This window comes from Streptomyces sp. SM10 (assembly GCF_002910915.1).
GTDB lineage: Bacteria > Actinomycetota > Actinomycetes > Streptomycetales > Streptomycetaceae > Streptomyces.
The window spans coordinates 4,494-207,033 of sequence record NZ_NEUF01000186.1 but is presented as its reverse complement, the minus strand read 5'-3'; the positions used below and the strand labels follow the sequence as shown (position 1 = coordinate 207,033).

General features: G+C 69.6%; 175 protein-coding genes, 3 tRNA genes, 7 pseudogenes and 1 riboswitch. Of the genes and pseudogenes, 105 read left to right on the top strand and 80 right to left on the bottom strand.

What is annotated here, in order from left to right; genetic code table 11:
- Positions 1–16: 16 nt before the first annotated feature.
- Positions 17–1,711 carry an ISAzo13 family transposase gene (locus tag B9S57_RS32495; RefSeq protein WP_103514838.1) on the bottom strand — a complete coding sequence of 565 codons (1,695 nt, stop codon included), beginning with the start codon at positions 1,709–1,711 and terminating at the stop codon, positions 17–19.
- Positions 1,712–1,909: 198 nt separating this feature from the next.
- Here B9S57_RS32495 and B9S57_RS32485 point away from each other — a divergent pair, with 198 nt between their 5' ends.
- Both B9S57_RS32485 and B9S57_RS32480 read left to right on the top strand, forming a co-directional pair.
- The gene (locus B9S57_RS32485; protein ID WP_258036733.1) at positions 1,910–2,524 is read left to right on the top strand and encodes an ATP-binding protein; all 615 of its coding nucleotides are present in this window, start codon (positions 1,910–1,912) and stop codon (positions 2,522–2,524) included.
- 127 nt (positions 2,525–2,651) lie between these two features.
- Entirely contained in the window at positions 2,652–3,617 is a 966-nt protein-coding gene (locus tag B9S57_RS32480; RefSeq protein WP_103760731.1) for a DUF5926 family protein, read from the top strand.
- Positions 3,618–4,359: 742 nt separating this feature from the next.
- On the opposite strand, the gene B9S57_RS32475 is transcribed toward B9S57_RS32480, so the two are convergent.
- A complete protein-coding gene (locus tag B9S57_RS32475) occupies positions 4,360–5,043 on the bottom strand; it encodes a bifunctional DNA primase/polymerase (RefSeq protein ID WP_103760748.1) in 684 nt (227 codons plus the stop codon).
- A gap of 655 nt (positions 5,044–5,698) precedes the next feature.
- On the opposite strand from B9S57_RS32475, the gene B9S57_RS32470 reads away from it, so the two are divergent.
- Together B9S57_RS32470 and B9S57_RS32465 are read left to right on the top strand one after the other, a co-directional pair.
- Positions 5,699–7,069, top strand: coding sequence for a PP2C family protein-serine/threonine phosphatase (locus tag B9S57_RS32470; protein WP_103760730.1), 1,371 nt, complete (start codon positions 5,699–5,701; stop codon positions 7,067–7,069).
- 107 nt (positions 7,070–7,176) lie between these two features.
- Positions 7,177–8,640, top strand: coding sequence for an aminopeptidase P family protein (locus B9S57_RS32465; protein ID WP_103760729.1), 1,464 nt, complete (start codon positions 7,177–7,179; stop codon positions 8,638–8,640).
- A 50-nt stretch (positions 8,641–8,690) separates the two neighbouring features.
- Here B9S57_RS32465 and B9S57_RS32460 read toward each other — a convergent pair whose 3' ends face one another.
- Positions 8,691–9,278, bottom strand: coding sequence for an ATP-binding protein (locus B9S57_RS32460; protein WP_103760728.1), 588 nt, complete (start codon positions 9,276–9,278; stop codon positions 8,691–8,693).
- Between the two features lie 283 nt (positions 9,279–9,561).
- Between B9S57_RS32460 and B9S57_RS32455 the strand changes: the two genes are divergently transcribed.
- The 9 genes from B9S57_RS32455 (at position 9,562) to B9S57_RS32415 (ending at position 19,369) form a co-directional block, all read left to right on the top strand.
- On the top strand, positions 9,562–10,365 hold the full coding sequence (locus B9S57_RS32455; RefSeq protein ID WP_103760727.1) for a hypothetical protein: 804 nt from the start codon (positions 9,562–9,564) through the stop codon (positions 10,363–10,365).
- Between the two features lie 102 nt (positions 10,366–10,467).
- Positions 10,468–11,199: a YcnI family protein gene (locus tag B9S57_RS32450; protein ID WP_103760726.1), complete on the top strand. Its 732-nt coding sequence runs from the start codon at positions 10,468–10,470 to the stop codon at positions 11,197–11,199.
- A gap of 48 nt (positions 11,200–11,247) precedes the next feature.
- A complete protein-coding gene (locus B9S57_RS32445; RefSeq protein ID WP_103760725.1) occupies positions 11,248–11,904 on the top strand; it encodes an SCO family protein in 657 nt (218 codons plus the stop codon).
- Complete coding sequence (locus tag B9S57_RS32440) at positions 11,901–12,347, top strand: copper chaperone PCu(A)C (RefSeq protein ID WP_103760724.1); 447 nt, start codon at positions 11,901–11,903, stop codon at positions 12,345–12,347. The genes B9S57_RS32445 and B9S57_RS32440 overlap by 4 nt, the downstream gene beginning before the upstream one ends.
- A 14-nt stretch (positions 12,348–12,361) precedes the next feature.
- Entirely contained in the window at positions 12,362–14,305 is a 1,944-nt protein-coding gene (locus B9S57_RS32435; protein WP_103760723.1) for a copper resistance CopC/CopD family protein, read from the top strand.
- Between the two features lie 5 nt (positions 14,306–14,310).
- The gene (gene efeB / locus B9S57_RS32430; RefSeq protein WP_103760722.1) at positions 14,311–15,624 is read left to right on the top strand and encodes an iron uptake transporter deferrochelatase/peroxidase subunit; all 1,314 of its coding nucleotides are present in this window, start codon (positions 14,311–14,313) and stop codon (positions 15,622–15,624) included.
- A gap of 39 nt (positions 15,625–15,663) precedes the next feature.
- Positions 15,664–16,599: a prephenate dehydratase gene (gene pheA, locus B9S57_RS32425; protein WP_103760721.1), complete on the top strand. Its 936-nt coding sequence runs from the start codon at positions 15,664–15,666 to the stop codon at positions 16,597–16,599.
- Positions 16,600–17,279: 680 nt separating this feature from the next.
- Positions 17,280–18,557 (top strand): serine--tRNA ligase, encoded by a 1,278-nt coding sequence (gene serS / locus B9S57_RS32420; RefSeq protein ID WP_103760720.1) that lies wholly within the window; start codon positions 17,280–17,282, stop codon positions 18,555–18,557.
- Positions 18,554–19,369, top strand: a complete 816-nt coding sequence (locus B9S57_RS32415; RefSeq protein WP_103760719.1) for an HAD family hydrolase — start codon at positions 18,554–18,556, stop codon at positions 19,367–19,369. The genes serS and B9S57_RS32415 overlap by 4 nt, the downstream gene beginning before the upstream one ends.
- Positions 19,370–19,497: 128 nt before the next feature.
- On the opposite strand, the gene B9S57_RS32410 is transcribed toward B9S57_RS32415, so the two are convergent.
- The 6 genes and pseudogenes from B9S57_RS32410 to B9S57_RS32385 form a co-directional block, all read right to left on the bottom strand.
- Positions 19,498–19,695: a hypothetical protein gene (locus B9S57_RS32410; RefSeq protein ID WP_103760718.1), complete on the bottom strand. Its 198-nt coding sequence runs from the start codon at positions 19,693–19,695 to the stop codon at positions 19,498–19,500.
- Positions 19,696–19,841: 146 nt separating this feature from the next.
- Positions 19,842–20,201: pseudogene (locus B9S57_RS32405) on the bottom strand (hypothetical protein); the annotation flags it as partial.
- A gap of 129 nt (positions 20,202–20,330) precedes the next feature.
- Positions 20,331–21,050: an ABC transporter permease gene (locus B9S57_RS32400; RefSeq protein ID WP_103760717.1), complete on the bottom strand. Its 720-nt coding sequence runs from the start codon at positions 21,048–21,050 to the stop codon at positions 20,331–20,333.
- Positions 21,051–21,080: 30 nt separating this feature from the next.
- Positions 21,081–21,992 (bottom strand): ABC transporter ATP-binding protein, encoded by a 912-nt coding sequence (locus tag B9S57_RS32395; RefSeq protein ID WP_103760716.1) that lies wholly within the window; start codon positions 21,990–21,992, stop codon positions 21,081–21,083.
- Positions 21,989–22,897 carry an ABC transporter permease gene (locus B9S57_RS32390; RefSeq protein WP_103760715.1) on the bottom strand — a complete coding sequence of 303 codons (909 nt, stop codon included), beginning with the start codon at positions 22,895–22,897 and terminating at the stop codon, positions 21,989–21,991. The genes B9S57_RS32395 and B9S57_RS32390 overlap by 4 nt, the downstream gene beginning before the upstream one ends.
- On the bottom strand, positions 22,887–23,900 hold the full coding sequence (locus B9S57_RS32385) for an ABC transporter ATP-binding protein (RefSeq protein ID WP_103760714.1): 1,014 nt from the start codon (positions 23,898–23,900) through the stop codon (positions 22,887–22,889). Before B9S57_RS32385 ends, B9S57_RS32390 begins: the two co-directional genes overlap by 11 nt.
- A gap of 382 nt (positions 23,901–24,282) precedes the next feature.
- Here B9S57_RS32385 and B9S57_RS32380 point away from each other — a divergent pair, with 382 nt between their 5' ends.
- Both B9S57_RS32380 and B9S57_RS32375 read left to right on the top strand, forming a co-directional pair.
- Entirely contained in the window at positions 24,283–26,061 is a 1,779-nt protein-coding gene (locus B9S57_RS32380) for an SDR family oxidoreductase (RefSeq protein ID WP_103760713.1), read from the top strand.
- A 352-nt stretch (positions 26,062–26,413) separates the two neighbouring features.
- Positions 26,414–26,956, top strand: coding sequence for an RNA 2'-phosphotransferase (locus B9S57_RS32375; protein WP_103760712.1), 543 nt, complete (start codon positions 26,414–26,416; stop codon positions 26,954–26,956).
- 176 nt (positions 26,957–27,132) lie between these two features.
- On the opposite strand, the gene B9S57_RS32370 is transcribed toward B9S57_RS32375, so the two are convergent.
- Together B9S57_RS32370 and B9S57_RS32365 are read right to left on the bottom strand one after the other, a co-directional pair.
- Positions 27,133–28,326: a hypothetical protein gene (locus tag B9S57_RS32370; RefSeq protein WP_258036732.1), complete on the bottom strand. Its 1,194-nt coding sequence runs from the start codon at positions 28,324–28,326 to the stop codon at positions 27,133–27,135.
- A gap of 52 nt (positions 28,327–28,378) precedes the next feature.
- Positions 28,379–28,690, bottom strand: coding sequence for a calcium-binding protein (locus tag B9S57_RS32365; RefSeq protein WP_103760711.1), 312 nt, complete (start codon positions 28,688–28,690; stop codon positions 28,379–28,381).
- Positions 28,691–28,794: 104 nt separating this feature from the next.
- Between B9S57_RS32365 and B9S57_RS32360 the strand changes: the two are divergent.
- From B9S57_RS32360 to B9S57_RS32335, 6 genes and pseudogenes are all read left to right on the top strand, one after another.
- Positions 28,795–29,034, top strand: a pseudogene (locus tag B9S57_RS32360) (LLM class flavin-dependent oxidoreductase); the annotation flags it as partial.
- 468 nt (positions 29,035–29,502) lie between these two features.
- Entirely contained in the window at positions 29,503–32,364 is a 2,862-nt protein-coding gene (locus tag B9S57_RS32355; RefSeq protein ID WP_103760746.1) for a DEAD/DEAH box helicase, read from the top strand.
- On the top strand, positions 32,361–33,596 hold the full coding sequence (locus tag B9S57_RS32350) for an SWIM zinc finger family protein (RefSeq protein WP_103760710.1): 1,236 nt from the start codon (positions 32,361–32,363) through the stop codon (positions 33,594–33,596). Before B9S57_RS32355 ends, B9S57_RS32350 begins: the two co-directional genes overlap by 4 nt.
- Positions 33,597–33,677: 81 nt before the next feature.
- Entirely contained in the window at positions 33,678–34,040 is a 363-nt protein-coding gene (locus tag B9S57_RS32345) for a hypothetical protein (RefSeq protein ID WP_103760709.1), read from the top strand.
- Between the two features lie 114 nt (positions 34,041–34,154).
- Entirely contained in the window at positions 34,155–35,051 is an 897-nt protein-coding gene (locus B9S57_RS32340; protein ID WP_103760708.1) for an LLM class flavin-dependent oxidoreductase, read from the top strand.
- A gap of 236 nt (positions 35,052–35,287) precedes the next feature.
- A complete protein-coding gene (locus B9S57_RS32335) occupies positions 35,288–36,130 on the top strand; it encodes a Cof-type HAD-IIB family hydrolase (protein WP_103760707.1) in 843 nt (280 codons plus the stop codon).
- Between the two features lie 158 nt (positions 36,131–36,288).
- On the opposite strand, the gene B9S57_RS32330 is transcribed toward B9S57_RS32335, so the two are convergent.
- The 5 genes from B9S57_RS32330 to hisC form a co-directional block, all read right to left on the bottom strand.
- Positions 36,289–37,995: a GAF domain-containing protein gene (locus B9S57_RS32330; RefSeq protein WP_103760706.1), complete on the bottom strand. Its 1,707-nt coding sequence runs from the start codon at positions 37,993–37,995 to the stop codon at positions 36,289–36,291.
- Positions 37,996–38,057: 62 nt separating this feature from the next.
- Positions 38,058–41,654, bottom strand: a complete 3,597-nt coding sequence (gene cydD, locus B9S57_RS32325) for a thiol reductant ABC exporter subunit CydD (RefSeq protein ID WP_103760705.1) — start codon at positions 41,652–41,654, stop codon at positions 38,058–38,060.
- Positions 41,655–41,772: 118 nt separating this feature from the next.
- On the bottom strand, positions 41,773–42,774 hold the full coding sequence (gene cydB / locus B9S57_RS32320) for a cytochrome d ubiquinol oxidase subunit II (RefSeq protein WP_103760704.1): 1,002 nt from the start codon (positions 42,772–42,774) through the stop codon (positions 41,773–41,775).
- A 19-nt stretch (positions 42,775–42,793) separates the two neighbouring features.
- Positions 42,794–44,302, bottom strand: coding sequence for a cytochrome ubiquinol oxidase subunit I (locus B9S57_RS32315; RefSeq protein WP_103760703.1), 1,509 nt, complete (start codon positions 44,300–44,302; stop codon positions 42,794–42,796).
- 286 nt (positions 44,303–44,588) lie between these two features.
- A complete protein-coding gene (hisC, locus tag B9S57_RS32310; protein ID WP_103760702.1) occupies positions 44,589–45,668 on the bottom strand; it encodes a histidinol-phosphate transaminase in 1,080 nt (359 codons plus the stop codon).
- A 402-nt stretch (positions 45,669–46,070) separates the two neighbouring features.
- On the opposite strand from hisC, the gene B9S57_RS32305 reads away from it, so the two are divergent.
- The 3 genes from B9S57_RS32305 to B9S57_RS32295 all read left to right on the top strand — a co-directional run bounded on the left by B9S57_RS32305 (position 46,071) and on the right by B9S57_RS32295 (position 49,422).
- Positions 46,071–47,183, top strand: coding sequence for a LacI family DNA-binding transcriptional regulator (locus B9S57_RS32305; RefSeq protein WP_103760701.1), 1,113 nt, complete (start codon positions 46,071–46,073; stop codon positions 47,181–47,183).
- A gap of 159 nt (positions 47,184–47,342) precedes the next feature.
- The gene (locus B9S57_RS32300) at positions 47,343–48,416 is read left to right on the top strand and encodes a metallophosphoesterase (protein ID WP_258036730.1); all 1,074 of its coding nucleotides are present in this window, start codon (positions 47,343–47,345) and stop codon (positions 48,414–48,416) included.
- Positions 48,417–48,597: 181 nt separating this feature from the next.
- Entirely contained in the window at positions 48,598–49,422 is an 825-nt protein-coding gene (locus B9S57_RS32295) for a hypothetical protein (RefSeq protein ID WP_103760700.1), read from the top strand.
- A gap of 118 nt (positions 49,423–49,540) precedes the next feature.
- On the opposite strand, the gene thiC is transcribed toward B9S57_RS32295, so the two are convergent.
- Positions 49,541–51,343 carry a phosphomethylpyrimidine synthase ThiC gene (thiC, locus tag B9S57_RS32290; RefSeq protein WP_103760699.1) on the bottom strand — a complete coding sequence of 601 codons (1,803 nt, stop codon included), beginning with the start codon at positions 51,341–51,343 and terminating at the stop codon, positions 49,541–49,543.
- Positions 51,336–51,469, bottom strand: a riboswitch (TPP riboswitch). It overlaps the preceding gene by 8 nt.
- Positions 51,470–51,540: 71 nt before the next feature.
- Between thiC and B9S57_RS32285 the strand changes: the two genes are divergently transcribed.
- On the top strand, positions 51,541–52,896 hold the full coding sequence (locus B9S57_RS32285; protein ID WP_103760698.1) for a YibE/F family protein: 1,356 nt from the start codon (positions 51,541–51,543) through the stop codon (positions 52,894–52,896).
- Positions 52,897–52,947: 51 nt separating this feature from the next.
- Here B9S57_RS32285 and B9S57_RS32280 read toward each other — a convergent pair whose 3' ends face one another.
- From B9S57_RS32280 to B9S57_RS32265, 4 genes are all read right to left on the bottom strand, one after another.
- Entirely contained in the window at positions 52,948–53,385 is a 438-nt protein-coding gene (locus B9S57_RS32280) for an SsgA family sporulation/cell division regulator (RefSeq protein ID WP_030123081.1), read from the bottom strand.
- Positions 53,386–53,486: 101 nt separating this feature from the next.
- Positions 53,487–54,254: an IclR family transcriptional regulator gene (locus tag B9S57_RS32275; protein ID WP_181011552.1), complete on the bottom strand. Its 768-nt coding sequence runs from the start codon at positions 54,252–54,254 to the stop codon at positions 53,487–53,489.
- Positions 54,255–54,577: 323 nt separating this feature from the next.
- A complete protein-coding gene (locus B9S57_RS32270) occupies positions 54,578–54,787 on the bottom strand; it encodes a DUF5326 family protein (RefSeq protein ID WP_073751047.1) in 210 nt (69 codons plus the stop codon).
- 162 nt (positions 54,788–54,949) lie between these two features.
- On the bottom strand, positions 54,950–55,267 hold the full coding sequence (locus B9S57_RS32265; protein ID WP_103760697.1) for a cupin domain-containing protein: 318 nt from the start codon (positions 55,265–55,267) through the stop codon (positions 54,950–54,952).
- A gap of 78 nt (positions 55,268–55,345) precedes the next feature.
- On the opposite strand from B9S57_RS32265, the gene B9S57_RS32260 reads away from it, so the two are divergent.
- The 5 genes from B9S57_RS32260 (at position 55,346) to B9S57_RS32240 (ending at position 59,288) form a co-directional block, all read left to right on the top strand.
- Positions 55,346–55,723 carry a phage holin family protein gene (locus B9S57_RS32260; protein ID WP_103760696.1) on the top strand — a complete coding sequence of 126 codons (378 nt, stop codon included), beginning with the start codon at positions 55,346–55,348 and terminating at the stop codon, positions 55,721–55,723.
- A 62-nt stretch (positions 55,724–55,785) separates the two neighbouring features.
- Positions 55,786–56,910: a cystathionine gamma-lyase gene (locus B9S57_RS32255; RefSeq protein WP_103760695.1), complete on the top strand. Its 1,125-nt coding sequence runs from the start codon at positions 55,786–55,788 to the stop codon at positions 56,908–56,910.
- A gap of 273 nt (positions 56,911–57,183) precedes the next feature.
- Entirely contained in the window at positions 57,184–58,080 is an 897-nt protein-coding gene (locus tag B9S57_RS32250) for a LysR family transcriptional regulator (protein WP_103760694.1), read from the top strand.
- A 52-nt stretch (positions 58,081–58,132) separates the two neighbouring features.
- Complete coding sequence (locus tag B9S57_RS32245) at positions 58,133–58,612, top strand: NUDIX domain-containing protein (protein ID WP_103760693.1); 480 nt, start codon at positions 58,133–58,135, stop codon at positions 58,610–58,612.
- A 163-nt stretch (positions 58,613–58,775) separates the two neighbouring features.
- On the top strand, positions 58,776–59,288 hold the full coding sequence (locus tag B9S57_RS32240; RefSeq protein WP_103760743.1) for a DUF2269 domain-containing protein: 513 nt from the start codon (positions 58,776–58,778) through the stop codon (positions 59,286–59,288).
- Here B9S57_RS32240 and B9S57_RS32235 read toward each other — a convergent pair.
- Positions 59,188–60,432, bottom strand: coding sequence for an MFS transporter (locus B9S57_RS32235; RefSeq protein WP_103760692.1), 1,245 nt, complete (start codon positions 60,430–60,432; stop codon positions 59,188–59,190). The two genes, B9S57_RS32240 and B9S57_RS32235, sit on opposite strands and share 101 nt — an antisense overlap.
- 139 nt (positions 60,433–60,571) lie before the next feature.
- Here B9S57_RS32235 and B9S57_RS32230 point away from each other — a divergent pair, with 139 nt between their 5' ends.
- Genes B9S57_RS32230 through B9S57_RS32220 form a run of 3 tightly spaced genes read left to right on the top strand, consistent with a single transcriptional unit; the run spans position 60,572 to position 62,716 of the window.
- Complete coding sequence (locus B9S57_RS32230) at positions 60,572–61,030, top strand: MarR family winged helix-turn-helix transcriptional regulator (protein WP_103760691.1); 459 nt, start codon at positions 60,572–60,574, stop codon at positions 61,028–61,030.
- Positions 61,031–61,058: 28 nt separating this feature from the next.
- Positions 61,059–61,511, top strand: coding sequence for a GNAT family N-acetyltransferase (locus B9S57_RS32225; RefSeq protein ID WP_103760690.1), 453 nt, complete (start codon positions 61,059–61,061; stop codon positions 61,509–61,511).
- Positions 61,512–61,552: 41 nt separating this feature from the next.
- A complete protein-coding gene (locus B9S57_RS32220) occupies positions 61,553–62,716 on the top strand; it encodes a winged helix DNA-binding domain-containing protein (RefSeq protein WP_103760689.1) in 1,164 nt (387 codons plus the stop codon).
- 140 nt (positions 62,717–62,856) lie between these two features.
- Here the strand turns inward: B9S57_RS32220 and B9S57_RS32215 are convergent, their stop codons facing one another.
- The 4 genes from B9S57_RS32215 to dnaB all read right to left on the bottom strand — a co-directional run bounded on the left by B9S57_RS32215 (position 62,857) and on the right by dnaB (position 67,938).
- The gene (locus tag B9S57_RS32215; protein ID WP_103760688.1) at positions 62,857–64,236 is read right to left on the bottom strand and encodes a serine hydrolase; all 1,380 of its coding nucleotides are present in this window, start codon (positions 64,234–64,236) and stop codon (positions 62,857–62,859) included.
- 405 nt (positions 64,237–64,641) lie between these two features.
- Positions 64,642–65,076 carry a VOC family protein gene (locus B9S57_RS32210; RefSeq protein WP_103760687.1) on the bottom strand — a complete coding sequence of 145 codons (435 nt, stop codon included), beginning with the start codon at positions 65,074–65,076 and terminating at the stop codon, positions 64,642–64,644.
- Between the two features lie 271 nt (positions 65,077–65,347).
- Complete coding sequence (locus B9S57_RS32205) at positions 65,348–66,067, bottom strand: NADAR family protein (protein ID WP_258036728.1); 720 nt, start codon at positions 66,065–66,067, stop codon at positions 65,348–65,350.
- Between the two features lie 413 nt (positions 66,068–66,480).
- Positions 66,481–67,938 (bottom strand): replicative DNA helicase, encoded by a 1,458-nt coding sequence (gene dnaB, locus B9S57_RS32200; protein ID WP_181011555.1) that lies wholly within the window; start codon positions 67,936–67,938, stop codon positions 66,481–66,483.
- Between the two features lie 475 nt (positions 67,939–68,413).
- On the opposite strand from dnaB, the gene B9S57_RS32195 reads away from it, so the two are divergent.
- A complete protein-coding gene (locus B9S57_RS32195) occupies positions 68,414–69,751 on the top strand; it encodes an MATE family efflux transporter (protein ID WP_103760684.1) in 1,338 nt (445 codons plus the stop codon).
- 139 nt (positions 69,752–69,890) lie between these two features.
- On the opposite strand, the gene rplI is transcribed toward B9S57_RS32195, so the two are convergent.
- The 4 genes from rplI to rpsF form a co-directional block, all read right to left on the bottom strand.
- A complete protein-coding gene (rplI, locus tag B9S57_RS32190) occupies positions 69,891–70,337 on the bottom strand; it encodes a 50S ribosomal protein L9 (protein WP_028441692.1) in 447 nt (148 codons plus the stop codon).
- An 18-nt stretch (positions 70,338–70,355) separates the two neighbouring features.
- Positions 70,356–70,592: a 30S ribosomal protein S18 gene (gene rpsR, locus B9S57_RS32185; protein ID WP_003967857.1), complete on the bottom strand. Its 237-nt coding sequence runs from the start codon at positions 70,590–70,592 to the stop codon at positions 70,356–70,358.
- Between the two features lie 43 nt (positions 70,593–70,635).
- Complete coding sequence (locus B9S57_RS32180) at positions 70,636–71,253, bottom strand: single-stranded DNA-binding protein (protein WP_103760683.1); 618 nt, start codon at positions 71,251–71,253, stop codon at positions 70,636–70,638.
- A 71-nt stretch (positions 71,254–71,324) separates the two neighbouring features.
- Positions 71,325–71,615, bottom strand: coding sequence for a 30S ribosomal protein S6 (gene rpsF / locus B9S57_RS32175; protein ID WP_006604399.1), 291 nt, complete (start codon positions 71,613–71,615; stop codon positions 71,325–71,327).
- A 286-nt stretch (positions 71,616–71,901) separates the two neighbouring features.
- Between rpsF and B9S57_RS32170 the strand changes: the two genes are divergently transcribed.
- The 3 genes from B9S57_RS32170 (at position 71,902) to B9S57_RS32160 (ending at position 74,671) form a co-directional block, all read left to right on the top strand.
- Positions 71,902–72,258, top strand: a complete 357-nt coding sequence (locus B9S57_RS32170) for a hypothetical protein (protein WP_103760682.1) — start codon at positions 71,902–71,904, stop codon at positions 72,256–72,258.
- Positions 72,259–72,441: 183 nt separating this feature from the next.
- Positions 72,442–73,560 (top strand): peptidoglycan bridge formation glycyltransferase FemA/FemB family protein, encoded by a 1,119-nt coding sequence (locus B9S57_RS32165; protein WP_033296787.1) that lies wholly within the window; start codon positions 72,442–72,444, stop codon positions 73,558–73,560.
- Positions 73,561–73,639: 79 nt separating this feature from the next.
- Complete coding sequence (locus B9S57_RS32160; RefSeq protein ID WP_103760681.1) at positions 73,640–74,671, top strand: alanine racemase; 1,032 nt, start codon at positions 73,640–73,642, stop codon at positions 74,669–74,671.
- Positions 74,672–74,683: 12 nt separating this feature from the next.
- On the opposite strand, the gene B9S57_RS32155 is transcribed toward B9S57_RS32160, so the two are convergent.
- Both B9S57_RS32155 and B9S57_RS32150 read right to left on the bottom strand, forming a co-directional pair.
- Positions 74,684–76,189: a glycosyltransferase family 87 protein gene (locus tag B9S57_RS32155; RefSeq protein WP_103760680.1), complete on the bottom strand. Its 1,506-nt coding sequence runs from the start codon at positions 76,187–76,189 to the stop codon at positions 74,684–74,686.
- 159 nt (positions 76,190–76,348) lie between these two features.
- Positions 76,349–79,033: a transglycosylase domain-containing protein gene (locus B9S57_RS32150; RefSeq protein WP_103760679.1), complete on the bottom strand. Its 2,685-nt coding sequence runs from the start codon at positions 79,031–79,033 to the stop codon at positions 76,349–76,351.
- Between the two features lie 387 nt (positions 79,034–79,420).
- On the opposite strand from B9S57_RS32150, the gene B9S57_RS32145 reads away from it, so the two are divergent.
- The 3 genes from B9S57_RS32145 to B9S57_RS32135 all read left to right on the top strand — a co-directional run bounded on the left by B9S57_RS32145 (position 79,421) and on the right by B9S57_RS32135 (position 82,647).
- Positions 79,421–80,122: a PadR family transcriptional regulator gene (locus B9S57_RS32145; RefSeq protein ID WP_103760678.1), complete on the top strand. Its 702-nt coding sequence runs from the start codon at positions 79,421–79,423 to the stop codon at positions 80,120–80,122.
- A 60-nt stretch (positions 80,123–80,182) separates the two neighbouring features.
- Positions 80,183–81,265 carry an inositol-3-phosphate synthase gene (locus B9S57_RS32140; RefSeq protein ID WP_103760677.1) on the top strand — a complete coding sequence of 361 codons (1,083 nt, stop codon included), beginning with the start codon at positions 80,183–80,185 and terminating at the stop codon, positions 81,263–81,265.
- Between the two features lie 92 nt (positions 81,266–81,357).
- Positions 81,358–82,647 carry an MFS transporter gene (locus B9S57_RS32135; RefSeq protein ID WP_103760676.1) on the top strand — a complete coding sequence of 430 codons (1,290 nt, stop codon included), beginning with the start codon at positions 81,358–81,360 and terminating at the stop codon, positions 82,645–82,647.
- 137 nt (positions 82,648–82,784) lie between these two features.
- On the opposite strand, the gene B9S57_RS32130 is transcribed toward B9S57_RS32135, so the two are convergent.
- On the bottom strand, positions 82,785–84,227 hold the full coding sequence (locus B9S57_RS32130; RefSeq protein ID WP_103760675.1) for a CCA tRNA nucleotidyltransferase: 1,443 nt from the start codon (positions 84,225–84,227) through the stop codon (positions 82,785–82,787).
- A gap of 180 nt (positions 84,228–84,407) precedes the next feature.
- On the opposite strand from B9S57_RS32130, the gene B9S57_RS32125 reads away from it, so the two are divergent.
- From B9S57_RS32125 to trxA, 7 genes are all read left to right on the top strand, one after another.
- On the top strand, positions 84,408–86,705 hold the full coding sequence (locus B9S57_RS32125; protein WP_103760674.1) for a DUF6049 family protein: 2,298 nt from the start codon (positions 84,408–84,410) through the stop codon (positions 86,703–86,705).
- 49 nt (positions 86,706–86,754) lie between these two features.
- Entirely contained in the window at positions 86,755–88,914 is a 2,160-nt protein-coding gene (murJ, locus tag B9S57_RS32120; protein WP_103760673.1) for a murein biosynthesis integral membrane protein MurJ, read from the top strand.
- Between the two features lie 132 nt (positions 88,915–89,046).
- Entirely contained in the window at positions 89,047–90,747 is a 1,701-nt protein-coding gene (locus B9S57_RS32115; protein WP_103760672.1) for a protein kinase family protein, read from the top strand.
- 25 nt (positions 90,748–90,772) lie between these two features.
- Positions 90,773–91,477, top strand: a complete 705-nt coding sequence (gene sigM / locus B9S57_RS32110) for an RNA polymerase sigma factor SigM (RefSeq protein WP_103760671.1) — start codon at positions 90,773–90,775, stop codon at positions 91,475–91,477.
- The gene (locus B9S57_RS32105) at positions 91,474–92,391 is read left to right on the top strand and encodes an anti-sigma factor (RefSeq protein WP_103760670.1); all 918 of its coding nucleotides are present in this window, start codon (positions 91,474–91,476) and stop codon (positions 92,389–92,391) included. Before sigM ends, B9S57_RS32105 begins: the two co-directional genes overlap by 4 nt.
- A gap of 126 nt (positions 92,392–92,517) precedes the next feature.
- The gene (gene trxB, locus B9S57_RS32100; RefSeq protein WP_103760669.1) at positions 92,518–93,489 is read left to right on the top strand and encodes a thioredoxin-disulfide reductase; all 972 of its coding nucleotides are present in this window, start codon (positions 92,518–92,520) and stop codon (positions 93,487–93,489) included.
- 53 nt (positions 93,490–93,542) lie between these two features.
- A complete protein-coding gene (gene trxA / locus B9S57_RS32095) occupies positions 93,543–93,878 on the top strand; it encodes a thioredoxin (protein ID WP_103760668.1) in 336 nt (111 codons plus the stop codon).
- Between the two features lie 96 nt (positions 93,879–93,974).
- On the opposite strand, the gene B9S57_RS32090 is transcribed toward trxA, so the two are convergent.
- From B9S57_RS32090 to rpmH, 9 genes are all read right to left on the bottom strand, one after another.
- A complete protein-coding gene (locus B9S57_RS32090; RefSeq protein WP_103760667.1) occupies positions 93,975–94,592 on the bottom strand; it encodes a GNAT family N-acetyltransferase in 618 nt (205 codons plus the stop codon).
- 306 nt (positions 94,593–94,898) lie between these two features.
- Complete coding sequence (locus tag B9S57_RS32085) at positions 94,899–95,999, bottom strand: ParB/RepB/Spo0J family partition protein (protein WP_103760666.1); 1,101 nt, start codon at positions 95,997–95,999, stop codon at positions 94,899–94,901.
- The gene (locus B9S57_RS32080) at positions 95,996–97,090 is read right to left on the bottom strand and encodes a ParA family protein (protein ID WP_103760665.1); all 1,095 of its coding nucleotides are present in this window, start codon (positions 97,088–97,090) and stop codon (positions 95,996–95,998) included. Before B9S57_RS32080 ends, B9S57_RS32085 begins: the two co-directional genes overlap by 4 nt.
- 294 nt (positions 97,091–97,384) lie before the next feature.
- Entirely contained in the window at positions 97,385–98,101 is a 717-nt protein-coding gene (gene rsmG, locus B9S57_RS32075; protein WP_103760664.1) for a 16S rRNA (guanine(527)-N(7))-methyltransferase RsmG, read from the bottom strand.
- A 99-nt stretch (positions 98,102–98,200) separates the two neighbouring features.
- Positions 98,201–98,710, bottom strand: a complete 510-nt coding sequence (locus B9S57_RS32070) for a R3H domain-containing nucleic acid-binding protein (RefSeq protein WP_103760663.1) — start codon at positions 98,708–98,710, stop codon at positions 98,201–98,203.
- 14 nt (positions 98,711–98,724) lie between these two features.
- Positions 98,725–99,993, bottom strand: a complete 1,269-nt coding sequence (gene yidC, locus B9S57_RS32065; RefSeq protein ID WP_103760662.1) for a membrane protein insertase YidC — start codon at positions 99,991–99,993, stop codon at positions 98,725–98,727.
- 3 nt (positions 99,994–99,996) lie between these two features.
- A complete protein-coding gene (gene yidD / locus B9S57_RS32060) occupies positions 99,997–100,356 on the bottom strand; it encodes a membrane protein insertion efficiency factor YidD (RefSeq protein ID WP_103760661.1) in 360 nt (119 codons plus the stop codon).
- Positions 100,353–100,724 carry a ribonuclease P protein component gene (rnpA, locus tag B9S57_RS32055; RefSeq protein WP_103760660.1) on the bottom strand — a complete coding sequence of 124 codons (372 nt, stop codon included), beginning with the start codon at positions 100,722–100,724 and terminating at the stop codon, positions 100,353–100,355. The genes yidD and rnpA overlap by 4 nt, the downstream gene beginning before the upstream one ends.
- Before the next feature lie 18 nt (positions 100,725–100,742).
- A complete protein-coding gene (rpmH, locus tag B9S57_RS32050) occupies positions 100,743–100,880 on the bottom strand; it encodes a 50S ribosomal protein L34 (protein ID WP_014047156.1) in 138 nt (45 codons plus the stop codon).
- A 381-nt stretch (positions 100,881–101,261) separates the two neighbouring features.
- Between rpmH and dnaA the strand changes: the two genes are divergently transcribed.
- The 10 genes from dnaA (at position 101,262) to B9S57_RS31995 (ending at position 114,347) form a co-directional block, all read left to right on the top strand.
- Complete coding sequence (gene dnaA / locus B9S57_RS32045; RefSeq protein WP_103760659.1) at positions 101,262–103,055, top strand: chromosomal replication initiator protein DnaA; 1,794 nt, start codon at positions 101,262–101,264, stop codon at positions 103,053–103,055.
- 1,018 nt (positions 103,056–104,073) lie between these two features.
- Entirely contained in the window at positions 104,074–105,204 is a 1,131-nt protein-coding gene (gene dnaN / locus B9S57_RS32035; RefSeq protein ID WP_103760658.1) for a DNA polymerase III subunit beta, read from the top strand.
- A gap of 145 nt (positions 105,205–105,349) precedes the next feature.
- Positions 105,350–106,228: a phosphogluconate dehydrogenase (NAD(+)-dependent, decarboxylating) gene (gene gnd, locus B9S57_RS32030; RefSeq protein ID WP_103760657.1), complete on the top strand. Its 879-nt coding sequence runs from the start codon at positions 105,350–105,352 to the stop codon at positions 106,226–106,228.
- 81 nt (positions 106,229–106,309) lie between these two features.
- Positions 106,310–107,440: a DNA replication/repair protein RecF gene (recF, locus tag B9S57_RS32025; protein ID WP_103760656.1), complete on the top strand. Its 1,131-nt coding sequence runs from the start codon at positions 106,310–106,312 to the stop codon at positions 107,438–107,440.
- Positions 107,437–107,997, top strand: a complete 561-nt coding sequence (locus B9S57_RS32020; protein WP_103760655.1) for a DUF721 domain-containing protein — start codon at positions 107,437–107,439, stop codon at positions 107,995–107,997. The genes recF and B9S57_RS32020 overlap by 4 nt, the downstream gene beginning before the upstream one ends.
- Positions 107,998–108,421: 424 nt before the next feature.
- Entirely contained in the window at positions 108,422–110,491 is a 2,070-nt protein-coding gene (gene gyrB, locus B9S57_RS32015; RefSeq protein WP_103760654.1) for a DNA topoisomerase (ATP-hydrolyzing) subunit B, read from the top strand.
- Between the two features lie 67 nt (positions 110,492–110,558).
- Positions 110,559–113,186, top strand: a complete 2,628-nt coding sequence (gyrA, locus tag B9S57_RS32010) for a DNA gyrase subunit A (RefSeq protein ID WP_103760653.1) — start codon at positions 110,559–110,561, stop codon at positions 113,184–113,186.
- A 93-nt stretch (positions 113,187–113,279) separates the two neighbouring features.
- Complete coding sequence (locus B9S57_RS32005; RefSeq protein ID WP_103760652.1) at positions 113,280–113,876, top strand: DUF3566 domain-containing protein; 597 nt, start codon at positions 113,280–113,282, stop codon at positions 113,874–113,876.
- Positions 113,877–113,947: 71 nt separating this feature from the next.
- Positions 113,948–114,024, top strand: a tRNA-Ile gene (locus tag B9S57_RS32000).
- Positions 114,025–114,122: 98 nt separating this feature from the next.
- Positions 114,123–114,347, top strand: coding sequence for a hypothetical protein (locus B9S57_RS31995; protein ID WP_374936000.1), 225 nt, complete (start codon positions 114,123–114,125; stop codon positions 114,345–114,347).
- Between the two features lie 171 nt (positions 114,348–114,518).
- On the opposite strand, the gene B9S57_RS31990 is transcribed toward B9S57_RS31995, so the two are convergent.
- Positions 114,519–114,878, bottom strand: a complete 360-nt coding sequence (locus B9S57_RS31990) for a DUF6344 domain-containing protein (protein ID WP_103760651.1) — start codon at positions 114,876–114,878, stop codon at positions 114,519–114,521.
- Positions 114,879–115,160: 282 nt separating this feature from the next.
- On the opposite strand from B9S57_RS31990, the gene B9S57_RS35045 reads away from it, so the two are divergent.
- From B9S57_RS35045 to B9S57_RS31975, 3 genes and pseudogenes are all read left to right on the top strand, one after another.
- Positions 115,161–115,295 carry a DLW-39 family protein gene (locus B9S57_RS35045; RefSeq protein ID WP_003958712.1) on the top strand — a complete coding sequence of 45 codons (135 nt, stop codon included), beginning with the start codon at positions 115,161–115,163 and terminating at the stop codon, positions 115,293–115,295.
- Positions 115,296–115,583: 288 nt separating this feature from the next.
- A pseudogene (locus B9S57_RS31980) lies at positions 115,584–117,480 on the top strand (VWA domain-containing protein).
- A complete protein-coding gene (locus B9S57_RS31975; protein ID WP_103760649.1) occupies positions 117,477–118,802 on the top strand; it encodes a hypothetical protein in 1,326 nt (441 codons plus the stop codon). Before B9S57_RS31980 ends, B9S57_RS31975 begins: the two are co-directional and overlap by 4 nt.
- 5 nt (positions 118,803–118,807) lie before the next feature.
- Here B9S57_RS31975 and B9S57_RS31970 read toward each other — a convergent pair whose 3' ends face one another.
- Together B9S57_RS31970 and B9S57_RS31965 are read right to left on the bottom strand one after the other, a co-directional pair.
- Positions 118,808–120,211 carry a serine/threonine-protein kinase gene (locus B9S57_RS31970; protein WP_103760648.1) on the bottom strand — a complete coding sequence of 468 codons (1,404 nt, stop codon included), beginning with the start codon at positions 120,209–120,211 and terminating at the stop codon, positions 118,808–118,810.
- A gap of 110 nt (positions 120,212–120,321) precedes the next feature.
- Entirely contained in the window at positions 120,322–120,870 is a 549-nt protein-coding gene (locus B9S57_RS31965) for a DNA-binding protein (RefSeq protein ID WP_103760647.1), read from the bottom strand.
- Positions 120,871–121,041: 171 nt separating this feature from the next.
- On the opposite strand from B9S57_RS31965, the gene B9S57_RS31960 reads away from it, so the two are divergent.
- The 3 genes and pseudogenes from B9S57_RS31960 (at position 121,042) to B9S57_RS36075 (ending at position 123,221) form a co-directional block, all read left to right on the top strand.
- Positions 121,042–121,114: transfer RNA gene (locus tag B9S57_RS31960), tRNA-Ala, on the top strand.
- 247 nt (positions 121,115–121,361) lie between these two features.
- On the top strand, positions 121,362–122,867 hold the full coding sequence (locus B9S57_RS31955; RefSeq protein WP_103760646.1) for an ATP-binding protein: 1,506 nt from the start codon (positions 121,362–121,364) through the stop codon (positions 122,865–122,867).
- 27 nt (positions 122,868–122,894) lie between these two features.
- Positions 122,895–123,221: pseudogene (locus B9S57_RS36075) on the top strand (hypothetical protein).
- 109 nt (positions 123,222–123,330) lie between these two features.
- Here the strand turns inward: B9S57_RS36075 and B9S57_RS36070 are convergent.
- The 4 genes from B9S57_RS36070 to B9S57_RS31935 all read right to left on the bottom strand — a co-directional run bounded on the left by B9S57_RS36070 (position 123,331) and on the right by B9S57_RS31935 (position 127,746).
- The gene (locus B9S57_RS36070) at positions 123,331–123,843 is read right to left on the bottom strand and encodes an FtsX-like permease family protein (RefSeq protein ID WP_258036727.1); all 513 of its coding nucleotides are present in this window, start codon (positions 123,841–123,843) and stop codon (positions 123,331–123,333) included.
- Positions 123,836–124,426: an ABC transporter permease gene (locus B9S57_RS36065; RefSeq protein ID WP_258036726.1), complete on the bottom strand. Its 591-nt coding sequence runs from the start codon at positions 124,424–124,426 to the stop codon at positions 123,836–123,838. The genes B9S57_RS36070 and B9S57_RS36065 overlap by 8 nt, the downstream gene beginning before the upstream one ends.
- A 160-nt stretch (positions 124,427–124,586) precedes the next feature.
- Positions 124,587–126,218 carry an MFS transporter gene (locus tag B9S57_RS31940; protein WP_258036725.1) on the bottom strand — a complete coding sequence of 544 codons (1,632 nt, stop codon included), beginning with the start codon at positions 126,216–126,218 and terminating at the stop codon, positions 124,587–124,589.
- 802 nt (positions 126,219–127,020) lie between these two features.
- A complete protein-coding gene (locus tag B9S57_RS31935) occupies positions 127,021–127,746 on the bottom strand; it encodes a DUF5324 family protein (RefSeq protein ID WP_103760645.1) in 726 nt (241 codons plus the stop codon).
- Between the two features lie 349 nt (positions 127,747–128,095).
- Between B9S57_RS31935 and B9S57_RS31930 the strand changes: the two genes are divergently transcribed.
- Together B9S57_RS31930 and B9S57_RS31925 are read left to right on the top strand one after the other, a co-directional pair.
- Positions 128,096–128,623, top strand: a complete 528-nt coding sequence (locus B9S57_RS31930; protein ID WP_103760644.1) for a peptidylprolyl isomerase — start codon at positions 128,096–128,098, stop codon at positions 128,621–128,623.
- A gap of 156 nt (positions 128,624–128,779) precedes the next feature.
- Positions 128,780–129,688, top strand: coding sequence for a rhomboid family intramembrane serine protease (locus B9S57_RS31925; RefSeq protein ID WP_103760643.1), 909 nt, complete (start codon positions 128,780–128,782; stop codon positions 129,686–129,688).
- Between the two features lie 254 nt (positions 129,689–129,942).
- Here the strand turns inward: B9S57_RS31925 and crgA are convergent, their stop codons facing one another.
- On the bottom strand, positions 129,943–130,197 hold the full coding sequence (gene crgA, locus B9S57_RS31920) for a cell division protein CrgA (protein WP_033296748.1): 255 nt from the start codon (positions 130,195–130,197) through the stop codon (positions 129,943–129,945).
- A 178-nt stretch (positions 130,198–130,375) separates the two neighbouring features.
- Between crgA and B9S57_RS31915 the strand changes: the two genes are divergently transcribed.
- From B9S57_RS31915 to B9S57_RS31895, 5 genes are all read left to right on the top strand, one after another.
- Positions 130,376–131,101: a DUF881 domain-containing protein gene (locus tag B9S57_RS31915; protein WP_103760642.1), complete on the top strand. Its 726-nt coding sequence runs from the start codon at positions 130,376–130,378 to the stop codon at positions 131,099–131,101.
- A gap of 138 nt (positions 131,102–131,239) precedes the next feature.
- Entirely contained in the window at positions 131,240–131,428 is a 189-nt protein-coding gene (locus B9S57_RS31910; RefSeq protein WP_073750646.1) for a hypothetical protein, read from the top strand.
- Positions 131,425–132,063, top strand: coding sequence for an aminodeoxychorismate/anthranilate synthase component II (locus B9S57_RS31905; protein WP_103760641.1), 639 nt, complete (start codon positions 131,425–131,427; stop codon positions 132,061–132,063). The genes B9S57_RS31910 and B9S57_RS31905 overlap by 4 nt, the downstream gene beginning before the upstream one ends.
- Positions 132,060–133,427: a class E sortase gene (locus B9S57_RS31900; RefSeq protein ID WP_103760640.1), complete on the top strand. Its 1,368-nt coding sequence runs from the start codon at positions 132,060–132,062 to the stop codon at positions 133,425–133,427. Before B9S57_RS31905 ends, B9S57_RS31900 begins: the two co-directional genes overlap by 4 nt.
- Before the next feature lie 36 nt (positions 133,428–133,463).
- Positions 133,464–134,192 (top strand): class E sortase, encoded by a 729-nt coding sequence (locus B9S57_RS31895; RefSeq protein ID WP_103760639.1) that lies wholly within the window; start codon positions 133,464–133,466, stop codon positions 134,190–134,192.
- An 84-nt stretch (positions 134,193–134,276) separates the two neighbouring features.
- On the opposite strand, the gene pknB is transcribed toward B9S57_RS31895, so the two are convergent.
- From pknB to B9S57_RS31865, 6 genes are all read right to left on the bottom strand, one after another.
- A complete protein-coding gene (pknB, locus tag B9S57_RS31890; protein WP_103760638.1) occupies positions 134,277–136,262 on the bottom strand; it encodes a Stk1 family PASTA domain-containing Ser/Thr kinase in 1,986 nt (661 codons plus the stop codon).
- A 168-nt stretch (positions 136,263–136,430) separates the two neighbouring features.
- Positions 136,431–137,888 (bottom strand): penicillin-binding protein 2, encoded by a 1,458-nt coding sequence (locus B9S57_RS31885; protein ID WP_103760637.1) that lies wholly within the window; start codon positions 137,886–137,888, stop codon positions 136,431–136,433.
- Complete coding sequence (locus tag B9S57_RS31880) at positions 137,885–139,285, bottom strand: FtsW/RodA/SpoVE family cell cycle protein (protein ID WP_103760636.1); 1,401 nt, start codon at positions 139,283–139,285, stop codon at positions 137,885–137,887. The genes B9S57_RS31885 and B9S57_RS31880 overlap by 4 nt, the downstream gene beginning before the upstream one ends.
- A gap of 21 nt (positions 139,286–139,306) precedes the next feature.
- The gene (locus tag B9S57_RS31875) at positions 139,307–140,779 is read right to left on the bottom strand and encodes a Stp1/IreP family PP2C-type Ser/Thr phosphatase (RefSeq protein WP_103760741.1); all 1,473 of its coding nucleotides are present in this window, start codon (positions 140,777–140,779) and stop codon (positions 139,307–139,309) included.
- A 129-nt stretch (positions 140,780–140,908) separates the two neighbouring features.
- Positions 140,909–141,424, bottom strand: a complete 516-nt coding sequence (locus B9S57_RS31870; RefSeq protein ID WP_103760635.1) for an FHA domain-containing protein — start codon at positions 141,422–141,424, stop codon at positions 140,909–140,911.
- A gap of 10 nt (positions 141,425–141,434) precedes the next feature.
- Positions 141,435–142,295: a DUF3662 and FHA domain-containing protein gene (locus tag B9S57_RS31865; protein ID WP_103760634.1), complete on the bottom strand. Its 861-nt coding sequence runs from the start codon at positions 142,293–142,295 to the stop codon at positions 141,435–141,437.
- A 312-nt stretch (positions 142,296–142,607) separates the two neighbouring features.
- Between B9S57_RS31865 and B9S57_RS31860 the strand changes: the two genes are divergently transcribed.
- Positions 142,608–142,690, top strand: a tRNA-Leu gene (locus B9S57_RS31860).
- A 462-nt stretch (positions 142,691–143,152) separates the two neighbouring features.
- Here the strand turns inward: B9S57_RS31860 and B9S57_RS31855 are convergent.
- Positions 143,153–143,693 (bottom strand): annotated as a pseudogene (locus B9S57_RS31855) (NAD(P)H-dependent oxidoreductase).
- Positions 143,694–143,708: 15 nt separating this feature from the next.
- On the opposite strand from B9S57_RS31855, the pseudogene B9S57_RS31850 reads away from it, so the two are divergent.
- Positions 143,709–143,965 (top strand): annotated as a pseudogene (locus tag B9S57_RS31850) (winged helix-turn-helix transcriptional regulator).
- 93 nt (positions 143,966–144,058) lie between these two features.
- Here the strand turns inward: B9S57_RS31850 and B9S57_RS31845 are convergent.
- Positions 144,059–144,511 carry a MarR family winged helix-turn-helix transcriptional regulator gene (locus B9S57_RS31845; protein WP_103760633.1) on the bottom strand — a complete coding sequence of 151 codons (453 nt, stop codon included), beginning with the start codon at positions 144,509–144,511 and terminating at the stop codon, positions 144,059–144,061.
- An 82-nt stretch (positions 144,512–144,593) separates the two neighbouring features.
- On the opposite strand from B9S57_RS31845, the gene B9S57_RS31840 reads away from it, so the two are divergent.
- The 4 genes from B9S57_RS31840 to B9S57_RS31825 all read left to right on the top strand — a co-directional run bounded on the left by B9S57_RS31840 (position 144,594) and on the right by B9S57_RS31825 (position 148,940).
- Complete coding sequence (locus B9S57_RS31840) at positions 144,594–145,748, top strand: hypothetical protein (RefSeq protein WP_103760632.1); 1,155 nt, start codon at positions 144,594–144,596, stop codon at positions 145,746–145,748.
- A gap of 271 nt (positions 145,749–146,019) precedes the next feature.
- Complete coding sequence (locus tag B9S57_RS31835; RefSeq protein ID WP_103760631.1) at positions 146,020–147,477, top strand: DUF2252 domain-containing protein; 1,458 nt, start codon at positions 146,020–146,022, stop codon at positions 147,475–147,477.
- A 59-nt stretch (positions 147,478–147,536) separates the two neighbouring features.
- Entirely contained in the window at positions 147,537–148,550 is a 1,014-nt protein-coding gene (locus B9S57_RS31830; protein ID WP_103760630.1) for a J domain-containing protein, read from the top strand.
- A 45-nt stretch (positions 148,551–148,595) separates the two neighbouring features.
- Positions 148,596–148,940, top strand: a complete 345-nt coding sequence (locus B9S57_RS31825; RefSeq protein ID WP_103760629.1) for a rhodanese-like domain-containing protein — start codon at positions 148,596–148,598, stop codon at positions 148,938–148,940.
- A 272-nt stretch (positions 148,941–149,212) separates the two neighbouring features.
- On the opposite strand, the gene B9S57_RS31820 is transcribed toward B9S57_RS31825, so the two are convergent.
- Genes B9S57_RS31820 through paaA form a run of 5 tightly spaced genes read right to left on the bottom strand, consistent with a single transcriptional unit; the run spans position 149,213 to position 152,782 of the window.
- The gene (locus B9S57_RS31820; RefSeq protein WP_103760628.1) at positions 149,213–150,274 is read right to left on the bottom strand and encodes a 2Fe-2S iron-sulfur cluster-binding protein; all 1,062 of its coding nucleotides are present in this window, start codon (positions 150,272–150,274) and stop codon (positions 149,213–149,215) included.
- On the bottom strand, positions 150,275–150,775 hold the full coding sequence (paaD, locus tag B9S57_RS31815; RefSeq protein ID WP_103760627.1) for a 1,2-phenylacetyl-CoA epoxidase subunit PaaD: 501 nt from the start codon (positions 150,773–150,775) through the stop codon (positions 150,275–150,277).
- Positions 150,769–151,470: a 1,2-phenylacetyl-CoA epoxidase subunit PaaC gene (gene paaC, locus B9S57_RS31810; RefSeq protein WP_103760626.1), complete on the bottom strand. Its 702-nt coding sequence runs from the start codon at positions 151,468–151,470 to the stop codon at positions 150,769–150,771. Before paaC ends, paaD begins: the two co-directional genes overlap by 7 nt.
- A complete protein-coding gene (gene paaB / locus B9S57_RS31805) occupies positions 151,467–151,757 on the bottom strand; it encodes a 1,2-phenylacetyl-CoA epoxidase subunit PaaB (protein ID WP_103760625.1) in 291 nt (96 codons plus the stop codon). Before paaB ends, paaC begins: the two co-directional genes overlap by 4 nt.
- Entirely contained in the window at positions 151,754–152,782 is a 1,029-nt protein-coding gene (gene paaA, locus B9S57_RS31800) for a 1,2-phenylacetyl-CoA epoxidase subunit PaaA (protein ID WP_103760624.1), read from the bottom strand. Before paaA ends, paaB begins: the two co-directional genes overlap by 4 nt.
- A gap of 88 nt (positions 152,783–152,870) precedes the next feature.
- On the opposite strand from paaA, the gene B9S57_RS31795 reads away from it, so the two are divergent.
- Genes B9S57_RS31795 through B9S57_RS31785 form a run of 3 tightly spaced genes read left to right on the top strand, consistent with a single transcriptional unit; the run spans position 152,871 to position 155,790 of the window.
- Entirely contained in the window at positions 152,871–153,818 is a 948-nt protein-coding gene (locus tag B9S57_RS31795; RefSeq protein WP_374935999.1) for a DUF5819 family protein, read from the top strand.
- A complete protein-coding gene (locus B9S57_RS31790) occupies positions 153,815–155,086 on the top strand; it encodes an HTTM domain-containing protein (protein ID WP_103760623.1) in 1,272 nt (423 codons plus the stop codon). Before B9S57_RS31795 ends, B9S57_RS31790 begins: the two co-directional genes overlap by 4 nt.
- Positions 155,083–155,790 carry a TrmH family RNA methyltransferase gene (locus B9S57_RS31785; protein ID WP_103760622.1) on the top strand — a complete coding sequence of 236 codons (708 nt, stop codon included), beginning with the start codon at positions 155,083–155,085 and terminating at the stop codon, positions 155,788–155,790. Before B9S57_RS31790 ends, B9S57_RS31785 begins: the two co-directional genes overlap by 4 nt.
- Positions 155,791–155,863: 73 nt before the next feature.
- On the opposite strand, the gene paaN is transcribed toward B9S57_RS31785, so the two are convergent.
- On the bottom strand, positions 155,864–157,564 hold the full coding sequence (gene paaN / locus B9S57_RS31780; protein WP_103760621.1) for a phenylacetic acid degradation protein PaaN: 1,701 nt from the start codon (positions 157,562–157,564) through the stop codon (positions 155,864–155,866).
- A 123-nt stretch (positions 157,565–157,687) separates the two neighbouring features.
- Here paaN and B9S57_RS31775 point away from each other — a divergent pair, with 123 nt between their 5' ends.
- The gene (locus tag B9S57_RS31775) at positions 157,688–158,278 is read left to right on the top strand and encodes a TetR/AcrR family transcriptional regulator (RefSeq protein WP_103760620.1); all 591 of its coding nucleotides are present in this window, start codon (positions 157,688–157,690) and stop codon (positions 158,276–158,278) included.
- A gap of 56 nt (positions 158,279–158,334) precedes the next feature.
- Here B9S57_RS31775 and B9S57_RS31770 read toward each other — a convergent pair whose 3' ends face one another.
- A complete protein-coding gene (locus B9S57_RS31770) occupies positions 158,335–158,859 on the bottom strand; it encodes an Lrp/AsnC family transcriptional regulator (RefSeq protein ID WP_103760619.1) in 525 nt (174 codons plus the stop codon).
- Positions 158,860–159,083: 224 nt separating this feature from the next.
- On the opposite strand from B9S57_RS31770, the gene pdhA (B9S57_RS31765) reads away from it, so the two are divergent.
- The 7 genes from pdhA (B9S57_RS31765) to B9S57_RS31735 all read left to right on the top strand — a co-directional run bounded on the left by pdhA (B9S57_RS31765) (position 159,084) and on the right by B9S57_RS31735 (position 167,401).
- Positions 159,084–160,247, top strand: coding sequence for a pyruvate dehydrogenase (acetyl-transferring) E1 component subunit alpha (gene pdhA / locus B9S57_RS31765; protein WP_103760618.1), 1,164 nt, complete (start codon positions 159,084–159,086; stop codon positions 160,245–160,247).
- Complete coding sequence (locus tag B9S57_RS31760) at positions 160,244–161,275, top strand: alpha-ketoacid dehydrogenase subunit beta (RefSeq protein WP_103760617.1); 1,032 nt, start codon at positions 160,244–160,246, stop codon at positions 161,273–161,275. Before pdhA (B9S57_RS31765) ends, B9S57_RS31760 begins: the two co-directional genes overlap by 4 nt.
- Positions 161,275–162,642, top strand: coding sequence for a dihydrolipoamide acetyltransferase family protein (locus B9S57_RS31755; protein ID WP_103760616.1), 1,368 nt, complete (start codon positions 161,275–161,277; stop codon positions 162,640–162,642). The genes B9S57_RS31760 and B9S57_RS31755 overlap by 1 nt, the downstream gene beginning before the upstream one ends.
- 124 nt (positions 162,643–162,766) lie before the next feature.
- Positions 162,767–163,642, top strand: coding sequence for an NTP transferase domain-containing protein (locus B9S57_RS31750; protein WP_103760615.1), 876 nt, complete (start codon positions 162,767–162,769; stop codon positions 163,640–163,642).
- Positions 163,639–165,243, top strand: coding sequence for a molybdopterin molybdotransferase MoeA (locus B9S57_RS31745; protein ID WP_181011551.1), 1,605 nt, complete (start codon positions 163,639–163,641; stop codon positions 165,241–165,243). Before B9S57_RS31750 ends, B9S57_RS31745 begins: the two co-directional genes overlap by 4 nt.
- Positions 165,201–166,343, top strand: a complete 1,143-nt coding sequence (locus B9S57_RS31740) for a TrkA family potassium uptake protein (protein ID WP_103760614.1) — start codon at positions 165,201–165,203, stop codon at positions 166,341–166,343. The genes B9S57_RS31745 and B9S57_RS31740 overlap by 43 nt, the downstream gene beginning before the upstream one ends.
- Positions 166,344–166,414: 71 nt before the next feature.
- The gene (locus tag B9S57_RS31735; RefSeq protein ID WP_103760613.1) at positions 166,415–167,401 is read left to right on the top strand and encodes an NAD(P)H-quinone oxidoreductase; all 987 of its coding nucleotides are present in this window, start codon (positions 166,415–166,417) and stop codon (positions 167,399–167,401) included.
- 331 nt (positions 167,402–167,732) lie between these two features.
- Here B9S57_RS31735 and B9S57_RS31730 read toward each other — a convergent pair whose 3' ends face one another.
- The 3 genes from B9S57_RS31730 to B9S57_RS31720 all read right to left on the bottom strand — a co-directional run bounded on the left by B9S57_RS31730 (position 167,733) and on the right by B9S57_RS31720 (position 170,712).
- Positions 167,733–168,281, bottom strand: coding sequence for a bacterial proteasome activator family protein (locus B9S57_RS31730; RefSeq protein WP_103760612.1), 549 nt, complete (start codon positions 168,279–168,281; stop codon positions 167,733–167,735).
- Positions 168,282–168,464: 183 nt separating this feature from the next.
- Entirely contained in the window at positions 168,465–168,797 is a 333-nt protein-coding gene (locus B9S57_RS31725; protein ID WP_258036722.1) for a hypothetical protein, read from the bottom strand.
- Between the two features lie 292 nt (positions 168,798–169,089).
- Complete coding sequence (locus B9S57_RS31720; protein WP_103760611.1) at positions 169,090–170,712, bottom strand: protein kinase; 1,623 nt, start codon at positions 170,710–170,712, stop codon at positions 169,090–169,092.
- 295 nt (positions 170,713–171,007) lie between these two features.
- Between B9S57_RS31720 and B9S57_RS31715 the strand changes: the two genes are divergently transcribed.
- On the top strand, positions 171,008–172,615 hold the full coding sequence (locus B9S57_RS31715; protein WP_103760610.1) for a protein kinase: 1,608 nt from the start codon (positions 171,008–171,010) through the stop codon (positions 172,613–172,615).
- A 10-nt stretch (positions 172,616–172,625) separates the two neighbouring features.
- Here B9S57_RS31715 and B9S57_RS31710 read toward each other — a convergent pair whose 3' ends face one another.
- From B9S57_RS31710 to B9S57_RS31700, 3 genes are all read right to left on the bottom strand, one after another.
- Complete coding sequence (locus B9S57_RS31710; protein WP_103760609.1) at positions 172,626–173,687, bottom strand: phosphotransferase; 1,062 nt, start codon at positions 173,685–173,687, stop codon at positions 172,626–172,628.
- Between the two features lie 25 nt (positions 173,688–173,712).
- Entirely contained in the window at positions 173,713–174,189 is a 477-nt protein-coding gene (locus B9S57_RS31705; protein WP_103760608.1) for a pyridoxamine 5'-phosphate oxidase family protein, read from the bottom strand.
- A 224-nt stretch (positions 174,190–174,413) separates the two neighbouring features.
- Positions 174,414–175,073 carry a response regulator transcription factor gene (locus B9S57_RS31700; protein ID WP_103760607.1) on the bottom strand — a complete coding sequence of 220 codons (660 nt, stop codon included), beginning with the start codon at positions 175,071–175,073 and terminating at the stop codon, positions 174,414–174,416.
- A gap of 345 nt (positions 175,074–175,418) precedes the next feature.
- Here B9S57_RS31700 and pdhA (B9S57_RS31695) point away from each other — a divergent pair, with 345 nt between their 5' ends.
- Genes pdhA (B9S57_RS31695) through B9S57_RS31685 form a run of 3 tightly spaced genes read left to right on the top strand, consistent with a single transcriptional unit; the run spans position 175,419 to position 178,976 of the window.
- Positions 175,419–176,579 carry a pyruvate dehydrogenase (acetyl-transferring) E1 component subunit alpha gene (gene pdhA / locus B9S57_RS31695; RefSeq protein ID WP_103760606.1) on the top strand — a complete coding sequence of 387 codons (1,161 nt, stop codon included), beginning with the start codon at positions 175,419–175,421 and terminating at the stop codon, positions 176,577–176,579.
- A gap of 2 nt (positions 176,580–176,581) precedes the next feature.
- A complete protein-coding gene (locus B9S57_RS31690; RefSeq protein WP_103760605.1) occupies positions 176,582–177,562 on the top strand; it encodes an alpha-ketoacid dehydrogenase subunit beta in 981 nt (326 codons plus the stop codon).
- 10 nt (positions 177,563–177,572) lie between these two features.
- Positions 177,573–178,976 carry a dihydrolipoamide acetyltransferase family protein gene (locus tag B9S57_RS31685; RefSeq protein ID WP_103760604.1) on the top strand — a complete coding sequence of 468 codons (1,404 nt, stop codon included), beginning with the start codon at positions 177,573–177,575 and terminating at the stop codon, positions 178,974–178,976.
- Here the strand turns inward: B9S57_RS31685 and B9S57_RS31680 are convergent.
- Complete coding sequence (locus B9S57_RS31680) at positions 178,963–179,472, bottom strand: ATP-binding protein (protein ID WP_103760603.1); 510 nt, start codon at positions 179,470–179,472, stop codon at positions 178,963–178,965. The genes B9S57_RS31685 and B9S57_RS31680 overlap by 14 nt on opposite strands.
- Positions 179,473–179,714: 242 nt before the next feature.
- On the opposite strand from B9S57_RS31680, the gene B9S57_RS31675 reads away from it, so the two are divergent.
- Positions 179,715–180,593: a helix-turn-helix transcriptional regulator gene (locus B9S57_RS31675; protein ID WP_103760602.1), complete on the top strand. Its 879-nt coding sequence runs from the start codon at positions 179,715–179,717 to the stop codon at positions 180,591–180,593.
- Between the two features lie 2 nt (positions 180,594–180,595).
- Positions 180,596–180,781, top strand: a complete 186-nt coding sequence (locus B9S57_RS31670; RefSeq protein ID WP_103760601.1) for a DUF397 domain-containing protein — start codon at positions 180,596–180,598, stop codon at positions 180,779–180,781.
- A gap of 62 nt (positions 180,782–180,843) precedes the next feature.
- On the opposite strand, the gene B9S57_RS31665 is transcribed toward B9S57_RS31670, so the two are convergent.
- Positions 180,844–181,743 (bottom strand): D-alanyl-D-alanine carboxypeptidase family protein, encoded by a 900-nt coding sequence (locus B9S57_RS31665; RefSeq protein WP_103760600.1) that lies wholly within the window; start codon positions 181,741–181,743, stop codon positions 180,844–180,846.
- 258 nt (positions 181,744–182,001) lie between these two features.
- On the opposite strand from B9S57_RS31665, the gene B9S57_RS31660 reads away from it, so the two are divergent.
- Together B9S57_RS31660 and B9S57_RS31655 are read left to right on the top strand one after the other, a co-directional pair.
- Entirely contained in the window at positions 182,002–182,685 is a 684-nt protein-coding gene (locus B9S57_RS31660) for a GntR family transcriptional regulator (RefSeq protein WP_103760737.1), read from the top strand.
- On the top strand, positions 182,682–183,989 hold the full coding sequence (locus tag B9S57_RS31655) for a nitrate/nitrite transporter (RefSeq protein ID WP_103760599.1): 1,308 nt from the start codon (positions 182,682–182,684) through the stop codon (positions 183,987–183,989). The genes B9S57_RS31660 and B9S57_RS31655 overlap by 4 nt, the downstream gene beginning before the upstream one ends.
- A 61-nt stretch (positions 183,990–184,050) precedes the next feature.
- On the opposite strand, the gene B9S57_RS31650 is transcribed toward B9S57_RS31655, so the two are convergent.
- Positions 184,051–184,875 (bottom strand): maleylpyruvate isomerase family mycothiol-dependent enzyme, encoded by an 825-nt coding sequence (locus B9S57_RS31650; RefSeq protein WP_103760598.1) that lies wholly within the window; start codon positions 184,873–184,875, stop codon positions 184,051–184,053.
- 200 nt (positions 184,876–185,075) lie between these two features.
- Between B9S57_RS31650 and B9S57_RS31645 the strand changes: the two genes are divergently transcribed.
- Complete coding sequence (locus B9S57_RS31645; protein WP_103760597.1) at positions 185,076–185,873, top strand: carbon-nitrogen family hydrolase; 798 nt, start codon at positions 185,076–185,078, stop codon at positions 185,871–185,873.
- A 71-nt stretch (positions 185,874–185,944) separates the two neighbouring features.
- Here B9S57_RS31645 and B9S57_RS31640 read toward each other — a convergent pair whose 3' ends face one another.
- On the bottom strand, positions 185,945–186,439 hold the full coding sequence (locus B9S57_RS31640; RefSeq protein WP_103760596.1) for an LURP-one-related/scramblase family protein: 495 nt from the start codon (positions 186,437–186,439) through the stop codon (positions 185,945–185,947).
- Between B9S57_RS31640 and B9S57_RS36565 the strand changes: the two are divergent.
- From B9S57_RS36565 to B9S57_RS35040, 3 genes and pseudogenes are all read left to right on the top strand, one after another.
- Positions 186,438–186,623: pseudogene (locus B9S57_RS36565) on the top strand (hypothetical protein); the annotation flags it as partial. The gene B9S57_RS31640 and the pseudogene B9S57_RS36565 overlap by 2 nt on opposite strands.
- Positions 186,624–186,687: 64 nt before the next feature.
- Positions 186,688–187,773, top strand: a complete 1,086-nt coding sequence (locus B9S57_RS31635) for a recombinase family protein (RefSeq protein WP_146057832.1) — start codon at positions 186,688–186,690, stop codon at positions 187,771–187,773.
- A gap of 241 nt (positions 187,774–188,014) precedes the next feature.
- Positions 188,015–188,161 (top strand): hypothetical protein, encoded by a 147-nt coding sequence (locus tag B9S57_RS35040; protein WP_219818604.1) that lies wholly within the window; start codon positions 188,015–188,017, stop codon positions 188,159–188,161.
- 5 nt (positions 188,162–188,166) lie between these two features.
- Here the strand turns inward: B9S57_RS35040 and B9S57_RS31630 are convergent, their stop codons facing one another.
- A complete protein-coding gene (locus tag B9S57_RS31630; protein ID WP_103760594.1) occupies positions 188,167–188,400 on the bottom strand; it encodes a hypothetical protein in 234 nt (77 codons plus the stop codon).
- Positions 188,401–188,474: 74 nt separating this feature from the next.
- Here B9S57_RS31630 and B9S57_RS31625 point away from each other — a divergent pair, with 74 nt between their 5' ends.
- Complete coding sequence (locus B9S57_RS31625) at positions 188,475–190,325, top strand: NHL domain-containing thioredoxin family protein (protein WP_103760593.1); 1,851 nt, start codon at positions 188,475–188,477, stop codon at positions 190,323–190,325.
- Positions 190,326–190,390: 65 nt separating this feature from the next.
- Here the strand turns inward: B9S57_RS31625 and B9S57_RS31620 are convergent, their stop codons facing one another.
- The 3 genes from B9S57_RS31620 to B9S57_RS31610 all read right to left on the bottom strand — a co-directional run bounded on the left by B9S57_RS31620 (position 190,391) and on the right by B9S57_RS31610 (position 194,062).
- Positions 190,391–190,612, bottom strand: coding sequence for a DUF6458 family protein (locus B9S57_RS31620; protein WP_103760592.1), 222 nt, complete (start codon positions 190,610–190,612; stop codon positions 190,391–190,393).
- A 103-nt stretch (positions 190,613–190,715) separates the two neighbouring features.
- Complete coding sequence (locus B9S57_RS31615; protein ID WP_103760591.1) at positions 190,716–192,014, bottom strand: M18 family aminopeptidase; 1,299 nt, start codon at positions 192,012–192,014, stop codon at positions 190,716–190,718.
- A gap of 221 nt (positions 192,015–192,235) precedes the next feature.
- Positions 192,236–194,062, bottom strand: a complete 1,827-nt coding sequence (locus tag B9S57_RS31610; protein ID WP_103760590.1) for an acyl-CoA dehydrogenase — start codon at positions 194,060–194,062, stop codon at positions 192,236–192,238.
- A gap of 172 nt (positions 194,063–194,234) precedes the next feature.
- Between B9S57_RS31610 and B9S57_RS31605 the strand changes: the two genes are divergently transcribed.
- From B9S57_RS31605 to B9S57_RS31595, 3 genes are all read left to right on the top strand, one after another.
- The gene (locus B9S57_RS31605) at positions 194,235–194,675 is read left to right on the top strand and encodes an SseB family protein (RefSeq protein WP_103760589.1); all 441 of its coding nucleotides are present in this window, start codon (positions 194,235–194,237) and stop codon (positions 194,673–194,675) included.
- Between the two features lie 177 nt (positions 194,676–194,852).
- Positions 194,853–195,809 (top strand): pirin family protein, encoded by a 957-nt coding sequence (locus B9S57_RS31600; protein WP_103760588.1) that lies wholly within the window; start codon positions 194,853–194,855, stop codon positions 195,807–195,809.
- A 241-nt stretch (positions 195,810–196,050) separates the two neighbouring features.
- On the top strand, positions 196,051–197,151 hold the full coding sequence (locus B9S57_RS31595; RefSeq protein WP_103760587.1) for an AI-2E family transporter: 1,101 nt from the start codon (positions 196,051–196,053) through the stop codon (positions 197,149–197,151).
- Here the strand turns inward: B9S57_RS31595 and B9S57_RS31590 are convergent.
- Complete coding sequence (locus B9S57_RS31590) at positions 197,146–199,269, bottom strand: SpoIIE family protein phosphatase (protein ID WP_103760586.1); 2,124 nt, start codon at positions 199,267–199,269, stop codon at positions 197,146–197,148. The two genes, B9S57_RS31595 and B9S57_RS31590, sit on opposite strands and share 6 nt — an antisense overlap.
- 164 nt (positions 199,270–199,433) lie before the next feature.
- On the opposite strand from B9S57_RS31590, the gene aspS reads away from it, so the two are divergent.
- Together aspS and B9S57_RS31580 are read left to right on the top strand one after the other, a co-directional pair.
- A complete protein-coding gene (gene aspS, locus B9S57_RS31585) occupies positions 199,434–201,251 on the top strand; it encodes an aspartate--tRNA ligase (protein ID WP_103760585.1) in 1,818 nt (605 codons plus the stop codon).
- Between the two features lie 497 nt (positions 201,252–201,748).
- Positions 201,749–202,510, top strand: a complete 762-nt coding sequence (locus tag B9S57_RS31580; RefSeq protein ID WP_103760736.1) for a hypothetical protein — start codon at positions 201,749–201,751, stop codon at positions 202,508–202,510.
- Positions 202,511–202,540: the final 30 nt, after the last annotated feature.

Below are 202,540 nucleotides of genomic sequence, written 5' to 3'. Positions count from 1 at the left end.
TAGGGCCTGCCGATTATCAACTCGCCGTCTTGATCTCCGGTGGCGGGGTGATTCCGAGCTGTGTGGCGAGGTCTGCGAGGTCGTCCAGGGTGGCGAGGCGGTGCTCGGCCGGGGCGTTGATGTGCCCGATCTCGTCGAGGAGTTGGTGGGTCTTGCGGATGCGCCGGTTGATGGTCTGGGGCGCGACCGCGAAGAGGCGGGCGATGGCGACCTGGGGAAGCCCGAGCCTCTCGTAGAGGAGGGTGGCCAGGAGCCGGTCGACGAGAGTGAGGCCCGGGCGCCGGCCGGTGTAGAGGCCGGCGGCGGGAGTCTTCTGCCGGTCGCCGCCGCGCCGCTGGTGTAGGTCGTCTTCCCGCTGGGCCGTGCGGGCCGCCGCCAGCTCACCGATGAGCTGGCCCCATCGTTCGTCGTCCATGCCGGTCAGGGCCGGGTGGACCAGCCAGGCGCGGCCGGGGCCGGGCTGGAGCTGAGGCAGTACGGGAGGGATTCCATCCCGACGGTGCTCCTCGGGACGCAGGGTGTAGTTCCAGTCGCCATGCCAGTCGTGGCGGTTCAGCGGCAAGGCGGTCATCTGCCCGTCGCTGACCCTCAATCCGGTCTCATAGAGGGCAGTGTCGAGCTCGGCCCGGATGGCGAGGCCGGTGCGGGTGGTGGTCGCGGCGATGCTGTTGACGATGACGTCATGGCTGGTCAGCGGCCTGCCTCGCCAGTTCATCGTGATGTGGGAGAACAGCCGGTGCTCAATTTTGTTCCATTTTGAAGTACCTGGAGGAAAGTGAGACACGCTGATCTCCAGGCCGGTCTCGAGGGCCAGGGCGGCCAGCTCGAACTTCCAGGCGCGGGTCCGGTGTCCGTTGGAACCGCCTGCGTCCGCGGTGATCAGCAGGCGTCCGGAGTGCGGGTAGGCGGCATGTCCGGCCGCATGCCACCAGCGGCGGATGGAGGCGACGGCGAACGCTGCGGTGTCGTGATCGGTGCCGACGTTGACCCAGCCGGCATCCTCGGCCAGGTCGTAGATTCCGTACGGGATCGCCTTGCCCAGATCGGCGTCGGGAAAGTCGTGAGTACGGACCCGGACCGGTTCCCCCTTGCGATGCCACTCGCGCCCGCCGTTCTTGTAGTTGCCCACCAGCTCCTTCTTCTTGGTGTCCACGCTGATCACGGGGTCGCCTGCTGCCTGGAACTCCTTGGCCTGGTCGTTGATATAGCGGAACTGTCCGTCCCGGTCCGGGTGCTGCTTGCCTTCGGTGGTCTTGGCGTTGCCCTGGAGGCTGAAGCCCTCCTCGCGCAGCACCGCCGCCACCGTGTCCGCCGAGACCCGATGGCCCTGCCGGACCAGCTCGGCGGACAACTGCCGCGTCGACTTCACCGTCCACCGCAGCGGTGACATCGGATCCCCACGCACATTCGGCTCCACCAAAGCCAGCAGCGCGGGCCGCAGCCCCGGATTCAGGTCCACCGCCCGTTTGCGGCCCCCGCCCACCCGGCGGACCCGTCCCAACAGCACGTCACCGGACTCAAGTTCAGCAGCCCCGCGTGAAACGGTGCCCTCACGCACCCCCGCCGCGCGAGCGACGAGCCTGATCCCGCCATGCCCCAGCGAGCGTGCCTCCGCTCCTATGGTCAGTCGCCGCTGACGCTCGTCCAAGTGCGGGAACAGCGCCTGAAACTTCGCCGCCAGCCCGGTCTCGATCCCCTCCGATCTCCCCATACCACAACAACGAGCCACAATCCCGGAAGCGACGGCTTGTTTCCCGGCAGGCCCTTAGGGTCAGTTACAGGGGGTGCACCGGCGCATTCACTCCGCAATCGATCGTTACGAGTGCATCACTGACAGGGCTTTGGCCGGTTTCCGGCGCAGTACAGAGGGGCATCCAATCCGTGGCGTGGGGCGAAGGAGGTCTCGGGGGTGGCGTTTGTGGTGGCACAAGAAGTGCCCGCGTCGTCGAGCATGGATGTACCCCATGGCCCTGCGGGCGTGGGGCAGGCGAGGCACCGCATGCGCGAGCAACTGCGCAGCAACGGAGTCTCGGACACCGTGGTCGACGACGCTGTACTGATCCTTTCCGAACTCCTCAGCAACGCGTGCCGGCACGGCAGGCCGCTGGGGCAGCACTCAGAGGTGGGTGACGGCGACATCCGCGCCGCATGGCGCGTGGGCAGAAGAGGCGACCTGACCGTCGAGGTCACGGATGGCGGCGGGCCCACCAGGCCGGTCCCGGCCACACCGTCGGTCACCGCGCGCGGTGGACGGGGACTCAACATCATCAGCGCCCTCGCCGAGGAGTGGGGCGTCCGGGACGACACGGTCGGTGAGGTCACCGTCTGGGCCCTGGTCTCCTCCGGTCACGGACACGGCGGCTTTCCCACAGCGGGACCGGGCCGCACGAGGTCATCGCGCCGCGAACAGACCGGCATGACCGCACTGGACGGATTGCGCGGGATGAGCGGGATGAGCGGTTTCGGCTCGCTCGACGGGCTGGACATCGCCGAGGCGCTCGAAGCCTTCGACGACGCAGGCTGAGAGCGGCGGGGCCCGCGCCCCGGAGCAGTGGGCCGCGAAGGCGCCACAGCAGGTGTGCCCCGGCACCGACCGGGGCGGCTAGGCTCGCGCCCGAGACCGCACTGTCGCAATCGGGAGAACGCCCACCATGGCCAAGAAGCGCCCTCAGTCCAAGGCCGGGAAGCCGCAGCTCAAGGACGGTGAAATCCCGGTCGTAGGGGCCCGCGAGCCCTGCCCGTGCGGTTCGGGCCGCCGCTACAAGGCATGTCACGGACGCGCAGCCGCCCATGCCGTGACCGAGCTGGTCCAGCGTCCCTTCGAGGGAATCTCCGGCGAGTGCGACTGGATCGCCCTGCGCGAGCTCGTCCCCGCCGCCACCGTCGAACTGACGCTGAAGGACGGGCTCCCCGAGGGTGTGCCGTCCGTGTCGCTGGCGACCGTGCTGCCGATGGCCTGGCCGGCGCTGCGCCGTGACGACGGCTCGGTCCTGCTCGCCCTGCAGAACGACACGTCGTCCGGTGACCTCAGCCGCGATCTCGCGGACACCCTGCAGCGTGCGCTGGAGGCCGCGCCCGGGTCACCGGTCACCGCCCGCCGGGTGCCCGCCGACGGCCCGCGACTGCAGGACGTCCTCGACCCTGCCGCCGTGTTCGAGCCGGTCGTGCACTCCGGATTCGAGTTCTGGGTCCCGGACGCTTCGAGCGCCACGGCGGAGGTCTCGGCCTCCCTGGAGCGCGCCAACGCGGCGGCCATCCCGACCACCCGGCTCTCCGGTGTGGACGCGGCCTACTGGTGCGAGACGCCGGAGAAGAACCACCTGCGCTGGGTCATGCCCCACGCCGAGGAGCAGCTCCTCGACGCCCTCGCCCGGCTCCACGCGGCAGGCGCCTCCTCGCTCGGCGAAGGAACCCGCCTGGTGGGCTCGTTCCGCGCCCACGGCCTGATGGTTCCGGTCTGGGACCTGCCGAGCGCGATGGGGGCCGAGGAGTGCGAGAAGCCCGCGGCACAGTTCGCGGAGCGGCTCGCCGAAGCCCTCGCCTCCGACGCTCCGCTCACGGCCGAGGAGCGCAGGGCACGCGGCGGGCTCACCAACCGCCAAGTGACGCTCAGCTGACAGTGACGGGGGCCGGGGTACGGCGGTGACTCCCGTCACAACTCGCCGTACCCGTCGGTAAATAGCTGTCCGAATAGGCGAGATCGAATTTGCACACGGCAGATCTCTTGTTACGGTTCTGGAAGTCCGGTCGCTGGTGCATCCCCCGTCGCCAGCGGCCGGACGTCCTCGTTTCCGGGCCCGTACGACTGGGGCGCACGCCGGGGCACGCCCGTGCTCGGCCACCTGCGGCGACCGCCAGGCCCGGAGCCTGTCCCCGCTCACCCGCATCCGCCCCGCCACAGGTCGTCGCCCGTCGGCTCCTGCCCACCGGCCGGCCTCCGTTCCGCGCCGGAGCGACGCGCGCCCCGGCCCTCCGGCCGTACCGGGCGTTCGCTTTCGGACAGAAAATCCGGGATGCCTGCCGGTTCCCTGGAATGCCCCACGACACCGGGGAATCACACACACCGGCATCACCGCGCGCACCTTTTCCACAATCCCCGAAAGGACCGTCAGAAAGCCTGCGGCCAGGACCCTTTACGGGGCGGGAATCGGGCCGGAATCGGTGCGGTAAATGCACGCCCGCACGCACACCCCGCGCGCCCGGGTCGCCGCCCGGCCCGCAGGCCGCCCGGCCACGCGGAACCCGGGCGGCCCCGCTCCCTGAACGAGTGAGCCGCCCGTCGCGCTCGCGCCGCCTTCGCCGTCGACTGCCGTTCGTGCGCGGACGCCCGGCGTCCCGGGCCACCGCGTGGCCGTCCGCTCAGTAGGCGAGCCGACTGCCGCCGTCCGGAGCCTCGTTGCTCGCCTCGACGAGCGCGTCCAGGACCGATTCCACGTCCGGGAGCCACGGCACGGCATTCCCGGCAGCCGGTGCGCGCTCCCAGCGCACCTGCCCCGTCCCCACTTCGGAGGGAGGCAGGACGAGATAGCCGCCCTCCCCGTGGAACCGCAGGGAGCTGGGCACCCGGTCCTTGGCGTGCAGCAGTTCACCGAGACGCTCCAGGGTGTACGGCGCGACCATCAGCGACCACCTGGTGGGGGTCGCCACCACGGGGCCGAGCCTCAGCCCCGTCGCGTCGAGCGCGGCCAGCGCCCGGGCTCCGGCCACGGCCGGCAGGCTCAGCGCGCAGGGCGCCTGGCCGCCGGTGGCGAGGACCACGGGGGCGGTGGGCCGGTTGGTCCACCACCAGCGCACCATGCGCGCGTCGGTGGTCGCCGCGAGGAGACCGGGGTCGAAGGGATGTGCGCCGGGTACGGCGCACTCGGGGTCGGGACAGGCGCAGCCGCGGCCGCGTTCACCGCGTGCGGCTGCGGCCGCCAGCCCTGCTCCGGGGAGCACGGGCCATCTCCGGACGGTGGCGAAGAACAGCGCCGCGTCGAGCTGGGCGGAACTTCCCTTGCGCCGGGGCCGGTGCCTGCGTCGCCTTCCGAGGATCTCGCGCATGAGCGCTCGTTCCTTTCCGTTGAACGCCGAGGTCCACATCACACCACGTGCTCGTTACACCACGTGTGCGTCTCTTCGCTGTGCGTGCTTGCTCATCGGATCTGCGGTACGGACGAGTAGTCGGTGCCGAGCGTGAGCCGAGCCGAGCAGAGTGGAACCGAACAGAATGGAGCTGAGCCGAGTCGAACCGAGTTGAGCCGAGCCGAGTCCAGTCAATACATCGCGCGGTCGGCGTGCGCACCGCGCGTGCCGTCCCTTGTGCATCCCCGCCACTCGGACGGTGGGCGGGCGGCCGTCACCAGTGTGGACGCCCGGGCTCGCTGTCGGGTTCCGGGGCGGTCACAACTGCCCCTGGCCATCCACGATTACGTACCCAGCATGCTCGGGATGACGCTCCCTCCGGCATTTCACCCCGAGGGCGCCCCCTGTCGAGCGGACCCAGTCGACCTCAAAAAGCCGCCCGGGGGTGCATTTTTCGGCCAAGTTAACTCTCCCACGGCACCATAAATACCGTAAGGACAATGCTGGACATCACCTCACTTGTGCGTGTACATGTGGGTGCGTGCACCTGTGGTTGCACCGATAGCGGCGCAGAACGACATGGGGGGTTTGCGATGCTATTCGACACAACGCACCGGTCGGAAAGCCGACTGCCATGAGCGCCCCCCACCTTCCGAAAGTGGCTGGAATCGATCCCATGGTTCCTGTTTCAACGCACACTGCCGCCCCTACGGAAGCCGCCCCCTCCGCCCCCGGCGCCTTCCTCCAGGACCGGCTGGCCGGCTGGGTCTCCGACCTCACCACGCTGCACGAACTGACCGAACGGCTGGCCGGGACCAGCACCGTGGACAGCGCCCTCCACGAGCTCCTGAGCGCCGGAGCCGCCCTCGTCGGAGCGGGCCGCGGGCTCCTCGTCCTGGAACCCGCCGGCGGCGACGGCCCTTCACGGACGATCGGGCTCGGCCTGGCCCACGCCGAACTGGGCCACATCGAGACGGTGCCGCGCAACGCCACGGCGCACGGCCGTTTCCTGGAGGGCCTCCCCGAGGCCGACACCCCGCTGGCCAGCCCCGACATCCTCGGCGACACCGGCCTCGACCCCCGCTGCCGCGCGGTCGCCGCTCAGCTCGGTTACGCCGCCAGCTACACGCAGCCCCTCACCGCCGGGACCGCGGGTCGGCTCGGTGCGGCGGTCTGGCTGTACGACGAACCGGCTCAGCCGCTGGAACGCCAGTGCCATCTCGTCGGGGTGTACGCCCGCTACGCCTCCGAACACCTGGCCCGCCTGGTCGAGCTGGAGCGCGCCAGGGCGGACGTCGCCGCCCTCGCGGAGGAGCTCCGCCCCAGCAGACTGCCCCGGATCCCCGGAGTGCGACTGGCCGCGCGCCACAGGGCCGCGCCCGGTGGCGGCGGTCACTGGTACGACGCACTGCCCCTGCCGGACGACGCGCTGGGCCTGGCCGTCGGCTCGGTCGGCGGCTCGGGGCCGAGCGCCCTGGCCGCCATGGGCCGGCTCCGCGCCGGCCTGCGGGCCTACGCCGTGATGGAGGGCGAGGACCCCGTCGCCGTACTCTCCGACCTCGAACTGTTCCTCCGGCTGACCGAACCGGCCACCGCGGTGACCGCCCTCTACGCGTACTGCGAACCGGACCGGCGCACGATCCTGCTGGCCGGTGCCGGGCACACCCCGCCGCTGGTGACGGGCGAGCGGCGCACCGAATTCGTGGAGACGACCCTCTCCGCGCCGCTGGGCATGCTCTCCTGCTGGGAGGCGCCCAGCGTGGAATTCGAGCCTCTCCCCGGCGAGACCGTGCTCTTCTACACCGACGGGCTGCTCCGCCGCACCGGCTCCACCACGGACCGGGCGTTCGCGCGGCTGCACGCGGCGGCGGCGGGTGTACCGAAGGCCCTGCGCCAGGATCCCGGGATGGTCGCGGACCACATCCTGCGGGTCGTGCTCCCCGACGGCCTCGACGGGAGCGACGGCACCGAGGACGTCGCCCTGCTGGCCGCGCGCTTCGACTGAGCCCCCCGGCTACCGCCCCGGGGCGGTAAGAGGTCTTCCGGCACCGGGCCCCCTTCCGTACGCCCGTACGATGGAGAAGGCCCAGTGTCGTACAAGGAGGACATAACGTGTCTGAGGAGCTCGCCCCGGAGACCCCGGAAACAGCGGAGACAGAGCCGATCAAGCAGCGGAAGAACGGCCTGTACCCGGGCATTTCCGATGAGCTCGCCGAGAACATGAAGTCCGGCTGGGCGGACACCGAGCTGCACGGCCTGGAGCCGATCGCCCAGGCCTCCCACACCGCCGACCGTCGCGCCGCACTGTCCGCGCGCTTTCCCGGCGAGCGGCTCGTCGTACCCGCGGGCAACCTGAAGACCCGCTCCAACGACACCGAGTACGCCTTCCGCGCCTCCACCGAATACGCCTACCTCACCGGCGACCTCACCCAGGACGGCGTCCTCGTGCTGGAGCCGGCCGACGGCGGGCACGAGGCGACGGTCTACCTCCTGCCCCGCTCCGACCGCGAGAACGGCGAGTTCTGGCTCGACGGCCAGGGCGAGCTCTGGGTCGGCCGCCGCAACTCCCTCACCGAAGCCGAGCAGCTGCTCGGCATCCCGGCGAAGGACGTCCGCGAGCTCCCCGCCGCACTGGCCGGGGCCACAGGACCGGTGCGCACCGTCCGCGGCCACGACGCGGGCATCGAGGCCGCCCTGACCGACAAGGTCACCGCGGAGCGCGACGAGGAGCTGCGCGTCTTCCTCTCCGAAGCCCGCCTGGTCAAGGACGACTTCGAGATCGCCGAGCTGCAGAAGGCCTGCGACGCCACGGCGCGCGGCTTCGAGGACGTCGTGAAGGTCCTCGACAGGGCCGAGGCGACCAGCGAGCGCTACATCGAGGGCACGTTCTTCCTGCGCGCCCGGGTCGACGGCAACGACATCGGCTACGGCTCGATCTGCGCGGCCGGACCGCACGCCACCACGCTGCACTGGGTCCGCAACGACGGCGCCGTCCGCGCGGGCGAGCTCCTGCTGCTCGACGCGGGGGTGGAGACCGACGAGCTCTACACCGCCGACGTGACCCGCACGCTGCCCGTCAACGGCACGTTCACGCCGCTCCAGCGCAAGATCTACGACGCGGTGTACGAGGCCCAGGAGGCCGGCATCGCGGCCGTGAAGCCCGGCGCCGCCTTCCGCGACTTCCACGACGCCGCGCAGCGGGTCCTCACCGAGAAGCTGGTCGAGTGGGGCCTGCTGGGCGACCTGACCGTGGAGAAGGTCCTGGAGCTGGGTCTCCAGCGCCGCTGGACGCTGCACGGCACCGGCCACATGCTCGGCATGGACGTCCACGACTGCGCCGTCGCACGCACCGAGTCGTACGTCGAGGGCGTCCTGGAGCCGGGGGTCTGCCTCACGGTCGAGCCCGGCCTGTACTTCCAGGCGGACGACCTGACGGTGCCCGAGGAGTACCGGGGCATCGGCGTCCGGATCGAGGACGACATCCTCGTGACCGGGGACGGCAACCGGAACCTCTCCGCGGCGCTGCCGCGCCGGGCCGACGACGTCGAGGCGTGGATGGCCCGGCTCAAGGGCTGACACGGCCGGGCGCGCGGGACCGCGCCCCGTACGCCGGGACGGCGCGCCGCTCAGGACACCATGAGCAGCGCGCCCTCCCGCCATTTCAGGATCTTGTCGAAGCTCACGACCGCGCCGCGTCCCGGGCGGTTGCCGAAGTGGACGTGATCGGCGAGCTCCTCGATCAGGCCCAGTCCGCGGCCGCTCTCCGCCGTCTCCGGCGGGGGCATCACGGTGCACGTGCGCGAGGGGTCGCCCGTCGGGTGCGCGACGTACGGCTGCGGATCCGCCGGATACCCGGCGGGCGACTGTGCGGCGGTGCGAAGCGTGCGCCGGGAGGGGAAACCCGGCCCCGAGTCGGCGACTTCGATACGGCATTTCTCGCCGTCCAGATACGCGGTGACCCGGTACCGCCCGCAGGCGTGCCCGGACTGCTCGTCGTCGGCGGGGACGAGACCCACGCCTCCGGCCTCACCGGTGCCCCTGCGGTCGCCACCGTGCTCGACGGCGTTGGCACAGGCTTCGCTGAGCGCGACGGAGAGATCGTAGGAGATGTCCGGATCCACCCCCGCGGTCTCCATGGTGCCGAGCAGAAAACGACGGGCGAGCGGAACGCTCGCAGCTTCGCGCCGCAAATGGAGTGACCACCACATGCTCATGCTCCAGCCTCCTGGCTGCGGCTCGACATACCGTTACGTATTGCCGCGTTGAGCACGTCGTAAGCCCGGATCCGCTGTGACAGCGCTCATTCGGCGGATGCGGATATTCCGTTCACCGGTGTATGCCGGGCCCGGAGGGGGCCCCGGAAGGATTCGGGGAGGGGGTCCCGGAGCATCCGTGAACAGGTGCAACACACCCTGATCACCCCCTGATGGGGACGGATGCCGACCTTCCGGACCTGCCGTACGGAGACCGGGGGCACAGTGGGATGATGACCCGGCCATGTCTATGCCTGTCGCACGCGCCGGAGCCGGTATGCGGCTTTTGAGGACCGCGGTGTTCACCGCGGTCTGCGTCGTGCTCGCCGCCGCCGGGCACGGGTTCGCCTCGGGCGCGAGTGTCCCCGGCTGGACCCTGGCGGCCGGCTTCGCCGGCGTCTTCGCCGTCACCGCGGCGCTCGCCGGACGGGAACGGGCCCTCCTTTCGATCACCGCCGCCCTCGCGGCCGGGCAGCTCGCCCTGCACGTCCTGTTCGGGCTCGGACGGCACACGCCGGCCGCCGTGGCGGGCTCCGGGGACGACTCGCTCATCCGCTTCGCCGCCGGCCTGGTGTGCGGTGCGGGACCGGCGCAGCTGAGCGCCGGTGAGGCGCATCGCATCGTGACCACGGCGGGCCTGGATCCGGCCACCGTCGCCCAGGGCCACACACACCTGGCTTCCTCGGCCGGTCCGACGGCCCTGGCGATGATGACGTCCTGCCTGCCCAGCCTGCCCATGTTCCTCGGGCACCTGCTCGCCGCTCTGGCCACGGGCTGGCTGCTGCGCCGCGGTGAGATCGCGCTGTTCCGGCTGGCCAGGCTGTCGGCGCAGGGCGGCCGGCAGCTCGCGGCCGGAGCCAGGCTGCGCGCGCTGCGGGCGGCCATGGCACTCGTACGCGCCCTGCGTGCGGGACTTCCGGGTCGTCCCACGACCGGGCCGCGTCCCCTCCGCCGTACCGCGGACGACGCAGCACCGGCCACCGGGGATCCGCTGCAGCACATGGTGATCAGGCGCGGGCCGCCGTCCGTATACGTACACGCAGCCTGACGCGACCCCTCCGCCGGATGTGGTGAGGAGGTGGTCGTGATGCCGACGCGCCTCCGCGCGCCGGACCGCCTTTTCCTCGTGACCTGTGGAGTGATCCCTGCCATGAACGTTTCCCGTATCGCCCTCGTCGGCGGCGTCGCAGCGTCCACCGTCCTGCTGCTCGCCGGTACCGCCTCCGCGCACGTCAGCGTGCAGCCCGTGGGCGAGGCCGCCAAGGGCGGCTACGCCACCGTCAACTTCAAGGTCCCCAACGAGCGTGACGACGCCTCCACCGTGAAGCTCGAGGTGAACTTCCCGACGGACCACCCGCTGGCGTCCGTCAGCCCGCAGCCGGTGGCCGGCTGGAAGATCGAGGTCACCAAGAGCAAGCTGGCCGAACCGCTCGACGTGCACGGGAAGAAGATCAACGAGGCCGTCTCCAAGGTCACCTGGACCGCGGACGGCAAGGGCATCGAGACCGGCTTCTTCCAGCAGTTCCCGCTCTCGGTCGGGCAGCTTCCGGAGGACGCCGACCAGCTCGTCTTCAAGGCGCTCCAGACGTACAGCAACAAGGAAGTCGTCCGCTGGATCGAGGAGCCCACGGAGGGCGGCGAAGAGCCCGAGAGCCCGGCTCCCGTCCTCGCGCTGACGGCCCCGGCCGCCGACGCCCACGGCGCGGCCGCCGACGACAAGGGCGGCGCCGAGGAGAAGGCTACGGAGACGACGGCGTCCTCGGACGACGCGTCCTCGTCGAACAGCGACAGCACCGCCCGTGTCCTCGGCATCGTCGGCATCGTCGTCGGCGTCGCGGGGGTCGCGTTCGGTGTGCTGGCCAGCCGCCGCCGCAGCGCCTGATCCCACGCGCTCCACCACCCGCATTCACAGATCAGGAATCAGCTCTCCATGCACAGCAAGAAGACGGTGCTGGCCGCGGCGTTCGCCGCCGTGGCCGCACTGACCCTTTCGGCCTGCGGCAGCGGCCAGGACTCGGCGGACAACTCCGTCGCGGAGGTCTCCTCCGGGACCGGGTCCAAGCCCGCCACCGTGCTCGACCAGCCGTTCACCAAGCCGGACCTCGTGCTCACCGACACACACGGCAAGAAGTACGACCTGCGCGAGAAGACCAAGGGCAAGCCGACCCTCATCTACTTCGGCTACACCAACTGCCCCGACGTCTGCCCGCTGACCATGAGCAACATCGCCCTCGCCAAGCGGGCCCTGCCCAAGGCCGACCAGGAGAAGCTCCAGGTCGTCTTCGTCACGACGGACCCCGAGCGGGACACCCCGGCGTCCCTGGGCAGCTGGCTCAAGGCTCAGGACCCCGACTTCACCGGCCTGACCGGCGACTTCCCGACCATCCAGGCGGGAGCACGGCAGATCGGCATCGGCATCAGCGCTCCCAAGAAGGAGAAGGACGGCACGGTCGTCTCGATGCACGGGGCCCAGGTCATCGCGTTCTCCCCGAAGACCGACAAGGGATACGTGCTCTACGGCGAGGACACCACGGCCGAGGACTACACCGAGGACCTTCCGAAGCTGGTCAAGGGGGAGACCCCGTGAACCGTCGCACGGCAGTCGCCGGCGCCCTGGCCCTCACCACCGGACTGGCGTTGACGGGATGCTCCTCCGACAGCGCGCCGCGGCTGGAGGTGACGGGGGCCTTCATGCCGCAGCCCGTCAGCGACATGGCCGCCGGCTTCCTGCTCGTGAAGAACAGCGGTGACACCACCGACCGGCTCACCTCGGTGACCAGCTCTCTCTCCGACCACGTCTCCATCCACGAGACGAAGGACCGGACGATGCGCATGGTCACGTCGTTCGAGGTGCCCGCCGACGGCGAACTCGACCTCGAACGGGGCGGCAACCACATCATGTTCACGGACCTCAAGGAGCAGCCCAAGCGGGGGGAGACGGTCTCCGTGGTGCTGCACTTCGAGAAGGCCGATCCCATCACGGTCGACATCCCCGTGAAGGAGACCACCTACAACCCGAAGAAGAGTTGAGGTACTGACACCCCATGGCAGCCACCGCCCCGCCCCTCGGGCCCTCCCCGACACGACGGCCGCACGCCGCGGTCGCGCTCCTCGCCACGCTGATCAGCCTGCTGTTCGGCCTGGTGCTGGCAGGCGCGAGCCCCGCGTCCGCGCACGCCGCGCTCACCGGGAGCGACCCGCAGGACGGGGCGGTGGTCGCCACCGCCCCCGAAGAGGTCACCCTCACCTTCTCCGAGCAGATCGCGATGGGCGACGACTCGATCCGGGTCCTCGACCCGAGCGGGAAACGGGCCGACGACGGTGCTCCCCGTGATCTGACGAGCGGCGGCGCCGTCCGGTACGGCGTCCAGCTCCACAGCGGTCTGCCCGACGGCACGTACACCGTCGCCTGGCAGGCCGTGTCCGCCGACAGCCACCCGGTGGCGGGGGCCTTCACCTTCTCCATCGGCGCCCCCTCGGACACCACCGTCACGCTCCCCTCGGGCGGAGCGGGCGGCGGTCTCGTTGGCGCGCTCTACGGCATCGCGCGCTACACCGCCTACGCCGGGTTCATCCTGCTCGCGGGCGGGTCGGCCTTCGTGCTCGCCTGCTGGCAGCGCGGAGCCGGGGCGCGGCCGCTGCAGCGTCTCGTCGTACGCGGCTGGGTCACGCTCACCGCTGCCACCCTGGCCATGCTGCTCCTGCGGAGCCCCTACACGGGCTCCGGCAAGCTCGCGGACGCCTTCGACCTCAACGGCCTGCAGGCCGTGCTCGACACCAAGCCGGGGGCCGCGCTGGTCTCCCGGCTGCTGCTCCTGGGCGCCTCCGCGCTCTTCATCGCCGTCCTCTTCGGGGCGTACGCGAAGCGCGAGGACGAGCAGGAGAGGAAGGACCTCACCTTCGGACTCGCGACGGGCGGCACCGTCATCGCCGCGGGAATCGCCGGTACCTGGGCCCTGGCCGAGCACGCCTCGACGGGAATCCAGCCGGGCATCGCCATGCCCGTCGACGTGCTCCACCTGCTCGCCGTCGCCGCCTGGCTGGGCGGGCTCGCCGCACTACTGGTCGCCCTCCACCGGACACCGGACATCACGAGCGACGCGGTACAGCGGTTCTCCCGCATGGCGTTCGCCGCCGTGCTCGTCCTCACCGCGACCGGGATCTACCAGTCCTGGCGTCAGGTGGGTTCGTGGTCCGCGCTGACCGGCACCCGGTACGGGCAGCTGTTGCTCGTCAAGGTGGCGCTCGTCGCCGTGCTCGTCGGCGTCGCGTGGACATCCCGGCGGTGGACGGCGCGCCTGACCGAACGTGCCAGGACCGGCGATGCCGCTGCTCCGGTGGAGCCGTCGCAGACCACGGTGCCGGAGGAACCGGCCGCTCCGGCCGTCGCGTCCTCCGGGGAAGTGGGCCCGGAGCGCGCCGCGCAGCTCTCCCGGCAGCGTGCGGCTCTGACGGCGACCAAGGAGAAGCGCACCCGTGACGCCGATCCGGACCGCTCGGGACTGCGCCGGTCCGTGCTGGTGGAGACGGGCATCGCCGTGGTGCTCCTCGTGGTGACGACGATCCTGACGTCCACCGAACCCGGCCGCACCGAGGAGGAGGCCGCCCGCGGCAACACCACGACGGCCCCCGTTCCGCTGACCGGCGGGCAGGTGAACCTGAGCCTGCCCTTCGACACCGGCGGCCGGAACGGCAAGGGGACCGTGCGCCTGGACATCTCGCCCGGCGGAACCGGCGCCAACAGCGTGCACCTCTGGGTCGACGGGCCCGACCGGCGCCCACTGGACGTACCCGAGGTGAAGCTCGCCTTCACCCTGGAGTCCAAGGACATCGGCCCGCTGCCGGTGGTCCCGGACCGCCTCACCGAGGGCCACTGGACCGCGAGCGGTGTACAGATCCCGATGGCGGGCGACTGGAAGGTCGCGGTGACCGTGCGGACGTCCGACATCGACCAGACCACCATCGACAAGAACGTGAAGATCGGCTGAGCAGGGTGAGCAAGAAGAAGGACGACCCGGGAACGCGGCGCACCGCCGCCGCCCGGAACGGATCAGGGACCGGAAGCGGAGGCGTCGTCTCCCGGCGGCGGCTGATCGGCGGCGCGGGAGCGGCCGGTGCGGCCGGGCTCGTCCTGGGCGCGGCGGGCGGCGCCGGCGGCTACGCCGCGAGCCGCGGGGAGGCGCCCACGGCGCTCACCACGGTCGGCTCGACCGAGGCGATGTTTCACGGGAAACACCAAGCGGGGATCACCACTCCGCTTCAGGCGCGCGGGCATCTGGTCGCCTTCGACCTGACGCCGGGGTCGGGGCGCACGGAGGCGGCTGCCCTGATGCGCCGCTGGTCCGCCGTGTCGGAGCGGCTGATGGCCGGTGAGCCGGCGGAGAGCGGCCGGGGACACGACACCGGCATCGCTCTGGACGCCGGGCCGTCCTCCCTGACCGTCACCTTCGGATTCGGGCGGACCTTCTTCACCCGCACCGGCCTCACGGACCGCCGTCCGGCCGCTCTGGACCCGCTGCCCGCGTTCTCGTCCGACCACCTCGACGCCGGGCGCTCCGACGGCGATCTCTGGGTGCAGATCGGTGCCGACGACGCGCTCGTCGCCTTCCACGCGCTGCGCGCCCTGCAGAAGGAGGCCGGCCCGACGGCCCGGGTGCGGTGGCAGATGAACGGCTTCAACCGCACCCCGGGCACCACGGAGCGGCCGATGACCGCGCGCAACCTGATGGGCCAGGTCGACGGCACCAACAATCCGAAGCCGGCCGAGAGCGACTTCCAGGAGCGGATCTTCGTCCCGTCCGGCGGCTCGTCGGCGTACGCCTGGATGGAGGGCGGATCCTACGCGGTCGTCCGGCGGATCCGGATGCTCCTGGACGACTGGGAAGAGCTCACGGTCACGCGCCAGGAACAGGTCATCGGCCGGCGGAAGGCGGACGGCGCCCCCCTGAGCGGCGGCTCCGAGGACACGGCGATGGACCTCGACAAGGCGGGGCCGGACGGCAAGCTGCTGATCCCCGGCAACGCGCACGCCCGGATCTCCTCCCCCGAGAAGAACGGAGGTGCGGCCATGCTGCGCCGTCCCTTCTCCTACCACGACGGGATCTCCGACGACGGCACCCCGGACGCCGGGCTGCTCTTCGTCTGCTGGCAGGCCGATCCGTTCAAGGGCTTCATCCCGGTCCAGCGCAAACTGGACCGCGGGGACGCGCTCTCGCCGTTCATCCGGCACGAGGCCAGCGGTCTCTTCGCCGTACCCGGAGGCGCGGCGTCCGGGGAGTACGTGGGGCAGCGGCTGCTGGAGGCGTGAGGCGCACGGGCCCGTCCTTCGGCCCATTAGGGTGACCGTATGTCAGCCACGCGTTACGCCTATCTCGGACCCGAAGGCACCTTCACCGAGGTGGCCCTCCGCACGCTCCCCGAAGCCGCCACCCGCGAACTCGTCCCGATGGTCTCGGTTCCGGCCGCGCTGGACGCGGTGCGCGGCGGGCAGGCCGCCGCGGCGCTCGTCCCCATCGAGAACTCCGTGGAGGGCGGGATCAGCGCGACGCTCGACGAGCTGACCACGGGCGCTCCGCTGATGATCTACCGCGAGGTGCTGCTCTCCATCACCTTCGCGCTCCTGGTGCGTCCCGGGACGAAGCTGTCGGACATCAAGACCGTGACCGCCCACCCGGCCGCGCAGCCCCAGGTGCGCAACTGGATGGCCGCCCATCTGCCCAGCGCGGTGTGGGAGTCGGCCGCCTCGAACGCGGACGGTGCCCGGCTGGTCCAGGAGGGGCGCTACGACGCGGCCTTCGCCGGCGAGTTCGCCGCGGCGACGTACGGGCTGGAACCGCTGGTGACGGAGATCCACGACGCGGAGAACGCCCAGACGCGCTTCGTGCTGGTGGGTCGCCCCGCCCGGCCGTCCGCGCCCACGGGGGCCGACAAGACCTCCGTGGTCATCTGGCTGGGCGACGACCATCCCGGTGCCCTCCTCGAACTGCTCCAGGAGTTCGCCGTACGCGGGGTCAACCTGATGCTGATCCAGTCCCGGCCCACCGGGGAGGGCATCGGGAACTACTGCTTCGCCGTGGACGCCGAGGGGCACATCGCCGACCGCCGCGTCGGCGAGGCCCTGATGGGGCTGAAGCGGATCTGTCCGAAGGTGCGGTTCCTGGGTTCGTACCCGCGGGCGGGGGTGGCGCCCGACGAGGTGAGCCCCCTGCGGATCGGGACGTCGGACACGGACTTCACCGAGGCGTCCGACTGGCTGGCCCGCAGCCAGGACGGCCGCGTCTGACGGCCGCGGTGGGGGATCGGACCTGATTCCCCACGGCCGTCCGGTCGTCCTGTCCGTCCGGTCGTCCTGTCCGTCCGGTCCTGGCGTCCGGACGTGCCGCTCTACCCCGCCGCCTGGTCGTACCGTCGGATTTTCTTTTCGCACAGGGTGATCAGAGTTATCCACAGGTCACGCGTCCAGCCTGGGGACAAGTCGACACCACACCGCGACATGGTCGACAAATCGCCTCAGTAACCCTGGATGCCCCAGGGGGTCACAGCCTCTGCCATGTCCCCCAATTCTGTTGATCAACTCATTGAGGAGAGGAATACCCACCCGAATGAGTGCACGGATCAGGTTTGAGCAGCGAATCCATGCCCCATGATGCCACTTTCGGAACGCCCTCTTCCGGTGTCCACAGATCTTCTTCACAGCCTGTGGATAACTAATCGGATCACCGGTCGCCTGTGGACAACGCACCCCTCCGTTCGCCGCCAACTCCCCGCGCACACAACGGCGATGCGTGGAGTACCAGTGACCCCCGCCCCCTTTTCGGGGTAATGAGACCCTTTACCGGCGACCTCCCCCTTCGGCCGGACGGCGATTCACCTCAGGATTATTGATTCCGGCAATTCGGGCAAAGCGCCACGCACGTCGATATCGGTTCGAGCGGTGGATGCCCGCACCGGTAGCCTTGTGGGGTGATTGACCTTCGCCTGCTCCGTGAGGACCCCGACCGTGTTCGCGCCTCCCAGCGCGCCCGTGGAGAGGACGTCGCCCTCGTCGACGCCCTGCTCTCCGCCGACGAGCTGCGCAGGTCGTCCGGCGTCCGCTTCGACGAACTCCGCTCCGAGCAGAAGACGCTCGGGAAGCTGATCCCCAAGGCCACCCCCGAGGAGCGCGCCGAGCTCCTCAAGAAGGCCGATCAGCTGAAGACCGAAGTCAGGGCGGCCGACGCCGCCCAGGACGAGGCCGACGCCGAGGCCAAGCGGCTCCTCCTGCTCCTCGGCAACGTCGTCCACGAGGACGTGCCCGTCGGCGGCGAGGAGGACTTCGTCGTCCTGGAGACGCACGGCACGATCCGTGACTTCGGCGCGGAGGGCTTCGAGCCCAAGGACCACCTGGAGCTCGGCGAGGCGCTGGGCGCCATCGACATGGAGCGCGGCGCCAAGGTGTCCGGATCCCGCTTCTACTACCTGACCGGCGTCGGCGCCCTGCTGGAGCTGGCCCTGGTCAACGCGGCGATCGCACAGGCCACCGAGGCCGGTTTCGTCCCCATGCTGACCCCCGCGCTGGTCCGCCCGCGCGCCATGGAGGGCACGGGCTTCCTCGGCCAGGCCGCGGAGAACGTGTACCACCTGGAGAAGGACGACTACTACCTCGTCGGCACGTCCGAGGTGCCCCTCGCGGCGTACCACATGGACGAGATCATCGAGGCCGACAAGCTGCCCCTGCGGTACGCCGGGTTCTCCCCCTGCTTCCGCCGCGAGGCGGGCACGTACGGCAAGGACACTCGCGGCATCTTCCGTGTCCACCAGTTCGACAAGGTCGAGATGTTCTCCTACGTCGACCCTGCGGACGCCGAGGCCGAGCACCGCAGGCTCCTGGAGTGGGAGAAGCAGTGGCTCACCGGCCTGGAGCTGCCGTTCCAGGTGATCGATGTCGCCACCGGTGACCTGGGCTCCTCGGCCTCGCGGAAGTTCGACTGCGAGGCGTGGATCCCGACCCAGGGCAAGTACCGCGAGCTGACCTCCGCGTCCAACTGCGACGGTTTCCAGGCGCGCCGGCTCTCGGTCCGGATGCGCGACGGGAAGAAGGTCCAGCCGCTGGCCACGCTGAACGGCACCCTCTGCGCCGTCCCGCGCACGATCGTGGCGATCCTGGAGAACCACCAGCTGCCCGACGGTTCGGTGCGTGTGCCCGAGGTCCTCCGCCCGTACCTCGGTGGACGCGAGCTTCTGGAGCCGGTCTCCAAGTGACCTTCCCCTACAAGCTCGTCGCGACCGACCTCGACGGCACCCTGCTGCGCGACGACCACACGGTCTCGGGTCCCACCCGGGAGGCGCTGGCCGCGGCCACCGCGGCCGGCGCGGCGCACATCGTCGTCACGGGACGAGCGGTTCCGTGGACCCGGCACATCCTGGACGACCTGGGCTACGAGGGCCTCGCGGTCTGCGGCCAGGGTGCGCAGGTGTACCACGCGGGCGAGCACAAGCTGCTGACCTCCCTCACCCTGGACCGGCAGCTCGCTGGGCTGGCGCTGTCCAAGATCGAGGCGGAGGTCGGCCCGCTCGCGCTGGCGGCGAGCCGTGACGGCCTCGAGGGCGAGGTGCTGGTCGGGCCCGGCTACCAGGTGCAGGAAGGGCCGCTGCCGGCCGTCTTCATGAACGACCCCGCCGAAATGTGGACCGCTCCGCTGAACAAGGTCTACATCCAGCATCCGGAGCTCGACGACGACGCCCTGACCGAGGCCGCGCGGAGGGCCGTAGGCAGCCTCGTGAACGTCGTCATGGCGGGCCCGGGCGTCGTGGAGATCCTTCCCCTGGGACTGAGCAAGGCGACCGGTCTCTCGCTGGCCGCCCGCCGTCTGGGGCTCAAGGCGTCGGACACCCTGGCCTTCGGTGACATGCCGAACGACATCCCCATGTTCGGCTGGGCACAGCACGGTGTCGCCATGGCCAACGCGCATGACGACCTGAAGGCCGTGGCACACGAGATCACCGCGTCGAACGAGCACGACGGCATCGCCCTCGTGCTGGAGGAACTGCTCCGGACGGCCACGCGCGCCTAGGGTCTTTCGTTGCCCCGCCGCGGTCTCCGATCTCGGGGTGACGGCTCGATTCGCGCCCACTGCGCGTCAGTCAACGGCACACACGAACAGCGACTGTCGGAACCTGCTGGAACGGAACGGCACCGCCGTCAGTCGGTCGGCCCAGTGCGAAGCCGCCGCACGTCCCGCACCAGCGTGTACGAAGTGCTGAGGAAGATCACGGCTCCAGCCACGAGCCAGAGGACCGACGCGCCGGAGCGGTACTCACGAATGCCCGCTACGACCAGCACCACGCCGGCAAGGACACCGAAGACCGAGACCAGAGCGCTGATGCGGTGGTGAGTCACACAGGCATCATCAACGACAGCCTCGGCCGGCGGAAGTGATCCGAACGAACCGCCTGAGCGAGCGAGTGCGCTCGGGCGGGTGCTTCTCGCGCCCGAACGCACCCGTCCGGGGACCACCCGCTGATCAGGTCGTCCCCGGCGGAATGTCAGCCGCTCCTGCGACGGCCCAGCTCCCTCAGCCGGTGCGCGAGGTCGTCCGTACGGGCATCGAGCCGGACGACGTCCTGCGCGGCATCGGTGAGGCGGAGGCTGATGGCGCCGACGGCCTGGTACGTCGCATCGAGCTTCCGGTCGAGTGAGTCGAGCCGCCCCGACATCCGGCCGAGCACGGGTCCGAGCTCCTGGAGCACGCTGCCCACGTCGGCGAGGCAGCCCTCGATGCGCGTGACGCGCCGGTCGAGCGAGACGTAGGAGGCCCTGAGGTCCTCCTCAGTGCCGAGAAGGTGGGTCCGGACGCTGCGCGCGATGTCGCTGTCGCGAAGAAGCATGGCGACGTTGAGCACGGTCAGCAGATCCCAGTTGTCTCCACGCACCCTGTACAACGAACCGACAACCGTACAGTCACGCGACGTCCGCCCGCCCCGCACAGACGACAACCCCCGCCCATCGGACGGGGGTTGCACGGGATGCGGTGCTCACTCCTCGCCGGCGAGCTTCAGCGCGCGCAGCTTCTGACCCGCGTACCACGTGGCGACGGCGGTGACACCGACCAGCAGGAACGTCGCGAGCGGCAGGCCGACGTCCGAGGTGACCAGGCCGTCCCCGGCGACCTTCTCCGCGACGGAGAGGGACCACTGCTGCACGCTGAGCGTCCTCGCCCCCGGGACCAGACTGCCGAACAGCGCCTCCCACACCAGCGCGTACACCAGGCCGAAGACCACCGCGTGCCGGCTGACCGTGCCGAGCAGCAGGAACAGCGCGCTGTACGCGATCGAGGCGACCAGCGCCGCGATCGTGTAGGCCACGGCGATCTGTCCGCCGTTGCCGTTGAGGATCAGCCCCGCGACGAACGTCGGCAGCGCCGAGAAGAGCATCGTCACGGCGATGGCGACGATCAGCTTGGTGAAGATGATCGTGGGCCGCTTCACCGGCTTGGCCAGCAGATAGACGATCGAACCGTCGTCGATCTCCGGCCCGATGGCGCCCGTTCCCGCGATGACGCCGATCAGCGGGACCATCGTGGCGATGGCGAAGCCGCCCAGCACCCCGGAGGCGACGCCGTCATCGGCCCCGGCGAACGCCCGTACCGCCACGGAGATGGCCACCAGGAGCACCGGCAGGACGAACAGGATGGCGGCCCGGCGCCGGCCGAGCAGGGCCCGGTAGGTGAGCCGGGCGACTGTGGGGTCGTACATGACGCTTCACAGCTCCTTATCGGCCACTGGTCAGGCCGCTACGAGGTAGGAAAAGACGGATTCGAGGGACTCGTCGGAGGGGGAGACGGTGAGCAGCCGGATGCCGTGTTCGCGGGCGACCGCCGGCAGCAGCGTCGTGAACCGCCCGAAGTCGACCGCCTGGATGCGCAGGGCCCCCTCCGTCACGTCGACCTCGATCCCCGCCGTCGAGGGGTCCGCGATGAGCGCGGCGGCGAGCGCCCGGTCGTCGCTGGACCGCACGAGATAGCGGTGCGGCCGGTCCGTCATCAGCCGGCGGATCTTCCGGAAGTCTCCGGACGCGGCGTGGCGGCCCGCCACGATCACCTCGATGTGCGAGGCGAGCTGCTCCACCTCCTCCAGGATGTGGGAGGAGAAGAGCACCGTGCGGCCCTCCGCGCCCATCCGGCGCAGGAGCTCCATCAGCTGCATCCGCTGACGCGGGTCCATGCCGTTGAACGGCTCGTCGAGGAGCAGCACCGACGGGTCGTGGACCAGCGCGGAGGCCATCTTCACGCGCTGGCGCATGCCCTTGCTGTACGTCGAGATCTTACGGTCCTGCGCGTACTCCATCTCGACCGTGGCCAGTGCCTTGGCGGCGGCCGCGTCCCCGAGCCCGTGGAGCTCGGAGTTGGCGACGACGAATTCACGGCCGGTCAGGAAGTCGTACATCCCCTCCCGCTCCGGCACGATCCCGATCGCCTTGTAGACCGCCTCGTTGCGCCAGATCTGTGTGCCGTCGAGCGTCACCTTGCCGGTCGACGGCGCGAGGAAGCCGGCCATCATGTTGATCAGAGTGGACTTTCCGGCTCCGTTGGGGCCGAGCAGGCCGGTGACCCCGGGGCCCACGGTCATGCTGACGTCGTTCACGGCGACCACGTTGCCGAACCAGCGGGACGTGTGGTCGATCTCGATGGTGGTCACAGCCCGACCCTCCGGTAGCGGCGCATCAGTACGGCGTACGAGCCGGCGACGAGCGCGAGGACGACGATCAGATACACCGCACCGGCGGCGGCACCCGGTCCTTCACCGCCGGGGAAGGCGGACGCCGCGCCGAGGAACGCCGTCTGCACCCCGTCGATCAGCGTGATGGGCGAGAACAGCCCCAGCCAGGTGATGGCATCGGCCGAGTCCGTCTGCCAGGCGATCGCCTGGACCGTGGAGACCGCGCCGTAGGTGATGGTCAGCACGGCGATCACGGCGGCCACTCCGAAGCCCCGGCGCGGGGTCAGCGCGGCGACCACGAGTCCCAGCCCGGCGAACAGCACGGAGAGCAACGCCACCGAGACCATCCCCTGTCCGAAGCCCTTGCTCTGGTCGACGAAGTCGAACTTCGCCAGCAGCGCGCCCGCGTACAGGATGACGAGGGGCAGCCCGGTGAGGATGAGCAGCGCCGAGGCCATGGCGGCGAACTTCGCGAGCACGTAGTCGACGCGCTCGATCGGCCGCGAGAAGTAGAGGGGCACGCTCTTGAAGCGGAGGTCCCTGGACACGGACTGCGGCGCCTGGGACGCGATGAACAGTCCGATCACCGCCTGCAGGTAGATCGCGAAGTCCGTGTACTTGATGGGGAGTCTCGTCATGTTGGGCGTGGCGATGGCGACCGCGACCAGGATCAGCGCCACCAGGCACATCACGCCGCAGAGCAGCATCGGCAGCACCTTGGACTTGGCGGACCTGCCCAGTCCGAAGGAACCGCGCAGCGACTGCGAGTACAGCGAACGCCGCGCGTAGGCCCGGCCCAGGCGGGTCCCGTCGTAGGAGCGGTATCCGATGTTGTGGATCCGGGAGGTGTCGCTCCCGGTCACGGTTCCGGTCTCAGTGCTCATCGTGGCCGTTCCCCTTCTGCTGTCCGGCATCCGCCGGCACGGCCACGGCCGTCCGGGGAGCCGCTGCGGTCCGGAAGACCTCGGCGATGTGGTGGCGCCGCTGTTCCATCCGGATGAGCCCCAGGCCGAGCTGGGCGACGCTGTCACGGACCACGTCGTACGTCTCCTCGCCCGTCGCCTCCACCAGGAGGATGTGGCCGGCGCCCGGAAGGCCTTCGGCGTCCAGACCGTCGGCTCCGACGAGCTTGATCCCGGCGGCGGTGAGGGCCCGGCGCAGCGTGTCCGTGCCGTCGGGGTGGGTGTCGCTGTCGGTGACCTCGACGGCCAGCGTCGTGGTGGTCCGGGTGAAGTCACTGGTGGAGCTGGAGCGCAGCAGCGCACCGCCGTCGATGACGACCACGTGGTCGCAGGTGCGCTCGAGCTCTCCGAGGAGGTGCGAGGTGACCAGCACCGAGATGCCGAAGTCGGTGTGGACACGGCGGATCAGGCCGAGCATCTCGTCACGGCCGACCGGGTCCAGGCCGTTGGTCGGCTCGTCGAGAAGGACCAGCTCCGGGTCGTGGACCAGGGCCTGGGCCAGCTTCACCCGCTGTTTCATGCCGGTCGAGTAGCCGCCGATGGGCCGGTAGCGCTCCTCGTACAGACCGACGTGGCGCAGGGTGTCCGCGGTGCGCTCACGCGCCGCGGTGGGCGGCAGCCCGGACATCCGTGCCATGTGGACGACGAACTCGGTGGCCGAGACGTCCGGAGGCAGGCAGTCGTGCTCGGGCATGTACCCGACCCGCTCCCGGATGGCGGCCCCCTCCGTCGCCACGTCGAGCCCGAGCACCGCGGCCCGGCCTTCGGTGGCGGGGGACAGACCCAGAAGGATCTTGATCAGTGTGGACTTGCCGGCCCCGTTGGAACCCACCAGGCCGGTGACGCCCGGTCCGATGTCCAAGGAGAGCCGGTCAAGCGCGGTCACCCTCGGGAACCGCTTGCTCAGGCTTTCGGTTGCGATCACAGTCACGTCTTCGAAGGTAGTGGCGGGCCCCCCGGGAGTCGTCAGCCCTGACGGTTGTATCCGCGTCAGACTCCAGGCGTACGGACCCGTAGGGGGAACCCCATGGGGAAGGACGTCGCGCACCGGTCCGGCCTCGGCACCCGGGGCACGACGGACGGGTACGCCTGGGTCCCGCCCCGGACCGGCCTGCTGCCCTTCGGCAGCCCCGGCTCCGGCGCACGGTGTCCACAGGTCTGCGGGCCCTGTCCGCAGCATGTCGTCCACAGGGCGTTGTCCACAGGTTCGGGGCATCCCTTGACGCGGCGGGCCGTCGGTTGCCACATTTCATCGGTGTCATGTTACGGACGCGTACCGCGACGTCGGCACCGGACGAGGAGGCTGCGTGGATCTGCGAGGCGTGCGCGAGCGCTGGGTGCGTACGGGCGGAATCGAGCTGTGTGTCGCCGAGTCGGGCGATCCGGCACGGCCGACGATCGTGCTCGTGCACGGCTATCCGGACAGCAAGGAGGTCTGGTCCGAGGTCGCTGTCCGGCTGGCCGAGCGGTGGCATGTGGTGATCTACGACGTGCGGGGCCATGGGAGGTCGACGGCCCCCGAGCCACTGCGAGGAGGCTTCACCCTGGAGAAGCTGACCGACGACTTCCTCGCTGTCGTGGATGCCGTGAGCCCCGACCGGCCGGTCCATGTGGTCGGCCACGACTGGGGTTCGGTCCAGTCCTGGGAGTTCGCGACGGTCGAGCGGACCAAGGGCCGCATCGCCTCGTTCACCTCGATGTCGGGCCCGTCCCTCGACCACTTCGGGCACTGGATCAAGGGGCGGATGTCCCGGCCGAACCCACGCCGCCTCGGGCAGTTGCTCGGCCAGGGCGCCAAATCCTGGTACGTGTACGCGCTCCACACACCGGTTCTGCCGGAACTGGCCTGGCGCGGGGTGCTCGGCAGGCAGTGGCCGCGGATTCTGCAGCGCATGGAGAAGGTGCCGGCGGACGGGTATCCGACGGCCTCGCTCCCCCAGGACGCGGCGCACGGGGCCTGGCTCTACCGCGACAACATCCGGTCGCGTCTGCGCCGACCCCGCCCGGACGCGTACGCGCATGTCCCGGTCCAGCTGATCACACCGACCGGCGATGCCTTCCTCTCGCCGTCGCTCTACGACGAACTGGACGCGTGGGTACCCCGGTTGGTGCGCCGCACTCTGCCCGCGAAGCACTGGGTCCCGCGGACCCGGCCGGACCGGTTGGCCGCCTGGATCGGTGAGTTCGCCACCGGGGTGGAGAGCGGTGGTCAGGACGACTCCGTCGGGACCGACGCACCGGCCACGGCGGCGGGATCCCATGCCGCGCGTTTCGGGGGCCGGTTGGTCCTGGTGACGGGCGCCGCCTCGGGGATCGGTCGGGCCACCGCGCTGTCGTTCGCGAAGGCCGGCGCACGCGTGGTCGCCGTGGACCGCGATGCGGAGGGCGCCGCCAGGACGGCCGAGACCGCGCGGCTGGTCGGCGCGCCGTCGGCGTGGGCGGAGACGGTGGACGTCGCGGACGAGCAGGCGATGGAGAAGCTCGCGGAGAGGGTCGCCGCCGAATACGGCGTCGTGGACGTCCTGGTGAACAACGCCGGCATCGGCCTGTCGGGGCCCTTCCTCGAGACCACGAGCGAGGACTGGCGGAACGTCCTGGACGTGAATCTGTGGGGGGTCATCCACGGCTGCCGGGTCTTCGGCAGGCAGATGGCCGATCGAGGGCAGGGCGGCCACATCGTCAACGTCGCCTCGGCAGCGGCCTATCAGCCGTCGCGCGCGCTCCCCGCCTACAGCACCTCCAAGGCGGCGGTACTGATGCTCAGCGAATGTCTGCGCGCGGAACTGGCCGAGCGGTCGATCGGGGTCAGCGCGATCTGTCCGGGGTTCGTCAACACCGCCATCACCGGAACCGCGCACTTCTCCGGCGTCGACGAGGCAGAGGAGGAACGCCTGCGCAAGCGGACCGCCCAGCTGTACGCACGGCGCAACTACCCCGCGGAAAAGGTGGCTCACGCGATCCTCGAGGCCGTGGTGCACAACCGGGCCGTGGTGCCGGTGACACCTGAGGCCCGTGGCGCACGCCTGCTCCAGCGGATCAGCCCTCGCCTGCTGCGTGGAGTCGCCCGACTGAAGCCACCTCTGTGATCCGTGGGTGGAGTTGAGAGGAAGGGTGTCGCAAACACGGTGTTCGCAGGCCGGGTTGAGCCATGCGCCGCCCTTCCCCGGGAACTCGCTTGTGCGCGGAACGACTTGTCGATGTCAGCCGAAGGCAAGGTGAGTTGAAAAGAAAACTGCGAGTTGATCCGAACATATCCCGCCAGGTGACGGCAAGTTGCTCAATTGCCGCTGACGGCACCTTACTTGTCCACAGATTTGTCAAAAGCCCTGTGGATAACCCGAGTTGGCTGTGGATCAAACCTGGTGGGGACATCAATCGCCGCGAAGGCCGGGTGAAATCGAGGTGCGTCGCAGGACGTGCCGCGGGCACTCTGACGGGATGGACGAAAGACGCACCGTCACGGTGTCCAGATACCTGTCGAAGCACCTACGGCACGAACCGGGCCGGATCGGTCTTGCTCTCGACCCGCACGGCTGGGTGGCGGTCGACGAGCTGCTCCAGGCCTGCGCCCGAAACGGCTTCGCCGTCACCCGGGCCGAACTCGACCACGTCGTCGTGGTCAACGACAAGCGGCGCTTCGCCGTTGACGGCGACCGCATCCGGGCGAACCAGGGCCACTCCGTCGAGGTCGACCTCGGACTGCCCCCGGCCGAACCGCCCGCGTACCTCTATCACGGCACCGTGGCACGGGCACTCGACGCCATCCGCGCCGAAGGGCTCCGGCCCATGAACCGCCACCATGTCCACCTCTCACCGGACCGTGAGACGGCCGTCCGCGTCGGCTCCCGGCGCGGTGCGCCGGTCGTCCTCGCCGTGGACTCGGGGGCCATGCACCGGGAGGGGCACCTCTTCCACGTCAGCGCCAACGGGGTGTGGCTCACCGACGCCGTTCCGCCGGCCTTCCTGCACCTGCGTGAGTGAGACGCGCGTCGAAGCGCCGCGCCCCGCCCTCGGGCCCCACACGCGCGGAGTCCCGCCTGCCCGGACCGTCGGACGGCTGGACGGCCAGGACCGGCCGGGCCGGCCTTCCGCAGCGGTGCCCAGACGACCACCGCCACCCGTCCGCGACAGCGTCCCCCGGTCAGCGCTCCGTGTGCCTACCGGCGGCCGGCGGCGAGCCTGCTGAGGCGGTCGCCGATGACCGAGACGCCCGGACGGGGCTCGCTCTCGTAGTACCAGGGCTTGCGTCGGCGCAGCAGCGCCTCACCGTGCTCGCTCCAGACGAATCCGGGTTTCCGCAGCAGCTTCCGGAACACCTCGTCAGCCGTCTCCGGGTGGGCTGCGGCCAGACGACGGATCGGCAATGGCGCGATCGACTCTTCGTGCAGGTACGTCCGCAGCAGATCCTGGTACCGCCTGCGGCCCGTGCGGGCGGGGTTCGCGAAGAGGTCCCGCAGCATCCCGTAGTCGGCGTAGAAGTTGAGCCCGTCGACCTGGTCGTAGATGACACCGACGGTGTCCGAGTCCGCCAGTCCTGACGACAGCTCGAAGAAGGGCAGGTCCAGGCCGGGAAGTCGCCTGCGCCGGGCGCGACCGGGCTGTGCGCCGACGGCTGCCTCCTGGCGGTGGCGGTAGTAGGCGTTGAGGAGGTCCTCGGCTTCGGCAGGCGGAAGGACCAGTTCGTCGCCGCCGCAGAACTCGACGAACGCGGCCCGGTCCTCCCGCATCCGCTGCCATCCCTGCTCGATCTTCCGGGGGTTGCGGAAGACCAGTTCGGGTCGGTCGGTGGCCAGCTCGAGCGCTGCCTGTGCGATGTCGGTGGCACCGGACCTGGGGTAGTAGGACATCGCCCCGGACACCAGCCATGCCCCGTCGGCCGAGTGGAGGGGCACCAGGCAGGCGTGGAGGAATCCCCCCTTGGACACTCTGCGGAACGCCGATCGCCCGACGTTCGCGTACGTGCGGTACTCCAGGTCGTCGACCAGGTTCAGTAGGACGACGGCATCCCCGTCCTTGCGCCGGATCTCGAAGATGCCCTCGACCGGGTCACGCCAGCCGATCAGCATCTCCCGGTCGGCCGCGGACAAGTCCTTCCGGCCGGCGACGAACCGGTCCACCACGGTCGAACCGTCCGGCAGCCGGTACCGCAGGATGAAGTGGTCGGTGATCCGGATCGCGTCACCCTCGTCCAGCTGCCGGGCGGGCCCCTCGGCCTCCAGCAGGAGGGGCGTCAGCCACCGGTCGAAGCGAGCGCTCTGAGCGAAAGTGACCAGTTCCCCTTTCAACTCGGCGCTGCGCTCCATGAGCCCGGCCAGTGATGGTCCATCCGCGCCCTGTACGACGTCAGCCACGTTCAGCCCTTTCGTGCAAGCCAGTTCCGCGTGAAGTGAGGGGTGCCCGTCCTCAACCGACCCAGTGGCGGTACGCCTCGACCCACTCCGCACCTTCGGGTGCGAGGGAGGGCAACGGCAGGTCCAAGATGCCGATCGACTGCCGGACACGGCCACGCGAGCACAGGGCGACGACTCTGCCGTCGGGCGTGAGGTCGACGCCGCGCACCATCACCTCTGCACCGAGGACCGCGGTGGTGAAGGGCACATCGAGATGCTCCTCAAGCATGGTGAACAGACCGGTCCGCTGCTCGTCCTCGCCGTAGGCGTCCACCGTCGCCTCTCCGATCAGGGCCTCGAGTTCGGCTGTACCCAGCGTGCTCATGACGCCACGGTAGCGACCCCCGCCGCGACGTCGGCGTGGCTTCCCGAATCCGCGTCGTCAGTCGGCACTCGGTGACGGCGGGAAGCCCGCGTATCGTCGGGGTCATGCGTCTGAGCACGGTGATCCTTCCCATCTACCGATGGGCCGAAGGACAGAAGATATGGCGGCAGGCCGAAGACCTCGGCTTCCACGCCGCGTACACCTACGACCATCTCTCCTGGCGGAGCTTTCGCGACGGGCCGTGGTGCGGCGCGATCCCGACGCTGACGGCGGCAGCGACGCTGACGCAGCGTATGCGTCTGGGCACCCTCGTGACCTCAGTCAAGCCTTTTTCGCCTATCACGGCCTGAGCTACGAGGATTCCCTTCGGTCGGCGAGCACAGTTGCCCGGTCGGATATCGAAGAGCCGTACACGGCCGCCGCACGGGTGTGCCATGTCGTCGACGCCGAGGTCGACATGACAACCGTGCCCGGTCGGCGCAGTGCCATCTCGGACGGTCGCGTACGTGGCAGTCGAGGCACGTTCACCCGTGCATGGCTGACCTCCCTGACGCTGTTCGCTCTGATGACGAAATCGGCGCCCAGGGCGGACGTGGACCGGGCCGCGGTGATCCTCCGCGTGACACATACGGTGCCTGCGGTAGGAGTCCCGTTCCCACCCGTGAAGGCATGGCCAGGGCTTGCCGGTGGGTGACAGCGCGTGGTGGAGTCCGGTGGTGGGCGAGGCCACCTTCGGGAGCCCCCGGATGGCGCTAGGACGGAAACGAGTGGCACGGGTCGTCGTACGAGAAGTGAGCACGGGCTCGGGCGTGATGAGCGCATCACCGCTTGCCGCACCCGAGGCGACCGCGTGGGCGCGGGAGCTTCTCGACAGGGGCTGGGCGGCGGTGTTCCTGCCCGGAGAGCCTGCCCGCCTCGGGCGGCTCCTGCTGTGGCCGCCCGCCGGGGCGGTCGCCGGGGGCGGTGACGTGCCGGCGGGAGTGGAAACCGACTCGGTGGAACTGGTGCTGCCGCATGGCCGCTCGGTCAGACGACGCAGGGTGGACGGCTACGCGCTGCCGGTCGCGGTCGCCGTGTCCGCTCTGACCGGGGCTCAGCCACCGCACCCGTCCGCCGCAGCCTGGCAGGGCGCCGCCTGTTTCGCCCTGCGGCTGCTCGCCGACGGCCGCCTCCACCCGGCCCTCACTACGGCCGGTTACGACACCTGGCGGGCGGGCCCCTTCACCGCTGCCCAGCGGCAGGCACTGGACGCCCTCGCCGCAGCCTTCCCACCCCATGCCCACTGCCTTCCCGAGCCCGGCCCGCCTCCGGTACGCATCGCCGAACCGGCTGCGCTGGTCCGCCAGTTCTGCGACGCGGTCGCCGACGACCTGGTCCGTACTCCGGCCGCGCCTCTCGCCGTGGGAGCGGTGCCGTACGTCTGGCGCGATACCCGGGCCGTGCCCGCGCTTCGCGATTGGGCCGAGGAGACAGCTGCCGCGTTGACCGCCGAGGTCGGCGTCTCGCTGCGTGTCGACGTGCCCGAGGGTCGACGACGGCAGTTCCGGGCCGTCCTTCAACTGCGCACCGCGGCGGATCCGGCGCTCGTCGTGGAGGCCGCACGGCTGTGGAGCGAGCCCGGTGAGGTGGAGAGGCTGCTCGGCCCACGCGCCGAAACCGAGACACTGCTCGCGCTGCGCCGCGGTGCCCGCGTCTGGCCCCCGCTCCAGCGACTGCTGGCGGACGCCGCTCCCGAACAGCTCCGGCTGACCGACGACGAAGCCTTCGACCTGCTGGGCGAAGCAACCGACGCGCTACGTGCGGCCGGTATTGTCGTGCACTGGCCGCGCGCACTGGTCAAGGCGCTCACCGCGACCGCGGAGATCGGGCAGCGCACCGCTCCCGGCTCCAGCGCGGGCGGCCTGCTCGACGCCGACGCCCTGCTCGACTTCCGCTGGCAGGTCTCGCTCGGCGGCGAGCCTCTCACCGAGGCCGAGATCAACGACCTCGCCGAGGCGCGCCGCCCTCTGATCCGGCTACGCGACCAATGGGTTGTCGCCGACCCGAAGCTGGTGGCCCGCGCGAAGCGCCGCCGGGTGGAACCGCTCACCCCTATGGAGGCGCTGAGCGCCGCTCTGACCGGTGAGGTGGAGAGGGACGGGGAGACGTTCGTCAGCGAGGCCGTCGGCGCGCTCGGCGATCTTGTCACCCGGATCCGTGATCCCGAGTCCCGCGCTCCCGCAGCCCAGCCCGCCGCTCTCGAGGCCACGTTGCGCGACTACCAGAAGCGGGGACTCGCCTGGCTGGCCGAGATGTGCGAACTCGGCCTCGGTGGCTGCCTCGCCGACGATATGGGCCTGGGCAAGACCATCACCCTGCTCGCCCTACATCTTCACCGCCAGACCGCCCCGGCCACCGCGGGCCCCACCCTCGTCGTCTGTCCCACCTCCCTGCTCGGCAACTGGCAGCGCGAGGCCGCCAGGTTCGCGCCGACCGTCCCCGTGCGCCGTTACCATGGCGGCGACCGCCACCTCGAGGACCTGGCCGGCGACGAGATCGTCCTGGTCACCTACGGGGTGCTGCGGCGCGACCGTGACGTCCTCGCCGAGACCGCCTGGTCACTGATCGCCGCCGACGAGGCCCAGCACGTCAAGAACCCCTACGCCGTCACCGCCCGCGAACTGCGCACCCTGCCGGCCCGTGCCCGCGTCGCGTTGACCGGTACGCCAGTGGAGAACAACCTTTCCGAACTGTGGGCGCTCCTCGACTGGACCACCCCAGGGCTCCTCGGATCGCTGTCCGCCTTCCGCGACCGGCACGCCCGCGCCATCGAGACGGGGGCTGGGGACGGCGAGGGCTCGGCGGCTGCCGAGCGCCTGTCACGTCTCGTCCGCCCGTTCCTGCTGCGCCGCAAGAAGTCCGACCCTGGCATCGCACCCGAACTGCCGCCCAAGACCGAGACCGACCGCGTCGTCTCGCTGACGGCCGAGCAGACCAGCCTGTACGAGGCGGTGGTCCGCGAGACCATGGCGAAGATCGAGGAGTCCGAGGGCATCGCCCGACGCGGCCTGGTGCTGAAACTGCTCACCGCGCTGAAGCAGATCTGCAACCACCCTGCCCATTACTTGAAGGAGCACAACCTGAGCCGGTCCACGTCGCTCGCCGGCCGCTCCGGCAAGCTCGATCTGCTCGACGAACTGGTCGACACCATCATCGCCGAGGGCGAATCGGTGCTGGTCTTCACCCAGTACAAGCAGATGGCTGCCCTGCTGGAGAGGCATCTCGCCGAGCGCGGCACCCCCACCCTCTTCCTGCACGGCGGCACCCCCGTCACCCGGCGCGAGGAGATGGTGGAACGCTTCCAGCGCGGTGAGGTTCCGGTGTTCCTCCTGTCGCTGAAGGCGGCGGGCACCGGACTCAACCTCACCCGCGCCACCCATGTCGTGCACTACGACCGCTGGTGGAACCCGGCTGTAGAGGACCAGGCCACCGACCGCGCCTACCGCATCGGCCAGGACCAGCCCGTCCAGGTCCACAAGCTCATCGCGGAGGGAACCGTGGAGGACAAGGTGGCGAAACTGCTCGATTCCAAGCGCGCGCTCGCCGACGCCGTCGTCGGCTCCGGCGAGGCCGCCCTGACCGAACTGTCCGACGCCGACCTTGCCGAACTCGTCGCCCTGGGGAAGCAGTCATGAGCCCCTCGGTCCCCGGCCCGCGCCGTGCGCCCGCCCGCGGCAAGCGCGCTTTCGCCGCCACCTGGTGGGGCCAGGCATGGGTCACCGCCCTGGAGGACTCCAGCCTGGACACCGGGCGCCTGTCACGCGGCCGCACCTACACCCGCAAGGGCATGGTCGGCCCGACCACCGTCGCCCCGGGCCAGGTCAAGGCCGCCGTCCGGGGCAGCCAGCCGCGCCCGTACCGCTCCTCCGTCCACCTGCCCGTCCTCACCGACACCCAGTGGGACACCCTGCTCGACACCATCGCGGCCCGCGCCGGCCATCTCGCCGCGCTCCTCGACGACGAGATGCCCGCCGAACTCGTCGACGACGCCCGCCAAGCGGGCGTCCCCCTCCTCCCGCAGCCCACCGAACTCGACCCCGAGTGTTCCTGCCCCGACTGGGGGTACCCCTGCAAGCACGCCGCCGCGCTCTGCTACGCCATCGCCGCCACCATCGACGCCGACCCGTTCGTGCTCTTCACGCTGCGCGGCCGCAGGCGGGAAGAGGTCCTCGCCGAGCTGCGCGCACGCCGTACGGCAAAGCAGGAGGCTGCCGCCCCATCGGCCCCGACGGGCATCCCGGCCAGGGCCGCTTACACCCGCTGGGCCGAACACACCCCACGGCTTCCCGAACTCCTCGCCCCGGCCGCCCACGCCGCCGCGCTCCCCGTCACTCCGCCTTCCGGCACCGGGCTGTCCACCACGGATCTGGAACGCCTCATGACCGACACCGCCGCACGCGCAGCGCGGCTTCTCGCGGGCGACACCGCCGGCCTGCACCTGACCCAGCACCAGGACGCGGTGCGGATCGCCGCCAGCGGCCCCGGACCCGAATGGTTCCACCGCCTGGTCCAGAACACCGGCACCAGACCGATCGCGTTCGCCCGCCTCACCCGCGCCTGGCGCCACGGCGGCCCCACCGGACTGATCGTCGCCGAACAGCCGCACACCCCTGATCCGGTGGTGATGACGGCCGCCCGCACCGCCCTGACCGCGGCCCTCGTCGAGATGGCCCCCGGCCCCGCCCCTCTCCGTGCCTGGCGCAACCGCCTCACCCTCACCGACCACGGCATTCAGCTCCGCCTGGGCCCCGACGCCCGCTGGTACCCCTGTCTCCGGGACGATGACGGCCAATGGTGGCCCGCAGCGTCGCCCGATGCCGACCCGGTCGCCGCGCTCACCTCGGTCTGGAGGCAGACCGGGACGTGACATCGGCGGTGGTGAGCACGGCATTGGCCGATAACGGATACCGGCATACGGTGGGCAGCCACCGCGGATGGGGAGGTCCGAATGCGACAGGGCGACGCCGAATACGAGGCAGCGCTGGACGAGACGATGGAAATCCTTCGGTGCTGGGCGCGGGAAGGTCGTACCGATGGCTGGTACAAGTCCCTGAGCGAAAGACTGAAGGCGAAGGGCCACCACGTCCACTACCGCGGCCCGATCATCAGCCACCTGCTCAGTGACGCCTGTCGCCGTGACAGCGAAGGGATCGAGCCGATGCTCTCTTCCATCGTGATCCTGAAGGCGACCTCCAGGCCGGCGGGCCAGTTCTTCGAGTTGGCGAGCGGAGCCCCGTTTCACCGGAGGGCGGCGGACTGGACCTGGGAAGAGGAGCGCGCCCGCGTCTTCGCGCGCTACCGCGAGAGCTGAAGGGCCGTGGCACCGCTCCGGAGTGCACGGACGCGACGCATACCGACGCGGCCGCAGCCGGTGACATCTGCTCTCCCTGGTCGCTCGCGGTCACAAGAACATAGGGTCGCAGTCATGCGACTGAGCACCGTAATCCTTCCCATCCACCGCTGGAGCAAGGGACAACAGATCTGGCGACGTGCGGAAGACCTTGGGTTCCACGCCGCCTACACCTATGACCACCTGTCCTGGCGCAGCTTCCGGGACGAGCCGTGGTTCGGGGCGGTTCCCACCCTGACCGCGGCGGCGACTGTTACGCACAGTATGCGATTGGGTACCCTCGTCACCTCGCCCAACTTCCGGCATCCGGTGACCCTCGCCAAGGAACTCATCACGCTGGACGACGTCTCGGACGGACGGATCACACTCGGGATCGGCGCCGGCGGCAGCGGCTTCGACGCCACCACGCTGCGCGGGAGCGGTGAGGAGCCGTGGACACCGCGCGCCCGTGCGGACCACTTCGACGAGTTCGTGCCGCTGCTCGACCGGCTGCTCCGGGAGCCCTCCGTGACGCAGGAGGGCAAGCTCTACTCCGCGAACGAGGCACGGAACATCCCCGGCTGCGTCCAGCGCCCCCGGTTGCCCTTCGCGGTCGCCGCCACCGGGCCGCGCGGACTGAACCTCGCCGCCCGGTACGGTCAGGCCTGGGTGACCACGGGTGATCCGAAGCTGTTCGAGGCCGGTACCCCCGAGCAGTCCGTGGAAGCCGTCCGCGGCCAGATCACCCGGCTCGGTGCGGCCTGCGAGGCGACGGGACGGGACGTGACGGAGCTGGACAAGATCCTGCTCACCGGCTTCACACCGGGCCGTCCGCTGCAGTCGCTGGACGCGTTCGTGGACTTCGCAGGGACACACTTCGACCTTGGCTTCACCGAGATCGTCGTCCACTGGCCGGTGCCGGACTCGGTCTTCGCCCTGGACACCGAGGTCTTCGAGCAGATCGCCACCGAGGCCCTGGCCCAGCTCGGCTGACCGCGAGCCTCGGCCTCCGGTGGGGGCCGGGCCCCTGAGGCCCACCGGGGATACCCCCGGTCAGGCGGAGGGGCGCGGGCCGACGAGGGACGCGACCGGGCGGCGGGGAAGGGCCGGGCTGGGGGCCGGAGAGCATTTGGCATATGCCGGAGTCAGGTTCTGCAGCTCACGGGCTCACCCTCTCAGATGTGCGCCCCTCTGCACGCCCGTGCGACTCCGTACGGGAGAATGGCCCGGTGACCTCAGCTACCGACTCGCCTCTGCCTGCCGTGACCCGGCTGATCGCCACCGATCTGGACGGCACCCTCCTGCGCGACGACAAGACCCTGTCGGACCGTACGACCGCCGCTCTGGCAGCCGCCGAAGAGGCCGGGATCGAGGTCTTCTTCGTGACCGGAAGGCCCGCGCGCTGGATGGACGTCGTGAGCCCTCATGTCCAGGGCCACGGCATGGCCATCTGCGGGAACGGGGCCGCGGTCGCCGATCTCCACGAGGGCCGCCTGCTCAAGGTCTATCCGCTGGACCGTGCGATCGCCCTGGACATGGTCGCCGTCCTGCGTGAGGCCGCGCCCGGTGTGTCGTTCGCCGTCGAACTGACCACCGGGATCCACTACGAGCCCGCCTACCCGCCGTTCCACATGGATCCGGGTGCCACGGTCGCCCTGGCGGAGAAGCTGCTCCACGAGGAGGCCCCCGGCGCCGGCACCCCGGTCCTGAAGGTCCTGGCCCACCACACCGAGCTGGCCCCGGACGCCTTCCTCACGCTGGCCCGCGACGTCGCGGGCGACCGTGCGTCGTTCACCCGGTCCAGCCCCACCGCCCTCCTGGAGATCAGCGCTCTCGGAGTCTCCAAGGCAGGTACTCTCGCCGCCTGCTGCGCCGAGCGTGGGATCGCACCGGCCGAGGTGGTCGCGTTCGGGGACATGCCCAACGACGTGGAGATGCTGAGCTGGGCCGGCGCCTCGTTCGCCATGGGCAACGCCCATCCCGCCGCGGTGGCCGCCGCATCGGGTGTGACGCTCACGAACGACGAGGACGGCGTCGCGGTCGTCATCGAGCGGATCCTCGCCGCACGCTGAGACCGGCTCCGGAGCCGCACGGCGCCGCGCGGCCCGGGCGGTCCCGGCCGCCCCGGTCCGAACCGGGTCCCGGCAGTCCGCGCGGTCCCGGACCCGGCAGTCCGGGGCGGTCCGGACAGTCCGGGGCGGTCCTGACAGTCCGCACCGTCCGCGCGGAGTCACAGCGGGACCTGCCAGGTCACCGTCGTACCACCGCCGTCCGTTCCGGGCCCGGGCCCGAACCAGCTCGCGCCGCCCAGCGACTCCGCACGCCTGGCTAGGTTCCGCAGGCCGCTGCGCCGCCCGCCCTCCGGGATGCCCACCCCGTCGTCCACCACCGTCAGCCGTACCGCGTCCCGCCCGTCGGGCAGCACGGAGGCCGCGTCCACCACGACCTCGACGCGCGAGGCACGCGCGTGACGGAACGTGTTGGACAGGGTCTCGCGCAGAGCGGCGATGAGGTTCTTCCCCGCGAGCTCGCCCACCAACGAGTCGACGGGACCCAGAAATCGGTGCGAGGGCGCGAAACCCAGGGGCACCGCCGCCATGTTGATCTCCCGCAGCACCCGGGTCCGCAGCCCCGAAGGCGCCTCGGCCGGTTCCTGCTGCAGCGCGAAGATGACGGTCCGGATCTCCTGGATGGTGACGTCCAGTTCGTCGACGGCCCGCCCGATCCCGGCCTGCACCGCGGGGACCGGAGAGCACCGCTGGGCACCCTCCAGCATGATCCCGGTGGCGAACAGACGCTGGATGACGAGGTCGTGCAGATCCCTGGCGATCCGGTCACGGTCCTCGTAGACGACCAGTCTCTCCCGGTCCCGCTGCGTCTCGGCCAGCTTCAGGGCCAGGGCGGCCTGAGCGGCGAAGTGCGAGGCCAACGTCCGTTCCGTCTCGCTGAAGGGCCGCCCTCCCCGGACCCGCGGGATGGAGAGCGCCCCCAGCACGCGTCCTCCGCTGCGCAGGGGGAGCAGCATGTGCGGCCCGAACTGGTCGGCCAGTCTCGTGACCATCCGCGGGTCCGTCGCCGAGTCGTCCAGGAACACCTCCTCGCCCCTCAGGAGGGCCGCCACCACCGGGCTCTGCGGCGGGATGATCACGCCGAGGGACGCGGAGGGCCTGTCCCCGGCGACGGCGACGATCTCCAGCCCTCCTGCGGCGGCCGGCAGCAGCACGATTCCGGCCGCCGCGTCGGCGAGCCGGCGTGCCTGTTCGGCGACGACCGTGAGCGCCTCGTCCGCGTCCCCGCCCGAGAGCAGGGCGGTGGTGACGGCCACCGAGCCGTCGATCCACTGCCCGCGCTGCCGGGCGTCCTCGTACGTCCGGGCGAGGCCGATGGCGATCCCGGCCTCCGTCGCCAGCACGCGCAGCATGTGGAGCTCGTCGTTCCCGAAGGCGCCACCGCCGTGCTTCTCCGTCACGTACAGGTTGCCGAAGATCTTTCCCTGGACCCGGATCGGAACCCCGAGGAAGGTCCGCATCCTCGGGTGGGCGGAGGGGAACCCGGCGAAGCGCGGGTCGGCCTCCAGCTCCTCCAGCCGGATGGGCACGCCCTCCTGGATCAGGGCGCCCAGGAGACCGGTGCGGCCGTCGGGCGGCCGGCCGATCGCCCGTCGGACCTCGTCGGGCACCCCGTGCGTGATGAAGTCGCAGAGGCTGTCACCGGGGCGTTCGACGACGCCGATGGCCGCGTAGCGCGCGTGGGCGAGTTCGGCCGCGGTCTCACAGATGCGCTCGAGGGTGGAGTGGAGCTCGAGGCCCGTCCCGACGGACCTCGTCGCTTCCAGCAGCTGCGGAACGCGCGCGGTCAGCTCGGCGGAGAGCCCTCGCAGGCCTCCGGTGGCCCGCGGCGCGGCTCCGGGCGAGTCCTTGGGATCCGGCTCCGGCATGACCCGAGCCTAGTAAGGACGCAATGGTCCGGAAAGTCGGGCGGTGCCGGGGCCGCCCGACCTCAGGCCCGTACGGGCTCCGCTCCCCTCGGCCGACCCTGCTCCGGGGCTGCCCGCGCCGGCTCCTGCTCACGTTCGAGCATCCGGCGCAGCGGACCGTCCTGCCCCGCCAGGGCGGCGTACGGCCCCTGCTGCACCACATGGCCCCCGTCCAGCACAAGGACCTCGTCCACCGCGTCGAGCCCAGCCAGCCGATGGGTGATCAGCACGGTCGTGCGCCCCTCGGTCGCGGCCAGCAGATCGGCGGTCAGCGCGTCCGCGGTCGCCAGGTCGAGGTGTTCCGCGGGCTCGTCGAGCACGAGTACGGGGAAGTCGGCGAGGAGCGCACGGGCCAGGGCCAGCCGTTGGCGCTGGCCGCCGGAGAGCCGGGCGCCGTGTTCGCCGACCATCGTGTCGAGGCCGTCGGGCAGGGACTCCGCCCAGTCCAGCAGCCGGGCCGCGGCGAGGGCACCGGTGAGCTCTCCCTCCGTCGCGTCGGTGCGGGCGAGCCGCAGATTCTCGCGGACGGAGCTGTCGAAGACATGAGCGTCCTGAGCGCACAGTCCGACGAGGGTCCGGACCGTGTCACCGTCCAGCGCGGAGGCTTCGGCCCCACCGAGGCGGTACGTCCCCTCCCGGGCGTCCAGGAAGCGGAGAAGGACCTGGGCGAGCGTCGTCTTACCCGAACCGGACGTGCCCACGACCGCGACGCGCCTGCCGGCGTGGAGCGTCAGGTCGACGGAGTGCAGGGCGTCGCGTTCCGCGCCCTCGTACCTGGCGGAGAGCCCCCGCACCTCGAGCGGGAAGGGGGAGTCGGGCGCCTCGGCCGGCCGGTCCGGTTCGGCGACCGGCACGGGAGCGTCCAACACCTCGAAGACACGCGCCGCGCTGCGCTTGACCCGCTGGCGGTACTGCACCGCGAGCGGGAGTCCCGTGACGGCCTCGAAGGCGGCGAGCGGGGTGAGGACGACGACGGCGAGCTCCACGCCCTCCAGCCGTCCGCCGAACACCGCCGGCAGCGCGACGAGCGCCGCGCCCACGACCGTGAGTCCGCAGATCAGGGCGGAGAGTCCGCCCCCCAGCGCGGTCGCGCCCGCCGTGCGCGAGGCGATCCTCGTGAGAACCGTGTCCGCCGCGCGGACCTGGTCCTTACGGTCGGCCAGGGCACCCGCGACGGTGAGCTCGGCCGTCCCGCCGAGGAGATCGGCGACACGGACCGCCAGTGCGGCCCGGGCCGGAGCCAGTCGGCGCTCGGCGTGCCGGGCGCAGGCTCCGCTCAGCCATGGCACGCCCACTCCCGCGAGCAGCAGGCCGACGGCCAGGACGGCACCGGCCTCCGGCAGCATCCAGCCGGTGAAGGCGACGGACCCCGCCCCGACAGCGACCGCGGTTCCCACGGGCAGCATCCAGCGCAGCCAGTAGTCCTGCAGCGTGTCCACGTCGGAGACCAGCCGGGACAGCAGGTCTCCGCGCCGCGCCGCCCGGAGACCTGCGGGCGCGACGCGCTCCAGACCCCGGTACACGGCCACCCTGAGTTCGGCGAGCATCCGGAGCACCGCATCGTGCGACACCAGCCGCTCGGCGTAGCGGAAGACGGCCCTGCCCATGCCGAAGGCCCGCGTCGCAGTGACGGCGACCATCAGGTACAGCACCGGAGGCTGCTCGGAGGCGCGGGAGATCAGCCATCCGGAGACGGCCATGAGACCGACGGACGACCCCACGGCAAGACTGCCCAGCAGCAGAGCGAGACCCAGCTTCCCGTGCTGGGAACCGGCCGCCTCCCTGACCCTGGCCAGTACGCGGCCGCCTGGCCCGGGCACGGTGTCCTTGAGCAGCCCGGCGGTGTCCCCGCGGAGCCCGGCGGCGTCCCCGCGGGAAGGCTCCCCCGGTTCCAGGTGGCCTTCCAGGTGGCCGGCATCGTCCCGGGCAGCCCGAGCGGCAGGAGGACCCGGAACCACGGGGCCCGGTCCCACCCGGCCGGGCCGCGCCCCCGGTTCCAGCGCCACCACCCGGTCCGCGACCGAGAGCAGCGCCGGCCGGTGCACGACGAGCAGCACGGTACGGCCCGCGGCCAGCCTCCGCACCGCGTCGACGATGACCGCCTCCGTCTCGCCGTCCAGACTCGCCGTCGGTTCGTCGAGGAGCAGCAGGGGCCGGTCGGCAAGAAAGGCCCGCGCCAGCGCGAGCCGCTGCCGCTGCCCCGCGGAGAGCCCGGCACCGTCCTCACCCAGCAGCGTCCCGGCTCCCTCCGGGAGAGCCTCCACGAAGTCGTGGGCCCCGGCCTCCCGCAGTGCGGCCGCGACCGCCGCGTCGTCCGCGTCCGGGCGAGCGAGCCGTACGTTCTCCGCGATCGTCCCGGCGAAGAGGTGGGGGCGCTGGGGCACCCAGGCGATCTGCTCGCGCCAGCGCTTGGGGGAGACGGCGGACAGTTCGGTCCCGCCGACCCGTACCCGGCCCTCGTCGGGTGCCGTGAAGCCGAGCACCACATGGAGGAGCGTGGACTTGCCGGCCCCGCTGGGGCCCACCAGTGCGACGGTCTCCCCCGGCTCGACCACCAGGGAGGCTGCTTCCAACGAGGGTTCCGTCCGCCCGTGGTGCCGGACCGTCACTCCCTCCAGCTCCAGCCTCAGCGACTGCGGCACGCCCTGGGATCCCACGGCCGCGGGCTCGGTCTCCAATACGGCGAAGATCTCCTCCGCGGCCGAGAGCCCCTCCGCCGCCGCGTGGTACTGGGCGCCGACCTGGCGGATCGGCAGATAGGCCTCCGGCGCCAGGATGAGAACCACCAGCCCCGTGTAGAGGTCGAGCTCTCCGTGGACGAGACGCATCCCGATCGTCACCGCGACCAGAGCCACGGAGAGAGTCGCCAGCAGCTCCAGCGCGAAGGACGACAGGAAGGCGATCCGGAGCGTCCCGAGCGTGGCCCGGCGGTACTGCGAGGTGATGGTGCGGATCGACTCGGCCTGGGCCTTGGCCCGCCCGAACACCTTGAGTGTCGGCAGTCCGGCGACCACGTCGAGGAAGTGGCCGGAGAGGCGTGACAGCAGCCTCCACTGCCGGTCCATCCGGGACTGGGTGGCCCAGCCGATCAGGATCATGAAGAGCGGGATCAGGGGCAGTGTCACCACGATGATCGCCGCGGAGACCCAGTCCTCGGTGACGATCCTGGCCAGGACCGCCACGGGCACGACGACCGCGAGCCCGAGCTGGGGGAGGTAGCGCGAGAAGTAGTCGTCGAGGGCGTCGACGCCTCGGGTCGCCAGAGCGATCAGCGACCCGGTGCGCTGCCCGCTCAGCCAGTCCGGCCCCAGGCCCGTGGCCCGCTCCATGAGTCGGCCACGCAGTTCGGACTTGACCGCGGAACTCGCCCTGTGGGCGGCCAGTTCGGTCAGCCAGGCCACCAACGCCCTGCCCAGGGCGACGGCCGCCAGCAGAAGGAGCGGTGTGCGGAGTCCGGCAGCCGTCAGGCCGTCCTGGAACCCGCCCACCACCACTTCGGCGAGGAGCATGGCCTGAGCGATGACCAGGACCGCTCCGACCAGGCCAAGCGCCACCACGGCAGCCAGGAAGAACCGGGTGGCGCCGGCGTATCGGAGCAGACGCGGATCGATCGGTTTCACGTGAAACAGCTCCCCAGTGAGCTCATGCCGCTCGCTCAGCCAGTTCAGTACACGGGGTGGGTTCAGTACGTCCCGTCAGCGGTCGCCACGTCTCGCGGTGACCGCGCAACGGGTTCACTCAGTGGGCGTCGGCGATGTGGTGCGTGCCGATGCGCTTGCGGAACACCCAGTACGTCCAGCCCTGGTAGAGCAGCACCACCGGAGTCGCGATGCCGGCGCACCAGGTCATGATCGTGAGGGTGTACGGGCTGGACGAGGCGTTGGAGACCGTCAGGTTCCAGGCGTCGTTCAGCGAGGACGGCATGACGTTCGGGAAGAGCGTCAGGAAGAGCATCGCGACCGCCGCCGCGATGGTCACACCGGAGAACGCGAAGGACCAGCCCTCGCGCCCTGCCGTGATGGCACCGATGGCCAGGACCAGCGACGCCACGGCGACGATCATCGCCACCAGGCTCCGCCCGTTGCCGTTGTCCGCCTGCGTCCAGACGAGGAAGACCAGCGCGAGCACCGCGGCGGCCGGGCCCAGCCTGAAGGCCAGCCGACGCGCCCGGTCCCTGATGTCGCCGACCGTCTTGAGCGCGGCGAAGACCGCCCCGTGGAAGGTGAAGAGGAACAGCGTGACCAGTCCGCCCAGGATCGCGTACGGGTTGAGCAGGTCCCAGAGGGTGCCGACGTACTCCATGTCGGCGTCGATCTTCACTCCGCGGACGATGTTCCCGAAGGCCACTCCCCAGAGGACGGCGGGGATCAGCGAGGTCCAGAAGATCGCGTGCTCCCAGTTGGTCTGCCAGCGCTCCTCGGGCCGCTTCGCCCGGTACTCGAAGGCCACCCCGCGCACGATCAGGCAGACAAGGATGATCAGCAGCGGCAGATAGAAGCCGGAGAACAGCGTGGCGTACCACTCCGGGAAGGCCGCGAAGGTCGCGCCGCCGGCACTGAGCAGCCAGACCTCGTTCCCGTCCCAGACCGGCCCGATCGTGTTGATCAGAACCCGTCGTTCCTTGCGGTCCCGTGCGAGCAGCTTGGTGAGGACCCCGATTCCGAAGTCGAATCCCTCGAGGAAGAAGTAGCCGGTCCACAGAACGGCGATGAGCACGAACCAGACGTCGTGGAGTTCCATCTCTCAGCTCCGCTTGATCTCAGTAGGAGAAGGCCATGGGCCGGTCGGCGTCCTGGTCGTGGCCGCCGATCCGGGTGGGCGGGTCGAGGTCGGCCTCGGTGAGCTCGGGCGGTCCGGCCTTGACGTACTTCAGGAGGAGCTTGACCTCGATGACCGCGAGCACCGCGTAGAGCGCCGTGAAGCCGATCATGGAGGTGAGGATCTCGCCCTGCGACACCCCGGGGGAGACCGCGTCACGGGTCTGGAAGACCCCGTAGACCACCCAGGGCTGCCGCCCCATCTCGGTGAAGATCCAGCCCCAGGAGTTGGCGATCAGCGGGAAGAGCATGGTCCACAGGGCGGTGATCCAGTAGAGCCTGGCGAACTTCGGGCTGAGCACCGTGTTCCTGAAGAGGACCAGATTCGGCACCTCGTCCTCACCGGTGCGCAGCGACGGCGGCAGCAGGAACTTCCGGCGCGTCAGCCACAGCCCGAGCAGACCGAGCCCGAACGACGCCATACCGAAGCCGATCATCCAGCGGAAGCTCCAGAACGCGACCGGGATGTTGGGCCGGTAGTCGCCCGGTCCGTACTTCTCCTGCTCCGCCTTGTTGATGTCGTTGATGCCGGGGATGTACGAGGTGAAGGTGTCATCCGCCAGGAAGGACAGTATTCCGGGGATCGATACCTCGACGGTGTTGTGCCCCTCGGCGACGTCACCCACCGCGAAGAGCGAGAAGGGCGCTCCGCTCTCGCCCTCCCACAGCGCCTCGGCCGCGGCCATCTTCATGGGCTGCTGCTTGAACATCACCTTGCCGAGCACGTCACCGCTGACGGCGGTGAGCATGCCCGCGACCACCACGGTGACCAGTCCGAGCCGCAGGGAGGTCCGCATCACCCGGATGTGCCTCTTGCGCGCCAGGTGGAAGGCGGCGATGCCGACCATGAATGCGCCGCCCACGAGGAACGCCGCCGTGATCGTGTGGAAGAACTGGGCGAGCGCGGTGCTCTGCGTGAGGACGTGCCAGAAGTCCGTCAGCTCCGCGCGGCCGCGCTTCTCGTTGATCCGGTAGCCGACAGGATGCTGCATCCACGAGTTGGCGGCCAGGATGAAGAACGTCGAGAGGATCGTGCCGATGGACACCATCCAGATGCAGGCGAGGTGGATCTTCTTCGGCAGCTTGTCCCAGCCGAAGATCCACAAGCCGATGAACGTCGACTCGAAGAAGAAGGCGATCAGCGCCTCGAAGGCGAGCGGAGCGCCGAAGACATCGCCGACGAACCGCGAGTAGTCGGACCAGTTCATGCCGAACTGGAACTCCTGCACGATCCCGGTGACCACGCCCATGGCTATGTTGATCAGGAAGAGCTTGCCCCAGAACTTCGTGGCCCTGAGGTACTTCTCGTTCTCCGTGCGCACCCAGGCGGTCTGCAGGCCGGCGGTGAGCGCCGCGAGAGAGATCGTCAGAGGGACGAACAGGAAGTGGTAGACGGTGGTGATGCCGAACTGCCATCGCGCCAGGGTCTCTGGTGCCAGAGCCAGATCCATGACTCTTCTCCTTACGTCGCCGTGATCACAGCCGCATCTCGCCCCGTCAATCCACCCGATCACGGGAGGAAACGGGACGCGCTTGTGAACGCGTTCACATTCACAAGCATTATGGCGCACATGTTCTGGAGGCTGTCGGGTGGGGGGGTGCTTTCCGGCCGACCCGGTCGAGCCGTCCGAAACCGGGCACCCCGCACAGCAGCTCACCGCCAGGAACGACGGTGGCCCCGGACCTCGGCGAGCGAGGTCCGGGGCCACCGGAGTCCGTCGGGCGGTGCCGCCCCGACTACAGCTCCTGGCGGAAGGACTCCGCCACCTTCAGGAACACGTCATTGGCCTCGGTCTCCCCGATCGTGACGCGCACGCCCTCACCGGCGAACGGCCGCACGACCACACCCGCCCGCTCGCAGACCCCGGCGAAGTCGAGCGTGCGGTCACCGAGCCGCAGCCAGACGAAGTTCGCCTGGGACTCCGGCACGGTCCAGCCCTGCCTCACCAGACCGTCGTGCACCCGGGCGCGCTCACCCACCAGCGATCCCACCCGCCCCAGCAGCTCGTCCTCGGCGCGCAGCGAGGCGACCGCCGCGTCCTGGGCGACCTGGCTCACACCGAACGGGACCGCGGTCTTGCGCAGCGCCGCAGCCACCGGCTCGTGCGCCACGGCGAAGCCGACCCGGAGTCCCGCCAGGCCGTACGCCTTGGAGAAGGTCCGCAGAACGGCGACATTGGGACGGTCCCGGTAGATCTCGATGCCGTCCGGCACGTCGGCGTCCCGGATGAACTCCTTGTACGCCTCGTCGAGCACCACCAGGACGTCGTCCGGCACACGGTCCAGGAACCGCTCCAGCTCCGCCCGGCGCACCACGGTGCCGGTCGGGTTGTTGGGGTTGCAGACGAAGATCATCCGCGTCCGGTCCGTGACCGCACCGGCCATGGCGTCGAGGTCGTGGACCTCACCGGAGGTCAGCGGCACCTTGACCGACGTCGCACCGCTGATCTGCGTGATGATCGGGTACGCCTCGAACGAGCGCCAGGCGTAGATCACCTCGTCACCCGGGCCCGAGGTGGCCTGGAGCAGCTGCTGGGCGACACCGACCGAACCCGTCCCGGTGGCGAGGTGCGAGACCGGGACGCCGAAGCGGTCGGCCAGCTCGTTCATCAGGCCGGTACAGGCCATGTCCGGATACCTGTTGAAGCCGGAGGCCGCGGCGAGCACCGACTCCATGACGCCCGGCAACGGGGGATACGGGTTCTCGTTGGAGGAAAGCTTGAAGGCGACCGGTCCTTCCGCGGACGCCGGCTTGCCCGGCACATACGCAGGGACGCCGTCCAGCTCGGCACGCAGCTTGGGGCTCGTCTCGCTCACCGCAGGTCCTCCTCGACCGTCCGTACACATCAATACTGCTCACCTTATGAGGATTGGGCATCCGTGCGAATGGCCAGGATCCGAAATCGCCCGCTCCGGCAGGAAAGGCCGGTCCTGCGCGCCTCGGGCAGGCTTCGGGAGGGGGAGCACTGCGCATCTCTCCGCGCGCCGGTCGCTCACTCCGTGGCGCGCATCCCTCGAACAGGTGAGTTGAGACCTCTTCGAGACATGGGCCATTTAGCAGGTTCATGCGCGTCGATGCATGACACATTGATCCACAAGCCACCAACGCCCTTGATTTGCAAGGCATTTACACGTTTACGATCATGCAGAAACGTGCCTGTCAACGTAGGCATATGCGACCGGCCCAACCCGGCTCCGGAGCCCTACTATCGGCTCGCCATGACAGCAGCAGGGAAGCACCAGGTGAGCCGGACAGAGACGCCCCGGCGCAGCGGCCGGCAGGGACGGGCAGGGATCCGGGATGTGGCCGCGGCGGCCGGGGTCTCCATCACGACCGTGTCCGACGCCCTCAACGGCAAGGGCAGGCTCCCGGACGCCACCCGCCGCCATGTCCGCGAGGTCGCCGAACGGCTGGGCTACCGCCCGTCCGCGGCGGCCCGAACCCTCCGTACCGGAAAGTCGGGGCTCATCGGCCTGACCGTCACCACGTACGGGGATGAACCTTTCACCTTCACCGAGTTCGCGTACTTCGCGGAGATGGCACGAGCCGCCACATCAGCCGCGCTCGCCCGCGGCTACGCCCTCGTGATCCTTCCGGCCACCTCGCGCCACGACGTCTGGTCGAACGTCGCGCTCGACGGAACCGTCGTGATCGACCCCTCCGACCAGGACCCGGTGGTCACCGAACTCCTGCGCCAGGGACTGCCCGTCGTCTCGGACGGGCGGCCGGCGGGCACGCTTCCGGTCACCGCCTGGGTCGACAACGACCACCGGGCGGCCGTCCTCGATCTGCTGGATCACCTCGCGGCCGCGGGAGCCCGCCGCATCGGACTGCTGACCGGCACCACCACCGACACCTACACCCGCCTCTCCACGACCGCCTACCTCCACTGGTGCGAGCGCGTCGGCCAGGATCCCGTCTACGAGTCCTACCCGGCCCACGACCCCTGTGCCGGCGCGGTCGCCGCGGACCGTCTCCTCGCCCGCCCCGACCGCCCCGACGCCGTCTACGGGCTCTTCGACCCCAACGGCACGGATCTGCTCGCCGCCGCGCGCCGCTACGGCCTGCGGGTGCCCGAGGACCTCCTGCTGGTCTGCTGCAGCGAATCCACGGTGTACGCGTCGACCGAGCCGCCCATCACGACGCTCTCGTTGAAGCCCCGCAGAATCGGCACAGCGGTGATCCAGCTCCTCATCGACGCCATCGAAGGGGTCGAGCACGACGGCCCCGTCGAGCAGGTGATACCGACGGAACTCATCGTCCGGACGTCCTCACAACGGCGTCCGCCGCGCACCACGGTCAGTGCTCCTCGATCACCCGCCGGGGACTGATCGGATTAATCCGGACCAAACGGCCGATGAACCGGGTGTACGCACGGATTCACCACCCCTGGTGCGTCACACAGCACGATCCGCATTCCTATGATGGGCGCACGACACCGCGGACCACCTCTACCAGGCAGGGCCCGTCAGGTGTACGGAGGCGCGACGGTGGTGGAGGGGTCGATGACTCAGGGGGCCGGTCAGGAACCCGTAGTGCGGACTGCGACGTTGCGTGACTTCCGCGTACCGCCGTATGCGCAGGTGCCGAGGGAGCCGCTTCTGCCGCACCCCGGCAACGTGGCGGTGGGCGACGAGCCGCCGGAGGGGTACACCCCCACCGAGCGCGATCTGCCCGTGATCAACCGGGGCGACACCGTCCAGGTGCAGGCGGTCCCCGAGACCCGGCCCACCGGCGAGACCGGCCGCGGGCCGCTGTTCGTCGTCGGCGACGTCCACGGCTACCTGGACGAGCTCCTGGCCGCGCTGCACGAGCAGGGCCTCGTCGACGCCGACGGCCGGTGGTCGGCCGGCACCGCCAGGTTGTGGTTCCTCGGCGACTTCACCGACCGCGGCCCGGACGGCATCGGTGTCATCGACCTCGTCATGCGCCTCTCGGCCGAGGCCGCGGCGGCAGGCGGGTACTGCAAGGCCCTGATGGGCAACCACGAGCTGCTCCTGCTCGGCGCGAAGCGGTTCGGCGACACCCCGGTGAACTCCGGAGCGGGAACCGCGACCTTCCAGGCCGCCTGGCTGCTCAACGGCGGCCAGAAGACGGACATGGAGCGGCTCCAGGACGTCCATCTCCAGTGGATGGCCCGGCTCGACGCGGTCGTCGAGGAGGACGGGCATCTGCTGATGCACTCCGACACGACGGCCTACCTCGACTACGGGTCCACCGTCGAGGACGTCAACGACACGGTGCACGCCATTCTGACGCGGAACGACGCCGACGAGTGCTGGGACCTCTTCCGCAAGCTCACCAAGCGGTTCGCCTTCCGCGACGAGGGCGGCGCACAGGCCGTCCGCGACCTCATGTCGACGTACGGCGGTCAGCGCGTCGTCCACGGTCACAGCCCCATTCCGTACCTGCTCGGCGAGGTCGGGTCGGAGGAGGGCGAGGACGTGCAGCGGACCGTGGTGGACGGCCCGCACGTCTACGCGGAGGGGCTCGCCATCGCCATGGACGGCGGAGTGACCATGGCCGGAAAGCTGTTGGTCGTCCAACTCCCCCTGCATGACTGACGAGTGCCGGGGAAGACGCATCACGACCTGACACCGTCGACGGCTGGGCCTATTTCCGGAAACCCCCTGTCACCCCGCGCCGTAGGCGCTCTACCATCGGCGTATCAGTAGCAGGCTCTCCTCCGTTTCCGCCCGATCGCCCGGCCCGCACGGTCGGTCAGGCCCAACGGAGCATCGGGGGATGCACATGAAAAGCGCTCCGCACCTGCTGGCCGAGGACCGCCCCGAGTACGAGCGGATCCTTGCCGACGCGCTGCGTCACGCCCGCGAGCGGCCGGATCCGGACGGGGTCGGTGACCGTCTCAACACGGAACAGCTGCGGACGATGGCGCTCGACGCCACTCCGCTGATCACCGGGGCCGCCGCCACCGAGTACGACCACTACGTGAAGGTCCGCGGCGAGCTGCGCGGGCCGGGCGAACCGGATGCCCACGCGTCCGTCCTCGGGGCGGCCACGGACGAGGCCGACCCCACGGGGGCCGGCACCCTCGCGATGATCACCGTGCTCACGCCCGTCCTCGCGGGTACGGCCGCCCTGATCTTCCTGCTGATCGGGTACATCCTCTCGGCACTCAGCCCCGCCCCCGCCTTCGCCGGAACGATGGTCGCCGCCGGCTGGTTCTTCGCCGCCGTGGCCGCCGCCGCCATCCTGGCCGCCGCCGTGGGCCTCCTGGTCACCGCGGTGCGCAACGGCTCCACCGCACTGCCCGCGGTGGACGAGGAGGAGGAGCTGCCGGAGGACGTCGCGCGCGCCCGGGAGGCCTGGCGCCACGCCCTGCTGGAACGCGGCGTCCTGCCCTTCCTCCGGGACGCGCTGGCCGACCCGACCGCGGGACCCGCGTCGCGGACAGCCCACCGGTCGGCCAGCCGGATCCCGAAGATCGGCTACAGCAGACCGGAATTCTCCGGGCCGGAGGACGGACCCTCGGCCGGTCCACGCCCGACCTTCACCAGCCCCGACTTCACCAGCCCGGACTTCGGCGGCCCGGAACACCAGCCGGAGTGATCAGGGCAGCGTGATCAGGACCGTGTAATCCGGACGGCGTGATCCGGACGGCGTGATCCGGACGGCGTGATCCGGCGCCGCACCTGCCGGGTGCGGCGCCGTCACGCGCGTCAGGGCGTCAGTCGGCGATCGGCAGGTAGACCCGGTTGCCCGCCGCGGCGAACTCCCTGGACTTCTCCGCCATCCCCGCCTCGATCTCGGCCTGCCCGTCCCCGTGCTCCCGCCGGATGTCGTGGGAGATCTTCATCGAGCAGAACTTGGGGCCGCACATCGAGCAGAAGTGCGCCGTCTTCGCCGGTTCGGCCGGCAGCGTCTCGTCGTGGAACTCCCGTGCGGTGTCAGGGTCGAGGGCCAGGTTGAACTGGTCCTCCCAGCGGAACTCGAACCGGGCGTCGGACAGCGCGTCGTCCCACTCCTGCGCCCCGGGGTGCCCCTTGGCAAGGTCGGCCGCATGGGCGGCGATCTTGTACGTGATGACGCCTGTCTTCACGTCGTCACGGTTCGGCAGACCGAGGTGCTCCTTGGGTGTGACGTAGCAGAGCATCGCCGTGCCCCACCACGCGATCATCGCCGCACCGATTCCCGAGGTGATGTGGTCGTACGCGGGAGCGACATCGGTGGTCAGCGGGCCCAGCGTGTAGAACGGGGCCTCCTCGCAGATCTCCTGCTGGAGGTCGATGTTCTCCTTGATCTTGTGCATCGGGACGTGTCCCGGGCCCTCGATCATCGTCTGGACCCCGAACCGCTTGGCGACGGTGTTGAGCTCACCGAGCGTGCGGAGTTCGGCGAACTGCGCCTCGTCGTTGGCGTCGGCGATGGAGCCGGGACGCAGGCCGTCACCGAGCGAGTACGTCACGTCGTAGGCCGCGAGGATCTCGCAGAGCTCCTCGAAGTGCTCGTACAGGAAGGACTCCTTGTGGTGCGCCAGGCACCAGGCCGCCATGATGGACCCGCCGCGCGAGACGATGCCGGTCTTGCGACGGGCCGTCAGCGGGACGTACGGCAGCCGGACCCCGGCGTGCACGGTCATGTAGTCGACGCCCTGCTCGGCCTGCTCGATGACCGTGTCCTTGTAGATCTCCCACGTCAGCTCCTCGGCCCGGCCGTCGACCTTCTCGAGGGCCTGGTAGAGCGGCACGGTGCCGATCGGCACGGGGGAGTTGCGCAGGACCCATTCACGGGTGGTGTGGATGTTGCGGCCGGTGGAGAGATCCATGACCGTGTCCGCGCCCCACCTGGTGGCCCAGGTCATCTTGTCCACCTCCTCCTCGATGGAGGAGGTGACCGCCGAGTTGCCGATGTTCGCGTTGACCTTCACCAGGAACCGCTTGCCGATGATCATCGGCTCGATCTCCGGGTGGTTGACGTTGGCCGGCAGGACCGCCCGGCCCGCGGCGATCTCCTCGCGCACGACCTCGGGTTCGACGTTCTCCCGGATCGCGACGTACTCCATCTCCGGGGTGATCTCGCCCCGGCGGGCGTACGCGAGCTGCGTGACCGGCTGCCCGTCGCGGCTGCGGCGGGGCTGGCGCGGGCGGCCGGGGAACACCGCGTCGAGGTTGCGCAGGCCACCGCGCGGGGAGGTGTGCTTGAGCCCGTCGTCCTCGGGGCGCGCGGGGCGGCCCGCGTACTCCTCGGTGTCCCCGCGGGCGATGATCCAGTTCTCCCGGAGCGGGGCGAGCCCGCGGCGTACGTCGGTGTCGGTGGCGGGATCGGTGTACGGCCCGGACGTGTCGTACAGCGTCACGTCCTTGCCGTTGGTGAGGTGCACCTGGCGGACCGGCACACGGAGGTCCGGGCGCGAACCCTGGACGTACCCCTTGTGCCAGCCGATGGACTTCTCTGCCTCGTTGTTCTGCGCATCCCGCGCATTCTGCGCATTCTGCGTCGAGGCAGGCGTGCGTGCGTCCGCTGTGGTCATGAGACCTACTCCCTACGCCGGCATTACCCGGTAACAGGTTCGGCGGTCGACGCAGCGTGTCCCGTACGGATATACGGAGGTCAGCGCCCTCTCAGCCCGGTGCTCCGAGCTCCCGCGTGTACAAATGCGGTTCCACGCTAGCCTCCCGCCTGGCGTGCTGGCCAGAGGGCCTCCCTTGTTCTTGGGATGATCGCGGGGTGACGCCCCCCGGAAACGCCCCCGAACCCCACGGCCCCGCAGCAGGCAGCACGCAGACTCATGCGCACGGCCACACGCACAGCCACGGCCCGGCCGCGCCCGTGTCCAAGCATCTGCGCAAGGTCATCGCCGCAGTGGTGATCCCCTTCGCCACGGCGGTACTGGTCGGCCTCGTGGCGTTCTGGCCGGGCGGAGCACCCGCCCACGAGCGCACGGGCGTCGGCTTCGACCGGCAGACCCAGGACGGGCGTGTGACGAAGGTCGTCGCGGTCGACTGCGCGGACGTCAACGCCTCCCAGGTGCCGCCGACGGGCGACACCTCCACGCCCTCGGGGCAGGAAGCCGTCACCGAGCAGTCGGGGGAGTGCAGGAAGGCCACGGTCGAAGTCACCACCGGCGAGGACAAGGGCCGTACGTTCGTCGAGGTCGTCCAGCCCGACGCACCGCGTCAACTGCACGAGGGCCAGGGGGTGGTCGTGGCGTACGCGCCGGACGCTCCCCGGGATCTCCAGTACTCGGTGACCGACGTGGACCGCACGGTCCCGATGGCGCTGCTCGCGGGGATCTTCGCCCTCGCGGTGGTCGTGGTGGGCAGACTGCGCGGGCTGATGGCCCTGATCGCGCTCGCCGTCTCCTTCGGCGTGCTGACCCTGTTCATCCTTCCGGCGATCCTGCAGGGCTCGAACCCGCTGGTCGTCGCGGTGATCGGGGCCAGCGCCATCATGCTGATCGCCCTCTACACCTGCCACGGCCTGACGGCCCGCACCTCCGTGGCCGTGATCGGCACCCTCATCTCGCTGCTGCTGATCGGCCTGCTGGGCTCCCTGTTCATCGGCTGGGCCAGCCTGTCCGGCAACACCGACGACAACACCGGCCTCATCCACGGGCTGTACCCGGACATCGACATGAGCGGCCTACTCCTGGCCGGCGTGATCATCGGCTCGCTCGGTGTCCTCGACGACGTGACGGTCACCCAGACGTCAGCGGTCTGGGAACTGCACCAGGCGGACCCGACGATGGGCGTGCGGGGGCTCTACCGGGCGGGCATCCGGATCGGACGCGACCACATCGCGTCGGTCGTCAACACGCTCGTGCTCGCCTACGCGGGCGCGGCGCTCCCCCTGCTCCTGCTCTTCTCGATCGCGCAGAGCAGCGTGGGCACGGTGGCCAACAGCGAGCTGGTCGCCGAGGAGATCGTCAGGACGCTGGTCGGATCGATCGGGCTGGTCGCCTCGGTGCCGGTGACGACGGTGCTCGCGGCCCTGGTGGTCTCCGCGGACCGCACGGGGCTCGGCGCGGAAGCCGGAGCTCCTGCCCCCGCACGGACCGGGAGGGGCCGACGCCGTAAGGCGTGAGCCGGTGCACCGGAAGCGTCACCACGGGCCCCGGTGTTCGGACGTTCGTCTTCAGCCGGCGTTCTGCTCCTTGGCGAGGATGCGGCCCAGCGCCTCCTCCAGATTGCCGTCGAAGTCACCCAGCGTGTGCTCCTGTCCCAGTGGCACCAGTTTGTCCGTCCGGTCGAGGAAGGCCACAAGAGGTGCCGTACCGGCCCTGAAGAGCGCGCGGTCGGCTCCGACCTGAAGTCGGATGTGGACATCCGACAGCCCTTCGGGCTCGATCGGGCCGATGTGCACATCGCCGTCACCACTGGGGCTGTTGAGACCGTCGAGCAGCAGCTCACGGCCGAATGCCCAGGTGACGGGGGCGTCACCCGGCAGGTGGAAGGTCATCCGGATCGCATACGGATCACTGACCTCGTACCGGAGCTCCACCGGAATACGGAAGGAGAGCTCCTCGGAGACGAGGAAGCTCATCATGACCTCTGCTTGAACCGACTCGCGCATCGTTCAACCCCGCAGTAGATGAAACTGGCCAGGAATGATCCCCCATGGCCCTATTGACGCCATCGTGGTGCACGCGATAGCAGATCACAAGGAGTGATTTTTCAGATACTGATAGAGAACACGAACGAGCGCAAGAGAGTGGTCACTTCGCAGCGTAGTTGTTCGACTGCGGGGAGCAACCGTTCCTCTTGGTGCAGTGGGAGAGAAACAGCCATCGCCGCAACAGCGCTACCGACAGTGATCGGAATGGCCGCACAGACCGTCCCCATGACGTACTCCTGCCGTTCGACGACAGGTTCCGTATGTTTCATCGATCTCAGCCGGTGCAGAAACGCCTGACGGTCCCTTACGGAGTAACGCGTCAGTGGCCGGACGGGGTGCCGGTCCAGATGATCCTCGCGCGCCCGCTCGTCGAGCTGGGCGAGGAGGCACTGCCCGAGGGCGTGGGCATGACCCGTCTCACGGAACGAGGCCCACTCACGGACGGCGGGTACGGCGGGGGTATCGGCGACGGCGACCATCTCGATCTCGCCATCCTTGTACAGGGCGCAGTACACGGGGGCGCCGATGACGTCCGCCCAGTGGGCGAGGGAGTCGACGATCACTCCAGGACGCGGGGTCGCCGGGCCTCCGCCCAGGCGTTCGGCCGCGGCCCCGAACAGGAAGACGCCGTTCTCCCTGCGCAGATAGCCCTCATGGGTGAGGGTCCGCAGCAGGTGATAGGCGGTGGGGAGGGGCAGTCCGGCCTCCCGGGCGAGCTGCTTCGCCGGCGCCCCGTCCCGATGGGTGCCCACAGCCTCCATAAGTCGCAACGCCCGCTGAACCGAACCGATCAACGTCGGGACAGCGGTACTCGATGCCGTGGTCACAGGTCACCCCCAGGCATGGTGACGGGCTGTCAGCCCTCCCGCGGAGGCCGCCCCCACGGGCCCGCCGCGAGCCTGGGGTCCGGAGACCGGACGGTCGCACAAACCACTGGGCAGGATGATGACGGACCGTCATTTCCCAGCTGGCGGCAGCGGTACGCCACTGTATCGGGACGTACAGTCACGGGAGAGGTTTCGTCCTGGACTTAGCTCCGCTGGGCTAACGCCCGAATGGGCGGCCCCTCATGCGGTCCCCCCGGCACCGCATGATCCGGCACCCACCACCCCGGTACGTGCCCGTCGGCCGCTTCGCTCCGACCACAGGCCTACCAGTCGCTTCGCTCGGACGAGGACATGAACTTCCGCACGACGAAGATCAGCCCGCCCACGAGGACGACGAAGACCAGCACCTTGAACAGCAGGCCGATGACGAACCCGACCACGCTGGCGATCAGACCGCCGAACACGACGATCGCGATGAGAGGCACCGCGACCCACTTCACCCACCAGGGCATCCCCGCGAAAATCTCCCGCACCGCCATCGCCGCTACCTCGTCTCTGTGAGTTCCTGCCTCGATGCTAGAGGCGCGGGGGTGGCCCGCGGGGGCCCGGGAGCCCTTGAAGTCCCCTGAACGATCCCCTAGGGAACATCGGCCCGGGACAGCCCCGCACCGGGGGCGATCCCCCAGGGAGTCCGCTCAGCCCTCCGGCGGGGAGAAGACCACCATGACCCGGAGGTCCTCGGTGACGTGGTGGAACTTGTGTGCCGCCCCCGCGGGGACGTAGACGACGCTCCCCCGGCCCACCTGCGTGGTATCCGTGCCGACCGTGATCGAGGCGCGCCCGCTGACGACGAAGTACACCTCGTCCTGCTGGTGCGGCTGCTGAGGATCGAGCCCGCCGGCGTCGAGGGCGTACAGGCCGACGGACATGTTGCGTTCCCGGATGAACTGCAGATAAGCGCCGTCGTTGGCGGCGCGTTCCGCCTCCAGTTCGTCCAGTCTGAATGCCTTCATCGTCCGCCCGCCCCTCGCGCCCGTACCGCTCTGTCCTGCCGGTGTCCACCACCGATCGTGTCTGCCACGATCAGACACATGAAGAATTTCGTAGTCAAGACAATCGCCAACGCAGGTGCGCTGGCCGTAGCGATCTGGTTGCTCAGCGACATCACGCTGACCGGTGACAGCACGGGGCGCAAGGCACTCGTGCTGATCGTGGTGGCCCTGTTGTTCGGTGTGGTGAACTTTGTCGTCAAGCCCGTGGTGAAGCTCCTCACACTGCCGTTGTTCATCCTGACACTCGGGCTGATCACACTCGTGGTCAACGCCCTCATGCTGATGCTCACCTCCTGGCTGGCCGGCCTCTTCGATCTGAACTTCCATGTCGACGGCTTCTGGACCGCGGTCCTGGGCGGACTCATCATCTCGGTCGTGTCCTGGGCGCTCAACGTGGTCCTCCCCGACGAGGACTGACCTGCCCTCGATGGACAGGGCCCGAGCGGACCGGTGAACACCGGGGAGACGAGGAGAGCGCCATGAACCCCATGGGCGAGGGGACACGGGCCGTACGGGCGGGCCTTCCGGAACCGGAACAGTACGGGCCCACGCTCCCCGGTCCGGTCTTCGCCGCACACTTCCATCTGTCCGGCGAACCGGTCGGCCCCTACACCTACGGCAGGGAGGCGAATCCGACCTGGACCCACCTGGAGCGTGCCATCGGCGAGCTGGAGGCTCCCGGGGAACCGGTCGGGACCACGGTCTTCGCCTCTGGAATGGCCGCCGTCTCGGCCGTTCTCCTGTCCCAGGTGCGCGCGGGCGACGTCGTGGTCATGCCCGGCGACGGCTATCAGGCGCTTCCCCTGGTACGGGAGCAACTGGAGGCGTACGGCGTCGAGGTGCGGACCGCGCCGACCGCCGGCGAAGCCCAGTCGGAGCTCCTGGACGGGGCGAAGCTGCTGTGGATCGAGACGCCGTCCAACCCCGGGCTCGACGTCTGCGATGTGCGCAGGCTCGTCGAGGCCGCACACGCCCGGGATGTGCTGGTGGCGGTCGACAACACCCTGGCCACCCCCCTCGGCCAGCGTCCCCTCGGCCTCGGGGCGGACTTCTCGGTCGCCAGCGACACGAAGGGGCTCACCGGCCACGGGGACATCCTGCTCGGCCATGTGACCTGCCGGGATCCCGAGCTCACCGCGGGAGTAAGGCGGTGGCGCAAGGTGGTCGGCGCGATTCCCGGACCCATGGAGGCCTGGATCGCCCACCGCTCCCTGGCGACGCTGCAGCTGCGGATCGACCGCCAGTGCGCGACCGCGCTGACACTCGCCGGGACCCTGGCCGAGCGGACGGATGTGACGGGCCTGCGTTACCCGGGCCTGCCCGGCGACCCCTCGTACCCGGTCGCCGTGCGCCAGATGCGGCGCTTCGGCTCGGTGGTGTCGTTCGTGCTGGCGGACAAGGAGACCGCCGAGCGCTTCCTCGCGGCACTCCGGCTGGTCGACGACGCGACCAGCTTCGGCGGCCTGCGCTCCACAGCCGAGCGCAGGGCCCGGTGGGGCGGTGATGCGGTACCCGAGGGCTTCGTCCGGTTCTCGGTCGGCGCCGAGGACCCCGAGGACCTGCTGGCGGACGTGGAACGCGCGCTGGACGAGTCCGTGCGCTGACCCGATACCTCAGTGCCCTGGCAGGACCGGTCCGGGACGGGCGTCCCCGTCCACCGGACCGGTCCTGCTCGGGACGGGTGGTCCGAGCCTCCCCCCTCGTGGCTCGGATCACCCCGGTTCCAGCGCCGAGAACCTTCTGCACAAGGCTAGTTGACTGTGCGTCAGTGTCCAATCGCTGTAGCGACAGCGACCTATCGACATATTTATGGTGGGGTCGGTCGCGAAGGGCGGTGCGGGACGGCGCAGCGTCACGCCGAAGTGAAGGGGCGGACCATGGACCTGGCCCTGCTGCGCACGTTCGTCACGGTGCACCGGGCCGGATCCTTCACCCGGGCCGCCGCTCTGCTCGCTCTCTCCCAGCCCGCCGTCACCTCGCAGATACGGACTCTGGAGCGGCAGCTGGGACGCCCGCTCTTCCTCCGCAGGGCCCGCGGGGTGACGCCGACCACGGCCGGCGACGAACTCGCGCACCGGGCCGCCCCTCATCTCGACGCGCTGGTCGACATCGTCGAGGTGGGGCTCGACGAGGAGTCGGGGGTACGGACGCTGCACCTGGCCGGACCGCCCGAATTCACCTCCCTACGGGCTCTACCGGCCCTCACCCCTCTGGTCTCCCAGGGGCTCGCCCTGCGTAGCACCTTCGTCGCGAACACCGAGGACACGCTGGAGGGCCTGGCGGCCGGACATCATGATCTGGCCATCACCACGGCTCGTCCGCGCGGCGGACTGCTGACGTCGGCCACCCTCTGCGACGAGGAACACGTGTTGATCGCCGCGCCCCGCTGGGCGGCGCGGCTGGGGCCCGGGGCACTGCGGCACAGAGGCCCCGTACTGCTGGAGCAGCTGCCGGTGGTCGAGGTGCACGAGAGCCTTCCCCTGGTCTCCCGCTACTGGGCGACGGTGTTCGACAGCCGGCCCGCCGCTGCGGCTGCCGTGATCGCACCGGATCTCCGCGGGGTTCTGGAGTGCGCGGCGGCGGGCGCAGGCCTCGCGGTGCTGCCCCGCTATCTCTGCGAGACCGCGTTGGAGCGGGGCGAGGTCGTGGCTCTGCTCGATCCTCCCGTGCCACCGCTCCGCACGTACTTCCTCATCGCGAGGACCGGCACACTGGGGCTCCCTCACATCGCGCGGGCGCACGAGTGGCTGGTGCGTACCGCTGTGGACTGGTGACCGGTCGGCCCATGGGAGTTTCAGATCGGTTTTCCTGGGCCACTCTCTTGCCATGACCGAACGCCCCGTGGTCAAGCGCACCGCACGCGCCGTTCTGCTCGACGGCGATGACCTCATCCTGATCAAGCGCACCAAGCCCGATGCCGATCCCTACTGGCTCACGCCGGGTGGCGGGGTCGAGCCGGAGGACGCGACCGTCGTCGACGCACTGCACCGCGAGGTCGACGAGGAACTCGGCGCCAAGATCGTCGATGTCGTGCCCTGCTTCGTCGACACCGTCGAACACATCGCCGGCGGCGGAGTCAAAGGTGTGAAGGTGCAGCACTTCTTCGTCTGCCGACTGGCATCGATGGACCTGTCGCTCCGGCACGGACCCGAGATCGACGAACCCTGCGGGGAGTACGAGGTCGTCCGCGTGCCCTTCAGCCGCGTCGGGATCGCGGCTGTCCACCTCGTCCCGCTGTCGCTGCGGCACTATCTGGACGCCAACATCGAGGGCGTACGGGCGTTGCACGCGCCGGATCTGGGCTGAGGCACTGCCACCCACGCGGTAGCCGCCGATCCGGGGCGGCAGGGCGGCCCCGGATCGGGTACGCGGCAAGCAGGCCCTGCACCGTGCGTACGCCGAGGCCGGTAGCCGTTGATACTCCCGCTGTCGGATGACCGCGGCACCCGCGCTTGGCACCGTGTTTCACGTGAAACCACTCAAGCGTCCCTTGCGGCGAGGCGTCCTCGTCGCCCATGTAGCGGTGTCCGTGAGCTGGCTCGGCCTCACCGTAGGACTGCTCGTTCTCGGCCTTGCCGCGTTCCTCACCGCCGATGCCACCCTGGCTCAGGCGGCCACGCGTGCCATGAAGCTCTTCGGCGACTGGCTCGTCGTTCCGGTGGCGCTCCTGTCGCTCGTCAGCGGTCTGGTGCTGTCCCTCGGCACTCCTTGGGGCCTGGCCAGACATCGCTGGGTCTGGACGAAGTTCTGGCTGACCCTGATCACCACAGGGCTGTCCGCCTTCTCCCTCCGCCCCGGCATCAACGAGGTCGCGGCCCGGGGTGCGGCCGACATCGACCTCGTCGTCGCACCCTCGGTGGCCACGGCCACGTATCTCTTCATCACCGCGATATCGGTGCTGAAGCCGTGGGGACCGACTCGCCGTGGCCGGCGCCTGTGGCAGCCTCCGTACGCTGCGCGGACACCACTCGGCCACGGGTGACGGTCCGGCGCTCGATCGTCCCGGAGAGAACAGCAAGGACCAGCGCCGACCCTGCGAGCACGGCACCGACCCAGTTGGGCGCGGTGTATCCGAGGCCGGCAGCGATGACGATCCCGCCGAGCCAAGCAGAGAGCGCGTTGCCGAGGTTGAAGGCCCCGATGTTGACGGCCGAGGCCAGGGTGGGAGCCCCGGCAGCATGGTCGAGCACCCGCTTCTGGAGCGGCGGTACGGTCGCGAAGCCGAGGCCTCCGATGAGGACGATGGTCACCGCGGCTGCGATCTTGTTGTGCGCGGTCAGCGTGAACAGGGCCAGGACCACTGCGAGCGCGCCGAGCGCCGCGTACAGCATCGGCATCAGACGGCGGTCCGCGAACCGGCCCCCGAGCAGGTTTCCGCCGACCATGCCGAGCCCGAAGAGGACCAGCAGCCAGGTGACGGAAGACGTCGCGTATCCGGCGGTCTCCGTCATCATCGGGGTGATGTAGGTGATGGCCGCGAACACGCCACCGAAGCCCAGGACCGTCATCGCCATGGCGAGCAGTACCTGGACGTTACGGAACGCGGCGAGCTCGTGCCGGATCCGCACACCCTGGGGCCTCGGCTGCTCGGGCACGAGTTTCGCCACGCCGAGAAGGCCCAGGACGCCGAGCCCCGCGACGACGAAGAAGGTGACCCGCCAGCCGAAGTTCTGGCCGACGAACGTCCCCAGCGGCACTCCTACGACGTTGGCGACGGTCAGCCCGGTGAACATCATGGCGATGGCACCGGCCTTCTTCTCCGGAGCGACCAGGTCCGCGGCCACGACCGAGCCGATACCGAAGAAGGCTCCGTGGGCAAGCGACGCGATCACGCGCCCGGCGAGCATCACGCCGAAGACGGGGGCGAGCGCGGACACCACGTTCCCCACGATGAACAGACCCATGAGGATCATCAGCATTCGCTTCCTGGTCACCCGGGTGCCCAGGAAGGTCATGAGCGGAGCACCGAGGACCACACCCAGGGCGTAGCCCGTGACCAGGAACCCTGCGGTCGGGATCGACACCTGGAAGTCCGCCGCGACATCGGGGAGGAGCCCCATGATCACGAACTCGGTGGTTCCGATACCGAATGCCCCGACGGCGAGGGCGAGGAGCGCGAGCGGCATGGGTTCACCTTCCTTGAAGATTGCGTCTGCGCCTTACAAGCGTAGACAATAATTGCAGACGCCCGATAATTGCAAGCGCGGGCTATTGCGCCCGTGCCCTATCCTGGAGGCAACCAGCTCCCGCACGGAGGAGAGACCCATGACAGCGACAGATCCCGCACTGACGTCCCTCGCCCAGAGCTGGTGCGCCCTCTCCCTGCTCCACGGGAAGATCGAAGCCCGCATCGAACGGGCCCTTCAGTCCCGTCACAGCCTCAGCGCGCGTGAGTTCTCCCTCCTCGACGTCCTGAGCCGCCAGCACAGCGGGACGGGCGGCCACCTGCAGATGAAGCAGGTGGCCGACGCCGTGGTCCTGAGCCAGAGCGCCACCACCCGGCTCGTCACCCGGCTCGAGGACCGCGGACTGCTCACGCGGTACCTCTGCGACACCGACCGGCGAGGCATCTACACCGACGTCACGGAAGCGGGTCTCACGCTGCTGAGCGAGGCCAGGCCGACCAACGACACCGCGCTCCGGGCCGCGCTCGACGAGGCTGCCGAGAACCCGGAACTCGCCCCACTGGTCCGGACGGTGGAGGCGCTGAAGGTCCCGGCCTGAACCGGCGGTCTTGCGTAGTCTGCCGATCATGAGCGATCTCGACATACGCCCCGCCGTACTCGCCGACGTCCCCGCCGTCGTGGCCATGCTCGCCGACGACCCGTTGGGCGCGCAGCGAGAGTCTCCGGACGATCTCGTCCCCTACCACGCGGCCTTCCGTCGGCTCACCGACGACCCGAATCAGCACGTGGTCGTGGCAGTGCGCGAGAACCGCGTCGTGGGGACTCTCCAGCTCACGATCGTTCCCGGCCTCTCCCGGCGTGGCGCGACCCGCTCCCTCATCGAGGGTGTCCGCGTGCACGCCGATGAGCGCGGCAGCGGCCTCGGCACTCAGCTGATCCAGTGGGCGGTGGACGAATCACGCCGCCAGGGCTGCCAGTTGGTACAGCTGACGTCGGACACGGCCCGCATCGACGCCCACCGTTTCTACGAGCGGCTCGGCTTCTCCGCGAGCCACGTGGGGTTCAAACTCGCGCTCTGAGCCGAAGGTCCCCAGGCAGCACCGCCCTTCGGGAGGTTCACATGCACCGCATCGACGATGAGCAGCGCAGGATCAGACTCGGCCGACGGCACTTGCTGGCACCTTCCGCGCACGCCGGCTCCGCGGTCGCGGTGGCCGACGCGGTCGTCGCCCTGCACGCGACGGACGCCGCCACCGTCTACCTCTCCGTCTGCGCGCGGCTGGCCGATCCCGGGGTCGCGCCAGTGGAGCGGGCACTCTACGAGGACGTCTCTCTGGTGCGGCTCCTCTCCATGCGCAACACCTTGTTCACCATGTCCACGGCCGTCGCACCAGCCGTCGACGCGTCGAACGCGAGGACGGTGGCGACGAAGGAACGCCGCAAACTCCTCAAGCACCTGCGGGAGGACGGCAACGGCCTGGACGAACGCTGGCTCGCCGATACCGAGCGGCTCACCCTCGCGGCGCTGACCGCCCGGGGCCGTGCCACCGGGAGCGAGCTCTCCGCCGCCGTACCCGCCCTTCGCACAAAGATCACCCTCTTTCCCGGCACGAAGCAGGAGGCAGTGCAGGGGGTCGCCTCCCGGGTCATCCGGGTGCTCGCCGCCGATGGACACATCCGGCGGGACCGGCCCCGCGGCTCCTGGACCTCCAGCCAGTTCCGCTGGGCGGCCGCCCAGGCCTGGCCCCCGTCGGATCCCGCCCGGGCGCGTGCGGAGGTCGCCCTGCGGTGGCTCCGCTCCTACGGCCCGGCGACCGAGACCGACCTGAAGTGGTGGACGGGCTGGGGCGTCGGTGAGACGCGTGCGGCCCTGGCCTCCGTGGGCGCGGAGGAGGTTCTGCTCGACAGCGGGGCCATCGGCCGGGTCGCTCCCGAGGACCTCGCTCCCGACCTCTCTCCGGAGCCCTGGGCGGCCCTGTTGCCCGGTCTGGACCCGAGCGCGATGGGATGGGCGGACCGTGGTTTCCATCTGCCCGCCGATCACCGGACCGCTCTGTTCGACCGCGCCGGCAACATCGGTCCGACGGTGTGGTGGAACGGCGGGGTCGTGGGTGGCTGGGCACAGCGCGGGGACGGCGAGGTGGTCTGGCGCCTGCTGTCCGACGTCGGCCGGGAGGCCTCAGGGTTCATCGAGGCGGAGGCAGCGCGGCTGTCGGCATGGGTGGGCACCGCCCGGATCACCCCACGTTTCCGCACACCCCTGGAGCGGGAACTGGCGGCCTGATCCGTCCGCTTCCGGGGGTCGGTGAGGATGGGGGACCCAGGTCGGCGTGTCACGCGTCCCGTTCCGTGGGCGGTGTTTCGCACCCTCCGTGTGTGCCGCGTCGCGTGGACTGCGTTTCACGTGAAACAGCCCCGGACCGTTCAGTTGGCGAGCCCGCGCCAGCCGCCCTCGTCCACTCCTCCGGGGACGGCGGCACTGCGGTCGTACGGCTCCCGGGTGAAGACGAACGACCCCAGGTCGAGATGGTCCACCGTCCCGTCGGCAGAGCGCACGACCCGTAGCGTCTCCCCCGCGTAGTAGCCGTTGAGCCCCGTCCAGGTTCCGTCGGGCCGCGCCTGGAACCGGGCCGCGCGGCCGGCACCTCGCAGAGGCTGGAACTCGATCCCCCTGTCCGCGAGGAGCTTCAGCCCGAGCACCTGCGTGCCCCAGTACCAGGGCCCGGCCAGCGCCAGCAGCTCTTCGTCGAACTCGGGCAACGGGCGCCACGGCTCGGGGATCCTTGGCTCTGCCTCGGCGACGATCTGCAGGAGGTCTGCGGCAACTGTGCCGATCAGCGGGCCCGAGGTGGCGTTCGAGAGCACCACGACCGCCACGTCGTCCTCGACGCTGAACCACAGCGTGGCCAGGAACCCGGGGAGCGAACCGGTGTGACCGAGGAGCGTGCGGTCGCCGCGCCGGACGATCTGAAGACCGAGGCCGTACGTTCCTGCCCAGTCACCCGCCTCGGGAGGGGCAGCCGGAGCCCGCATCTCCTCGACCGACGAGGCACACAGCACGTGTTCGTCGCCCTGGGCCAGGAAGGCGGCGAAGCGGAGCAGGTCCGTGGTGGTCGACCAGAGCTGGCCGGCGGGCGCCATCAGTCCGAGGTCCTCGGCGGGCTCCGGCAGCATGACGTCGGCCCACGGGTGAACAGCCCAGCCGCCGGCGTGCGGGGCATGGGCCTGGGGGGTCGTGCGGCCCATCCCCAGAGGCTCCAGGATCTCGCGGCGCAACACCTCGGCCCAGGAGTCGCCACGAAGCTTCTCGACGAGTGAGCCGAGGAGTGTGTAGCCGGGGTTGGAGTAGTGGTGCCGGTGGCCCGACGGGTGGACCGATGACTTCTCACCGAGCACGTCCGCGAGCTCAGGGCGGATGTCGCCCGGTGTCCTCTCCCACCACGGAGCAGGGGTCTCGGCGGCCAGGCCCCCGCTGTGGCCCAGTAGCTGGAACACGGTCACGTGCCCCGCCTCCGTACCCGGAAGGTGCTTCTCCAGCGGGTCGTCCAGATCCAGCAGCCCTTCGTCACGTAGACGCATCACCAGCACCGCGGTGAACGTCTTCGTGAGGGAGCCGATCCTGAACTGCGTGTCGCCATCGGGGTCGTGGCCGTCCACGCAGCTACGCGCTCCGCTCCAGCCGATCTCTCCGTCCCGCTGGACCGCGGCGACCAGGGAGGGCGTCCGCCCTTCGGCCTGCGCGGTGGCGATGCGGTGCAACAGGGACCGCCGGGTGGTGGGAAGCAGAACATCGGAAGAGGTCATGCCCCAGGATGGCCCGCGCGTCCTCCCGCAGGCGAACCCATTCGGGCGACGGGCGCGACGGGGGCGACGGCGGAACCAAGGGGAGACCGCCTGCCGGCGGCGGTGCCGGCCCACGGCCGCCCTGTCGCCGGGCGGGCGAGCACCGCACCGGACCGGTTGCTCCGGCAACATGTCTCCGGTGCGTGGCCGGGTCGCCTCGGTTGTCGAACCAGCGGCATTCGACCACGCCGCTGATGTCCGTCCCCATGACGCTGATTCTGCACCGGTCGTCCATGGGGCCGGGGTGCTACAGAGAAACCGGCCAGAAGGCTCCGGCCTGGAGAGCTGCAGGCCGCCTCACCACACCTGCCAGGGGGCGACCCTGCCGTCCGCCCACGGGCGGTGCGAAGCCCGTCCCGCGGCAGCTCAGTCGAGACAGAACTCGTTGCCTTCGACGTCCTGCATGTTCAGGCACGACTCGTTCTCCTCATCGGCCAGCAGCAGTTCCCCCCGTACGGCACCGAGCGGGACCAGCCGTGCGCACTCGGCCTCGAGGGCGGCGAGGCGCTCATCGCCCACGAGCCCGGTGCCGACCCTCACGTCCAGGTGCACCCGGTTCTTGACCACCTTGCCTTCGGGAACACGCTGGAAGTACAGCCGCGGTCCCACACCTGACGGATCCATGCAGACGAACGACGAACCCTGATGCTCGGACGGCAGCGAACGGTCGAACGCCTCCCGCGTGGCAAACCCCTCCGGCGGGGGCGGCAGGACGTACCCCAGCGCCTCGCACCAGAAGCGTGCCACGCGCTCAGGTTCAGCACAGTCGAAGGTGATCTGAACCTTCTTGATCGACGTCATCGGCCCACCATAGGCGCGCGGGCAGTCGGCCGGGAAGGGTGCCAGGTGTCGTCGCCGCACGGGGCGAGGAGTGTCCCGACCGCGTCATGCTCCCCCGCCCCGGCTTCGTGTCCTTACGCCACCGAGCGGGACCAGCGGCCGCCCCCTCAGTCCTGGTCCGCGTCTTCCGGCATGTGGGGGAGCAGGGGAAACAGGCGGGGCGACCTGCGAGTCCGTCTGCTCGGGCGCCCGGTCGACGGGGCGTGCAGGGGGCGGATGCAGTCCTGCACGTCTACTCGCGATGTGCCCGTGGACGAGCACTCTCACCGCTCAGCACATCTTCCTGATCCAGCGCGCCGGGGTTCTCAGGCCGGAGCAACTGCTGGGCAACGATCTCGGAGCGGGTGAGCTCGAGCAACCGCCCCATCCAGTTTCGTCCCCGACCGTCGCGGACATCTCGCCAGAAGGGTGAGTCCGAGAGGCCCGTGTAGCTGATCCTGGCGTCCCCTGTGGAAGCGAGGACCCGGGCGAGGTCAGGGTGCTGAGTGAACTTCGCGCGGAGGATCTCGGCCATGACCGCGAGCCGAACGTCGGGCCACTCACTCCGTCGCGTTGCCTGGCCACCCAGGTCATGCGCCTCTCTGCCGGAGGCCGCCTCCCGGATTCTGGTTCTGTCAGAAGCGTCCACCGCGGACAGCGCCCAGTACGCATGCAGTACGGACGCATAGGACTCGCCGGCGAACACGATCTGTGCAGGGAAGTCGTTGCGGAGCATGAACAGCCCCGGCTGCTCGGGCCACCCCTGTGGGTAGACGGTTTCGTGCGAGATGAGAGCCGGTCGGACGGGTCCTGAAGGATCGTCGGCATACTGGATGGCTCGCCGCTCCTGCTCGCTGCGGACTCCCTGATCTCCGCGGCTGAAGTAATCCAGGGCGTCCTGATGCATCTCCGCCGTCACTACCGGGCCATCGCCGTCGACGACCTCACCAACGGTCGTGAGCAGGATCCGCAAGGGACGGTCCTGGCGGTCCACATCTCCGAGGACGTAGATCCGAAGATGCGCCGGGACCGCCAGGTATGCGGCCCGGAGAAGGGCTCGGTTGACCTCGGCCGGCTCCTGCTGAAAGCGTCGGATCGCAGCCCAGCAACGCTGCCCGGCAGTAGGTCGCTCGTTGAGTGCTTCGATGCGATCACGTCATGGGCGCACGCTATCGCCCGCGAGACGATCATGGGAGAGGCGTCCATTGCCCCCAGCGAGACCAGCGCCCCCTCGGTGCTCCCACGCGACGGTTGAACGCGGTCCACCAAGTCGAGTGGCAACGGTCCACCGAGGTTGCAGACTGCTGAACTACCCGACATTGCTGATGTATCGCTGAGGTACGGGCTCGATCGCCGAAACCAGATCGGCCTGCCAACAGGGCGACGTCAGGTCTGGGCCATGTCCACGAAGCGGGAGTAGTGGCCCTGGAACGCCACGGTGATGGTCGCCGTCGGACCGTTACGGTGCTTGGCGACGATCAGGTCCGCCTCGCCCGCCCGTGGTGACTCCTTCTCGTACGCGTCCTCGCGGTGGAGCAGGATCACCATGTCGGCGTCCTGCTCGATGGAGCCGGACTCACGGAGGTCGGAGACCATCGGCTTCTTGTCCGTGCGCTGTTCGGGACCACGGTTCAGCTGGGAGAGGGCGATGACGGGGAGCTCCAGCTCCTTGGCGAGGAGCTTGAGATTTCGGGACATGTCCGAGACCTCCTGCTGACGGCTCTCCGCCCGCTTGGCCCCGCCGGACTGCATCAACTGCAGGTAGTCGATGACCACGAGCTTGAGATCGTTGCGCTGCTTGAGGCGACGGCACTTCGCGCGGATCTCCATCATCGAGAGGTTCGGCGAATCGTCGATGTAGAGCGGAGCGGCCGAGACGTCCGGCATCCGGCGGGCGAGCCTCGTCCAGTCCTCGTCGGTCATGGTGCCGGAGCGCATGTGGTGGAGCGCCACCCGGGCCTCGGCGGACAGGAGACGCATCGCGATCTCGTTGCGCCCCATTTCCAGGGAGAAGATCACGCTCGGCAGATTGCTCTTGATCGAGCAGGCACGGGCGAAGTCCAGGGCGAGCGTGGACTTACCCATGGCCGGGCGGGCCGCGATGACGATCATCTGGCCGGGGTGCAGACCGTTGGTCAGGGAGTCGAGGTCCGTGAACCCGGTCGGCACACCCGTCATCTCACCGCTGCGGGAACCGATGGCCTCGATCTCGTCGAGGGCGCCCTCCATGATGTCGCCGAGCGGCAGGTAGTCCTCGCTGGTGCGCTGCTCCGTGACGGCGTAGATCTCGGCCTGCGCCGAGTTGACGATCTCGTCGACGTCACCGTCGGCCGCGTATCCCATCTGCGTGATCTTCGTGCCGGCCTCGACGAGCCGCCGCAGCACCGCCCGCTCGTGGACGATCTCCGCGTAGTACGAGGCGTTGGCCGCCGTCGGCACGGACTGGACCAGGGTGTGCAGATACGGCGCTCCGCCGACCTTGGTGATCTCGCCGCGCTTGACCAGTTCGGCCGCCACCGTGATCGGGTCGGCCGGCTCGCCCTTGGCGTAGAGGTCGAGGATCGCCGTGTAGACCGTCTCGTGGGCCGGGCGGTAGAAGTCGTGGCCCTTGATGATCTCGACGACGTCGGCGATGGCGTCCTTGGAGAGCAGCATGCCGCCGAGAACCGACTGCTCGGCGTCGAGATCCTGCGGAGGCACCCGTTCGAAGCCGGACGACCCACCGTCCCAGCCGCTCTCCCTGCCCCGCTCGTGCTGCTCGTCGCGCCCCTTGCCCTCACCGCGGCGCTGACGGGAAACAGGCAGACGGTCGCTGGGACCGACATCGGCCCAGGGGTCGTCCAAAGGCTCGGGAATACTCACCGGCCACCTCCTCCCGTCCGCTTCGCGGACCTAGCCGTGCCACTCTTTCTTACGGCACGGCACCGACAAACAAGACGCCCGACTCCGGTTCCGGCGCGTCAAGTTCTGCGGACTTCCAAGCCGGAACGGAGTGCGGGCGCCGCACCACGGTAGGCCGGTCCGCACCGTCAGCCAATCTGGTTATCCACAGGGCATGTGGACGACGGACCAGATGCTGTGGAGAACTCATCGGATCCTGTGCACGGACCGGGGGACAGCACTGTGGACAAACTCATACGGGGCCACCGACAGCGCGCTTGACCAGGGCTTTCTCCATCCACCGGCTGTGGGGTAGAAAAACTTTCGCCAGCAGCTCAAGATCACCGGAAACAACCTCCGCTCCTCCCTCGCCGCCGAACTGAAGTAAGGACCTCTGGCGCATTGCATCTCTTACCTGTGGAAGATTAGATTGGCCTCCATGACCCAGGCGCCCCCGGCCCAGCCACCATCCCGCCGCAGCCACGACCGCGAGATCATCGCACTCGCCGTCCCGGCCTTCGGCGCACTCGTCGCCGAGCCGCTCTTCGTCATGGTCGACAGCGCCATCGTCGGCCATCTCGGCACACCGCAACTGGCCGGCCTGGCGGTCGCCGCGGCCCTGCTGACGACCGCGGTGAGCATCTTCGTCTTCCTGGCCTACGCGACGACGGCCGCCGTCGCCCGCCAGGTCGGCGCAGGGGATCTGGCCTCAGCGATCCGCCAAGGCATGGACGGCATCTGGCTCGCCCTCCTGATCGGTGGAGCGGTCGTCGCCGTGACACTCCCCCTCGCACCGTGGCTGGTCGAGATCTTCGGCACCTCCGACACCGCGGCCCCGTACGCCACCACATATCTACGGATCTCCAGCCTGGGAATCCCCGCGATGCTCGTGGTGCTCGCCGCGACAGGAGTCCTGCGCGGACTGCAGGACACCCGGACGCCTCTCTACGTCGCCATCGGCGGATTCGCGGCCAACGGCGCCCTCAATGTCGGGCTCGTCTACGGTGCCGGCCTGGGGATCGCTGGATCCGCATGGGGAACCGTCATCGCCCAGGTGGGCATGGCGCTGGCCTATCTGATCGTCGTGGTCCGTGGCTCCCGTCGGCACCGAGCATCGCTGCGCCCCGACTTCGCGGGTATCCGGGCCAGTGCCCAGGCAGGCGTGCCCCTGCTGGTCCGCACGCTTTCCCTGAGGGCCGTGCTCATGATCGCGACAGCCGTCGCCGCACGCCTCGGCGACACCGGCATCGCGGCACACCAGGTCATCCTGTCGCTCTGGAGCCTCACGGCCTTCGCGCTCGATGCGATCGCCATCGCGGGCCAGGCCATCATCGGCCGCTATCTGGGGGCGAACGATGTCCAGGGAGCCCATGAGGCATGCCGAAGGATGGTCCAGTGGGGAATCGTCTCCGGGGTGGTCCTCGGAGGGCTGATCGTGCTCGCCAGGCCGCTCTTCGTCCCGCTGTTCACCAGCGATACGTCCGTACAGGACACTCTGCTGCCGGCCCTGTTGGTCGTCGCGCTCTCCCAGCCGATCTCCGGTGTGGTCTTCGTGCTCGACGGGGTGCTGATGGGCGCCGGGGACGGCCGCTATCTCGCCTGGGCCATGGTCCTGACCCTGGCCGTCTTCGCCCCGGCCGCTCTCCTCGTCCCCCACTTCGGAGGGGGCCTCACCGCTCTCTGGGGGGCGATGACGCTGATGATGACCGTCCGGCTGGCGACCCTGTGGCTACGCACGCGGTCCGGTCGGTGGATCGTGACGGGAGCCACGCGCTGAAACCCCTGGAAGGGCGAAACCGGGTGGTGCCCGCCCCGTTTCACGTGAAACGGGGCGGGCACCACCCGGTTTCGCGGAAACGACGAAGGGCCGCACCCAAGGGGTGCGGCCCTTCACCTAGCCCTGATGAGCTGTGCCCTTAGGCAGCAACGACCTCGATACCGAGCTTCGCGGCAACCTCGGGGTGCAGACGGACGGACACCTGGTATCCGCCCAGCGTCTTGATCGGCGAGCCGAGCTCGACGCGACGCTTGTCGACGTCCGGACCACCGGCGGACTTGATCGCCGAGGCGATGTCTGCCGGGGTGACGGAACCGAAGAGGCGGCCGGCGTCGCCGGAGCGAACAGCCAGACGAACCTTGACGGCCTCGAGCTTGGCCTTGATCTCGTTGGCCTGCTCGATCGTCGCGATCTCGTGGATCTTGCGGGCGCGGCGGATCTGCGCCACGTCCTTCTCGCCACCCTTGGTCCAGCGAATGGCGAAGCCACGCGGAACCAGGTAGTTACGGGCGTACCCGTCCTTGACGTCCACGACGTCGCCGGCGGCACCGAGGCCAGTGACCTCGTGGGTGAGGATGATCTTCATGATTCGGTCACCCTTCCCTTATCGCGCGGTGGACGTGTAGGGCAGCAGCGCCATCTCACGGCTGTTCTTGACAGCCGTGGCGACGTCACGCTGGTGCTGCGTGCAGTTGCCGGTGACGCGGCGGGCACGGATCTTGCCGCGGTCGGAAATGAACTTCCGCAGCATGTTCGTGTCCTTGTAGTCCACGTACTGGGTCTTGTCCTTGCAGAACGCGCAGACCTTCTTCTTAGGCTTGCGCACAGGCGGCTTCGCCATGGTGTTTCTCCTGTGTGATCAAGAAGTGGGGGTACGAGCAGCCCTAGAAGGGCGGCTCGTCCGAGTAGCCGCCGCCGGAGCCGCCGGAACCGCCGGAGCTTCCGCCCCAGCCGCCCCCGCCGCCCTGCTGGCCCCCGCCCTGCTGGCCGCTGGCCGGAGCATTGGTGGCCCACGGGTCGTCGGCGGGAGCACCGCCGCCACCCTGCTGGCCACCGCCACCGGGACCGCCGCCCCAGTTGCCGCCGCCCTGCTGGCCACCGCCGTATCCACCCTGGCCGCCGCCCTGGCCACCGCGACCCGTGGTCTTGGTGACCTTGGCCGTGGCGTTCTTCAGGCTGGGGCCGACTTCCTCGACGTCCAGCTCGTAGACCGTGCGCTTGACGCCCTCACGGTCCTCGTAGGACCGCTGCTTCAGCCGGCCCTGCACGACGACGCGCATGCCTCGCTGAAGCGACTCCGCGACGTTCTCCGCCGCCTGACGCCAGACCGAGCAGGTGAGGAACAGGCCTTCGCCGTCCTTCCACTCATTGGTCTGCCGGTCGAAGATGCGGGGAGTGGACGCGACACGGAACTTCGCGACCGCCGCACCGGACGGGGTGAAGCGCAGCTCGGGGTCGTCGACGAGATTGCCGACGACCGTGATGACGGTCTCGCCTGCCATGGGTGAACCTCTCGGCGGGGATTGCTTCTGGCTGCTTGCTACTCGAACCCGATGACCACTGAGCTAGATGCTCAGTGGGTCTCGGGACGGAGGACCTTGGTCCGGAGGACCGACTCGTTCAGGTTCATCTGTCGGTCGAGCTCCTTGACGACCGCAGGCTCGGCCTGCAGGTCGATGACCGAGTAGATGCCCTCAGGCTTCTTCTTGATCTCGTAAGAGAGACGACGACGGCCCCAGGTGTCGACCTTCTCGACCTTTCCGTTGCCCTCACGGACGACGGAAAGGAAGTTCTCGATCAGCGGGGAGACTGCTCGCTCCTCGAGATCGGGGTCGAGGATGACCATCACCTCGTAGTGACGCATGTGGAACCCACCTCCTTTGGACTCAGCGGCCACGGTCGTTCCGTGGCAGGAGGGTCGTGATGCGTAAAGCAACAGTGTCTCCGAGTAAAACAGCCGCCACTGACAAGGCCCGTCTTCGAGAGTCGAGGGGGGCCGCAGTGCTGGCTCAGGGCAGACACCGGTGCAGACCGTACAGAGTACCCGCAGAGGGGCTTCCGGTTGAAATCCGGTGTTCAGGGCGCACAATCAAGACAGATGCGGTGTGAGAGGCGCTACATTGCACCGCCCTTCCGCCAGGAGGTACTCCATGGCACAGACAGTCCGCCCTGCCGGCAGCCGGCCGGCGCCCAGCCGGATCGCGAATGCCCGGCCGGCCACCGGATCCCTCTTCGCGACGGACGGCAGGCCCCATCCGCTCCAGGAAGCGCTGATGGTGGTGACCGGGGTTCTCGGCGTCCTCGCGTTCGTGACGGCGATGTTCCACAACCTGCACCTGATCAGCTCGTGGGCCGGGCTGATCGGAATCCTGACCGGTCTCTACGGGCAGTTCATCTCCAGGACCACGTGGGAACGGTTCGCCTTGATCATGGGGCTCGGCGCATCCGCTGTCGGCTTCTATCTCGGCATGGCGCACGGCGGCCTCTTCGGTGGCGTCGTCACCTGACCGGCTGAGCACTGCCCGACGAGGCCGACCTCCCCGGGCAGTGCTCAGCAAAGCGATCCGGCGCGGGTGGCGCCCGGTCCGGTCCGGACGGGCCAGACCGGGCGCCCCTCGGTCACAGTAGGCTTCGGCGCGAGAGCCGGAGCCCCTGACCGATGGGGACACACCTGCCGAGGAGCGCCCCGCATGAGCCTGACCCTGAGGACCATCAGCCGAGAACAGCATCTGGCGTACATCCAGAGCCTGCCCTCGGCCAGTCACTGCCAGGTCCCGGCGTGGGCTGACGTGAAGACCGAATGGCGCTCGGAGAACCTGGGATGGTTCGACAAGAACGGCGAGATGGTCGGCGCCGGGCTGGTGCTGTACCGCCAGCTGCCGAAGATCAAGCGCTATCTCGCGTACCTCCCCGAGGGCCCGGTCATCAACTGGTACGCCCCGAATCTGGACGAGTGGCTCCAGCCGATGCTCGCCCACCTGAAGCAGCAGGGCGCCTTCTCGGTGAAGATGGGCCCCCCCGTCGTCATCCGCCGCTGGGACTCGGCCGCCATCAAGTCGGGCATCCAGGATCCTGATGTGAAGCGGCTGCGTGACGTCGAGGCCAGCCACATCGAGCCGCGCGCCTTCGAGGTCTCCGACCGGTTGCGCAAGATGGGCTGGCAGCAGGGCGAGGACGGCGGCGCCGGCTTCGGCGACGTCCAGCCCCGCTATGTCTTCCAGGTCCCACTGGCCAACCGCTCGCTCGAGGACGTGCTCAAGGGCTTCAACCAGCTCTGGCGGCGCAACATCAAGAAGGCCGACAAGGCCGGTGTCGAGGTGGTCCAGGGCGGCTACGAGGACCTCGCCGAGTGGCAGCGGCTGTACGAGATCACCGCCGTGCGTGACCACTTCCGCCCGCGCCCGCTCTCATACTTCCAGCGGATGTGGTCGGTGCTCAACTCCGAGGACCCCAACCGCATGCGGCTGTACTTCGCACGCCACAACGGGGTGAACCTCTCCGCTGCCACGATGCTCGTCGTCGGCGGACACGTCTGGTACTCCTACGGCGCCTCGGACAACATCGGCCGCGAGGTCCGCCCCTCCAACGCCATGCAGTGGCGGATGCTCCGCGACTCGTACGCGATGGGCGCGACCGTCTACGACCTGCGCGGCATCAGCGACTCGCTGGACGAGACCGACCACCTCTTCGGCCTGATCCAGTTCAAGGTCGGCACCGGCGGCGAAGCCGTCGAGTACGTCGGCGAGTGGGACTTCCCCCTCAACAAGCTGCTGCACAAGGCGCTCGATATGTACATGTCGCGCCGCTGACCGCATCCCGACCACCATCCATCAGCTCCTCTCCTCTCACTCCTTACACCGCAGCCACCAGAAAGGTTCCGGGCCGGCCATGGCGCTCTCCCTCTACGTCGACACCGCGCGCTGGCGGGCGCACCAGAAGTCCGTCCTGGACCAGTTCCCCGGTCTCGTCCCCGTCTGCAAGGGCAACGGATACGGCTTCGGCCACGAGCGGCTGGCCGATGAGGCGATCCGCTTCGGATCCGACACCCTGGCCGTCGGGACCACGTACGAGGCCGCGCGGATCAAGGACTGGTTCAGCGGCGACCTGCTGGTGCTCACGCCCTTCCGCCGGGGCGAGGAGCCGGTGCCGCTCCCCGACCGCGTCATCCGTTCCGTCTCGTCGGTCGACGGTGTGCACGCCCTGGTCGGTGCTCGCGTGGTCATCGAGTGCATGAGCTCGATGAAGCGCCACGGTGTGAAGGAGGAGGAGCTCGGCCAGCTGCACGCGGCCATCGAGGACGTACGCCTCGAAGGCTTCGCACTGCATCTGCCGCTCGACCGTACGGACGGTTCGGACGCGGTCGAGGAGGTCATCACCTGGATGGACCGGCTGCGCGCCGCCCGGCTGCCCCTGCACACGATGTTCGTCAGCCACCTCCGGGCCGAGGAGTTGGCCCGCCTGCGGCAGCAGTTCCCGCAGACGCGCTTCCGCGCGCGTATCGGCACGCGGCTCTGGCTCGGCGACCACGAGGCGACGGAGTACCGCGGTGCGGTGCTCGACGTCACGCGGGTCGTCAAGGGTGACCGGTTCGGCTACCGCCAGCAGAAGGCGGCGTCCGACGGCTGGCTGGTGGTCGTCGCCGGCGGGACCTCCCACGGTGTCGGCCTCGAGGCGCCGAAGGCCCTGCACGGGGTGATGCCGCGTGCCAAGGGTGTCGCACGTGCCGGGCTGGCCACGGTCAACCGCAACCTGTCGCCGTTCGTCTGGGCGGGCAAGCAGCGCTGGTTCGCCGAGCCGCCGCACATGCAGGTCTCGATCCTCTTCGTGCCCTCGGACGCCCAGGAGCCGAAGGTCGGCGACGAACTGGTGGCCCATCTGCGCCACACGACCACCCAGTTCGACCGTCTCGTGGACCGGTAGACCCGGCCCCGCTCAGTCCGAGGCCGCCCGGCCGGCGGTTCCCCACTCCACCCGCGGTCCTTCGACCGCGGGTGCCGAGTGCCGGGAGGGACGGTCGTGCACCTGCGCCAGTGCCGTCCGGTCCGGCGCCCCGTCGAGCACCCCGCCCGACGGATCGTCGGACCCGTCGAGCCGTACGGGGTCCCGATCGGGCCTCAGGACGTCCCTGACGACCACCGCGCACAGGTAGAGCGTTCCCAGCAGGTGCAGGGCGACCGCGACCTGGTAGCCGTCCTGCGGCAGCCCCTGGTGCTTGTCGCCACTCGTCGTGTAGGCGAGGTAGAACCAGATACCCAGGAAGTACGTGACCTCGCAGGCCTGCCAGACGAGGAAGTCCCGCCAGCGGGGCCTGGCCAGCGCGGCGAGCGGGATCAGCCAGAGCACGTACTGCGGTGAGTAGACCTTGTTCGTCAGGATGAAGGCGGCCACCACGAGGAACGCCAGCTGGGCGAAGCGTGGCCGGTGCCGCGCGGTCAGTGCCAGACCGGCGATCCCCGCGCAGAGCACGATCATCAGCAGGACCGAGGCCGTGTTCACCGTGGCCACGTCGATGGGCCGCCCGGTGCGCTGGGTGATGATCAGCCAGAACGAGCCGTAGTCGATCTGCCGCTCCTGACTGAAGGTGTAGAACTTCTTCCATCCCTCCGGGGCGTACACCATCACCGGAAGGTTGACCAGCAGCCAGGCAGCCGCCGCGCCGAGGACCGCCACCCCGTACGCCCGCCACTTCCCTGCCCGCCAGCACAGCACCAGCAGAGGGCCGAGGAGCAGCACGGGATAGAGCTTGGCGGCGGTCGCCAGGCCGATGAGGATGCCGAAGGCGAGGTTCCTGCCGCGGGACCACATGAGCATCGCCGCGGCTGTCAGTGCGACGGCGAGCAGATCCCAGTTGATCGTCGCGGTGAGCGCGAAGGCCGGGGCGAGCGCGACCAGCAGACCGTCCCAGGGGCGGCGCCGGTGGGTGCGGGCGACACAGACGGCGAGGATCACGGCGCAGACCATGAGCATGCCCGCGTTGACCATCCAGTACATCTGCTCGCGCTGCTGCATCGGGTCCGAGGTGGGCGTCAGCGTCAGCCAGGACGCGACCTGCATGAAGAGGCCCGTCAGGACGGGGTACTCCAGGTACGACATGTCGCCGCTGAGCCGGTCGGCGTAGGGCACGAGCCCGTCGGCGAAACCACGGCCGACGTAGAGGTGCGGGATGTCGGAGTAGCACGCGTGCGTGTACTGCGAGCCGGCGCCGCGGAACCACGCCCAGTCGTAGCAGGGGATCTTCTGCACCATGCCCAGCGCGAACATCCCGACGGCCACCAGGGCGATGACGCGGACCGGCGTGAGCGGCCCCGTTCCGAACCGCGCCCATCGGCCGGCGGGCCCGCCGATCAGCTCGCTGCCCGCCGCTGCGATCTCGTCCTGTCGTGTGGGCGGTACGACGGACGGCTCCTGGTGCACGTTCGTGTCTTCTGCGCTTGGCATGCCGCACATCCTGCCGTACGGCGCTGTGTGCGGGGCGTGGCCCACGGGCCCGCACGACGAGGGCCGCCGGCACCTGGCAGGTGCGGCGGCCCTCGTCATCTGTCTCCGGCCGGCCGCCGAGGGGATTCCCGGAGGGCGGCGACGGCTTCCTCGGCGGTGCTACCCGCCGCCGAAGATCCCGCCGCGACCGTTGTTGTTGCCTTCATTCGTGCCGTCCGTCGTTCCTTCGGACGTCCCGGTGTCCGTACCGCCGTCCGTGGTCCCGGCGTCCGTACCGCCGTCGGTGGACCCGTCCGTGGTTCCTCCGTTGCCGTTGCCGTCGGTGGCCCCGCCGTTCTGGTCGTTCCGGCACTCCCAGTCGAGCGGCTGGCACGTCTCGCTCGGCGTGGGGGTCGGGGAGGAGGGGGTGGGAGGCGGCGTCGTCGGCGTCTCGCTGGATTCCGAGGGCGACGGCTTCGGACTCGGCGTCGGGCTGGGGCTGACGGCGCCCCCGCCGAAGACCGTGTCTCCGTACGGTTCCGGCTTCGGGAAGTTGACGACCTTCGAGCCCTTGACCGCCTCGGCCATGTAGTCGTGCCAGATCTTCGCGGGGAACGAGGCACCGTGGATGGACTCCTCGTCGCCGGTGCCGTACATCTCCAGGAACTTGCGGTCCTTGTTCTTCTCGTCGTCGTCCATGCGGAACATGCTGACCGCGGTGGACAGCTGCGGGGTGTAGCCGACGAACCACGCCGACTTGTTGCCGTCCGTGGTGCCCGTCTTGCCGGCCACATCACGTCCGGGGAGCTGGGCGGGCGTACCCGTCCCGTGCTCGACGACGTTCTTCAGCACATCGGTGACGTTGTCCGCGACGACGCTCGGGAAGGCGGGCTTCGTCTCCGTGTCGTGCTGGTAGATGACCGCCCCGTCGTGCTTGACCTCGGTGACCGAGAAGGGCTCCCGCTGCTTACCGCTGGTGGCGAAGGTGGCGTACGAACCGGCCATCCGGATGGCACTCGGCGAGGACGTTCCGATGGAGAACGAGGGAACCTTCGAATTGGCCATGTACTTGTCGTCGCGCAGACCCGCGGCGAGGGCCGCCTGCTTCACCTTGTCGGTGCCGACATCCATGCCGAGCTGGACGTACGGGGAGTTGGCGGACTGCTGCATGGCGTACCGGAGGCTGATGTCGCCGTAGCTGTGGTCCCCGTCGTTGGTCTGGAGCCACTCCTTGCCGTCGTCGTTCTGCCAGACGGTGCCGTCGTATTTGTTGATCTTCAGCTTGTTGTCGCCGTTGTAGATGCTCTTCGGCGAGACGGGCGTACGCTCCGACTCGCCCTGATCAGGTCCCAGTTCGGGGTTGCGCCTCCCGTACTGCATCGCCGCTGCCAGCACGAACGGTTTGAACGTCGAGCCGACCTGAGCGCCCGTCGCGTCCGCGTTGTTGGTGTAGTGCTGGGTGGCGTCCTGGCCGCCGTAGGTGGCGACGATGGCGCCCGTCTTGGTGTCCACCGACGCGCCGCCGAACTGGACGTGCGTGTCCTTGTCAGGACGCTTCTCCGGGTCGATCTTGGCCTTGTAGATCTTGTTGACCGACTTCTCGAGGCTCTCGACCTTCTTCTTCTCGAAGGTCGTGTGGATCTCGTAGCCGCCCCGTGCCAGTTCCTTCTCGGTGACGCCCTCCTCGTTGTGCGCGAGGAAGTACTTGGTCGCCAGGTCGACCAGGTAGCCGGTCTGGCCGCCCAGCTTGGCGTCCTTCTTCGGCTGCATCGGCATGGGGAACGTGTCGAACGTGGCCCGCTTGGCCGCGCTCAGTGTGCCGTCCTTGACCTCTTCGTCGAGGATCCAGGACCAGCGCGCCTTGGCTCGCTCGGTGTTCGCCTCGGCGCTGGCCTTCACGGAGTCGACCTCAGGGGCGCCCGCGGGGTCGTAGTAGCTCGCACCCTTGAGCAGCGTCGCGAGGAAGGCGCACTCGCTCGCGTCGAGGTCCGTGGCGTCCTTGTTGTAGTACGCGCGTGCCGCCGCCTGGAGTCCCGAGGCACCCCGGCCGTAGTAGGAGACGTTGAGGTACCCCTCCATGACCTTCTGCTTGGTCACCGTCTCGCCGACCTTGAGCGTGATGAAGAGTTCCTTGAACTTCCGGCTCAGTGTCTGGTCCTGGGAGAGCATGGAGTTCTTCACGTACTGCTGGGTGATCGTCGAACCGCCCTGGGTCTCGCCTCCCTTGGCCATGTTCCAGAAGGCGCGGGCGATACCCATCGGGTCGATGCCCCGGTCCGTCTCGAACGACTTGTTCTCGGCCGAGATGACGGCGTTGCGCATCGCGGGGGGAATCTGGGCGTACTCGATCTCCTGGCGGTTGACGGAACCACCGGTGGCGACCATCTGGGTGTCGTCGGCCCAGTAGTAGACGTTGTTCTGCGCGGTGGCGAGCTTGTTGACCTCAGGCGGCACCACCAGCGCGTACGCGAGGCCGGCCGCACCCATCATGAGGCCCAGGAAACCCAGGCACAGGCCGGAGACCAGCTTCCACGACGGGACCCAGCGGCGGAAGCCGTACTTACCGGCCCGCGGGTAGTCGATGAAGCGCTTCTTCCCGGAGTCAGCGCGAGACCGGCCGCGGCCCTCGTGGCCGCCGCTGTCGTCACCTCCCCGACGTCGGCTCCCGCCGCCGCGCTGGGCGGCTCGACGTGCCTCGGCGCGGCCGCCGTACGACGGCTCCTCACCGTGCGCTGCGGAAGGTGATTCTTGCGTTGCTCTGCGTGGCGCGTCGGTGCGACGTCCAGCAGGCTGTTGGGCGGCTCGTCTGGCCGCTGCGCGCCCGCCACCTTGCGGTTGCGGCGCTTTGCGACGGTGCTCGCTCATCGAACGACTACTCCTCGGGCAGGCGAGAGCGCCTGGAAGCGGCAGTTGAGATCCGGTCCCCCCGAATTACGGACAAGCCCTGCGGAAGGCTCACCCGCGATTCATCCGGCAGTCCGCGATTACTGACGCGCGGTGGCGCCTCGCGGTTCCCGGTGGTCTGCATGCCGCACAGACTACGCACGGTCAAAAACCTCCGGGGACCGAACTTCACCCCAAATTACGCAAGTCGCTCCCTATGAATCGGGAGTGTGACGCCGCTCACGAAACGTCCTCTTGTCGAACATCACGAGTCGATCTATCGTGCTGATGTATCGAGTCGATACATCAGCACGGCACAAGGTGGGCCCATCGGCCCGCGGAAGCACCCAGGCGAAGGAGGAGGCGAAGGTGAGCAGACGCTCCGGCATCCTCGAATTCGCCGTACTCGGCCTGCTCCGCGAGTCCCCTATGCACGGGTACGAGCTGCGCAAGCGCCTGAACACGTCGCTGGGGATCTTCCGCGCCTTCAGCTACGGCACCCTCTACCCCTGCCTCAAGACGCTGGTCGCCAGCGGCTGGTTGATCGAGGAACCGGGAAGCGTCCCGGCTCTGCCGCCTGCCACCAGTCGCGGGGTCGCTCCCGCTTCCTCGCTGGCAGGACGCCGGGCCAAGATCGTCTACCGGTTGACGGCAGAAGGTAAGGAGCACTTCGAGGAGCTGCTCTCGCACACCGGTCCCGACGCCTGGGAGGACGAGCACTTCGCTGCTCGATTCGCCTTCTTCGGGCAGACGGAGCGCGAGGTGCGGATGCGCGTACTCGAAGGGCGCCGCAGCAGGCTGGAGGAGCGTCTCGAGAAGATGCGCGCCTCTCTCGCCCGCACCCGCGAACGACTCGACGACTACACGCTTGAGCTGCAGCGACACGGCATGGAGTCCGTGGAGCGCGAAGTGCGCTGGCTGAACGAGCTCATCGAGAGCGAGCGGTCGGGACGGGACCAGCGACGGTCCACGCCCGAGAGCTCCACTCAGCAGGACACATCAGGAGAGACGGGCGGCCTGCCCCGGCACCGGGATGACACCCGGCCGGATCCGTCCGACGACACCAAGTGACACCCCCGAAGATCCGTAAGGCGTCATCGGGGAACACCGAGAACACAGGGAGCAATCGGCATGGGTTCGGTTCGCGTAGCCATCGTCGGCGTGGGCAACTGCGCCGCCTCGCTGGTGCAAGGCGTCGAGTACTACAAGGACGCCGATCCGGCCGGCAAGGTGCCCGGTCTGATGCACGTCCAGTTCGGCGAGTACCACGTGAGTGACGTCGAGTTCGTCGCCGCCTTCGACGTCGACGCGAAGAAGGTCGGCCTCGACCTCGCGGACGCCATCGGCGCCAGCGAGAACAACACCATCAAGATCGCCGACGTGCCGAACACGGGCGTGACCGTGCAGCGCGGCCACACCCACGACGGCCTGGGCAAGTACTACCGCGAGACGATCGAGGAGTCCGCCGACGCCCCCGTCGACGTCGTCCAGACCCTCAAGGACAAGCAGGTCGACGTCCTCGTCTGCTACCTGCCCGTCGGTTCCGAGGTGGCTGCGAAGTTCTACGCGCAGTGCGCCATCGACGCCAAGGTCGCCTTCGTGAACGCCCTCCCGGTGTTCATCGCCGGCACCAAGGAGTGGGCCGACAAGTTCACCGAGGCCGGTGTCCCGATCGTCGGCGACGACATCAAGTCGCAGGTCGGAGCCACCATCACGCACCGCGTGATGGCGAAGCTCTTCGAGGACCGGGGCGTCATCCTGGACCGCACGATGCAGCTGAACGTCGGCGGCAACATGGACTTCAAGAACATGCTCGAGCGTGAGCGCCTGGAGTCCAAGAAGATCTCGAAGACGCAGGCCGTCACCTCGCAGATCCGTGACCGCGAGCTCGGTGCGGACAACGTCCACATCGGCCCCTCGGACTACGTGGCCTGGCTGGACGACCGCAAGTGGGCGTACGTGCGCCTCGAGGGCCGTGCCTTCGGTGACGTTCCGCTGAACCTGGAGTACAAGCTCGAGGTCTGGGACTCCCCGAACTCCGCGGGTGTCATCATCGACGCGGTGCGCGCTGCGAAGATCGCCAAGGACCGCGGCATCGGCGGCCCGATCCTCTCGGCCTCCTCGTACTTCATGAAGTCCCCGCCGGTCCAGTACTTCGACGACGAGGCCCGGGAGAACGTCGAGAAGTTCATCAGCGGCGACGTCGAGCGCTGACCCGGCCGGTCACCGCACCACCGACGCTTCTCCATGTGGGGGGTCCCGGGCAATCCGCCCGGAGGCCCCCCACGTGTGTGACCCTTGCACACATGCCTGTCGTGCGTGATCTGGGCGTACTCCTGCGCCTTCGGAACTTCCGTCGCCTGCTCGCCGTACGACTTCTCTCGCAGTCGGCCGACGGCGTCTACCAGGTCGCGCTCGCCACCTACGTCGTCTTCTCACCCGAGAACCAGACGACGCCGGGAGCCATCGCCTCGGCCATGGCCGTGCTGCTTCTCCCGTACTCGCTGATCGGCCCGTTCGCGGGAGTCCTCCTCGACCGCTGGCCCCGCCGCCAGGTCTTCCTGTACGGAAACCTGCTGCGCGCCGCGCTGGCGTGCTGCACGGCCGTGCTGCTCCTGAGTTCCGTTCCGGACTGGCTGTTCTACGCCTCAGCCCTCTGCGTCACCGCCGTCAACCGTTTCGTGCTGGCAGGGCTGTCGGCTGCGCTGCCTCGCGTCGTCGACACCGAACGTCTCGTCGTCGCCAACTCCCTCTCGCCGACGGCCGGCACGCTGGCCGCCACCGCGGGTGGGGGCCTCGCCCTGGCCATCAGCCTCCTGACGGGCGGATCCGATGCCTCGGTGGTCCTCCTGGGCGCGGTCCTCTACCTTCTCTCGGCACTGGTCTCCCTGACGCTTCCCCGCACCCTCCTCGGACCGGATCGCGGGCTGCACCACGTGCCACTGCGGGAGGCACTCAGCACGACCTCCCGGGGGCTCGTCGCGGGGTTGCGCCATCTGGCCGAGCGGAGGGACGCGGCACACGCGCTCGCCGCCATAACGGTGCTCCGCTTCTGCTACGGAGCACTGACCGTGATGGTGCTGATGCTCTGCCGCTACGCCTGGTCCGACGGCGAGTCCGACGGCTTGGCCCTCCTCGGCCTCGCACTCGGCGCCTCGGCCGCAGGGTTCTTCGCGGCCGCCGTGCTGTCCCCCTGGGCAGTCGGACGCTTCGGCCGGTACGGCTGGCTGGCGGGCTGCGCCGGAGCAGCGGCCTTCCTGGAACCCGCACTGGGTCTTCCGTTCGCCCCTGCACCGATGCTGGCGGCGGCCTTCGTGCTGGGACTCGTGACCCAGGGAGCGAAGATCGCGACGGATACCGAGGTGCAGACCTCCGTGGACGACGCCTACCGCGGCCGGGTCTTCTCTCTCTACGACGTGTTGTTCAACGTCGCCTTCGTCGCCGCCGCAGCCATGTCCGCCCTCGTGCTTCCCGCTGACGGACGGTCCGTCGTCGTCGTCATCACCCTGGCGGTGCTCTACGCCCTCGTCTCGGTCGCCATGCTCCGCCGGCGACATGTGAGCCTCGCACTCCAGCGCGCTCGCATCAAGGAATGAGGGGCACTGTTTCACGTGAAACAACGCCACTCTCCGTCTGTCCGGGAACCGTCCCACCGAGGGCGCCCACCCTGTTTCACGTGAAACAGGGTGGGCGCGTCAGCGACCGACGTCGCGTGGAGCCTGCTGCGACGCCCTCAGCCCTGCGCCGCCCACCAGTCCTTGAGAGCAGCGACCGCGACCTCACGCTCCATCGGGCCGTTCTCGAGCCGCAACTCCAGAAGGAACGCGTAGGCCTTGCCGATCACGGGCCCGGGTCCGACACCCAGGGTCTGCATGATCTCGTTGCCGTCCAGGTCGGGCCGGATCGCCTCCAGCTCCTCCTGCTCCTGCAATTGAGCGATGCGCTCCTCGAGACCGTCGTACGTGCGCGACAGGGCATTCGCCTTGCGCTTGTTCCGCGTCGTGCAGTCGGAGCGCGTCAGCTTGTGAAGGCGGTCCAGCAGAGGCCCCGCGTCCCTCACGTACCTGCGCACAGCCGAATCGGTCCATTCGCCGTCGCCGTATCCGTGGAAGCGCAGGTGCAACTCCACCAGCTTCGAGACGTCCTTGACCATCTCGTTGGAGTACTTGAGCTCGGTCATGCGCTTCCTGGCCATCTTGGCTCCGACCACCTCGTGGTGGTGGAACGAGACCCTGCCGTCCTTCTCGAAGCGCCGCGTCCTCGGCTTCCCGACGTCGTGGAGCAGGGCCGCGAGGCGCAGCACGAGGTCGGCGCCGTCCTCCTCCAGATCGATGGCCTGCTCCAGGACCGTCAGGGAGTGCTCGTAGACGTCCTTGTGACGGTGATGCTCGTCACTTTCCAGGCGCAGCGCGGGAAGCTCGGGCAGCACCCGGTCGGCGAGGCCGGTGTCCACGAGGAGCCCCAGCCCCTTACGGGGGTGACCGGAGAGGAGCAGTTTGTTGAGTTCCTCACGGACCCGCTCGGCCGAGACGATCTCGATGCGTTCCGCCATGTCCGTCATGGCCTTGACGACGTCGGGAGCGACCTCGAAGTCCAGCTGTGCGGCGAAGCGGGCGGCACGCAGCATGCGCAGCGGGTCGTCGGAGAAGGACGCCTCGGGCGTTCCCGGCGTGCGCAGTACACGCTGGGCGAGGTCGTCGAGCCCGCCGTGCGGATCGATGAACTCCTTCTGCGGCAGCGCGACCGCCATCGCGTTGACCGTGAAGTCGCGGCGCACGAGGTCGTCCTCGATCGAGTCTCCGTACGAGACCTCAGGCTTGCGCGAGGTCCTGTCGTACGCCTCGGACCGATAGGTCGTGACCTCGATCTGGTAGCCGTCCTTCTGCGAGCCGACGGTGCCGAACGCGATCCCGACCTCCCAGACCGAGTCGGCCCAAGGGCGGACGATCTTGAGCACGTCCTCCGGGCGCGCATCGGTCGTGAAGTCCAGATCGTTCCCGAGCCTTCCGAGCAACGCGTCGCGGACCGACCCACCGACCAGGGCGAGACCGAATCCGGCCTCCTGGAATCGCCGGGCGAGGTCGTCGGCGACGGGGGACACCCGCAGCAGTTCACTGACTGCGCGGTGCTGCACCTGGCTCAGTGCACGGGGGCTGTCTTCGTTGGCGTTCGACACAACAGAAAAGGGTACGTGCCCGGACCGGCCCGGGCGTCATCGATTCTTGCGGCCCTGCGAGACTCTCCCGATCATGTGGCACGGTCCCCGGCACTCAGCCCTCGGGCGCATCGTTACCATGCGGGGACGCAGAGACCGGCAGGACCGGCACCAGCTGACGACGACGAGGGACGGATACGCGTGGCCGAGGCGGCAGACTTTCAGGGGATGCATCCCTCCCCTGCCCGCCGGTGGCTCCGGCGCAAGGCCTCCTTGATCGTCGGGGCACCGCTGGTCGTCGGCCTCCTGGCCGGTCCCGGGGCGGCCGCGGCCCAGGCCGAGGCCGCGACGAAGGCCCCCACCGGATCGCGCACCGTCGATGTGTCCCTGGACACGCTCGCCCCCAGCGCACCGACCGAGGGCGACACGCTCACCGTCTCCGGCACCCTGACCAACAAGGGCGACAAGACGGTCACGGACGCCGAGGTCGACCTGCGCGTCGGCCCGAGGCTGTCCGGCAGGGGGGCGGTCGACGAGGCGGCCAAGCGCACGGGATACCAGCCCGGCAGCGACCCGGCCAAGCTCGGCGGCTCGTACACCCTGAAGGTTCCCAAGCTCGCTTCCGGCGTCAGTCAGGACTTCACCCTCGCCGTCCCGGTGGACAAGCTGGACCTGGGCGCCGAGGGCGTCTACCAGCTGGGCGTCTCCCTCACGGGGCAGACCACCGACTACGGCTACGACCAGGTGCTCGGTATCCAGAGGACCTTCCTGCCGTGGCAGCCGGAGGACACCGACACCAGGACCAAGCTCACCTTCCTCTGGCCGCTCATCGCGTCGGCTCACGTCACCGCCGAGACGGGCTCCGACGAACAGCAGACCCCCGTGTTCGCCAACGACGATCTGGCCCTCGAGCTCGCTCCGGGCGGCCGCCTGGAGCAGATGGTCTCCCTCGGGCGCCAGCTCCCCGTGACGTGGGTGATCGACCCGGACCTGCTCGCCTCCGTCGACGCGATGACGAAGAACTACCGCGTGAAGGTCGGCAACACCACGGTCGCGGGAACGAACCAGACCATCGCCAAGAAGTGGCTGACAGATCTGCAGGCGGCGGTGAAGGAGGGAAAGGTCGTGGCCCTTCCGTTCGCCGACCCCGACCTCGCTTCCATCGCCCACCGCGGCAAGAACGTCTCGGGCGCCCTCAGCCACCTCCGGACGGCGACCGAAGTCGCCGGCACGACCGTGGAGACCGTCCTTCATGTGAAGCCGTCCACGGACTTCGCCTGGCCGGTGGACGGTGCGATCGATCCCTCGGTGGTGGACGTCGCCACGTCGGCCGGCGCGCACAAAGTGATCGCCCGCAGCGACAGCCTCAAGGAGACGGGCGGACTGCCCTACACGCCGACGTCGGCCCGGCCGATCGGCGGGGGCACCACCGCCCTCGTCTCCGACCACCGGCTCTCCACCGCGTTCACCGGGGACATGAGCAAGGCCGGCGCCTCGACGCTCGCCGTCCAGAAGTTCCTCGCTCATACGCTGGCGTTGACGGAGCAGGCCCCCGACAACGAACGCAGCATCGTCGTCGCACCGCAACGGACACCCACCGCCGGTCAGGCACAGGCCATGGCGCGCGCCCTGCAGGCGCTCACGGCCGAACACTGGACCCAGCCCGCCGATCTCATGGCGGCAGCCCGGCAGAAGCCGGACGCACAGGCCACGACCAAGGTCCCCGCGGCCTCGCAGTACCCGAAGAGGCTGCGGAACCAGGAGCTGCCCACCCAGGCGTTCCAGGACATCAGGACGACCCAGGACTCGCTCAACAGCTTCCAGGTCATCCTCACCCAGCCCGACCGGGTGGTGACCCCCTTCGGGAACGCGATCAACCGCGCCGTGTCGACGTCCTGGCGCGGCAGGGCGCTGGAGGCACAGCAGTACCGTGACGCGGTCCGCACCTATCTGCAGGGCCTCACCAACGAGGTCCAGCTGATCACGAAGTCGGACCTGACCCTGTCCGGGCGCAGCGCGACCATCCCTGTGACCGTGCAGAACAAACTGGTCCAGGGCGTCGATCACCTGGTCCTCCGCCTGACGTCGGGCAACGCGACACGTCTCAAGCTCAACGACGGCCGAGCCGTGGCCGAGCAGCCGGTCAAGATCGCCGGCGGACACAGCCAGTCCGTGAAGTTCGACGCCGCTGCCAACGCCAACGGACAGGCACAGGTGACCGCACGGCTCTTCACCGCGGACGGCGCTCCGTACGGTGAGAAAATGACCTTCACCGTGAAGGTCTCGGAGGTCACACCGACCGTGCTCCTCGTGATCGCGGGCGGGCTGCTGCTCCTGGTCCTGGCGGGCATCAGGATGTACACCCACCGCAAGCGCACGGTCGCGGGCGGAGCGGTGGAGGACAACGGCGGCGAACCCGAGCAGCCGAGTGACCCCGCGCCGGACACCGGTCCGGAAAGCGGTGACCCATCCGGCCCGGGTGAGAAAGTGGACCGTTGAGCGATGTCTGTCGGGGCCGGTCGGCCGGGGACGATGAGGTGGGGTTTCGATGAACGCGCCGTACGACGGTGACCGCGGGCAGGGCGCGGGCGGGGCTGGGTCTTCCAGCGGTCCGCCGGTGCCCCCGGGCGCCGGCCAGGACGGGGAGGCACCCGACCCCTACCTGCAGCACGCGTACGACCACGATCCGTACCGTGCCCAGGACCTCGCCTCGCAGGACCCTGTGGCCGAGGCGCTCTACGACCGCGCCTCGCACCCCCCACCGCCTCCGGGCACCTACCAGGAGCCCCAGGCGCTCTACCAACAGCCTCCCGCTGCCCAGCACGCCCCCGACCCTCGTATCTGGGCCCAGACCCCGCCACCGGAGCCCGCAGGGCCCTCCCGGCACCTTCCCTACGGCGACAACGCCGGGACCACCCAGTACGTCGGGGTGGACGACCTGGTCACGCAGGCTTCAGGGGACCGCGGGGAGCAGGACGCGTTCGCTCACCTCTTCCGCGACCAGGAAGGTTCGGGCCGCCCTCCGGGGCCGCCTGCGGAGCCCGAAGCTGCTCCTGCCCCCGCTCCGCAGAAGTCCGGTGGCAAAGCCGCCGGGATACTGAAGTCGAGCGCGCTGATGGCTGCGGGCACCCTGGTGTCCCGGCTGACCGGCTTCGTCCGCAGCCTGGTGATCACGGCGGCCCTGGGCGCGGCTCTGCTCGGTGACAGCTTCACCATCGCGTACACCCTCCCGACGATGATCTACATCCTGACCGTGGGCGGGGGGCTGAACTCGGTCTTCGTTCCCCAGCTCGTCCGGTCCATGAAGGACGACGAGGACGGCGGCGAGGCCTATGCCAACCGGCTGCTGACGCTCGTCATGGTGGCGCTCGGCGTGATCGTGGCGATCGCCGTGTTCGCCGCGCCGCAGCTCATCCGCTTGATGTCCTTGCCCATCGCCAACGACCCTGCGGCCAACGGTGTCGCGGTCACCTTCGCCCGCTTCTGCCTGCCGACCATCTTCTTCATGGGCGTCCACGTGGTCATGGGCCAGATCCTCAACGCCCGTGGGAAGTTCGGCGCGATGATGTGGACCCCGGTCCTCAACAACATCGTCATGATCTTCACCTTCGGCATGTTCATCTGGGTCTACGGCACGTCCGCCGAATCCCGGATGGGCGTGGAGACGATCCCGCCGGAGGGCGTCCGACTCCTGGGCATCGGCACGCTGCTCGGTCTCGTGGTGCAGGCCCTGGCCATGATCCCCTACCTCCGTGAGGCGGGCTTCCGCTTCCGTCCTCGCTTCGACTGGAGAGGCCACGGGCTCGGAAAGACGATCAAGCTCGCCAAGTGGACGGTCCTGTTCGTCCTGGCCAACCAGGCGGGCGTCCTGGTCGTCACCCAGCTGGCGACCTCAGCGGGCAAGCTCGCGGGCAAGGACGGCTCCGGCTTCCTCGCCTACTCCAACGCCCAGCTGATCTGGGGCATGCCCCAGGCCATCATCACCGTCTCGGTCATGGCGGCCCTGCTGCCCCGCATCTCCCGCGCCGCCCACGACAACGACCCCGGGGCCGTCCGCGACGACATCTCGCAAGGGCTGCGCAACTCGGCCGTGGCCATCGTGCCGGTCGCTTTCACCTTCCTCGCCCTCGGGCTGCCGATGTGCACCCTGCTCTACGCCTCCAGCGGCACCGAGGCGGCACGCTCGATGGGCTTCATCCTGATGGCGTTCGGGCTCGGCCTCATCCCGTACTCCGTGCAGTACGTCGTGCTGCGCGGCTTCTACGCCTACGAGGACACCCGCACCCCCTTCTACAACACGGTCATCGTCGCAGCGGTCAACGCGGCAGCGTCTGCCGCCTGCTACGTGATTCTTCCGGCCCAGTGGGCAGTCGTGGGAATGGCGGCGTCCTACGGACTGGCCTACGCGGTCGGTGTCGGCATCGCCTGGCGGCGGCTCAGCAACCGGCTCGGCGGTGACCTCGACGGGGCCCGTGTCGTGCGTACCTACGCCCGTCTCTGCCTCGCCGCGGTCCCTGCGGCCGTGGTCGGCGGCGGTGTGGGCTTCGCCCTGCTGAAGGCTCTCGGGGACGGAGCCGGCGGCTCGGTGGTGGCCCTGGTCTGTGGCAGCGTTGTCCTGCTGGGCGTCTTCTTCGTCGCAGCGAAGAAGATGCGTATCGAGGAGCTCAACGGCATGGTCGGCATGGTCCGAGGACGCCTCGGCCGCTGAACGCGCTCCGAACCGCACAACCATCGCTGGACACCGCGTGTCGTGCATAGCGCCGGAGTGTGGGCACAATTGGCGTGACTGTGCAGGCTGGCTGGCTGGCATCGCGCAACGGATGGGGAGGCAGGAACGACGGTGGCGGAACGTAGCACGGCTGCTGTCGACGTGGCCGACAACAGCGGCGACGAGCCGCTGACCGCCAAGGCGGACGCGGCCACGACCGACGGGACGGCACAAACCAAGGACGCAGACGGCGCAAGCGCCAAGGACGCGGGCAGCGGGCAGGACGGCCAGGAGGCCGTTCCGGCGTCGCCCGATCTGCACAGCGGGCACAAACTGGCCAGACGCTACCGCCTCGAGGAGTGCGTCACCCGGCTGGACGGATTCAGCAGCTGGCGGGCTGTCGACGAGAAGCTGCGGCGTGCGGTGGGTGTCCACCTGCTGCCCGCCGATCACCCGCGCGCCCGCTCGGTGCTGGCCGCGGCCCGCTCCTCCGCCCTGCTCGGCGACCCTCGTTTCGTCCAGGTCCTGGACGCCGTGGAGGAGGACGACCTCGTCTACGTCGTCCACGAATGGCTTCCCGACGCCACCGAGCTCACGGCCCTGCTGGCAGCGGGCCCCCTGGAAGCCCACGACGCCTATCAGCTCGTGAGTCAGATCTCCCAGGCCATGGCCGCAGCACACCGCGAAGGGCTCGCGCATCTGCGCCTCACGCCCGGTGCGGTCCTGCGCAGCTCGACCGGCCAGTACCGGATCCGCGGTCTGGCCGTGAACGCCGCTCTGCGGGGCATCACCGCCGACCAGCCTCTCCGCACGGACACCGAGGCCGTCGGAGCGCTTCTCTACGCGGCACTGACCCGTCGGTGGCCTTACGAGAGCGACGCCTACGGTCTCTCCGGGCTCCCCAAGGACCTGGGCCTGATCCCCCCTGACCAGGTGCGTGCCGGCGTCCACCGCGGTCTGTCCGAGCTCGCCATGCGCGCGCTGGCCAACGACGGCGCCACCGCGTCGCGGCAGGAACAGCCGTGCACCACCCCGGACGAGCTCGCGAAGGCCGTCGCGGCCATGGAGCGGATCCTCCCCCCTGAGCCCGCCTTCACCGCGCCGCCCGAGTACCAGCGCACGACCTACCAGCAGGGCACCTACGGGCGCCCTTCCGCGCGCCCCACGTCCGCCACCCAGCCGGTCATCACGGCCCCTCCGGCCCCGCTCCAGAGCCGCACGGGCAAGGCGCTGAAGTGGGCGGTGTCCGCGCTGCTCATCGCCGCCCTGGGCCTCGGTAGCTGGCAGCTGGCGGAGACCGTCCTCGACCGGGGCAAGGACTCGGGTGAGCAGGTCCCCACGCAGACGAACCAGGAGGGGGGCGACGACAAGAACGCTGTCGCGCCCAGCAAGCCCGTCACCATCGTGGGAGCCCAGGACTACGACCCGCTCGGTGCAGACGGTTCGGAGAAGCCCGGCTCGATAAAGAACGTCTACGACGGCGATGCGAGCTCCTACTGGAACACGTCCGGCTACTTCAGCGCCGATTTCGGACGGCTCAAGGAAGGCGTCGGAGTCGTTCTCGACCTCGGCAAGGTCCAGCAGGTGGGCAACGTCGACGTGTCCTTCCTGGGCGGCAGCACCTCTGTCGAGCTGCGGACCACCGAGGACTCGTCCGTTCCTCAGATGCCCGACGGATTCGGCGAGGTCGCCAAGGGAACCGGAACAAAAGTGTCCCTGAAGCCCGACAAGCCGGTGCAGGCGCGGTACCTTCTGGTCTGGTTGACCAAGCTGCCTCCGAGTTCCGACGGGAACTACCGGGGCAAGATCTCGGACATCAAGGTCACTAGCTGACGGCATCAGGGGAGGGGGCTCACCGTTGGACGACGCCGGATTCGCCGACACCAGTGACCAGGACCTCCTGGCCCAGCACGTCGCAGGCGATCCCGACGCTTTCGGCGAGCTCGTGCGGCGCCACCGGGACCGGCTCTGGGCCGTGGCCCTGCGCACCCTCGGCGACCGGGAGGAGGCTGCCGATGCCGTGCAGGACGCCTTGGTCTCCGCGTTCCGCGCGGCTCACACGTTCCGTGGTCAGTCCGCCGTCACCACATGGCTGCACAGGATCACGGTCAACGCCTGCCTCGACCGTGCTCGCAAGGCGTCCTCACGCAAGACCTCACCGGTCGACGACACCGAACGGCTGGAACAGCTCCTGGAGCCGCACGAGTCCGCCGAGGCGCCGGCCGAACGGCAGGACCTCCACCGTCAGCTGATAGAAGCCCTCGCCACCCTCCCCGCCGACCAGCGTGCCGCTCTCGTGCTCGTGGATATGCAGGCCTACCCCGTGGCAGAGGCCGCCCGCGTCCTCGATGTGCCGACCGGCACGGTGAAGAGCCGCTGTGCGCGTGGTCGGGCCAGACTGCTGCCTCTGCTGACCCACCTGCGCAGCACCGGAGGGGAAGCCGAGGACGGCTCCACGGGAAGGAACCGGACGCGGGGGACATCCGTCCCACCTGCGTCAGGACCACGAGACGCAGGTGACGGCGACCCTGCCGCGGTAAAGGGTGGAGGTGGGCTCGCATGACAGACACGGCCGACACGGCTCGACACCCGGACATCTCGGAGATCTCCGATCTCACCGAGGATCTCCTCCCGCCGTCCCGAGAAGCAGCCCTTCGCCATCACATCGAAGCCTGCGACGAGTGCGGCGACGTCTACGCCTCCCTGGAGGAGATCCGCTCCCTCCTCGGAGGGGTGGCGCCGGTTCACGAGCCGATGCCCCAGGACATCGCCGACCGCATCGACACGGCTCTGGCGGCGGAAGCACCACCCACCGCCACGGCCGCGATCTCCGTTTCACGTGAAACATACGATCCGCCCGCCGAGGGCGCTGCCGCCGCTCGGCCTGCAGGACGTCCTCGCGGGGCCACCGGCCCCGGCCGGGGGCCGTCCCGCCGTCGTCGCCGCACGGTGATCCTCGGCGCTGCCTTCGGTGCGGCGGCCGTCGGTATGAGCGTCTTCCTTCTCCAAGCCATCCAACCGTCCCAGGATTCGGCCGGCTCGATGGCCGACCGTGGTGTCAGCGCCGCAGAGAAGAGCGGGGCGGACTTCTCGGAAAGCACGCTGGAAGGCCAGGTACACGTACTTCTGAGGGGGGCGACAGCTCCCGAGGCTCCGGGCAGGGATCCGGGCAAGCCATCCCTGGACACCAAGTCGTCCCCGGGGGACGCCTCTCCCGACGCCGCGACTCCCCGCACACCGCTGCGTGCACCGGTCGTGGATGTCCCGCCCTGCGTCCAACAGGGCACGGGCCGGGACGCCCCAGCCCTGGCGGTGGAAGAGGGCAGCTACCAAGGCATCGCCGCGTTCCTCGTCGTACTGCCTGACGCGACCGACTCGAGCCGTGTGCGGGCCTATGTCGTCGACGCGGCGTGCGTGGATTCCACGCCTGCGGCGAAGGGACGACTGCTGCTCACGCAGTCCTACGCACGCCCCTGACGGCCAGGCCGTGAGCCGGACCGGCATTTCGGGAATGCATGCCCCGTAGGATCCGTTGGGTGGGGTGAGAGTCGTGGAACCGACCCCAGTAGGCAGTAGGCAGTCTGCAGAGACGAGGAAGAACCCGTGAGCGACGTCCGTAATGTGATCATCATCGGCTCCGGACCGGCTGGTTACACCGCCGCCCTGTACACCGCTCGCGCGTCGCTGAAGCCGCTGGTGTTCGAGGGCGCTGTCACCGCCGGCGGTGCTCTGATGAACACCACCGACGTGGAGAACTTCCCGGGCTTCCAGGACGGAATCATGGGCCCTGAGCTCATGGACAACATGCGTGCCCAGGCGGAGCGCTTCGGCGCCGAACTCATCCCCGACGACGTGGTCTCCGTCGACCTCTCCGGAGACGTCAAGACCGTCACGGACACCGCAGGCACCGTGCACCGCGCCAAGGCGGTCATCGTCACCACGGGATCGCAGCACCGCAAGCTCGGCCTGCCGAACGAGGACGCGCTCTCCGGGCGTGGTGTCTCCTGGTGCGCCACCTGCGACGGCTTCTTCTTCAAGGACCAGGACATTGCCGTGGTCGGCGGCGGCGACACCGCGATGGAGGAGGCCACCTTCCTCTCCCGGTTCGCCAAGTCGGTCACCATCGTCCACCGCCGTGACTCCCTGCGTGCCTCCAAGGCCATGCAGGAGCGTGCATTCGCAGACCCGAAGATCAAGTTCGCGTGGGACAGCGAGGTCGCCACCGTGCACGGCGACCAGAAGCTCTCGAGCCTCACCCTCCGCAACACCAAGACCGGTGAGACCTCCGAGCTTCCGGTGACGGGCCTGTTCATCGCCGTCGGTCACGACCCCCGCACGGAGCTCTTCAAGGGCCAGCTGGACCTCGACGACGAGGGCTACCTCAAGGTCGAGGCTCCCTCGACGCGCACCAACCTGAAGGGTGTCTTCGGCGCCGGCGACGTCGTCGACCACACCTACCGGCAGGCCATCACCGCAGCCGGGACCGGCTGCTCGGCAGCACTCGACGCAGAGCGGTTCCTGGCCGCGCTCTCCGACGAGCAGCTCCCCGAGCCGGAGAAGACCCCGGCAGTCTGACGGCACCCCCCTACTCCCCAGACCCACACCCCCGCGAAGTTAAGGAGGCCGCCGTGGCCGGCGCGCTGAAGAACGTAACCGACGACTCGTTCGATGAGGACGTCCTGAAGAACGACAAGCCCGTGCTGGTGGACTTCTGGGCGGCCTGGTGCGGCCCGTGCCGCCAGATCGCGCCTTCGCTGGAGGCCATCGCGGCCGAATACGGCGACGAGATCGAGATCGTCAAGCTCAACATCGACGAGAACCCGGGAATCGCTGCGAAGTACGGCGTGATGTCGATCCCCACGCTCAACGTGTACCAGGGTGGCGAGGTCGCCAAGACCATCGTCGGCGCCAAGCCGAAGGCCGCGATCATCCGCGACCTCGAAGCCTTCATCACCCAGAAGTAGCCGGCGACGCCTGCAGCGGCTGACGGTTTCACGTGAAACGGGCCCACCCTCCGGGGTGGGCCCGTTTCTCCTTGTCCCCGCCATCGGATGCGCCTCTCAGAGAGGCCGCAACACCGGCTCCTTCTGTACCGCACCCAGCAGTCTGTCCAGTGCCAGCTCGACGTCTTCCTTCCAGGAGAGCGTCGTACGCAGCTCAAGTCTCAGCCGCGGATGCACGGGGTGGGGCCGTACGGTCTTGAAGCCGACCGCGAGCAGGTGATCCGCCGGCAGCACACAGGCCGGCTCCTCCCACCGCGCGTCGCCGAACGCCTCGATCGCCTTGAACCCGCGTCGCAACAGATCCTTGGCAACCGTCTGGACCATCACACGGCCGAGTCCCTGCCCTTGGAAACCTGGAACGATCAGGGCGGTCATCAGCTGCACGGCGTCGGGAGACACAGGGCTGGTGGGAAAGGCCGTGGAGCGAGGAACGTAGGCGGGAGGTGCGTAGAGAACGAAGCCGGCCGCCACGTCATCCACATAGACGACCCGCCCGCAGGAGCCCCACTCCAGCAGCACTGCGGAGATCCAGGCTTCCTTCTCGAGCTCGGCTCTGCCGTCCCTTATCGCAGCTTTCCCGCTGACCGGATCAAGTTCCCAGAAGACACACGAGCGGCAGCGCCTGGGGAGATCCGGAAGGTTGTCCAGTGTGAGCGGTACAAGCCGTCGCCCCATGAAGGCGGTTCCTCGCTTCCTTCGCCCGCCGCATCACGCGCGGCTGTCAGCGCACTCCGTTCTCGGAACAAGCTGCCGACGAAGCCTCCGACAGCGCCAAGGCCCAACCCGACTGTCACCAGGTGGCTGCGATTCACTGATCGCACTGCCCCCGCCTCCTCTGAGGTGGATCACGGTGGTGGATACGGCATACCAGAACGCATCGTATCCACCCAGAGGTGATGGGGATACCGAGAGACGGCAAAGGGGGGCCGCGTCACGGAAGAACTTTCCCGTGACGCGGCCCACCCTCGGCTTCCGGCAGACTCAGGCCTCGTCAGCCTCAGCCTGCTCTTCCTCGACGCTCCGCTCCAGCACGCGTCCCTCACCCGGAGCAAGGCTGCCAAGAATGCGGTCCAGATCCTCCATCGAGGCGAACTCGACGACGATCTTTCCCTTCTTCTGCCCGAGGTCGACCTTCACCCGCGTCTCGAAGCGGTCCGAGAGGCGGGACGCGAGATCGGTCAGAGCCGGCGAGACCCGGCCGCCGGCCCGGGGCCCCCGGGGCTTCGCCGAACTCGTGGGCTCGGATCCGAGGAGGTTCACGATCTCCTCGACCGCGCGCACCGAGAGCCCTTCGGCCACGATGCGGTGCGCCAGCCGGTCCTGCTCCCCTGAGTCATCCACCGACAGGAGCGCCCTCGCGTGTCCGGCCGAGATCACCCCCGCCGCGACCCTGCGCTGAACCGGCGGGGAGAGCCGGAGCAGACGGAGCGTGTTCGACACCTGAGGACGTGACCGGCCGATCCGGTCCGCCAGCTGGTCATGGGTGCACTTGAAATCCTTCAGCAGCTGGTCATACGCCGCTGCCTCCTCCAAGGGGTTCAGCTGCGCCCGGTGAAGGTTCTCCAGAAGCGCGTCGAGAAGCAGCTTCTCGTCGTCCGTCGCACGGACGATCGCCGGGATGCGCTCCAAACCGGCTTCGCCGCACGCCCTCCAGCGGCGCTCACCCATGATGAGCTCGTAGCGGTCCTCGTCGACCTTGCGCACCACGACCGGCTGGAGGAGACCGACCTCCTTGACGGAGGTCACCAGCTCGGCCAGAGCGTCCTCGTCGAAGACTTCACGAGGCTGCTTCGGGTTGGGCGTAATCGAATCGAGGGGAATCTCAGCGAAGTACGCCCCGGCAGAATCGGTCTGCCCGGCGACGGGCGCTGATTCTCCTACAGGAGAACTCGGCTCAGGGACCAAGGGGCCGGACGGAAGGGCGGCTACCTTCGCCGCAGCCACCCCGCGCTCGGCGGTGAGCACGGGAGAGGCACCTGCCGCGTTCGCACTCGGCGCGGGACTCGCGATCTGCTTCTCCTGCGGAGCTGCGGGAATCAGCGCACCGAGCCCACGCCCCAGTCCTCTACGACGTTCGCTCACTGCATGCCCTCCGAATTGCTCTGCCGGCTGTTCTGGACGCCCGTGTGGGCAGGCTCGCCCGCAGGGGCGTGCTGGGCCTCGTCATGCACGCCAACACCTCTCAGCGCGATCTCACGAGCCGCCTCGAGATAGGACAGCGACCCGCTGGACCCCGGGTCGTACGTCAGGACCGTCTGTCCGTAGCTCGGCGCCTCGGAGATCCGCACGGAACGCGGGATGCTGGTCCGCAGCACTTCCTTGCCGAAGTGGGTGCGCACCTCCTCCGCGACTTGCGAGGCAAGCCTGGTCCTGCCGTCGTACATCGTGAGCAGGATCGTCGATACGTGCAGGTCGGGATTGAGATGGCCCCGGACCAGATCGACGTTGCGCAGCAGCTGACCGAGTCCCTCCAGTGCGTAGTACTCGCACTGGATCGGGATGAGCACCTCCGCGCCGGCCACCAGAGCGTTGACCGTCAGAAGGCCGAGCGAGGGAGGACAGTCGATGAGGATGTAGTCCAGCGGCTGGTCATACGCCTGGATCGCCCGCTGCAGCCGACTCTCCCGTGCCACCAGCGACACCAGCTCGATCTCCGCACCGGCGAGATCGATGGTTGCGGGAGCACAGAAGAGACCTTCAACGTCCGGGACCGGCTGAACCACCTCGGAGAGCGGCATGCTCTCCACCAGGACGTCGTAGATGGAGGGGACTTCGGCGTGATGGTCGATCCCCAGGGCCGTGGAGGCATTCCCCTGCGGGTCGAGGTCCACCACCAGAACACGCGCACCGTGAAGTGCGAGCGACGCGGCAAGGTTGACCGTCGAGGTCGTCTTGCCCACACCACCCTTCTGGTTGGCCACGACCATGACGCGTGTCCGGTCCGGCCGTGGCAGCCCTTCACCGGCGCGGCCGAGGGCCTCGACCGCCAGCTGAGCAGCACGACCAATGGGGGTGTCGTCCATCGGCGGCGGTGTTTCACGTGAAACACCGTCCCCCAGGGACTCGGTACGGGGACCGGGGACCGGATCGGTCATCGGTCCCGCGATGTTGGCGTCGGACCGCAAGGATTCACTCTCCTCGACTACAGGCTCGCAATGAACAGAGCCTGCCATGCTTTCGGGGTCGTGAACCAGCGAGGCCGACTGTTCTGTGGATGAATCCGGTTCTGTGGACAACTTCGGAACCCTTACGGGCTTGCGGTCGCGCGGCGCGGCAGCCGCACGACCGCGGTCGATGATGCCCTGCAGCAGAGAGCGACGTTTCACGTGAAACACGATGCCCCCGCAGTACAGCGGCGGGCTCCCGACACTCCGCAGGGAGCGCATATCGCTGCTTGCATGGAGCATCTTCGCGAAGAAGCATCAAACACCCAGAAGAATGACAAAAGGGCAGTGTAGAGCTCTCACTCAACGGCGCCGTCGCGTCCGTCCCACCCGTGCGGCCTTGGCGCGCTTTGCGGCGAACCTCACACCGCCCGGACTCTCCCCGACGACCACGCGTACGACGGTGGACGCGGGATCGACCAACCCCTCACCGACGTGCAACACCTCGGTCTCCACCACTCCGAGCTTACTCAGGGCGGCACGAGCCCCCTGGATCTCCTCCTCGGCCGTCCCACCCTTGAGCGCCAGCATCTCTCCGTACGGGCGGAGGAGGGGCACACCCCATCCGGCGAGGCGGTCGAGCGGGGCAACGGCCCGGGCAGTCACCACATGGACCGGCTGAAGCGTTCCGAGTACCTCTTCGGCACGCCCCCGGACGACCGTCACATGATCAAGCCCCAGAAGCTCGACGACCTCCTGAAGGAAGTTCGTACGACGCAGCAGCGGCTCGAGCAGCGTGATCTTCAGGTCGGGACGCACCAGCGCGAGAGGAATCCCGGGAAGGCCGGCTCCGGACCCCACGTCGCACACCGTGACGCCCTCGGGAACCACCTCGGAGAGCACCGCGCAGTTCAGCAGGTGCCGTTCCCAGAGGCGCGGCACCTCGCGGGGGCCGATCAGACCACGCTTGACGCCCGCGTCCGCGAGCAGCTCCGCATACCTGACAGCCTCTGGGAAGAACTCACCGAATACCGCCTGCGCCTCCTTGGGCGCCTGAGGGAGCACTGCTTCCTCCGTCACGGGGACCGTCCTTCCGTACCGCACTAGCACGCTGACTATCAGGCTGACAAAGATCGGCCCCGCCTGCGAACAGACGGGGCCGACAGTACAAGGATCCGGTCAGGCAGGCAGAACGACGACGAAGCGCTGGGGCTCCTCGCCCTCGGACTCGCTGCGCAGACCTGCTGCCGCGATCGCGTCGTGCACGACCTTGCGCTCGAACGGCGTCATCGGCTCCAGCTTCACCGGCTCACCCGAGCTCCTGACCTCGTCCGCGGCCTTGGCACCCAGCGCCGCGAGGACCTCACGCTTCTTGGCCCGGAAACCGGCGATGTCCAGCATCAGCCTGCTGCGGTCCCCGGTCTCGCGGTGCACGGCCAGGCGCGTCAGCTCCTGGAGCGCCTCCAGCACCTCACCGTCACGGCCCACAAGCTTCTGCAGGTCACGCGCCGAGTCGCTGATGATCGAGACCGCGGCCCGGTCCGCCTCCACATCCATGTCGATGTCGCCGTCGAGGTCGGCGATGTCGAGAAGGCCTTCGAGGTAGTCCGCCGCGATATCCCCCTCCTGCTCGAGGCGGGTCAGGGTGTCGCTGCCCTCAGCGGCCGTGGTGATGGTGCCGTCCGTCACGGATGGACTCCTTCTTACTTCTTGGACGGGTGCTTGGGCCGCTGCGGGCCCTTGCGCTGTCCGGACTTGGCTTGGCGTGAGGAGCCGGACGCGGCGGGCTTGTCCGCCGTCTTCGGCTTGTCGTCCTGCGGTGCGTCCTGCTTCTCCAGCGACGTCTTGGGCTCCGCGTCGGTGGAACCGGAGTCCTTCGCCGCGCCGGGGTGCGTGGCAGCGGTGTGGCGCTTCGCCTTGGTCTGACGCTTCGGCTGCTGACGCTTGGGAGCGGCACCGCCCTCGGCCTCGAGAGCGGCGGCTTCGCTCTTCGCGACCGTCCCGTCCTCCTGGGCGGCGAGGCCGAGCTTGCTCAGACCGGTGATGAACTTGCGCTCGATGTCGTTGCGGTCGGTGCCCTTGGCGAAGATCCGCTTGACGGTGTTGCGCCGTGTCCTGCCGCGGACCTCGCCGTGCGAAGTCACGCTCTTCAGCAGCCGGGTCAGGTACTGGTCCTGCGCCTTGCTGCCCGGAGTCGGGTTCTGGTTGATCACGTACATCTGCTGACCCATGGTCCAGACGTTGGTGGTCAGCCAGTAGACGAGGACACCGACGGGGAAGTTGATCCCCATGACGGCGAAGATCAGCGGGAAGACGTACATCAGCATCTTCTGCTGCTGCATGTACGGGGTCTTCACCGTCAGGTCCACGTTCTTCGTCATCAGCTGGCGCTGAGTGAAGAACTGCGACGCGGACATCATCACGATCATGATCGCGGTGACGACACGGACGTCGGTCAGCGAGGCGCCGAGCGCCGAGACCTTCTCTTCGCTGTCCATGAACTTCGCGGCCAGCGGAGCGCCGAAGATGTGTGCCTGCCGGGCGCTGTCGAGCAGCGGCTGGTCGATGACACCGATCGTCTTGCCCGAGGCGATGGCCGAGAGCACGTGGTACAGGGCGAAGAAGAACGGGGACTGCGCCAGGATGGGAAGGCACGAGGAGAGCGGGTTGGTACCCGTTTCCTTGTACAGCTTCATCATCTCTTCGGACTGACGCTGCTTGTCGTTCTTGTAGCGCTCCTGGATCGCCTTCATCTTCGGCTGGAGCACCTGCATGTTCCGGGTCGACTTGATCTGCTTGACGAAAAGCGGGATCAGACAGATCCGGATCAGGACCACCAAGGACACGATGGAAAGGCCCCAGGCCCACCCCGTGTCATCGCCGAAGAGCGCTCCGTAGAGCTTGTGGAACTGGACGATGACCCACGAGACAGGTGTGGTGATGAAGCTGAACAGACTGGCAATCGTGTCCACTAATCAGGCTCCTTGAGCATTGGGCGAGGTCTCTGTGGCCGGGCTCAGAGGTTCGGAGACCGACCCCCCGGAAGGCACATCGGCGGCGGAGTCCCCGCCCTTGCCGCCACGCACACAGCTGCGCAGCAGTTCGTGCCAACGCGGACGTTTGCGTGGCGGTACGTGATCCACGCCGCCGGGTGACCACGGATTGCACCGCAGGATGCGCCATGCGGTCAGCGCTGTTCCCTTGATCGCACCGTGCCGGTCGATCGCCGTATATCCATAGTGGGAACACGACGGGTAGTAGCGGCAGACGGGCCCGAGGAGCGGGCTGATCGTCCACTGGTACAGCTTGATGAGAGCCAGCAGCGGGTACTTCATCGCGCGCCCCCTCCCAGCAGCCGCTGAAGGGCGGCGTCCAGGTCTCGGGCCAGCTGTGCATGGTCGGCGTCGCCCGATCCGGGCAGCGCTCGTACGACAACAAGGCTACCGGGGGGCAGCTGAGGAAGCCGATCGCGGACCAGATGGCGAAGCTTCCGCTTCACCGCGGTGCGAACGACCGCTCCACCCACTGCTTTGCTGACAACGAAACCCGCACGCGGCGGGGGAACACTTTCCCCTGTCACGTGCGGGTCCGTAACACCGCTGCGTAGATGTACGACGAGTAGCGGGCGTCCGGCCCGACGTCCCCGGCGTACAGCGGCTGCGAAGTCCTCGCGCCGCCTCAGCCGATTCTCGGTAGGCAGCACGTCATGACCTGGCCGCGATCAGGCGGACAGGTTGGCGCGACCCTTGCCACGGCGGTTCGCGAGAATCGCGCGGCCGGCACGGGTACGCATACGCAGGCGGAAACCGTGGGTCTTGGCGCGACGACGGTTGTTCGGCTGGAAGGTGCGCTTGCTCACTCGGGGGCTCCAGAAATGATTCGTGTGTTGGCGGGACATCGCCTGGCTGTCACCGTGCGCCCACGAGGAACTCGCGTAAACGCCTTAGTGCACCGCTTCACAATCACAGATCGTGATCTTTGCCCATCGGAGGCAGGCGGCAGCAGCCATCGACAACTCGACCTGGTCACGGTACGCGCGGCTGCGCCATTCGGTCAAACCGGCTCCGCGCCACCCCGCGCTGTACACAGCCTGTGGACAACAACTTGAACCACGCGGGTCGGCCTGACTACCGTGGCTGAACTCAGGTTCTTTTCCTTCCCCCCTGCCGGGCCTCACCCGACCCGACCCATCCCGTCCCGAGAAGCACACATTCGTGGGACATGCGAGAGAGCGTGCCTTGTGGCTGACGTACCTGCCGATCTTGCCGCAGTGTGGCCACGAGTGCTGGAACAACTCCTCGGGGAGGGCCAGCAGGGCATCGAACCCAAGGACAAGCAGTGGATCGAGCGCTGCCAGCCTCTGGCCCTCGTCGCCGACACCGCGCTCCTGGCCGTGCCCAACGAGTGGGGCAAGCGCGTCCTGGAGGGCAGGCTCGCACCGCTCATCAGCGAGACGCTCACCCGTGAGTGCGGGCGGCCCATCCGGATCGCGATCACCGTCGACGACTCCGCCGGTGAACCGCCCGCCCCGCTCGCGCCTCCGATGCACCAGTCGCACCAGCCTCCCCAGGGTCAGCAGCCCCATCGCTACCAAGGGCCGCGGCGCGACGACTCTCCGCACAACGACGGGTACGACAGCTACGGCCCCAGGCCCTCCGACGACGGCATGCCGACGGCCCGCCCCGCCTACCCGGAGTACCAGCAGCACCGGCCCGAGCCCGGTGCCTGGCCCCGCACCCAGGAGGACCTCTCCTGGCAGCCGCGGCACGGCGGATACCAGGACCGCGACCCGTACGCGAGCCCCCGCCCCCAGCAGCCGCAGCACGACTACCGTCCGCAGCAGCCCGAGCACCAGGGCTACGAGCAGCAGCGGGACAGCCGTGACCGCCACGATCTGCCGGACCAGCAGCCCCAGCACCGCCAGGGCGGCCCCGGGACCGGCCGGTCCGGCGGCGGCCCCCTGGGCACGCAGTCCGGGCCCCCGCCGGGGACCGGTGAGCCGCATGCCCGGCTGAACCCGAAGTACCTCTTCGACACGTTCGTCATCGGCGCGTCCAACCGCTTCGCGCACGCGGCCGCGGTCGCTGTCGCCGAGGCCCCCGCGAAGGCCTACAACCCCCTGTTCATCTACGGGGAGTCGGGGCTCGGCAAGACACACCTGCTGCATGCCATCGGGCACTACGCGCGCAGCCTCTACCCGGGCACCCGGGTGCGGTACGTGAGTTCGGAGGAATTCACCAACGAGTTCATCAACTCGATCCGCGACGGCAAGGGCGACACCTTCCGCAAGCGGTACCGCGACGTGGACATCCTGCTGGTCGACGACATCCAGTTCCTGGCGAGCAAGGAGTCGACACAGGAGGAGTTCTTCCACACCTTCAACACGCTCCACAACGCCAACAAGCAGATCGTGCTCTCCTCCGACCGGCCGCCCCGGCAGCTGGTGACCCTGGAGGACCGGCTGCGCAACCGTTTCGAGTGGGGCCTCACCACCGACGTGCAGCCGCCGGAGCTGGAGACGCGCATCGCGATCCTCCGTAAGAAGGCGGTGCAGGAGCAGCTCAACGCCCCGCCGGAGGTGCTCGAGTTCATCGCCTCCCGCATCTCCCGCAACATCCGTGAGCTGGAGGGCGCGCTGATCCGGGTGACCGCCTTCGCGAGCCTCAACCGGCAGCCGGTGGATCTCGGTCTGACCGAGATCGTGCTGAAGGACCTGCTTCCCGGAGGCGAGGACTCGGCTCCCGAGATCACCGCGCCCGCCATCATGGCGGCGACCGCGGACTACTTCGGACTGACCGTGGAGGACCTCTGCGGATCGTCCCGCAGCCGTGTCCTGGTGACGGCACGCCAGATCGCCATGTACCTGTGCCGCGAACTGACGGATCTCTCCCTGCCCAAGATCGGCGCCCAGTTCGGCGGACGGGACCACACCACCGTGATGCACGCCGACCGGAAGATCCGCGCCTTGATGGCGGAGCGGCGCTCCATCTACAACCAGGTCACGGAGCTCACCAACCGCATCAAGAACGGCTGACGCACGGCCACAGCGGCCGGAGACGACCGCACCGACGCGCCCAGGGCGCCCCACCGAGGACCGCATGACGTCCTCGGTGGGGCGCCTTTCGTGCGTCCTGAGCCCTCCTGAACGATGCCAGGAGCCCCGCTGAGACGCGCCAGGAGCATCCCTGAGCGGCGGATCGCAGCCGGCTCGGCTCGGTTCGAGGGCCCTCCGCGCACCTGCTGCCGCCCGGTGATCCGTCCCCTGAGCGGGCGGAATCCTCAGGGAGTGTTCGAATATGCGCCGCGGACGAGCTCTTCTCCACAGAAGAGTGGAGAAAACGGCGTCCACAGCCTGGGGACTGCGAAGTTGTCCAGATTGCGTCCACAGGCTCGACTGCCGATACTCCATCAGGCCAGGTCACATGCCTGGGGATTTGTGGTCAACCGTGATCCACAGCCTGTGGACAGAATATTCGTCCACAGAGGCTCGATGATGTTGTCCACCGGCGGCCCACAGGCGGGCGGTGGTTGTCCCCAGCTTCTCCACACCCCTGTCCACTGTTCGGCAACCCGACACCGCCTTTCACTGCTCAGAGTGAAAGGCGTCACACGAGGGGGGTCGGTTGAGCTGTGGGGAACGTGGGTAAAGCTGGGGACAGGCCTGGGGAGAAGTCACCCCGCCCTGTGCATCGGGTGTGCAGAACTTTCGCGTGTCCACAGAAACGCATGGTTGTCCACCGGTGCCACCCACAGGGTCGGTGGACAAAAAACAGCTTCTGACCTGCACCGAAGCAGTTATCCACGGTTTCCACAGGGCCTACTACTACTACCACTCAGAGTTAGCCAGGAATCAGCTTCGAAGTGGGACCTGTGCACAACTCGAGCGGCGAGCTCGGCGGACCTCTTGGCGCGACTTGACCCCGAGCAGCAACGAGTGTCGGCGCCGTACGTCAGACTGGACCCCGGTGGTCCCCCCTGCCCCTCGGCAGGGAGCCCCCAGTCAGACGACGAAGGCCGGCAGGGCGAGCGAGCAACAGCAGGAGGCGGTTCCGGTGAAGATCCGGGTGGAGCGCGATGTACTCGCGGAGGCGGTGGCCTGGGTGGCCCGCAGCCTCCCGGCCCGTCCGCCGGCGCCCGTTCTCGCAGGCCTTCTGCTGAAGGCTGAGGACGGAGCCCTCAGCTTCTCGAGCTTCGACTACGAGGTCTCGGCCAAGGTCTCGGTGGACGCCGAGGTCGAGGAGGACGGCACGGTGCTCGTGTCCGGCCGCCTCCTCGCCGACATCTGCCGCGCCCTCCCCAACCGCCCCGTGGAGATCTCCACAGACGGTGTACGGGCCACGGTGGTCTGCGGCTCCTCGCGGTTCACGCTCCACACCCTTCCGGTGGAGGAGTACCCGGCACTCCCGCAGATGCCGACCGCCACGGGCACCGTCCCCGGTGAGGTCTTCGCCTCCGCCGCCGCCCAGGTCGCCATCGCGGCCGGGCGTGACGACACCCTCCCCGTCCTGACCGGCGTCCGGATCGAGATCGAGGGCGACACCGTCACCCTCGCGTCGACCGACCGCTACCGCTTCGCGGTCCGTGAGTTCCTCTGGAAGCCGGAGAACCCCGACGCCTCGGCAGTGGCCCTGGTGCCCGCCAAGACCCTGCTGGACACCGCCAAGGCGCTGACCAGCGGCGACACGGTGACGCTGGCGCTGTCCGGCTCGGGCGCGGGTGAAGGTCTCATCGGTTTCGAGGGTGCCGGCCGCCGTACGACCACGCGGCTGCTCGAGGGTGACCTCCCGAAGTACCGGACGCTCTTCCCCACCGAGTTCAACTCGGTCGCGGTGATCGAGACGGCCCCGTTCGTCGAGGCCGTCAAGCGTGTGGCCCTGGTCGCCGAGCGGAACACGCCGGTGCGACTCAGCTTCGAGCAGGGCGTGCTGATCCTGGAAGCCGGTTCCAGCGACGACGCACAGGCTGTGGAGCGTGTCGACGCGGTGCTCGAGGGCGACGACATCTCGATCGCCTTCAACCCGACCTTCCTGCTGGACGGGCTCAGCGCGATCGACTCCCCGGTCGCCCAGCTCGCGTTCACGACATCGACCAAGCCGGCCCTGCTCAGCGGGCGCCCGGCCGTCGACGCCGAGGCGGACGACGCGTACAAGTACCTGATCATGCCGGTCCGCCTCTCCGGCTGATCCGGCCGTCGTCCCTGTCATGGCAGCTTCCGGCGGGCAGGCTCAGCGCAGAGAGGGCCCACCGTGCTGCACCCCGCCGTGCTGCCCCGGCCGGGCGTAGGCTCGGTCCTGGGTACGAATCGGCACAACGCTTAAGGAATCTCTGATGGAGCTCGGTCTCGTCGGCCTCGGCAAGATGGGCGGCAACATGCGCGAGCGCATCCGCCGCGCAGGCCACACGGTCATCGGTTACGACCGCAACCCGGACGTCGCCGATGTCCACAGCCTCGAAGAGCTTGTGGGCAAGCTCAAGGGTCCGCGCGTCGTGTGGGTGATGGTTCCGGCCGGTGCCGCGACCCAGTCCACCGTCGACGAGCTGGCCGAGCTGCTCTCCCCGGGCGACATCGTGGTGGACGGCGGGAACTCCCGCTGGACCGACGACGAGAAGCACGCCGTCGAGCTGGGCATCAAGGACATCGGCTTCGTCGACTGCGGAGTCTCGGGCGGTGTCTGGGGCCTGGAGAACGGCTACGCCCTGATGTACGGCGGTACCGAGGAGAACGTCGCCAAGGTCCAGCCGATCTTCGACGCCCTGAAGCCCGAGGGTGATTTCGGATCCGTCCACGCGGGCAAGGTCGGCGCCGGCCACTTCGCCAAGATGGTCCACAACGGCATCGAGTACGCCATGATGCAGGCCTACGCCGAGGGCTGGGAGCTCCTGGAGAAGGTCGACTCCGTCACCGACGTGCGCGAGGTCTTCCGTTCCTGGCAGGAGGGCACGGTCATCCGCTCCTGGCTGCTCGACCTCGCCGTCAACGCCCTGGACGACGACGAGCACCTCGACCAGCTCCGTGGCTTCGCGGCCGACTCCGGCGAGGGCCGGTGGACGGTCGAGGCCGCCATCGACAACGCGGTGCCGCTGCCGGCGATCACCGCGTCCCTGTTCGCGCGCTTCGCGTCGCGACAGGACGACTCGCCCCAGATGAAGATGATCGCCGCGCTGCGCAACCAGTTCGGCGGTCACGCGGTCGAGAACAAGAAGTAGCCCGCGGGAAGCCGCCGCGGGCAGTGGACAGCCCGCGGCACAGCGGTACACAGCAGAGCACAGTCGGAAGGGTCGGCGACCATGCACGTCACGCATCTCTCGCTGGCCGACTTCCGCTCGTACGCCCGGGTCGAGGTTCCTCTCGACCCGGGCGTCACCGCGTTCGTGGGGGCCAACGGTCAGGGCAAGACCAATCTGGTGGAGGCCGTCGGCTATCTCGCCACGCTCGGCAGCCACCGGGTGTCCTCCGACGCCCCCCTGGTGCGGATGGGTGCGGAGCGTGCCGTCGTGCGGGCCGCGGTCACCCAGGGCGAGCGTTCGCAGCTGATCGAGCTCGAGCTGAATCCGGGGCGTGCCAACCGGGCCCGTATCAACAGGTCGTCGCAGGTCAGGCCACGTGACGTTCTGGGGATAGTGCGGACGGTGCTGTTCGCGCCGGAGGACCTGGCCCTGGTGAAGGGGGATCCGGGTGAGCGGCGGCGCTTCCTGGACGAGCTGATCACGGCGCGCTCCCCGCGCATGGCCGGGGTGCGCTCCGACTACGAGCGAGTGCTGAAGCAGCGCAACACCCTGCTGAAGTCGGCGGCGATGGCCCGTCGGCACGGTGGCCGCTCGATGGACCTGTCCACCCTGGACGTGTGGGACCAGCACCTGGGCAGGGTGGGGGCCGAGCTGCTGGCGCAGCGGCTGGACCTGATCGCGACCCTGCAGCCGCTGGCGGACAAGGCCTACGCGGACGTCGCCCCCGGCGGAGGGCCACTGAATCTGGAGTACCGCAGCTCGGTCGGCTCCGACGTGGAGCCGGCGAGCACCCGCGAGGAGCTGTACGAGCAGGTGATGGCGGCGCTGGTCCAGGCCCGCAAGCAGGAGATCGAGCGCGGGGTGACGCTGGTCGGCCCGCACCGTGACGACCTGGTGCTGGGCCTGCGCGGTATGCCGGCGAAGGGGTACGCGAGCCATGGTGAGTCCTGGTCGTACGCCCTGGCGCTGCGGCTGGCCTCCTACGAACTGCTCCGCACCGAGGGCAACGAACCGGTGCTGGTGCTCGACGACGTGTTCGCCGAGCTGGACGCACGTCGCCGTGAACGGCTGGCGGAGCTGGTGGCCCCCGGCGAGCAGGTGCTGGTGACGGCCGCAGTGGACGACGACGTCCCGGGTGTCCTGGCCGGAGCCCGGTACGCGGTCTCCGCCGGGGAGGTGGAGCGGCTGTGAGCGGCCCGGAGGAAGAGGGCGGATCCGTGCCCGGCCAGGCCAGGCAGCCGGAGGTGTCGGGTGTCGATCTGGCGCGTGTGGCCCTGCGGGCGGCGAAGGAGCAGGCTCGTGCCCGGGGCGCGGCGGCGCAGCAGAAGAACCAGGCGCGGCGCGGTGGCGGCCTGAGGTCGGGCGCCCGATCCGACGGCCGGGACCCCCTGCCCCTGGGCTCGGCGGTGAACCGGCTGATCACCGAGCGTGGCTGGGAGACCCCGGCGGCCGTCGGCGGTGTGATGGGCCGCTGGCCCCAGATCGTCGGTGACGACCTGGCCAATCACTGCGTCCCGGTGCGGTACGACGAGGATCCGGCCGAGCGGGTTCTGACGGTGCAGTGCGATTCGACGGCGTGGGCGACACAGCTGCGGCTGCTGGCCCCGCAGCTGGTGGCCAGGCTGAACACGGATCTCGGCCACGGCACCGTGCGCATGATCAAGGTGCTCGGTCCGGGCGGTCCGCAGCGCAGATTCGGTCCTCTCCGGACTCCAGGGAGCAAGGGTCCGGGCGACACCTACGGCTGAGCAGGGCTTTTGCCCGGTCGAAGGGCCGTCGGAGGGCCGTCGGAGGGCCCGGGATCCGCCCTGCGCAGTCAAGGTCCGGGAGCCGTTCCATCCACCTCTGCCCCGGTTCGTTCGTAGCCCCGCGTTTCCGCTCTGTACGGCTATGGACTGATTTGCGTTCCCTGATGAGCGGAGAGCGTCCCTCACCGTAGCCGTAGGTTGACAGGCCGAAGCGCGCAATGCCCTCGTGAGCCGCTCGGAGGCCCTTCCCGAATATGGGGAGTCGTCAACCGCTCATTCAGGGCGGCACATGCGTACTCAGGCACCGGCAAACCCCCATTCATGTCAGCGCTACCGGTAGACTGGTGGACAATCCCGCTTCCTCGCGGGAGTCGTCGATACACGCCGAACGACGCAGCCGCTCCCGCGAGCCGGAGAACGGCCTGTGCTGTGCCAGAAAGGGCGCTTCGTGGCCGATTCCGGCAACCCCAACGAGAACATCCCGTCCACAGCCGGTGAGCACGGCGAGGTGACCGCCTCGTACGACGCGAGCGCGATCACCGTGCTCGAAGGCCTGGACGCGGTCCGCAAGCGCCCCGGTATGTACATCGGGTCCACCGGTGAGCGCGGTCTCCACCACCTCGTGCAAGAGGTTGTCGACAACTCGGTCGACGAGGCGATGGCCGGGCACGCGGACACCATCGACGTCACGATCCTCGCCGACGGCGGGGTGCGCGTGATCGACAACGGCCGCGGTATCCCGGTCGGCATCGTGCCGTCCGAGGGCAAGCCGGCCGTCGAGGTCGTGCTCACCGTCCTGCACGCGGGCGGAAAGTTCGGCGGTGGCGGTTACGCCGTCTCCGGCGGTCTGCACGGCGTCGGCGTGTCCGTGGTCAACGCCCTGTCCACCCGGGTGGCGGTGGAGGTCAAGACGGACGGCTACCGCTGGACCCAGGACTACAAGCTCGGTGTCCCGACCGCTCCGCTGGCCCGTCACGAGGCCACCGACGAGACGGGGACGACCGTCTCCTTCTGGGCCGACGGAGACGTCTTCGAGACCACCGACTACTCCTTCGAGACCCTCTCGCGCCGTTTCCAGGAGATGGCGTTCCTCAACAAGGGACTCACGCTCAAGCTCACCGACGAGCGCGAGGCGGCGAAGGCCACGGCGGGAGCGGACAGCGCCGAGGTGGTCGACGTCCCCGACGAGGAGTCGACCCGGACGGTCACGTACCACTACGAGAACGGCATCGTCGACTTCGTCAAGTACCTCAACTCCCGCAAGGGAGAGCTCATTCACCAGTCGGTGATCGACATCGAGGCCGAGGACAAGGACCGTCTCCTCTCGGTCGAGATCGCCATGCAGTGGAACACGCAGTACAGCGAGGGTGTCTACTCCTTCGCCAACGCGATCCACACGCACGAGGGCGGCACGCACGAGGAGGGCTTCCGTGCGGCGCTGACCTCGCTGGTCAACCGTTACGCGCGCGACAAGAAGCTGCTCCGCGAGAAGGACGACAACCTCACCGGTGAGGACGTCCGCGAGGGTCTGACGGCGATCATCTCGGTGAAGCTGGGCGAGCCGCAGTTCGAGGGCCAGACGAAGACCAAGCTCGGCAACACCGAGGCGAAGACCTTCGTGCAGAAGGTCGTCCACGAGCAGCTGACGGACTGGTTCGACCGGAACCCCAACGAGGCCGCCGACATCATCCGCAAGGGCATCGCGGCGTCCACGGCCCGTGTCGCGGCCCGCAAGGCCCGTGACCTGACCCGGCGCAAGGGGCTCCTGGAGAGCGCCTCGCTGCCCGGAAAGCTCAGCGACTGCCAGTCCAACGACCCGACGAAGTGCGAGATCTTCATCGTCGAGGGTGACTCCGCCGGTGGTTCGGCGAAGTCCGGCCGTAACCCGATGTACCAGGCCATCCTGCCGATCCGGGGCAAGATCCTGAACGTCGAGAAGGCCCGTATCGACAAGATCCTTCAGAACACCGAGGTCCAGGCGCTGATCTCGGCCTTCGGCACCGGGGTCCACGAGGACTTCGACATCGAGAAGCTCCGCTATCACAAGATCATTCTTATGGCGGACGCCGACGTCGACGGCCAGCACATCAACACGCTGCTGCTGACCTTCCTGTTCCGCTTCATGCGACCGCTGGTGGAGTCCGGGCACGTCTACCTCTCGCGCCCGCCGCTCTACAAGATCAAGTGGGGCCGTGACGACTTCGAGTACGCGTACTCGGACCGTGAGCGCGACGCCCTGGTGGCTCTGGGCAAGCAGAACGGCAAGCGCATCAAGGAAGACTCGATCCAGCGCTTCAAGGGTCTCGGTGAGATGAACGCCGAGGAGCTGCGCGTCACCACGATGGACGTCGACCACCGCGTGCTGGGCCAGGTCACGCTGGACGACGCGGCGCAGGCCGACGACCTGTTCTCGGTGCTGATGGGCGAGGACGTCGAGGCGCGGCGCTCGTTCATCCAGCGCAACGCCAAGGACGTCCGCTTCCTCGACATCTGAGTCGGCCGTACAAGGAGGAGGGTCCGGCGACCCTCCAAGCCGCAGCGCGAAAGGACTTTGACCAGCAATGGCCGACGAGAACACCCCTGTGATGCCCGAAGAGGAGCCCGCCGTCCCGGGCGTGGGCATGCGTGTCGAGCCCGTCGGGCTCGAGACGGAGATGCAGCGCTCCTACCTCGACTACGCGATGTCCGTCATCGTGTCGCGTGCGCTGCCCGACGTGAGGGACGGTCTGAAGCCCGTCCACCGCCGGGTGCTGTACGCGATGTACGACGGTGGCTACCGGCCCGAGAAGGGCTTCTACAAGTGCGCCCGCGTCGTCGGTGACGTCATGGGTACGTACCACCCGCACGGCGACTCCTCGATCTACGACGCGCTCGTGCGACTGGCGCAGCACTGGTCGATGCGCATGCCGCTGGTGGACTCCAACGGCAACTTCGGTTCCCCGGGCAACGACCCGGCCGCGGCCATGCGGTACACCGAGTGCAAGATGATGCCGCTGTCCATGGAGATGGTTCGGGACATCGACGAGGAGACCGTCGACTTCCAGGACAACTACGACGGCCGCAACCAGGAGCCGACGGTCCTGCCGGCGCGCTTCCCGAACCTCCTGGTGAACGGTTCCGCGGGCATCGCGGTCGGTATGGCGACCAACATCCCGCCGCACAACCTGCGCGAGGTCGCCGCCGGTGCGCAGTGGTACCTGGAGCACCCGGAGGCCTCGCACGAGGAGCTCCTGGACGCACTGATCGAGCGGATCAAGGGTCCGGACTTCCCGACCGGCGCGCTGGTCGTGGGCCGCAAGGGCATCGAGGAGGCGTACCGTACGGGCCGTGGCTCCATCACGATGCGCGCGGTCGTCGCGGTCGAGGAGATCCAGGGCCGGCAGTGCCTGGTCGTCACGGAGCTCCCGTACCAGACCAACCCCGACAACCTCGCGCAGAAGATCGCCGACCTCGTGAAGGACGGCAAGGTCGGCGGTATCGCGGACGTCCGTGACGAGACGTCCTCGCGCACGGGACAGCGCCTGGTCGTCGTGCTCAAGCGGGACGCGGTCGCCAAGGTCGTCCTGAACAACCTGTACAAGCACACCGACCTCCAGTCGAACTTCGGCGCCAACATGCTGGCGCTCGTCGACGGGGTCCCGCGCACCCTGTCGATCGACGCGTTCATCCGTCACTGGGTGACGCACCAGATCGAGGTCATCGTCCGGCGGACGAAGTTCCGGCTGCGCAAGGCCGAGGAGCGGGCGCACATCCTGCGCGGCCTCCTCAAGGCCCTGAACGCCATCGACGAGGTCATCGCCCTCATCCGCCGCAGCAACACGGTGGAGATCGCGCGCGAGGGCCTGATGGGCCTGCTGGAGATCGACGAACTCCAGGCGAACGCGATCCTGGAGATGCAGCTGCGGCGCCTCGCCGCACTGGAGCACCAGAAGATCACCGCCGAGCACGACGAGCTCCAGGCGAAGATCAACGAGTACAACGGGATCCTGGCCTCCCCCGCGAAGCAGAGGGAGATCGTCAGTGAGGAACTGGCGGCGATCGTCGACAAGTTCGGCGACGACCGGCGCTCCAAGCTGGTTCCCTTCGAAGGCGACATGTCGGTCGAGGACCTCATCGCCGAGGAAGACATCGTCGTCACCATCTCGCGCGGCGGGTACGTCAAGCGCACCAAGACGGACGACTACCGCTCGCAGAAGCGCGGCGGCAAGGGCGTGCGCGGCACGAAGCTCAGGGAAGACGACATCGTCGACCACTTCTTCGTGTCGACGACGCACCACTGGCTGCTGTTCTTCACGAACAAGGGCCGGGTCTACCGGGCCAAGGCGTACGAACTGCCGGACGCCGGCCGGGACGCGCGCGGACAGCACGTGGCGAACCTCCTGGCGTTCCAGCCGGACGAGCAGATCGCGCAGATCCTGGCGATCCGCGACTACGAGGCGGCTCCCTACCTGATCCTGGCCACCAAGGGCGGTCTGGTGAAGAAGACGGCGCTCAAGGACTACGACTCGCCCCGCTCGGGCGGCGTCATCGCCATCAACCTGCGCGAGACGCAGGACGGCAGCGACGACGAGCTGATCGGCGCGGAGCTGGTGTCGGCCGAGGACGACCTGCTGCTCATCAGCAGGAAGGCCCAGTCGATCAGGTTCACCGCCACGGACGACGCGCTGCGCCCGATGGGCCGTGCGACCTCCGGTGTGAAGGGCATGAGTTTCCGCGAGGGCGACGAACTCCTCTCGATGAATGTTGTCCGGCCCGGTACGTTCGTGTTCACTGCCACCGACGGTGGGTACGCGAAGCGGACCGACGTCGACGAGTACCGCGTCCAGGGACGCGGCGGTCTGGGCATCAAAGCCGCCAAGATCGTCGAGGACCGGGGTTCGCTCGTCGGCGCGCTGGTGGTGGAGGAAGCGGACGAGATCCTCGCCATCACGCTCGGCGGTGGTGTGATTCGTACGCGAGTCAATGAAGTCAGGGAGACGGGCCGTGACACCATGGGCGTCCAACTGATCAATCTGGGCAAGCGCGATGCCGTCGTCGGTATCGCGCGCAACGCCGAGGCCGGTCGTGAGGCCGAAGAGGTCGACGGGACCGATGAAGCCGAAGGCGCCACGGTCGAGGCCCATGCCGAGAGCGTGGTCGAGGGCACAGTCGAGGGCACGGCGCCTTCGGCCGGGGAGCACGAGGAGTAGAGCGTGAGTGGAGCCACGGGCGCCGGTTCGGCCGCTTCCGAAGCCGGCGCGAACGGCGCCCGTGGCCCTGCCACGGACTCCCAAGGGGGCACTGTGACGGACACTCGGGGACCTCAGCCGCAGTACGAGGGCTACGCGACCGGGCCGTTGCCCGGCGAGCGCGAGCCCGCACCGGGGCTGGCGGGGCCCTACCACCCGCCCCAGGCGTACCAGTCGCCTGCGGGCGGTACGCAGGGCGGAGGCACACAGGGCGGTGTGCAGGGCGCAGGGGGCGCGCAGGCGACCCGGCTGCCCCGCACGGGGGCGCGGACCACTCCGCGTACCCGCAAGGCGCGTCTGCGGGTGGCGAAGGCCGACCCGTGGTCGGTGATGAAGGTCAGTTTCCTGCTCTCCATCGCGCTCGGCATCTGCACGGTGGTCGCGGCCGCCGTCCTGTGGATGGTGATGGACGCGATGGGCGTCTTCTCCACCGTGGGCGGCACGATCAGCGAGGCCACCGGCTCGAACGAGAGCAACGGCTTCGATCTGCAGTCGTTCCTGTCGCTGCCACGCGTCCTCATCTTCACCTCGGTCATCGCGGTGATCGACGTGGTGCTGGCCACGGCGCTGGCGACGCTGGGCGCGTTCATCTACAACCTGTCGGCCGGCTTCGTGGGCGGTGTGGAGCTCACTCTCGCCGAGGACGAGTAGGGCGCCGGGTATCGATTTTGGGACTGGCCCCGACGTGCGCTAATCTTCAGAAGTCAGCGCAACAGCGCGGCGGGGCTATAGCTCAGTTGGTTAGAGCGCATCCCTGATAAGGATGAGGTCACAGGTTCAAATCCTGTTAGCCCCACCAGAACGAAGGCCCCCACCGGAGACGGTGGGGGCCTTCGGCGATTCTCCGGGGCATTCTCCAGGAGAGGGGCTGTCGGAGCGGCGTGCCGGAGTCCGGGCATGCTCGAGATCGTGGTGAAGGCGGAGTGCCAGGAGCGGCAGGTCCGTGTCTCCGAAGGGGAACTGGCGGGGCTGGTCCGGCGCCTGGGCGACCTCGGTGACCGGTTCCTGGTGCTCCAGTGGATACCCGACCTGCCGGACGTCTTCGCCCAGGTCCGGCACCGGACCGGTGGGGACCACACGCTGGAGCACCGTGCCGGTGCCTCCACCGGCACTACCAGGTGACGGTGGAGAGCCCCGAGGGCGTGATCGGGGCGCTCACCGGCTGGGCCCGCCAGGACGACGGCTGGGACGCGGGACCGCCGCCGCGGGACCGTCGCCGGCTGCGGCAGGGCATGAAGAAGGCCCCTGCCGGTGTGGACCGGACCAGGGGCCTGGGGAGTGCGTGCGGCGGGCTCAGGGTGGCAGCGGGGAGGAGTCCCCGGCAGGCGAGGTGCCGTGGGTGGAGCGGGTGCTGTCCGTCGCGTGGACCGCTTCGGTGGTGTCCTCGGACAGCTGTCGGGTGGCCGGTGAGGATCCGTGCGCCTCGGCGCGGATGCGCTGCTTCATCGTGGGTGGCAGCGCCCTGTCACGCGGAAGGGTCCATCGCACCGACGGGGTGGTTGCGGTTGCCGGTGTCACGCCCGTGTGCTCGTGGGTCGTGACCGTCGGCTCCGCGGCCGTGGCCTGGGCGGTGACGAGGCCCAGCGACGCGAGGAGTGCGAAGAAGGCGGTGACGAAGGCGGTCCAGATGCTCTTGGCCCGGAAGGTGCTCATGGCCCCTCACTTTCAGGTGGTCCGGTTTGCTTACCTTTCCGATGATGTGGATCCGGGCCCCGGAAACCGGGACCGACGCCCTCGGTGCGCCGATCTTCTGATGAACACCACTCTTATGGTTCAACCGGCTCGAACGTGCTGCTTCGGGGGGTGCGAAGGGGGTCCCGGAGGGGTCCGGAGCGGGTGGCGGCCTGGTTCCGGGGAGGTCACCGATCGGTATCGGCCGGTGTGTATAGTCGGGCGGCAGAAGTCCCTTACGTCAAGGAAAGACGAGGTCGCGCGGTGAAGAAGCTTCTCCTGGTCGCACTGGCCGCCATCGGCGGGCTCCTCGTGTACCGCCAGATCCAGGCGGATCGCGCCGAGCAGGATCTGTGGACGGAGGCGACCGACTCCGTGCCCGCAGGTTCAGGTGTGTGAGACGGAACAGTCTGCTATGAGCCCCGGCCGCCGAGCGGCCGGGGCTTCGTGCTGTCCGGGGCCGTTCGGGGCCTTTCGGTGTCCGGGGCCTTTCGCTGTCCAGGCTGCGAGGAACTCTTCGCTGTCGGCTGTCCCCCGTCGGCTGTTGCCGGACCGTGACAGTCATTCCCTTGAGTTCGCCCTAGCAAATCGCTAGGTTGCTTGAGCAAAGCAATCGTGAGGTGCGGGGCTACCGAGGGGGATTCGGTGAGTGCACGGGCGAGGGCGGGGACCTGCCGGCGTACGGCGATGGCGGCGGCGGTGACGGCCGGAGGAGCACTCCTCGCTCTGGTGGCGGGGGTGGCGCCCGCAGGGGCCGGGGTGCCCGGGGCCCTCGGCGCCGCCGACCGGGACGGCCCCGGGGGAGGCAGCCTCGTCATGGTGCTCGACTCCTCCGGCTCCATGGGTGATGACGACGGTACGGGCCGGACCCGGATGGAGAGCGCCCGCGCGGCCGTGGGCACCGTGGTCGACGCGCTCCCCGACGGGCATCCGACCGGGCTGCGCGTGTACGGCGCCGACCGGCCCCGTGGCTGCACGGACACCCGTCTCGTCCGGCCGGTGAGCGCGCTGGACCGGGCCGCCATGGAAGAGGCCGTCGCGGGCGTACGGCCCCGGGGGGACACTCCGATCGGGCTCTCCCTGCGCAAGGCCGCAGAGGACCTTCCCGCGCCTTCGGGGAGTGCCGTCGGGACGCGGACGATCCTGCTGATCTCCGACGGCGAGGACAACTGCGGTGCGCCGGCGCCCTGCGAGGTCGCCGAACAGCTCGGCAGGGACGGTGTCGGGCTGCGGATCGACACCGTGGGTTTCCAGGTCGAAGGGGCGGCCAGGGGGCAGCTGGAGCGGCATCGCGGAGGCGGGCAACGGGCGCTACTACGACGCACCGGATGCCGGCGCGCTCGCTCGACAGCTGCAGAGGGCCGCGCAACTATCCGCCGACGGCTACCGGTTGGAGGGGGACAGGATCGACGGAGGGGCCACCACGGACGAGGCTCCCGCGATGGAGCCGGGCCAGTACCTGGACAGCATCGGACCCGGCGAGTCGAGGTACTACGCACTGACTCTGGACGCCGTCTCCACGGCGGGCTTCGCGGCCACGGCGGTTCCGCAGCCCGGTGCGGCCGTCGACGGCCTCGACGCCCTGAGCACCCGGCTGGCCCACGGCGACGGCGACTCGGTCTGTGAGTCGGACACCGCTCGCTTCCTCCAGCAGGAGGGTGCGACTCCGCTGACCTCGGCCGTGTCCCGGGTGCGCTCCGAGGACGGCAACCGGGCCTGCGACGACGCGGGCCGTTACTGGCTGGTGGTCGAGCGCCAGAGCAAGAAGGGTTCCGACAGGGCCCGTTGGCCCATCGAGCTGGCGTACGGCGTGGAGAAGCCGCTGGCTGCCGGGGTCACACCCGCGCAGTCGCAGCCGGAGTACGGGAAGGGCGGCGAGCAGGCCGCGCTGCCGACGGGCGATCCGCGCGACGTGCGGGGCGGCACCGGCTTCAACGACGCCGAGGAGATCGGCCGGGGCGTGTGGCGGGACCGTATCCTCCCGTCGCAGACCCTCTGGTACAAGGTCCCGGCCGGCTGGGGCCAGCAGGTGCGCTACGACGTCGAGTTCGCCAACGAGCCCACGGTGGACGGTGCCTCCTCCGCCCTCTCGTACGGCGGGACGCAGCTGTTCACCCCGGCGCGCTTCCCGGTCGGGGGCGGCGGCGAGTTCCGTCCGACGGCGCTGTACGGGGGGAGGCCCGTGGCGCTGCGGATGGGGTCCGTCCCCGTCACGTGGACCAATCGGTACGAGTCAGCGGCCGCGGTCCGGCCCGTGCACGCCGGGGGAGACTTCTACATCTCGGTGACCCTCGGGGCGAAGGCGGCAGAGATCGCCGAGAACCCGCGGATCGGGGTGGTGCTGCGGGTGGCGGTCATCGGGGACGAGCTGTCCGGCCCCCGGCACGGAGCTCCCGCACGGGCCGCAGCCGGGCAGGACGGCGGAACGACGGGGGCCGCAGACAGCGGCAGTACGGGCGGGGCAGGATGGAGCGGCATCGCGGTGGCTTCCGGAGCGGGCGCCGTGGTCGCCCTGATCGCCGGTCTCCTGCTCGTGCGGAGCCGGCGCAGGGCAAGCACGCAGACGACGAGGGGAAGCGCGTGAACAGGGAGCGCAACAGGGGCCGGGTGACACTCGCGACGCTCGCGGCGGTGTGCGCGGTGGCGGCGCTGCCGGGGCAGGCACACGCGGCCGAGGGCCCCGCAGGCTACACCTTCGATCCCGGCGCGGTATCGGTCCAGGGCACGGAGACCAACGCCGACGCGGAGGAGCTGAAGCCCGGGTCGGTCTACAGGAGTTCCATCAAGAACGGTCAGAAGCTCTACTACCGCCTGGAGCTCGACGAGACGACCGACGCGTACGTCTCCGCCGTGGCCGTGCCGAAGAGCGGCGGAAAGGTCGCCTACGGGGACGGCATCACCATCAGCATCAGGGATCTCGACGACACCCGGTGCAGCTCCGAGGACGCCGCCTTCGAATCGGCCGAGTTCCCGCGCCCGATCGCCGCGTACGCCCACCGGACCGTGGAGAAGGACAGCACCACCTGTGCGGCACGCGGTACGTACAACGTCCTGATCGAGCGGGAGAGCAAGGCGACCTCGTCCCCCGACGCCTGGGACCTGGAGCTGCGCTACGAGGCCGAGCCGGCGCCGAAGGACGCCGACTCACTGCCGACCGAGGCACCGGAGGACTGGCCGTCCGCCTCGCCCGTGCCGCCCGCCGGCAAGCAGGAGCGGTCCGGCGGCAGCGGCTTCTACGACGCCACCAGCCTGGAGACCGGCGAATGGCGGGACACGATCGCGCCCGGACAGACCCGCTTCTACCGGGTGCCCGTGGACTGGGGGCAGCAGATCTTCGCCACGGCCGCGCTGAGCAACAGCAAGAAGTCGACGGAGTACCTGGGGAACGCGCTGGCGCTGGCGCTGGACAACCCGGCGCACGGCCATGTGGACGACGCGACGCTCTCGTACTCCGGGGCGCCCAACTCCGTGGCACTGGACCCGCTGCCCCCGGTGGCGTACGAGAACCGCTACGACTCGGCGGCCGACGTCAGCGCCATGCGTTTCGCGGGCTGGTACTACCTGTCGGTGACGCTCTCGCCGAAGGTCGCCGAGCACTACGGCGACGAGGGCCTGGGGCTGACGCTCAAGGTGAAGGTCGTCAACGACAGCAAGGCGTCTCCCTACGCGGGGGACGCCGGGATCTTCGGGGTCACGGACGACGACAGGGACCTGGCCAGGAGCGGGCAGAGCGCTCCGGAGGCCGGTGCGAGCGACACGATGAGGATGGTCGCCGCGGCGGGCATCGGCGCGGGGTCCGTGATGGTGCTGGGCCTCGGTGCGTGGACCCTGCTGGCACGGCGCCGGGCCGCTCCCGCCGCCGTACCTCCGGGCGCCGCGGGCGGGCAGCCGCCGGGGGCCTGGTAGGGCGCTCAGACCTGGGTGAGCGCCCAGATGCCCACCGCGAAGCAGATCAGCGCCACCACCATGACCGGGACCGCCACCTTCGGGGACGGTCCCGGACGCTTCGCGGGGGACGGCTGCACCTGCCCGGCGTCGTTCCGTGGAGCCTGCGGGTGCTGAGCGGTGTAGGCACGGGTGGGTGCGGCTCCGTACTGCACCGGGGCCGTCGCGGCCTGGGCGAGGTGGTCCGGCGCGGCGCCTGCGGCGTAGGCGGACGCAGCGTGCGCCGGGAGGGGGGCGGGCGGCGTCTGCGGCTGTCCCGGGTGCGGGAGGGGCGCGGAGCGCTGCGGGGGCGGCGCCAGATGGAAGCTGCCGGTCTCCGACATCGACGAGGGCGGGGCGTACGGCTCGTTGCCCGGGCCCGGCTGCTGCGCCCGGCCCTGGCCCTGGGGCGCGTACGGCTGCGGGGCCGGGTTCTGCGGGCTGTACGGCTGCGGGGCCGGCGGGGTGGGGCCGACGGCCTGAGCGGGTGGCTGCGGTTCGGTGGCCGGTGTCGCGGGGCCGTCGGGGCCGAACCCCGCGGGCAGCGGCCCGATCTGGTCGAACACCTCCACCTGCTCGTCGTCCGGATCGGCGTCCGGCAGCATCTCGACGGCGGCGGTCAACGCCTTGCGCGCGCCGGTGGCCGTACGGAACCGGGCATGCGGGTCCGGCTGCAGCAGTCCGGCGAGGACCTGCCACAAGGGCTCCGGCACGCCCTGGGGGGCGCCCGGGGTGCCGTGCTCCGCGAAGTACTCGATCAACGCCTTGGCGTCCGGCTTCTTGCCCTGGAGGAGATAGAGCGCGACGAGACCGACGGCGAACAGGTCCGCCGGGAAGTCGGGCTCCGCGCCCATCATCTGCTCGGGCGCGAAGTAACCGGGCGTGCCCACCACGTAGTTGGTCTCGGTCAGCCGGGGCTCGCCCTTGCGCATCGAGATGCCGAAGTCGGAGAGCCTCAGATGCGGGCGGCCCGTGCCGGTGGCCTCCATCAGGATGTTGGCCGGTTTGATGTCACGGTGCACGACCCCCTCGGCGTGCACCGTGGACAGCCCGGACAGCAGCTGATCGAGCAGGAGGCAGACGAATCGCGGGGGCAGCGGACCGTAGTCGCCGATGACATGGGCCAGCGAACCCCCGCTGACCAGGTCCATCGTGAAGAGGACCTTGTCGTCGTCGGCTGCCCAGCTGGCGGGCGCGAGGACGTGCGGATGCTCGATCCGCAGCGCCTGCTCGCGGACGAAGCGCAGCAGCGTGTGCGCGTCGCTCTGCTGCAGGACCTTGGCCGCCACGTAGCGGCGCCGCCGGTGGTCCCACGCGCGCCAGACGGCGCCGACCCCACCACGTCCGATCGGATCGATCAGCTCGTACCGACCAGCGAAGACCTCACCCATTGCGCTGCGCCCGCTCCCGTTCCCGTTCCCGTTTCGGTTCGTGCCCCGGCTGTCGGGATACTGCCACGGCCCCACCGCCCCGGGGGCTGTCCCGGGGCCAGGGGGCCGTCCTAACTCTGGTGGCCTTCGTAGTGCGCGACCGCGTCCGCGGTGCGTCCCGCGCCGTACACCCTGAGGAACTCTGCCAGTTCCGGGTGGGCCGGGGCGAGGGAGTCGGCGGCATCGATGATGTCGCCGGCCGCCGCGACCGACCGCAGCAGCGACTGGATCTCACGCACCACGCGGCGCACGGTGGGGGCGCCGCCGGTGGTCGAGGTCTGGCCCGTGTTGGTGAGGACCGAGCCGCCCTGCGACTTCTTGATCTCTTCCATCCGGTCGGTGGCCTCCCCCGCACTGACGCTGCCGTCCGCCACCTGGCTGGCCAGCTCCTGGAGCGCCTGGACCCGCTGGACGACCGCCGGATTGCCGATCTTGGCCCGCTGCCCGCTCATCAGCTGGGACAGCATGGGTGCGGACAGCCCGAGCACGGCCGCGAGGCGTGCCTGGTTGAGGCCGAGGTCATCGATCAGCCTGCGGAAGAGCGCCCCCAGCGGCTCTCCGTACCAGCTGCGCTGGAGCTCCCGGGCTCTAGCCGTCGCCTCTTGCTGCGCTGCGTCCATTGCGTCTCCCCTTCGCTGCGGCTTCGCTGCTGCGAACCTCGTCGTGCATCTTACGGAGAGCGGTTGCGGGCCGGGAGCCCCAATCCTTTTGCAGGATTCGGGGGGTCACCCGGTACTCTGTTCTGCGACGGACGTCGAGGCGCGGATGTGTCCCACGGTGTCCGGTTTTTCGGGGCCTTAGCTCAGTTGGTAGAGCGCTGCCTTTGCAAGGCAGATGTCAGGAGTTCGAATCTCCTAGGCTCCACACATGAAATGCCCCCTGAACTGCGGAAACGCGGTTTCAGGGGGCATTTTTCGTGCCCATCGGTGGGCACGTCGGTGCCCGCCGGGAGTGGGGAGGCCCTTGGTTTCGGGGGTTTGCTCGGTCGTCTCCTCCCCCGGCTGATCCCCTGGTACCTCCCGTTGATGCAGCCTGGTGGAGTCCCGGCGTGACGGATTCTGTCGAAGTACACTTAGACGGAATCCGTCGTAGTCGGTGTGTGGGAGGTCTGATGAAGGAGAGCCCCCTGGCCAAGCCGGACGACGTGGTCGACCGCGACCGGGAGTGGGGTCTGCTCGCGGAGTTCCTCACTGATCCGGATCCCGCGATGCGGCTCGGCATCGTGTCGGGGAGGCGGAGGCACGGGAAGTCGTACCTTCTGCAGGCCCTGTCCGAGCAGGTCGGCGGCCTGTACGTGACTGCGGTCCGGGAAGAGGGACGGCTGCCCGCGATCCAGCGGTTCAGCGACGCGGTCGCCGCCCACGCAGGCTTGAGGCCTGGGAGTCTGCGCCTGACGGACTGGCGTGATGTGCTGTCCAACGCCCTTGATGTGACGGCCCGTTCATCGCACCCGCTTCTGGTGATTGATGAGCTGCCGTATCTGCTCCAGCACTCGCCCGAGATCCCGGGACTGCTCCAGCAGCTCTACGACGAGCGCCAGCGCGGCGCGCGGCCCGGGGCCGGGCCGGGTCCGCGGTTGGTTCTGTGCGGTTCCGCGATGAGTGTCATGCACGAGCTGCTGTCGGGGACGAAGCCGTTGCGGGGCCGGGCCGTGGTAGATCTGCGCCTTGGCGCCTTCGATTACCGGGGCAGCCGGACGTTCTGGCAGATTGCCGACCCGCTGACGGCGCTGAAGGTGCACGCGGTCCTGGGCGGGGCTCCTGGCTACCGGCCGGTGGCCGCCCGTCCGCATCCGGACGACGGCTTCGATGCCTGGCTGACGCGGACGCTCCTCGATCCGGGGCGGGCGGTGTACTCGCGGACTGAGACCGAATATCTGCTGCGTGAGGACCCGCGGATCACGCAGCACACGCTGTACTACGACATCCTCACCGCGATCGCACGGGGCGCCACCACGCCCAGCAAGATCGGCGCGGCCCTGGAACGCCCGCGCAACGCCGTCGCCCACCCCCTCGGAGTGCTGGAATCCACCGGCTACATTCAGCGGGAACAGGACATCCTCCGCGCCCGGCACCCCGTCATCACGCTCGCCGACCCCGTCATCCGCTTCAACCAGCTCATCACCCTCCCGCAGGCCGCTGCCGTGGACCAGGGATTCGCCGAGCAGGTCTGGCAGCAGTCCGCCCCGACCTTCAACTCCAAGATCCTCGGCCCGCACTTCGAGGACCTGTCCCGCGACTTCACCCGCCGGTACGCCCATACCCTGCTGCCCGGCGGACTGACCGGCCCGGTCGGCACCACCGAGGTCGCCGACCCGGCCGCCCGGACCAAGCACGAGGTCGACGTCATCGCCCTGGCAGCCGGCGAGCGCCCGCAGGCCCCCCGCGTGAAGATCGCGCTGCTGGGCGAGGCCAAGGCGACCGTAGCCCGCCGGGGGACCGGCGACCTGGAACGCCTGGAGCGTATCCGCGACTTGCTCGTCGAGCAGGGGTACGACACCACCAGCACCACGCTGGCCCTGTACTCCCTGCACGGCTTCTACCCCGACCTGATCGACCTGGCCGACCGGCGCGACGACCTCCTCCTGGTCGATCTACCCACCCTGTACGGAATGTGACAGCAGGCAGGCCCGATCGCCTTCTCGATGGGTGGCTTCGCATGGGCGGCCGAGAACATCCGTACGGCTCTGCGCAACCGGCATAGAGCGGAAGCTGGAGCTGATGGCGGCGGCGAAGCAGGAGCGCCTGGCCGTCGAGGCGGCGCACAAGCCCCATAGCCCATCTGCGGGTGCACGCGCCATCTCGCCAGGCATAACAAGCAGGGCTAGTGCCATGACCGGGTCGAGGTGCCGACCGCCTGGGACGAGAACAAGCCGGTGCGCTATGAGGCGGAGCAGTGCAACTGCCAGCGGTACGTGGGACCGCAGCCGCTGTCGCAGGTGTACGCGGAGGGACTGACCGATCAAACCTGACGGATCGGGCCGGGTACCGCCGCGACAGTCGCCGGGAGCTGGCCGATTGGCCCCACCGCTGGGTTGCGGTGGGGGCCACAGGCAAGAGGGCCGAACCTGAAGTCTTCGGCTACTCGGTGCGCAGCGCTGTCGCGGTTTTGGCCTTGGCGGCCCAGCCGGCGGGCGGCAGGGCGCCCAGGGTGGCGATGAGCAGACCGCCGAGGGTGAGCGGCAGCAGCTGAGCCCCGTCGTACACGGCGACGACGGAGTCGGGGAGGCGAAGCCCGGCGCTGTCGCCCATCGCGGGCATGACCCAACCGTGCAGGACCACGCCGAGCGGTACGCCCACGGCGCCCGTGGCCAGGCCGGTCAGCACAACTGAGGTGAGGACCATCGCGATGGTCTGCCGGGGGGTCATGCCGAGCGCCTTGTGGATACCGAGTTCCCGGACGCGTTCTCGCGTGTCGAGCAGGACGCCGCCCAGCACGCCGAGCGCGGCGACCGCGACGAGCATCAGGGTCAGGAGCGCCGACAGGGCGTTGAGGGTGACGACCATGTCACTGCCGCGGTCGGGGCTGCCGGCGATCGCAGTGACGTCCAGTGGGGCCAGGTCCTTGTTCAGCGCGTCGACATAACTACCCACGTCCGTACCGGACGTGACCGCGATAGTGGCTGATGTCCGTCAGGTCTGCGTGTGTGGGCGTGAGGTTCGCTGCGTCGGTGAAGACCTGCATGCCGTCGTAGCGGGGGTCGAGGACCTCGCCGACGATCCGGACCGTGACCGGCTCGCCCAGGCCGTTCAGGGTGACAGTGTCTCCGATCTCGATGCCGGTGGCAGCCAGGAAGCCGGTCGGGACTGCGGCCTCGCCGGGTTGGTCGAACCAGCGACCGGAGACCATCGTGTAGCCGCCCCAGTAGGCGTCGCCGGTGAAGGCGTTCACGGCGGTGGTGCCGGTCACGCCGGAGACGGTCGCCCGGACCGTTCCGGCGCTGTAGTACTTCCCGGTCCCGGAGTTGGCCTCGATCGCGGCGGCGATCTTCGCTGGATCGGCAGCGGGCCGCTCTTCGGGGACCGGTCCGGCGGGCCCGATCTCCGGCAGGGGTACGGCCACCGTGACATCGGCGGCGTCATGGGCCCTGGCCTTCGTCACCTCGCCGAGTGAGGCGCCCATCCCCACGGCGAACGTGACGGCGACGGTGCCGAACAGGACCGCGGTACCCATCACCAGCGCGCGGGCAGGCCGTGCGAAGGGCCGGGCCAGACCCAGGGCGACCGGCCTCGGCAGAGGCAGCCGTCCGGCCAGGCGGACCGCCCACCCGCCACGTCAGGTACGTGGCCCGGGTGTCCGACCCCGCCTCGGAGACTTTCCGCTGGTGCCCATGGCGTCAGAGGGTCCTGACGTCGTCGCCCTCGCGGGCGGGCCTGCCCTCGGTACCGTCCGGGGAGACCGCGGCGTCCGGGGCCGGGCCGCCGTGGCCCGCGGGCTCCGGCTCGCCCCCGACGGGCGCGGGCTCGCGGACCGGGCGCAGGGCGAGCAGCAGCACGACCGCGCCCAGGAGCGTGACACACATGATCCAGACCGCTCCGACATGCATGGCGTGGACGAACGCGTCGTCGGCGGCGTGCCCGAGCGTGGGCAGGCGGGACGTGGTGGCGGCGTGCCGTGCCTGTTCGGCGGAGACCAGTGCCTGCTCCCGCACCGGTCCGGGGACACCGTCCAGCGAGGGTTCGATCGCGCGCCGGTACACGATCGACAGGATCGTGCCGCCGACGGCGATACCGATCACGCTGCCGGTCTGGCGCGCGGTGTTGGTGACGGCCGAGCCGGCACCGGCCCGCTCCAGCGGCAGCGTGCTGATCAGCGCCGCGGTCACGGGTCCGAGCGCCATGCCGATGGAGAGGCCCTGGACCAGCAGCACGGCCTCGATCCGGACGAGGGGCGTGCCCACTCCGAAGAGCCCGTACGCACCCATGGTCAGCGCCGCGACGAACAGCGCCGTCACGGCGACGGGCCGCAGCGACCAGCGGTGCACCAGGCGGGCGCCGACGGGTGCGCCGAAGATCGCGCCGAGCGCCGTCGGCAGGCCGGCCAGGCCCGCCTCGACCGGCGAGTAGCCGCGCGCGCCCTGCAGGTAGAAGGCGTTGTAGAAGGTGACCGCGGCCACGGCGAACAGGAGCAGGCCGAGCGCCACGTTTCCGCCGCCGAACGCGCGCTGGGCGAGCAGCCGCGGATCGAAGCCGGGCCTCTTGCTGCGCAGTTCGACGCGGACGAACACGGCCAGAAGGACCAGTCCGACGAGGATCGGTGCCCAGACGTCCGTACGGCCCCAGGCCGCCACCTGGCCCGCGCGGATCAGTCCGTAGGCGAGCGCCGCGAGGCCGGTGACGGACAGCAGCATCCCGGCCGGGTCCAGCGGTCGCACGACGGGGCTGCGGAAGTCCGGGACCAGCAGGGCGATGCCGATCAGGGCGAGGATCGCCACCGGGACGTTGACCAGGAAGACAGAGCCCCACCAGAAGTGGTCGAGCAGCACGCCGGCGAGCACCGGGCCCACGGCCATGCCGACACCGGCGGAGGTCGAGGAGATCGCGATCGCGGTCGACCGCGCCGGGCCGGTGAACGTCCACATGAGGATGGCCATGGTGGCCGGCATGATCAGCGCGCTGCCGACGCCCATCGCCGCCCGGGCGGCGATCAGTTGCCCCGCGTCACCCGCGTACGCCGCCCACAGCGAGGACGCGGCGAAGACCACGAGACCCGTCACGAGCACGGTCCGGTGACCGAAGCGGTCGCCCAGCGCGCCCGCGGTGAACATCAGGGTGGCGAAGGCCAGCGTGTACGAGCCGGTGGCCCACTGCAGCTCGGCCGGGCCGGCGTTCAGCCCGTGGACCGGGTCCGCCAGGGTCTCCAGGGTGGTGCTCAGAACGGTGTTGTCCAGCCAGATCAGCAGGAGACACACCATGAGAACGGCAAGGATCAACTGCTGTGCGAACTTCGGCAACGTGGATGTGTTCACGAATTCCTCAGGGTGCGATCCGGAAAGCCGACGAGCGGACCGTAAGCAACCGTCAGATGTGTGTCAATCCCCGTGCTGCCGGTAATGGTCGGAGATTTTACGGCGTCACGAGGGCATGCCGCCAAGCATTCTGTCAATTATTCGGGACGCGATCGGGCCGGTGGTTCAGCGTGCTCCGAGGGCATGCCTGTCAGCCCCTGTCAATTCTTGATCCTGTTGTTTGACCTCGCACGAATTTCGTGCCCCGCCCTGTGTTCTGCCTCCGGCCGCGTCGTGCGCCGCGTCCCGCGCCTCACCAGCGACGGGAGACTGGGTTGCCGCCGTCCTGCGTCTCCCGGGTGGCAGCGCGCCCGGACGGCCACGCCGGGTGGGCAGTCCTTTTCGGTCGGGACGATCGGAATTTGCTCGGGGTCGGTGGGGGAGGAATGTGCAAAGCGTGAATTGATAGGACGGGGAGGCTGATCATTGAGTGAGCGTGGAGATGATTCCGCAGGGATTCTCTCGGCGCGCTCGTGGATTTCTAATTCGAGCCGTGCGGCTTTTCTCTGATGCGCGGGCGGGTGTGACATCGGCTGGTCTCAGGTGCCGAACTCCGCTCCGTAGTCGTTTCGGGTTCGCATCTCCTGGCCTCCCACAACAGAAAGCCCCCGACCTGTCTTTCATCAGGTCGGGGGCTTTCCCGTGTCCGCAAGCGGGCGGGGCGGGGCCGGCCGCGGGAAGCCGGAGCACGTACGAAGCGAGGGGCGCCGGAGACCCTGAGTCTTCCGGCGCCCCTCGCGGACGTCGCTCCCGGGCGGCCGGGTCAGCGGTGGTCGTCGCGGTCGCTACCGTCCGCCGGATCCACTCCGGACTCGGCATCGTCCTGCTTGGCACGGACCTCCGGGTCGAGTACCGTCCGGCCGCTGCCGTCGACCGAGGTCAGCGGGGTGCGGTCGTCGGCCACCTCGGTGGGGGCCGGGGGCTCGACCAGCCAGTCCGGGTTGGCCTGCTTGTCCCACCACTTCCAGGCGGCGAAGGCCCCGCCGGCCAGGACGCCCAGGACGAGGAACCCCTTGGCCGCCCGCCCCGCCTTGGCCCGCCGTTCGTGCTTCCTGACGAGCTTCTGGATCTCCTTCGCCGTCACCTGGCCACGGAGTGCCGCCAGTGCGGCCGCGCTGCGGGCAGTGGCCTCCCCGGCCATGGGACGGCTCGCCGCCACCGCGTACTCGACGCGCGGCACGGTGTAGTCCGCCGCGGTGCGGGCGGCACTGCGCGTCCGGGTGGCGGCCTTGTGCGCGGCCTCGTCGACCTTGGGCGGCACATGGGTCAGAGCCTGTTCGATACGTGGTGCGAGATGCGCGCCGTACTGGACGCGGGCCTGCGCGGCGGCCTTCGACACCTTGGGCGCGAGCCGTGCGCGGGCCTCCTGTGCGTAGTACGCGGCCTGTTCCTTGGCGGTGTCGGCGTAAGGCGCCACCACGTCCGCGGCGTGCTGCGCGCTGTCCTTCGCCGAGTAGGTTGCGGCGCGCACGCTGTCGATGCGGGTCACGGGATCCTCCTCCTTGGTGGCGGGTAGGTACTCCGCCTATCCACCCAATTCGAAATCATGCCCGCTGTGGCCTTCTGTGCCATGCGGGACGGGCATCCGGGTCATGAACGTCATTCTCGGGCAATACGGTGCAAGGGCAGCGTGAGGCCGACCCTGCCACGGTTCGTGTCGGCGCGCTCCGTGTCGTCCGGCACCTGGGCGCACGGTGTGCCGCAGGAAGTGTGGGAAAGGTGCGGGAAAGCGGGCAACGAGGTGAGTGCCGTCCGCCCCGTGCCGTGACCGCGCTGCGGAGCGGTTACCCCGTGCGAGGATCGGTGGTCATCAGCGAAGACTTATCGGAAGGCAGACCGTGGCCGAGCAGCTGTACGCCACTTTGAAGACCAATCAGGGCGACATCGCGATCCGGCTCCTGCCGAACCACGCGCCCAGGACGGTCAAGAACTTCGTCGAACTCGCCACGGGCGGGCGTGAGTGGACCGACCCGGAGACCGGCAGGAAGTCCACGGACAAGCTGTACGACGGCACTGTCTTCCACCGCGTGATCAGCGGATTCATGATCCAGGGCGGTGACCCGCTCGGCAACGGAACGGGCGGCCCCGGCTACGAGTTCGGTGACGAGTTCCACCCCGATCTCGCCTTCACCCAGCCCTACCTGCTGGCGATGGCCAACGCCGGTCCGGGTACCAACGGTTCGCAGTTCTTCGTGACCGTGTCGCCCACCGCGTGGCTGACCGGCAAGCACACGATCTTCGGCGAGGTCGCCGACGAGGCCGGCAAGAAGGTCGTGGACGCGATCGCCGCGGCACCGACCAACCCGCGGACCGATCGTCCGCTCCAGGACGTGGTGATCGAGTCGGTCGTCATCGAGACGCGATGAACCGGCGGGCGGCGGACCTGCCGGGCCGCTGACCCTCACGGCCGTCGCCCCTCGGGGAACGAACCGCCCTGCTCGTCCGTACTGCTACATAACGGGCGAGCGGGGCTGCCGCGTGTGCGGCGCCTCCACGGACGAGGACCGAAGGGGCCATGACCGATGGACCAGCAGCCGCCGGAAGACCAGGACGGGTCCGCGGCCGGGCCGCTCACGTGTTACCGGCATCCGGGCAGGGAGACGGGGATCCGCTGCACGCGGTGCGAGCGGCCGATCTGCACGGACTGCATGATCGGGGCCTCGGTGGGGTTCCACTGCCCGGAGTGCGTCCGTGAGGGTTCGGGTACGGGCCACCATCCCGCCGCGAGCCGGCCGCGGACGCTGGCCGGCGGCCGGGTCGCGGCCGACCCCAGGCTGGTCACCAAGATCCTGCTCGGCATCAATCTCGCCGTCTTCGTGGCGGTCCTCGTCACCGAGCGGACCAAGTTCCCGCTGGTCGACGACCTGCTGCTGTTCGGCCGTGCCTACACGGGCGATCCGTCGGCCGGTCTCGAAGGTGTGGCGGAGGGCCAGTGGTACCGGCTGGTGACGTCGATGTTCCTGCACCAGGAGGTGTGGCACATCGCCTTCAACATGCTGGGGCTGTGGTGGCTCGGCGGCCCTCTGGAGGCCGCGCTGGGCAGGGCCCGCTACCTCGCGCTCTACCTGCTCTCCGGGCTTGCGGGCAGCGCGCTCACCTACTGGATCGCCGACCCCGCCCAGGGTTCCCTCGGTGCCTCGGGAGCCATCTTCGGCCTGCTGGGAGCCACGGCGGTGCTGATGCGCCGGATGAACTACGACATGCGGCCCGTGATCGCGCTGCTCGTGGTGAACCTGATCTTCACGTTCAACCCCTGGGGTGCCATCGCCTGGCAGGCGCACGTGGGCGGGCTGGTCGCCGGGGCGCTGATCGCGATCGCCATGGTCCACGCCCCCCGGGAGCACCGGAATCTGGTGCAGTACGGCGCCTGTGCACTGGTCCTGGTGGTGGTCGTGGTGGCGGTCCTGATCAGATCCGCGGCGCTCACCTGAGCGGAATGCGTTGCTCCAGGGGTGCGGTTGTCCACAGAGTGTGCCGGATCTTGTGCACGACGTGGGGAACAGGTGTGCCCCTTGTCGCTGAACTGGGTTCTTCCAGTCAGGGCAAGGGGCGTACCGCCTCGTGGTGCGTAAGTGTGTAGTCACACCGGCGTCAACTTCGAGGGAAGTTATCCACAGATCGTCTGACCTTTTCCCCCGCCTGTGGATAACTCTGTGGGTAACTTCAGGGCAGAGCTAGCTGGGAGCTACTTCCACTGCGTGGAGACGCCGAAGCCGCCGGCGATGAACCCGAAGCCCACGACGATGTTCCAGTTGCCGAGGGCGTCGACCGGCAGGTCACCCTCGGTGACGTAGAAGACCACGATCCAGGCCAGACCGATCAGGAAGAGCGCCAGCATCACCGGCGCCACCCAACTCCGGTTGGTCAGCTTTATGCTCGTCGACTGCTTCGCCGGCGGGGGCGTGAAGTCTGCCTTCTTGCGGATACGTGACTTCGGCACGAGGGACTCTCCTGTCGATGCGCTGCGTGACCGCGCAGGGATCTGTGGCTGGCGCCGGGGCGCGAGGGGGAATGCTGCCTCCCCGGGGCGTCCGTTAGCGTAGTGCTTCCGTGGCGCCTAAGGAGATAAGGGTACGTTGAGCAATTCTGCCGACTCTCCTCGCGGCCCGGCCCGGCGCATGTCCCGATGGCCGGTCCAGGGCCTCACCGCTGCCGTCTTCGCCCTGGCCGGACTGATCTTCGTCACCAGTGCCAACACGGCCAAAGGGACCGATATCCGGACCGATTCCTCCCTGCTGAAGCTCTCGGATCTCATCCAGCAGCGCAGCGAGAAGAACGCGGAGCTGGACGAATCGACCGCTTCCGTGCGCGCGGACATCGACACCCTCGCCCGCCGCGACGACGGCAGCACCCGCGCCGAGGACGCCAAGCTCGATGCGCTGGAGAAGGCCGCGGGTACGACGGCGGTCACGGGCGAGGCGCTCTCCGTCACGTTGAACGACGCCCCGCCGAACGCCACCGCCAACCCTGGGTACCCGGAGCCGCAGCCCAACGACCTGGTCATCCACCAGCAGGACCTGCAGGCCGTGGTCAACGCCCTCTGGGAGGGCGGCGCCCGCGGGATCCGGGTGATGGACCAGCGACTGATCTCCACCAGTGCGGTGCGCTGCGTCGGCAACACGCTGATCCTGCAGGGCCGGGTCTACTCCCCTCCGTACAAGGTCACCGCCGTCGGGGACCGGGGGCGGCTGAGGCGGGCGCTCGACGACTCCACGGCGATCCAGAACTACCAGCTGTACGTGAAGGCGTACGGGCTGGGCTGGAAGGTCGAGGAGGACGACAAGCTGACGCTTCCCGGCTATTCGGGCACCGTCGATCTCCATGACGCGCAGCCTGTGAAGTAGCCCCGGCCGCCTGTCGCACCCTCCGCGGGATGCGTGCCGGACCGTGTGACAGGCGGGCGGACAGGCGGCTTTCCACAGCTGACCCACGCCTGTGCCCCGGCCGTTTAGTCTGGTGCCGTACCGAATGGAGGCAACAGCATGTACGGCTGGATCTGGCGGCATCTGCCGGGTAACGCATGGGTGCGGGGCTTCATCTCGCTCGTGCTGGTCCTGGCGGTTGTCTACGCGCTCTTCCAGTACGTCTTCCCCTGGGCGGAGCCACTGCTTCCGTTCGGTGATGTGACGGTGGACGGCGAAAGCACCAGCGGAGCGGGGTCCGGTCAGTGAGCGCACGCATTCTCGTCGTCGACAACTACGACAGCTTCGTCTTCAACATCGTCCAGTACCTCTACCAGCTCGGTGCCGAGTGCGAAGTGGTGCGCAACGACGAGGTGACCACGGCCCACGCGGACGACGGCTTCGACGGGGTCCTGCTGTCGCCCGGCCCCGGTACACCGGAGCAGGCCGGCGTCTGCGTCGAGATGGTGCACCACTGCGCGCGCAGCGGCGTCCCCGTCTTCGGCGTGTGTCTGGGGATGCAGTCGATGGCCGTCGCGTACGGCGGTGTGGTGGACCGGGCTCCGGAGCTGCTGCACGGCAAGACCTCCTCCGTGCTGCACGAGGGCAAGGGCGTGTTCGCAGGTCTCCCGTCCCCCTTCACCGCGACGCGCTACCACTCGCTCGCCGCCGAACCCACGACGGTTCCGCCCGAGCTCGAAGTCACCGCCCGCACGGCCGACGGCATCATCATGGGACTGCGCCACCGTGAACAGGCGGTGGAGGGAGTGCAGTTCCACCCCGAGTCGGTGCTCACGGAACACGGCCACCTGATGCTCGCCAACTGGCTGGAGCAGTGCGGTGACGCGGGGGCGGTCGCGAGATCGGTGGGCCTCGCACCGGTGGTGGGCAAGGCCGCCGCGTGACCTCACTCCGCCCCGGCGCAGGCCAGGAAGGCCCGTACGCCCAGGGAGCGTACGAGCCCGACGGCACGTTCGCGGCGGCGGTGGAGCAGCTCGCGGATCCGCTGAACGATCCGCTGCCGGGACAGCACACCTCGCCCTGGTTCCGGACGGAGAGCGCACCGTCCGACGACGGTTCGCCTCAGACGCCTCCGCAGGCCCCTCAGAGGCCTGCGGACGCCCCGGGTGAGTGGTACGACCCGGAGGGGTATCAGAGGGACTGGTACGGGCAGCAGGGCCCGGAGACGGCTCCTGTGGCGGAGACCGTCCGGGGGACGGCGGTCATACCCGATCCCACGGCGGGCGTCCCCGGCCCCAGGAGGGGCGGCCCCGGCTCGACGGCGCAGGCCCCGGTGCCGACGGTGCCCGAACCGGACCACGTGCGGCCCGTTGCCGACGTACCCCCGGCCCTGCACGACGAGACCGTGGCCCTGCGGACGGCCGATACGCGCAGGGCGGCGCAGCCCGCCGGCCCCGAGGACGGCGAGGCCGCTCCCGAGGCGTTGCCGACGGGTGGCCGGGCCGAGCGACGGCGGGCGGCCAAGGGGCAGGGCAGACGCCGGGGCGAGCCCCGGCCCCCTGCGGAACCGGCGGCAGCAGGGCCGGCGGCCCCGATGTCGAGGCTGGAGGCCCGGCGTGCGGCCCGTGCCGCCAAGGACAGCCCCGCCGTGGTGGCCAGCCGGGTCGTCGGCGAGGTGTTCATCACCTTCGGCGTGCTGATGCTCCTGTTCGTGACCTACCAGCTGTGGTGGACCAACATCCGTGCCGACCAGATCGCCGGCCGGGAGACGCACAAGATCCAGGACGACTGGGCGAGCGGCGAGCGCAGCCCGGGCGCCTTCGAGCCCGGTCAGGGTTTCGCGATCATGCACATCCCCAAGCTGGACGTGGTCGCGCCGATCGCCGAGGGCATCAGCAAGGAGAAGGTCCTCGACCGCGGCATGGTCGGCCACTACGGCGAGGGCAAGCTGAAGACAGCGATGCCTTCGGACGAGCAGGGGAACTTCGCGGTGGCCGGTCACCGCAACACCCACGGCGAACCCTTCCGCTACATCAACAAGCTGAAGCCGGGCGACCCGATCGTGGTCGAGACGCAGGACGCCTACTACACGTACGAGATGACCAGCATCCTTCCGCAGACGTCTCCGTCCAACGTGGCCGTGATCGACGAAGTGCCCCCGGGGTCCGGGTTCACCGGCCCGGGCAGGTACATCACGCTGACGACCTGCACGCCGGAATTCACGAGTACGTACCGAATGATCGTGTGGGGCAAAATGGTCGACGAACGGCCGCGCAGCAAGGGGAAGCCCGACGCGCTCGTCGACTGAAGCGGGCTGGACGACATCACGACAGGGGCGGGTGCGGTGGCAGCGAGGACCGAGCAGGAAGAGCACACCGAAGAGCCGGTGGTCCCGGTGCGCCGCAGGAGCCGCCATCCCGTCGCGACGGCGGTGAGCGCCTTCGGCGAACTGCTGATCACGGCCGGGCTGGTGCTGGGTCTGTTCGTCGTCTACTCGCTGTGGTGGACCAACGTCCTCGCCGACCGTGAGGCGGACAAGCAGGGCAACACCGTGCGCGACCGGTGGGCGGGCGGCCCGGGTGACCTGGACATGAGGGACGGCATCGGGTTCCTCCACGTCCCCGCCATGAAGAACGGCGAGGTGCTGGTCAAGAAGGGCACCGACACCGCGATCCTCAACAACGGCATCGCCGGCTACTACACGGACCCGGTGAAGTCGGCTCTCCCCTCGGCGGAGCAGGGCAACTTCGCGCTCGCCGCGCACCGGGACGGGCACGGCGCCAAGTTCCACAACATCGACAAGGTGAAGACGGGCGACGCGGTCGTCTTCGAGACCAAGGACACCTGGTACGTCTACAAGGTCTTCGCGGAGCTCCCGGAGACGTCGAAGTTCAACGTCGAGGCGATCGCCCCGGTGCCCAAGGGATCGGGGGCGAAGAAGGCCGGCCGCTACATCACGCTGACCACGTGCACGCCCGTCTACACGTCGAAGTACCGCTACATCGTCTGGGGCGAGCTGGTGCGGACCGAGAAGGTGGACAGGGACCGCACGAAGCCGGCGGAGCTGCGGTAGCGGTCCGGCGCGCACGGACGGACCACAGGGCCCCGACCACCGCTGAGGTGGTCGGGGCCCTGTGGTCCGTCCGGCTCCGTGGCGTCAGCCTTGCTGGCCGCCGAAGAAGTTGCCGTCGTTGCCCCCGCCGCCGATGGTCGTGAGGGTGACCGTCGTGCCCTTGGCGACCTGGCTGTTGGCCCCAGGATCGGCCCCCATCACCAGTGCGTTCGGCTTGTCGGGTGAGTTGGCGGCGAGTGCGACGACCAGACCCAGGCTTTTGAGCTGCTCCTGCGCCTGCTGGTACCGCATGCCGACGATGTTGCCCGGGATGGTGACCTGCTCGGGCTGGGCCGGGCCCTTGGAGACCTTGAGGACGATCTGGGTGTCCTTGGCCTGCTTGCTGTTCGCCTCGGGCGTCTGCTCGACCACGGTGCCGGCCGCCTCGTCCGAGTCGACGTCCGTCCTGGAGACGTTGGTGAAGCCCACACCCTTCAGCTGGGCGTCGGCGTCCTCGAACGACCGGCCGACCACTGGGGGCACGTTCTGGGTCGCCTCCTTGGCCACGGTGATCGTGACCTCGGTGTCCTTCTCGACCTCGGAACCGCCCTCGGGGTCCTGCGAGATGACCTCGTCCGGGGTCTTGTCGGACTCCGCCGTCTTCACGTTCACCGTGAAGCCCTTGTCCTCCAGGGCCTTGCGCGCGCTGTCCTGGGACTTCTCCAGGACGTCCGGCACCTCGACCTTGGGAGCACCGGTGGAGACGACGACCGTCACGGTCCCGCCCGTCTCCATCTGCTCGTCCGAGGTCGGGGACTGGCTGCAGATCTCGCCCTTCTGCTGCTTCTCGCAGGGTTCTTCGGAGCCGACCTTCAGGACGACGTCGGAGTTGTCGGCGAGTCTCTGCGCCTCCTTGACCGTCGAGCCGACCATGTTCGGCACGTCGACCTTGCCGCTGCCGCCGTCGGTGGAGCTGAAGACCGTGCGGCCGATCAGGATCGCGCCGATGAGCACGAGGATGCCGGCGACGACGAGGAGGATCGTCGAGGTGTTGCTCTTCTTCTGCTGACGCCGACGGCCGGGGCGGTCGTCATGGCCGTAGCCGCCGTCGTCCGGGTTGACCGGGGGTAGCATCGACGTCTGGGCGCCGCCCTGGTCCGCCTGGTGTAGGGCGGTGGTGGGCTGGTCGTTTCCGTAGGCGTCGTACCCGCCGTAGCCGACCGCGCCCATGGCCGACGTCGCAGCGACCGGGCGGCCGTCGAGGCAGGCCTCGATGTCGGCGCGCATCTCGTCGGCCGACTGGTAGCGGTAGTCCGGGTCCTTGGTCAGCGCCTTCAGGACGATGGCGTCCATCTCTGGCGTGATCTCGGAGTCGAAGTTGCTCGGAGGCTGCGGCTCCTCGCGCACGTGCTGGTACGCGACGGCGACGGGTGAGTCCCCGACGAACGGGGGGCGGACCGCGAGCAGCTCGTAGAGCAGGCATCCCGTGGAGTACAGGTCGGAGCGTGCGTCGACCTGCTCGCCCTTCGCCTGCTCCGGGGAGAGGTACTGGGCGGTGCCGATCACAGCCGCGGTCTGGGTCATCGTCATGCCGGAGTCGCCCATCGCGCGGGCGATGCCGAAGTCCATGACCTTGACCTGGCCCGTGCGTGTCAGCATGACGTTAGCGGGCTTGATGTCGCGGTGGACGATCTGGGCGCGGTGCGAGTACTCCAGTGCCTGGAGGATCCCGACCGTCATTTCGAGGGTCCGCTCCGGCAGCAGCTTGCGGCCGGAGTGCAGAAGCTCTCTGAGGGTCGACCCGTCGACGTACTCCATCACGATGTACGGGATGGAGACCCCGTCGACGTAGTCCTCGCCGGTGTCGTAGACGGCGACGATCGCGGGGTGGTTGAGCGATGCGGCGGACTGGGCTTCACGGCGGAACCGTGCCTGGAAGGACGGATCGCGGGCGAGGTCGGCCCGCAGCGTCTTCACGGCGACGGTGCGACCGAGCCGGGTGTCGTGGGCGAGGTAGACCTCGGCCATGCCACCACGGCCGAGCACCGAGCCCAGCTCGTACCGGCCGCCGAGGCGACGCGGCTCTTCCATAACTGATCCAGCCCTCTCCGTCAGTCCCGACCGCACCCGTGTGTGGTCCGGCGGTGCGCTGCTCGCGCATACGCTACCGGGCACCCCCGGTGTGATCGGCCCGCACCCGTCAGCTGATATCCGACCGGTATCCCAATGTGCTGGTGCGGACAGAAGTTGTGACGGGTGTCACTGCTTTCCGTCGAGTACCGCCTTCATCACGTTCTTGGCGATCGGTGCCGCCAGGCCGCCTCCGGAGATGTCGTCCCGGTTGGCGTTGCCGTCCTCGACCACCACGGCGACGGCGACCGGGGAGCCGCTGTCGGTCTTGGCGTACGAGATGAACCAGGCGTAGGGCTTCTCGCTGTTGTTGAGTCCGTGCTGGGCGGTGCCGGTCTTGCCACCGACAGTGACGCCGTCGATCTGGGCGTTGGTTCCCGTGCCCTCCTGGACCACGGTCTCCATCATCTGCTGCACTTTCTGGGCGTTCTCCGCCGAGAGCGGCTCGCTGAGCTGCTTCTTCTCGTGCGTGTAGATGACGTCCAGGTTGGGTGCCTGGCGCTGGGCGACCATGTACGGCTCCATGAGCTTGCCGTCGTTGGCGATCGCCGACGCCACCATGGCCATCTGGAGCGGGGTGGCGCGGTTGGAGGCCTGGCCGATGCCCGCCATGGCGTTCTGCGGCGGGTTGTCCTTCGGGTAGACGCTGGCGTCGGCCCGGACCGGAGTGAAGACTTCCTTGTCGAAGCCGAACTTGTCGGCCTGCTCGATCATCTTCTCGTTGCCGAGGTCGTCGCTCATCTTGCCGAAGACGGTGTTGCAGGAGTAGCGCAGCGCCACCCGGAGCGAGGCGTCCTTGCAGGGGATGTCGCCCTCGTTCTGCAGCAGGTTGTCCGACTGCGGGAGCCGCCAGGGCAGCGGGGAGTCGGTCTTCGCGTCGATGTCGGTGTAAAGACCGTTCTCGAGCGCCGCGGAGGCCGTGACGACCTTGAACGTCGAACCGGGCGGGTAGGTCTCGCGCAGGGCCCGGTTCAGCATCGGCTTGTCCTTGTCGTCAAGGAGCTTCTGCCGGGCGTCGGAGTCCTTCAGCGAGTTACCCGCGAAGACCGAGGGGTCGTACGAGGGGGTACTGGCCAGCGCGAGGATGGCTCCGGTCTGCGGGTCGAGCGCGGCGACCGCGCCCTTCTTGTCACCGAGACCCTCGAAGGCGGCCTTCTGGGCGGCACCGTTGAGGGTGGTGACGACGTTCCCGCCGGTCTTGCTCTCGCCGGTGAACATCGACAGGGTGCGGTCGAAGAACAGCTGGTCGCTGTTGCCGGTCAGGATGCCGTCCTCGAGGTTCTCCAGCTGCGAGGAGTCGAAGGCCTGCGAGGAGTATCCGGTGACGGGCGACCACATGGGGCCGTTCTTCCAGACGCGCTTGTACGTGAAGTCGCTGTCCTTGGTCTCGACGGAGCCCGTGACGGGCTCGCCGTCGACGATGATGTTGCCGCGCTCGTGGGCGTAGCGCTCGATCTGGACGCGGCGGTTGTGCTCGTTCGAGTTGAGCTCGTCGGCGCGGACGTACTGGATGTAGTTGGTGCGGACCAACAGGGCCAGGACGAGGACGCCGCAGAAGATCGCGATCCTGCGGAGCGGCTTGTTCACGGTCGGACCACCTGGGTCATTTCGGCGTCCGGGGACGGCGCGGGTGCAGGGGCGGGACGCCGGGCCGTGTCGCTGATTCTGATCAGGATTCCGATGAGGGCCCAGTTGGCGATGACGGACGAGCCACCGGCCGCGAGGAACGGCATGGTCATACCGGTCAGCGGGATGAGCCCCATGACACCGCCGGCGACGACGAAGACCTGGATGGCGAAGGAACCGGACAGGCCGATCGCCAGGAGCTTGCCGAAGGGGTCACGCGCGGCGAGGGCCGTACGGACGCCACGCTCGACGATCAGGCCGTAGACGAGCAGAACGGCCATCATTCCGGCCAGCCCGAGCTCCTCGCCGACGGTGGCGAGGATGAAGTCGGAGTTGGCGGCGAAGCCGATCAGGTCGGAGTTGCCCTGGCCGAGGCCGGTACCGAGGGTGCCGCCGGAGCCGAAGGCCATGAGGGACTTGGCCATCTGCTCGCTGGCGTCGAACTTCCCCCAACCGGCGAACGGGTCGAGCCACGCGGTGACGCGCTGCTGCACGTGGGGTTCGAAGGTGGCCACGCCCACCGCGCCCGCCGCCGACATCAGCAGACCGAAGACGATCCAGCTGGTGCGCTCGGTGGCGACGTACAGCATGACGATGAACATGCCGAAGAAGAGGAGCGAGGAGCCGAGGTCGGTCTCGAAGACGAGGATCAGGATCGAGAAGGCCCAGACCATGAGGATCGGTCCCAGGTCACGGCCACGGGGCAGGTAGAGCCCCATGAAGCGTCGACTGGCCAGAGCCAGGGCGTCGCGCTTGACCATGAGGTAGCCGGCGAAGAACACCGCGATGATGATCTTGGCGAACTCTCCCGGCTGGATCGTGCCGACACCGGGGATCTTGATCCAGATCTTGGCGCCGTTCACCGCGGGAAAGAACATCGGAAGGATCAGCAGGAACAGCGCCACCAGCATGGAGATGTAGGTGTAGCGCTGCAGGATCCGGTGGTCCTTGAGGGCGATCAGGACGCCGACCAGCAGGGCCACACCTACTGCGGAGAACATCAGCTGCTTCGAGGCAGCGGGGACGTACTGCGGCAGCGCCTGCAGCCGTTCCGACTGGTCCAGGCGCCAGATGATGGCGAGCCCCAGCCCGTTCAGCAGCGTCGCCAGCGGCAGCAGCAGCGGGTCCGAGTACGGAGCGAATCTCCGTACGGCGAGATGCGCCACCCCGCCGAGCAGCGCGAGGCCCAGGCCGTAGCCGAGCATGCCCGCGGGCAGTTCGCCGTTGAGGGCGAGGCCCACGTTGGCGTACGCGAACACCGAGATCAGGACGGCGAAGACGACGAGCACCAGTTCGGTGTTACGGCGGCTCGGCGCGTCGATCGCGCCGATCGTGGTGGTGTTGGTGACAACGCTCATGTGCTGGAGGCCCCCTACGGCTTACTGCTTACCGCACTGCAGGGCCAGCTTCTTCTCTTCCTCCGAGAGGCTGGGGCCGGGAGTGGGAGTCGCGGTCTTGGTCCCCTTGGTGGGAGACGTGGCGGAAGTGCTGTCGGCGGCTTCGTCCTGGCTCTTGGCGGCATCCGCCTCGGCCGCACGGCGCTGCGCGTCCTTCTTGCAGGCGGAGGCCTGTGCTTCGAGCTCGCTGAGCTTCTTGTGGGCACCGGTGAGGTTGCCCTGGGAGATCGTCGCTTCGACCTTCTTGCGCCAGTAGGGCGGGAGGTACTTGAGTTCGATGTTGGTGTCCTCCTCGACCTTCGAGAGGGACACCCAGGCGAGGTCCTGGCTGATTCCGCGGTACAGCGCGACGTTGTCGTCCTTCGCGCCCACGTAGAACTGCGTCTGGGTCCAGCGGTAGCCGCCGTAGACGCCACCGCCGACGACCGCCAGTGCCAGCACGATGTAGAACGAGCGCTTCAGCCACCTGCGGCGGCCCCGGGGCTTGACGAAGTCCTCGTCGGTGTACGCGTCGAAGGCGCCGTCCGGACCGGAGCCGTAGCCCATGTCGTCCCCGCTGCCGGGCGGGCCGAAGCCTCCGGACTGCGGTGGCACGGGGCGGCCGAGGCCGGCCGCGCGGCCGGCCGGTGTCTCCATGGCCCGGCCGTCGTTCGCCTGGGCTGCCTGGTTCTCGGCGACGGCCCCGACGATGACCGGGGTGTCGTTGAGCCGCCCGGCCAGGGTGTCGTTGCTGTCGACGTCCAGGACGTCGGCGACGATGCAGGTGATGTTGTCGGGGCCTCCGCCGCGCAGGGCGAGCTGGATGAGGTCCTGGATGGTCTCCTGCGGGCCCTGGTAGCTGGCCAGGGTCTCTTCCATCGTCTGGTGGGAGACGACGCCGGAGAGTCCGTCCGAGCAGATCAGATAGCGGTCACCGGCGCGGACCTCCCGGACGGAGAGATCGGGCTCCACGTGGTCGCCGCTTCCCAGGGCCCGCATCAGCAGGGAGCGCTGCGGGTGGGTGGTGGCTTCCTCTTCGGTGATCCTGCCCTCGTCGACGAGACGCTGCACCCAGGTGTGGTCCTGGGTGATCTGCGTCAGTACGCCGTCGCGCAGGAGGTAGGCGCGGGAGTCGCCGACGTGGACGAGGCCGAGGCGCTGACCGGTCCAGAGCAGGGCGGTGAGCGTCGTGCCCATGCCCTCCAGTTGGGGGTCCTCCTCGACCATGACGCGCAGTTGGTCGTTGGCACGCTGGACCGCCGTACCGAGCGCGGTGAGGATGTCGGAGCCCGGCACGTCGTCGTCGAGCTGGACGAGCGTGGAGATCACCTCGGAGCTGGCGACCTCTCCGGCCGCCTGGCCGCCCATGCCGTCGGCGATGGCGAGAAGGCGGGGACCGGCGTAGCCGGAGTCCTCGTTCCCTTCCCGGATCATGCCCTTGTGCGATCCGGCGGCGAAGCGCAGGGACAAGCTCATGCGCACCTCGCCCGTCGGCTCGGGGTACAGCCGGTCTCGAGCCACACTGCCCACCCTCCGGTCGGGAGCCGGGCCGGGTCCGTCGTAAGGACCGCCGCGGCTCGCTCGCTCCGCTCGCTCATTGTCGTACTACTTCCGCAGCTCGATGACGGTCTTGCCGATACGGATCGGCGCGCCCAGCGGAACAGGTGTCGGGGTGGTGAGCCGGGTCCGGTCGAGATAGGTGCCGTTGGTGGACCCGAGGTCCTCGACGATCCACTGGCCGTCACGGTCCGGGTAGATCCTGGCATGCCTGCTGGACGCGTAGTCGTCGTCCAGCACGATCGTTGAATCGTGCGCCCGGCCCAGGGTGATGGTCTGGCCCTGGAGCGCGACCGTGGTGCCGGTGAGTGTGCCTTCGGAGACGACCAGCTTGGTGGGTGCCCCGCGGCGCTGGCGCCCGGACTGCTGGCGCTGCTGAGGCGGCGCTGCCTGCTGTTGGCGTCCTTGTTGCGGACGGGTGTCACCAGCAGTGCGGCGTGAGCCGCGCTGCGTGACACGCGTACCGAACAGGTCGCTGCGAATGACCTGGACGGCCACGATTACGAATAGCCACAGAACAGCCAGGAAACCTAGCCGCATGACCGTCAGGGTCAGCTCTGACATTGCCCCCGCTTCACCCTTCGGCTTGCCGGTAAACGATGGTGGTGCTGCCCACGACGATCCGCGAGCCGTCGCGGAGCGTAGCGCGGGTGGTGTGCTGCCCGTCCACCACGATGCCGTTGGTGGACCCGAGATCCTGGATCGTCGAGGGCGTTCCGGTCCGGATCTCACAGTGCCGGCGGGATACGCCGGGGTCGTCGATCCGCACGTCGGCGTCGGTGCTTCGTCCCATCACCAACGTCGGGCGGGAGATCTGATGGCGGGTGCCGTTGATCTCGATCCAGCGCCGAACCTGGGCGTCCGGCGTGGAACCGGACGCGGCCGGCGGGCGCCAGTCGCTGGAAGGACCTCCGGAGCGCCCACCGCCCGGCGGGGCCGGGGGCATGGGCGGGGCGGAGGCCGGCGGGTAGCCGTAGCCGCCCTGCTGCCCCTGGGGGGCGGAGGGGCGGTTCGGCGCGGCATGGGGGGCAGGGCCGCTCTGCGGGCCCTGCTGTGAGGAACTCGACGCCAAGGTCCGGCTGCGTACGCGGTAGAGACCGGTGTCGAGGTCGTCCGCTTTCTCCAGGTGGACCTTGATCGGTCCCATGAAGGTGTACCGCTGTTGCTTGGCGTAGTCACGCACGAGGCCGGACAGCTCGTCGCCGAGCTGGCCCGAGTACGGGCTGAGCCGCTCGTAGTCCGGGGTACTGAGCTCGACGATGAAGTCGTTCGGTACGACGGTTCGCTCGCGGTTCCAGATCGTCGCGTTGTTGTCGCACTCGCGCTGGAGGGCTCCCGCGATCTCGACCGGCTGCACCTCGGACTTGAAGACCTTGGCGAAGGTGCCATTGACCAGACCTTCGAGACGCTGCTCGAAACGCTTCATGACTCCCATGGGGCACCTCCTCCGGTGTCGTCGTGCCTGTGCTGCTTACTGATCGTATCCACGCGTCGGGAAATCGGCTGGTTCCCCTTGTCTGCACAGTGGATGAGTGTCACCCCTCACACGGATGGTAGAGGTGACCTCCTGACAGTGTCCCGCACTCCGGGTGCACTCAGGAGGAGTGGGGCCGAGCTTCCCGGGTTCCCGCTTCCCTCCGTGGGTCGGGCGAAACAACGGATGTGAATCCACCCTGTCCAGCGTGCTAATCTTCCGTTGTCGCCAGGCGCTCGCACCACACAGTGAGAGTCTGAAAACACCACTCATGCGCGAGTGGCGGAACGGCAGACGCGCTGGCTTCAGGTGCCAGTGTCCTTAGGGACGTGGGGGTTCAAATCCCCCCTCGCGCACAACAGGGCAGTCGCTTGCGATTGCCGGGTTGGTTCGACAGAGCCCCCGCACCGAAGAGATTCGGTGCGGGGGCTCTTCGTTGTCCGGATCTCCTCGTTCGGATCTCTACTCTCCGTGGGTCTCGGCCTGACGGCGCCGGGCGGCCGTGCCCGATGGGGCGCCGGTGTCGGTTGTCGGCCTGGCGCGTCCTGCTCTGAGGATGAGGTCGCGGCATGAGGGGAGAGCTCTGCCGGATCACGTCTCGGCGGAGAACTGCGGCTGTGATGAAGCACGCACCCCAGGCGGAGGTGCGGCCGACTGGGGGGGCTGTTTCACGTGAAACGTCGAATTCGCAGCGTCCGCAGCGTCCGCAGCGTCCGCAGCGTCCGCAGCATTCGCATCATTCGCATCAAAGGGGCGGCTCGCTGGGCCCTCCTGGGGCCTCCTCGGCCCTGCTCGGCTCTCCGTAGAGGCGAACCGCGTCAGGCGGCCAGGCGTGCAGCGAGGGCCTTGACCTTCTCTGCGGCGTCCGTGAACTCCTGGGAGCGGGACGCTTCGGCGAGCGGAATGAGTTCGGCCATCTCGGACTTCGAGTGGGCCGGTGTCAGCTCCGGAACGATGAAGTCGACTTCGGCCCCGAGCGTGCCTGTCAGCACCTTCTCCAGGTAGTTCTGGACGAACTCGAAGTCCTCACGCGGGGTGCCGACGGCGCACGAGCCGTCACAGCTGGCCACCACCGTGACAGGTGACAGGTGACAGGTGGCAGGTGACAGGTGTACCGGCGACTGGGCCCTCCGGGCCCGGTCAACTCTTCGGAGAGCTCGGCGCGCAGGGTGTCGCCGGCGCCGGCGGCCACAGCCGAGGCGTCCAGGTGGGGCAGGAGGTCGGCGGCGAGGTCGCGGTACACGACGTTTCCGTCAGGGTGCTGCTCTCGCCAGGCCGTGACGAAGGCGGCTGTGACCTCGCGGCAGGTGGGCCCCTGGGGGGGGGAACGGCGGAGTCGAGGTGGAGGAGCGTAGCCATGGAGATCTCCGTGGGATCGAGAGGCCGGCTCGGTGCGCGATCGCGGGTGGCGGGGATCTGCGCCGAGCGATTCCGGGCATCGGCGAGCGCATGCTGTCGGACCGGCTTTCCGAGTTGGCGGGGCGGCCGGTCTCGTGGTGCGTGAGGTCGATGAGGGGCCCCCGCTGGGGGGCGCGTACCGGTCGACGGACGCGGGTGCCGCCATGGAGCCCGCGCTCAAGGAGCTCGGGCAGTGGGCGGACACCTGTCCGGCGGCCCCCGGCGGCTGCTGACCGACCGCTTGGTGTGCCGGCGGCCGTCGTGCGAACCGGGGGCCGTTTCGCATCCGTGCGACGGGGAGGAGTGGAGGCGCCCGGCGTGGGCGCTCAGCGGGGCGGTGGGTCTTCGCCCGCTGCGTTGTAGCGCAGGAGGTACTCCGCGAACCGGCCGAGGTCGTCCGACGTCCAGGCGCCGAGCCTTTCCCGGTACGCGGCGCGGCGGCTGGCCTGGGTCGAGGCGAGGGCCTGGGTTCCTGCGGCGGTGGGGTGCAGTACCTGGATGCGCTGGTCGTCGGGGTCCGGATGGCGCTCGATCAGGCCCAGCTTCTCCAGTGCGGCGACCTGTCGGCTGACCGTCGACTTGTCCAGCATGTAGTGGGCCGCCAGATCGGTGGCGCGGCAGCCGTGCCGGTATTCGATGTGGGCGAGCAGTGTGTACGAGACCAGCGGCAGGTCCGGGTGGAGCCGCGCGGCGGCCGAGCGTGCGCGGCGTGCGAAAGCGGTCAGCTCGCGCTGGATGACATCCAGCGACTCCTCGCGGTCCCCTGGGTTGTCCGCCACGTGAATCACCTTCTCAAGATTTTAGTTGTATGCTACAACGAGTGTAGGAGTTGTAAAAGCCAACCATTGGAGGAATGGTCGAATGTCCGCAGGTCCGGGCTCCGCCTCCGGCTCAACCGCCGGTGCGCTGCGTCATGTACTCAGTCATCTCGCTACGCCGCTGCTGATGTGTATCGGCATGGGGCTTGCCTATCTGGGGGCCTTTCACGCCCCGGAGCCGCACGACCTGAGGGTGGACGTCGTCGGCTCGGGGGCAAGCGCGCAGGTGCTTGCACAGACCTTGCAGGACAAGGGCGACGGCGCATTGAGTGTGCGTACCGTAGCCGACCGCGACATGGCGGTGAACCACCTGAGGACGCAGCAGAGCTTCGGGGCCTACGTGCCGGGCGGCAGTCCCGAGCTGATGGTGGCCGGCGCATCCTCGGACACCAGCGCGACGGTGGTGCAGAAGATCTTCACCGAGGTCGCCGCCGGGCAGGGCGCACCCCTCCAGGTGACGGATGTGGCACCCACGGCGGACGGGGATCCGACCGGGCAGGGGATCTTCTTCCTCCTGGTGGCGGTCAGCATCGGGTCGTACGCGTCGGTCGCGGTGATCGGTGGCGCGGGAGCGGCGCTGGCACTGCGGATCAGGGCCGTGCTGGCCATCGGCACCTCCTTCGTGGTGAGTCTGATCGGCGCAGCCTTCGCGGGGCCGGTGTTCGGCCTGGTGGACCAGGGGCTCGGCGGACTCTGGGCGATGGCGTGGCTCTATTCGGCGGGCATCCTGCTGATCGGGGTCGGGCTGCACACCTTCCTCAAGCGGTGGACGACGTTCGGCGTGATGCTGCTCTTCGTCATGCTCAACTTCACGAGTTCCGGCGGCATCTTCCGGCCTGAGCTCCAGCCCGGCTTCTTCGGATCCCTGCACTCCTTCTGGAACGGTGCCGGCTTCGTCGAAGGGGTGCGCAGCCATGTGTACTTCGGCGGTCACGCGCTGGGCGGCCACCTGCTGGTGCTGGTTCTGTGGTTCGCGGCCGGCCTGGTTCTCGTGGGTGTGGCGGGTGCGGCCGAGGCACGGCGGCGCCGCGAGGCGGCGGAGAAGGTGCGCGAGGTGGAGAAGGCGCGCGAGGCGGCGGAGCAGGGCCACGGCGCGGTGGGGTCGGCGCGTGGCGCGGTGGAGCCGGTCCCTGGGGCAGCCGCCGTGCGGGCCTCGGCCGGCGCCGAGGAGGAGATGGAGGAGGCCGTCGGGGTGTGACCGGCCGGCCAGATCGGTGGCCTGCGCCTGTACGGGCTCTCGGGGATGTCCCGCTCGTGTCCTCGGTTCTGTCCTCGCGGGTCCTTGCCCTTCGACGGAGGCGTCCCCGTCCGTCGAAGGGGGTACCCCTGTGCGCCGCGGCGGTTGTCCACAGGTCTGCTCTCAAGTTGTCCACAGGGCAGGACGGTTGTCGCGCACCGGTTGTACCGTCGTCCGCAGTTGATGTTGACCGGCCGGAACGGCTGACCGAGGACGGGGGAGGCGGCGCTCCATGGGCGAAGTCGAGGCGACGGTGCCGGCGCGGCGGGCGGCGGGGGGCGGGCGCATTCCCGTCGTTCCCGGTTTTGCGCGGCGCGTGGCGGGGGGAGTGGGGCCGGCCGGTGCCGGTGCGGTGTCCCCGAAGGCGGCAGGCAAGGCACTGAGGCTCAAGGTGCCCCGCTCCGCGCACAGTTCCCTGGTCCTGCCCGCCGGAAGGCCGGATGCGCTGCAGGCGGTCGAGGAGTCGAACCGGGGCAGGGTTCCCGGGCTGACTCCCATACGGGTGGGGCGAATGGCGGCAACGCCGTTCGCGTTCCTGCGGGGCTCGGCCGGCCTGATGGCCCATGACCTGATGGGCACACCGGTCACGGGGGTGGGCGCCCAGCTCTGCGGCGACGCCCACGCGGCCAACTTCGGTCTGTACGGCGACGCGCGCGGCAACCTGGTCATCGATCTCAACGACTTCGACGAGACCGTGTTCGGGCCGTGGGAGTGGGATCTCAAGCGGCTCGCCACCTCTCTGGTGCTCGCGGGCCGGGAGGCGGGGGCGGACGAGGACACCTGCCGCCAGGGCGCGTACGCCACGGTGGGCGCGTACCGGCGCACGATGCGTCTGCTGGCCGGATTGCCCGCGCTCGACGCGTGGAACGCCATCGCGGACGAGGAGCTCGTGTCCCACACGGACGCACGGGACCTGCTGGGGACCCTGGAGCGGGTCTCCGCCAAGGCGCGCAACAACACGAGTGCGCGCTTCGCCGCCAGGTCCACGGAGGACTGCGAGGACGGCGGGCGCCGCTTCGTCGACGCACCGCCTGTGCTGCGCCGGGTGCCGGACGTGGAGGCCGCAGCCGTCGCGGCGGGTCTCGAGGGCTACCTCGGGACGGTCTCGGAGGACAGGGTTCCGCTGCTGGCCCGCTATGCGATCCACGATGTGGCGTTCCGGGTGGTCGGCACGGGAAGTGTGGGCACGCGGTCGTACGTGGTGCTGCTCCTCGATCACCGTGGCGAGCCGTTGGTGCTGCAGGTGAAGGAGGCCCGTCCCTCTGCTCTCACCCCCTATCTCCCGCAGGCGGGCTTCGAGGTGCCGGACGTGGTGCACGAGGGGCGCCGGGTGGTGCTCGGCCAGAAGCGGATGCAGGTCGTCAGCGACATCCTGCTCGGCTGGGCCGAGGTGGAGGGCAGGCCCTATCAGGTACGTCAGTTCAGGAATCGCAAGGGAAGCGTGGACCCGGCCGCTCTGGCGGCGGACCTGGTGGACGACTACGGGCGGATGACCGGTGCGCTGCTGGCCCGGGCCCATGCGCACAGCGCCGACCCCCGGCTGCTGGCGGGCTACTGCGGGAAGAACGCGGAGCTGGACACGGCGGTGGCCGATTTCGCCGTGACCTACGCGAACCGCACGGAGGCGGACCATGCCGAGCTCCTCCGGGCGGTCCGATCCGGGCGAATAGCCGCCGAGCTCGGCGTCTGAGCGGGCCGCGCGGCCACCGTGTGTGTCCGCGGCCCGGGCGGTGGCCATACGCTGGACGGGTGACCCACGAAGCCGCCGGGGTGCCGACCACCCGGAACGACGAAGACCGGCAGGACCAGCACCGGCAGGACGAGCCGCAGCGCGTGCAGGACGCGCCGGCGAGCGATCTGCGGGCGGAACAACATCCTGACGATGCGCCGCAGGCGGGTCGTGCCGCGGCCACCGGTGACGCGGATGGCGATCCAGCCGGATCCGCGGAAGGTGAGGCGGGCGGCGCCGCGGGAGGTGAGACCGGTGCTCCCCGGCCCGAGGAGCGTCTCGCGAAGGCCGTCCGGGTGGCCGAGCAGGCGCTGATCGAGTTCGAGATCGCGGTGGAGACCTTCCGGGTCGAGGTGGAGAACTTCTCCCGGCTGCATCATCAGAAGCTCGGTCCTATGTACGCCCGGCTGGACGAGCTCGATGCGCAGATCGCGGAGGCGCGGGCTGCGAGGACCGGCGACCCGGAGGATCTGCGCAAGGCGCAGGAGGCACGGGCGATCGTCATGCCGATGCCTGGAGTCGACGAGCTCTTCCACGACTGGATGGACTCGGACGGTCTGTCGCCGGAGGCATCGGCGATGCTCACCGAGCAGCCCGTCAGGCCGCCCAAGCGGGTCAGGCCGGGCGAGGAGGCGCGCAAGCTCTACCGCGAGCTGGCCCGTCAGGCCCACCCGGATCTGGCGCCGGACGAGACGGAGCGGACACGGCGGGACGAGTTCATCGCCCGTGTGAACGCGGCCTACGGACGCGGCGACGTGGCGCTGCTCAAGGAGCTGGCGGCCGAGTGGGCGGCCGGGCCCGTGACGCCGGAGCTGCGTCTGAGCGAGAGCGAGGAGCTCTACGCGCGGCTGGAGTGGCTCAGCCGGCGTAAGGAGCTCCTGACCGTCCTGGCCCAGGAGCTGGAGGAGAGCGCGATCGGTTCGATGCTGCGGATGGCCCCGGACGACCCGGACCGGCTGCTGGACGACATCGGCGAGAAGCTTCTGGCCGACGTGTCCCAGCGTGAGGAAGAGCTGGCAGGGCTGGTGCAGTAGCGTTCCCGATGACTCTGGCGCGTACGTACGAGAGAAGGCTTTCCCATGAATTTCGCTCCGCTGCCCTCGGTGGACGTCGCGGCGGTTCCGTCGGACGGCTTCGTGCTGGACGTCCGGGAGGACGACGAGTGGGCGGCAGGGCACGTCGACGGCGCCTTGCACATCCCGATGAGTGACTTCGTGGGCCGCTTCGGCGAGCTGACCGAGGCGGCCGACGGCGGTCGGCGTGTGCACGTGATGTGCCGGGTCGGCGGCCGCTCCGCCCAGGTCACGCAGTACCTGGTGCAGCAGGGGGTCGACGCGGTGAACATCGACGGCGGCATGCTGGCCTGGGACGGTGCCGGGCGCCCGATGGTCTCGGACAACGGGAACTCGGCCTTCGTCCTCTGAGGGCCTCCCCGGTCGCTTGTCCCGGACGCAACCGGCACCGGCACCCGGCACTTCCATCGGCACCGGGCACTTCCATCGGCACCGGGCACTTCCATCGGCACCGGCACCGCCCCTTGACCGAGGTGCAACGGGCGGCTGCCCGGTCGAGTCACTGCCGGACAAGCGACCACCGTGCCGGTGACTGCCCGGACAAGGCTGCTGCCTGGTCAATGGCCTGCCCGGCGGTTGCCCGGGCAGGCCGGCGGTCCGCGTGGGTCTCTGTGCGGCGGGGGTCAGCGGTCGAAGTCGAGGGCGACTTCCGCGGTGAGGGGGTGCGACTGGCAGGCCAGCACGAAGCCGGCTTCGGTCTCCTCCGGTTCCAGTGCGAAGTTGCGGTCCATCCGCACCTCGCCCGAGACGAGGAAGGCCCGGCAGGTCCCGCACACGCCCCCCTTGCAGGCGTACGGGGCGTCCGAGCGGCTCCGCAGCACGGTGTCCAGCAGCGACTCACCGCCCTGGACCGGCCAACTGCCGGAACGGCCGTCGAGTGTCGCCGTGAGGGTACTTTCCGACGGTGCGGTCACCCGGGCGGCGCTCGTCAGGGTCGTCCCTTCGTCGGCGACGTGGAAGATCTCCTGGTGGATGCGTGAACGGTCGGCGCCGAGTGCGCGCAGCGCGCCTTCGGCTCCTCGGACCAGGCCGAGCGGTCCGCACAGGAACCAGCCGTCCACGTCCGGTACCGAGAGCAAGGCCGGCAGCAGAGCGGTGAGCCGCTCGCGGTCCAGCCGGCCCGAGGGCAGCCCCGCGGCCTGTTCCTCCCGGGACAGCGCGGTCACCAGCTGGAAGCGTTCCGGGTAACGGTCTTTGAGGTCCGCCACCTCGTCCAGGAACATCGTCGAGGCGGCCGTGCGGTCGCTGCGGATCAGGCAGAAGCGCGCGAGCGGTTCCCGCGCCAGCAGCGTCGACGCCATCGACAGCACTGGTGTGATGCCACTGCCGCCGACGATCGCGGCGAAGTGGCCCGGGCGCGGATCGAGAAGGAAGCGGCCCATCGGAGCCATCGCCTCCACCTGGTCCCCTACCGCCAGCTCCTTGATGGCGTACGTCGAGAACGCGCCCCCGTCGACCATGCGGATGCCCACACGCAGCAGCGGGTCGCCCGGCCGCTCGGTGGCGGGCGCGCAGATCGAGTAGGACCTCCGGATCTCCTCGCCGCCGATCCGGTAGCGCACGTTCAGATGTTGACCGGGAGTGTGGCGGAAGGTCTCGCGGAGTTCCGGTGGCACGGCGAAGGTGACGGCCACCGCGTCGTCCGTGATCCGTTCGATCGCGCTGACCCGGAGTGGATGGAACATCTACAACTCCTTGAAGTGGTCGAACGGTTCGCGGCATGCCACACAGCGGCGCAGCGCCTTGCACGCCGTGGAGGAGAAGCGGCTGAGCAGCTCCGTGTCCGTGGAACCGCAGTGCGGACAGCGAACGGAGAGGGTCAGGGGCACCGGCCCTTCCGGCCCGCTTCCCGGGCGGGGCGGTGCTATGCCGAACTCCTCGAGCTTGCGGCGGCCTTCGGTGCTGATGTCGTCCGTCGACCAGGCCGGGGCGAGGACCGTGACCACGGACACCTCGGCGACGCCGTGGTCGTGCAGCACACGCTCGATGTCGTGGGACATGGCCTCGATGGCCGGGCAGCCGGTGTACGTCGGAGTGAGCTGCACGGTGACCTTGTTCGGGCCGTCCGCCCGCACGCCTCGGAGAACTCCGAGTTCGTCCAGGGTCAGGACCGGGAGCTCGGGGTCGGGCACGGAGCCCGCCAGCCGGTGGAGCTCCGCCTCCAGCGGGGTCTCGGTGGTCACCATGACGCCCCCGGGTGACTGCGGTGCAGGTGCTGCATCTCGGCGAGCATCCGCCCGAACGGCTCCGTGTGCAGGCCCTGCCGGCCCGCGCCGGCCGCCCATGCCCCGGACTGCGGCCCTGAAGGGAGAGTCAGGGTGGCCCTCTCCACCACGGAGGCGACGGCGGCCAGCCAGCCGTCGCGCAGGGCGTCCCGGTCTACGTCGACCCCCTCGACGGGCTCGAACAGCTCGCCTGTGAAGCGCCACAGCGCGTCCAGCGCACGCTGCATGCGCTCATGGCTCTCCGCGGTGCCGTCCCCGAGTCGCAGGACCCACTGCTCCGCGTGGTCGCGGTGGTAGGCGACCTCCTTGACGGCCTTGGCCGCGAGATCCGCGAACTCGCCCTCACCGGCGGCCAGCGCGTCGTACAGCAGGTGCTGGTAGACGGAGAAGTAGAGCTGCCGGGCGATGGTCTGGGCGAAGTCGCCGTTGGGCTGCTCCACGAGCTGGACGTTGCGGAAGGCCCGCTCCTCGCGGAGGTAGGCCAGCTGGTCCTCGTCCCCGACGAACGAGAGCAGCATCCTGGCCTGTCCCAGCAGGTCCAGCGCGATGTTGGCGAGGGCGACCTCCTCCTCCAGGACCGGGGCGTGGCCCGCCCACTCCCCCAGCCGGTGCGAGAGCACCAGCGCGTCGTCGCCGAGGGCGAGGGCCGCGGTCACAGGTGCTTCACCCCGTCCGGGATCTCGTAGAACGTGGGGTGGCGGTAGGGCTTGTCCCCGGCAGGCTCGAAGAACGAGTCCTTCTCGTCCGGCGAGGAGGCCGTGACCGCTGTCGAGGGAACCACCCAGAGGGAGACGCCCTCCGAGCGGCGTGTGTACAGATCGCGGGCGTTGCGCAGGGCCATCTCGGCGTCCGGTGCGTGCAGGCTGCCCGCGTGGGTGTGGGACAGTCCGCGCCGGGAGCGCACGAACACCTCCCACAACGGCCAGTCGGTCGAGCTGCTCATGCGGTCGCCTCCATGGGCTGGGCGGCCGCCTCGGCTGTGCCGGGTCGCACCGCGTGCTTGTCTGCGTAGGCCGCCGCCGCGTCGCGGACCCAGGCGCCTTCTTCGTGGGCCGTGCGCCGCTGGGTGAGCCGCTCTTCGTTGCAGGGGCCGTTGCCCTTGAGGACCTCCTGGAACTCCGTCCAGTCGATCGCCCCGTAGTCGTGCTGGCCGAGCTCCTCGTTCCACCGGATGTCGGGGTCCGGGAGCGTGAGCCCCAGTGCTTCTGCCTGCGGGACACAGATGTCGACGAACCTGCGACGCAGCTCGTCGTTGGAGTGCCGCTTGATCTTCCAGGCCATCGACTGGGTCGAGTGCGCCGAGGAGTCGTCAGGCGGACCGAACATCATCAGGGACGGCCACCACCAGCGGTTCACCGCGTCCTGCGCCATCTCGTGCTGCGCGGAGGTGCCCCGGCTGAGCGCGAGCAGCAGCTCGTATCCCTGGCGCTGGTGGAAGGACTCCTCCTTGCAGATCCGGACCATCGCCCGCGCGTACGGCCCGTAGGAGCAGCGGCAGAGCGGCACCTGGTTGGTGATCGCGGCGCCGTCCACGAGCCAGCCGATCGCGCCGACGTCCGCCCAGGTCAGCGTGGGGTAGTTGAAGATCGAGGAATAGCGCTGGCGGCCCGCGTGCAGCTTGTCGAGCAGCTCCTCGCGGCTGGTCCCCAGCGTCTCCGCCGCGCTGTACAGGTAGAGGCCGTGTCCCGCCTCGTCCTGCACCTTCGCCATCAGGATCGCCTTGCGGCGCAGCGAGGGTGCCCGTGAGATCCAGTTGGCCTCCGGCTGCATGCCGATGATCTCGGAATGAGCGTGCTGGGCCATCTGGCGGACCAGCGAGGCCCGGTAGGCCTCGGGCATCCAGTCGCGCGGCTCGATCCGGTCGTCCGCGGCCACCGCGGCGTCGAACGCCGCCTGGCGCTCCGCGTCCGCTTCGTCCGCCGCGCCTGCCGTCCTCTGCGTCGTCTGGTCCGCAGTCACTGCCGCCATCCCGGGCTCCCTACCGACCGATCGTTCGGTTCATTGACTTCAATGGTGGGTCGGAGGCCCGTAGGGTGTCAACCCTGTGGATAACTGAGTGGTGATCGACGGTGATCGGGGCGGGATGGACGCGGACCGCGGTGGGCGCACCGGAAACGAGAAGAAGCTTTCCTGGTCCGGCGTGACGAACGGCCCGGTCGCGGATCACGACGCGGAGGACGCACCCGCGGCGATACCGAGGACCGGTGCGGACCACCCCGTCCGCCCGGACGCCGCGAGCCCGGACGCCGCGAGCCCGGACGCCGCGACGCCGGACGCCGCGCCGCCGACGCCTGACACCGCGTCCGGGGCCTTCGCGCCTCGTCCGGCCGGCGGTATGGCCGCGCTCCCGTTTCCGTACCAGGTCGTCGCGGCGCTCGCGCTGTCCGTCCTGGGGCTGCTGGCGTGCGCGCACATATCCATGATCTTTCTGCATGTGGCGCCGTCCAACACCTTGACGAAGCAGCACGGTGACGTGGTCGACCGCTGGGTCTATCCCGAGTTCGAGCAGAACTGGAAGCTGTTCGCCCCCAATCCGCTCCAGCAGAACATCTCGGTGCACGTCCGGGCGGAGCTGGCCGACAACGGTGCCGACGGCAGCAGCATCACGCACTGGATGAACCTCTCGCGTGACGACGGCGAGGCGATACGCGGCAACCCCCTCCCCAGCCACGTCGACCAGAACGAGCTGCGCCGTGCCTGGGACTTCTTCACCGGGTCCCACGACGACGAGAACCGCCCCAACGGCCTGCGCGGTGAGCTGTCCGAGCGCTACATCCGCCGCATCGTCATGCTGCGCCTGGACGAGCACGGATACGGCGGAAAGGTCGAGCGCATCCAGGTGAGGTCGGTCGTCCGCGCCGTCGGTGCGCCGCCGTGGAGCGACGAGAAGATCAGCACCGAGCCGAAGTACCGGGAGCTCCCGTGGTGGACCGTCACCCCGTCCGACCTCCCCGGGACGGATCCCGCGGATCAGGAGCCTCAGGCCCGGAGGGCGGACCGATGACCACCCCTGCTCCCGTTCGCAGGGGCGTGGCGACCTCCGGCCAGTCGCTCGCCCGTGCCGTCCAGCGCGTCACCGCGTCGCCACTGGGGGCCTATCAGAGCGCTGTCGTGCGGATCGGTGTCTCCGCCACCTCTCTGCTGTTCCTGCTGCGCGAGTTGCCGCACCGCCACGAGTTGTACGGCCCCGACGGCCCGTGGGGCTGGGACATGGCGCGCCGGCTCATCACCAACAACGACTCGTTCACCGTCCTGATGTGGTCGGACAGCGCGTTCTGGTTCGAGATCGTGTACGCGCTCACGCTGGTGTCGGCGGCGCTGCTGATGGCCGGCTGGCGCACCCGGGCGACGTCCGTGCTGTTCATGGCCGGCGTGCTCTCCCTGCAGAACCGCAGCATCTTCATGGGCGACGGCGGCGACAACGTCATCCATCTGATGGCGGTCTACCTGGTGCTGACGCGCTGCTCGCGGGTCTGGTCCCTCGACGCGCGTCGTGCGGCCCGGGACGCCGTACGCCATGCGGAGGGGGGGCGACCCGCTCGTGACCTCGCAGGGCCCGCCCTGTGGGCGGTCCTCGGCTGCTTCCTCCTGACTGCCGGCCTCATGGGCGGGCTCGGCGGCACCTGGTGGCTGCCGGCCCTCCTGTGGGTGCTGTGGCTGGGCAACGGCGCCTGGTGGGCCGTGAACCGGTACGCGCCGGACCATGAGCTGCGCGCCCTCTTCGACGTCCTCGCCAACCTCGCCCACAACGCGGCGCTCGCCGTGATCATGGCCGAGGTCTGCCTGATCTACGCAACGGCCGGCTGGTACAAGATCCAGGGCTCCCGCTGGCAGGACGGTACCGCGATCTACTACCCGCTCAAACTGGACTACTTCGCCCCGTGGCCCGAGCTGTCCGGGTTCGTCGCGTCCAGTGCGCTGGTCGTCATGGTGGTCACGTACGTCACGGTCGTCGCGCAGGTCGCCTTCCCCTTCACCCTGTTCAACCGCCGGGTCAAGAACGTCCTGCTGGTCCTCATGATCGGTGAGCACGCCGGGATCTCCGTCCTGCTGGGGCTGCCCTTCTTCTCCATGGCGATGATCGCCGCGGACGCCGTCTTCCTGCCGACGGTCTTCCTCCTGTGGCTGGGCAACGCGGTGAAGCTCGGCAGGCGGCGGTTCTTCTCCCGCACCACCGGCCGGCTCAGACTGCCCCGTCAGCGCCGGGCGGAGCCGGAGGGCGAGGAGGTCCCGCGCGGCGACGGCGGCCGTGGCCATACGCTCGTCGGGTGACCAGCGAGACCGGCAGTACAGAAGAGCCCCCGGCGGCGGAGCCCGATCCGTCCGCGGAACCGATCCAGTACGACGACGGCTACGGCGCCGTGATCGGCGTCGGGCCGCATCCGCTGCCCTGGCCCCAGGGGGAGCGCTACGACCCCGAGCTCCTCGCCCAGGGGGACCGGCGCAACGTGGGCGACGCCTACCGGTACTGGACGAGGGAGGCGATCGTCGCGGATCTCGATCTGCGGCGCCACGACTTCCACGTGGCGGTGGAGAACTGGGGCCACGACTTCAACATCGGCTCGGTGGTGCGCACCGCCAACGCCTTCCTCGCGAAGGAGATCCACATCGTGGGGCGGCGGCGGTGGAACCGGCGGGGCGCGATGGTCACCGACCGCTACCAGCATGTGCGGCACCACCCGGACACGGCGGACCTGACCGCCTGGGCGGAGGCCGAGGGACTGCCGATCATCGGGATCGACAATCTTCCCGGCGCCGTGGCGCTGGAGCGGACGGAGCTGCCGCGCCGGTGTGTGCTGCTGTTCGGGCAGGAGGGCCCGGGTCTGACGGAGGAGGCGCGCAAGCACGCATCGATGGTGTGCTCGATCGCGCAATTCGGTTCGACGCGGTCGATCAACGCCGGTGCGGCAGCCGCCATCGCCATGCACGCATGGGTACAGAGGCATGCCGACATCCCGGAGCCGCTCGGCGAATGAGCGGTGACCGGGTGACCGGTGGAGCGGATGCCCGCTCCACCGGATGCCCACGGCCCGCCGGCCGGGTGCTCGCTCAGGCCTGGCGGCGGACCTCCACCACCCGGAAGCGGTTGGACACGAAGGCTCCGTCGCAGAGTGCCGCGTTGGCCGCCGGATTGCCTCCCGAACCGTGGAAGTCGGAGAAGGCCGCCGTCTGGTTGACGAACACGCCGCCGGTGAGGTTCAGCGAGAGCTGAGCCGATTCGTCGAAGCAGACGTCCTCCACCGCGCTCTCCACCTCCGGAGAGGTGGTGTACGCGCCGACCGTCATCGCACCCTTCTCGCGGACCGTGCGGCGCAGGAGGTCCAAGGCGTCACCGGTCGAGTCGACGGCCACCGCGAACGAGACCGGGCCGAAGCACTCCGAGAGGTAGGCCGCCCCGTCGTCGGGCTTGGAGCCGTCGAGTTTCACCAGGACCGGCGTACGGACCACGGCGTCGGGGAAGTCGGGGTTGGCCACCGGACGCGAGGCGAGTGCCACCTCGCCCAGCGCTGCCGCGCCCTCCAGCCTGGCCTTCACGTCGGCGTTCACCAGCGCGCCGAGCAGTCCGTTGGCCCGGGCGTCGTCGCCGAGGAGTCCGTCCACCGCCTCGGCGATGTCCGCCACCACCTCCTCGTAGGACTTCGCACCCGCGTCGGTCGCGATGCCGTCGCGGGGGATGAGCAGATTCTGCGGGGTGGTGCACATCTGGCCGCTGTAGAGGGAGAGCGAGAAGGCCAGGTTGGAGAGCATGCCCCGGTAGTTGTCGGTGGAGTCGAGGACGATCGTGTTGACGCCGGCCTTCTCGGTGTAGACCTGGGCCTGCCGGGCGTTGGTCTCCAGCCAGTCGCCGAAGGCGGTGGACCCCGTGTAGTCGATGATCTTGATTTCGGGGCGCACCGCCAGAGTCTTGGCGATGCCTTCGCCGGGCTGCTCGGCCGCCAGCGCGACGAGGTTCGGGTCGAAACCCGCCTCGGACAGAGCCTCGCGGGCCAGCTGGACGGTGAGCGCCAGCGGTAGGACGGCCCGCGGGTGCGGCTTGACCAGGACGGGGTTGCCGGTGGCCAGTGAGGCGAAGAGACCCGGGTAGCCGTTCCACGTGGGGAAGGTGTTGCAGCCGATCAGCAGGGAGATTCCGCGCCCGGCCGCCGTGTACGTCTTGTGGAGCCGCAGCGGGTCGCGCTTGCCCTGGGGCTTCGACCAGTCGGTGCTGCGGGGCGTACGTGTCTGTTCCTCGTAGGCGTACGCCACGGCTTCGAGGCCGCGGTCCTGGGCATGCGGGCCGCCGGCCTGGAAGGCCATGACGAAGGCCTGCCCGCTGGTGTGCATCACCGCGTGCGCCAGTTCGTGCGTACGGGCGCTGATCCGGGCGAGGATCTCCAGGCAGACCAGGGCCCTCGTCTCGGGCCCCGCCGCTCGCCAGGAGCCCATCGCGGCGCTCATGGCGGGGAGCAGGACGTCCATGTCGGCGTGCGGATACTCGACGCCGAGCTCCGGACCGTAGGGCGAGACCTCCCCGCCGGTCCAGCCGTCGGTACCGGGCTGGCCGAGATCCAGCCGGGTGCCGAGCACGGCGTCGAACGCGGCCTTGCCCTCGGCCGCGCCGAGGCTGCCGGGGAGACCTCCCTCGCCGTACGCCTTCGGGTGCTCGGGGTGCGGGGACCAGTAGGCGCGCGTGCGGATCGCGTCGAGGGCCTGGTCGAGCGTCGGTCGGTGGATCTCGGACAGCTTCTCGGGGGAAAGCTCGGCGGCCATGACGGACCAACTCCTCGTCGAGCCGGGCAGGGATGTGCGGACGGAGTTAGAGTAACCGAACGATCGGTCGGGACAAGGGGCCCCAAGGAACCTGTGGACAACTCATGGGGGAGGATCGCGGTCATGACCACGGCCAAGCGGGACACGTACACCCCGGAGACACTCCTCACCGTTGCGGTCCGTGTCTTCAACGAGCGCGGCTACGACGGCACGTCGATGGAGCACCTCTCCAGGGCGGCAGGGATCTCCAAGTCGTCCATCTACCACCATGTGGCGGGCAAGGAGGAACTCCTGCGGCGGGCGGTGAGCCGGGCGCTCGACGGGCTCTTCGGCATCCTCGACGAGACGGGGGCGGTGCAGGGGCGCGCGGTCGCCCGGGTCGAGTACGTCACGCGCCGCACGGTCGAGGTGCTCCTGGCGGAGCTGCCGTACGTCACGCTGCTGCTGCGGGTGCGCGGCAACACGAAGACGGAGCGCTGGGCGCTGGAGCGGCGGCGTGAGTTCGACCAGCGGGTGTCCGAGCTGCTCAAGGCCGCGGTGGCGGAGGGCGACCTGAGGGCCGACGTGGACATACGTCTGGCGACCCGGCTGCTCTTCGGCATGGTGAACTCGCTGGTCGAGTGGTACCGGCCGCAGCCGGGGCCTTCCTCGGAGGCGGACCAGCTCGCCGACACGGTCGTCCAGCTCGCCTTCGAGGGGATGCGGGCCGGCTGATCCGGGGCGGGGGCGTCGACCCCCTGGCCCTCTGCACGGCGGCCCAGGGGGCCGCGTCACCAGGGAGTGGCGTCCTGGTCGAGATCGGCCGGGCGGTCCTGGCGCGGTCCCAGGTCGGTCTCCTCGAACACCAGCAGGGTGCGGGTCGACAGCACCTCGGGTATCGCCTGGATCCTGGTCAGGACCAGCTCGCGCAGCGCCTGGTTGTCCGGGGTGTGCACCAGGAGCAGGACGTCGAAGTCTCCGCTGACCAGGGCGATGTGGGTGGCTCCCGGAAGGGCTTGGAGCTGTTCCCGCACGGTGCGCCAGGAGTTCTGGACGATCTTGAGCGTGATGTAGGCGGAGGCTGCCTCCCCGGCCCGCTCGTGATTGACGCGTGCGCTGAAACCCCGGATCACGCCGTCCTCGACGAGCCTGTTGATGCGGGCGTACGCATTGGCCCGCGAGACGTGGACGCGTTCGGCGACGGCGCGTATCGAGGCGCGACCGTCCGTCTGGAGGATGCGCAGGATGGCCCGGTCGACGGAGTCCAGCGGCCGCGCGGGCGGTGTGCGGCCGCTGTTCCCGGCCCCGTCGGCCATTTGTTCAGCTGGCATCTGCCCGCGCCTCCCTGTTGTGGACGACCTGCCCCTATCCCAGGCTGTGGAGAACCGTTTGTCCACAGGCTGGAGCCGCCTGTAGCCAAATTGCGCCCGCGACCGAACAATCGGTAGGTGAGGCGCACCACACCGGTGCCTCGCCCACGCCCCGAATGCTGCAGATTTCGACACCCCTCGATACATCTCGATGCCAGGAGGTGCTTGTCATGACGGTCCAGGAGCTGCCCGGCGCAGCCGCCTACCGGCCCACGCCGCCCCCGGCCTGGAAGCCGCTCACCGATCCCGCGCCGCTGCTCCCGGACCCCGAGCCGTTCCGCGTGCTCGGTACGGATGCCGCTGACGGCGCCGATCCCGAGCTGCTGCTGAGGCTCTACGCCGAGCTGGTGCGCGGTCGCCGGTACAACGCGCAGGCAACCGCGCTGACCAAGCAGGGCAGGCTCGCGGTGTACCCGTCTAGCACCGGTCAGGAGGCCTGCGAGATCGCGGCCGCACTGGTGCTGGAGGACCGTGACTGGCTCTTTCCCAGCTATCGCGACACCCTTGCCGCGGTGGCGCGCGGCCTGGACCCCGTCGAGGCGCTGACGCTGCTGCGAGGGGACCGGCACACCGGGTACGACCCGCGTGAGCACCGCATCGCCCCGCTGTGCACCCCGCTGGCCACCCAGCTGCCGCATGCTGTGGGCCTGGCGCACGCGGCGCGCCTCAAGGGCGACGACGTGGTGGCGCTCGCGATGGTCGGCGACGGAGGGACGAGCGAGGGCGATTTCCACGAGGCGCTGAATTTCGCGGCCGTCTGGCGCGCCCCGGTCGTCTTCCTCGTACAGAACAACGGCTTCGCGATCTCCGTGCCGCTGGCCAAGCAGACCGCGGCGCCGTCCCTCGCCCACAAGGCCGTGGGTTACGGGATGCCGGGACGTCTGGTCGACGGCAACGACGCGGCCGCGATGCACCAGGTGCTGAGCGAGGCGGTGGCACGGGCCAGGAGCGGAGAGGGACCGACGCTGGTGGAGGCCGTCACGTACCGCATGGAAGCCCACACGAATGCGGACGACGCCACCCGTTACCGCGGCGACAGCGAGGTGGAGGCGTGGCGCGCCCACGACCCGGTCCGGCTGCTGGAACGCGAGCTGACGGGGCGCGGGCTGCTGGACGAGGACACCATCGGGACCGTGAGGGAGGCGGCGGAGCGCATGGCCGCGACGCTGCGGGAGCAGATGAACGCCGATCCGGTGCTCGACCCGATGGATCTGTTCAGCCACGTCTACGAGGAACAGACCGGCCAGCTGCGGGAACAGGCGGCTCTTCTGCGGGGCGAGCTGGACGCCGAACACGGCCCGCACGACGAGAGCGGCGCGGAGGGCGGCCGATGAGCACCGCTGCGGTGACGGCAGACGTGCGGACCGGCAGGGCGAAGCCGGCCACGATGGCGCAGGCTCTCGGCAGGGCGCTGCGCGACTCGATGGCCGAGGATCCGACGGTGCACGTCCTCGGGGAGGACGTGGGCACGCTCGGCGGAGTCTTCCGCGTCACCGACGGTCTGGCGAAGGAGTTCGGCGACGCCCGCTGCACGGACACTCCGCTGGCCGAGGCGGGAATCCTCGGAGCGGCCGTGGGCATGGCGATGTACGGGCTGAGGCCCGTGGTGGAGATGCAGTTCGACGCCTTCGCCTATCCGGCCTTCGAGCAGCTGATCAGCCATGTCGCCAAGATGCGGAACCGGACGGCGGGTGCCATGCCCCTGCCGATCACGGTGCGGGTGCCGTACGGCGGGGGGATCGGGGGCGTCGAGCACCACAGCGACTCCTCGGAGGCGTACTACATGGCGACCCCGGGCCTGCACGTCGTCATGCCGGCCACGGTCGAGGACGCGTACGGGCTGCTGCGGGAGTCGATCGCCTCCGACGATCCGGTGGTCTTCCTGGAGCCTAAGAGGCTCTACTGGTCCAAGGCCGACTGGTCGCCCGACGCACCGGCGGCGGTCGAGCCGATCGGGAGGGCCGTCGTGCGGCGCCCCGGGCGCAGCGCGACCCTGATCACCTACGGCCCGTCCCTCCCGGTGTGCCTGGAGGCCGCCGAGGCGGCCACGGCCGAGGGCTGGGACCTCGAGGTGGTCGACCTGCGCTCGCTGGTGCCCTTCGACGACGAGACCGTCGCCGCGTCGGTCAGGCGTACGGGGCGGGCGGTGGTCGTCCACGAGTCGTCCGGATTCGGCGGTCCGGGCGGTGAGATCGCGGCGCGGGTCACCGAGCGGTGCTTCCACCACCTGGAGGCGCCGGTCCTGCGCGTCGCCGGGTTCGACATTCCTTATCCGCCGCCGATGCAGGAGCGGCACCATCTGCCGGGCGTGGACCGGGTGCTCGACGCGGTCGCCCGACTTCAGTGGGAGGCCGAGAGCTGATGGCGCGGGTGCTCGAATTCAAGCTGCCGGACCTGGGCGAAGGGCTGACCGAGGCCGAGATCGTTCGCTGGCTGGTGGAGGTCGGCGACGTCGTGACCGTCGACCAGCCGGTCGTCGAGGTCGAGACGGCCAAGGCGATGGTGGAGGTTCCCTGCCCCTACGGGGGTGTGGTGACCGCACGATTCGGCGCGGAGGGGGCGGAGCTCCCGGTCGGCGCGCCACTGCTCACGGTGGCGGTCGGATCGATGGAGCCGGCGCCCGGCGACGAGGCGTCCGAGCCCGCCGGCGCGGATGCCGAGAGCGGTGTGTCGGGCAACGTGCTGGTCGGCTACGGAACGGGGGCACCGGCCGCGCGGAGACGCAGGATCAGGCCCGCACCGGTCCCCGTCGCACCGGCGCCCGTGGCACCGGCACCCGCACCGGCACCGCCACCGGCGCCCGTGGCACCGGCACCCGCGACGATCACGGCCCCGGTGGATCCGCAGGGTCCCGTCGCCGTCATCTCCCCTCTCGTCCGGAAGCTGGCGCGTCAGCACGGCCTCGATCTCCGGCTGGTCGCCGGCACGGGACGTGACGGGCTGATTCTGCGGACCGACGTGGAGTCCGCCATCCGGACCGCGGACGAGGAACGTGCGGTCGGCGCGGCCCCGGTGGCCGGTCCAGGGCCGGAGGCGGAGGCGGAGGCCGAGCGGATCGCTCTGCGCGGGGTCCGGGGCGCGGTCGCCGAGAAGCTGTCGAGGAGCCGGCGGGAGATCCCCGACGCCACCTGCTGGGTCGATGCCGATGCCACCGAGCTGATGGCTGCACGGGCCGCCATGAACGCCACGGGGCCCAAGGTGTCGGTGCTCGCGCTGCTGGCCCGCATCTGCACGGCGGCGCTGGCCCGGTTCCCCGAGCTCAACTCGACGGTGGACACCGAAGCCCGGGAGATCGTGCGGCTGCCCGGGATCCATCTGGGGTTCGCCGCCCAGACGGAGCGCGGCCTGGTCGTTCCGGTCGTGCGGGACGCGCACACCCGGAACACGGAGTCGATCGGTGCCGAGATCACCCGGCTGACCGAGGCGGCCCGGGACGGGAAGCTGACCCCGGCGCAGCTCACCGGAGGGACGTTCACGCTCAACAACTACGGGGTGTTCGGCGTCGACGGGTCGACGCCCATCATCAACCACCCCGAGGCGGCCATGCTCGGCGTCGGCCGCATCATGGCCAAACCCTGGGTGCACGGAGGCGAGCTGGCGGTCCGCCAGGTCGTGCAGCTCTCCCTCACCTTCGACCACCGGGTCTGCGACGGCGGCACGGCGGGCGGGTTCCTGCGGTACGTCGCCGACTGCGTGGAGCAGCCGGCGGTGCTCCTGCGCACGCTGTAGCGGGGGCGGCCCCGGGCGGTTCCGGCCTGCGGCGGTGTCCGCCGTGGACGGTTCCGTCCGGCTCCCGTGGTGATTTCGGTCCCTGGGGAGACCGTCCTGGGCGGGCGGCCCGCATACTCGGGGCATGACCGCGTATGACGCCATCGTTCTGGCCGGCGGGGCCGCGAAACGCCTCGGGGGAGCCGACAAGCCAGGGCTCCGCGTGGGCGGCCGTGCGCTGCTCGACCGGGTTCTCGCCGCATGTGCCGACGCCGGGTCCACCGTGGTGGTGGGTGGGCGCCGGCCCACCGTGCGCCCGGTCGCCTGGACACGTGAAGTGCCCGAGGGCGGCGGACCGTTGGCCGCGCTCGGTGCGGGCGTGCGGCAGACGGACGCGGAGAGCGTCCTGGTGCTCTCCGCCGATCTGCCGTTCCTGGGGGAGGAGACGGTCCGCTCGCTGCTGGCCGCGGCGCGGACGGGGGAGCACGAAGGGGCCTTGTGCACCGACGGGGACGGCCGGGACCAGCCGTTGGTCGCCGTCTACCGGGGCGAGCCGCTCCGCCGTGAACTGGCCCTTCTCGCCGCGGAACACGGCGGTCTCGCAGGTCTCCCGCTGCGGTTGCTGACGGCCGAGCTGGATCTGGCCCGGGTCCAGGCCGGCTCTCTCTCGTCGTTCGACTGCGACACCTGGGAAGACATTGCTGCCGCCAGGGCGCGGATCAGGGAGCATGGGACCGTGCTGGACGAATGGATCACCGCAGTCAAGAACGAACTGGGCATCGAACTCGACGTCGACACCGGCGTCCTGCTCGATCTCGCCCGCGATGCCGCGCACGGCGTCGCCCGGCCCGCCGCCCCGCTGACCACCTTCCTCGTGGGATACGCGGCGGCGGTGGCGAGCAGCGGAAAGAGCCCGGAGGCTGCTGCCGAAGCAGTCGCCGAAGCCTCCCGTAAGGCCACCGCCCTCGCGCTCCGATGGGAGGAGGAGACGGAGGAGGGCAGCGGGCCCGGAGCGCCATGACCGCCCAGGGGCGCGAAGCGCGGGCGGCCGAGGAGGAACGGGCGGCCGAGGAGGAACGGGCCGTCGAGCAGGCCCTCGCGATCGTCGGACATCAGCCGGGGGCCACCCACTCCCCGTCGGACGGGTCGGGCGGGGCGGCACCTGCCTCCCCGCCGACGCCGGTGCAGCCGGGCGAGCGCACCAACGCGACACCGGGTGGCTCCCCCGGACCGGGCGGCTCCCCGGCCCCCGGCAGCTCCCGCAGACAGGGCAGCCCCCCCGCACCGGGTTCCCCGGCACAGGGCGTGCCGGGATCCGGCCCGTCCAGCGGCCCGTCCACCCTTCACGGAGCTCCGACCCACGGTTCCCGGTCCTCTGGCTCCCCGGCCTCTCCGCATGCCCACCGAGCCAGGGCCACTCCCTGGTCCCGGGCACGCGCCCTGGCCGAGCGCCTCGGACGGTCCGCTCCCCTGGCCGCCCACCGTCTCCCCCTGGACCGCGCCCTCGGGCACGTCCTGGCCGAGGCCGTCGTCGCCCTCACCGATCTGCCGTCGTTCGACACCTCGGCCATGGACGGCTGGGTCGTGGCGGGGCCCGGGCCCTGGACTGTGCGAGAGGGGGAAGGGCTGCTCGCCGGACGGGGCTCATCGGAGCGCCTCCCCGACGGGCACGCCCTGCGGATCGCCACCGGTGCGCGCCTCCCCGCAGACGCCACCGCCGTGATCCGCAGCGAGCACGCCCACTGCGACGAGGCCAAGGGGCTGTTGCACGCCACACGCGAGGTCGTCACGGGCCAGGACATCCGGCCCCGGGGCCAGGAGTGCCGGTCCGGCGACGAGCTCCTGCCCGTCGGGACGGTAGTGACCCCGCCCGTGCTCGGGCTGGCCGCTGCCGCCGGGTACGACGCCCTCGTCGCCGTACCCCGGCCTCGTGTCGACGTCTTCGTGCTCGGTGACGAGCTGCTCACGGCGGGGCTTCCGCGTGAGGGCCTGATCCGGGACGCACTCGGCCCCATGCTGGCCCCCTGGCTCCGCGCTCTGGGTGCGGAGGTCGCGGATCCCCGGCGGCTGGGTGACGATGCCGGGGCCCTCCGTCAGGCGCTCGTCTCCTCCGATGCCGATCTGATCCTCACCACGGGAGGAACGGCCGCCGGGCCGGTGGACCACGTCCATCCGGTACTCGCCGAGATCGGGGCCGAGCTGCTGGTCGACGGCGTGGCCGTGCGTCCCGGCCATCCCATGCTGCTGGCGCGGCTTCCCGAAGGCGGCCCCTGCCTGGTGGGGCTGCCCGGTAACCCTCTCGCGGCGGTGTCCGGGCTTCTCACGCTGGCCGAACCCCTGCTCCGGGGAATCGCCGGCAGGCCCGCCCCGGAGCGCTATCGCGCCCCCGTCCACGAAGAGGTGCACGGACACCCGCATGACACCCGGCTGATCCCCGTGGTCCACCGCGACGAGGGCGTCGTTCCCCTGCATTACAACGGCCCCGCCATGCTCCGGGGGATCGCCGCCGCGGACGGGCTGGCCGTGGTGCCGCCCGACGGGGTACGGTCCGGCACCGAGGTGGAGATCCTCGATCTACCGTGGGCCTCGGCATCGCCGTGGACGGAAGGGTGTTTCACGTGAAACTTCCCGGCCACGACGCGATGGCCAGGCGCGCGGACGAACACGTCGTGCCGACGCGGGTGCTTCTACCCCGGCGGGTGGTCGACCGGCCTCTGCGGCAGGTGGCCAAGCGGCTGGCGATGGCGCTCACGGTGCTGGCCCTCACGGTCTTCATCGTCTGGGCCGACCGGGGCGGGTACCACGACAACGCGGACGGCAAGGTCGACTTCCTCGACGCCGTCTACTACGCGACGGTGACCCTGTCGACGACCGGGTACGGCGACATCGTCCCTTACAGCGACTCGGCCCGGCTGGTGAACGTCATCCTGGTGACGCCGCTGCGCGTGCTCTTCCTCATCATCCTGGTCGGCACCACCCTCGAGGTCCTGACGGAGCGGACCCGGGAGGACTTCCGGCTGAACCGTTGGAGAACCAACTTGCGTGAACACACCGTGGTCGTCGGCTTCGGCACGAAGGGCCGCTCGGCGATCCAGACGCTCTGTGCCACCGGTCTGAAGAAGGACCAGATCGTCGTCGTCGACCCGGCCGGCAAGGTGATCGAGGCAGCCAACGCCGAGGGTTTCGTAGGTGTGCTGGGTGATGCGACGCGCAGCGATGTGCTGCTGCGGGCCGAGGTGCAGAAGGCCCGTCAGATCATCATCGCCACGCAGCGCGACGACACCGCCGTACTGGTCGCACTGACCGCGCGTCAGCTCAACCGGGGCGCGAAGATCGTCGCTGCCGTGCGGGAGGAGGAGAACGCACCGCTGCTGCGGCAGTCGGGCGCCGATGCCGTGATCACCAGCGCGAGTGCGGCCGGGCGTCTGCTGGGTCTCTCCGTCCTGAGCCCCAGCGCGGGCACGGTGATGGAGGACCTCATCCAGCAGGGCAGCGGTCTCGATCTCGTCGAACGGCCGGTGATAAAGGCAGAGGTGGGCAAGAACGTCCGGGAGACCGACGACCTGGTGGTCAGTGTCCTGCGCGGGCATCGGCTGATCGGATACGACGATCCCGCAGCCAGCCCCCTGCAGTTGACGGACCGGGTGATCACGATCGTGCGGGCCTCACCGATCCACCCGTCGCTGTTGAATCATCCGCAGCAGCCCAACCAGCGGCCGTAGGACAGGACCCGGGCGGCGACGCAGGGCAGGTCCGCCCCGCCCGGGGGCCCGCACGGAGTAGCCTCGCGGCCATGTATGCGATCACGATCCCCGAACCCGGCGGTCCCGAAGCGCTCGTATGGGCCGAGGTCCCCGATCCCGAGCCGAGCGAGGGCGAGGTCCTCGTCGAGGTCGTGTCCAGCGCGGTCAACCGGGCGGACGTCCTGCAGCGGCAGGGTTTCTACAACCCCCCGCCCGGTGCCTCTCCCTACCCGGGCCTGGAGTGCGCGGGCCGCATCGTGGCGCTCGGCCCCGGGGTGACCGGATGGGCCGTGGGCGACGAGGTCTGCGGACTTCTCGCCGGTGGCGGTTACGCGGAGAAGGTGGCCGTCCCGGTCGGCCAGCTGCTGCCCGTGCCCGACGGCGTGGACCTCGCGCAGGCCGCCGCGCTGCCCGAGGTGGCGGCGACGGTCTGGTCCAACGTCTTCATGGTGGCCCACCTGCGCCCCGGTGAGACCCTTCTGGTCCACGGCGGATCCAGCGGCATCGGCACGATGGCGATCCAGCTCGCGAAGGCCGTCGGTGCACGCGTCGCGGTGACGGCGGGCGGTCCCGAGAAGCTGGCGCGCTGCAAGGAACTCGGCGCCGACATCCTCATCGACTACCGCGAGCAGGACTTCGTCGAGGAACTGCGCAAGGCGACGGACGGTGCCGGGGCGGACGTCATCCTCGACATCGTCGGGGCGAAGTACCTGGACCGGAACGTGCGGGCGCTGGCGGTCAACGGCCGCCTTGCCATCATCGGCCTCCAGGGCGGTGTCAAGGGCGAGCTGAATCTGGGCGCCCTGCTGAGCAAGCGGGCCGCTGTCACGGCGACGTCGCTCCGTGCGCGGCCGCTCGCCGAGAAGGCCGCGATCATCGCGGCGGTACGCGAACACGTGTGGCCGCTGCTTGCCGACGGCGTCGTCCGGCCGGTCGTGGACCGCACGATGCCGATGGCGGACGCGGCGGAGGCCCACCGGCTGATGGAGTCCAGCAGCCACATCGGCAAGATCATCCTGGCCGCCCCGGAGGCCTGAGCCGAACAGATCGCAGGAGGCGCGGGCAGGTCCGCGTACGCAGGCCCCGTACGGGTACGTCCCAGGGCGCGGCAGGTCCCGGTACGTGCGGGGCCCAGGGGTCCCGACAGGCGGCTGCAGGGCACGTCCCACGCCCGGGAGCGGGCAGACCCCGGCACACGGGCAGCTACGGCGGTGGGAGGCCCGACGCGCGAGCTGACCGTGTTCGCGTACCCCGGTGTCTTTCGTGGTGCGCGGCCCGACCGCGGCCGTGTGCCACGGGAAGACGCCGGGGCCCGGCACACACGGCGTGTGCGGGGCCCCGTGCGTAACGCGCCCGGTGATTCGTCGGTTACAGGTACGGGCCGGAGCGCGCCGGTCCGTGCGGGTCGACGCCGCCTTCCTCGTCCTCATGGCCGACGCCCGGAGGAAGGGCGCGGCGCATGGACTCCAGCTGAGCACGGGCCGCCATCTGCTGGGCGAAGAGCGCCGTCTGGATGCCGTGGAAGAGGCCCTCCAGCCAGCCGACCAGCTGGGCCTGCGCGATCCGCAGCTCCGCCTCGGAGGGCACGGACTCCTCGGTGAACGGCAGCGAGAGCCGTTCCAGCTCCTCCACGAGCTCCGGCGCCAGACCGTCCTCGAGCTCCTTCACCGAGCTCGCATGGATCTCCTTCAGCCTGACCCGGCTCGCCTCGTCGAGAGGAGCCACCCTGACCTCCTCGAGAAGCTGCTTGATCATGCTGCCGATGCGCATGACCTTCGCGGGCTGCTCGACCATCTCCGTCACCGGGATCTCACGTGATTCATCGTCACCGCCACCGCCGCCGATAGCCATTCCGTCCTGCCCCACCACGAGGACTTGGGGGTGCTCCTGCGACCGTTCATTCCTCGGCATCTCCATGACGCCATTGTCTCGCACGCAGGCCTCACCACATGGTGGTGCCCCCGGAACGGGATGACCACTCGCTCCCGGACGCACAGGAATCACGGAATGTGCGTCTCGGCAGGTGGCCGTGTGCACTGCGACCGGAGCCGGACCTGGTCACGGCCGGTGGACAGCGTCCCTGGTCAGAGGGTGGCCGCGTCAGTCCGTGCGGCGCATACGCAGCGCCAGGAACGCCAGGCCCAGCCCCACCAGGGCGATTCCCGACCCCAGCGAGACGTCCCGTACCTGACGCAGAGCGGGTTCGTCCAGCGCCTGTCGCTGCCGCTGGCGCTCGGTCTCACCGGGCTCGGGGAACGCCCCGGGCGGCGGTGTGAAAGCGGGCCGGTCCACGGGATCCTGATCCGGCGGCACCTCGTCCGCCGCGGCCTCGGAGTCCGCGATGTCCTGAGGGGAGAGCGACCGCCCCGGCCGAGCCCGCCCCTCCCCTGCCTGCCGCCCGGCGAAGGGCGGCTGCTCGGCGGATGCGCTCACGGAGGGGGACGGGGAATCCGAGGGCTTCGCCGGTGCCAGGTGGCCAGGGGGCGAGGAGGCGGAGGCTCCACCGTCCGTCTGTGCCCAGGCCGGCGGTCCGAGTGCCACCCCGACCGCCATCACCAGGCAGACGACGCACCGTGACGACCGTGAAGCCGGGAGTCCTGGAGGCATGAGATCAGCGTCACATGCTCCGATATGTCCGGCATCCCGAATGCGTCCGGAAGCCGCATCCCCTGATGGCGAGGGGAGTCAGCTCGGGCGCAGCCGGAGGGTGAGGGGAAGAGGCCGGTCAGGCCGGGTCGCCGGTCGCGATCCGCAGTTCGAAGTGGGCGCCCCGCTCGGGCACGGCCGTTCCCGACGTCGGGAACTGGTCGATGACCTGGTCCTCGGCGTAGGTGTTTCCCTCCACCTCGATGACCTTGACCGTCCAGCCCGCCGCGTCGGCACAGGCCCTCGCCGAGAGGATGTCCTTGTAGACGAAGTTCGGCGCCTGGACCTTGGCCGGGTCGTCCGAGTCCTCGGTGGGGTCGGTGCACTCGTCCTCGTCCATCGTCCGGTTCCGCTCCGGAGCCTTGTGCTCCCCGGCCACGGGGGACTCGCTGGTGCTCGGATCGCCGCCCTTGCCCGAGTCGTCGTCCTGCATGCTCAGGAAGGTGACGAGCCCGCCGATCGCGACGAGGGCCACGACGATCGCCCCGACGACGACGGGCATGTTCCGCCTGGAGCCGCCGCCCGTGCCTCCCGCGGTCGTCTGCGGGGACATCGTGTACGGCGGTGGGGTCTGGTGCCCCAGGTGCGCCGGGGTCCCGTACGGCTGGGGCGCCTGCGGGTAGCCGTAGCCCGGAGTGGGGGCGGGGGTGGCGTACGGCCCCGGCTGGTGCTGCTGCTGGTGGGGGTGCGGCTGGTACGGCGTCTGCACGCCCTGCGGTGCCGGGGTGGCCTGGTCGACGGGCGGGAAGACCGCCGAGCCGACGCCCGATCCGCTGTTGGCCGGACCGCTGCCGCCCGTGATCACCGGAGCGCCCGCGGGTCCGCTCGCGCTCAGCACGCGCGCGATCTCGTCCTGCATCGCCGCGGCGCTCGGGAAGCGCTCGTTCGGGTTCTTTTTCAGTGCGCGGGCGACGAGGGCGTCCATCGCGGGCGTGATCGACCGGTTGACGCTGGAGGGTGCGACCGGCTCCTCCTGCACATGCGCGTAGGCGATGGCCAGGGGCGAGTCCGCGTCGAACGGGATGCGTCCCGTGAGCAGCTGGAAGAGCATGATGCCGACCGAGTAGAGGTCGGAGCGCGCGTCGACGCCGCGGCCGAGCGCCTGCTCGGGGGAGAGGTACTGGGGGGTGCCGACGACCATGCCGGTCTGGGTCATCGAGGTGACCCCCGACTGCATGGCCCGGGCGATGCCGAAGTCCATGACCTTCACGACGCCGCGCCTGGTCATCATCACGTTGCCGGGCTTGATGTCGCGGTGGACCAGGCCCATCTCGTGGCTGGTCTCCAGGGCGGCGAGCACGTCCGCCGTCACCTTGAGCGCCTTGTCGGCCGGCATCGCGCCGTACTGCTGGATGTCCGACTGGAGCACGGAGCCGAGCGGCTGGCCCTCGACGTACTCCATGACGATGTACGGCATCAGCGCGCCGCCGAGCTCGTCCTCGCCCGTGTCGAAGACCGAGACGATGTTGGTGTGCTGCAGCTTGGCGACGGCCTGCGCCTCACGCCGGAAGCGCTCGCGGAAGGACTGTTCGCGCCCCAGTTCCGTGTGGAGCGTCTTGATGGCGACCTGCCGGTCGAGCGCGGTGTCGTACGCGAGGTAGACGGACGCCATGCCCCCCTCGCCGAGCAGGTCACGCAGCTGGTAGCGGCCACCGGCCACGGAACCGCCCGCGTAGCGCCCCTGTGCACCGTCGTGGCTCATGATCTTGCATCCCCCTCGGCGCCCGACGGACGCGATCATCCCTGTGACGGGCCAAGTCTGCCCGAGGGGTACGACACGTCAAGCCGGGTGCCCGTTCCGTGACCGTACGCACAAGAAGCGTCTCGGAAGCGTTACAGGAAGCGCATGGAATTTGCGCGGACGGCGCGCGAGCCGATTGGATGGCCCGTCACTCTCGAATCCGGCGTGTCGGACAGAGGCTGTAGCGTGACGTGGCAATGCAGCAAGGCACCGTGAGAACCCGCGGACGCGCGGACAGAAACGACGGCGAGGACTGATGGCACCCGAATCCGAAGCAAACGGCGGCGGAGTTTCGGATGGCACCGACTCCTGGGGTGTCGGCGGTGTGGTCGGGGACGGCCGTTACCGCATGACACACCGGCTCGGCCGCGGCGGCATGGCCGAGGTCTACGCCGCGGAGGACGTCCGTCTGGGACGCACGGTAGCGGTGAAACTGCTCCGTTCCGATCTGGCCGAGGACCCGGTCTCCAAGGCCCGCTTCACGCGGGAGGCACAGTCCGTGGCGGGGCTGAACCACCACGCGATCGTCGCCGTGTACGACTCCGGTGAGGACGTCGTGGGCGGGTCGACGGTGCCCTACATCGTCATGGAGCTCGTCGAGGGCAACACCATCCGCGACCTGCTGCTCGAGGCGGAGGCGCCGCCGCCCGAGCAGGCGCTGATCATCGTCTCGGGGGTCCTCGAAGCCCTGGCCTACTCCCACCAGCACGGCATCGTGCACCGGGACATCAAGCCGGCGAACGTGATCATCACGCACTCCGGCGCGGTCAAGGTGATGGACTTCGGCATCGCCCGCGCGCTGCACGGCGCCCAGTCGACGATGACCCAGACCGGCATGGTCATGGGCACGCCCCAGTACCTCTCCCCCGAGCAGGCCCTCGGCAAGGCGGTCGACCACCGCTCCGACCTGTACGCCACCGGATGCCTGCTCTACGAGCTGCTCGCCCTGCGGCCCCCGTTCACGGGCGAGACCCCGCTCTCGGTGGTCTACCAGCACGTCCAGGACATGCCGGTGCCGCCCTCCCAGACCGCGGGGGCCGTCCCGCCGGAGCTGGACGGACTCGTCATGCGGTCCCTGGCGAAGGACCCGGACGACCGGTTCCAGAGCGCGGAGGAGATGCGCGGCCTCGTCCAGTACAGCCTGCAGATGCTGCAGGTCCAGGGCGGGCACACGGGCACGTGGAACACCGGCCCGGTCGACGCGCACGACAGCGGCCGCACGGCGGCGATGAACGTGGGCGGCGGTACGGCGGCCATGGGGTACCCCACGCACGGGGACACCTCGCAGGGGCCGATCCTGCCGCCGATGAACCCGGACGACGGCGCGTACGCGGGCGGTCACCAGGGCGGGGGCGGCCGCGGGAAGATGTGGCTGTTCGTCCTGCTCGCGCTGATCGCGATCGGCGCGGGTGTCGCGTTCGCCCTCCAGGCGTCCGACCTGGGCGGCAACAAGAAGACCCCGACCACGCCCTCCACCTCCGCCTCTCCTTCGGAGACTCCGTCCTCGGCGGATCCGACGGACGAGGAGACGGAGGAGACCGAGGAACCGGACAGTTCCTCGGGCGGTCGGACGTGGGAGACCCGCGAGCCGTCGTACACCCCCTCCCAGGACCCGACCGAGCCGACCCAGGAGCCGACCGAGACGCCCACGGCGACGGACCCGGGCACGGGCGGAACGTCCGACGGCGGCACGACGACGGACGGCGGGACCGGGGACGACGGCGGTACGTCGGACGGTGGCACCGAGGGCGGCGGGACCGGTGACGACACGGGGGGCACGACGGACGGAACCACCGCGGGCACCCCGGCCGGCGGTGCGGCGGCGGGTGCCGCCGCGGGTTCGACGGGCACCACGGAGGGCTGACCGAGGGGCCTCACCCCGTGAAGGCCTCGCCGACCGCCTCGTACTCGCGCGTCCACCACACCGCCAGGGCCGACACCGCAGGGAACTGCGGGTCGGCCCTGCGGTCGTGAAGGCGGTAGCGCCAGCGGAGTATCCAGAAGTCGTTGAGGCGCTCCCACCACACCCGGTGCACGGCTGCCGCCAGCTCGGCCGCCCCCGCGCCCGCCGACCGCCGGTACGCGCGGGCGTACGCCCGCACCTTCTCCAGTGCCAGCTCGCCGTTCGGCCGGACGAAGAAGATCGCCGCTGCGCGTACGGCCTCCTCCGCGCGCGGCTGCACAGCGAGCCGGTCCCAGTCGACGATCGCCACGGGGTCGGCCCCCCGGTAGAGCAGGTTCAGCGGGTGGAAGTCTCCGTGCACCCATCCCCTCGCGGAGCCCTCGGGCGTCGGCGGGCGCCGGTGCGCGTGCTGCTCCAGCAGGGCGCGGCGTTCGACGAGACGGTGTACGGCGAGCTCGTCGAAGGCGTCCCGGGGCCCCATCCGCCGCGCGGCCGTCAGCAGCTCGTCGATCAGCGTGAACGTGTCGGTGGGGTCGGGGCTGGGGCTCTGGGCCCGTGCCGGAGACTGCGGGTCCGCCTCCATGACCTGCTCCAGACCCATGTGCACGGCGCCGAGGAGCGCCCCGAGCCTGCGTGACTGGGCCGTCGTCAGCTGGGCACCGTCCCGGTGGAGGCCGTCCACCCAGCGGTGCAGGGCGTAGCGCCGCCCGTCGATCACGGTCACCGTGTCACCCTCTGTGTCCGCGAGGGGTGGGGCCACCGGCACGCCGAGGGAGTGCAGCTGCTGGGTCGCCCGGTGCTGCCGGACGATCGTCGCGTGGTCGCCGCTGGCGTCGTCGAGGTGGTGCTTGTCGAGATGGTGCTTGAGGAAGTACGAGCCTCGCGTGGTGGACACGCGGTAACCGTGGTTGAGCAGGCCCTTGCTGAGGGGCTCGCAGGCGAGGGGCTCCCCGGCGTCGGGGTAGCGGCGCAGGACCTCGCCGACCGGAGGGACAGGCGGGAGGGGCACAGATGAGCGCAGCACCCGCCACATGTTAGGTGACGCTACGTGGCCGGGGTTACGGGGTTGCGTCGAAGGTCAGAGTGTGCATGTGCGCAAGACGCGGATCGAGCCGGAGGTACACCGGATCGAAGTGTTCGCCGTTCACCTCGGACGGGCCGGTTCCGAAGCGTTCGCGCTGGTAGGAGGCCGGATTCACGATCTCCACGGGGCCGGTGAACTGCACCGACCAGAGGTCTTCCCTGCCGCCGGGCTCCGGGAAGTTGAAGTTGTCCGCCCCGTACGCGATGACGCTTCCGTCGCAGGACTCGTGGAAGCCGAGTCCCCGGTGCATCCGCAGCAGCACCCGGCCCTCGATCACCAGGTGCCGGGCCACGGCCAGGAAGGGCAGGGCGCGCATGCTCATGGCCAGCCGGCCGTAGCGGACGCTGCCGAGCAGTTCGATCGCGCGGAGCTTCTCCGCGCGATCGGAGGCGGCCGGGGAGCCGCCGGAGGGGCCGGCGCCTGCGGTGTCGGAGGGGCGGGAGGAAAGCATGCGCTCCACTCTGGGCCACAGGTAGGAGCCGTGTAAGGGTCCGGCGCCCCCGAGGAACCGGGACCAAAGTCCCTGCCCCGGGTCCCGAGCGGCGCCGGGACCAAAGTCCCTGCCCCGGGTCCCGAGCGGCGCCGGGACCGACGCCCCCGCACCCAGCCCGTCGCGGCGCCGTGGTCGGCGCCCGCACACCTCGCCCGACCGGCGTCTCCCCGCCCCGCCCGGTCTCAGCGCTTCTCGGCCTGGAGCCTCGCCACGTACGCCGCCGCCTGCGACCGCCGCTCCATCCCCAGCTTGGACAGCAGGCTGGAGACGTAGTTCTTGATGGTCTTCTCGGCGAGGTGCAGCCGCTCGCCGATCACCCGGTTCGTCAGTCCCTCACCGATCAGGTCGAGGATCCTGCGCTCCTGGTCCGTCAGGCCCGCGAGCCGGTCGTCGCCCTTGCCGTCCTTGCCCTCACGCAGCCGCTCCAGCACGCGCGCAGTCGCCGCGGGGTCCAGCAGGGACTTGCCTGCCGCCACGTCTCGGACGGCGCTGAGCAGCTCGTTGCCCCGGATGGCCTTCAGTACGTATCCCGAGGCGCCGGCCATGATCGCGTCGAAGAGGGCCTCGTCATCGGCGTACGAGGTGAGCATCAGACACTTGATGTCCTCGTCCCTCGACCGGACCTCACGGCAGACCTCCACCCCGCTGCCGTCCGGCAGCCGCACGTCCAGGACGGCGACGTCGGGCCGGGTCGCCGGGATGCGTGCGAGCGCGTCCGCCGCCGTGCCCGCCTCGCCCACGACCTCGATGCCCTCCTCGGCGGACAACAGCTCGTGAACGCCACGCCGGACGACTTCATGATCGTCGAGCAGGAATACCGTGATTTTTCCTTCTTCGCGCACATTCGAAGTCTCACACACTCCTTTCCCGTCCGCCCTTCCCTGGGGCTGTCGCCCGGGATAACGTGCCGTTGTTCCGGCCGCCTGTCGTGCCGCTACCGGTGCTGTGACCAGCGAGAGTTCGCGATTTTTGCGATTTACTTGGAAATCCAAGCAAAATCGCAGGTCACAAGGTGTTTCGCAGTTATGCGATGCACTGGGTAACGTGCTTATGACAGGACGCTCGCCGGGGCACCTGTCACGCTTGTTCCGGCCGAGTGGCACCCACCCCGTGCACGGGTCCGGACACAGGCGAGCCGCACTGGTTCCCGGCCATCCCGGGGGCCGGACCGACGGAGGAGCACGCACGTGACCGTGGAGAGCACTGCCGCGCGCAAACCGCGACGCAGCAGCAAGCGGACCAGCGCCGCGAAGACGCCCGCGCAGACGCCGGAGGCTTCCGAGCCCCAGCTGGTACAGCTGCTGACGCCCGAGGGTGAGCGCGTCGAGCACCCGGACTTCGAGATCGACCTGAGCGCGGACGAGCTCCGGGGCCTCTACCGGGACATGGTCCTCACCCGCCGCTTCGACGCCGAGGCCACCGCGCTCCAGCGTCAGGGCGAGCTGGGCCTGTGGGCCTCGCTGCTCGGCCAGGAGGCCGCGCAGATCGGTTCCGGCCGGGCGCTGCGCGACGACGACTACGTCTTCCCGACCTACCGCGAGCACGGTGTCGCCTGGTGCCGCGGGGTCGACCCGACCAATCTGCTCGGGATGTTCCGCGGTGTGAACCACGGCGGCTGGGACCCCAGCACCAACAACTTCCACCTCTACACGATCGTCATCGGCTCGCAGACCCTGCACGCCACCGGCTACGCCATGGGCGTCGCCAAGGACGGCGCGGACTCGGCGGTCGTCGCGTACTTCGGTGACGGTGCCTCCAGCCAGGGCGACGTCGCGGAGGCGTTCACCTTCTCCGCCGTCTACAACGCCCCGGTCGTGTTCTTCTGCCAGAACAACCAGTGGGCGATCTCCGAGCCGACCGAGAAGCAGACGCGCGTGCCGCTCTACCAGCGCGCGCAGGGCTTCGGCTTCCCCGGTGTCCGGGTCGACGGCAACGACGTGCTGGCGTGCCTGGCCGTCACCAGGTCGGCGCTGGAGCGGGCGCGGCGCGGCGAGGGTCCGACCCTCGTCGAGGCGTTCACCTACCGGATGGGCGCCCACACCACCTCCGACGACCCGACCAAGTACCGGGCGGACGAGGAGCGGGTGGCCTGGGAGGCCAAGGACCCGATCCTGCGGCTGCGGACGTATCTGGAGAAGCAGGAGCTCGCCGACGCGGCGTACTTCACCGCGCTGGACGAGGAGAGCGAGACCCTCGGCAAGCGGGTGCGCGACGTGGTGCGGTCCATGCCCGACCCGGAGCCCCTCGCGCTGTTCGACCACGCCTACGCCGACGGCAACCCGCTCGTCGACGAGGAGCGCGCCCAGTTCGCCGCCTACCAGGCATCGTTCGCCGAGGAGGGCAACTAGCCATGGCCACCGAGAAGATGTCCATCGCGAAGGCGCTCAACGAGTCGCTGCGCAAGGCTCTCGAGACCGACCCCAAGGTCCTCATCATGGGTGAGGACGTCGGCAAGCTCGGCGGGGTCTTCCGCATCACGGACGGGCTGCAGAAGGACTTCGGCGAGGGCCGGGTCATCGACACCCCGCTCGCCGAGTCCGGCATCGTCGGTACGGCGATCGGTCTGGCCCTGCGCGGCTACCGCCCGGTCGTCGAGATCCAGTTCGACGGCTTCGTCTTCCCCGCGTACGACCAGATCGTCACGCAGCTCGCCAAGATGCACGCCCGTGCGCTCGGCAAGATCAAGATGCCGGTCGTCATCCGCATCCCGTACGGCGGCGGCATCGGTGCCGTCGAGCACCACAGCGAGTCGCCGGAAGCCCTGTTCGCGCACGTGGCGGGCCTGAAGGTCGTCTCGCCCTCCAACGCGAGCGACGCCTACTGGATGATGCAGCAGGCCGTCCAGAGCGACGATCCGATCATCTTCTTCGAGCCCAAGCGCCGCTACTGGGACAAGGGGGAGCTCGACACCGAGTCCATCCCGGGCCCGCTCCACAAGGCCGCCGTGGCCCGTGAGGGTTCCGACCTCACGCTCGTCGCGTACGGCCCGATGGTGAAGGTCTGCCTGGAGGCGGCCGCCGCGGCTCAGGAGGAGGGCAAGTCGCTCGAGGTCCTGGACCTGCGGTCGATGTCCCCGATCGACTTCGACACCGTGCAGACCTCGGTCGAGAAGACCGGCCGGCTCGTGGTGGTCCACGAGGCGCCGGTGTTCTACGGCTCCGGGGCCGAGATCGCGGCGCGGATCACCGAGCGCTGCTTCTACCACCTCGAAGCGCCCGTGCTGAGGGTCGGCGGCTATCACGCCCCGTACCCGCCGGCCAGGCTCGAGGACGAGTACCTGCCGGGTCTCGACAGGGTGCTCGACGCCGTCGACCGCTCGCTGGCGTACTGAGGAGAGGGTCGTGACGACGATGACCGAAACGTCTGCTCGTTTCCGCGAGTTCAAGATGCCCGATGTGGGCGAAGGGCTGACCGAGGCGGAGATCCTCAAGTGGTTCGTCCAGCCCGGTGACACCGTCACCGACGGCCAGGTCGTGTGCGAGGTCGAGACGGCCAAGGCCGCGGTCGAGCTGCCGATCCCGTTCGACGGGGTGGTGCACGAACTGCGCTTCCCCGAGGGCACGACCGTCGACGTCGGCGAGGTGATCATCGCGGTCGACGTGGCGCCGGGCAGCGGTGACGCCCCCTCGGCCCCGGAGCCCGTCCAGGAACCCGTCGCGGAACCGGAACCCGAAGCGCCCAAAGGCCGGCAGCCGGTCCTGGTCGGCTACGGCGTGGCCGAGACGTCCACCAAGCGGCGCGCCCGCAAGGGTGTCGAGATCCCGGGGCCGGCAGCCGCCGCGATCCAGGCCGAGATGAACGGCCACGCGGCGCCGGTGGCCCCGACGGTTCCCGAGACGCGTCCGCTCGCCAAGCCGCCGGTGCGCAAACTCGCGAAGGACCTGGGCATCGACCTCGCGACGGTCACCCCGACCGGCGAGGGCGGCGTCATCACCCGCGAGGACGTCCACGCGGCGGCCGCCCCGGCACCCGCCGAGGCGCCGGCGCAGGCCGTCGCCCCGGCCGTGGCGCCCGCACCGGCCGCCGTGTCCGTCGACGCGGCCGGCCGGGAGACCCGCATCCCGGTCAAGGGCGTACGCAAGGCCATCGCGCAGGCCATGGTCGGCAGCGCCTTCACCGCGCCGCACGTCACCGAGTTCGTGACACTCGACGTGACGCGCACGATGAAGCTGGTGGCGGAGCTCAAGGAGGACAAGGACATGGCGGGGGTGCGGGTCAATCCGCTCCTCATCATCGCCAAGGCCCTCCTCGTCGCGATCAAGCGTCACCCGGAGGTCAACGCAACCTGGGACGAGGCCAACCAGGAGATCGTCCAGAAGCACTACGTCAACCTGGGCATCGCCGCCGCCACCCCGCGGGGCCTGATCGTGCCGAACATCAAGGACGCGCACGACAAGACCCTGCCCGAGCTGGGGCAGGCCCTGAGCGACCTGGTCACCACGGCTCGCGACGGCAAGACCTCCCCGGCCGCGATGGCGGGTGGCACGGTGACCATCACCAACGTCGGTGTCTTCGGGGTCGACACGGGTACGCCGATCCTGAACCAGGGCGAGTCCGCGATCCTCGCGGTCGGGGCGATCAAGCTCCAGCCCTGGGTCCACAAGGGCAAGGTGAAGCCCCGTCAGGTGACCACGCTGGCCCTCTCCTTCGATCACCGGCTGGTCGACGGGGAACTGGGCTCCAAGGTGCTCGCGGATGTCGCGGCGATCCTGGAGCAGCCGAAGCGCCTGATCACCTGGGGGTAGCCACCCCTGCTGTACGTGATTCCGGTGGGCCCGCGCGATGTGAGCGCGGGCCCACCGGCGTGTCCGGAGCCCTCCGCCGCAGGGAGAGTTCGGCGTACACGGTCTTGCCGACGGTGCGCGGCTCGACGCCCCAGTGGTCGGCCAGCCGCGCCACGATCAGAAGGCCGCGCCCGTAGCAGTCGTCGGTGGCGGCGACCCGCAGGCCGGGCAGCCGCTCACCGCGCGGGTCACTGACCGCGACGCGAAGCGCCGTCCGGGTGAGCGTGAGCTCCACTCTGATCAGCCTGCCCCGGACGCCTCCGTGCAGCAGGGCGTTGGTCGCCAACTCGCTGACCAGCAGCGCCGCGTCATCGGCCAGCTCCGCGTGCCCCCACTGGATGACGAGCCGCGCGGTGCGGTGCCGACTGAGGGAGATGCTCCGCGCGGTGGGGGTGTAGTCGAGCCGGTCCTCACGGAGCGGGGGCTCGGGTACGGAGATCTCCTGGACTGCGGCCATGGGTGTCTGCCTCCGGTGTGCGTGGACGGCGGTGGCGATGTCGCGTCTGCGGCGAGCCGGATCCGGTCGTCGGTTCCGGCGCAGGGCAGGGCGGTGCACTTCCGCCTGATGGCTCCACTGTGTGAGCGGCTGTGTGCTGAACGTAGCGATCCTCGCGCGATCTGCGCAAGTGAAACGGAGACACTTGTCTCGAAAAGTCGCGGGAGTCGACGGGCGCCACCCAGAACCGCGAGACTGGCCGGGTGAATCGAGCGACGCAGATGGGTAACCGGACGTCAACTGTTCTGGGGCGCAGGCTCGGTAGCGAGTTGCTACGCCTCCGGGACGCTTCCGGGAAGACGCAACAGCAGGCCGCCCAGGTCATCAGCGCGACCAACTCGAAGATCGTGAAGATGGAGCGCGGCTGGGTCCCTATGCGGGACCCGGACATCCGGGCTCTCTGCGATTTCTATGGTCATGACGACGTGAACGTCGTCGGCCGGTTGCTGGAAGTGGCCCGGGTGGACCGGGAGCGCCGCAAGGCGAAGGGCTGGTGGAATCAGTACCCGGAGTTGCGCTCCTTGGTTGAGTACGTGGCGCTCGAAGACATCGCCACCGGTGTCAGGACCTGGCAGGGAGCCTTCGTGCCAGGACTGCTCCAGACCCCGGACTACGCCAGGGCGCTCGCGATCGGAAACGCGGACTGGGACGATCCGGACGAGATCGAGCGATTTGTCGAAGCGAAGATCGCTCGCCAGGCAAGGCTGACGGATACCAAGCCGCTCGCTCTGTGGGCGATCGTGGCGGAGGGTGCACTACGGCAGTTGGTGGGCGGACGTGACGTGATGCGTGCCCAGTTGGAGCGTCTGGAACGCGCTGCCTGCGAGGAAAATGTCACGGTGCAGATTGTCCCCTTCCTCGCTGGTTCGCATCCCGGCATGACCAGCGCTTTCAGTGTCGTGTCGTTCGCTGAACCTGGCGCGATGGACGTGGTCTACATGGACACGACGTCGTCTACGCTGTGGTTGGAGAGCGAGACGGACGCCGAACGACACAACGTCACGTTCGGCCGTATCGCCAGAAGTGGACTCGCTCCCCGCGATTCCCTCGCTCTGATCGGGCGTATTCGCAAGGAGTTGTAGCCGTGACGCACTTCGAGTTCGTCAAGTCCAGCTATAGCAGCGGGAACGGCGAGTGCGTAGAAGTGGCCCGCAACATCCCCCTGGCCGTCGCCGTCCGTGACTCCAAGCGCCTGGACGGTCCCGTCCTCACCGTCACCCCCACCGCGTGGGACGCCTTCACGTCCGACCTGCGCCGGCGGCACGCGTAGCGACGACGGAGGGGTCCTACCCGCACAGTCCGTGCGGGTAGGACCCCTCCGTCGGCTCAGGGCTACTTCTTGAAGCCGTAGTCCAGGAGCTTCTTGGCGTCGGCGGTCCGGGTGGTCGCCGACGTCGAGGTGAGCACGGTCCCGATGACCGTCTTGCCGTTGCGGGTCGCGGCGAAGACCAGGCAGTACTTGGCTGTCGGGCCCGAGCCGGTCTTCACGCCGATCATGCCGGTGTAGCTGCCCAGCATGGCGTTGGTGTTGGACCACGACATGTAGCGGTAGCCGCCGCTCTTGGTCGTGACCTTCTGCTTCGTCGACTTCGTCTTCACGATCCCGCGGAACGTGGAGTTCTTCATCGCGGCGGAGGCGATCTTCGTCAGGTCGCGCGGCGTCGAGTAGTTCGAGCCGCTGCCGATGCCGTCGAAGGAGTCGAAGTGGGTGTTCTTCAGACCCAGGCCCTTCGCGTCGGCGTTCATCTTGCCGATGAACGACTTCACCCGGGCGGCGCGTGTGGAGCCGGATCCGAACGTGTCGGCGAGTGCGTACGCGGCGTCGCAGCCCGACGGCAGCATCAGGCCGTACAGGAGCTGACGGACCGTGACCTTGTCGCCCACGATGAGCCGGGCCGACGAGGCGGTCTTCGAGACGATGTAGTCGCTGTACGCCTTCTGGACCGTGACCTTGGTGTCCAGGTTCAGGTTCTTCTGGGCCAGCACCACCTTGGCGGTCATTATCTTGGTCGTCGAGCCGGTGGAGCGACGGGTGTCCGCCGCCTTGCCGTAGAGCGTCTTCGCGGTGCCGTTGTCCATCACGAAACCGCCCTTGGCGGTGATCGAGGGAGTCGGCGGGGTCGCTGCCTGAGCCGTGGAGGCGAAGCCGCTGCCCGCGAGGACGGCACCTGCGGTGAGAGCCACGGTGACGCCGACACGCGCGCGGTTTATGCCCTTGAGACCGATTTTCAAGTCGAACGCTCCAAACACGCCTGCAGTGCGGCCACATGAGGGTGCCGCTTGGTGATGAGACGCCTGAGGCGGCCGGATGGATGCGTCCCCGAAGGGGTGAATTCGGATCAGGTGCCCGGATCGAGTGCCTCTGGGCCCTGGAGGCCTGGAGATCTGCGGCCGGTGCCCCGGTGGTCCCACCCCTGTCGCGTGAGGCATCGGTGTCCCGCATCGTGGACCGGATCCGTCATGCGTGCATCTTGTATCTATGCTGTGTGCATGCCTGCCGCACCGTCAGCCTCCGCCCTCGCCCGCAAGGCGGATCCCAAGCCCCTGCCCGCAGCCGAGCGCGTCTACGCGCACATCAAGGAAGCGGTCCTCGACCGCCGCTACGAGGGCGGCACGCTCCTCACCGAGGGCGACCTCGCCGAGGCGGTCGGCGTCTCCCGGACCCCGGTGCGCGAGGCGCTGCTCCGGCTGGAGGTCGAAGGGCTGATCAAGCTCTACCCGAAGAAGGGCGCCCTGGTCCTCGCGGTCTCCGCCCAGGAGATCTCCGACGTGGTGGAGACCCGCCTGCTCGTCGAGGAGTTCGCCGCGCGCAAGGCGGTCCCCGCACCGGCCCAGCTGATCGCCCGCCTCGCACAGCTCCTGGAGGAGCAGCGGGAGCTCGCCGAGGCGGGCGACCTGGCCGCCGTGTCCGTCAAGGACCGCTGCTTCCACGCCGAGATCGTGAAGAACGCGGGCAACGAGATCCTCTCGCGCCTCTACGACCAGCTCCGCGACCGGCAGCTCCGGATGGGCGTCGCCGTGATGGAGGCGCACCCGGGCAGGATCGCCGCGAACATCACCGAGCACGGTGAGCTGCTGGACGCCATCAGGGCGGGCGACGCCGAAGGCGCAGCCCAGGTCGTGCGGCGCCATGTCAGCCGGGTCAAGGTGCTGGTCAGGGGGGATGACCGATGACCTCCGCCGCTCCCACGCTCACCCTGCCCGGAGACCCGCCCGGCGGCCGGCGCGCCGCCTGGGTCTGGGGCATCGGCGTCGCGGTCTACTTCGTCGCCATCATCTTCCGTACGAGCCTCGGGGTCGCGGGTCTCGACGCGGCCGACCGGTTCGACGTCAACGCCTCGGCCCTGTCGACGTTCTCCATCCTCCAGCTGCTCGTCTACGCCGGGATGCAGATACCGGTGGGCCTCATGGTCGACCGGCTCGGCACCAAGAGGGTTCTCACCCTCGGGGTCGTGCTCTTCACGCTGGGGCAGCTGGGCTTCGCACTCTCGCCCTCGTACGGCATGGCGCTCGCCTCCCGCGCGCTGCTCGGCTGCGGCGACGCGATGACGTTCATCAGCGTGCTGCGGCTCGGCGCCCGGTGGTTCCCGGCCCGGCGCGGGCCGCTGATCGGGCAGGTCGCCGCGCTCTTCGGGATGGCGGGCAACCTCGTCTCGACGCTCCTCATCGCCCGTGCGCTGCACGGGTTCGGCTGGACCGCGACCTTCGTCGGCAGTTCCCTGGCGGGCGTGGTGGTGCTGGTGCTGCTGCTCCTCTTCCTCAAGGACCACCCCGAGGGCCACGAGCCGCCGCCCGTCGAGCACGCCGGAGCGGCGTACGTACGGAAGCAGATCGCCGCCTCCTGGAGGGAGCCCGGCACCCGCCTGGGCATGTGGGTGCACTTCACGACGCAGTTCCCCGCCATGGTCTTCCTGCTGCTGTGGGGGATGCCGTTCCTGGTCGAGGCGCAGGGGCTCAGCAGGGGTACCGCCGGTGAGCTGCTCACCCTGGTGGTGCTCTCGAACATGGTGGTGGGGCTGGTCTACGGCCAGGTCATCGCCCGCCATCACGCGGCGCGGGCCCCCCTGGCGCTCGGCACGGTCGCGATGACGGCGCTGCTCTGGGCGACCACGATCTTCTACCCCGGCGGCCACGCGCCGATGTGGCTGCTGATCACCCTGTGCGTGGTCCTCGGCTCCTGCGGCCCGGCATCGATGATCGGCTTCGACTTCGGCCGCCCCGCCAATCCGCCGGAACGCCAGGGCACGGCCTCCGGGATCGTCAACATGGGCGGGTTCGTCGCCTCGATGACGACCCTGTTCGCGGTGGGCGTCCTGCTGGACGTGACCGGGGACAACTACCGCATCGCGTTCGCCTCGGTCTTCGTCCTGGAGGCGTTCGGTGTCGTGCAGATCCTGCGGCTGTACGCCAGTGCCACCCACAGGGAACGCGACCACCACGTCGTCAGCCGGGTCGAAGCCGTACACGTGCCCGCCTGACCGTGCCCCGCCGGCGAGCCCGACCGGGTCCGCCGGCGGACGGGCGCCGCCGGGTGCCGGGCTACGGGGTCACGGCGAAGTTGCGCAGGATCTCGGCCGCCAGGTCCTGGTCGCCGTCGATCTTGATCCGGTCCTCCACGGCCCCTGCCCTGATCCTGCCGCAGGCGAGCCGGTAGTACGTCTCCCAGTCCATCGACAGGGTCGCCACAGGTCCCAGGGACGGCGCACCGTCGACCGAACCGTGTCCCTCGCCGTCGACCCTGACCGTGCGCAGGAACTCCAGCGGGCCGTGCACATCGAAGACCACGGCCGAGTTGGGCGGCGCTCCCGCGTCCTTGGCGACCACCTTCGCCAGGCCGATCAGCAGGGTGTCCCGGACGATCAGTGCGCCGGGGGAGTCCAGACCGCCGGGCTGTCCCAGCGTCGTCCGCAGATCCTGCTCGTGCACCCAGACGTCGAAGGCGCGCATGCGCAGGGCCAGTTCCAGGGTCTGCTCGGCACCGAGGGGCGCCCGCACCATGGTCTCGGGGGGGCGCGACTCGTTGCGCAGCTGGCGCATGCGCCGGATGAGCGTGTACTCGAGCTCCGAGGTCATCTCCGGCGCCGTGTGGTGGCGCCGTACGTCGACCTGCATCTCCATGTAGCGCTGGTGGTCGTTCTGCACGTGGTAGAGGTCGCGCGGCAGCGTGTGGATCGGGCGGGGGTCGCCGAGCTGTTCGCACTCCATGCCGATGACGTGCGAGACGATGTCGCGTATCGACCATCCCGGGCAGGGCGTCCGGCGGTTCCACTCCCCCTCGGCGAGCGGCTTGACCAGCTCGGCTATCGACTCGATGGAGTGGGTCCAGGCATCGGCGTAGGTCTGGAGGCTGGGATGGACGGTCACGTGACCCCTCGTGCGGTTCTGCGGTGCATGGGCTGGAGAGCAGGGAGTGCCGGACAGGCTGGCCGGCACCGACGGTGCTGTCTGCGGGCTGCGTGGGAGGTTCGCTCGCTAAGTTACGCTGCGAGAAGGCACCCCGGCAGTGCTTTCGTGTGACGATCGTAGGCCCGCGTTGACGGCTCTCATGCCAGGACGGTGGTAGTGTGCACGCCTCCCTCATCCAGATCGCAGTAAACGAGGATGAATCGGTCAATTCCCGGAGAGAGCGCGCGGCTTCGCTGGTCGTGGCGCAGCGGGGAGCGGACCTGGTGGTTCTCCCCGAGCTCTGGCCGGTCGGCGCCTTCGCCTATACCGCTTTCGCCGACGAGGCCGAACCGCTGCACGGACCGACGCACGAGGCCATGGCGAAGGCGGCGGCCGAGGCGGGGGTCTGGCTGCACGCCGGATCCTTCGTGGAGCGTGCCGAGGACGGCACGCTCTACAACACCTCGCTGGTGTTCTCGCCGGAGGGGGAGCGGGCCGCCTCGTACCGGAAGATCCACCGCTTCGGCTTCGACGAGGGTGAGGCGGTGATGATGGGCGCCGGTGAGGAGCTCGTCACCGTCGCCCTGCCGCAGACCACGCTCGGCCTTGCCACCTGCTACGACCTGCGCTTCCCGGAGCAGTTCCGCGGACTCGTCGACGCGGGGGCGGAGACCATGATCGTCGCGGCCGGGTGGCCGGAGCGCCGCCGCGCGCACTGGACCCTGCTGGCGCAGGCCCGCGCGGTGGAGAACCAGGCGTACGTCCTCGCCGTCGGGTGCGCGGGTACCCACGCGGGGGTCGAGCAGGCGGCTCACAGCATCGTCGTCGACCCCTGGGGCGAGGTGCTCGCCGAGGCCGGAGCGGGTGAGGAGGTGCTCACCGTGGAGTTCGACCCGGCGACCACCGTCACCACCCGGGAGCGGTTCCCGGCCCTCAAGGACCGTCGCCTGGGCATCGCCCCGCGGCGCCTCGCCTGAGCCCCACGCACCACGGTGGCCCGGTTTCACGTGAAACCGGGCCACCGGTGTCTCCGGGGGTGCGGGGACGGTCAGTCGTCCCCGTGCTCCTTGTCCCCCAGGGCGATCACGCCCACGGCCACCGCGATGAGCAGGGGTACGTCGGCGTCCTCCCTGACGATGTCGACGCCGTAGGTGTCGCGGACGCTCAGCCAGCGCCGGGAGATCTGTGCCAGGAGCTCGCCGTCGTAGTCGATGGCGAATTCGCGGTCCAGGATCTTGCCGCTGACGTCCAGCTCGGTGCCGTCCACCAGGGTCACCCGGTAGTGGTTGCGCAGGAGCGAGAGCCGCTTCTTCTTGACCTTGGCGAGCTCCTCGCCGTTCCGCTCGATCAGCATGGTGTCGCGCAGGCTGATCAGCTTCTGGCGGATCTCCACCAGCACCCGGCCGTCCGTGTCCTTCAACTCGAAGGTGTCGCGGACGCGCATGGCCTTGCCGTCGACGAGGAAGAGCTTGTGCCCGTCCGCGTCCTCGATCCAGTAGTCGTCGCCGATGCCGAGCAGCCGCTCACGTACGAGAAGTCTCATGGATCACAGGTTCCCCGACCCTTCACCGGAATGCGCGCACGCCACGGTGCTGTTGACTTGTGGCATGACAGCACGTGCACGTGTCCGCGCCCCCGAACTGATCGGCAAGGGCGGCTGGCTCAATACAGGCGACCGGCAGTACACCGTTGCTGACCTGCCGGGACGCATTGTCATCCTGGATTTCTGAAAATCGACAACGAACCACCGAACTCTTCGTCAAACTCAGTGTGTGTACCAAGACGCGATCTGTGACCTATACCTCCGCCTGTCTCTTGACCGGGACGGACAAGACCGCAATCGAACGGCAGGAAGCCGACTGCCGTGCCTGGGCCGAACGCAACGGACTGACCGTCCGCAAGGTCCACATAGACAGAGGGCGCTCCGGCTACAAGACCGTTGAGCGCAAAGGCTTCGACGCCGCGCTGGCGGCCGTCACGGCGGGCGTCGTGGGCACGCTGATCGTCTGGAAACTGGACCGCCTGTCCCGCAAGGGCATCGGCCAGGTCGGCAAAGTGCTGGACGACATCGAGAAGGCCGGCGGCCGTCTCGTCTCGGTGGTTGACGGTCTCGACACTTCGAACGACTCGGCGCGCATGGTCGTGGCTATGCTCGCCGAACTCGCCCGATCCGAGTCGAAGAATCTCGGCACACGCGTCGGCCATGCCAAGCGCTACCTACGCAGCAAGGGCCAGTGGATCGGCGGGCAGCCTCCGTACGGGCTGCTCATCGACCCGCAGACCAAGAAGCTCGTCCATGACCCGGAGCACGCCGTCTACGCCCGTCTCATCGCGGATGAAGCGCTCGCCGGGACTTCGCTGGTCAAGATCGCCCGACTTCTCAACGAGTACGAGGTCCTTTCGCCCAGGGGCGGGCAGTGGAACGCGGCCAGCATCGTGCAGCTCCTGCGCTCTCCTGCGCTCGCCGGCCTGATGCCGGAGACCGAGACCGTCGAGACGGACGACGGCGAGCGGAAGTACACGGGCAGGGTCTTCCCGTACCGCGATCCCGAGACTCTGGACACCGTCGAGATCGGCGAGGGGATCATCACCGTCGGAGAGCGTGAACAGATCATCCGCACCTTGGAATCCAGGACGTTCGTACACGCAGGAAAGCGGCGGCCGCTCCCCATGCCGTCCGTGGACGTGTCACCGATGCTTGACGGCCTCATCCTGCGTGAGGCGTGGACCGAGGCGACGAACGAAGATCGGCGCGGCCGGTTGTCACTCGCCATAGACAGGGTTGAAGTGACCAAGGGAGTGCGCGGACAGCGGATCATCCCTGAGCAACGCATCCAGATTCATTGGGCGAAGCTGGGAACCGACAGCGCCGCCTGAGCACCGGGGTAACCCTTCCAGCTGTCGGCAGCGGACACGCGTGACGAAGTGACGAAATGACGCTCTCCCCCGGTTACCCCTCATAGAAGTGTTGTTGTTTCCATGAGTGGATCAGAACTAATCGTCATTCCGTCACTTCGTCACCCGGGAAGTCCAAAGTTCAGGCGCAGCCCTCACCGCGACCCCGGCCCCAGCTCGGAAAATGCGCCCTGGGTGCGGCTCCGTTTTTGGACTGCCGACGTTGAACCCGGACTGCCAGTGGACTGCCGCACCGACCGGGGACGCGGACGTGTGCACGGACATGTGCATCGGGCACACGGGCCGGACCGGGCACATGACCTTCCTGCGCGAGTTCTCGGAAGTCGCCGTGGTCGAGCGCGCCCAGTGAGGGTGTCAGTCACCGACCTGGTGTTCCACGCGGTGGCGGATGTACTCGTCCGGATGGGACCGGGCTATCGCCACGGCCGCGTCCTTGTGAACGACATCGAGCCCGAGGACCCGGACGACCTCCGCCACGCATCCGGCGAACACCTCCCTACGGCCCTCCACCCGCCCCGGCAGCGCCATGAGCCCCTGCACCGTCCGCGCCGTCTCGCCGGCAGTCGTCTCGCCCTCGTCCGTAGCCAACCTTCGCTCCCCTGTCGTAGGTCCTGCCGAACGCGTGTGATCCGACGTTCATACCAGGATGGCAAGCTTGAAGGATGAACGATGCTGCCCCGGCGCCCACCCCCGCGCCCGCACCCCGCAAGCGTGCCCGTGTCCGTGCCCCCGAGCTGATCGGCAAGGGTGGTTGGCTGAACACCGGCGGGAAAGATCTCACCCTCGCTGACCTGCGGGGTAAGTGCGTTGTTGTGGATTTCTGGACGTTCTGCTGTGTGAACTGTCTGCATGTGCTCGATGAGCTGCGTGAGCTGGAGGAAAAGCACCGCGACACCGTGGTGATCATCGGTGTCCACTCGCCGAAGTTCGTGCACGAGGCGGAGCACCAGGCCGTGGTCGACGCCGTCGAGCGGTACGAGGTGCACCACCCGGTTCTCGACGATCCCGAGCTCGCCACCTGGAAGCAGTACGCCGTCCGGGCCTGGCCCACGCTCGTCGTCGTGGACCCCGAGGGGTACGTCGTCGCCCAGCACGCCGGCGAGGGGCACGCCCACGCGATCGGGAAGCTGGTCGAGGAGCTGGAGACCGAGCACGCCGCGAAGGGCACCCTGCGCCGTGGCGACGGTCCGTACGTCGCCCCGGAGCCGGTCGCCACGCATCTGCGTTTCCCCGGCAAGGCGCTCGTCCTGCCCGACGGCGGCTTCCTGGTCTCGGACACCACCCGCCACCGCCTGGTCGAGCTCGACGCCGACGGCGAGACCGTGCGGGGTCACTTCGGTGCCGGTGAGCGCGGATTCGCGGACGGCGGCCCCGACGAGGCCCGGTTCAGCGAGCCGCAGGGCCTTGCCTTCCTGCCCGACGGCCGGATCGCCGTCGCCGACACGGTCAATCACGCGATCAGGGCGCTCGACCCCGCGACGGGGGTGACGACCACGCTCGCCGGGACCGGCCGCCAGTGGTGGCAGGGCTCCGCCACGAGCGGTCCCGCCACGGAGGTGGACCTGTCGTCGCCGTGGGACATCGCCTGGTTCGGCGACCGGCTGTGGATCGCGATGGCCGGCGTGCACCAGCTGTGGACGTACGACCCCGGGCAGGACATGGTGGGGGTGGCCGCGGGGACGACCAACGAGGGCCTGGTCGACGGGCCCGGCGGCGAGGCATGGTTCGCGCAGCCCTCCGGCCTGGCCGCGGCCGGCGACCGCCTCTGGGTCGCCGACTCGGAGACCTCCGCGCTGCGCTGGGTGGATCCGGAAGGCGCCGTCCACACCGCCGTCGGTACCGGCCTCTTCGACTTCGGTCACCGTGACGGCCCGGCCGGCCAGGCGCTGCTCCAGCACCCGCTGGGCGTCACCGCCCTCCCGGACGGCTCCGTCGCCGTCAGCGACACCTACAACCACGCCCTGCGGCGCTTCGACCCGGAGAGCGGCGAGGTCACGACGCTGGCCACCGATCTGAGGGAGCCGAGCGACGCGGTGCTGGTGGACGGCGATCTGGTGGTCGTCGAGTCCGCACGGCACCGGCTGACCCGGCTGCGGCTTCCCGAGGAGGCCGTGCGCGTCGCGGACCGGGCCCACCGCACCCGGCGGGCGGCCACCGAGGTGGCCCCCGGGACGCTGCGCCTGGACGTGGTCTTCCAGGCGCCCGCCGGCCAGAAGCTGGACACGCGCTACGGCCCCTCGACCCGGCTGCTCGTCTCCTCGACCCCGCCGGAGCTGCTGGCCGAGGGGGCCGGCCCGGGTACGGACCTGAGCCGCGGCCTGGTCCTCGCGGACGGGCACACCGAGGGCGTGCTGCACGTGTCCGCGATGGCGGCGTCCTGCGACGACGACCCGGCGAACGAGTACCCGGCCTGCCATGTGCACCAGCAGGACTGGGGCGTTCCCGTCACCGTCACCGCGGCGGGGGCGTCCAGGCTCCCGCTGGTGCTGGCCGGGATGGACGAGCAGGGCTGACGGCCCGTGCGCGAAGCCCCGCCCGCCCGACGGAGGTGTCGGGCGGGCGGGGCTTTCACGTGCCGTTACGGGTAGCGGCGTTCGTCCTCCGTGACCACCGTGGTGGTGGGCGGCACGACCATGCGGCGGCGGCGCGCGATGCTCGCGTAGACGAAGACCCCGACGAGGCCGACGAGCATCATGATCCAGCCGACCAGGTCGACATTGACGGTATCCATTTCCCAGTCGGTGGCGAACGCCAGAATCGCCCCGGCACCGATCAGGAGAATGCATCCTCCGAGTCCCATGATTTCCGCCTCCTCGACGGCCCGGTGAGTCCGGGCCGGTGTACGGGTCGCGTACCCGGCCCGGCAACAACCATGTCCGTGAGGGCGGTTGGGGTGGCGGGAGTCAGTCGGTGAGGAACGCCGTGAGCGAGTTGGCCAGGAGGTAGGGGTCGTCGGCGCCGCACAGTTCGCGCGCGCTGTGCATCGACAGGATCGCCACACCGATGTCGACGGTCCGGATGCCGTGCCGGGCCGCGGTGATGGGGCCGATCGTCGTGCCGCAGGGCATCGAGTTGTTGGAGACGAACGTCTGCCAGGGCACGCCCGCCTTCTCGCAGGCCGCCGCGAACACGGCGCGGCCGCCGCCGTCGGTCGCGTACCGCATGTTGACGTTGGTCTTGAGGATCGGACCGCCGTTGACCACCGGGTGGTGCGTCGGGTCGTGCCGCTCGGCGTAGTTGGGGTGGACGGCGTGGCCGGTGTCCGAGGAGAGGCAGACGGCGCCGGCGAAGGCCCGGGCCCGGTCCTCGTACGAACCGCCGCGGGCGAAGACGGAGCGCTCCAGGACCGTGCCGAGGAGCGGGCCGTCCGCGCCCGTGTCGGACTGGGAGCCGTTCTCCTCGTGGTCGAAGGCGGCCAGCACGGGGATGTACGGCAGTTCGTCGTCCGGCAGCGCGGCCACGGCGGCGAGCGCGGCGGTCGCGGCGTGCACCGAGAGCAGGTTGTCCATGCGCGGACCGGCGACGAGCTCGCGGTCCCGGCCCAGGTAGGCGGGCGGCTCGACGGGGTGCGGCATGAGGTCCCAGCCGGTGATCTCGTCGGGTTCGACGCCCGCCTCCTCGGCGACGAAGCGGATGAGGTCGCCCTCCTCGACCTCACCCAGTCCCCAGATCGGCTGCATGTGCTTCTGGCGGTCGAGCTTGAGGCCGTCGGGGTTGGCGGACCGGTCCAGGTGCACGGCCAGCTGGGGAACCCGGAGCAGCGGCCGGTCGATGTTCACCAGTCGGTGCGTGCCGTCGCGCAGCGAGATCCGGCCGGCCAGACCGAGGTCCCGGTCCAGCCAGGTGTTCAGGAGCGTCCCGCCGTAGATCTCGACCGCGATCTGGCGCCAGCCGTACGCGCCCGTGTCGGGCAGCGGCTTGACCCGCAGGTTGGGGGAGTCGGTGTGCGCGCCCACGATCCGGAACGAGGTGTGCGCGCCGGCGCCCTCCGGCACGTACCAGGCCACGATCGCGCCGCCCCGCAGGACGTACTTCCCGCCCGTGGTGGAGTCCCAGGCGTCCGTCTCCTCGACCTTCCGGAATCCGGCCTTCTCCAGCCGCGCCGCCGCAGCGGCCACGGCGTGGTACGGGGAGGGTGCGGCCATCAGGAAGGCCATCAGATCGTCGGTGTGGCCGCGGTCGAAGCGGAGGGGAGAGCTCATGCTCTTCACTGTAACGAGGCCGGCGCGTCCGGAATCCGGCAGGAGGAGTTCGCTGTCCGGACGTCTCCCGGACGGAATCCGGCCATGCGCCCGGGGCGCCCGGGGCGTAGGACAGCGCCCGCCACCCGGCCACTGCCCGGTGCACCCGGGGCGTACGACAGCGCCGCCACCCGGACGGTTTCCGGGGGCGGCGCTGTCGGTGGTCGGAGGGGGCGGGGCGGCTAGAAGGCGGCCTCGTCCAGCTCCATCAGCCCGTTGTCGACGGTCTCGGCGAGCGCACGCTCGGCGGAGACGCCGGGCAGGACGTTCGCGGCGAAGAACTTCGCCGCGGCGATCTTGCCCTGGTAGAAGGCGACGTCCCTGGGCGAGGCGTTGCGCAGCTTCTCGGAGGCGACGACCGCGCCCTTGAGCAGCAGGTAGCCGACGACGACATCGCCGGAGGCCATCAGCAGGCGGGTGGTGTTGAGGCCCACCTTGTAGATGTTCTTGACGTCCTCGCCGGTCGCGGTGAGGTCGGTGATCATCGTGCCGACGATCGCCTCCAGGTCCACCGCGGCCTTGGCGAGGTTGTCCAGCGAGCCGGACAGCTCCTCGGCGTCCTGGGCGCCGGCGAGGAACTTCTTGATCTCCTCGGAGAGGGCGTTGAGCGAGGCGCCCTGGTCGCGGACGATCTTCCGGAAGAAGAAGTCCTGGCCCTGGATCGCCGTCGTGCCCTCGTAGAGGGTGTCGATCTTGGCGTCACGGATGTACTGCTCGACCGGGTACTCCTGGAGGTAACCGGAGCCGCCGAAGGTCTGGAGCGACTGCGCGAGCTGCTCGTAGGACTTCTCGGAGCCGTAGCCCTTCACGATCGGCAGCAGCAGGTCGTTGAGGCCGTTGAGCGCCTTGGAGTCCTCGCCCGCGGCCTCCTTCACCTGGATCGCGTCCTGGACGGAGGCGGTGTACAGGACGAGGGAGCGCATGCCCTCGGCGTACGCCTTCTGCGTCATGAGGGAGCGGCGCACGTCGGGGTGGTGCGTGATGGTGACCTTGGGGGCCGTCTTGTCCATGAACTGCGACAGGTCGGTGCCCTGGACGCGCTCCTTGGCGTACTCCAGCGCGTTGAGGTAGCCCGCCGAGAGGGCCGCGATGGCCTTCGTGCCGACCATCATGCGGGCGAACTCGATGATGCGGAACATCTGGCGGATGCCGTCGTGCTTGTCACCGATCAGCCAGCCCTTGGCGGGGTGCTGGTCGCCGAAGGTCATCTCGCAGGTGTTCGACGCCTTGAGGCCCATCTTGTGCTCGACGTTCGTCGCGTACACGCCGTTGCGCGCACCGAGCTCGCCGGTGGTCCAGTCGAAGTGGAACTTCGGGACCAGGAAGAGGGAGAGGCCCTTGGTGCCCGGGCCCGCGCCCTCGGGACGCGCCAGGACGTAGTGGAGGATGTTCTCGGACATGTCGTGCTCGCCCGAGGTGATGAAGCGCTTCACACCCTCGATGTGCCAGGAGCCGTCCTCCTGCTCCACCGCCTTGGTGCGGCCGGCGCCGACGTCCGAACCGGCGTCCGGCTCGGTCAGGACCATCGTCGAGCCCCACTGCTTCTCGACGGCGATCTCGGCGACCTTCTTCTGCGCCTCGTTGCCCTCGTCGAAGAGGATGCCGGCGAACGCGGGGCCGGAGGAGTACATCCAGACCGCCGGGTTGGAGCCGAGCAGGAGCTCCGCGTAACCCCAGATCAGGGAGCGCGGGGAGGTCGTGCCGCCGATCTCCTCGGGGAGGCCCAGGCGCCAGTACTCGGAGTCCATGAACGCCTGGTACGACTTCTTGAAGGAGGCCGGGACGGGAGCGGTGTTCGTCTCGGGGTCGAAGACCGGCGGGTTGCGGTCGGCGTCGGCGTACGAGTCGGCGAGCTCGTTCTCCGCGAGGCGGGTGACCTCGTCGAGGATGCTCTTCGCGGTGTCGACGTCCATCTCCGCGAACGGACCGGTGCCGTACAGCTTGTCGCGCCCGAGGACCTCGAAGAGGTTGAACTCGATGTCGCGGAGATTCGACTTGTAGTGCCCCATGGGAAGGCTCCGTAATCAATAGCAGTGGCGCGCAGCGCCCCGTGGAGGAACAGAGGATCGGGCGGCGGACGGCCGGGCGTGGGTATATCACCTGACCTCTACGATGATGCTACCCGTCAGTAATAAGACGCAACCCCCCGAGGCACAGATGTGTCCGATTACTCTTTGCGGCATGTATGGCTACGACCAGAACCAGGGCGCGCAGCAGCAGATGGGCGGCGGCTACGGCGAGCAGCCGTTGTACCCCGAGCCCTCGCCGCCGTCCCTGGCCGACGCGGTACGAGCCTTCACGACCGGTTCGCTGTCCGCGGAGGACTTCCAGCAGATCTTCGCCACGGCGAAGGTCTACTGCCCGCGGGGCGACAACCCCGGCTTCCTGGCCCTCCACAACACCCAGCAGCCGGTGATCCCCATGTTCACCACGCTCAAGGAGCTCCGGAGCTATGCGGGCAAGGAGTCCAAGTACTTCGTGATCACCGGGGCCGAGGTGATCGACCTGCTGCCGACCGGCTACGGCTTCGTCCTGGACATGGAGGGCGATCACCGCATGGTCTTCGACGCCAAGGCGGTGGAGCAGATGGTGGACTTCGCGATGCGCCGTATGTACGGCTGAGCGCGGCGCCCGGCAGCACGCACTCCGAGGGCCCGCACCGGCACGGACGCACCAACGGCGTCCGGCACGGTGCGGGCCCTCGGGGCTGTCCGGGTGCGGGGCGGGAATGAATGCCGCCTTGCGGGATGTTCACTGTTCAACTAAATTGGGATCAGAAGACTCCCGGAGGTGGCTCCCATGCCCGCAGTGACCGTCGAAAACCCGCTGACCCTGCCGAAGGTCGCCGCGCAGACCGACGCCGTGGCCCGCCCCGTGCTGACCGTCACGACCGCGCCGAGCGGTTTCGAGGGCGAGGGGTTCCCGGTGCGGCGCGCCTTCGCCGGGATCAACTACCGGCACCTCGACCCGTTCATCATGATGGACCAGATGGGTGAGGTGGAGTACGCGGCGGGAGAGCCGAAGGGGACTCCCTGGCACCCGCACCGCGGCTTCGAGACCGTCACCTACATCATCGACGGGAGCTTCATCCACCAGGACAGCCACGGTGGCGGTGGTTCCATCGAGAACGGCGACACCCAGTGGATGACCGCGGGCAGCGGCCTTCTGCACATCGAGACGCCGCCGGAGGCCCTCGTCATGTCCGGCGGCCTCTTCCACGGCCTCCAGCTCTGGGTGAACCTGCCCAAGGCCGACAAGATGATGGCCCCGCGCTACCAGGACATCCGCGGTGGCCAGGTCCAGCTCCTCGCCTCCCCGGACGGCGGCGCGCTGCTCCGCGTCATCGCCGGTGACCTCGACGGTCACGAGGGCCCGGGTATCACGCACACCCCGATCACCATGGTCCACGCGACGGTCCGGCCGGGTGCCGAGGTGACGCTGCCCTGGCGCGAGGAGTTCAACGGCCTCGCCTACGTCCTCGCGGGCCGCGGGAGCGTCGGTGCGGAGCGCCGCCCCGTCCGCACGGGCCAGACCGCGGTCTTCGGCAAGGGGTCCTCGCTGACCGTCCGCGCCGACGAGACGCAGGACGGCAACACCCCGGACCTGGAGGTCGTGCTGCTCGGCGGGCGTCCGATCCGTGAGCCGATGGCGCACTACGGGCCGTTCGTCATGAACACCCAGGACGAGCTCAAGCAGGCCTTCGAGGACTTCCAGAAGGGGCTGCTGGGCACCGTCCCCGCCGTTCACGGGATGTAAGCGGGGGGCGCGTCCGGCCCGTCCGGCGGCGGCAAGGGGCGGACGCGCACCGCCTGTTCAACCCGGCCGTACGCGTGGCGTGTCGACCGTCGGCGGCGGAGGCTTCTGGTCCGCCTCCCCGCGGCCCCGCGCCTCGCGGCACCTCCCCGGCGCCGCACGGCATGTGACGTGCCGTCCGGCGCAGTCACCCGTACGCCCGCGAGGAAGGGACACCGCTCCGGGCCCGTGATCGGGTGGGAGGGTGCCTACCCGGAAGCCCCTCCTGCCCGTTGTCGCGCGGCGGACGGCCGCCTGGTGCGGTGTCCTGCTCCTGGTCGCGGGTGTCGCCGCGGTGGCCGTCTGGCTGTGCGTCACGCTCAAGACCGCCGTCACCCCGGTCCTGCTCGCGCTGCTCGGTACGGCGCTGCTCGGGCCGGTGCACCGCTGGCTGACGGCCCACCGGGTCAACCGGTCGGTGTCCGCCGGCCTCACCTGTGTGGCCCTGGTGGCGGTGGGCGGGGGCGCCGGGTACATCGTCGTCACCGCGCTCGTCGACACCGGTGGCCAGATCGTCGACTCCCTGAAGGACACCGCGCAGTGGGTCATCGACCACTTCGATATCAAGGGGGTCGCCGACGTGGACGACCTGGCGGACAACGCCAAGAGCCTCGTGGAGAAGTTCGGGGCGAGCGCGGCGGGCGGGCTGCTCAGCGGGATCAGCCTGCTCGGGTCGCTCGTCACCACGGGAGTCCTCGCCCTGCTGCTGACCTTCTTCTTCCTGCGTGACTCCGACCGTGCCGCCCACCTCGCCCACTCGATCGCCCCGCGCGGCACGGGCGACCTCGTGGAGGCCATGGGGCGCAGGGCCTTCGAGGCCGTCGAGGGCTTCATGCGGGGCACGACCTTCATCGCGCTGATCGACGCGCTCTGCATCACGGTGGGCCTGCTGATCCTGCGGGTGCCGGGCGCGGTGGGTCTGGGGGCGCTGGTCTTCGTGGGCGCCTACATCCCGTATCTGGGAGCCTTCCTCTCCGGCGCCGTGGCCGTGCTGGTCGCCCTCGCCGACCGGGGCCTGGTGATCGCGCTCTGGGCGCTGGGCGTGGTGCTCGCCGTACAGGTGCTGGAGGGCCATGTGCTGCAGCCCGCCATCCAGAGCCGCACGGTCCAGATGCACCCCGCCATGATCATGATCGCGCTGACCGCGGGAGCGAGCGTGGCGGGCATCCTGGGCATGCTGCTGGCCGTGCCGCTGTGTGCCGCGGCGTTCGGGGTGATCGGCGAACTGCGCAAGGGGTACGAGGCCGGCGGCGGGGAGGAAGGACCGTCCGGCGGTGAGGTGCAGGGGGCTCCCGGCGGCTCATGATCCGGCGAGGGCGCCCAGTTCCACCGGCTCCGCCGACTCGTACAGCTCGAACCAGATCGACTTGCCCTCGCCCCTGGGGCTCACCCCCCACGCGTCGGCGAGCATCTCCATGAGCACCAGACCCCGGCCGCTGGACGCCATCTCCCCGGGCCGGCGCTTGTGCGGCAGCTCGTCGCTGGCGTCGGCCACCTCGACCCGCAGCCGTCTCTCGCCCCGCTCCCCCTTCACCTCCGCCACGAGCAGCGCGTCGCCGTCCGTGTGGACGAGCACGTTGGTCGACATCTCCGAGACCATCAGCTCCGCCGCGTCGACCTGTTCCGTGTCCGCCCAGTCGTGCAGCAGCTCCCGCAGCTGCTGCCGGGCCGCCGCGACCCGCTCCGGTTCCGCCTGGGCGATGGTCATCGCCGAGCGCCGCCCCGGGGTCCTGCGCGTCCGCGCACCCTCGCGGCGCAGGACCAGGACCGCGATGTCGTCCTCGCGCCGGTCGACGAGCGGGCCGGTCGTGTAGTGCGAGCCGGGGCCGTGCACGGTCTGGACGAGCGCGTCCGCGAGCTCGTCCAGATCCTCCACGGGCTTCTCCAGGACCGGCCTGAGCCTGGTCCATCCGGTGGCCATGTCGTGTCCGCCGGTCTCGATGAGGCCGTCCGTGCAGAGCATGATCGTCTCCCCGGGGCCCAGGACGACGCGGGTCGTCGGGTAGTCGGCGTCCTTCTCGACGCCCAGGGGCAGCCCTCCCGCGGTCTGCCGGATCACCGCGGTGCCGTCGACACTGACCACCACCGGGTCGGGGTGGCCGGCCCGGGCGATGTCGAGGGTGCCGTTCTCGGGGTCGGCCTCCGCGTACAGACAGGTCGCGAAGCGCGTCGCGTCGGACCGGTCCTCGCCGTCGGAGAGGTCGTAGGTCTCCGTCAGGCCGGAGAGGAAGCGCGAGGCGCGGGAGAGCACGGCGTCGGGGCGGTGTCCCTCGGCGGCGTACGCGCGCAGGGCGATCCTCAGCTGGCCCATCAGCCCGGCTGCCCGCACGTCGTGGCCCTGGACGTCACCGATGACGAGGGCGATCCGTCCGTTGGGGAGCGGGATCATGTCGTACCAGTCGCCGCCGACCTGGAGCCCGCCCCCTGTCGGGACGTAGCGGGCGGCCACCTCCATGCCCGGCACGCCGGGGCCGAGGGACGGCCTCATGGCCCGCTGGAGGCCCAGGGACAGCTCCCGCTCGGTCTCGGCGACCCCCGCGCGCGTCAGGGCCTGCGCCAGCATCCTGGCCACCGTCGTCAGCACGGAGCGCTCGTCCGGCGTGAAGGCCACGGTGTGCCGGAACCCGGCCATCCAGGCGCCCATGGTGTGCCCGGACGAGATCATCGGCAGGAAGGCCCACGACCGGCGCCCGAACTCCTCGGCGAGGGGCCAGGTGGCAGGGAAGCGCCGCCGGTACTCCTCGGGCGACTCGAGGTAGATCGCCTGACCGGTCCGGACGACCTCGGCCGCCGGATAGTCGGTCTCCAGCGGCATGTCGGTGAAGGGCTTCTCGTCGTCGACGTTGTGCCCGTGGTGCCCGATGACCGTCAGCCGCTCGCCCGAGACCCCGAAGACGGCGAGTCCGTCCGGCGAGAAGCCGGGCATGGAGAGCGACCCGGCGACCCGAAGCACCTCCTCGGTGGACCCGGCCTCGGCCAGAGCCCGCCCCGCGTCCAGCAGGAACGCCTCGCGCGAGCGCCGCCAGTCGCCCGTGAGGGGGGTCTGCGCCGCGGTGGCCCCCGGGGGCTCGGCGACCTCCTGGAGGATGCCCATCAACACGTACGTGTGGCGGCCCGGGGTGTCCAGGGGGACCGGCTTGGACCGGGTGCGCACCGTGCGTACGACCGCCCCCTGCTCGTCCACGATCCGCATCCTGGCCTCGGCCACGGTGTCCTCGGCGATCGCGAAGTTCACGATGCCGTCGAGCTCGTTCCAGTCGGCCGGGTGGAAGCGGGGGCGCACCTCGTCGCCGGGGCGGGCCGTGGGCTCGGCGGGCAGTCCCACCAGGCGTGCCGCCTCGGCGTCGAGCGTGACCGTGCCCGATGAGCTGTCCCAGCTCCACAGGCCGGTCCCGATCGCAGCCAGGATCTCCTCGGTGCGCATTGCCCCACTTTAGGAAGATGTTCTTCTCGGTCGCCACCGAGGGACGGCCGGACGCCGCGGGCTCCCGTACGGCCGTGCGGCGACAATGCCAATGAAACGCTGCGCCCACGGGCGGTAGCCTGGGGTGTCAATCCACCCCGACCGCGAAGACTGGATGAACGACGATGCATCGGTACAGGTCCCACACCTGCGGCGAGCTCCGCGCCTCTGACGTCGGCACCGACGTCCGGCTGAGCGGCTGGCTGCACAATCGCCGAGACCTGGGTGGCATCCTCTTCATCGATCTGCGCGACCACTACGGTCTGGTGCAGCTCGTCGCCCGCCCCGGCACCCCCGGCAACGAGGCCCTGTCGAAGCTGACCAAGGAGACGGTCGTCCGGATCGACGGCAAGGTCTCCGCGCGCGGGGCCGACAACGTCAACCCGGAGCTCCCGACCGGTGACATCGAGATCGAGGTCACCGAGGTCGAGGTGCTGGGCGAGGCGGCCCCGCTGCCCTTCACGATCAACGCCGAGGACGGCGTCAACGAGGAGCGGCGCCTGGAGTACCGCTTCCTCGACCTGCGCCGCGAGCGCATGCACCGCAACATCATGCTGCGCTCGTCCGTCATCGCCTCCATCCGCTCCAAGATGGTGGCCCTCGGCTTCAACGAGATGGCGACCCCGATCCTCGCCGCGACATCCCCCGAGGGCGCCCGCGACTTCGTGGTCCCGTCCCGTCTGAACCCGGGCAAGTTCTACGCCCTCCCCCAGGCGCCGCAGCAGTTCAAGCAGCTGCTGATGATCTCCGGCTTCGACCGCTACTTCCAGATCGCGCCGTGCTTCCGCGACGAGGACGCCCGGGCCGACCGCTCGCCCGGCGAGTTCTACCAGCTCGACGTCGAGATGTCGTTCGTCGAGCAGGAGGACGTCTTCCAGCCGATCGAGAAGCTCATGACCGAGCTCTTCGAGGAGTTCGGCAACGGGCGCCACGTCACCTCGCCGTTCCCGCGCATCCCGTTCCGCGAGTCGATGCTGAAGTACGGCAACGACAAGCCGGACCTGCGCGCCCAGCTGGAACTCGTCGACATCTCCGACATCTTCGCGGACTCGGAGTTCAAGGCCTTCGCCGGCAAGCACGTCCGTGCGCTTCCGGTGCCGGACACCGCGGCGCAGTCCCGGAAGTTCTTCGACGGCCTCGGCGCGTACGCGGTCGAGCACGGCGCCAAGGGCCTCGCCTGGGTCCGCGTCGGCGAGGACGGCACGCTGGCGGGCCCGATCGCCAAGTTCCTCACCGAGTCGGACATCAAGACCCTCACCGAGCGTCTGTCCCTCGTTCCCGGCCACGCCGTCTTCTTCGGCGCGGGCGAGTTCGACGAGGTTTCCAAGATCATGTCCGTCGTCCGCGTCGAGGCCGCCAAGCGCGCCGGCCACTTCGAGGAGGGCGTCTTCCGTTTCTGCTGGATCGTCGACTTCCCGATGTACGAGAAGGACGAGGACACCGGGAAGATCGACTTCTCGCACAACCCCTTCTCCATGCCCCAGGGCGGCATGAAGGACCTGGAGGAGAAGGACCCGCTCGACATCCTGGCGTGGCAGTACGACATCGTCTGCAACGGCATCGAGCTGTCCTCCGGCGCCATCCGTAACCACGAGCCCGAGGTCATGCTGAAGGCCTTCGCGATCGCCGGCTACGAGGCGGAGACCGTCGAGAGGGAGTTCGCGGGCATGCTGCGCGCGTTCCGCCTCGGCGCCCCGCCGCACGGCGGCATCGCCCCGGGCGTCGACCGCATCGTCATGCTGCTGGCCGACGAGCCCAACATCCGGGAGACGATCGCCTTCCCGCTCAACGGCAACGCCCAGGACCTGATGATGGGCGCCCCGAGCGAGCTGGACGAGACCCGTCTGCGCGAGCTGAACATCCAGCTCCGCAAGCCCGTCGCGTCGGCCAAGGAGAAGGCGGAGGCCAAGGACTCGGTGGCCAGGGACACGGGCGCGAAGTAGGCGTCAGCGGTTCCGCTTCGGTTCCACGTGAAACAGTCCCCGGCCGACCGGCCGGGGACTGTTCTGCATCGCGGAGCCCGTGGTCACCGGGCTCGCACAGGAACACACAGCCGTCACCTGTTCGAGCACCACCACCCGCACGACCCTGACCGAGGACACGACCGGAGCGGGGTGACCGGAGGTCGCTGAAGCTCTCGTACCGCACGGGCAGGATGGCGTGGGGCGGCACCGGCTCGATCACGATGGGCGTCGACCCCGACGAGACCCACGACGGCACGGACCTCCAGGGCCCGCTGGAATCCTGCGGGAAGGGGCCCGGAACCGCCGACGGGTCCGTGCCCTTTGCCTGCGTACGGGTGAGACGTGCGGAACTCGCCGTACGCGGGTACGCGGAGCGGGTACATCCGGATGGCCCCGGTTCGGGTTCGGCGCCGCCCGGCCCGGCAAGGACTGGCACCGGAAGTGCTCGCCCGCCCGCCACCGAGGAGTTCCGCACCGTGTCCGTCCCGCGTCGCCCGTACGTCCTTCTCGTCACCCTCTTCGTCCTGGTCATCGGCTGTTCCGCCGGTGCGGTGCAGACCTCCGACCCCTCGGCGCCCAGGGGCGCGGCCGGTCCCGGGGCCTCACCCGCGCCGCCCCGCGTCGTGGAGCCCTTCGTCGCTCCCGCGGAGATCCCGGACCTGGGACCCGAGACCCGGGCACAGATCCCGGTCACCGCACGGCAGGCCCTCGTGGTGACGGGACAGGGGCCCGACTCCAACCGCTCCGCGGTCGCGCTCTACAGCCGTGACGACGCCGCTCGCGGCTGGAGACCCGGGGCGGGCCCCTGGCCCGCTCACAACGGGATGGAGGGGTGGACGGACCACCACGTCGCCGACGACCTGCGCTCACCCGTCGGGGTCTTCGGGCTGACCGACGCGGGGGGCCGGCTCCCCGACCCGGGCGCGCTGCTGCCGTACGACGAACAGTCCCGCTTCGCGGTGAGCGGGGAGGGCTTCCTGGGGGAGCCCCTGGAAGGCTCCTTCGACTACGTCGTCGCGATCAACTACAACCGCACCCCGGGCACCAGCCCGCTGGACCGCACCCGGCCGCTCGGCGGCGAGAGGGGCGGCGGCATCTGGGTCCATGTGGACCACGGCGGCCCCACCCAGGGCTGCGTCTCGCTGACCGAGGAACGGATGCGGGAGCTCCTGCTCACCCTGGACCCCGCGAAGTACCCGGTGATCGTGATGGGGGACGCGGCGTCCCTGGCGCGGTGAACCCGGGATCCCGCCACCGTGTCGTACGGG

Bases quoted from the DNA above. Each gene is read 5' to 3' on its own strand.
- rpsF (WP_006604399.1), bottom strand. From the start codon at position 71,615: ATGCGTCACTACGAGGTGATGGTCATCCTCGACCCCGATCTCGAGGAG.
- B9S57_RS31965 (WP_103760647.1), bottom strand. From the start codon at position 120,870: ATGGACGCAGCGCAGCAAGAGGCGACGGCTAGAGCCCGGGAGCTCCAG.
- rpsR (WP_003967857.1), bottom strand. From the start codon at position 70,592: ATGGCGAAGCCGCCTGTGCGCAAGCCTAAGAAGAAGGTCTGCGCGTTC.
- B9S57_RS32225 (WP_103760690.1), top strand. From the start codon at position 61,059: ATGAGCGATCTCGACATACGCCCCGCCGTACTCGCCGACGTCCCCGCC.
- B9S57_RS31875 (WP_103760741.1), bottom strand. From the start codon at position 140,779: ATGAGCTTGTCCCTGCGCTTCGCCGCCGGATCGCACAAGGGCATGATC.
- B9S57_RS31620 (WP_103760592.1), bottom strand. From the start codon at position 190,612: ATGGGACTCGGAGGATGCATTCTCCTGATCGGTGCCGGGGCGATTCTG.
- B9S57_RS31825 (WP_103760629.1), top strand. From the start codon at position 148,596: ATGAATTTCGCTCCGCTGCCCTCGGTGGACGTCGCGGCGGTTCCGTCG.
- B9S57_RS32230 (WP_103760691.1), top strand. From the start codon at position 60,572: ATGACAGCGACAGATCCCGCACTGACGTCCCTCGCCCAGAGCTGGTGC.
- B9S57_RS31705 (WP_103760608.1), bottom strand. From the start codon at position 174,189: ATGCTTTCCTCCCGCCCCTCCGACACCGCAGGCGCCGGCCCCTCCGGC.
- recF (WP_103760656.1), top strand. From the start codon at position 106,310: ATGCACGTCACGCATCTCTCGCTGGCCGACTTCCGCTCGTACGCCCGG.
- B9S57_RS32195 (WP_103760684.1), top strand. From the start codon at position 68,414: ATGACCCAGGCGCCCCCGGCCCAGCCACCATCCCGCCGCAGCCACGAC.
- cydB (WP_103760704.1), bottom strand. From the start codon at position 42,774: ATGGAACTCCACGACGTCTGGTTCGTGCTCATCGCCGTTCTGTGGACC.
- B9S57_RS31730 (WP_103760612.1), bottom strand. From the start codon at position 168,281: ATGGAGATGCCGAGGAATGAACGGTCGCAGGAGCACCCCCAAGTCCTC.
- B9S57_RS31735 (WP_103760613.1), top strand. From the start codon at position 166,415: ATGTATGCGATCACGATCCCCGAACCCGGCGGTCCCGAAGCGCTCGTA.
- B9S57_RS32135 (WP_103760676.1), top strand. From the start codon at position 81,358: ATGCCTGTCGTGCGTGATCTGGGCGTACTCCTGCGCCTTCGGAACTTC.
- B9S57_RS31775 (WP_103760620.1), top strand. From the start codon at position 157,688: ATGACCACGGCCAAGCGGGACACGTACACCCCGGAGACACTCCTCACC.
- B9S57_RS31640 (WP_103760596.1), bottom strand. From the start codon at position 186,439: ATGAGACTTCTCGTACGTGAGCGGCTGCTCGGCATCGGCGACGACTAC.
- B9S57_RS32255 (WP_103760695.1), top strand. From the start codon at position 55,786: ATGAACCCCATGGGCGAGGGGACACGGGCCGTACGGGCGGGCCTTCCG.
- B9S57_RS31760 (WP_103760617.1), top strand. From the start codon at position 160,244: ATGAGCACCGCTGCGGTGACGGCAGACGTGCGGACCGGCAGGGCGAAG.
- B9S57_RS32445 (WP_103760725.1), top strand. From the start codon at position 11,248: ATGCACAGCAAGAAGACGGTGCTGGCCGCGGCGTTCGCCGCCGTGGCC.
- B9S57_RS31750 (WP_103760615.1), top strand. From the start codon at position 162,767: ATGACCGCGTATGACGCCATCGTTCTGGCCGGCGGGGCCGCGAAACGC.
- B9S57_RS31615 (WP_103760591.1), bottom strand. From the start codon at position 192,014: ATGAGCTCTCCCCTCCGCTTCGACCGCGGCCACACCGACGATCTGATG.
- paaB (WP_103760625.1), bottom strand. From the start codon at position 151,757: ATGAGCAGCTCGACCGACTGGCCGTTGTGGGAGGTGTTCGTGCGCTCC.
- B9S57_RS32345 (WP_103760709.1), top strand. From the start codon at position 33,678: ATGCGACAGGGCGACGCCGAATACGAGGCAGCGCTGGACGAGACGATG.
- B9S57_RS31955 (WP_103760646.1), top strand. From the start codon at position 121,362: ATGAAGGAGAGCCCCCTGGCCAAGCCGGACGACGTGGTCGACCGCGAC.
- pheA (WP_103760721.1), top strand. From the start codon at position 15,664: ATGTCAGCCACGCGTTACGCCTATCTCGGACCCGAAGGCACCTTCACC.
- B9S57_RS32305 (WP_103760701.1), top strand. From the start codon at position 46,071: ATGACAGCAGCAGGGAAGCACCAGGTGAGCCGGACAGAGACGCCCCGG.
- B9S57_RS32155 (WP_103760680.1), bottom strand. From the start codon at position 76,189: ATGCCAAGCGCAGAAGACACGAACGTGCACCAGGAGCCGTCCGTCGTA.
- B9S57_RS32480 (WP_103760731.1), top strand. From the start codon at position 2,652: ATGGCCAAGAAGCGCCCTCAGTCCAAGGCCGGGAAGCCGCAGCTCAAG.
- pknB (WP_103760638.1), bottom strand. From the start codon at position 136,262: ATGGAAGAGCCGCGTCGCCTCGGCGGCCGGTACGAGCTGGGCTCGGTG.
- B9S57_RS32220 (WP_103760689.1), top strand. From the start codon at position 61,553: ATGCACCGCATCGACGATGAGCAGCGCAGGATCAGACTCGGCCGACGG.
- B9S57_RS31680 (WP_103760603.1), bottom strand. From the start codon at position 179,472: ATGGCCGCAGTCCAGGAGATCTCCGTACCCGAGCCCCCGCTCCGTGAG.
- B9S57_RS31870 (WP_103760635.1), bottom strand. From the start codon at position 141,424: ATGTCAGAGCTGACCCTGACGGTCATGCGGCTAGGTTTCCTGGCTGTT.
- paaD (WP_103760627.1), bottom strand. From the start codon at position 150,775: ATGGTGACCACCGAGACCCCGCTGGAGGCGGAGCTCCACCGGCTGGCG.
- B9S57_RS32105 (WP_103760670.1), top strand. From the start codon at position 91,474: ATGACAGACACGGCCGACACGGCTCGACACCCGGACATCTCGGAGATC.
- paaN (WP_103760621.1), bottom strand. From the start codon at position 157,564: ATGGCCGCCGAGCTTTCCCCCGAGAAGCTGTCCGAGATCCACCGACCG.
- B9S57_RS32210 (WP_103760687.1), bottom strand. From the start codon at position 65,076: ATGACGTCGATCAAGAAGGTTCAGATCACCTTCGACTGTGCTGAACCT.
- B9S57_RS32150 (WP_103760679.1), bottom strand. From the start codon at position 79,033: ATGAGCGAGCACCGTCGCAAAGCGCCGCAACCGCAAGGTGGCGGGCGC.
- murJ (WP_103760673.1), top strand. From the start codon at position 86,755: ATGAACGCGCCGTACGACGGTGACCGCGGGCAGGGCGCGGGCGGGGCT.
- B9S57_RS31755 (WP_103760616.1), top strand. From the start codon at position 161,275: ATGGCGCGGGTGCTCGAATTCAAGCTGCCGGACCTGGGCGAAGGGCTG.
- B9S57_RS31915 (WP_103760642.1), top strand. From the start codon at position 130,376: ATGTCCCGATGGCCGGTCCAGGGCCTCACCGCTGCCGTCTTCGCCCTG.
- B9S57_RS32470 (WP_103760730.1), top strand. From the start codon at position 5,699: ATGAGCGCCCCCCACCTTCCGAAAGTGGCTGGAATCGATCCCATGGTT.
- B9S57_RS32140 (WP_103760677.1), top strand. From the start codon at position 80,183: ATGGGTTCGGTTCGCGTAGCCATCGTCGGCGTGGGCAACTGCGCCGCC.
- B9S57_RS31840 (WP_103760632.1), top strand. From the start codon at position 144,594: ATGTCCGCAGGTCCGGGCTCCGCCTCCGGCTCAACCGCCGGTGCGCTG.
- B9S57_RS32340 (WP_103760708.1), top strand. From the start codon at position 34,155: ATGCGACTGAGCACCGTAATCCTTCCCATCCACCGCTGGAGCAAGGGA.
- B9S57_RS32460 (WP_103760728.1), bottom strand. From the start codon at position 9,278: ATGAGCATGTGGTGGTCACTCCATTTGCGGCGCGAAGCTGCGAGCGTT.
- B9S57_RS32355 (WP_103760746.1), top strand. From the start codon at position 29,503: ATGAGCGCATCACCGCTTGCCGCACCCGAGGCGACCGCGTGGGCGCGG.
- B9S57_RS32435 (WP_103760723.1), top strand. From the start codon at position 12,362: ATGGCAGCCACCGCCCCGCCCCTCGGGCCCTCCCCGACACGACGGCCG.
- B9S57_RS31925 (WP_103760643.1), top strand. From the start codon at position 128,780: ATGGACCAGCAGCCGCCGGAAGACCAGGACGGGTCCGCGGCCGGGCCG.
- B9S57_RS31625 (WP_103760593.1), top strand. From the start codon at position 188,475: ATGAACGATGCTGCCCCGGCGCCCACCCCCGCGCCCGCACCCCGCAAG.
- B9S57_RS32080 (WP_103760665.1), bottom strand. From the start codon at position 97,090: ATGGCAGGCTCTGTTCATTGCGAGCCTGTAGTCGAGGAGAGTGAATCC.
- B9S57_RS32365 (WP_103760711.1), bottom strand. From the start codon at position 28,690: ATGAGCACGCTGGGTACAGCCGAACTCGAGGCCCTGATCGGAGAGGCG.
- B9S57_RS32090 (WP_103760667.1), bottom strand. From the start codon at position 94,592: ATGGGGCGACGGCTTGTACCGCTCACACTGGACAACCTTCCGGATCTC.
- B9S57_RS32315 (WP_103760703.1), bottom strand. From the start codon at position 44,302: ATGGATCTGGCTCTGGCACCAGAGACCCTGGCGCGATGGCAGTTCGGC.
- gyrA (WP_103760653.1), top strand. From the start codon at position 110,559: ATGGCCGACGAGAACACCCCTGTGATGCCCGAAGAGGAGCCCGCCGTC.
- B9S57_RS32475 (WP_103760748.1), bottom strand. From the start codon at position 5,043: ATGCGCGAGATCCTCGGAAGGCGACGCAGGCACCGGCCCCGGCGCAAG.
- B9S57_RS31880 (WP_103760636.1), bottom strand. From the start codon at position 139,285: ATGAGCGTTGTCACCAACACCACCACGATCGGCGCGATCGACGCGCCG.
- B9S57_RS31710 (WP_103760609.1), bottom strand. From the start codon at position 173,687: ATGTGGCGGGTGCTGCGCTCATCTGTGCCCCTCCCGCCTGTCCCTCCG.
- B9S57_RS31910 (WP_073750646.1), top strand. From the start codon at position 131,240: ATGTACGGCTGGATCTGGCGGCATCTGCCGGGTAACGCATGGGTGCGG.
- B9S57_RS31865 (WP_103760634.1), bottom strand. From the start codon at position 142,295: ATGGGAGTCATGAAGCGTTTCGAGCAGCGTCTCGAAGGTCTGGTCAAT.
- B9S57_RS31990 (WP_103760651.1), bottom strand. From the start codon at position 114,878: ATGAGCACCTTCCGGGCCAAGAGCATCTGGACCGCCTTCGTCACCGCC.
- pdhA (WP_103760618.1), top strand. From the start codon at position 159,084: ATGACGGTCCAGGAGCTGCCCGGCGCAGCCGCCTACCGGCCCACGCCG.
- B9S57_RS32180 (WP_103760683.1), bottom strand. From the start codon at position 71,253: ATGGCAGGCGAGACCGTCATCACGGTCGTCGGCAATCTCGTCGACGAC.
- B9S57_RS31600 (WP_103760588.1), top strand. From the start codon at position 194,853: ATGCCCGCAGTGACCGTCGAAAACCCGCTGACCCTGCCGAAGGTCGCC.
- B9S57_RS32260 (WP_103760696.1), top strand. From the start codon at position 55,346: ATGAAGAATTTCGTAGTCAAGACAATCGCCAACGCAGGTGCGCTGGCC.
- B9S57_RS32495 (WP_103514838.1), bottom strand. From the start codon at position 1,711: ATGGGGAGATCGGAGGGGATCGAGACCGGGCTGGCGGCGAAGTTTCAG.
- B9S57_RS32280 (WP_030123081.1), bottom strand. From the start codon at position 53,385: ATGCGCGAGTCGGTTCAAGCAGAGGTCATGATGAGCTTCCTCGTCTCC.
- paaA (WP_103760624.1), bottom strand. From the start codon at position 152,782: ATGGCGGCAGTGACTGCGGACCAGACGACGCAGAGGACGGCAGGCGCG.
- B9S57_RS32400 (WP_103760717.1), bottom strand. From the start codon at position 21,050: ATGTACGACCCCACAGTCGCCCGGCTCACCTACCGGGCCCTGCTCGGC.
- B9S57_RS31720 (WP_103760611.1), bottom strand. From the start codon at position 170,712: ATGAGCCACGACGGTGCACAGGGGCGCTACGCGGGCGGTTCCGTGGCC.
- B9S57_RS31770 (WP_103760619.1), bottom strand. From the start codon at position 158,859: ATGGCCGACGGGGCCGGGAACAGCGGCCGCACACCGCCCGCGCGGCCG.
- B9S57_RS31715 (WP_103760610.1), top strand. From the start codon at position 171,008: ATGGCACCCGAATCCGAAGCAAACGGCGGCGGAGTTTCGGATGGCACC.
- B9S57_RS32170 (WP_103760682.1), top strand. From the start codon at position 71,902: ATGGCACAGACAGTCCGCCCTGCCGGCAGCCGGCCGGCGCCCAGCCGG.
- rplI (WP_028441692.1), bottom strand. From the start codon at position 70,337: ATGAAGATCATCCTCACCCACGAGGTCACTGGCCTCGGTGCCGCCGGC.
- B9S57_RS32250 (WP_103760694.1), top strand. From the start codon at position 57,184: ATGGACCTGGCCCTGCTGCGCACGTTCGTCACGGTGCACCGGGCCGGA.
- B9S57_RS32235 (WP_103760692.1), bottom strand. From the start codon at position 60,432: ATGCCGCTCGCGCTCCTCGCCCTCGCCGTCGGGGCATTCGGTATCGGA.
- B9S57_RS31590 (WP_103760586.1), bottom strand. From the start codon at position 199,269: ATGCGCACCGAGGAGATCCTGGCTGCGATCGGGACCGGCCTGTGGAGC.
- B9S57_RS31995 (WP_374936000.1), top strand. From the start codon at position 114,123: ATGCTCGAGATCGTGGTGAAGGCGGAGTGCCAGGAGCGGCAGGTCCGT.
- B9S57_RS31660 (WP_103760737.1), top strand. From the start codon at position 182,002: ATGCCTGCCGCACCGTCAGCCTCCGCCCTCGCCCGCAAGGCGGATCCC.
- B9S57_RS32295 (WP_103760700.1), top strand. From the start codon at position 48,598: ATGCACATGAAAAGCGCTCCGCACCTGCTGGCCGAGGACCGCCCCGAG.
- B9S57_RS32215 (WP_103760688.1), bottom strand. From the start codon at position 64,236: ATGACCTCTTCCGATGTTCTGCTTCCCACCACCCGGCGGTCCCTGTTG.
- B9S57_RS32265 (WP_103760697.1), bottom strand. From the start codon at position 55,267: ATGAAGGCATTCAGACTGGACGAACTGGAGGCGGAACGCGCCGCCAAC.
- thiC (WP_103760699.1), bottom strand. From the start codon at position 51,343: ATGACCACAGCGGACGCACGCACGCCTGCCTCGACGCAGAATGCGCAG.
- B9S57_RS31970 (WP_103760648.1), bottom strand. From the start codon at position 120,211: ATGGGTGAGGTCTTCGCTGGTCGGTACGAGCTGATCGATCCGATCGGA.
- B9S57_RS31610 (WP_103760590.1), bottom strand. From the start codon at position 194,062: ATGGGGCACTACAAGTCGAATCTCCGCGACATCGAGTTCAACCTCTTC.
- B9S57_RS32165 (WP_033296787.1), top strand. From the start codon at position 72,442: ATGAGCCTGACCCTGAGGACCATCAGCCGAGAACAGCATCTGGCGTAC.
- B9S57_RS32350 (WP_103760710.1), top strand. From the start codon at position 32,361: ATGAGCCCCTCGGTCCCCGGCCCGCGCCGTGCGCCCGCCCGCGGCAAG.
- B9S57_RS32390 (WP_103760715.1), bottom strand. From the start codon at position 22,897: ATGAGCACTGAGACCGGAACCGTGACCGGGAGCGACACCTCCCGGATC.
- gnd (WP_103760657.1), top strand. From the start codon at position 105,350: ATGGAGCTCGGTCTCGTCGGCCTCGGCAAGATGGGCGGCAACATGCGC.
- B9S57_RS31820 (WP_103760628.1), bottom strand. From the start codon at position 150,274: ATGTTCCATCCACTCCGGGTCAGCGCGATCGAACGGATCACGGACGAC.
- yidD (WP_103760661.1), bottom strand. From the start codon at position 100,356: ATGAAGTACCCGCTGCTGGCTCTCATCAAGCTGTACCAGTGGACGATC.
- B9S57_RS32375 (WP_103760712.1), top strand. From the start codon at position 26,414: ATGGACGAAAGACGCACCGTCACGGTGTCCAGATACCTGTCGAAGCAC.
- B9S57_RS32450 (WP_103760726.1), top strand. From the start codon at position 10,468: ATGAACGTTTCCCGTATCGCCCTCGTCGGCGGCGTCGCAGCGTCCACC.
- B9S57_RS32245 (WP_103760693.1), top strand. From the start codon at position 58,133: ATGACCGAACGCCCCGTGGTCAAGCGCACCGCACGCGCCGTTCTGCTC.
- B9S57_RS31790 (WP_103760623.1), top strand. From the start codon at position 153,815: ATGACCACCCCTGCTCCCGTTCGCAGGGGCGTGGCGACCTCCGGCCAG.
- B9S57_RS31835 (WP_103760631.1), top strand. From the start codon at position 146,020: ATGGGCGAAGTCGAGGCGACGGTGCCGGCGCGGCGGGCGGCGGGGGGC.
- B9S57_RS32160 (WP_103760681.1), top strand. From the start codon at position 73,640: ATGGCGCTCTCCCTCTACGTCGACACCGCGCGCTGGCGGGCGCACCAG.
- B9S57_RS32330 (WP_103760706.1), bottom strand. From the start codon at position 37,995: ATGCCGGAGCCGGATCCCAAGGACTCGCCCGGAGCCGCGCCGCGGGCC.
- B9S57_RS31605 (WP_103760589.1), top strand. From the start codon at position 194,235: ATGTATGGCTACGACCAGAACCAGGGCGCGCAGCAGCAGATGGGCGGC.
- B9S57_RS31690 (WP_103760605.1), top strand. From the start codon at position 176,582: ATGGCCACCGAGAAGATGTCCATCGCGAAGGCGCTCAACGAGTCGCTG.
- aspS (WP_103760585.1), top strand. From the start codon at position 199,434: ATGCATCGGTACAGGTCCCACACCTGCGGCGAGCTCCGCGCCTCTGAC.
- B9S57_RS32455 (WP_103760727.1), top strand. From the start codon at position 9,562: ATGTCTATGCCTGTCGCACGCGCCGGAGCCGGTATGCGGCTTTTGAGG.
- B9S57_RS31655 (WP_103760599.1), top strand. From the start codon at position 182,682: ATGACCTCCGCCGCTCCCACGCTCACCCTGCCCGGAGACCCGCCCGGC.
- B9S57_RS31745 (WP_181011551.1), top strand. From the start codon at position 163,639: ATGACCGCCCAGGGGCGCGAAGCGCGGGCGGCCGAGGAGGAACGGGCG.